Here is a 230,686-nt window from a genome sequence, read left to right as displayed (position 1 = left end):
TTGTTGTTCGGCCTGACCGGATTGTTGTATCTGATGGCTTACCAAGAGGCGGGATGAACATGCAAGAAATCTCCAGTAAAGCTCCGCTTTCAAAAAGCTTCAAGGAGGAAAATCAATAATGAACAATTCTCACGAGTACAGGAGGAGTCAATGCATTCTTTGTGGCGAAATGTTCTTCGGTGCGACATCGCCGAAGAACCTGCCGCGTGCGATTAAACCGTCTTGTGACCAGGCACCACGCATCCTCACGCCGCGTGCGTCGCACCTGACTTGTTCCGCGCACGCAAGTCTGTTTGCGCCGGAGGGTATTCGAACCCGGCGCCAAAGCGCCTGGATTAGCCCCTTATCGGAGCCGTGGACCCGATCAATAACAGCGTCCACTCAATCGATTCGGAGGGTCTCCATGAGTACGTCACAAAAGGTCGTTGTCGTTACCGGCGCCTCACAAGGCATCGGCGCAGAAGTCGTCAAAACGCCAATCGTCACGCCCCAAATAAGCCACAAGGGCGCGAGCCCAGGCGCCGATGCGGTCAACGCAGAACAACCTTCATTCCGGCGCTGCCCGGGTCACCGGCCCACCGATTCGAACGGTGAAGGCCGCGCATATCGAGCCTCGGCTTGCCGCCAGCCGTAATCTTCCCGATAGTCACTCAACGGCAAAACAGTTGCTGCATCCTTGATGTCGTATCGAGCCGATGATCTGAAAAACTGGATGCAATAATCGACGAATGTCCTGAGCCTCGCCGGAAGCAGTTCCCTGTGCGAGTAGAAGAGACAGATTTCGACCTTGCTGTCGAATGTGGTGCACAGCGGCAGGATAGGCGTAAGGCGCCCGGCTTCGATATCCTCACGCACCATGGTCTCCGGCAATGCGGCAATACCGGTCCCCATGAGTGCCGCCGCCCTGAGCAAGATTTCGTTCCCGTCCATCGACGACATGGGAGACACGCTCACGCGCGCTTCGCCTTCGAGCAGATCGACGACGTCCACGCCTTTCTTGCGCGAATCCGTGTCCAGCAGAAGAAAGTGATGGTTCAGCTCGGCGGCGGTTAGAGGAACACCGTACTGTTCCAGATACGCGGGCGCTGCGACGAAGATACGCTGTGACTTCGACAACGTGCGGCGAATCACGGCGGACTGCTCGACAAGATGCGGCGGAAGAATCGCCATGTCGAATCGGCCGTCGTACAGGTTGGCGGCTCCCTCCTGAACGGAGACGATCAGATTCACATTGGGGGCAATGGCGTGATAGCCCCGCACCAGGCGCGAAAAGGTTTCACTCATCAGCATCGGATGCACGATCAGCCGCAGCTTTCCGCTGTCGACTTCACGCGAGCGCGTAATGCGGCGATTCGCTTCGTCGAGTTCTTCGAGCAGACGGCAGCAACTTTGATAGTAGGGTTGCGCCGCTTCAGTCAAAGAAACAGATCTTGTCGTCCTGAGCAAGACCCTCGTCTGGATGCACCCTTCGAGCTTGGCGATCGCTTTCGATACCGAACCTGTGGTCACATTCAGCGATTCCGCAGCCTTGCTGAAGCTTTGATACCGTGCGGCGGCAACGAATGCACGCAACATGTAGAGCTGGTCCATCTCGCACCTCACTGGTCAATGTAGAGATGTAGAGCAGAGTATTCAGGCGCCGCGAATCGTCCCTGGCGAGACAATTCAAACAGCCGGGAAACGAATGAAGGGTAAGCGCGAACGCTGTGTGGCACCATTGTTCGATATGGTGTAACCCATTGTGCGCTCGCGTGCCCGACTAATACGTTCGGATGCGCGCGCCTATCCGGCCTGAATGCTTTTTCGGCAACTTTTGCGTGGTCTCAGGACACGGCTATCGCGGCGCATCATGCACCAGCAAGACATCGCGGGACTTCGCGGGGGCGCGAATACGGGAAGGAAATCGGCTGGCGAATGGGTAAACGTCTAGATCGGACTGGTCTGCAACGGCTCGATCAAGTCGAGGGCCGATTCGAGGATCATCGCGCGGGCATTAACCGGCGCGGGCTTCGAGCGCTGCGGATGAAATATGCGGTCCCCGCGCCTGATCCGTTGCCCGCTCAACACGCATGTCCCTGACACCTTGGCGTTCGCGAGCCGCCAGACCTGGGCCCCGTAGAAGCAGCTGGTCGAGTCGCGCCAGGCAATGGTCACAGTGAGCGCTGTGGTCCGCTCGATCAGACTCACTTTCAGATGAGGTAAGTGCCCAATACCCGGCATCGCCTCGAAACCATGGGATGTCCCGCGTTTTGGCACCGGCCTCGTATCAGCGTCCGCGTCAGGGCATTGAAATCCCGATGACAACAGTCGTATCGTCTGACCCCACGGGTCCACTCGGCTAACCAGCATGGCCGCGCTCCTCATGAATCGAAACGTAACATTTCACTTTTCGCCGAACCGGACGCCACACCGGTAACAACACGTTAAGCGCACCGAACAGACGCTTGGTGACCCAAACGCCCAAGGACGGCTGCCGTTTGTCACCTATCGGTGCGTTTGCATATTTGCTCCGAAGCCATGATATGGCCATTGAGGTGTGGATAAAATGCGCGCTCAGGAAAAGGGCTTTTTCCTCGGCAATACTTCTGGCGCGGGCCCGATTCCTTCCCTGCATACACCTGCGCTGCAAGTCCGCGCCGCGCGATCGGCATAACTGCATTCTTGCGCAACGTGCCTAAGATCCGTGCCCAGTGGGTTCGCTTATGCGGCGAGGCGCATGAGCGTCTGTTGAACGCTGGCCGCCGTAGCGTAGCCCGAACTGAGCTGCCCGAACTTTCCGTTCTGCTCGACAAACAACGATGGGAAGCCCGACACACCCAAACGGCGGGTCAGCGCAAAATCCGCGCGAGCGGCCTGTATCGCTTCGTCCGAGGACCAGGCGGCGAGAAACGCATCGGCGTCGACGTCGAACCCCTGCGCCTTCAAAGCCGACGCGCCGATGCCCGCGAGAACCTCACCGTCCGTGGTATCAAGTCCATCGACATAGAATGCCCGCTGGAACGCGCCGAAGACCGTCAGCAGATTAGCCGCAGGCTTGATCAGACGTGCCGTCACCACCGCGCGGCAGACCGGTTCAGTGTCATAGACAAAATTCTTCCTCGCAAGCAACGCTTCACGATTGAATTGCGCGCCGCTCATTTGCTCGACGCGCGCCCAGTGCGTCAGGCGAAACTGCTTGCCTGCGTCGTCCAGAAGCTGTGTGGAGCCCGCGGCCAGGCCACCGAGCACCACCTGTACTTCAAGGTCGGGCATCGCCTCTACGAGGGTTGTCATCTCCCTGTGGACACCATAACACCAGGAGCACATTGGATCGCCTACAAATATGAGTCTCATCGCTAATTCCGTTAGATTCCACTGTTGCGCCGGCCCGTCGTGCCGATCTTGAAGAACACGTGATGCGCCACCGGGCGGCGTCGGGTGGAAGGATCATAGAACCGAATCGCGATGCCACGAACCACGCTAGCCTCAATTCACTCTTTACACCGTGTAACCAAGGTCTTCCTGTTTCGTCGATAGCTGCGTGCAGGTATGGCGCGGGCGGTCTAGACCGGATTTCGCTCCCACTGCATATACGGCCGTATGAGTTCCCCACGCTTTTTCAGTGGCACTGCCACCCGTTCGTACAATGGTTTTCAGCGGCCCGGCCATGTACCTTGATCTCATGGCGAGTGCGGCCGTCTCGCACGCCACCACCTGGAGGGCGAGTCGTGAATGCAAGGGAAGCAGCAAATTCGGTGATCAGCCTGCATGGCGACGCGCTCCCGTCAGCACCGCGCGAGATAGAGACCGACGCCGCCACAGTGAATGCGCTCTCCGAGCGGGTATTCAAAACACTCGTGCTTATCGTCTGCGGGTGGTCTCTGGTTGAAGCACCACTAGAGTTGGGCGGGGCCGACGTCCACGCCGGGCTGCTTGCCCTGCTCGTGTCGAAGCTCGTCGTGGTCGGCACGGGTCTCGCTGCCATTGCCAAAGCACGGTTCGCTCGCGGAATTTTTGCCTTTCTCTGCGGTGCGAGCGTGTTGGCCATCGCACCCGCACTTCCGATGGAATTCAACCATTCCTTCGCGATAGCAATCTTTTCTTCGATCGAATGCTTCAGCAAGGCCGCGTGCGTAATCGCATTCGCCGTCGCGTCGTCGCGGGAAAAGCAGTCTCGCGAGCAATAGCGTATTCGATAGAAACGCGGTTGCGCGTCGACGTACTTATTTGAGGAGGTGATTATGTCTCGCGTATTGCACAACTGGATTTTTGTCGGCACTCACGCCTACGACGAGTACACCTTCGTCCCGTGGCTCAACAAAAACGTGTATCGGCGGACGGTGGATCTGAGTCGTGTGTGCCTGCTGTGAGTCAATCCGCGAATGCGAACGGATGCTTCTGTCATACGGATGATTCGATTCGTCAGAAGAAACACCATTCTTGCCCGCTCGTCGCTCGGGCTACTGGGTAACGGAATAGGTGGCGACGCAATGAAACGAAGGAAGACCATGCGCAACAGGTAGCGATAAGCGCGAGCATTGCTTACTATACGAAAAGTATCGGCGTCAGCTTAGCGTAACGAACTTTTCGAAGATCGAGCGATGAAACATGACAACGTTGGGGTAGGAAGTGAATCATTGCCAGACTCGCTTGTTTATGTGGTCGACGACGACGAGTCCATTCGGGGCGCCCTGACCTCTCTGCTCATGTCGGTTGGAATTCACGTGCGCGCGTTCGAATCGGCCGACGATTTTCTCGCCACGGACATGCCGGACGTGCCGAGTTGTCTGATTCTCGATGTTCGTCTGCGAGGCACGAGCGGCCTGACGTTGCAGCAGGATCCCTTCAAAGAAAGTGTTCGATTCCCGGTCATATTTCTGACCGGGCATGGTGACATCGAGATGTCCGTCAAGGCAATGAAGGCGGGCGCTTTCGATTTCATGACCAAGCCGTTCAAGGATCAGGATCTGATCGATACGATCGCCGCGGCGCTGAAAAGGGATGGCGAATTAAAACGCCAGGAGAGGATCGTGGCGGGTATCCGTCAAACCTACGATTCGCTCACGGCGCGCGAGCGGGAAGTCATCAGGTTGGTCGCCGACGGACTGTTGAACAAGCAGATCGCCGACCTCCTGTGTCTGAGCGAAGTGACGGTCAAGATCCATCGCGCACAAGCGATGCACAAGCTGCAGGCGCGCTCGGTGCCTGATGTCGTCAGGAAGTTACAGCAGGTGCTGCCGCTGCACTAAGGCGTCGGAATCCAATTTCCGGAGTCGCTGCGCGCTATCCGCCGTTCCCGGCCGGGATCTATCCCGGCTAATACGAGCTGTCACTAAAATCATTCTAAAGTCTTATTGTCGCGTGCTCCGTGGGCCTGTAATTTGCCTAGACGATTCAGCCTTTCTGAATCCTTTCGATGCCCTGCGGACTCGAGATGAGAACAAAGCGCTCTCCTGCAGTTATTGGGGTGGTGGACGACGACGAATTCGTCCGGATGGCGACATCCAGTTTGCTTCGTTCGGCAAGCTGGAAGGTGATTGTTTACGAGTCCGCCAACCATCTTTTAGGTGATACGCACCGCTCGGCATTGAAGCTTGTCGTCGCGGATATTCACATGCCGGGCATGGACGGTTTTGCGCTGCTGGAATCGATCAAGTTATGGAAGCGGCCGGTTCCTGTTATTTTCATTACCGCCTACGCGACGCAAGAGCTTCTCGAACGAGCGGAAGCTAGTGGAGCCGCCGGTTTCTTCTCAAAGCCAGTGGATGACGCGCGCCTACTCGCGCGGATCGGCGAGATATTGCCGAAGTGAGCTGGCTGAAAATCCGTCGGTTCGTCAGCGTGCGTGTCGCGACTGTCTGAACCGGGCGCCGGATGCGCTACGTATGCGCTACGTATGCGCTACGTATGCGCTACGTCGCCTTGCGCAGGCAACGTGAACTGAAACGTGGCGCCCCTCGCAGAGTTCGACGTCACCCATAGCCGTCCGCCGTGACTTTCCACGATCGAGCGGCAGATCGGCAGCCCCATTCCCAGCCCGTTGGGTTTGGTCGTAAAAAAAGCTTCGAATACGCCTTCCAGGTGCTCGGCGTCGAGGCCCGGTCCGGAATCCTCCACGCTAATGCACAGTTCGTCGATGCCGGACCTGCCGGATCGGATCAAAAGCGCTCGCTCGCCGACATCCGTTGCGCTCATCGCTTCAAGGGCGTTGATCATCAGATTCAGCATGACTTGCTGCAGTTGCACCCGATCGCCATGGATCTGCGGCAATCCTTCAGCCAGTTGCGTGGCCAACTCGACACCGTGTTTGCTGGCTTCGCTTCGCATGAACGCGATCAATTCGAGAATCGTTTCATTGATGTCGAGGCCGTCTTTTCGCTGCGGCTCCTTTTTAAAGAAAGCGCGGGTGCGATCGACGATGTTATTGGCGCGGCCACCGTCCGCGACGATCCGGTTGAGCGCCTGACGCACCTCGTCCAGATTGGGCGGGCGCGCCGCCAGCCAGCGCAAGGCGGCACTGGCGTAGGCGACCGTGGCGGTAATGGGTTGCTTCACTTCGTGGGCAATCGACGCCGATAGCTGGCCCATCGTCGCCACGCGATTGGAATGCGCCAGCTCCATCTGGAGTCCGACATATCGCCGTTCGCTGTCGCGCACGTCCTGTTGCGCCCGCTTCTGGTCGGTCAGGTCGAGTATGAAAGCGACGCCCTGCCCCTCGCGGCCGCCGAACGCCGCCGCGCCGACCAGCACGGGCACCCGGCTGCCATCCTTGCGAATGTATTCTTTCTCGAACGGATTGGCGCTGCCGGTGGTCGTTAGTTCCACCCTCACCCGTTCGTCGAGCTCGCGCCACTCGGGCGGAGTGAGATCGGGCCAGCGGATACGCCCTGAGACCAGATCTTCCCGGCTGTAATCCACGATGCGCAGAAAAGCGTCGTTTGCTTCGACGACGTTGCCATCAAAGTCCCAAATGTGGATCCCGATGATGTTGGAATCCACGAGGCGCCGAACCTTTGCCTCGCGCTCCTGAAGTTCGGCATATAGACGCGTGTTCTCCAGCGAAATGGCCGCCTGTGACGCCAGCAAATCGAGCAGCGAGGAACGGCGCGCCGTAAACACATGCGACGTGGCCGTGTTCTCGAGATACAGGAGGCCGCTGAGCGTGCCCTGTCTGACCAGCGGCAGGCAGAACAGGGAGCGCGTCGCGCCACTTGCCAGGTAGCTGTCCTGCGAGAACATATTGGGTACCAAGGCATCGTCGACGATGACGCTCTTTTGCGTATGGATCACGTAACGCAGAATGCCGGCAGGAACGGCGGAATGGGCAAGCGGCTCGCGGTTCAACGCGATCCCGTGTCCATTGATACGCGCCTCTACCTCGATCCGGTAGCCGTCCGGCTGCTGCGGCACAACTAGCAAGCCGCGATCGGCGCCCGAGGTCTGCAGCGCTATCGTCATCAGGCGCTCGATCAGGCCATCCAGTTCGATCTCGCTGGAAAGGGCTTGCGACGCCTTGAGCAGCGTCGCGGCGTCGAACTGCCGCCAATCGAAGCTGAGCGTCGACGTCGCGTTGCCTCCGTCCTGATTGGCGAGGCGCGGGAACTCCGCGTCGAGTTGCGCGACCTTGCCGTCCGCGCCCCAAAAGGCGAAGCAATGACGCGCGTTGCGCAAATACGCATCGGCGCTCGTTCTGAGCCCGCTGCTTAAATAGAAGCGACCGGCGAGTTCGTTGGCGATGCCTTCGTGGTGTGGAAAGCCGTTCTCGTGAGCGGAGTGCACAGCCTGTTCATAAAGGCGCATGGCGTCGAGATCGCGGCCCTCCAGACGCGCGAGCTCCGCACAGACAAGCGCATAGCGATTCTGATAGTTCTCCGGGCAGTGCTCGGCCCACATTTCGAGCTTGCTGAGTTTCGCTGCAAGAATGTGCCTGTAGGCTTGCTGCTGTTCCCCGGATGCCTGCGGATAAAGCGCCGTCAAGATGAGCGCATGAAAGAAATGATAGGTCGGTTCGATCGCCAGTGCCATGACGGAACTGAGGACCGCCTCCGCCCGGCCGGCCGCTTCCAACGCCTCTGAATAGCGGCCATCGAGGAAAGCGAGCACGACCTTGATGATGCGATAAACGCCGATCGCGCAGCCGAAGTTCGATTTGATGATGGCCTCGAAGCAGGCTGCTTCGTCGAAGGTCTCATCGTTCAGGTTCAACGGTTCGGTTGTCTTGCCGCGAAGACTGATGACGAATTGCCGCTCGACCCGGATCAACTCATACACCGCGTCGTTGTGACTCTCGCGCGCGAGCGCCGCGTATTTCTCGGCGAGCGTCTGCACGTCTTCGAGAGCAGCGCCTTTCTCGATCGTCTGCCAAACCGCGTTGAAGGCGACGTTGCCTGCAAAAACCAGGTCGCCCGCTTCCAGGCACGCAGCGGTGGCCCGTTCGAGCACCGGCAGATTGTTTGCAATGTGGCAGCGCCAGAAATTGACATGGGCGCCGTACAGATGCAGCAGCTTGCCATTCAGGCGCCGATTGCCGAACTTCTCGTTCAGCTTGAGCGACATCTCTGAAAACTGCACGGCGGTGGGGATATTGCCGATCAGGGACACCAGCATCAACGCGTAATTGCCGTAAGCAAAACTGGAGTTCTCGGTATTGCCGTGCTGCAAGGAGAGGTTCACCGCCTTGAGGGTAATGAGCGGATAGAACGCGGGCCGCGCGGCGAAAGCGCAGTTCATCGCCTGCAGGAGAAGATTGACGATTGCACCGATCGCGGGATCCGTCGCCACCGGTACCTCGACGAGTCGGTCAACGGAACGCCCGGCCTGATTGACATGAACGTCCCGCAATGCGCGGTCGAGGGCCGCCTGGATGTCCTGATCCGTCTCAGGAAAGAGAATACCAAAATCGCGCAGCGCGACCAGCGCGACCGCGAAGCTCTCGTCATATCTTCCGGCGAGCTGATACAACTCGATCCGCAGACTGAAGACCTTCGCACGATCGAGATTGGAGCGCGCTCTCGCGAGCATCATGTCGACCAGCGCGTCGGCTTTCGCAAAATCGCCGACCAGATATTCGCACTCCGAAAACGCGAGATAGAGATCGAAGGTGCTGTCGTAGCGCTGCGTCCATGCGTCGGGCGACAGCAGCGCAGCGCCCTGCGCCAGATAGCTGCGCGCGGCCGCGTAGGCCGTCGAATTCATCGCGCGCCGCCCCGCGATGAGGTTCAACGCAACGGTCTGCTCGCGCTCCGGCTCCGTCACGATCAGCGCCGCGCCGCGATTGAGATGGTTGACGATGTCGAAGATGGCATCTTCCAGCGCGTCCGACGGGGTCCGCGACACCAGCGTCCGGCCGATCCGCAGATGCGCGGCGGCGCGCTCGTCGGCGGGAATCAGCGCATAAGCGGCCTCCTGCACGCGGTCGTGCGCGAATTCATAGGCGTTGGCCACGCGAAAAACGAGGCCCGTTCGCACGGCTTCCCACAGGTTCGCGTGGATCGTCTCTTCGGAACCGCCCTGAACCCACGTCAGTGCGATCACTTCGGCGATGTTGCCGAGGCACGCCAGTTGCCCCAATGCATCGCGCGTCGGCGCAGGCAAGCGGCTCAGCTTCGCCGCCATCAGATCGGCGACGTTCTCGGTAAAACCCTTTGAACGGATGCGCGGCAGATCCCAACACCACGCCGCGGCGCGCTGATCGAAGGTGAGCAGATCTTCATCGGCGAGTGCGGTCAGAAACTGGATCGCGAAGAATGGATTGCCGCCGGTCTTCTCGTGCACCAGTTGCGCGAGCGGGCCGGCGCTCGTGCTGTCGCAATGAAGCGAATCAGCGACGAGTTGCGTGACATTCTGCGCTGTAAGCGGCGCGAGCTCTATCTGCTGCACCTTCCCTTCGGCATGACTTATCGATTCCAACGTGCGCGCAAACGGGTGCGATGCATCCACCTCGTTGTCCCGGTACGCGCCGACCAGCAGAACGTGCTTCACGTCCGGGTGCGTGACCAGATGCGCGAGCAGGTCGAGCGTTGCCGTATCGACCCATTGCAGGTCGTCGATAAACAGCGCGAGCGGATGCTCCGGTCGCGCGAACACGCCGAGAAAACGTCGAAATACGATCTGGAAGCGGTTTTGCGCATCCTGCGGCGGCAGCACGGGCGCGGGCGGCTGCTCGCCGATGATCAGCGCGAGCTCCGGGATCAGATTCACCATCAGCTGAGCGTTGGGCCCAAGCGCCTCCATCAGCGCGTGCCGCCACGGCTCGACCTCCGCGTCGCTCTGGCTCAGCAGGTTCCGTACGAGCGTCTGGAACGCCTGGGCAAATGGCACGTAAGGGATGTCGCGCTTGTACTGGTCGAACTTGCCGGACGCGAACAGGCCGCGCGGCGGCACCAGCACCCTGTGCAACTCGTTGACGACCGACGACTTGCCGATGCCCGGATAGCCCGAGATCAGCACCAGTTCAACCGCCCCGCTGCCCACGACACGATCGAACGCGGTCACGAGCGCTTCGATCTGCGCCTCGCGTCCGTACAGTTTTTCTGGGACCAGCAGGCGGTCGGACGCGTCGTGCGCGCCCAGCGGGAACGGATCGATGCGCTGGTGCGCCTCCCATGCCGCGAGGCACGACCGCAGGTCGGCTTCGACACCCGCCGCGGTCTGGTAACGGTCCTCGGCGGCCTTGGCGAGGAGCTTCAGCACGATCCCCTCGACCGGCTTCGGCAGGCCGCCGACGCGCTCGCCCGGCGGTGTCGGCCTGCGCGCAATGTGGCAATGAATCCACTCCATCGCGTCCGATGCGGTGAACGGCAGCGCGCCGGTGAGCATCTCGTACAGGGTGACGCCGAGCGAGTAGAGATCGCTGCGCGTGTCGATCGAGCGGTTCATGCGGCCCGTCTGCTCGGGCGCCATGTACGCGAAGGTTCCGGCCACGATCTCCGGCGGCGCGGGCGGCTGATGTTCGTGCGGCAGTTGCGAGGCGATGCCGAAGCCGGTGAGCCGCACGTTGCCGTTCCCGTCGACGAGCACGTTCGCCGGCTTGATGTCCTTGTGAACGAGCCCGCATCGGTGAACGTGGCCGATCACCCGCGCCAGATTGACGGCGATGCGCAACCAGCGCGTGAGTTCCAGCGGATGGCCGAGTGAGCGATAGAGGGGCTCGCCGCCGTCGTCGTCGAGAACGAGCATGGGCGGCTCTCTGCGACGGTACAGCGCAAGCGGCTGAGCCGCCCAGCTGGAATCGAGCAGCGGAGCCAATCCGTACTCGTGCTCGAGCCGGGTGATGCTCTGCGAGGCCGGGCGCGTGACGACCAGCGCAAGCACCGAGACGGCATGGCGGGGTCTGCGGGCGCGATAGAGGGAGAAGTCGCCGTCGTCGTGCAGCGGCTCCAACTCGTATCCGGTGAGATCCACGGCGGACTCCACTGTCGATCGGAACGAGTGCTTCGGCACTGGCTCCGGTCCCATGCAGAATGCGGTCGACCGGAGCTAGTGCAAAGCGCTTACTCCGGTCCCACGCTGGAAGCTTGCTGTAATGCTGTGAATTCCATTTAGAAATTATTGTCCGCGCTTCCCGCCTCCCCGGCTATTGCGCGCACTGCCGTCCCATTTATTGGACAGGCGCCGGCGCGACACATGGAAGTGACACAAAAAAAACGGCATGCGCGGCGCGCTTCCCGCGCGCGGCATGCCGCTGCATGAGGCCGGAACCTTCCGGCGCGCCGCGCCACAAACAATTGCGACGGCACGCGCCGCTTACTGCTGCGGCAAGGCGTAGGCAATCACATAGTCGCCGAGCTTCGTGCCGAACGAGCCATGCCCGCCCGCCGCGATCACGACGTACTGACGGCCGTTGATCGAATAACTCATCGGCGTGGCCTGGCCGCCTGCGGGCAGGCGGGCTTCCCAGACCTGCTTGCCGTTGTTCACGTCGAACCCGCGGATGTAGTTGTCCGCGGTCGCGCCGATAAACGCGACGCCGCCCGCGGTGACCATCGGACCGCCCAGCATCGGCATGCCCATTCTGAACGGCAATGGAACGGGCGAACTATCGCGCACCGTGCCGATGCGCTTCTTCCACACGATCTCATTGGTCTTCAGATCGATCGCGGAGATGTAGCCCCATGCCGGCTGCTTGCACGGCAAACCGAACGGCGAGAGGAACGGGTTGATCACCACGCCGTACGGCACGCCGTATTGCGGCTGAATGCCTGACTCCGTGCCGCTGCCCTTGGCGCCGGGCACGGGCTCCAACGGGTTGCCGGGTCCGCGCGGAATCAGACGCGAGACGAACGGCAGCGCGATCGGATTCGCGACGGCGATCTGGCGGTCGGTGTCGACGGCAATGCCGCCCCACTCGAACATGCCGAGGTTGCCCGGGAATACGAGTGTGCCCTGCAGCGACGGCGGCGTGAACGTGCCTTCATACCGCAGCTTGTGGAACATCACGCGGCACACGAGCTGGTCGTACATCGTCGCGCCCCACATGTCGGCGTCGGTCAGGTTCTTCGACGGACGATACGTGAGCTGCGAGAACGGCTGCGTCGGCGACACGTGGTCGCCGGGGGCGGCGCCTTGCGGCACGGCCGTTTCGGGCGCCGGCACGACGGGCACACCCGTGCGGCGGTCGAGCACGAACAGATTGCCGGTCTTGGCCGGCGCGTAGACGACCGGCACGTTCTGGCCATCCTTGCCGGTGATGTCGGCGAGCGTGGGCTGCGACGGCTGGTCCATGTCCCACAGGTCGTGGTGCGCGGTCTGGTAGAACCAGGCGAGCTTGCCGGTCGAGGCGTTGAGTGCGAGCAGGCCGCTCGCGTAACGCTCCTGCTCCGGCGTGCGGTTGCCGCCCCAGATATCCGGCGTCGTGACACCCATCGGCAGATAGACGATGTCGAGTTTCGCGTCGTAGGCGGCGGGCGCCCACGAGTTGGGCGAGTTCCACGTGTAGTGCTCGCCCGCGCCCGGAATGTGATTCGGGTCCTTCGCGCCCGGGTCGAACGCCCAGAGCAATTCGCCCGTGCGCACGTCGAAGCCGCGGATGACACCCGACGGCTCGCGGTTCGAGAAGTTGTCCTCGACCGAGCCCGCCACGACGATCACCTTGCTGGTGATGATCGATGGCGAGGTGGGCTCGTACATGCCCGCTGTCGTGACCGGCTGGGCGTGTTGGAGGTCGAGGTCGCCGTGGTTGGCGAAGCCCTCGCAACGTTGGCCTGTCAGTGCATCGAGCGCGTAGAGGTGGCCGTCGTTGACCGGCAGGTAGATGCGGCGTGTGCAGGCGGCGGTGGTGTCGCTCGCTGGCGCGGCGGCGGTTGTGGTATCGCTTGCGGGTGCCGCTGCGGCTGCGGTCGCATCGCTCGCTGACGCAGCGGTGGCTGCGGTGGCATCACTCGCGGTTGCGGCAGCGGCTGCGGTCGCATCGCTCGTCGGTGTCGCAGCCGCCGCAGGTGCGGCCGCCTTCGCACTGGCCGACAGATCGACATACGACACACCACGGCAAGTCACATGCTGGAACGACGGATCGGACTTCAGCCTCGGATCGAACTTCCATTTGAGCGCGCCCGTCTTCGCGTCGAGCGCGAAAAGAATCTGGTGCGGCGAGCACAGGTAAAGCAGATCGCCGATCTTGATCGGCGTGACTTCGTTGGTGATCTCGACAGGATCGTTGGGCCCCTTCATGTCACCCGTGCGGAAGGTCCAGGCCACCTGGAGATCCTTCACATTCTCAGGCGTGATCTGCTGTAGTGGCGAGTAGCGAGTGCCTTCCTGGGTGCGCCCATAGGCGGGCCAGTCGGCGGCGTCGATTCCACTGCCGGTGCCGGCGGCGCTCGCGGGCGCGGAGGCGCTCAGAGTGCCGTTCACCTGCTGCGGATCGTTGAAGCTCGCATACACCAGCACGCCCGCCCATGCCACGAGCGCGACGACGAGTGACACCACACCCAGCTTGCGCTCGCCGACGAGCCGCCAACTCACGAGCAGCAGCAACCACACGCCGAAGATGACGAGCACACCTGAGCGCGGCGCGAGCGCCCAGAAGTCCGGACCCGATTCCATCAGAGCCCAGATCGCCGTGCCGATCAGCACCAGCGCATAGAGCACGAGCGCGGCGGGACTGCGCCGCCACAGGAGCCAGGCCACGCCCAACAGCACGATGCCCGTGACGAGATAGTAGGCGGAGCCGCCGACCGAAAGAAGCCATGCGCCGCCGATCAACAAATAAAGCGCGGTGAGCACGGTGAAGAGCAACGTGATGACGCCGATCACGCCCCGGGAATTCGACTGACTGGTCATGATGATCGCAACCCTCTTGAGTGGATACCGCCTGCCGTCGGTACCGACGCCGAATTCACGCGCCGGAGCACGGAAAAAAGCATATCAGAAGGTGCGCATTATTCTGCTGAAACTGTACATTCGCGATTCGCCGGCCATCGGACTCGTCGCCAGGAAGCGCGCGGTGTCGCGAGCATCGAGGACGTACCGCTCGTGACGTCGTTCGCGTTGGCGTATTTCAATTCAAGGTCCACGCCGGCTTTCCTTTCGCTCTCCTTTCGTTTTCGCCGTCCGCGTCACCATCAGGCGACCCATGCTTTATCGCGCCTTGCTCGCCCCGCTCCAGCCAAACCCGAAGCTCGACTGCAGCGCGGGCGCCCACTTCGCGCACGCACGAAAACCCAGCAGCGCGCCGCCCACGGCAAACAACACGGGAATCAGAAAGTCCTGGCTCACGCGGGTGAATTCGAACATGAGCACCACGGCGGTGATCGGCATCTGCATGGAGGCAGCCAGAAACGCCGTTGCGCCGATCACCGCGAATGCGCCCAACGACGCCCCCGGCCACACGAGGCTCCACAATCCGCCGAGCACGATCGCCAGCAACGCGCCATTCGCGAGTCCCGGCGTGAGCAGGCCGCCTTCGGCGCCCGCGCGCAAACTGCTCGCGGTGATCACCACCTTCAGCACCAGCAGCATCGTGGCGAGACTGATGGTCAGGCCACCATCGAACGCCAGGCCCGCAGGTCCCTTACCATTGCCGAGCAACTGCGGGAAATGCATCGCGAGCACGCCGATCATCGCGAAGTTCAGCAGCGACAACACCGGCAGGCGCCAGTTTTTTGGCGCGGCCGCGCGCGAGCGTTTCATCAGTTCCGCGAAGCTCCACGCCGCCACGCCGAAAATCGGACCGCACACCACAGACCAGACCACGAGCGCGGGGCTCAGCGTCATCGACGGAACGAGGTATTGATGCTCGTTGCCCAATCCCAGTTGCGCAACCAGCGCGGCCATCGACGAGGTGACGATGGCCGGCACCACAGCGGGCCAGCCGAACGTGCCCAGCAACACTTCGAGCACGAACACGGCGCCGCCGAGCGGCACGTTGTAGACCGCGGCCAGACCGGCGCCCGCGCCGCACGCCACCATGATCCGGCTCTGCGCGACCGACAGGCCCGCCCGGCGCGACAGCCAGCCGGCCAACGCCGAGCCGATTTCGCGCGGCGCGACTTCGCGGCCGAGCGGTGAGCCGAGCGCCACGGTGACGATCTGCAGCACGGCATGAATCGTCGTGCTCATGACGGGCATTTGCGGATCGTCGGACTTGACGGCCTGGCGAATGCTCACGAGCGGCCGGCCGAACCGGTACAGCGCCCACCAGCCGAATCCCGCGACCAGGCCGCAAATCGTCAGCACGAGCAGGCGGCGCTCGGGCGCGGCAGCGCTGACGCCTTGCAGAAAACTCTCGGCGCTGATGACGTGCGTCACGCTGTATCCGTAAGCAAGATGCTGGATGCCGTGCAGCAGCAGCGCGAGCAACATGCCGCCGAGGCCGGCGCCGAGGCCCGTAAGCAGCGTGACGGTGGCGACCACGGCAAAAGGACTCCGCTCGCGGCGTACAGGCTCGGAAGTGATTGATTTGACTGACATGGCGCGTCGACAAAAGCGAATAGATGGGATGGCGGCCATCTTATTCCGCGACGCAACATGAATCCAATTGATTTTTCAGCTCGACTGATGCGTGGATTGCATATATTAACGTGACGACCTATCCAGGCACTTGCGAAGCTCGCGTATCAACCCGCGCCGTCTCGTTCGATCCGATAGCGCACATACCCGTCCGCGTCGACCGGCGCGCCTTCCGGGCAGCGCATGCCCAGCTTCGCGGCAAGCCGTCGCGATGCGGTGTTTTCCGCCGCGATGCCCGCAACCACCGCGGACAGTCCGACCGTCGCGAACGCGTGCTCGACTATCGCCCGCGCGGCCTCTCCCGCGATCCCTCTGCCCCACGCGGAACGCACCAGGCGCCAGCCGATTTCGACCTCCGGCCCGGCGGTGTCTTCTGGAATCAGCAGCACCCAGCCGAGAAAACGCTCCGGCGCAGCGCGTTCGAAGATCGACCAGTAGCCGAGCCCGTCGGGATACGCGCAGCGCATGCGCGCCTCGACAAACTGCCGATGCGCGACCGGGTCCTGCCACGGACCCGGAATATGCCGCGTGACCTCGACGTCGCGATCCATGGCGAGGCATGCTTCGAGATCGTCGAAGCTGCGCGGCCGCAACAGCAAACGCGCGGTCGTGAAGTGCGGCAAGCTCATCGGCGACTCCCCTCTCGACTCAATTCAGCAACGACGGCTCGCACGGCGCGACTGGCGCGATCCCGCCGCACATGATTAGCGAATGGAAACGACGAACATCGACACCACGCACGCCACGCCGACGAACCACACGAGCGAACGCAGCGACGCCAGGTTCGCGACATACAGCACGCCGTGCAGCACACGTGTGACGACGAACGTGATCGCCAGCCAGTTGATCCACGTGATCGATCCGCCCGCCTGTCCTGCGACGACGATCGCCGCGGTGAACATGGCCAGCGCCTCCCACGCGTTCTGATGCGCCGCATGAGCCCGCGCGCGCCAGCCTTCGAGACCGGCAAGATAGGCGCGTGGCGTGCGATTGTCGTAGCGCCTGCTGACTTTCGCGAGCATGGTCCACGGAAACGGCAACAGCGCCACGATGAGCAGGCATAAATGCGGAATTGTCATTGGTGAGTCCCCCTTGTATGCACGACGCGAAACGCCGCGAGCCGCTGTTATACCCGCCGGCCAGCACCGCCGCCAACCGGAATTCGGCGAGCGTCACCTCTACCGATTCAGCCAATCGCTTAAAGTCAAATTGACCGGATTAGTACGAAATCACACCCGAAACAGATTACAAATAACAAAATTAATTGCACACACCGTTAATACAATAATTACATTTTCCCGACACGAAGCGCACGCCGCCATTCTGCGCGAATTCGGATCCAGGGATTAATACGGATAAAGGCGCCTTCATCCATGCAAGCGTTTAACAGTCGGCGTACACTCGCTCGAAGCCCATGCCACGGGGCGTACGGGGCTGCGGAGCCACCCGTCTTTGAACACGGGTGAATGGAGAACCAGGAGAACAATCAATGAGTTGGACACGGGAACAAAGAAACGTCACGATCGCTGCCTATCTGGGCTGGACACTCGACGCATTCGATTTCTTTCTAATGGTGTTCGTATTGAAAGATATTGCGGCGGAGTTCAATACAAAAATTCCCGAAGTCGCCTTCGGCATTATGTTGACCCTGGTGATGCGTCCGCTCGGCGCATTGATTTTCGGCTGGCTCGCCGACAAGTACGGCCGCCGCCCCACGCTGATGGTCAACATCGCGTGTTTCTCATTGCTCGAATTGCTGTCCGGCTTTTCGCCGAATCTCGCCACCCTGCTCGTGCTGCGCGCGCTGTTCGGCATCGCGATGGGCGGCGAATGGGGCGTCGGCGGCGCACTGACCATGGAGACCGTGCCGCCGAAGTCGCGCGGCATCGTCTCGGGTCTGCTGCAAGCTGGCTATCCGAGCGGCTATCTGCTCGCTTCGGTCGTATTCGGCGTGTTCTATCAGTACATCGGCTGGCGCGGCATGTTCTTCGTCGGCGTGTTGCCGGCTTTGCTCGTGTTGTACGTGCGCGCCCACGTGCCGGAGTCGCCCGCCTTCAAGACGCTCGAAAAGAAAGCGCGTCCGGGTCTCGTCGCCACGCTCAGGCAGAACGTCAAGCTGTCGCTGTACGCGATCATTCTGATGACCGCGTTCAACTTCTTCTCGCACGGTTCGCAGGATCTGTATCCGACCTTCCTGCGCGTGCAGCATCAGTTCGACGCGCACACGGTGTCGTGGATCACGATCGTGCTGAACATCGGCGCGATTTGCGGCGGGCTGTTCTTCGGCGCGTTGTCGGAGAAGATCGGCCGCAAGCGCGCGATCTTCATCGCTGCGTTGATCGCGTTGCCGGTGCTGCCGCTGTGGGCTTTCTCGACTACGCCAGTGCTGCTCGCAGTGGGCGCCTTCCTGATGCAGATCTCCGTGCAGGGCGCGTGGGGTGTGATTCCAGTACACCTGAACGAAATCTCTCCCGATGAAATTCGCGCGACCTTTCCCGGACTGGTGTATCAACTCGGCAATCTGATCGCGTCGGTGAACGGTCCGTTGCAGGCGAGCGCGGCCGAAGCGCACGGCAACAACTACGCGCTCATCATGGCGATCGTGATCGGCATCGTGGCAGTGGTGATCGCCGCGCTGATTCCGTTCAGCCGCGAGCGCCGCGGCATCGACATGACGCAGTCGGCGAAACAGGTCGCGGCGCAGCTTTAAGCGTTCGAACCAAACAGCTATTTTACCGGCGCGTTATCGGGCACAATAGGCAGCAAAGGCGGCTTGAACCGCCGCGACGCAGAGCACGCGTCAGCACGTATACGCAGGGCCAAACAGAGTAGCAAGCAATACGAGGCCGTTCCGATTTTCATCGGAACGGCCTTTTTTATTTCCGCGCGGATTGACGGGCCGCTCGCAATGGAAAGACGGACCCTCGTCAGGTCTTCTAGAGGAGTTAGTCGACTGTGACCCCTTGATCGCACGCATCATTTCTTCTTATCCTGAAAAAAACGGCCGTTTCAAATAAACATTTGAATCGCTTGTTTGCGCGCCGGATGCCCGGCAACTGGGAGACGCAACATGGCAGTTCGCACAACAGGCCGGCATGCCGGCGATACGAAGTCCCGCATCCTCGACGCCGCCGAAACGCTCTTCATCGACTGCGGCTATGAGGCCATGTCGTTGCGCCAGATTACTTCGCGCGCCGAGGTCAATCTCGCGGCAGTGAACTATCACTTCGGCAGCAAGGAATCGCTGATTCACTCGATGCTGTCGCGCCGCCTCGACCATCTCAACCAGGAGCGGCTCAAGCTGCTCGACCGCTTCGATAGCCTGCTCGGCGAGCGTCTGACCTGCGAGCATGTGCTCGGCGCGATGTTCATTCCGGCGCTGCGCCTGTCGCGCGATCCGCGGGTAGGCGGCAAGGCGTTTCTGCGTTTGCTCGGCCGCGCTTATACCGATCCGTCGTCGTTCATTCGCGACTTTCTCAACGGGCATTACGCCTCAGTGGCGGTACGTTTTTTCGATGCGTTTCAGCGCGCGCTGCCGCATCTGCCGCGCGAGGAACTCGGCTGGCGTCTGCACTTCGCGATCGGCGCGCTGTCGGGCGTGCTGGCCGGCACCGACACGGACAGCCTGCTCTCCGAGTTCTCGCAGGGCAAGTCGATGAACGACCTGCAACTCATCGCCCGCCTCGCTTCGCTGATGGTGGCCGCGCTCAAGGCACCGTTGCCTGACGGCACGCAACTGGCCGCGTTCGCCGCGGTACTCGGCGACGCTAGCGAAGGCGGCTCGGAGTGCGCGGGCGTCGGCGTCGCTGAAGCCGCGAGCGCGGCGCGTAGTGAAGGCGGATCGGAGTCGCCATCGTCATCGCCGGCCGTATCGGAAGGCGACCATCGCGGCGGCAACATGGAAGCAGGTTCGCGGCAGCACGCATTCCACGGCGCGGCTTAGCGAGCGGGCGCTGCGGGCAACGCGCCGCCATGAGCCGTTGCCCGCATGTGGCGCCTGCGCGAGCAGCCGAGCGAATCACCACCACGTCATGCGGGCAAACCAGAATAGTAAGCACGCCGCAGTGTCGAACCCGTAGTGAACCGGCAATCCCTACGCCGCCGGTGAGCGCGAAACAGGCAACAAGTACTCAGTCAACACTCAGCAAGAAGGCAGCCGAACACGATGAGCGCCACATACCTGAGCAGCACGTCTAAGTTCCGCACCTAAGCGACACCGCGCTGTCGAACTGCACACACGACGCGCACACGCATACAAAACGCGGCACGCGCGACAGGCCGACAGACGCAGGCGACATGCAAACGCGCAACGAGGCAGCGCGAGCGTGACGCAGAACATCAACAGAACGCGAACCATCCGCGCTGCGTGGATGCGTCCGCACGCACCATCGAAAGAGGAGGAAACGTCATGCCGTGGTTCATCCTGGTGTTAGTGATTGCCGCCTTCGCGCTCGTCTACGTTCAGGCGCGCGCGGGATGGTGGCTTGCCTTCATGATCGTCTGGGTGGCGGCCGCGCATGTCAGCGGAGCCGCGGGTCCGGCGGTCACCACGCTGCTTGCCATCGTCTTCGTCCTCCCCGCCCTGGTTCTTGCGCTCAAACCGCTGCGCCGCACATGGCTCGCCAGGCCCGTGCTCGACATCTTCCGCAAGATCCTGCCGCAGATGTCGCCGACCGAGCGCGACGCGATCGAAGCCGGCACCGTCTGGTGGGACGCCGAACTGTTCTCCGGACGTCCGCACTGGGACAAGCTGCTCGGCTACGGCCCCGCCACCTTGACTGCGGAAGAACAGTCGTTCCTCGACGTCGAATGCGAGAAGCTGTGCGACCTCGCGAACGACTGGGAAACCACCATGGTCTGGCAAGACCTGTCGCCGCAAACCTGGCAATACATCAAGGAGCGCGGCTTTCTCGGCATGATCATTCCGAAGCAGTACGGCGGCAAACAGTTCTCCGCCTACGCGCATTCGCAGGTCATCATGAAGCTCGCCACGCGCTGCTCGGCCGCCGCCGTTTCGGTGATGGTGCCGAACTCGCTCGGCCCCGCCGAACTGCTGATGCACTACGGTACCGACGAGCAGAAAAACCACTACCTGCCGCGCCTCGCACGCGGCGACGAAATCCCCTGTTTTGCATTGACGAGCCCGTATGCGGGTTCCGACGCGGCGGCGATTCCTGATGTCGGCATCGTGTGCAAGGGCATGTTCGAAGGCCGCGAGACGCTGGGCTTTCGCGTCACGTGGGACAAGCGCTACATCACGCTCGGCCCGATTGCGACCGTGCTCGGCCTCGCGTTTCGCGCGCTCGATCCCGAGCATCTGCTCGGCAACGACGATGAACCCGGCATCACCTGCGCACTGATTCCGACCGACCATCCGGGCGTGAACATCGGCCGCCGTCATTGGCCGTTGAACGCGGTGTTCCAGAACGGCCCGAACTCGGGCAAGGACGTGTTCATTCCGCTCGACTGGGTGATCGGCGGCCGCGCCCAGGTCGGCAACGGCTGGCGCATGCTGATGGAATGTCTCGCGGCAGGCCGGGCGATTTCGCTGCCTTCGTCGAATGTGGGGATGGCGAAGATCGCCGTGCGCGGCACCGGCGCTTATGCGGCGGTTCGCCGCCAGTTCCGCACCGCCGTCGGCAAGTTCGAGGGCGTGCAGGAAGCGCTCGGACGCATGGGCGGCAACCTGTACGTGATGGACGCCGCGCGCCGCCTGTCCGCGCATGCGGTGGATCTCGGCGAAAAGCCTTCGGTGATCTCGGCGATTGCCAAGTATCACATCACCGAGCGCGCCCGCATGGTCATCAACGACGGCATGGATGTCGCCGCCGGCAAGGGCATCTGCATGGGGCCGTCGAACTTTCTCGCGCGCGCCTATCAGCAGGTGCCGATCGCGATCACCGTGGAAGGCGCCAACATTCTCACGCGTTGCCTGATCATCTTTGGGCAGGGGGCGATTCGTTGTCACCCGTATGTGCTGAAGGAAATGGCCGCCACGCGCGAACCGGATCGCGCCCGCGCGCTGCGCGATTTCGATGAGGCGTTCTTCGGCCACGTCAGCTTCACGCTCTCCAACGTGGTGCGCAGTTTCGTCTATGGCGTGACGGGCGGCGCGTTCATCGCCAAACCGCGCACGGCGCATGCGCCGCTGCTTTCTTACTACCGCGCGGCCACCCGCCTCTCGACCGCGTTCGCGTTGCTCGCCGATGTTTCGATGTTCGTGCTCGGCGGCGATCTGAAACGCCGCGAGCGCATCTCCGCGCGTCTGGGCGACGTGCTGTCGCAGCTCTACCTGATCTCCTCCACGCTCAAGCGTTTCGAAGACGAAGGCCGCCAGGAAGAAGACCTGCCGCTGGTCCGCTGGGGCGTGGAGGACTCGCTGTATAAAGCGCAACACGCGCTCGACGGCGTGCTCGCCAACTATCCGAACCGCCTCGCCGCCGGCCTCGTGCGCGTGCTCGCGTTTCCGTTCGGACTGCCGTATCGCGAGCCGTCCGACCGCCTCGGCAGCGAGATTGCCGAACTGATGCAAACGCCAGGCGCCGCCCGCAATCGTCTGGTGTCCGATTCATACGTGCCGCATCCGGATGTCGACGCGCTCGGCTACGGCGAGCTGGTGTTCGAGCTGAACCCGCGTTTCACGCGGATCGAGCAGAAGCTGCGCGACGCGGTCAAGCAAGGGCTGCTCGATCCGATGCCGCAGAGCCTGCCGCAACTGGCCGCATGGACAGACACCGCACAGAAAAAAGGCCTGCTCGACGCCGACGAGCGCCGCGTGCTCGACGACTACGCGCGCTACGGCGCGCAAGTCGTGAAGGTGGACGATTTCCCCGCCGACTTCGACATGCTCGCCAATCTGCAAAAGCGCAAGGAGGCGCTGGAAAAAGCGCTGGAGCTCGCCGCGTGAGTTCGGCACCGGCTTAAAAAAACATCCGGGGAAGGCGCGCCGCGGGCGTCGAACTCGGTGCACACTGACACACGTTCGACGTCCCTCAGAGAGACTCTTTGCGGGCGTCCCCCACGGGGACTTCCCTCGGGCGTGGCCAGCGGAGCGACTAATAATATGAACGACTCTTATCTGAACTTCGTCAACTCGCCGTTCGGCGCGCGCCTGGCGCGCTCGGTCGGCCTGCCGAAGCCCGAGGTGCTGCGCCGCTATCGCGCGGATCAGCCCGAGTTCGGCGGACTGGTCGCCCTCGGCGCGGGCCGTGAGCCGCATCTGCTCGACGCGCTCGCGAACCTCGTGGCGAGCATCGGCGTGACGAGCGTCGCGCATGAAAGCGCCGGCTTGTGGGTGCCGCTCGCCAACCGCCACGGTCTCATGACCGGCCGCTTCGAACCGGCCGACTCCGGCTCGCAAGGCAAACTCGCGGCGCTGCTGTTCGACGCGAGCGGCATCGAAGACAGCACCCAGCTCGAACCCTTGCACGGCTTCTTTCACGACACGCTGCGCTCGCTCGGCAAGTGCGGGCGCATCATCGTGCTAGGGCGGCCGCCGGAGACCTGCACGAAGCCGCGTCAATGGACCGCGCAACGCGCGCTCGAAGGCTTCACGCGTTCTCTCGGCAAGGAAGCGCGGCGCGGCATCACCGCGAATCTCGTGTACGTCGAGCAAGGTGCGGAAAACCGGGTGGAAGCGACGTTGCGGTTCTTTCTGTCGCCGCGCTCGGCCTATGTGTCGGGCCAGGTCGTACGCGTCGCCGCTAGCTCAACCGCAAGCGGCGATGCCACGCCAGCGTTCGATTGGCAGCAACCGCTCGCGGGCCGCCGCGCGGTCGTGACGGGCGCGGCGCGCGGCATCGGCGCCTCGATTGCGAGCGTGCTTGCCGCCGAAGGCGCGCACGTGATCGGCATCGACATCCCGACAGCCCGCGACGCGCTCGACGCGACCATGCGTCAGTTGAACGGCACCGCCCTCGCCTTCGATATCGCTGCACCCGAAGCGCCCGCGCAGATCGCGGCCGCGCTCGACGAACAGGGCGTGGACATCGTCGTGCACAACGCCGGCATCACGAAGGACAAAACCATCGCGAAGATGACCGAGGCCGCGTGGCAAAGCGTGATCGACATCAACCTGTCCGCGCAGGAACGGATCGACGACGCCCTGCTCGCCGCCGGCATTCTGCGCGACGGCGGCCGGATCATCGGCGTGTCGTCGATCAGCGGCATCGCCGGCAATCTCGGCCAGACCAATTACGCCGCGTCGAAGGCCGGCGTGATCGGCCGCGTGCAAAGCATGGCGCCGCATCTGCGCGCGCGTGGCATCACGATCAACGCGGTCGCGCCGGGCTTCATCGAAACGCAGATGACCGCGAAGATTCCGCTGACCATCCGCGAAGCCGGCCGCCGCATGAATTCGATGAGCCAGGGCGGCCAGCCGGTCGACGTGGCGCAGACCATCGCGTGGCTCGCGCATCCGGGATCGGCCGGCGTAAGCGGCCAGGTCGTGCGCGTGTGCGGACAAAGCCTGATTGGAGCGTGACCATGGGTGAGCCCGGTGATCCGTTCGGCGGCAGTCCTCTATCGAACCCGACGCGGCCGGATGCGGTGCGGCCCAAGACCGTCGTGATCGACACCTTGCCCGCGCCCGCCAAGCTCTATGCGCGCGCGCTGTCTGGCCTCGTCAAACGCGGGCGCGAGACGCAACTGCCGCCGCTGCGACTGGTGCGCCCCGCCGTCGCGCTCGACCCGGGGCCGATCTGGCGTTACTCGCGCGTGTGCGGCTTCATCCCCGAGCACGGCGTGCCGCTCACGTATCCGCATCTGCTCGCCTTTCCCTTGCATCTGCTGATGTTGACCGACCCGGCGTTTCCGTGGCCGGCGCTCGGGCTCGTGCATCTGGCCAACCATGTGCGCCTGCGCCGGCCGCTCGCCTACAAGGAGATGCTGCGCGTCGAGGTGGAATTCGGCGCGCTGCTGCGCCACGACAAAGGCCAGGCGTTCGTGCTGCATACGCGCATGTACCGGCGCGGCGAAGCGGTCTGGGACGGCGACAGCGTCTATCTGAAGCGCGGCGTGCCGGCGAGCGGCAGCGTGCTCGATCCGCTCGAACTCGGACCTGACGCGCTGCAACGCATCGCGCGCTGGCAACTCGCGTCGCAACTGGGCCGCGACTACGCAGGCGTGTCCGGCGACTACAACCCGATCCATCTCACCGCGCTGTCCGCGAAGGCCTTCGGCTTTCCACGCGCGATCGCGCACGGCATGTGGACGCTGGCGCGTGCCGCCTCCGCGTTGCAGCCGCCGAAGCCGCTCGCGGAAGCCACGCTCAGCGCCGAATTCAAACTGCCGATGCTGCTGCCCGGCGAAGCGACGCTGTGGAGCGCGTCGCCTTCGCTGATCGAACGCGACATCGAAGTGCGCGATATCGCCGGGCAGAAACCGCATTTGCGCGGCCGTATGCAATGGAGGTTGCAATGAGGTGTGCGCATCGTGCGGCTGGCGTCGAAACATGCGTCGAATCGTCGAATCGAGGGCGGCTGAAATCGTTGCTGGATCGGAGCCCTCGCTATCAACCCTCACACTAATCGCAGCATTCGCGCCATTCACACCATTCAACAACCAGGGACGCCCCGAAGGAGCCGAGCATGTCCAACCCGCTGCCAGCCGTACGCCGAGTCGCCATCGTCGGGGGCAACCGGATTCCGTTTGCCCGCTCGAACACCGCTTATGCGACCGCGTCGAATCAGGACATGCTGACCTTTACGCTGCAAGGGCTGATCGACCGCTACAACCTGCACGGCGAACGCCTGGGCGAAGTCGCGGCGGGCGCCGTCATCAAGCACTCGCGCGACTTCAATCTGACGCGCGAATCCGTGCTGTCCACCACGCTCGCCAAAGAAACGCCCGCTTACGACGTGCAGCAGGCCTGCGGCACCGGACTGGAGGCCGCCACTCTCGTCGCCAACAAGATCGCCTTGGGGCAGATCGAAGCGGGCATCGCGGGCGGCGTCGATACGACCTCCGATGCGCCGATCGGCGTCAACGAGCGCATGCGCAAGATCCTGCTCGAAGCCAACCGCGGCAAGAGCACCGGGCAACGCGTCGGCGCGCTGAGCAAGCTGCGGCCCGGCATGTTTTTCAAGCCGCTTCTGCCGCGCAACGGCGAACCGCGCACGGGCCTTTCGATGGGCGAGCATTGCGAGCTGATGGCCAAGCGCTGGAACATCTCGCGCGAAGCCCAGGACGTGCTTGCCTACGACAGCCACCGCAAGCTCACGGAGGCATACGCGCGTGGCTTCGTCAACGATCTGATGACGCCGTACCGGGGTCTCGCGCGCGACAACAATCTGCGCTCCGACCTCACGCTCGAAAAACTCGCGAGCCTGAAACCCGTATTCGATCGCGACGCCGGCACGCTGACCGCCGGCAATTCGACGCCGCTCACCGACGGCGCTTCCGCCGTGCTGCTCGCGAGCGAAGAATGGGCCGCGCGTCATGGACTGCCGGTGCTCGCGTACCTGAGCTGGTCCGAGACCGCCGCCGTCGACTACTTCGACAAGAAAGAAGGCCTGCTGATGGCGCCCGCCTACGCCGTGCCGCGCATGCTGGCGCGCGCCGGACTCACGTTGCAGGACTTCGACCTGTACGAAATCCACGAAGCGTTCGCCGCCCAGGTGTTGTGCACGCTCGCGGCATGGCAGGATGACGAGTATTGCCGCACGCAACTCGGCTTGGCCGGCCCGCTCGGCGCGATCGACCGGGCAAAATTGAATGTGAACGGCAGCTCGCTGGCCACGGGCCATCCGTTCGCGGCAACGGGTGGGCGAATCGTCGCAGGCCTCGCGAAAATGCTCGCGCAACTCGACAAACCGGCCGGCACCGCGCGCGGGCTGATTTCGATCTGCGCGGCGGGCGGCCAGGGGGTGGTCGCGATTCTGGAACGCTGAGCCTGACATGCGTTTCAGTGTCTGCTTCGCCGCACGTTTTTGCTTCACACGCTGCCACACTCGCGTGAATTGCTTCGATGAACGGCTATAGGGCCGGCACACAAAGAGATGAAGCCACAGCTTCAGGAGACGACCATGACCCAGCCCACTCAAACCACGCTCGCGCCTGGCGGCGAATCCGCCGCGCCGAACGCAGCGAATCCGGCGCCTGCTCCCATGCAGGATCACGCACAGGCTCACGCGCCGCACCACGCGCCCAACACCGACGGCATCTGGTACGCGTCCTATCCGGCGGACGTGCCGCGTGAAATCGACGTGTCGAAATACGAGTCGGTCGTGCAGTTCTTCGACGAATGCATCGCGCAGTTCCGCGAGCGTGTCGCGTATGTGAGCGTGGGCGCGAACCTGACCTACGGTGAACTCGGCCGCAAGGCCACCGCGTTCGCCGCGTATCTGCAAAGCATCGGCGTGAAGCCGGGCGAACGCGTGGCGATCATGTTGCCCAATACGTTCCAGTATCCGGTCTCGCTGTTCGGCGTATTGAAGGCCGGCGGCGTGGTGGTCAACGTGAATCCGCTCTATACGGTGCGCGAACTCGCGCATCAGTTGAAGGACAGCGGCGCGCAAACCATCATCGTGTTCGAGAACTTCGCGAAGACGGTCGAAGACGCGTTGCCCGGCACCAAAGTGCAGAACGTCATCGTGACGGGACTCGGCGATCTGCTCGCCGACGGCCTGAATCTGAAGGGACGTCTGCTCAATTTCATGCTGCGGCACGTGAAGAAGATGGTGCCCGCGTACAACCTGCCGAAGGCAGTGCCGCTGCTCGAAGCGCTGTCCACCGGCTACTCGCGGCCGTTGACACCCGTGCGCCCCACGCACGACGACATCGCGTTCCTGCAGTACACGGGCGGCACGACCGGCGTCGCCAAGGGCGCGATGCTCACGCACAAGAACATCATTGCGAATCTGCTGCAGGCCAAGGCGTGGTCCGAAGGTCAACTGACCGGCGAGGTCGAAACAGTGCTCACGCCGCTGCCGCTCTATCACATCTATTCGTTGACGGTGAATGCGCTGATCTTCATGGGACTGGGTGGGCGCAACATTCTGATCGCCAATCCGCGTGACATGAAGCGCGTGATGATGATCATCCGTCACGAGAAATTCACCGGCATGACCGCCGTGAACACGCTGTATAACGCGTTCCTCGACAACGAGGAATTCTGCAAGCGCGACTTCTCCGATCTCAAGCTCGCGATGGCGGGCGGCATGGCCACGCAGAAGTCGGTGGCCGAGCGCTTCAAGGCGGTGACCGGCAAGCCGATCATCGAAGGCTATGGGCTCACGGAATGCTCGCCGATCGTATCGATGAATCCGGTCGACCTCTCCAACATGCGCGACTTCGAAGGCTCGATCGGTTTGCCCGCGCCGTCCACGCAAGTGCGTTTCAGGAAGGACGACGGCAACTGGGCGAACATCGGCGAGGCGGGCGAATTGTGCGTGAAGGGACCGCAGGTGATGAAAGGCTACTGGAATCGGCCGGACGAAACCGCCAAGGTGATCGACGAGGACGGCTGGCTCGCTACCGGCGACATCGGCGTGATGGATTCGCGCGGCTTTATCCGGCTGATCGACCGGAAGAAGGACATGATTCTGGTGTCGGGCTTCAACGTCTATCCGAACGAAATCGAGGACGTAATCGCGGCGCATCCGGACGTGCGCGAAGTCGCCGCAATCGGCGTACCCGATGCCGCGCAGGGCGAACGGGTGAAGGTGTTCATCGTCAAGCGCAATCCTTCGCTGACGGCCGAACAGGTGATCGCCCACTGCCGCAAGAACCTGACCGGCTACAAAGTGCCGAAACTCGTCGAGTTCCGCGACGAGCTGCCGCAAACCAATGTCGGCAAGATTCTGCGCCGCGCGCTGCGCGACGAGGAACTCGCGAAGCAAAAGCCTGCCTGACAGGGAAGGCGCTTCGCGTCACCTTTCGGAGAGATTCATGAAGCACCGCCTGTCCGCACGTTCACGCCGCACGCCCGTCTTCATGCGCCTTTCCGGTTTGCCGCCGCACAACGCTGGTTTGCGTACGGGCTCGTTGGGTTTTGTCAGTGGGGCTTTCGCGTTCCTTGGTGAACCGTGTCATGAGCCATTTGCCGCGCCGCTGCGGAGCGGTCCGATGCGCACGCTCCTGAGCACGCTGTTGATCGCGGGAGCGGCTGCCTTGACCACGCCCGTGGCGTTCGCGCAAAACGACGACACGCCGCCCGCGCTCGATAGCGCCAGCGCCGTCAAGGCGCCGTCCACGCCCTCCTCGCAGGTCGGCAAGCTCACGCTGGATCAACAGGTCAAGTGGCTGCGCGCCGCGCAACAAAGCGGCGCGATGGAAAAACTCAATGACGCGCAACTGGTCGCGCTGTTCCAGTCGCTCGATCCACTCGCGTTGCCGCGCTATATCAAGGAAGGGCCGAACGGCTACCCGTCGTACGAGTTCACCATGGCGCGGTCCGAACGCATTCACGGCCAATGGCCCGACAAGCCCGATCACATGCTGGTGCGCGTCGCGCACGACCCGCTGCGCATCTACGCGAAGTGGCTGCCCGACGGCGCGCGCGCCGGCCAGGAAATCATCTACGACGAATCCAAACGAACCGATGAGATGTACGGGCACCTGGGCGGCATCATGAATGTGATGCCGGTGTGGACCTCGCTGACCGGCGCGCTCGCCCGCGCGCAATCGAATCATCAGGTGCGCGATCTCGGCACGGAGTACATCGCGAACCAGTATCTCAGCGAGGGCAAGAAATACATCGAGGCCGGCTTGCCGCGTTCGACCCAGGTGGAAGTCAAAACGGTCGATGGCGTGCGCGTGGTGGCCTTCACCTTCGAAACGCCGACCGGCCAGCCGCAGTTCTACGCGAAGAAAGAAACGCTAGGCCTCGATCTGAGGCATCCGTATTTCCGCACCGTCGAGTCTTATGACAACGACGGCAAGATCTTCGAGAAGATCGTATTCGAAACCATCACGCCAAAAACATTCGACGACTCGACCTTCGATCCGAAGAACAAGGCGTACAAGTTCTAAACCTTGCGCAACGCGCGCGGCGCGAACGTGAATGCAAAGGCGACGTGGGCGCGTTGCGTGTCCGAATCCGCGCTCGGCTCGTGACTGTGTTCGATCACCTGTCCCGCGCTTTTGGCGAGTTGGCTCAGCACGAAGTAGTCGGACGCGCGCGTGAGGCCGATCAGCGAGGCCGACTGGAGCGTGGGCGTCGGCGTGCATGTCGGCGTTGCGCAAAGCAGCGGTGCGAGTGTCGTGTACCAGAGCGCGCCGATATCGTCGCCGGTTTCGAAGACGGACAACTGCCGGTGTGATGCGTAGGCGGCGAACGCGGCGCCGTATGTCAGCGTGGAGTCGGCCACCGCCACCGTATTGCTGCGCGCAGCAGCATGCGCGAGCCACGGCCACGCGCTGCCTGCCGCGGTCGAGAGGTACGCGCCGGTCATCATGAAGGTGCGCCGGTCCATTCATCGCTCCTGTCGTTATGTCGCTGTCTCGCCGTGTCGCTGTCTCGCTGTCTCACCGTGTCGCGTCAGCGACCGCGCCCTCACGTATAGCCGCGCCGGTCGCGCCACGCCGCCGGCCAGATGCCCTGCTTGCCCGGCGCGAGAATGCCGTTCGGGTCGAGTGCGTCCTTGATCGTTTCCGAGAAGCGCAGCAACGCGCCGTCGTTGAAGCTGTATTGGGCCGCGGCAAAATCCATATATGCGAGATGCGCGCGGTATTCGCCGTAGCCGGCCGCGCGCGCGTCGCTCATCAGCGAACGCAATAGCGCGCCGGCCTGCTCGACCTGGTTCGCGTCGCCGCGGTCGAAGATCGCCGCGAAAATGTGATGCAGATGGCGTACGCCCGCCGTAAAACCGCCGTAGTAATCGAAGCCGTATTCCGCGGCGCGCGCCTTGACCATCGTGTATTGACGCAGCGCGTCGCGTCCGGTCGCGGGACACACCGGCGCGAAATCCACGTGCGCGCCCGCGCCGCCGCGCCAGTCGAGCATGCGAAACGCGCTCATCGCCGGAATGCCGGCGAGGTTGCGATCGCCACCCGCCGTGGGCTGCGCATCGCCCGCGTAGCGCGCCGCCAGAAAGCGCGCCTGCGGTATGCGCGCAAACGCGCGCTGCACGATCGCATGGCGCGCGTCGATCGATTCAGGCGTGCCGTACAGCGCGTAATGCAGATTCCAGCGGCCCACATTCAGCTTGTCGAGCATCGCGTTCACCGCGCTCGCGGGCATCGCGCCCGGTCCGTCGTACCACTGCGCGCGCGCCGACAAGCCGGCCGCGCGGCGCAAACCGCCTTCGATCACCGCGTGATTGCGGATCGTTTCATCGAGCCGCAGCGGCCGCAAAATCTCCACGATCGCTTCGAGATCCGCTTCATGTTGAAACTGGATTTCGCCGAGCAGATACGCGGGCGGCGCGGGCATCAGCCAGACGCCAAGCTTGGTGACGATGCCGTAATTCGACTGCATGAACATCGCATCGAACGACGGTCCATAGCCCGGCTGATACAACTGCCACGATGTGCCGATGTCGATCCCGCCCATGCCCGTGCGCAACACATCGCCGTTGGCGAGCACCACTTCCATGCCGCACTGCGACGCCGCGTGATCGCCGTACGCGGTATAGCCGAAGCCGCGTTCGAGCGTATTGCCGACCACGCTGCCCCAACCGGCCGCGGGCGGATCGACCCACAGCTTGTAGCCCTTGTCGCGCAGGTGCGCGTACAGATCGAAGTAGCTGACGCCCGGCTCGACCAGCGCGTACGCCATGGCTTCGTTCACTTCGATGATGCGGTTCATCCGGTGCAGATCGAGCACAACCGAACCGGCGAGACGCGGCGCGGCGCCGCCATACGCAAAGTTGCGTCCGGTCGAAACGGTCCACAGCGGGATGCGAAACTGATTGGCAATGCGCAGCACCGCGCGGATTTCATCGACGGAGCCGGGCAAGACCGCGGCACTCGCCGAAAACGCTTCGCGCTCGCCGGGCGCGAACGGATCGAGATACGCGGCGAGGCCGTCCGCCGAGGTCACCACCTGCGGCTCGCCGACAATCGAACGCCAGCCGGCGAGCGCGCGGTCGAACTGCGCGGCGGATACTTTTGGCGGCAAACTGCGAGTCAAAGCGTCTCCTTGGCCGCCGCGCGGAGCCGCGGCAGTGAGTCAGCGGTACGAGTCATTGACGCCGCGTCAGCAGCAGCGAGTCAACGGCGCATTCCCCCGCCGTGCGACATACCACCCCATGTATGCATAGGCGCCGCACCATGCCAACCGCCGCGCCCGCCCATGCCGAACGATCCGTGCACGCCATGCACATAGCGCACATGATCCATGTGATGAAAATGATGAAAGCGGTCGACGAACACGAACGACACGCCGACACCGAACCCCACCGGCGGCCCCCAATACCATGGATCGTAGTAGTAGACGGGGCCATCCGCCAGAGTCTGAGCGGCGGCATCGTCCTCGACGATCTGCCACGTGCCGTCCGGTTGCAGGCACGCGCGGCCGGTGATCTGCTGCATGACGCCGTCGATTTCCGCCTGCCCCGCCACGAACCGGCACACGGACGCATCCGATTGCGCCTCGACCGGCGCCGCGCACGCGGCGCACAGGCACACACAGGCTACGCCGCCATACAGCCTGCTGCCGAGTTGATGAAATGTGAGCATGATTTTGCTGCCTCTATGCTGTCCGACGCACGCCGGCGTCGCGACCCGCGAGAAACGAGTCGGCACCGTGAAGACACTGTCGGTTTGCCTTGTTGAAGACCTTGCCGTGTACCCGCGTAAGCACGCGGTAACGGCGCGATCCAGCAACAAGTAAACGCAGCGCCGCGCGGGGCTATTCCGACCGTGCGGCGCAAGCGCACGCCGTTTCTATTACCGGGTGTTGCAGCGCCTGTGCCGATCGGCAGTCGCGCGGAGCGTACTCGCGCATGCCGCTACTGCCACGACTCCGGCTTGCCGCCGAGCGCGCTGCACACGTCGATGGCGATCGTGCGCAGCTTGCCTTCCGCGATCGGCCCGGACAGCGCGTAGCCCATGCCGTCGCTGACCCAGTAGAAGGTGCGCCGGTTGCCGTCGCGGAACAGGCGGAACGCGGTTTCGTCGCGTGAGATGCCGGTGACGTAGAGCGTGAGACGCGCGCCGCTGGTGTTCTCGTACATGAACTGCGCCGCCGGTCCCGCTTCGCCGGGCAACAGCCGTCCGCCCACCAGCGAGTAGCCGTATTCCTGCAAGGACGGCACCGAGAGCGGCCGGTTCAGCCGTTTGGAGAGCCAGTTGATCAGATGCTCTTCTTCGTTCGCGGCAACTTCCACCGGATGACGCCGCTCCGGCGTGTAGACCGCATAAGCGATATCCGCGCGCTCGGCGAAGCTCGGCGGGCTGCCGCCCAGACCGCCCCACGCGCCGCCGGTCAGACGCGGCGCGAGCGGCCCGAGAGCCAGCGCGAGCCCGGCGCCGGCCGCCAGCCAGCAGGCCGCGACGCCCGCGCGCTGCCACCACGGCGTGCGCCGCCGCAACACGATGAAGGCCGGTTCATCGGCCGTCTCGCGTTCATGACGCTCGTTGCGCTCATCGCGCTCGCTGCGCTGCGGCGCGCCGCACAGCGCGCGCAACGCGGCTTTCTGCGCGCGCCACGCGGCCACCCGCGCGGCAGCCTGCGGATGCTGCGCCAGCTGAGCCTCGATCGCGGCGCGCTCCGCGCCCGGCAACTCACCGTCGACATACGCCGACAGCGCTCGCAGATCGAGCCCTTCGGGCAAGCTGGAATCGTAGTCGTCGCTGTTCATCACGGGTTTCTCACTACTTTCAACGGTGGATTTTTACGCGCCGGCCCCTGCGCCGGTCCCTCCGTCAGCAACGCGCGCATGTGTTCGCGCGCACGGGAGAGCCGCGACATCACCGTGCCGATCGGTACGCCGAGCGCGCGCGACGCTTCCTGGTAAGACAGCTCCTCCACGCAGACCAGCAACAGCACTTCGCGCTGTTCGACAGGCAGACAATACAACGCGCGCTGCAGATCGCGCAGCACGAGGCCGTCGACCTCCCCTTGCGGCGCTTCGAGATTGCGCCACGGCGCGCTCTCGTCATCGACGGCAATCTCGCGGCGGCCGCGCAGCTGGTCGATGTAGAGATGCCGCAGGATCGTCAGGAGCCATGCGCGCAGATTGCTGTCCGGCCGGAACGCCGCCCAACGGGCGAGCGCGCGCTCCGCCGTATCCTGCACGAGGTCGTCGGCCCACGCGTGATCGCCCGTCAGTGCGCGCGCGTAGCGGCGCAGCTGTGGGAGCCACGAAATCACTTCGGCTTCGAAATTCACCCGGCGAGCGCCGCTCAGTAGCCGCCGCTGCTGCCGCCGCTCGAGCTGGACGCGCCGCTATCGGTCGCGGACGTGCACGCGCTCGTCGCGAGCGTACCGCCCGCGAGTGCCAGCAGAACGAAAACAGCGGAAAGGATGCGCGATACTTTCATGGTGAGTCTCCTGTCGGCCAGAGTCGGCGTTTCGCGCCCCACTCTGTTCCTATGCAAGAAGCTTGCGGATGAGCGCCCGGACATCCGGTGCGGCCGGTGCGGCCGGTTCGGCCGGCCCAAGCAAGCCGATCGGCCACGCGCACGATGCAGCGTCGCCATGCCTGATATAACGCGGCCAGGTGGCGATTTATTCCACCCGACGCACACCCATGCGCCATCTTTTTCCGCCACCTGCGCCGCGCAGGCCCGCGTGTGGCGGAAGAACGCGGCAATCATCCGCAGATTCGTAACTCAACGTTACAGCCAATAGTTATCAGATGCTTATGTGCCCACAAGCCGTTATAGTGGACGCAGTTCGCCCGCCGACGCGTTCCGCCCCCACACAGGGTAGAATCGCGGCGAACAACCGTCTTTCTAACCTGAATTGTCCATGGCTTCCGCAGAATCGCATCCGCAAAACGACTTCATGAACGCTGCGCGCAAAGAACGAAAGCGCGTCGAGATTTACCTTGTCAACGGCATCCGTTTGACCGGGTGTATCGAGTCGTTCGATCAGTATCTGGTGATGCTGCGCACGCCGGTCGGCCTGCAAGGCATCTACAAGCGCGCGATCTCGACGATCCAGCTCGACACCGGAACGCGTCCGGCTCCGCGCGCGGGGCGTCCCTCGCACGGTGAGCACACCACGCGTGGCCCGCACGGTTCGCGTGAACCGCGCGATCACCGTGAGCCACGCGAACCGCGTGAACCGCGTGAGTCGTATGGCGCGCCGTCTTCGGACCGGCCTGCGTCGGATCGTAGCGGCGGCACGTCGGACGGCCCGGTGGTCGTTACGCGCCGCCGGCGTCTGTTCGGCACGGGCGGCGACGGTGGCAACCACGGTGGTGGCAACCACGGTGGTGGTAACCACGGCGGCGGCAACCATGGCGGCGGTAATCATGGCGGCAATGGCGGCAATGGCGGTAACGGCGGCAGCGAATAAGCGGCCGCGGCAGCGCTCGGCTACTCCATTGAATGGTCGAGCCGCTGCAAGATTTTTTCCAGACGCATCACCTGCAGTTCCGTCAGTTCGAATCCGCATTTGACCGCCAGCACGCGGCGGCGCCAATACACGGCGTCCAGCAAGCGCTGCGCCGGTTGCTTCGTTGCCCAATCCAGGTGTTCCAGTTCAGCTTCCACGACGTGCGACGCGTTGAGGCGTTGTGACGCGCACGCGGTTTTTTTCCGGTTCATGTTATTCGCTGCCTTGTTGTTCACGGGTTCTGGTTGCGCCCCTCCCGAGCGCGACACGGCCGGTTCGCGGCATGCGTTGCGGTCTGCCGGCCCACGCGGCCGGCGCCTGCTTTTCTTTTCCGCGCCGCACTGTGTCGACACACGGAAAACGAGCTGATGCGCAATGGTTTTAAGTTTCGGCTGATGAACCTGTATCGGTTCGTGCATCGGTTCGTGCATCGTTCGGCTCGTGGTTTTGCAGCAGGCACTTACGGCGCGCGGTCTTAGGCCGTTCGGCCGATGTTCGCCGAAGCCTGCTTTGCGCTATGCTGGTTTGCCGACTCTCTTCTCACGGAGCACGTCATGACTAGCAAGAAGCAACACGAATCCCCTCCCGCGGCCACGCAAACGCCCCCCGAATCCGCCGACGACCGTCTTGACGAGGCGCTCGAGGAAAGCTTCCCCGCCAGTGATCCGATCGCCGTCGACGTGCGGGACCCGCATCACGCGCCGGAAAAGGATGGGTCTTCGGAGGGAAAGAAGCGGCATTAGATCTGGCCGCATGCTCGGCTTGAGGAGCACAGGGAAAACGAAGCAGCACCCAAAGCCTGGCCGCCTCTAACGGCATCGGCATCGCTATTGCCATCAACCTCGCTGTCGCCATTGCCATCACCCGAGCGGTGCGTTAAGCGCGGTCGCGCGTGAGCGTGCAAAACTGCGTGCGCGTGCAAGACAATGGGAAGATTTGCGCCGAGCCACTCGCGTGCCGCCCGTGAGACGTCACGCGAGCACGCGTGGAATAAACGTGGCGGCTATTACTGCTGTAGGAATGGAGAATCGAGCGGGTGCGTGAAACGGCAATGCCGTTCGCGTAGACCTCGCGAACTACGCGCATTGCACGAAGACAGCTGAACAGCGAGCGATCGTTCCGGTGAGCCGGGCAACACGTTCAACACCGCGCCGCCCTTCCCACCGGATCCTCTTCAGACCATCACGCTCAGTGCGAGGGCAAACCGCTTTCCAACTGGCGCTGCAGGTCACGCACCTGGCGCTGCGCGGCACGCAACTGATCCTGAGCGGAAGCCTTCTGTTGAGCCAGCGATGTCGCTTCGGCGCGAGTTTGCTGCTGCTGGGTCGCCACGATGCTCTGCTGCTGACGCGCCACATCGAGGTCCGCCTGCAAGCGGTTCGCACTGTCCTGCTGCAACGCGATCATGCGTTCCGTGAACGTTTTTTGCGCTTCGAGCTGCGTGCGGCGAATCTCGACGTCGGACAGTTGCACCGTCTGACGCACGAAATCCTTGTAGATCATGTCGGCACGCGCCGCGTCCTGCGTCTTGATGACACGCCAGAAATTTTTCTGCTGGAACAGCGCCACGTAGTACGTCATTTCCTTGCCGTAAAACAGCAAGCTCGCGCCGTAACTGCCGTTATACGTGGTGCGCAATTCGCTTAGATCCGACCCGCGGATCATCTGCTGCAATTCCGCCACGTTGCCCGCCGCGGATTGCTTCGCTTCATCCGACGTGAGGGCTGAGGTCTGCGCCTGTCCTGCCTGTGAGGTAGCCGGCAATGCGGCCGTCGTGCCTGGCTGGGAAACAACGCCGCCGATGGCGCCAGCGCTCGCGCTGCTGTTCTGCAGAGCCTGCGCATTGACGCCTTGCGCCGCGCCCATCGCGATCAATGCGGCGAGCGCAATCTGTCGCAGTTTCGACTTTCGGTCCATGTAATTTATGCTCGAACAGTTTTTGTTTTAGTACAACCGGCCCATTATTACTCACTTTCCCGCGTTTCGGGCTCCTCGTCGAAAATTTGATACTTGCGCATTTTCTCCCATAAGACCTTGCGGCTAATGCCGAGATAGAGCGCCGTATCCTGGCGGCGCCAACCGTTTGCGTCGAGCGCGGCCAGCACGCGATTACGCTCGGCCATGTCCCATTTGCTGCGGTCCACCAGCACCTCGGCGACGCTCTCCGCCGGCACCGGCTGAGTGGTGCGCGCGAGTGCGAGAAGCCGTTGCAGGCGCGCCGCATCCCACGCGCCGATCTGCCGAACGGTCACGCCGATGCGCTCGGCCAGATTGCGCAGCTCGCGCACATTGCCGGGGAAATACGTGTCGGCGACGGCGTCGGCGAGCCAGTACGGCAGATCGGACAACGCGGCGAGACGCTCCGCGCCCACGATCTGCGCGATGAACGCCTTGAAGATCGCAATCTTGTCGACGGCGCCCCGTTCTTCCAGCGACGGAATCTTCAACTCGATCACGGCGAGCCGGTAGTAAAGGTCGGCGCGAAACGTGCCGTCCTTCACCAGTTGCGGCAGCAGTTTATTGGTCGCCGCCACCAGCCGGAAGTCGAGCTTGACCGGCGTCGCCGAACCGATGCGCGTGACCGCGCTGTCTTCGAGCACGCGCAGCAGCTTGACCTGCTGATAGAGCGGCAGATCGCCGATTTCGTCGAGAAACAGCGTGCCGCCGTCGGCCTGCTCGAAGTAGCCTTTGTGCGCGACCACCGCGCCGGTGAACGAGCCTTTCGAGTGACCGAAGAACAGCGACTCGAACAGGCCGTCCGGAATCGCGCCGCAGTTCACCGCGACGAACGGGCCTTGCCCGTAGCGGCTATGTTTTTCGTGCAGCAGTTGCGCGATGCGCTCCTTGCCGACGCCGGTTTCGCCGTGCACCAGCACACTCGTGTCGCAGTCGGCGAAAGTATCGACTTCGTGCAGCAGCGCCTGCATGCACTCCGAATTGGCGATCATCGCGTCGGACTCGTGCGTCTTCGCGCTGTGGGCGCGCATTTGCAGCACGAGCTTCATGACCATGCCGCGCAGTTCGGCGCAGGTGAAGTCGAGCGGCAGAATATGCGAGTACTCGGACGGATAGGCGGCTGGATCGTGCTCGCGCGGCGCGGCGCCGACCCAGACCACGGGAATGCCGTGCGCGGCCTGCCAGTCGCGCAGGATCAGCGCGCCGCTGTCGATCACCGACACGCTGATGATCGCAAGCGACGGCCGCAGCGCGGTCCGCTCGGGCGAGATCGCGATATCGTCCGCACGGATCACTTCGACATCGAAGCTCGCCATGCAGCGCGCGACCCGGTCGACGATGTCGGCCTTGCCCTCCCAGACGTAGATATCGAGTTCCTCGATTTTGGTGGTGGTTCTCATCTTGGATTGGCTAGTTGACCAGTTGCGAAACGCCGCACGTCAGCGACATGTTGTGGACCGTGGCGGTGCCGACCTGCACGCCGAGCAACGCTAGCGTGGGCACGAGCACCGCGTCGAGCAGCGCGAAGACAGGTTGCAGTGCAGCCGACAGCACCGGTGCAAGGGCTGAGAGCAAAGGCTGGATCACAGCAGTTAGATTGAGTCCCAAGGCGGTCACCTGTAGTGTGTTTGGCAACACCTTGAGTAGCTGCGCGGTCAGCGTCGATGCATCGCTGCCAACGGCATTGGAATTGACGGTGACCGACGAATCGAAACTGCCGGACGCGCCGTTGAACGTAACGGGCTGGGACGAAGGCGGAGCCAAGGGCAATTGCCCCGTTCCGTTGATCGCAATTTTCGTGAGTTCGTTCGTGCCGGTTAGCAGGGTCCATACCGTAACGTCGGCGACATTGATCGTTCCGCCGCAAGCCGAATTCGCCCCCACGCAGACCGTCGCGATGCTCGGTTGCACCAGAATCGTGGCATTGGTCGCAGCCTTGGTCGACTCGCAGTCGACCGAACTGAGCGCGGCAGTGCCCTGCGCGCTCGTCAGCGAAAGCATGATCGGTGTACTCAGGGCGGAAATGCTGATCGAGCCGATGCCAAGATTCAGGCTGATTGGCGCGAACGTCAGCGGCAGCAGATTCACGCTCGCGTTCACCACCGCAGTGCGCGCCATCGTGCGATACGTCCCATTGGGTAACATGCCGCCCTCGCCGACCGCGAGCACCGGTGGCTTGATGACCTGCAACGAAATACCCGCCACGCCCGCGAGACCCGCCGCCACATTGATCACCGGCGCGTTGCCCTGGGTTCCGTCCGGACTGCGCTGCGCAATCTGCGCGGCGACCAGCAACGCATCGAACGCGTTGACCGTCGCGGTTGCCGCGGCGTTCGGATTGGCAAGGCCGAGCGCGAGCAGCCCGGGTGAAGACGCACCGCCGTCGCCGATCGTGATGTTCTGCCCACCGGGAATAGCCACCGCCACCTTCTGCAGAATCGACGCATTGATGGTGTCGCCGCCCGTCTGCAACGCGGTGACCATGGCAACCATCAGTTGCTGAAAACTCACCGTGGTGCCGAGCAGTCCCTGCATCGTCGAGGCGCCGAGCGCCACCATCAGATCTTGCAGCTTGATGTGCGCCGTCGCCAGGCTCTGCGTGTCGCCCACGCTCAGCGACACGCTGGTTTTCAGCAAACCACCCAGAATCGCATTCAACAACGCCGACTGCTGCGTATTGATCGACGCGATGCCGGTGCCGAGCGAGAACGCGTCGATGTTGGAAGCGAACGCAGTGGCCGTCGCCGAGACATTACGGCTCGGTCCGAGGAAGAAGTACGGCACGACCTGCGTCGTCGTCACCTGCACCGCATTCAGCGGATTGCCGCTGGTGCCGAAATAGGTGCTCTTGCTGGTATCCCAACGACCGCAAGTCGTATTGATGGTCGTCGTGCTGCCGGCCGTGAAACCGTTGGCCGCCGCGTTCTGCTGCGCGGCCGTGGTGGCCGTCGCGCAGCCGCCCGTGGAGCCGATCATCTGCACCGCCGCCAGCGCCGCGAGATCGGCCGTGCGCTGCAACTGCCGGCGCGCGAAAAACACGTTGCCGACGTCGAGCGCGCCGAGCGCCGCGATCGCCACGCTCAGCCAGATCACCGCGACCATCGCGACCGCGCCGTGCTGACGGCGCGCACCCGCGCGCCGCATCCACAGGGGACGCGCGCAGCGCGCGGCACGGGTCATGGCGGAAGGCAATTCGCGCATGTCAGTTCGATCCGCCGCCGCTTCCGCCGAACCCGCTGTTGACGGCCATCGCACCGTTGCCGCCGCTGCCCGCGTTCAGCGCGGAACCGTACAGATCGGGAATCTTGCTCTTGAACGATTCCATGTAGCGGCGGTAGGCCAGCCCGGCTTCGGCGCCGAGCATCGGCAGCGCCGGCGCGGCTTCCTTGTTGCTGGATTGCAGGTCGAACCATGCGCGCGTCGCGTGACCCACTTCGCTGGCCCGCACTGCGGGCGGCGCGCTCTGTTCCGCCGGGGTCGTTTCGCTCGTCTGCGCCATCGTCGAGACGGACGCGCCCAGCAGCGCACCGGCGGTCGCAACCGTCGCCAGCCACCGGCGCGGCATCGACGCCCGCCAAACTCGCTTCGTTGTCGTGTTTCTCATTGTTGCTCCCTGATTCCCTGATGCATCACCACGAAGTCGCCGCGCGCTCATTGCGCGAAACGCTGCAACAGACGCGGCGCGGGCTCGACGCCCTGCGCGCTCGCGACCGTGCGCGCGCCCGCGCCGAGCGCGCCCGAGTCTTGTTGCACCGGCGCGCCGCGTGTTTGCGCGCGCCCTGCCGCAGCCACTTTCGCCGCATCGCTGCGAATCGCGGCGCGCACGTCCGGTGCGAGCTTCTGCTGGTTCATGATCGCCAGCGCCTGCGCCTGGTTGCCATTGGCAAGCAGATAAAGCGCGACGTTGCTGACGATCTTCGAATTGCTCTGGTCGAGTTCGGCCGCCTTCATGAGCGGCACGCGCGCGCCGTCCACATCGCCGTCGCGCAAGCGTGCATAGCCGAGGTCCGACAGCGTCGTCGCATCGGTCGGCGCGAGCTGCACGGCCTGCTGCAATTCCTGCGCGGCGCGCGCGAAGTCGCCGGCCGCGCCCGCGATCAGACCGAGGCCGCGATAGCCGCGCGTGGCGAGCGGCGTCTTCAGCAGTTGTCCGTATGCGTTCGCGGCGGCGGCCGGCTGATCGGTCATGCGCAGCGCGTCGGCGCGCAGCAGAATCGAGTCGGGGCTCGCGCCGTACTGCTTGTCGTACGCGTCGATATGCGCGAGCGAAGCGAAGTACAACCCCTGCGATTGCATCTGATCGATCAGACCGAGGTACATGCCCGGCGTGTCCGGCGCGGGATCCTTGCTGGCCTGCTGCGCCATCACGGCGCGTTCCGCCTGCGGCCCGACGCCATAGCCCGTGACGTCTTTGGACGCGCACGCGCCGAGCAGCGACAACGCGGCCAGCGCCGCCGCGCAGCGGGCGCCCTGTTTGACGGAATCGAATGAAAGACTGTGAGTCATGGCAAATCCTTAGTGCTTCACCTTGCCCAACGAATGCTGGACAGCCAGCACACCGGGGCCGGCCGTGACGATCATCAGCGCGGGCAACAGCGTGACGATCATCACGCCCGTCATCTTCACGGCGAGCCGGCCGATGCGTTCGCGCAGCATCGCGCGGCGCGCCTCGCGCAGCCGGTCGCCGAACTGCTTGAGCGGTTCCTGCACCGCGCCGCCGTGCCGGTCGACCTGCACCAGCAAACGCACCACCGCGCGCAGATCCTCGTTGTCGTAACTCGACGCGAGCCGGTTCAGCGACTGCTCACGCGTGCGGCCGGCGGCAAACTGACGCTGCGCGATTTCCAGTTCGCCGGCGAGCACCGGCAACATGCCGCGAAAATCGCTGACCACCACCTGCAAGCTCTGATCGAGCGACAAACCCACGCCTTGCAGAAGACGCAACAAATCGACCAGCAGCGGCAATTCGTCGACCACCGCGCGACGGCGCTTGCCGGCACGCCGCCTTAACACGAGCTTTGGCAGCATGAAGCCCGCCATCACGGCGATGATCACCAGCGCCACATAACGGGACCCGTCCAGATGGGCGCTCGCCAGCGTGCCGGCGAGCACCGGCAGCACCAGCGCGCCGAACAGCCGCGCCAGCAGAAACAGGCCGCGCGTGCGCGTATCCACGAAACCGCATTGCTCCAGCAGCCGGCGATCTTCTTCAGCGACGACCTGGCGGCCGAACGGCGTGTCGAGCCAGCGAATCCCCGTATGCGCGAAGCGTTCGAGCAGGCCCTTGAAACCCGTGGGCGGCGCGCTGCGCACGGCCGCTTTCGCGCCAGCCTGCGCGCCCTCCGCGCCACGTGCCGCCGCGGCCGCGAGCGCCGCGCTTTGCAACGCACGCTCGTCGAGCGCGTGCCGCAGCGTGCGCTCGCTGCGTCGCGCCGCCGCCACGCGCGCCAGCACCAGGCCGGCGAGCAGCAGCAAACCGAGCGCGGCCAGAGCCAGTGCGAGCGCGAGAAGTTGTTGGGTCTGCATCGTCAATTCCTCAGATTCGCGAGGCGGTACAGCAGATACGCCCCGAGCACCTGCAGCACGAACGCCAGATAGACGAGCTGCCGGCCAGTCGGGTCGAACCACATCGAAGCGAAATACTTAGGATTGGACAGAATAAGAAAACCGCCGATGCCGATCGGCAACATGGCCAGCACCCACGACGAAAGCCGCGTTTCCGACGACATCGCCACCAGTTCGCGCTCGGCGTGTTCGAGATCGCGCATGAACGAGGCCATCCGCTCGAGCATCACGTCGGCGCGGCCGCCGTATTTGACCGACAGCCGCAGCACGGCGCCGACCAGTTCGAGTTCGCGCACGCCGTAGATCGTGGCCACCTGCGAGAGCGCGCGATCGATTTCGACGCCGGTGCGCAGCATCCGCGACACGTAGTCGAGGCATTCGCGCAACGGCGCCTCGGTGGTTTGCAGCGCGGCCTGGAAGGCGGCGGGCACACTGTTGCCGAGCGTGATCAGACGCACGATGCCGTCGAGAAAAAGCGGCAACTGCCGCACGATCTGCTGACGGCGTTTGTTCACTCGCATCGTCAGCAGAAAATAGAAGCACATCACGCAGGCGATCAACGCGACGCAGGCCGCGAGCGCGCCGCCCACCATTGCGGCCCAGCCGCACAGCAGCACCACGATCGTGCCGGCGATCGCGGCAGGCACTTTGGCATTGGCAATGCCCGCACGCGCCATCGCGTGCTGCACCATGAAGCGCACGCGCGCTTGCCAGTAGCGCCAGCGCGCGAGCCAGCCCGCGTCGGCGGCAGGCGCCTGCGGCGCGATCACGGCGTGCTGTGCCGTGACGCGCGCGGGAGCGGCGCGCGCCGTGCTTGCCGCACCGCCGCCCATGCCGCCCACGGCTGCGCCAGCCGGCATCGCCATGCGGCTGTCGATATAACGTTCCGCACTCGCCTGGTCTTTGCGTTGCGCGCCGCGCTGCCAGAGCAGCAGGGCAAGCGCCGCGCACAGCAGCGCGAGCGCCGCGAAGACCAGAACCGCGCTAGACATTGAAGCCTCCGCCGAACCCACCGCCACCGCCAAAGCCGCCACTGCCGCCGCCGAAGCCACCGCCACCGAAACCGCCGCCTCCCGACCCGCCGAAGCCCGCATTGCCGAACGCATGGCCTGCTTCACCGCCACCCAACGCCTGGCGGAAACGCGCCAGCTTCGGCGAGTGCGGATGGATGCCCAGCGAAACCCAGTTGTCGAGTTCGTCGCCTTCGGCCGTCAGGATCGGCTCATAGCGATACAGCTCCTGCGTCGCGATGATGTTGTCCGACAGCCCCGTCACTTCCGTGATCGACAGAATCCGCCGGCGCCCGTTGGAAAGCCGCCCGATCTGCACGATGAAGTCGATCGCGTTGGCGATCTGGCGGCGCAGACTCGACTCGGTGCCCTGGAAGCCCGCGAAACCGGCGAGCATTTCGAGCCGGTACAGACATTCGCGCGGCGAGCTGGCGTGCACGGTGCCCATCGATCCGTCGTGGCCGGTGTTCATCGCCTGCAGCATTTCGAGCACTTCACCGCCGCGCACTTCGCCGACAATGATGCGGTCCGGCCGCATCCGCAACGTATTGCGCAGCAGGTCGCGAATCGTCACGATGCCCGAGCCGTCGAAACCGCCCGGCCGGCTTTCCAGCCGCACCACATGCGGATGGTTCAGCGACAGTTCCGCCGTGTCCTCGATCGTCACGACCCGTTCCGGCTCGGGAATATGAAACGCCAGCGCATTGAGCAGCGAGGTCTTGCCCGAACTCGTGCCGCCCGACACCAGCACGTTGCAGCGCGCCGCCACCGCGGCTTCGAGCAGCGCGCCGATTTCCGGGCTGTAGGTGCCGTTGCCGAGCAGATCGTCGGGCCGCATCGGATCCTTGCGGAACTTGCGGATCGAGACGATCGGCCCGTCGATCGACAGCGGTTCGATCACCACGTTCACACGGCCGCCGTTCGGCAGACGCGCATCGACCATCGGATTCGATTCGTCCAGGCGCCGGCCGATCGGCGCGAGAATGCGCCGCACGATCCGCAGCAGATGCGCGTTATCCGCAAAGCGCACCTGGATGCGCGTGAGAATGCCGTGGCGCGACACGTACACGTCGTTATAGCCGTTGATCAGAATGTCTTCGACGGCCGGATCGGCGAGCAAATCCTCTATCGGACCGAAGCCCGCGAGTTCCTTGGTCAGCGCCTCGGCGATCAGGCGCACCTCGCTTTCGTTGATCGGTATCCGGCGCAGCCTGACGAAGCTGTCCATCTCCAGATCGACGAACTGATTGATCGCGTTACGCGACCAGCGGCCGAACTCGGAGCCGAGTTCTTCGATGCGCGTGAGCAGATGTTCGTGCGCCGCGTTCTTGATGTCCTGGAACTGCTGGCTATGCGCGAACGAAGGCGCGTCGTCGGCAAATTCGATCTCTTTCGCCATCGTCTATGACCGCTTTTGAGTGGTTGGAATGAAGCGCTTGAGCGCGCCGAGTGCCGATTTGCCGCGTGCCTGCGCCACCGCGCGCTCGCCGCCGCCGAGCCGCTCGATCAGCGGCTCGAGCGCGCGCACATACGGATCGCGCGCGGCGGCATCGACCAGCAGATGTCCCTGATTGACCGCCTGGCCGAGCGCGATGCGCCGCTCCGGCAAGGTGCAGAGCAACGGAATGTCCAGACGCTGCGCGATCTGCGCGGCGGCAAGGCCGAGTTCGGCGTCGAATTTGTTGACGATCAGACGCACGTTCGCGGTATCCACGCCCTCTTCGCGCAACGCGTCGAGCACGCCGACGGCCGACACGATCGAGGCCACGCCCTGGTCGCACAGCAGCCAGGTTTCGTCGGCCGCCTGCACCACATGGGCGATGAACTCGCTGTTAGTGAAGCCGCCGAGGTCGACGATCTGCTGGTCGAAGAACGCGCGCAGACGGTTCAGCAAACCGATCGACGACGAATACGAGACCTCGCGCATATCGGCGAGATTCGGCGGCAGCGTGGTGAGCGCGAGGCCGCTCGTGTGATGCGACAGCGCGGTATGGACGAAGGTCTGATCGAAGCGGCGCAGATTGCGCACGGCTTCGACGAAATTGAATTCGCTGCGCGTGTTCAGCAGCAGCGAGCCGTCGGCGGCCGGCAGGCCGAGATCGAGCAAGGCGGCTTGCCGGCCCTGCGCGACATCGCGCCGTTGCAGCAGCACCGCGAGATTCGCGGCCAGCGTGCTCACGCCCATGCCGATGCGCGCGCCCAGCAGCGCGGTGACGCGGCCATGGCGGCTGACCGGCTCGACGAGATTGTCGAGCACCTGGCGTGTGATGCGCAACGCGTCTTCGGCCGGCGCCGACAGATCGATGAAATCGCGCACGCCGGCGCGCAGCGCGGCCAACGCGCTTTCGGGTTCGGCGAGCGAGCCCAGCGCGACGATCTGCATGCCCGGATAAGCGGTGCGCACCGCGCTCGCGGCAGCGCTCGCCGCCGCGGCGCGGCCGCCGGAAAAATCGACGAATACCAGCGACGGATTGAGCGTCGCGATGCGCTGCATCAGCATCGACGGATCGAGCGTGGCCGCTTCGACCACGCCGGCGCCCACCAGCGTATCGGCGAGCCAATGCACGTGCTCGTCGGCCAGCGACGCAAACACGAAATAATCGGTGACCGCCCGTTCAGTCAATGAATGCGTTCTCGCGTTCATGTTGGACATCCTTGTGCCGCATAGGCGGCAAAGCCCCCACGTCGTACTGCTTGCCGGCGAACGCACGCGGTTCGCGCGCGCGCCGGCTCACACCTGTGTTCATCCGGCGCGCCGCACGGGCGCCTGCCGGCTTCACTTCGAAAATCCCGGCGACGAATCGCGCGCCGCCACGCCGCCGATCAGCGAACGCCACACCGGCCCGTTGCGCTGCTCGGACTGCTCGCCCGGCGTCGACGGCAAGGTCGCGCCCCTGGCGAGCGGCGAGACCAGATGCGGCGTCACGATGATCACCAGCTCCTTCTCGTTCTGCTGATAGTTCAACTGCTTGAAGAACGTGCCGATCACCGGCAGATCGCCGAGCAACGGCACCTTCGAGACATTCGAGGCCGTCTCGCGATCGATCAGCCCGCCGATCACGAAGCTCTCGCCATCGCCGAGTTCGACGGTGGTGTCGGCACGCCGCGTAGTGAACGCGGGCACCGACACTCCGCTGATCGTCACCGCGTTGGCGAAGTCCAGCTGGCTCGCCTCCGGCGCGACTTTCAGCGCGATGCGCTGCGGGCTCAGCACGGTCGGCGTGAGCGTGAGCCCTACGCCATACGGCTTGAATTCGATCGACGTCGACCCGAGCGCCTGCGGCACCGGAATCGGCACCTCGCCGCCGGCAAGGAAACTGGCGCTCTGGCCGGACAAGGCCACGAGCGTCGGCTCGGCCAAAACGCGCGCGAGGTTGTTGCTTTCCAGCAGGCTCAGGTTGGCGAACAGGCCGTGCGTCGCGGAGTTGAAGATCAGGTTGAACGCCGACGAGATCGGCGTCACGCCCGTCATGCTCGGCGCCTGTCCCGCCGTCGCCGATACCGAACTCAACGCCGACGGCGCGAACGAGCCGAACGTGAAGCCGTTGTTCTGCTTGAAGAAGTTGAAGCCCACTTCCTTGAGCACCGAACGGCTGAACTCGACGACCCGCACATCCACCTGCACGACCGCGCGGCTTGCGACCGTCGACGTGTCGAACACCGCACCGTCCTTGCCGAGCGAGCCCTCCGCCGCGACCACTGCGCGCTGGTGCGCCTCCATCGTCGCCGACGTGCCGGACACGATCGCCGTGCCGCCGAGCACCTTGACGGCCGGCGTGTCGGCGCCGAGCAGCGAGGCGGCCGCCGGCGTGGTCACGTTGACGGTGTATTGCAGCGGCGCGTCACGATCGCGCGCCCACAGCATCAGATTGGTGGTGCCCGCGGCCTTGCCGACCAGCAGCACACCGCCGCGCTTGTCGCCCTTGATGATCAGCACGTCGGCCACCGACGGATCGCCGATCGCGACACGTTGCAGCGTGCGGCCGACAGCGAGCTGCCGCTGCGCGCCGACCGTCAGGTCGATGTTTTGCGCGGGCGCGGCAAACGCGGCCTGAGCCGGCTGGGCCGCTGGCGCGGCTTGCCCCCGCTGCCCCGGACCGGCCGCATCCGTCGTCGCCGATACGGCCAGCAAAGCCAGGCCGAGGCACGCCGCCTTCCTGAAAACAAAAATCCGTTCTGTCATGTAGTTATTGGACGCGACTGGCCGCCCGCTCCCTGAAACCACTGCTTACCAGGCGACCGTTTCGGCGCGCCCACCCCGTATCACTTCGATACCGCTCTTTGTACTGTTGGTATTGCCCGCCACACGCGTCGGCGGCAGCGGTATATGCGGCAACGCCGGCCTCGCGGCGGCCCCCGCGCCGCTCGCATTGGCGGTGCCCGACAACGTGTCGAGCGCCACGCCGGCTGCGGCGCGCGTCGAATCCCGCAGCGGCTCGGCCGCGCCCGCATGCGCCGCCGTCTTCAGCACGCCCGGATAGGCCGGCAACACGCTTTGATCGATTACTTCGGGATCCTTGGGATTGCGCAACGCGAAGATCAGACGGCCGGCGCTCTCGGCGAGCGTCAAACGGTCGATATCGGCGACCGGCACCGCCAGCACCGCGGTGCGGACCATGCCGTTCGGATCGCCCGCGCTGTCGCCGCTCGCGGTCGCATTGCCGAACGCGAGCACGCGCACTTTCGACATCAGCAGACGCGCCTGGGTGCGGTCGATTTCACCGCCGTTGCCGATGCTGGCGTCGCGCTTGAGCGTGAAAAACACGTCGACGAAATTGCCCGGCCGCAACCGGTTGCCGACCGCGTTGCCTTCGTCTACTCGTACAGCAAGCGCGCGCTCGCCCGGTTCGACGCGCTCGGCGATTCCCGAGGACAACTGGCTTTCCAGCACCGGCGATTCCGCGCCGATCTCCGCGTTCGGCACGCGGCCGGCCAGTTGCGCGGGGTCCGTGAACGCGCCGTTCGGATTGATCGGCAGCGACTGCACGCGCAGATCGTCGACGGTTATGGCTTTGCCCGCAGGCAGCGTGTGAGTCGCCACCACCACAGGGAAACTCGCCTGCGCGGCAGGCGTGACGGCTACCGGCGCCGGGCGGCGTGACAGCGACCACGCGAACAGGCCGAGCACGAGTGCGACCGCGATCAGGACGCCCGCAAGAATTTTGGTCAGATTCGGCATGAAGATTGACTGCTTCGGTTAAACGATGCCGTGCCGTACGCGCGTTCGATCACACGTTGACGGACCAGGAGGTCGAGGGGGCTGGGTGCCGACGCGTGCGTCACTGAATGTTCTCCGGATTGAGTTGGACCGTGGCGCTGCTCGTGAGCGTGTTCGGCAGCGCGAACGCCAGCAGCGGCAAGCTCGGCACCAGCGGATTGGCCTGATAGTTGTAGCTCACCAGGACATTCACGCATTGCATCGCGCCCTTCGGCCCGCATGTCGCGGAAGACGGCGTGCATTGCATCGACTGCACGAGCGTCGCGGCGACCAGCTTCGCCGCCGCGCAGGCCGCGTTGCCGCGATTGGTCAACGCCGTTTGCATCGACGTGTTGCTCTGCCAGTTCAGCGCGGCGCGCGCGCCCTCTTCCGCGGCCATCGTCAGATTCTGCTGTGCGACGAGAATCAGACTGAAGGTGACGATCGCGTACAGGATCGTGAAGAAAAGCGGGAACACCAGCGCGAATTCGACGGCCGTGGCGCCGCGTTGCGCACGCGCGCGGCGCACCTTGATGCGCGGATGCGGCAAGCACGCGCGTTGCGTCAGGGCGGTTTTCATCGCACGCTTCCCGCCATGCCGTGCAGAACGAGCCAGCCGCTCGCGGCCACCGCGAGACACGCTGCGTAAGGCGTGGATGCTTTGCCGGCGAGTTCGAACGTCGCGCCGGGTTGACGGGCCAGGCCCGCGAGCGGCGTGCGGGTGGTAATCAGGAGCCACAATGCATGCACGCCGGCAGCGAGACTCGCAGCCATCCATAGACCGAGCAACGCGTGCATGCCGCACCATGCGCCGAGGACGGCGAAGACTTTGACATCCGCGGCGCCCATCACGCCGAGCGCGAAAAACGGCAGCAATGCAGCGAGACCGATTAATGCGCCAATGCCTGCCTGAGTCAGCGAAATGCCGAAAGGCCCGCATTGAAAAAACGCGCAGCAAAATGCCGTCGCCAGACCGGCGACAACAACTGAATTGGATATGCGCCGCCAACGGCAATCGCTAATCGCGACTACCGCTGCCCACGCGATAAATAACAAAATGCCCACGGAAACATTCATCTCGCACTCGACAGGCGAAGCTGCGCCATGCGGATTGCAATGCAATCCGCATTAACGATTCAGCGATGCGTTATTACGCCGACGAAGCAGACGGACGTCGAAACGCCGGCTGCTTCGCGCAACGATTACGGTTTGCCTTTTACGGTCCGGTCTTCGTGGTGGACGGCGAGATTTTGTCCGCGACCTGCTGCAAAACACTCGAGACATTCGTGCCGACATTCGTCACCGCGGTAGCGATCACGAGCACGACGAGGCCTGCGATGAGGCCATATTCGATAGCCGTCACGCCCTTGTTATCGGCCAGGAAGCGTTGTGCGAATTTATTCATTTGAACCCTCGGACTTCATTTATTTCGTTCGTATACGTTCTGCATTTCTCGGCGATGTGCCTTGGGTGCGCGGACCGTTGAGCTCTCATTCCCGGTCTCGTTTATTGCACCGCAATGCCATGCCTTGCAGCCGCCCTTCAATAAAACACTTGCGTATGAGTTGTCTGTTCGATAACCCACCTCCGTCATCAATCTTCAGTGCTTTCGGGTTTTATAGCCGAACAATCATTTTTAAGCAATTGTCCGCTGCGCCGATCCTCGCCCCGTATGCATTTTTACCACTCACTCTAGTTAACGGCAGTTCGTGCGTTGCAGCACATAGGAATAACCATAAGTTAGATTCGCTCCACTAATTATTCGTTTCAACAGAACGTTTCAAGCGCGCGCACCCGTTTCGTGCGCGTGCGTTACGCCGTACATCGTAACGGCGCGCGCGGCTCGTTACGTTACGCCGGCTGTCCGAACGCACCGCACATTGCGTTACGTGGGCGCAATCTGGTTTAGCGCACGCTCCGTCAGTTCCCCGCAAACCCTTATCACGCATGGCGCTGCCGCTCGCGCCGAAAAAATCTTCCGCATTGTTCAGTCGAAATGGCACGGGTCGTGCAGAGAGAGGCACGCAGCAACAACCAACAACACATGCGATTCGAGGGCGACATGAACATTCAAACGACCAACACGACGTTACGGGCAACCCTGATTGCAGCCAGCGTGGCTGCGATGCTTTCTCTTGGTGCTTGCGGAGGCTCCGGCAGCCTGAGTTCCGGCACCGGCAGCAGCGGCAGCGGCTCCGCCGGCGGCACACTTTCCACGACCGGCAGCGGCTCGACGGGTTCGGGCGGCTCGGGCTCGGGTACGGGCGCAGGTACGAACACGACCACGGGTAGCAACGGTTCGGGTACAGGCACGGGTACAGGCACGGGTACAGGCACAGGAACCGGTACGGGTACGACGCCCGTCGCCAACGCGCTCGGTACGGTAGTCGGCAACACGGGCGGTGTGGTGAGCGACGCCGGCTCGGCGGTCACCGGCATCGGTACCGTAATCGGTTCGCAGACCTTGCCCGGCGTCAGCTCGCAAACCACGCAGTCCGCCGGCGGCATCGTGCAGCAAGTCGGCTCGGCGGTTTCGACGCTCGGCAACGGCGTGTCGCAAGGTCTCGGCCAGCTCGGCACCGGCGGCAACGCGGTCGGCACTACGGTCTCGAGCGTGGGCGGTGTCGTGAGCCATGTCGGCGGCGCAGTGACGGACGCGGGCAACCTCGTGACGAGTCTCGGCAGCGGCCCCCTCGCGCCGCTGTCGGCGATCACCACGCCGCTCGGCGGCGTCGTCAACACGCTCGGCGGCGCGGTCACCAACGGCGGCAGCACGCTCACCACCGCCCTCTCGACGGGCCCGGTCCAGCAAGTCACGCAAACCCTCAGCACGGCGATCACGCCGATCACGTCGATGGTCGCCGCGACCACGCAAACGGTCGGCAACACCACGGGTCTCGGCGCGCCGCTCAACGGCCTGCTCTCGACGGTCGGCGGCGGACTCGGCAAGGCCGGCGCCCTGTTGAGCGCGACCGGCGGCAATCCGGTCACGGCCGCACTCGGCCATACGGTCACCGACACCGGCGCGACGGTCGCTTCGGTGGGCGGCTTGCTCACGGGCGGCAGCGGCGGCAATCCGCTTGCACCGCTGACCAGTGCCCTGGGCGGCTTGACTGGCGGCACCGGCAGTGGCCCGCTCGCGCCGCTTACCAGCGCACTCGGCGGCTTGACTGGCGGCACCGGCAGCGGCCCGCTCGCGCCGCTCACCAGCGCCCTCGGTGGCTTGACTGGCGCCGTCGGCGGCGCATCGAGCGGCGGCAGCCCGCTCGCGCCCGTCGCCGGGTTGCTCTCGAGCGTGACCGGCAGCCTCTCCGGCGCGGCCGGCGGCAGCAGCGGCCCGCTCGCACCGGTCACCGGCTTGCTGTCGGGCGTCACCGGCGCACTCGGCGGCATCACCAGCACGGCAACCGCCGCGCCGGCCACCACGACCGCCGCCGCTTCCACCAACTCGGGCGCCGGCGTGTCGCTGTCGACCACCACGGGCAAAGGCACCGCCAACAATCCGCTCGCACCGGTGACGTCGCTCGTCGGCGGCCTGCTCGGCGGCTTGGGCAAGAAGTAAGCAGCCCCCTCGGGAACAGCGAAAAACCTTGAGCGAGACCCAGCCGGAGCGCGGCCCGCCAGCCGCGCCCCGGCGCTTCCCGAAACCTGGCTGAACTGGGCCCCGCCGCTCAGACATCCGTTGCAACGGCGCACTGAAACCAACGCACACGACATCCAGAAGATACGGAGGAGCACACATGTCCACCCAACGTTTTTTTTCTCTCCATGCGACGTGCGCGACCGTGTCGTCGTTGCGCGCGCCATTGATCGCCGTGGCGGTCGCCGGCTTGCTCGCGGCGTGTGGCGGCAGCACCGTCAGCGCGCCGCCCACCACCTCAAATACCGGTAGCGGCAGCGGCTCGGGTTCGACCGATACCGGCAGCACCACCACCACGAAGACAGGCACGACCGGCGTCGCTACCGCGGCCGCCCAGACCACCAACGATCTGGGCACGGCGATCGCCTCGCAGACCATTCCGGGCCTCAGCCCGCAAGTCACTCAAGGGCTCGGCAACGCAGTGTCGAGCACGAGCAGCACGCTGAACTCGCTGGCCGATGCCGTGAGCAACGGCGTCGGCCAGACCGGCACGACGGCCAATCCGGTCGGCACGACGGTCGCCGGACTCGGCTCGGTGGTCGGTTCGACGAGCGGCGTCGTGCAAGGGCTAAGCACTGCCGTCGGCGGGCTCGGCAGCGGCAAACTCGCGCCGCTGGCGCCGCTCACGACACCGTTGGCCAGCACGCTCTCCACCGCTGCGGGCGCACTCAACGCCGGTGGCGCGACGCTCGGCAACGCGCTCGGCTCCGTGCCCGTGCAGCAGATCACTCAACCGGTCAGCACCGCCATCACGCCGATCGTGACGACGGCCGGACTCGTCACGCAAACGGTCGGTACGCAGACCGGCCTCGGCGCGCCGCTCGGCGGCGTGCTCGCGAAAGTGGGCGGCGCACTGGGTTCCGCCGGCTCGCAAGTGGGCGGCGCCACGAAGAATCCGGTCGGGGCCGATCTCGGCACGCTGGTCGGCTCGCTCGGCAACACCGTGACCAACGCAGGCGGCCTGGTCAATCCGAACGGTCCGAATGGCGCGATGCCGATTCCCGGACTGATCACGAGCCTCGTCGGCGCCACGAGCGTGAGCGTCGCCAATGGGCCGCCCGCCAGCAGCAACCCGTTCGGCCCGCTGCAAAGTTCGCTGGCAAGTCTCGGGCTCGGCAGCAATCCGGTCGGCTCGCTGTCGACGCTGCTCGGCGACACACCGCTGGCCGGCCTGACCTCGGCGCTCGGCGGCACGCCGTTGGGATCGCTGACTTCCTCGGGCTTGAGCGGCTCGCCGTTGAGCTCGCTGACTTCGGCGTTAGGCGGCTCGGGTAGCGCATCGAATCCATTGTCGACGCTGACGGGCGCGCTGTCCGGGCTCACGAGCGGCGTCACGAGCGGCGGCGCGGGCGGCAGCGGCCAGGCGCTCGCGCCGGTGACCGCGCTGGTCGGCCAGTTGACCGGTACGCTCGGCTCGGCCGCAGGTTCGACGAGCGGCTCCGGCACGGCGCCGAGCGGCTTGACGACCCTGCTCGGCGGCCTGGTGCCGGCGAACCATAAGTAGTTAGCCCAACTATCGAATCGCTGCGGCGTGCATCAGTTATCCGCCGAGACTTGCCGCGCGGCTGTTCATCGAATCATGCAAGCCGCAGCGAATCAGGCAATGCGCATAACCGGTCCGACTCGTCACGTGCTTCGCGCTTTTGCAGAGAGCGCTCAAGCCCCACGGAGCACGTGACGTAATACATGCAAGCATCGCAATACGCGTCGAGCCGCACATAAGCGCTCGCGCGCCGCCCGGCCAGGCGGTGCGTCCGCGACACAAGAACGATATACGAGGGAAATCCGATGAAACTCGGGTATAGCAGCATAGGTACCGTCGTACTCGCAGCGCTTGCGGCGAGCACCCTGCCAACGCAAGCGTATGCGCAGTCCCGCCCAGGCGGCTCGGCGGTAGGCGGCAATCCGCTGGATTCGCTGCCGCAGATCAAGGCGCCCGACAAAGGTCCGAACGTGACCGTGCAGGTCGCGCCGCAAGCCCCCCAACTCGAAGAATTGCTGGCCCGCCATATCACGCCTTCGCGCGTGCAGGTGGAGGGCGTGAAGTCCATTCCCTTCGACGACGTCGCGCAACGCTTCACGCCGCTCGTCGGCAAGGACACGACGATCGGCGATCTGATCCAGGTCGCCAACGGCGTCACGACGCTCTATCAGGACCGCGGCTTCGCGCTCTCGTTCGCCTTCATTCCGGCGCAGACCTTCGAAGACGGCGTGGTGCGCGTGACGGTGGTGGAAGGCTACGTGTCCGCCGTCAAGGTGACGGGCAAAGCCGGCGCAGTGGAAGACAAGATCCGCGCGATCGCCGATCACATCACCGCCGACCGGCCGCTGCGGCGCGCCACGTTCGAGCGCTACATCAACGTGCTCGGCCTGTTGCCGGGCGTGAAGGTCGCGGCGAACGTGCCGCCGCCGCAGAACACCGACGGCGCCACCACGCTCGAACTGAACGTGGAGCGCAAGCCCTTCGACGTCAGCACCGGGATCGACTTCAATCACCCCGGCGTGCAGGGGCTTCTGACCGCCACTGAAAACGGGCTGACTTCGTTCGGCGAACAGTTGAGCGTGTCGGCCTTGCTGCCGAAGGGGCGTGACAACGTCACCTATCTCGCCGCGCACGGCGCGGTGCCGATCGGCAGCAACGGACTGATCGCGAAGATCGACGCCTCGCACTATCGCGGCAATCCGACCGACAATCCCGGCCTGCCCTCCAACATCGAGCGCACGGTCATCAACGACAAGATCGGCGGTTCGCTGGCGTATCCGATCCTGTTGAGCAACACGCAAAGCGTGATCGGCACGGCGTCGGTGTATGCGTCGCACGACGAGGATCGCTACAACAACCACGACACCGGCGCACAGATCGGCTTCCGCTCGCAAGTACGCGTCATGCAGTTGCAGGCCGATTACACCAGCGTTCAGACGGGCCAGGTGCGCCGCGCGAGCGTCAACGTGGCGAAGGCGTTCGACATCCTGGGCGCGTCGAAGTCCGGCGACTCGAACGTGCCGGGCTCGCCCGTCACCAATCCGGCGTCGATCAACTTCGTGCGCACCGGCGCCACCTTCTCGCAAACCAACGAGTGGCCGTTGAAGATCGGCACGGCAGTCTCGCTGACGGGCCAATACAGCGGCGTGTCGCTGCCCACCTCCGAGCAGATCTCGTTCGGCGCGCAACGCTTCGCGCAGGGCTATCAGCCGGGCGAAGCCTCGGGCGATTCGGGCTGGGGCGCGATACTGGAAATCAACCGTGCGTTCACACCGGGCTTTACCTATCTGCGCACGCTCACACCTTACGTTTCGTTCGATATGGCGCGCGTCTACCTGCATGCGGGTACGCCCTCGCCTTCGAAGCTTTCGTCGATCGCGTTCGGCTTCCGCATCTCGGATGCGAAGTACTACAGCCTGGATCTCTCGGTGGCCAAAGCGATCGGCGACGCGCCGGTGGAAAGCGCGTCGCGCAGTCCGCGCATCAACGCGACGTTCTCGTATCAGCTGAATTGATCGGTAGAAGTGCCGCGTCCTGATTAGAGGGTCCACTATCAAACGACGCGCGCACTTTCACGTATTCTGCGCTGACGATGTGTCGCCGGCGCCTGCAAGCAGCAATCCACCGGCCGCGGGCGGCACACGAGGGCAGCAGAAGTCGAACCTGAGGGGCCATGCAAGGCATCACGGCGGCCGTCGTCTGAAGACCGCCCGAGATGCCAATAACGCCGCGCGACCATGATCGCGCCGTCTTTAATCAAGGAGGAAGACAATGATGCAATTCACCCACCGCGCGCGTGCAATCGCGCTTCGCACAGCCAAACATGCCGCGCTCGCCGGCGTTTTGCTCGCCAGCGCCGTGACGGCCATGGCGCAGGCCGACAGTCCGGTCGGCACGTGGCAAACCATCGACGATCATACCGGCCAGCCCAAGGCGCTCGTGCAGATCTCGCAGGACGGCAGCGGCGCGCTCAGCGGCAAGGTCATCAAGGGGCTCGGCGCGAACGACCAGCCGGATCGCCGCTGCACGGCCTGTACCGACGCGCGCAAGGATCAGCCCATTCTCGGCATGACGATCATCAGCGATCTGAAGAAGGACGGCGACGCCTGGGATCACGGCCAGATTCTCGACCCGGAAAACGGCAAGCTGTACAAGTGCAAGATGCACCTGGAAGACGGTGGGAACAAACTGGTCGTGCGAGGCTATATCGGCGTGTCGCTGCTGGGCCGCTCGCAGACGTGGATTCGCCAGCAATGATGCGCGGGTAAGTTCGGGGCTCGTTACAGAGCCCGCATGGAACGATGAGAAACGGCCGACGATTGCAATCGTTCGGCCGTTTCTTTTATTGGAGGACGCTGGGTTGTAGGAATCATGCAGCGTGTTTGAAGGGCGAATGGAACGCGAACGGCGAGGACGGCAGTGGTTGGCTCGCAGGCGGGCTGTACACCGCAGGCGCGACAACCGGAGTCTTTTCGGATTCGACGCTCTTCGGTTTCTCGTTCACGTGCGTACGCATGCGTGCTTCCATCAGGCCACAGAGCTCTTCGCTCGCCGCGCCGAACAGTTGCTCCATGACTCGGTGGAGCACGCCGGATTCGTACCACGCCTTGAAGCGGCGATGGCAAGTCTGGTAGGACGGGTACTTGCGCGGCATGGCGGACCAGGTGGCGCCGCTATACATGACCCACAGCACGCCGTTGAGCACTGAGCGTGTGTTGGCAAGCGGTCGGCCACGCAGTTCTGAGCGCGGCCGCAGTTCGGGAAGCAACGGTGCGACACGTTGCCATTCTTCGTCGTTGATATCACGGTACGGATTCATGGTTTCTCCTTTGTCAAAACCTCGACAAAAGATATCCAGTCGTCCGCGGACGGAATATAAGACCAATCCGAATCTTGAAAATACGCCGGACGCCGGCGCGTCATCGGCAAACCGAACGTGATCTATCGCAAAAGCGTCGCCGGACGTGCCGCGCGACGCCTCAGGTCAGCGACGTATCGACGATCCGTCGCGGCGTATCGAGATACTCCTTCGACTGCATTTCGACGATGCGCGACACCGTGCGCGTGAACTCGTTGGCCATGGGACCGTCCGTGTACAGTTGTTCGGGCGGCACCGCCGCGGACATCAGCAGCTTCACCTTGTGGTCGTAGAAGACGTCGATCAGCCAGGTGAAGCGGCGCGCTTCCGAGGCCATGCGCGCGGACATCTGCGGTACGCCGGAGAGGACCACCGCGTGAAAGCGGCTCGCCAGTTCAAGATAGTCGTTTTGCGAACGCGGACCGCCGCACAAGGTAGCGAAGTCGAACCACACGACGCCGTCGGCGCGGCGCAGCGCCTTCAACTCGCGCTTTTCGATATGCAGGATCGGGCTTTCGTCGGGCACCGCGGCCAGACGCGCGAACGCGTCGCGCAACGCCTTGTCCGCGGCGGCGCCCAGCGGCGAGTGATACACCTCGACCTGCGCCAGCGTACGTTGCCGGTAGTCGATGCCCGCATCGACGTTGATCACGTCGAGCTTCTGCTTGATGAGTTCGATTGCCGGCAACATGCGGTCGCGATGCAGGCCGTCGGGATACAGCGTGTCCGGATCGTAGTTGGAGGTCATCACGAACTGCACGCCGTTCTCGAACAGCTTGTCGAGCAGGCGGTACAGGATCATCGCGTCGGCAATATCCGACACGTGGAATTCGTCGAAACAGATCAGCCGGTACCGTTTGGCAATGCGGCGCGCGAGCTCGTCGAGCGGATCGGCCTGGCCTTTCAGATCTTCCAGCTCGCGGTGCACCTCGCGCATGAACTCGTGGAAATGCAGGCGCGTTTTGCGATGCAACGGCACGATCATGTAAAAGCTGTCCATCAGGAAGCTCTTGCCCCGCCCTACGCCGCCCCACATGTACACGCCGCGCGGCAGATCCGGATGGATCAACAGTTTCTTGAACGCGTTCGAGCGGCGCGACTTGTATTCGCTCCATTCTTCATAGCACCGCTGCAGACGGTCGACCGCCGCGCGTTGCGCCGGGTCCGATTGGTAGCCCCGCGTCTGCAGTTCTTTTTCGTAGTATTCGGTGACGTTCATCGTGTTGCTGCAAATAGAAAGGCGGGAGGGAGTGAACCCGCCCGCCTTCGTGGTAATGCCGGAGTACTGTCAGTCAGGCGTGCGCGGAATTACATGTTCAGCGCGCGCTTGTCGACGGCCAGTGCCGCCTCGCGCATGACTTCCGACAGCGACGGGTGCGGATGGCAAATGCGGCCGATGTCTTCCGACGCCGCCTTGAATTCCATCGCCACCACGGCTTCCGCGATCAGGTCCGATGCGTTGGCCGAGATGATGTGCACGCCGAGCAGTTCGTCGGTCTTCGCGTCGGCGATCATCTTGACGAAACCATCCGCCTTGTTGATGCCGAGTGCGCGGCCGTTCGCCATGAACGGGAACTGGCCCGTCTTGATCTCGCGGCCTTCTGCTTTCAGCTGCTGCTCCGTCTTGCCGACCCACGCGATTTCCGGTTCGGTGTAGATCACCCACGGAATGCAGTTGTAGTCGATATGCGGCTTCTGACCGTCGATGATTTCGGCGACCAGCACGCCTTCGTCTTCGGCCTTGTGCGCGAGCATCGGGCCGCGCACCACGTCGCCGATCGCATACACGTTCGGCACGGCCGTCGCGCAATGATCGTCGACGTCGATGAAGCCGCGTTCGTTGGCCTTCAGGCCGATCGCTTCGAGACCGAGGTTGTCGGTGTTCGGCACGCGGCCGATCGACACGATCAGGCGGTCGGCTTCGAGCTTCTGCGCGTTGCCGTCCTTGTCCGTGTAGTTGATCGTCACGCTGCTGTCGGTCGTGGTCACTTCGCCGACCTTCACGCCGACGTGGATGTCCAGACCTTGCTTCTTGAACTGCTTGGCCGCTTCTTTCGCGAGCGCCTGGTCAGCCGCGCCGAGGAATTCCGGCAGCGCTTCGAGCACGGTCACTTCCGCGCCCAGACGGCGCCACACCGAACCCAGTTCCAGACCGATCACGCCTGCGCCGATCACGGCGAGTTTCTTCGGCGTGGATTCGAAGCTCAGCGCGCCTTCGTTGTCGGCGACGATCTTGTTGTCGACCGGAATGTTCGGCAGATGACGTGCCTTCGAACCCGTGGCGATGATCACGTTCTTTGCCGTGACCGTTTCCGTTTCGCCTTCGCCGCTCACTTCGATCTGCACGCCGGCGTCCGTCTTGCCGGTGAACTTGCCGTGGCCCTTGAGCCACGTGATCTTGTTCTTGCGGAACAGGAATTCGATGCCCTTGGTCATCTTTTCGACGATGCCTTCTTTGCGGGCCATCATCTTCGCGATATCCACCGACACGTTTTCCACGGAAATACCGTGGTCGATCAGGTGATGCGACGCGTTTTCAAATTCTTCCGACGACGCGAGCAGCGCCTTCGACGGAATGCAACCCACGTTCAGACACGTGCCGCCGAGCTTCAGCGTGCCGGCCGGGTTCTTCCATTTTTCGATACATGCGACGGTCTTGCCGAGCTGCGCTGCGCGGATGGCGGCGATGTAACCGCCAGGGCCCGCGCCGATCACGACGACGTCAAATTCTTTGGACATGACAATCCTTTTGATGACGGAACGGCGTGCAGCCACGCTTCGTGGCGCACGGCGTTCCTGTACTGCGGAATGCTAGAGACGTACTGCTTGCGTAGTGCCTATATGGCGCCGGCTTGCTCAATGACAAGCCGGCAGCCGAACTCGCGCTTACAGGTCGAGCAGCAGGCGCGCCGGATCTTCCAGCGCGTCCTTCATGGCAACCAGCGACAACACGGCTTCGCGACCGTCGATGATGCGGTGGTCGTACGACAGCGCCAGATAGTTCATCGGGCGGATCACGATCTGGCCGTTCTCGACCACAGCGCGTTCCTTGGTGGCGTGCACGCCGAGAATCGCGGATTGCGGCGGGTTGATGATCGGGGTCGACAGCATCGAACCGAACACACCGCCGTTCGAGATCGAGAACGTACCGCCAGTCATTTCTTCGATCGACAGCTTGCCGTCTTTCGCCTTCTGGCCGAATTCGGCGATCTTCTTCTCGATGTCGGCGAGGCTCAGCTGATCCGCGTTGCGCAGGATCGGCACCACCAGACCACGCGGCGAACCGACCGCGATACCGATGTCGAAGTAGCCGTGATAGACGATGTCGTTACCGTCGATCGACGCGTTCACGAGCGGGAACTTCTTCAGCGCGTGAACCGCCGCCTTCACGAAGAACGACATGAAGCCGAGCTTCACGCCATGTTCCTTCTCGAAGCGGTCTTTGTACTTGTTGCGCAGGTCCATCACCGGGGCCATGTTCACTTCGTTGAACGTGGTCAGGATGGCGTTGGTTTGCTGCGACTCGAGCAGACGCTCGGCGATACGCGCGCGCAGACGCGACATCGGCACGCGTTGTTCCGGGCGATCCTTCAGCCATTGGTCAGCCGAAGCCGGCGCCTTGACGTCCGGCAGTGACGGCTTGGCAGCCTTCGGTGCGGCCGGTGCCGGAGCCGGTGCGGCCTTGGCAGCCGGAGCGCCCGCGGTCAGCACGTCACCCTTGGTGATGCGGCCGTCGCGGCCCGTGCCGGACACGTCGCCCTGGCCCAGACCCTTTTCGGCCATCAGCTTGCCGGCAGCCGGCGAAGCAGCGGTGTTCGCACCCGTTGCGGATGCGGCTTGGGCCGCCGGAGCCGGGGCAGCGGCGGGTGCCGGTGCGGCTTCCGGAGCGGGCTTCACTTCGGCTTCGACAGCAGCGGCGCCTGCCGTGCCTTCGGTGTCGATCTTGGCGATCACCTGATCAGCCGTGACGGTGTCGCCGTCGTTCGCGATGACTTGCGCAAGCACGCCGGCCGAGGGTGCCGGCACTTCGAGCACGACCTTGTCGGTCTCGATTTCGATGAGAATTTCGTCTTGAGCAACAGCCTCGCCCGGCTTCTTTTTCCACTGCAGCATCGTGGCTTCCGAGACCGACTCGGAGAGCTGGGGGACCTTGACTTCAACAATAGCCATTTTGTGAATATCCTGAATACGTATCGGGTGACGGCGCGCGAACCATGGATCCGACGATCGCCTGCGAACCTCGAATGCCGCAACCGATCTGTTCGGATGCGGCACGGGAAAGCGCGCTGCGCTTTCCCGGTTCGGTTTTAATGATTATTTAGCGATCGACGAGCTCTTGAGGCGGCCGAAAGCGCCTTCGACCAGCGCCTTCTGCTGCTCGTAGTGCTTCGCGTAGTAGCCGACCGCCGGCGAGGCCGAAGCCGGACGTCCGCTGTATGCCAGCTTCTGCCCTTCCTTCATGCCGTCCTTCAGGTGGTGCTCGATGTAGAACCACGGGCCTTGATTCTGCGGCTCGTCCTGCACCCAGACCACTTCGGTCGCGTTGTCGTACTTCTTCATTTCCGCTTCGAACTGCTTATGCGCGAACGGATAGAGCTGTTCGATACGGATGATCGCGACGTCGTTCGACTTCGATTCGCGGCGATGTGCCAGCAGGTCGTAGTACACGCGGCCCGAACAGGCGATCACGCGCTTGACCTTCTTCGCGTCGATGGCTTCGTCGATTTCGCCGAGGATCGGCTGGAACGCGCCCTTCGCCAGTTCCGACAGATCGGACACGGCTTCCTTGTGGCGCAGCAGCGACTTCGGCGTGGCGACGATCAGCGGCTTGCGGAACAGGCGGATCATCTGACGGCGCAACAGGTGGAAAATCTGCGCCGGCGTGGTGGGTTGAACGACCTGCATGTTGTGGTCTGCGCACAATTGCAGGAAACGCTCGATACGTGCCGACGAGTGCTCCGGACCCTGACCTTCGTAGCCGTGCGGCAGCAGCATCGTGAGACCCGAAACACGGCCCCACTTCACTTCGCCCGACGAGATGAACTGGTCGATCACAACTTGCGCGCCGTTCACGAAGTCGCCGAACTGCGCTTCCCACGCGACGAACGTATTCGGTTCAGCGGTCGAGTAACCGTATTCGAAGCCCAGCACCGCTTCTTCCGACAGCACCGAGTCGATCACCGTGAACTTCGCCTGACCGTCGGCGATGTTCTGCAGCGGCACATACGTGCCGTCGTTCCAGCGTTCGCGGTTCTGATCGTGCAGCACCGCGTGACGGTGCGTGAACGTGCCGCGGCCCGAGTCCTGACCGGTCAGGCGAACTGCGTAGCCCGACGCGACCAGCGACGCGAAGGCCAAATGTTCGCCCATGCCCCAGTCGAGCTTGGCTTCACCGCGGCCCATCGCGCGACGGTCGTTGAGAACGCGCTCGACCAGCGGGTGAACCTTGAAGTTTTCCGGCACCGTGGTGACGCGCTCCGCGAGGCGCTTCAGTTCCGCGAGCGGCACTGCGGTGTCCGCAGCGTCGGTCCACTTGCGGTTCAGGAACGGCACCCAGTCCACCGCGTACTTGCTCTTGTAGTTCGAGAGCACCGGGTCGACCGTGTGATGGCCTTCGTCCATCGCCTTGCGGTAAGCCTTGACGAATTCCTCGCCTTCTTCCGCGGTGATCACGCCTTGCTGCACCAGCTTTTCAGCGTACAGTGCGCGCGTGCCCGGGTGCTTGGCGATCGTCTTGTACATCAGCGGCTGCGTGACAGCGGGCGTGTCCTGCTCGTTGTGGCCCAGCTTGCGGAAGCAGACGATGTCGACGACGACGTCCTTGTGGAACTGCATCCGGAAGTCGATAGCCAGCTGCGTGGCCAGCACGACTGCTTCCGGATCGTCACCGTTCACGTGCAGCACCGGCGCTTCGATCATCTTGACCACGTCCGAGCAATACAACGTGGAGCGCGAGTCGCGCGGGTCCGACGTCGTGAAGCCGATCTGGTTGTTGATGACGATGTGCAGCGTGCCATGCGTGCCGTAACCGCGCGTTTGCGCGAGGTTCAGCGTTTCCATCACCACGCCCTGGCCCGCGAAAGCCGCGTCGCCGTGGATCTGCACCGGCAGCACCTGCAGGCCGCTGTCGTCGCCGCGACGGTCCATACGGGCCTTGGCCGAACCTTCGACCACCGGGTTGACGATTTCGAGGTGCGACGGGTTGAACGCGAGCGACAGGTGAACCGGGCCGCCTTCGGTCGAGACGTCCGACGAGAAACCCTTGTGGTACTTCACGTCGCCGGCCGGCAGGTCGTCGTGGTGCTTGCCTTCGAATTCGGCGAACAGGTCAGCCGGCATCTTGCCGAGCGTATTGACCAGCACGTTCAGACGGCCACGGTGAGCCATGCCGATGACGATTTCCTGCACGCCGTTGGCGCCGCCATGACGCACGACTTCGTCCATCGACGCGATGAAGCTTTCGCCGCCTTCGAGCGAGAAGCGTTTCTGGCCGACGTACTTGGTGTGCAGGAAGCGCTCGAGGCCTTCAGCGGCCGTCAGGCGATTCAGGATGTGCTTTTTCTTTTCGTTCGAGAAGTTCGGCGTGGAACGGATCGATTCGAGCTTCTCTTTCCACCAGCGCTTCTGTTCCGGGTCGCTGATGTACATGTACTCGGCGCCGATCGTGCCGCAGTACGTGTCACGCAATGCCTTGACGATCTCACGCAGCGACGCGCGCTCGAATCCGAAATACAGATTCGTTGCGCTGAACTCCTGGTCCATGTCGGCTTCGGTGAAGTCGTAAAACGCTGGCTCGAGTTCGGGAATAGCGGGACGTTCGCGGCGCTTCAGGGGATCGAGGTTGGCCCATTGCGAGCCGAGGAAGCGATATGCGCCGATGAGGGACTGCACATAGACTTGCTTGCGAGCGGTAGCGAGATCTTCGCCGCCAGCTGCCGTGCGTGGGATGAAGGCATTAGCCTTGGCCCGTTGTGCAAACGATTCGACGATCGGGCCATGGGCCACGTCGTTGGCATTGCTGCCATCCGATGCAGGGACGTTCTGCAACGCGTCGAAATAGCTGCGCCAGTTCTCGGGCACTGACGCCGGATTATCGAGATACGCTTCGTACATTTCTTCTACGTACGGAGCATTGCCGCCGAACAGATAAGAGTTCGACTGGAATTGCTTCATCATTTTTACGCTCACCTTTCTTCGAGTTTCTCGAGAAATAGCGGGTTACAGAACCTTCCGCGACACGGCCTGACCGTTTAGCGGATTGCGCGAATCAAGTCTTGCTTGGAAGGACCTAAAACTTTGCACCCGGGGAGCATATCACAGAACGGATAGTGCAGATAGCAGACAGACTGCCGCTCGAGCCCGTCGCGACGGGCTTTCGGGCGACTTTCACGGTTCGCAACGGTCTTCTGCGGAAATCGGGGACAAACGGTCAAAGCGGCGCCAGGTGTGGCTTGTCAGGCGCGACCAAAGGCCAGAAACCTGAAAGGCCAGAAACGGCAAAAGCCACCCGAAGGTGGCTTTTGCCCGACTGCTAACGTGCGTTGCACCGGCCGGAGCCGATACACCTGGCTCGCTTAGTCCACCGCGCCCTTGCGGCTCGCGCTGCGACGCTCGTGTTCCTTCAGGTAGCGCTTGCGCAGACGGATGGACTGCGGCGTGACTTCGACCAGTTCGTCGTCGTCGATGAATTCGACCGCGTATTCCAGCGACATCTGGATCGGCGGCACGAGGCGCACAGCTTCGTCCGTACCCGACGAACGCACGTTGGTCAGCTGCTTGCCCTTGATCGGGTTCACGACGAGGTCGTTGTCACGGCTGTGAATGCCGATGATCATGCCTTCGTACAGCGGCTCACCCGGCGACACGAACATACGGCCGCGATCCTGCAGCTTCCACAGTGCGTACGCGACTGCGGCGCCGTCGTCCTGCGAAATCAGCACGCCGTTGCGACGTTCGCCGACGGCGCCTTCCTTGACCGGCTGATACGAGTCGAACGTGTGGCTCATCAGGCCCGTGCCGCGCGTGAGCGTGAGGAATTCCGACTGGAAGCCGATCAGGCCACGCGCCGAAATACGGTACTCGAGACGCGTGCGGCCACGGCCGTCCGACGCCATGTCGAGCATTTCGCCCTTGCGGCGGCCCAGCTCTTCCATCACGCCGCCCTGGTGGCCGTCTTCCATGTCGACGGTCAGGTTTTCGTACGGCTCGTGCTTCACGCCGTCGACTTCGGTCATGACCACGCGCGGACGCGACACGGCCAGCTCGTAGCCTTCGCGGCGCATGTTTTCCACCAGAATGGTCAGGTGCAGTTCACCGCGGCCCGCCACTTCGAACGTGGTTTCGTCGCCGGTTTCCTTCACGCGCAGCGCGACGTTGTGGTTCAGTTCCTTCATCAGGCGGTCACGGATCTGACGGCTCGTGACGAACTTGCCTTCGCGGCCGGCCAGCGGCGACGAATTGACGAGGAAGTTCATGGTCAGCGTCGGTTCGTCGACGGTGATCATGGGCAGCGCTTCCGGTTGTTCCGGTGCGCAGATGGTCACGCCAATGCCGATTTCTTCGATACCGTTGATCAGCACGATGTCGCCGGCTTCAGCCGAGTCGACCTGCACGCGCTCCAGACCCTTGAACGACAGCACCTGGTTGATCTTGCGGTTCAGAATCGCGCCGTCGGGACCCGAACGCACGGCGACGGACATGCCCGGCTTGATCGTGCCGCGCGTGATGCGGCCCACGCCGATACGACCGACATACGACGAGTAATCCAGCGACGTGATCTGCAGTTGCAGCGGAGCCGACGGATCGGCGGGGCGAACTGGCACGTGTTCCAGCACGGCTTCGAACAGCGGACGCATGTCGCCTTCGCGCACGTCCGGGGTCAAGCCTGCGTAGCCGTTCAGACCCGATGCGTACACGATCGGGAAATCGAGCTGTTCGTCGGTTGCGCCCAGCTTGTCGAACAGGTCGAACGTCTGGTTGATCACCCAGTCGATACGCGCGCCCGGACGATCCACCTTGTTGATCACGACGATCGGCTTCAGGCCGAGCGCCAGCGCCTTCTTGGTCACGAAGCGCGTTTGCGGCATCGGACCTTCGACGGCGTCGACCAGCAGCAGCACTGAGTCGACCATCGACAGCACGCGCTCCACTTCGCCGCCGAAGTCGGCGTGGCCCGGGGTGTCGACGATGTTGATGTGCGTGCCTTCGTATTCGACCGCGCAGTTCTTCGAAAGAATCGTGATGCCACGCTCTTTTTCGATGTCGTTCGAGTCCATCACGCGTTCGACAACCGCCTGGTTGTCACGGAACGTGGCGGTCTGGCGGAGGAGCTGGTCGACGAGCGTGGTCTTGCCGTGGTCGACGTGAGCAATGATGGCGATGTTGCGTAGGGCGCGAGTCATAGGAACCTGGAGACAGTTGATGAGTGCGCCAGCAGCAGCATTGTGTGAACGAAACCAACAAAGCCCAAAGCGCACTTTTGGGAACCCAATATTGTAGCACGTGCAAATGAAGCTTTCTGGTATTCCCTGATAGGCCGCAGTCGGCGGCGCCGCGGCACGTCAGAAATGAAACGTAAGCAGGTGGGCGAAATCCTACGCAAAATCACGCGGATTATGACTTGAGCAGGGAAAGTTCCTTGCCTAAGCTGTAATAACACTTGCCGCGTCAACCAACCGACCTCTATAATCCTGCCTAGTCAACCATTGCATTCGCACGAGAATCATGACGGAGCCATCCGCTACACCCACGCCGGACCTCAGCGAATATCAGCTAGGCGAGAGCGTCGGCTATCTGATCTCGCGAGTGAAATCGACGCTGTCGAATCTGGTCACCCAGCGCAGCATGGCCGAACTTGGCATCACCAGCCAGCAGGGCAGCATCCTGTTCATGGTGGCGAGCGGAAAATGCCTGCTGGCGGCCGAACTAGCCCGCGAATACGGCATCGACGCAAGCGCCGTCACGCGCCTGATCGACCGGTTGGAGAAACGCGGCCTGCTGACCCGGGTGCGCAGCAACGAAGACCGCCGGGTCGTGCGCCTTGCGCTCACGCCTGAAGGTCATGCCATCGCCGCCAAAATGCCAGCTATTTTCAATGGCGTGCTGGACAGCCTGCTAGGCGGCTTCACACCGGAAGAAGTGGGTTTCCTGAAGAGCATGCTGCGTCGCGTGCTCATCAATTCCGGCGAACAAACGGGACTAACCCGTGATGCAGCAAGCAATTTTGACAGCAAATCGTAAGAAATTGCTTGCAGTGTCCATCATTACATTCCACTCAAAGAGTCGAGCGATGAAATCCCTTTCCCTGTCCGCGCCCGCGCTTTCGAGCCGGGCCGCCATCGCCGCCGCAGTGACGGCGCTCGCCCTTACGGGGTGCGCGAACTACTTCGGTATGAAAAGCGACAAGCAGATCTCGTCGCCCGCTCAGTACGAGTCCGCCCAGAGCCTCGCCGGTCAGGGCGGCCAGTGGCCGTCGCTCGACTGGGCCAACCAGTTCGGCGACCCGCAACTGCCCAAGCTGATCGCCGAAGCGCTGGAAGGCAGCCCGTCGATCGCGCAGGCGCAGGCGCGTCTCGCCAAGGCTTCGTCATATATCGAGAGCTCGCGCTCGGCGCTGTACCCGAAGGTGAACGGCAGTTATTCCTGGACGCGCGAGCTGTTCTCGGGCAACGCGCTCTACCCGCCTCCGTACGGCGGCACCTGGTATAGCGAGAACAACGTGCTCGCGAGCGCTTCGTGGGATCTGGATCTGTGGGGCAAGAATCGTGAGCGTCTGGGTCAGGCCGTGTCGCAGGAAAAGGCCGCTGAGGCCGACATGCAGCAGGCACGCGTGACGCTCGCGGCGTCGGTAGCCAGCACGTATAACCAGCTCGCGCAGCTGTACGCGTTCCGCGATATCGCCGCGCGCGAAATCGCCAACCGCCAGGATATCGGCCGCATCACCAATGGCCGCGTGACCGCCGGCCTCGACACCAATGTCGAGCGGCAAACCGCGAACGGCAACATCGCGACCAGCCAGTCCAATTTGACCGACCTCGACGGCCAGATCACCGTCGTGCGCTATCAATTGGGCGCGCTGCTCGGCAAGGGTCCGGACCGTGGCCTGCAAATCGCGCAGCCCGCGCTGACCAACGGCGACAGCGTGGCGCTGCCGAACAATCTGCCCGCCGACCTCGTCGCGCGTCGCGCGGATATCGTCGCCGCGCGCTGGCAAGTGGAAGCCGCCATGCACGACGTGAAGGAAGCGAAAGCCGAATTCTTTCCTGACGTGAACCTCGCGGCGGGCTTCGGTTTCGACGCGTTTGGCTGGGGACGCTTCCTCAAATCCGGCAGCCGCCAGATGCAATTCGGGCCGGCCATCCATCTGCCGATCTTCGACGCCGGCGCGCTGCGCTCGCAACTGAAGGGCCGCTACGCCGACTTCGACCTGGACGTGGCGAACTACAACCAGACGCTGATCAGCGCCCTCTCGGACGTCGCGACGCAAGTGTCGTCGATCCGTTCGATCGACCAGCAGCAAGGCGACGCACAACGCGCGCTCGAGGCATCGACCAAGGCGTATCAGCTGGCTGTGATCCGCTACAAGGCCGGTTTGTCGCCGCAGTTGCAGGTGCTGACCGCCGACCAGAACCGCCTTGCCGCCGACCAGACGGTGACCGGCCTGAAGATGCGCCGCCGCGACATGCAGATCGGCCTCATCAAGGCGCTCGGCGGCGGTTTCGACGCGACGCAGACCGGCCTCGTGGTGCCGACCGATGCACCGGCATCGGCCGCCGCGGCGAACTGAGCGCGCGGACCCCGGCCAGATCGAACACACGCACGAACATCCGAATAAACGACGACGTCTGAAAGAACCCGGAGCACATCAATGAGCACCACCCAACAGCCCGCGGCAACTACACAGCCGACTCAATCGGCCCCACAGCCGACGCAACCGCCGGCACAACCACCGGCGAACAACGGCAAACGCAAGCTCATGATGACGCTGCTCGTCATCGTGATCCTGATCGCCGCGATCGCTTACGGCTTTTACTACTTCCTCGTGGCGCGCTTTCATGAAGACACCGACGATGCGTACGTAAACGGCAATGTCGTGCAGATCACGCCGCAGGTCACCGGCACGGTCGTCGCCGTGAACGCGGACGACACGCAAACGGTGAAGGTCGGCGACCCGCTCGTCGTGCTCGATCCGGCCGACGCCCGCGTCGCACTGGAGCAGGCCGAAGCGAATCTGGCGCAGACGGTGCGCCAGGTGCGTGGCCTGTTCGCCGACGACAATCAATACCAGGCGCAAGTGGCCCAGCGCCAATCCGATCTGTCGCGCGCCCAGGACGACCTGAAGCGCCGTTTGGCAGTCGCGCAAACCGGCGCCGTGTCGCAGGAAGAAATCTCCCACGCTCGCGACGCCGTGAAGAGCGCGCAAGCCGCCGTCGACGCCGCCCAGCAGCAATTGAACTCGAACCGCGCGCTGACCGCCAACACCACGATCGCGAATCATCCGAACGTGCAGGCCGCCGCCGCGAAGGTCCGTGACGCGTACCTGAACAACGCGCGTAACAACCTGCCGGCGCCGGTCACCGGCTACGTGGCGAAGCGCTCGGTGCAGGTCGGCCAGCGCGTCTCGCCGGGCACCCCGCTGATGGCGATCGTGCCGCTCGGCGGCGTGTGGGTCGACGCGAATTTCAAGGAAGTGCAGCTCAAGCACATGCGCATCGGCCAGCCGGTCGAACTGACGGCCGACGTGTACGGTTCGTCGGTGGTGTATCACGGCAAGGTGGTCGGCTTCTCGGCGGGCACGGGTTCGGCGTTCTCGCTGCTGCCCGCGCAGAACGCGACCGGCAACTGGATCAAGGTGGTGCAGCGTCTGCCGGTGCGGATCGCGCTCGATCCGAAGGAACTGGAACAGCATCCGCTGCGTATCGGCCTGTCCATGCAAGCCGACGTCAGCATCAAGGACGACAACGGCGGCCAGCTCGGCCAGGCGCCGAACACGGTCTACCAGACCGCGGTGTTCGAGAAGTACGGTGACGAAGCCGACGCGGAAATCGCCCGCATCATTTCGCAAAACGCAGGTCCGAACGGCGGCTCGCAAAAGTCGTCACAGGCTGACAGCGCGAAGCCTGTCGCGGCGAAGGCGATGTAACGCACGCGACGATTCAGACAAGGCTTCTTTAATGGCTCAGGCTCAGGCGCAAGTCCCTCATCCGCCGCTCGAGGGCGCGCAACTGGTGATCGGCACCATCGCGGTGTCGCTCGCCGTTTTCATGAACGTGCTCGACACGTCGATCGCCAACGTGTCGATTCCCTCGATTTCGGGCGACCTCGGCGTGTCGTCGGATCAAGGCACGTGGGTGATCACCTCGTTCGCGGTTGCTAACGCGATCTCCGTGCCGCTCACCGGCTGGTTGACCGAACGCATCGGCCAGGTGCGGCTGTTCATGGCGTCAATCATCCTGTTCGTGATCTCGTCGTGGATGTGCGGCCTCGCGCCGACCCTGCCCTTTCTGCTCGCTTCGCGCGTATTGCAAGGCGCGGTGGCCGGCCCGATGATTCCGCTGTCGCAAACGCTACTGCTGGCGAGCTATCCGCGCGCCAAGGCGCCCATGGCGTTATCCATGTGGGCGATGACCACGCTGATCGCGCCGGTGGCCGGCCCAATTCTCGGCGGCTGGATCTCGGACAACATCTCGTGGCCGTGGATTTTCTACGTCAACATTCCGGTCGGCGCGATTGCCGCCGTGGCCACGTGGATGATCTTCCGTAATCGCGACTCCGTCATCAGAAAGGCACCGATCGACGGCGTCGGTCTCGGCCTCCTGATCGTCTGGGTCGGCTCGCTGCAGGTCATGCTCGACAAAGGCAAGGATCTCGACTGGTTTTCGTCGACGACCGTCGTCGTACTGGCGCTGGTCGCGGTGATCGCGCTGGCGTTCTTTATCGTGTGGGAATTGACGGCCGAGCACCCGGTGGTGGACCTGTCGCTGTTCAGCCGGCGCAATTTCACGGGCGGCACCGTCGCGCTTTCGATCGGCTACGGCCTCTACTTCGGCAATCTGGTGTTGCTGCCGTTGTGGCTGCAAACCGATATCGGCTACACCGCGACCGAAGCCGGTCTGGTGATGGCGCCGGTCGGCCTGTTCGCCGTGCTGCTGTCGCCGATCACCGGCAAGATTTTGCCGCGCACCGATCCGCGCTATATCGCGACCCTGTCGTTCCTCGTGTTCGCGCTGTGTTTCTGGATGCGCTCGCGTTATACGACCGGCGTCGATACGTTTTCGCTGCTGGTGCCTACCTTGATTCAAGGGATCGGCATGGCGGGGTTCTTCATCCCGCTGGTGTCGATCACCCTGTCGGGACTGCCGGGCAACCGGATTCCGGCGGCGTCGGGCCTGTCGAATTTCGTGCGGATCATGTGCGGCGGCATCGGCACGTCGATTTTCCAGACGGCGTGGGATCACCGCACGATCATGCATCACGCGCAACTGGCCGAACAGGCTAATGCGTACAACCCGGTGTTCGACCAGTCGATCCGACAGATGGGCGCGGCGGGCTTCAGTCAACCGCAGGCATACGGCCTGTTCAACACGATGGCGACGCAGCAGGCCGCGCAACTCGGTGTGAACGACCTGTTCTTCGTGTCCGCCGGCATCTTTATCGCGCTGATCGCGTTGATCTGGATCACGAAGCCGGAGCGCGCCGGTGGAGATGCGGGTGCGGCGGCTGCGGCGGCGCACTGAGTTTTCGGCTCAAGTCCGTATCCGGCAGATACGATATAAAAAAGGCGGGACCGCTTCCTGAGCGGTCCCGCCTTTTTCTTTGCAGCGCGTTTGTCGCGCGTTGTGCCACGTATAGGGCGTTCAGCTCCCTGTCGTGACGACCAGCCGTTCGGGCGCCAGCACACCCTCGCCTTGTTTGGCGACGCCAAGCAGACGCCCCTCTGCTGCGTACACCCGGACGCGCGGCGCATTCACTGCATCGCCCGTGATGGTCAATTCGGACAGCTTCAACCGCTGGCCGTGCAGGAAGCGGCGCGTCGCGTCTTCATTCAACTGCACGAGCGGGAACGTCGACAGCAACGCATCCACCGGTTGCAGCCATGCATCGCGTTCGCTTTCGGCCGCGTCGGACAACGCGTCGAGCGTCACCGAATTGTCGAGCGTCAGTGCGCCGACACCGGTGCGCCGCAGCGCCACCAGATGCGCGCCGCAACCCAACGCTTCGCCAATATCCTCGGCCAGCGTGCGCACATACGTTCCCTTGCTGCACGTCACGCGAAAGGTTACGTCCGGCAGCGCGCAGGCGAGCATCTCGAGCGCGAGGATCGTCACCTGACGCCCTTCCCGCTCCACCGTCTGGCCCGCGCGCGCGTATTCGTAGAGCGGCTTGCCGTCACGTTTGAGCGCCGAATACATCGGCGGAACCTGCGTGATCTCGCCGAGGAATGTCGGCAGAACCGCCAGAATCGCGGCCTCGTCGCAGGTTACTTCACGCGTGTCGATCGCTTCGCCTTCGGCGTCGCCGGTGGTCGTGCGGACACCAAGACGCATGGTGGCCTCATACGTCTTGTCGGCTTCGAGCAGGTCTTGCGAAAACTTGGTGGCTTCGCCGAAACAGAGCGGCAGCAAGCCTGTGGCCAAGGGATCGAGCGTGCCGGTGTGGCCCGCCTTTTTCGCCAGGTAGAGACGCTTCGCGCGAATCAGCGCGTCGTTGCTCGACAGGCCGAGCGGCTTGTCGAGCAGCAGCACGCCGTCGAGCGCGCGACGCGGCACGCGGGGGCGTTGAGGTGCGGTCATGTCAGAAAGACGAAAGTCTTCGAAGGATACGGGAAACGGCACTGAGCGCTTGGCGACTCAGGCATGGCAGCGAGCGCCGCAACAACGGCGCGCTCAGTCTTCTTTCGCGCGATTGGCGTTGGCTTCGTCAATCAAACGCGACATCTCGACGGCGCGCTCGATCGTCTTGTCGTAATGGAAATGCAGCGTCGGCACGGTATGGATATGCAGGCGCTTGAACAGCTGATTATGCAGATGGCCGGCCGCGTGCGTGAGCGCTTCGAGAGTCTGCTGCGGATCGCCGGTGAGCGTCGTGAAATAGACCTTGGCGTGCGCATAGTCAGGCGTCAGCTCGACGCTTTGAATCGTGACGATGCCGATGCGCGGATCCTTGACCTCGCGCAGCAGTTCGGACAAATCGCGCTGGATCTGATCGGCGATCTGCACGTTGCGATTGGGAGAAGAACGTTTTTTAGGCATGGTGTGATGTGATCCGTTCTGACGGATGCAAAAAGTGGTTCGCGCCGCCGCGTTTTGGGCTTTTGTCCTTACGGCATTCAAACTGCGCGGATGACCCGACGAAACTCGACCGCAGGCGCTGTGCGTGACGGATACGAACAAAACGCGTGGCCCCAAAAACAACGGGCGGAGCGGGCGTTAAAGCCCGCTCCGCCCCTAGAGCCGTGCCGCGTGAATTACAGCGAACGCGCGACTTCGGTGATCTCGAAGACTTCGAACTGATCGCCTTCGACGATATCGTTGAAGTTCTTGATCGACATACCGCACTCGAAGCCCTGACGGACTTCCTTCACGTCGTCCTTGAAGCGCTTGAGCGAATCGAGTTCGCCCGTGAAGATGACGACGTTGTTGCGCAGCACGCGCACCGACGACGAGCGCTTGACGAAGCCGTCCGTGACCATACAGCCGGCCACCGCGCCGATCTTCGGTACCTTGAAGACCTGACGCACTTCGACCGTCCCCGTGACGATTTCGCGCTTCTCCGGTGCCAGCATGCCCGACATCGCGGCCTTCACGTCATCCACTGCGTCATAGATGATGTTGTAGTAGCGAATATCGACGCCGTTGCTTTCCGCCAGCTTGCGAGCTTGCGCATCCGCACGGGTGTTGAAGCCGATGATGACCGCCTTCGAAGCCGTTGCCAGGTTGACGTCGGACTCGCTGATGCCACCCACGGCGCCGTGCACGATCTGCACGCGCACTTCGTCGGTAGAAAGCTTGAGCAGCGACTGCACCAACGCTTCCTGCGAACCTTGCACGTCGGCCTTGACGATGAGCGGCATGTACGCCACTTCGCCTTCGCCCATCTGTTCCAGCATGTTCTCGAGCTTCGCGGCCTGTTGCTTGGCCAGCTTGACGTCGCGGAACTTGCCTTGACGGAACAGTGCGACTTCACGCGCCTTTCGGTCGTCCGGCATGACGATGACTTCTTCGCCAGCTTGCGGCACTTCCGAGAGACCCTGAATTTCGACCGGGATCGACGGACCCGCCGACTTGGTCGGCTTGCCGGTTTCGTCGAGCATGGCTCGCACGCGACCGTAGGCGCTACCTGCCAACACCACGTCGCCGCGGTTCAGCGTACCCGACTGGACCAGGATCGTTGCGACCGGACCCTTACCCTTGTCGAGCTTCGCTTCGATGACGAGACCCTTGGCCGGCGCTTCGACCGGCGCCTTCAGTTCCAGCACTTCGGCTTGCAGCAATACGTTTTCGAGCAGATCGTCGATGCCCGCGCCGGTCTTGGCCGACACCGACACGAACGGCGAATCGCCACCGTATTCTTCCGGCACGACGCCTTCAGCGACGAGTTCCTGCTTGACACGGTCCGGATTCGCATCCGGCTTGTCGATCTTGTTGATCGCGACGACGAGCGGCACGCCGCCGGCCTTCGCGTGAGCGATCGCTTCCTTCGTCTGCGGCATCACGCCGTCGTCGGCTGCGACCACCAGAATCACGATGTCAGTTGCCTTCGCACCGCGGGCTCGCATGGCCGTAAAGGCTTCGTGACCCGGCGTGTCGAGGAACGTGATGACGCCACGCGGCGTTTCGACGTGGTAAGCGCCGATGTGCTGCGTAATCCCGCCCGCTTCGCCCGCTGCAACCTTGGCGCGGCGGATGTAGTCGAGCAGCGACGTCTTGCCGTGGTCGACGTGACCCATGACCGTGACGACCGGCGGACGCGGCAACGATTCCGCATCGGAGATTTCGCCTTCGACCAGCATGGCTTCCGGATCGTCCAGCTTGGCCGCAACCGCGTGGTGACCCAGTTCCTCGACGATGATCATCGCCGTTTCCTGGTCCAGCATCTGGTTGATCGTGACCATCTGGCCGAGCTTCATCATCGACTTGATGACTTCCGACGCCTTCACTGCCATCTTGTGCGCCAGATCGGCGACCGTGATGGTTTCCGGCACGTGCACTTCACGCACGATCGGTTCGGTCGGGGCCTGGAACGTGGTGTTCTGATCCTGATGCTTGCCGCGACCCTTCGGGCCACCGCGCCAGCCGCGATCGACACCGCCGCTCGTATCGCCGCGCGTCTTGATACCGCGGCGCTTCGCGGCGTCGTCCTGCCAGCCGCCCTTGCCGCCGCCCGGCTTCTTCTTGTCGCCGGCGGAAGGCGTGGTCGTGGCAGCCGGAGCCGCAGCAGCCGGTTTCTTCGCTGCCGGACGCGCCGGTGCTTCACCCGCCGGACGCGCCGGCTTGTGCAGCGTGCCCTTGGCTTCCGCGGCCTTGGCCGGCTCAGCGGGCTTCGGTGCTGGTTCCGGCGCCTTGACCTGCGCCTTGCGCGGCGTGTTCATCATTTCGCGAATCGCGCGCGCTTCGGCTTCAGCCGCGGCACGGCGCTTGGCGATCTGTTCCTGCTCGGCACGCGCTTTTTCAGCAGCCTGACGCGCTGCGTCTTCTGCTTTCTTCGCGGCTTCGCGTTGCGCGGCGCGCTCTGCTGCGGCGCGCTCGTCGTCCTGCTCGCTTTGCTTGGCGACCACCGGCTCCGCTGCCTTGGCAGCGACCGGTTCAGCCTTCGCGGCCGCGGGTTGCGCAGCTTGTGCCGGCTTGGCAGCCTGCGCCTGCTCGCGAGCTGCCGCCTCGGCCGCAGCACGCTTCTTCGCGGCTTCTTCTTCGGCGCGGCGACGTTCGGCTTCAGCAGCCGCTTCGCGCGCCTGACGTTCCGCTTCTTCGCGTTCGAGTTGTTCCTGACGCGCCTTCAGCTCCTGAGCCTGCTTTTCGAGCAGCTCGGCTTCGTGACGAGCTTCCTCTTCACGACGCTGAAGTTCCAGATCGTCGACGTCGGCCTCGGCCACATGATTCGATGCATCTCCGTTTTCAGCGGAGGTTTCGTCGCGGCGGACGAAAGTGCGCTTCTTGCGCACCTCGACCTGAATGGTGCGAGCTTTGCCCGTCGCATCGGATTGCTTGATTTCCGACGTATGCCGTTTCGTCAGCGTGATCTTGCGCTTGTCAGCATCAGTCGAGCCGTGAGACTTGCGCAAGTGGTCGAGCAGACGCGCCTTGTCCGTTTCGGACAAGCTGTCGTCTTCGCTCGCTTTTGTGACGCCTGCTGCCTGCAGCTGCTCAAGCAGCACGCCTGCAGGCATTTTCAGTTCCGCGGCAAATTGGGCTACGTTGTTACTCGCCATTCATTCCTCTTAATGCAAGGACCGATTCCTTGCGGTTAGCATCGGGTCATGCGGCCTGACGGCCGCTTCAATTTAGTGCGCCATGGTCATTTCTCACTGGAACCAGTGTTCACGTGCTTTCATGATCAACGCCTTAGCGGCATCCTCTTCCATTCCGGTCATCTCGACCAGTTCATCCACAGCCAGTTCGGCGAGTTCGTCGCGCGTCTGGATCTGATGTTCGGCCAGCTTGGCGAGCAGGTCGGCGTCCATGCCGTCCAGGCTCTTCAGGTCGAGTGCTACATTTTCGACCTTTTCTTCATTCGCGATTGCCTGCGTCAACAGCGCGTCGCGCGAGCGGTTACGCAGTTCGTGAACGGTGTCTTCGTCGAATGCTTCGATTTCGAGCATTTCGTTGAGCGGCACATAAGCGATCTCTTCGAGGCTCGTAAAGCCTTCGTCGATCAGGATGTCGGCGACTTCTTCGTCGACATCGAGACGCGCCATGAACAGGTCACGCAATACACCGCGCTCCTGATTCTGCTTTTGCGCAGATTCGTCCGGCGTCATGATGTTGATCTGCCAGCCGGTGAGTTCGCTGGCAAGACGCACGTTCTGGCCGCTGCGGCCGATCGCGACCGCCAGTTCGTTTTCGTCTACGACGACGTCCATCGAATGTTTTTCTTCATCGACGACAATCGACTGGACGGCTGCCGGCGCGAGCGCGCCGATCACAAACTGTGCGGGATCCTCCGACCATAGCACGATGTCGACGTTTTCGCCACCGAGCTCGTTACGCACCGCCTGCACGCGCGAACCGCGAATTCCGACGCACGTGCCGATCGGATCGATGCGCTTGTCATATGCGACCACGCCGATCTTGGCGCGCACGCCTGGATCCCGCGCAGCCGCCTTGATTTCCAGCAGGCCTTGTTCGATTTCCGGCACTTCCATCTCGAACAGCTTCATCAGGAATTCGGGCGCCGTACGCGACAGCTCGATCTGCGGGCCGCGCGCGGTGCGATCGACCTTCGCGATGTAGGCACGCACGCGGTCGCCCACGCGCAGGTTTTCCTTCGGAATCAGCTGGTCGCGGCGCAGCAGCGCTTCGACACGGCCGGTTTCGACGATGAAGTTGCCCTTATCCAGACGCTTCACCGAGCCGGTCATAATGTGCTCGCCGCGCTCGAGGAAGTCGTTCAGGATCTGTTCGCGTTCAGCGTCGCGCACCTTCTGCAGGATCACCTGCTTGGCCGCCTGCGCACCGATACGGCCGAATTCGATCGACGGCACCGGTTCCTCGATGAACTCGTCGAGTTGAATCTCGGGCTTCTGCTCGCGTGCTTCGAACAGCAGGATTTCCTGATCCGGCTCCTGCAAGCCGGCTTCGTCCGGCACCACTTTCCAGCGTCGAAACGTTTCGTGTTCGCCGCTTTCACGATCGATCTGGACGCGAATATCCGCGTCTTCTTCGAAGAGTTTCTTGGAGGCCGAAGCGAGGGCCGCCTCGAGCGCGGCAAATACCACGTCTTTGTCGACGTTCTTCTCGCGTGCCAGCGCATCCACCAGCATCAACACTTCGCGACTCATTGTTTGCGGCTCCTAAAGTCAAACTTCGGAACGAGGCGTGCCTTATCGATATCCGCGAGCGTGAAATCGAGCATCGCGGCGCCTTCCTTCCCTTCAAATTCCAGACCGATCGTCTCGCCTTGCGGAGCATGCAGGATGCCCCGGTACGATTTCCGTCCGTCCAATGGCTTTTTCAATGTGATTACCACTTCGCTGCCTGCGAAGCGTTCAAAATCCGCCAGTTTTTTCAGCGGGCGGTCGAGCCCCGGCGACGATACTTCAAGCCGCTCGTAATCGATATTTTCGACCGTCAAAACGTGCTGGAGCTGACGCGTGACTTTCTCGCAGTCTTCGATCGCGATGCCGGCCGGCTGGTCGATATAGATACACAGCATGCCGCGCCCGGTGCGCTCGAGATCGACGAGCTCGTAGCCGAGTCCCACGACCGTGGTTTCAATCAGTTCCGTCAGTTGCACAGTGCCCTCTTAGATGTTCGCGCAGCGAGCCTGCCGCTTGTTTTGCAAACAACCAATGCGGGCCGCGCGCCAAGCCGGCGCACGTTCGTGCTACCCGAGATGCCGAACCACTGAGAACTGCGCGGCAAAAAAAAATGGGCTAAACGCCCATCATCTTATTGCCGGTGGTCGCACCTGAGCCGCACATAAAAAGCCGCACGCCCAGCGACTCCGCGATTGTAGCCATTTTTCAGGACAAACGCAAACCGCAGAACGCCGCCCAACGCGCTTTTCCGCTTGATTTCATGGGAATCTTGCAACGATATGACGGCGCTTCGGGGCTTTTGCAAGGCGGCTCACGCCGCCCCGAACCCGCACCCGGCAAGCGGGGCAAATGAAATCCGCCCCCACTTCCATTTACGCCACGGTTTTATGCATCACATGAAATGTGAGCGGCGCAAAGCCGATGGCGTTCGTCGATCGACTCTGACGGTCGCCGGCGAAAGATCGATAAAGAGATCCGCGGCTGACCGCCATGCTTGACTGGCGTGATGCTCAGCGGCCGCGCGAACGGCCGCGAGGTGCGCCGCCGCCACGATTGGCGCCGCCCGCGTTGGCATTGCCGCCGCCCGCACGGTTGCCGGCGCCGCCGCGATTGTTACCCGGCCCGCGGGTGCCACCGCCGCTACCCGGATTGGGGCCGCCGCTGCCGCCGGCCCGCTTGCCGCCGCCAGCCGCACGGTTGCCATTGCCCGACGGTGCGCGATTGCCATCGACTTCACGGCCGCCACGCGGGCCGCCCGCGCCACCGCCCATCGGGCCGCTGAAACCACCGGCGCCACGTCCGGCGCCGCGATTGCCGTAACCACCGCCGAAACCGGCGCCCGCGCCGCCACCGAAGCCGCCGCCCGCCGCGCCGCGCCGGCCCTGACCCTGGCCACGCGGTTGCTGCTGGTCGAAGCGGCCGTGCGACATCAGCACGGGTTCGCGGCTGATGAAGCCCATCGACGTCTGCATCGGATCCGGCTGCTTGCGCTCCGGCGCTTCCCGGCGACCGCCCTTTTCTTCTGTCGGCGCCTTCAGGCCGACGGACGACATCAGCGCGCGCACCTGATTGTCCTCGAGTTCTTCCCAACGGCCGCGCTTGAGACCCTTCGGCAACGAGATCGGGCCGTGACGGGTACGAATCAGGCGGCTGACCATCAGGCCGGCCGCTTCGAACATACGACGCACTTCGCGATTACGCCCTTCGGCGAGCGCGACGTGATACCAATGATTCGTGCCTTCGCCGCCGCCATCGCGGATACGCAGGAAGTTCGCCGGGCCGTCTTCCAGCTCGACGCCGTGCAGCAGCTTCTGACGCATGCCTTCGGCCAGTTCGCCGACCACGCGCACCGCATATTCACGCTCGACGCTATAACGCGGGTGCATGAAACGGTTCGCCAGATCGCCCGACGTGGTCAGCATCAGCAGACCTTCGGTGTTGAAGTCGAGACGGCCGACCGCGAGCCACTTGGCGGTTTTCATCGGCGGCAGATTGTCGAACACCGACGGACGGCCTTCCGGATCCGCGTGGCTGACGATTTCGCCGGTCGGTTTGTGATACAGCAGCACGCGCGGCGGCTTGTTGGCCAGCTTGCGCTTGACCGGCTTGCCATTGATGCGGACCTGGTCGGTCGGCATGATGCGCTGGCCGATGTGAGCCGGCTCGCCGTTCACCGACACGCGGCCGGCGACGATTAGTTCTTCCATGTCGCGGCGCGAACCCATGCCGGCTTCGGCCAGCACCTTGTGCAGCTTGGGCGCGTCGTCGTCGGCGGCGAGCACGCGCTTGGGCGCGGCCGGCTTGCCACGGCGCAGCATCGGCGCGCGCACGCCACCGGTGGCGCTGTTGTCCGCGTCGAACGCGGGCGATGTGACGTACGAGAACAGATCGTCCTGACCCGCGACTGCCGCGGCCGCCGGCGCTTCACCGCCGCGGCGGTTGTTTTGACGCTGGCCGCCTTCGCGCGGCTGACGCTCGCGTTGACCTTCACGTTGACCTTCGCGCTGACCTTCGCGCGGCGCGCCGTCACGCGGTGCGCCCTCGCGCTTCGCGCCGCCCGCATTGCGGCGCGGCCCTTGACCCTTTGCGCCCGCGTCCTTGCGCGGCATACGCACTTGCGCGACGACTTCGCCGTCCGGCGGCGCCTCGGTGACGACCGGCGCCCCTTGCGCGGGCGCGCCTTCGGCGCCCTTCGTCTTCGCGCCGGCGCGGCGCCGTGCGATCAGGCTGCGCGGGCCGCGACGCAGGCCGCGGCGCGGACGGTCTTCGCCGTCTGCTTCCGTGGTCTGCGCCGGGCGCTCGCCCTCGCCTGCCGACGCTTGCGTGGTGCGCGTTTCGTCAGCGCGCGCCGACGGCACGGCGCGCTCGGATTCGGACGAATCGGTGTCGTGGGTATGTGTCAAAACAACCTCAAAATGTCAGGTCGCGCACGCCCGTTGCGGGCGTGGCAAAAAAGTTCGGTTACGTCAGGCGCTGCGCGACTCGGGTTCGTCGTCGGTCAGAATGCCTGCGTCCTGCGCCGCATCGCGACGATCCAGAGGATCGCCGTGCGCCGCCTTGGTCGGGTTCGGCTCGGCGGCGTGCTCCGTATTGCGGAGTACGCCCGAGTCGTGCGCGGGTGTTGCCGGATCGGCCTGGGAGACCGGATCGTGATTCTCCGCGGACTCGGCGACGCCGGTCTGCGGTACAACGTTCGCCGGGTGTGCCGCTTCAGCGTGCTCCTGCGCGGCCGGCGTGGCAGCGGCGTCCGGATGCGCCCCGGATGATGCCGATGCATTTTGCGCTGCAACTTCCGCTGCGCTGTCGGCCGACTGCGCCGATTCCACCGGCTCAGCGTGCTGCGTCTGATGCTCGTCAGCGATTTCTGTTCCCGACGCCTCGTCTACTGCTTCAAGCGGGCCTTCTGCGGCATGGCCGGCTGCTTCAGCGGAGTCGGATTGCCGCGCTTCGCTCGTGGCTTGCGGAATATTTTCCGACTCGCCATCGGCAGTTGCGCTTACGAATTCGGCTGCTTCAACTACCACACCGGAATCCACCTGCTCTTCTACCGGAGCCAAAGCCTGTGCGACATCGACGTCGGCGAACTCGATTGCGTGCTGACCGAGCAGATCCGCGTTCAACTGCGCCGACGGATCGGCGAGCGGTGGCAATTCGTCCAACGCCGTCAGCCCGAGGTCGTCGAGGAACTGCCGCGTGGTCGCGTACAGTGCCGGGCGACCCGGCACGTCACGATGGCCGATCACTTCGATCCAGCCGCGATCTTCGAGCTGCTTGACGACCTGCGTATTCACCGTCACGCCGCGAATCTCTTCAATATCGCCACGCGTGACCGGTTGCCGGTATGCAATGATCGCGAGCGTTTCGAGTACCGCGCGCGAATATTTCGGCGGTTTCTCGGGATGCAAACGATCCAGATACGAACGCATCGCGGGCTTGCTTTGAAACCGCCAGCCCGACGCCAGCCCGACCAACTCCACACCGCGCCCAGACCAGTCCTGCTTGAGGTCTTCGAGCAACGTCCGAACGGTGTCTGCCGACACGCCGTCGGCAAAGAGCTTGCGCAACTCGCCGAGCTTTAACGGCTCCTGCGCGCAGATCAAGGCAGTCTCGAGGACGATCTTCGCCTCTTGGGTATTCATGCAGCTAGGTCAGACCCTGTGGTCAAAGAACCGGATCAAACAGACGATGTGGAACTGAAGACGCGCTCGCCCGATTCTGATCGGTCATATTGATGGGAGCACGCACCGGGGGGAGGCGAAACAGACAATCGAGCCAAACCCAGCCGGACGGAGCAGCGAAATTCCTGAAGGGAACCGCGTGACTGAGCGCCATATTACGCAAAAACAATCAGTGCGTAAAGACGAAATCCCCCGCGCATTTTCTAAACATGGTCTCGCGGACGTGCTTTAGAGAAAAAGCGAGCTTGATCTGATAAACACCCGCTTTCTTCGGCTCTTCTTCGCCTGGTTGGTTCAATAGCTTTACGCAGCCACCTTTTCCGCCACGCAGTCATTGGGCCGTGGCGTGCTGCGCCAGGAAACGTTTCAGGCGCTCGACGCCCGCGTCCAGCCGCGCCGTGTCGCAGGCGTAGCACCAGCGCACGAAGCCCTCGCCTTGCGGACCGAACGCGCTGCCGGGCGCCACGCCGAGCCCGACGTCACGCACCATCGCCTTGCAAAGCTCCAGACTGCGCGAGGCGCCGGGCATCGAGAAAAACAGATACATCGCACCGGGCGGCGCCTTGACGTCGACGCCGGGCACCGCGGCGAGCGCGCGCACCAGATGGTCGCGCGACGCCTTCAGGTCGCGCACCAGTTCCTGCGCGAACCGCTCGCCCTGCTCGATGGCCGCGATGCCCGCCTGCTGCACGAAGGCCGGCGCGCACGAAGTGTTGTACTCGACGAGCTTGCCCAGATCGTCCATCAACGAGGCGGGTGCGACGATCCAGCCGAGCCGCCAGCCCGTCATCAACCATGCCTTCGAAAACGAATTGACGCAGATCACGCGTTCGTCGCGGCTGGCCAGATCGAGGAACGACGGCGCCGTGCGCGAGGGCGCGCCGGCCGCATCGGGCTCGGCGTCCGCGTAGTAAAGGCGCTCGTAGACTTCGTCCGCCACGATCCAGATGCCGTGGCGCCGGCAATGCGCCAGCACGGCGCGCTGCTCGTCGCGGTTCATCACCCAGCCGGTCGGATTGTTCGGCGAGTTGATCAGCAGCATTTTCGTGTCGGGCGTCAGCGCTGCCAGCAGTTGCCCGAGGTCGAGTTGCCAGCCGCGCTCACCGTAGCCCAGCGCGAACGTTTCGACATGCGCGCCGAGAATTTTCGGAATCTCGACCAGATTCGGCCAGAGCGGCGTCACCGCGACGACGCGGTCGCCCGCGCCCACCACGAGTTGCGCCGCGAGCATCAGCGCATTGACGCCCGCGCTCGTCACCGCGATGTGCTCCGCTGACGTCGCGCCGTGCAGGTCGCTGACGTAGCCCGCCAGCGCGGCGCGCAGCGGCGCGATGCCGAGATTGTGCGTGTAGAACGTCGCACCGGCCGCGAGCGATGCGCTGGCGGCGTCGCGGATGAAGGCGGGCGTGACGCGGTCGGATTCGCCGAACCAGAACGGCAGCACGTCGGCGACGCCGAAACCGGCGTTGGCGACTTCGCGGATCTGCGAAGGACGTAGCGCACGCACGGCATCGCGCGCGTTCGGGATGGATGGCACGGGCAGATCCGATTCGCTCATCGAGGCTTCCAGACGGGTGAAGGGCGTGGGTTGAAATTCAGCAGAGGCGATAGTTTAGCTTGGTGTGTCTTTTGCGGACCGCGAAGTCGGCGGATGAGAATGCGTGGCGAGGTGACCGGGCGCCGTGCCGCTGGCGGTTGGCCGGGTTCGTCCAAGAAGCAACGTACGCTCGAGAGCCGCGCCGACCGTTCCGTCGCACCGGCCGAGCCTGAGGGGCGTCGCACGCGTCACGCGGCTGGACCTTTGCCGCCCACGGGAAAATCGTCCTGCCTGCACGACCGCGCATTCACCACCCACGGGAATATCGCACTCCCCGCGCCGCCCGCGCATTTGCCACCCGCAGGAACATCGCGCACGTCCGCCAACCACAAACTAGTTCAAATCCTCCGCCCTGCCCGGCAACTGGCGAATCAGTCCCCACACCGCCTCCGCCGCCGGCGACAGTGAGCGATCGCGCCGCCGCACGAGCTCGACCGTACGTTCCGCGCGCGGCACGAGCGGCCGGGCCACCAGCGCGGCGCCCGCCGGCAGGGGCAAGGCCAGCCAAGGCAGCACGCTCACGCCGACGCCCGCCTCGACCAGCCCAAAAACAGTCGCGGAATGCCCCAACTCCTGCACCACCGTGGCGCTCACGCCGTATTCCTGCATCGCGGCGTCGATGATCGGCCGGCTCCCCGACGCGTAATCGAGCATCACGAGCTGCTGGCCGTCCAGGTCCGTCCACGCCACCCGTTCCTGCGCCGCTAATGGATGATCGTCGCGCGAGACGACGCAGAACGAATCCGTCATCAGCGATTCGCTGAGCAGGTCGTCGGCGGAAAACGGGCCGATGATCACGCCGAAGTCGACTTCGCCCGACTTGACCTTGCGCACCACGTCGCTCTGCACGTCGTCGCGCAAGCCGAGCGCGATATACGGGAATTGCTGCCCGCACGAGGCCACCACGCGCGGCATGAGCCGGCATGCCACCGTCGGGCTGGCGGCGACCACCACGCGTCCGCGGCGCTGTTCGCCGATTTCGCGGATCTCGCGCAGCGCGTCGTCGAGGTCCGTCAGAAGACGCGACACGCTCGACACCAGGTTGCCGCCGACGTCCGTGAGTTGCACCTCCCGGGTGGTGCGATCGATCAGCTTGAGCCCGATCTCGCTCTCCAGTTCCCGCACGCAGCGGCTGACCGCCGACTGCGTCAGGCCGATTTCATCGCCGGCGCGGCTGAAGCTCTGCAAACGGGCGACCTCGATGAAAACCCTTAGCTGGCGCAGCGTGACATTCATTTACCGACCTCATCAATTGCATCATTTGATGCGCATTGTAAGGCTAAAGACAGCACCATATTCGCTTTTCGCAGTTTCGCTGCAATGCAGCAATAAGGCGCAAACGCACGCTGGTCGGGCTTGATTGCACAAGATTGGTGATTGTCCCGATTTGCGAGATGGGTTTTTTGGATTCTTATACGCCCCTAGCTAGCGCCCGCGCTGGCCCGCTGTCACAGGGCTTTCAGGCGGTTGGACTCAACTTGGCACACTTCCTGCATTTAGATGCAGACAAGGGTCGGCGCCATGATTCTGACTGCATAGCAGACCGTGGCAAGCCCGACCCTCCTTGGCACTCGCCTATCGAGTGCATGGAGAGTGCGCGGCGCGGGGCAGCGCACCGGAGTTAGCTTCGCTGAGGTGAAACATGATGCTGTTCGACGATTTGAGAGACAACGAGTGGGCGCTGGTCGAGGCGTTGTTCTGTGCGGAGCCCGCACGGAGCGAACGGCGCGGTCGGCCACGCGTGGAAGCGCGCGCGGTTGTCAACGCCGTGCTGTGGGTGCTATCGACAGGCGAAGGCTGGTCCAAACTGCCGGGCCGCTATCCGTCGCCGCCGACTTGCCGCCGTCGTTTCGACGAGTGGCAGGCAGATGGTACGCTCGCCGAAATAGTTAAGCGACTCGGCACGAGCGGCCGTGAAATTTCGCTGCGCGGCCGGATTGGCGCGACCGCCGCGAAACCGCCAGCACCGCCGAGCCGTGACCGCCTGCGTGGCGCATTCTGGACCAATCCGGAATCGTGGCGCGCGCCGGTCAAGATGGCCTGACGCAAACCGCTTTTCCTCCGGGCGCCTGCGGGCGCCCGGCATGTATCAAACCCAGGTCGACGCGTTTTCATGCACGCCGTACCTGTCATGGGCACCGCTCTTCGGCGCGCCCAACACAGTCGTCCCCTCCCGTTACACCCAGCCTGCTGCGCGCTGCTTCAGACGTCTGAAGCAGCGCGATAGTTGCTGGTGAAACATCCATTTACTATTACTTACAGCGTGCTTTCGTGACTGGGCATACCTTATGTGTATGCAAACAGGCCTTGTCGATCGGCTTGACGGGAGCTCAGCATGAAACCAATGTCACTGCTTCTGTGCGGCATTGTCGTTTCATCAATGGCCGCACCGGCGCTTGCCCAGCAGCGCCAACAGGCTTGGAACTGGAGGCCGGATCGTCCGGCTACCATCGAAGCCTGGCAGCAAAGCGATACGCGCGCCCGGGACTTCACCCCGCCGGCGCCGCGCGGAGATTTGCGCGGCGATATCGCCAGCAATGTGCGCACGCGGCCGGAGGCGCCTCGGCAGGATCCGACGCGCCGGCGTTAGGCGGAGTTGGACCTGAGTAAAGGCCAAGAAAAGGCCGAGAACAGGCCGTGCGCAAGTCGTGCGCCGTGCTCGCGAAACTCCGTAGCGCAGATTGAATGATTGGGGGAACCACCGCGCCTCGTACCAGTCTGATTTAACGCCATTAGCACAGCGTGGCAGTAGTAATTCCGGTACGCCCGTATCCTCGCGATACGGGCTTTTTTTTGCAGTGTCGTTGCGCAAATAGAGGTCCTGCGGGCGCGCAAGACACCCGGCGCGGCGCAGGCGCAATGATGAGGCGGAGACGGGAGCAATGGCGACACCGCCAGCCGCTCGAAGTGGCCGGGAAACAACGCCTGCCAGCCCGCCGGACCTAAGGCCGGACTTCGAGCGCCGCGGTAGGCCGCGTGTCGGCGGTGGCGACGACGTAGTCGTTCATGCGCTGCGCTGTCCAGCTGAGCAGAGTTTCGTCATGGGCGAGCCGCGTAAACTCGGCTCTGCCGCGCTCCGTGAGCACGGCGATATCGACAGGTGCGTGGAAACCGGGAGCCGGCGCGACAGTGCGCTGCCGAACGGTGTCCATCAAGCCTAGTGCGCGAAGATACTGGAATACACCCGGCCTTCTAGCCCATGGGACCTGGCGATATTGCGCCCGCCGCAGCGCTTCAAGTACCGCTTCGTTGGAATACGTGGTCATCTCACTTCTTTCTTAAAGTGCAGCTATGACACATTTATGCCCAACACGTCACCGCGCCACCAGTGACGCGCGTAGCACCCGCCCTTGGCTGGAAGCTGACTGCAACGTGTGCAGTCGAATTCCGCCAGGTGCTGCCTGGTCTCGTTTTCGGAACCCCCGTCTGAACGGCATGTTAGCGTTCTGTCCAGGAGCCGGCGATGCAACCGCTGCGGCGCGATAGCAGGCCCGTGGATTTGTCCCGAAAGACATACGTTACCCCATTTAAATTGATTCTATTCACTTTATTAGCGCTTTTTTTTGCAGCAATCGTGCTATGGAAGGGTGCCCGCCGCCCTCTCGCCATCTGCACGGTCGCCTTCTTCTGGCTGCTCGCCGCCGGCTGGCTCACCGCACCCTTGCTTCGGTTGGCGCAACCGCACTGGCGGACGGAGACGCCCGCTACGTTCGCGCCGCGCACCGCGATCATCATGCTGGGCGGCGGCACGATCTATGGCGATGACCACGTCCTCATGCCGCCGCGCGACGTGCTTGCGCGCATTGCGACCAGCGCCGAGTACTACGCCGCCTGCAAACGCGCGGCCGATACCTGCCACGTGATCGTGAGCGGCGGCAATCCGCAGCGGCATCACGCGACCGAAGCCGACACGTATCTGCCTTACCTGCTGCGCCGACAGGTGCCGCGCGCTGACATCGTGCTGGAAAACAGAAGCCTCACGACCTACGAAAACGCGCGCAACGTCTCCGGCATTGTGCAGGGCTCACGTTACGATTCGCTGATCCTCATCACCTCGGCCTATCAGATGCCGCGCGCCTTGCTCGACTTCCACCGCTTCGGCCTCGCGCCGCAGCCGATGATCTCGAACGCAATAGGCGCACGTCTCGGTGTACTACCGCGATATGACAATCTGGCGAGTGCGGAGATCGCGTTGCACGAATTGATTGGCATCGCGCAATTTCATGTCTACCGCGCGATCGGCTGGTTCTGAAATTCAATCCGCATTACAGAACGATTATTTAGAGATCCCAATAATGCGCTTGAGCGCCGATACGTCATCGTGACTCTCCCGCGCCAGGTCACCGCGCATCGGAATTGACGCCGGGGCGTAACCAGATGTAACGAATTGTCATTGCAGTTACAAAACCCTCCGTTGGAGCGGATATTGCTGACTAGAATGCATTGTCTTTCCGTTTGGACAGGCAAGTACTCGGGTCCACAACCACTCTGCGGAGGTAGCAATGAAGAAAGTGTCCCTGGCGATCCTGGTTTCCCTCAGTGCCGTAACGGGCGCGGCATATGCGCAGGACAACGGCGTCATGATGAGCACCGATCCGGCCAAGGCCGCCGACGTCGAGCAGCGTGCGCAAGATTTGCAAAACCGGCAGCAAGCAATGGATAGCGCACCGGCTGCGCCGATGAAACACCACAAGGGAAGCATGCATCACAAGAAAGCTCCCAAGGCTGACGCCGGCTCCTGAGCGCAATTACCCGACTCACCTGCGGCCGCGCCGCGAAGGTGAAAAGCCGAAGCCGGCACCGCCGGCTTCGGCTTTTTTGTTGTTTAATGATCTGGCGATGGACTCGCCAGACGCGGAGCAGCGCGGCGCGCCGAGCTGGCCAGCGCCGGCGGCTCGAGGCCTCGCGGCGCCCGGCTGGCGGTGTGCTAAAGTCGCGCACCGCCCGGCGCCTGGCCGGAATCCCCTAACCCGTGCGCACCTTGGTGCGGAGGACAGCATGAGCAACATCCAGCTTGATATCGAATGGACTGAAGCAGCATCTCGCAAAATCGAAAAACTGATGCCGCGCGGCGGTCAGGAAGCGTTTCTGGCGCTGCCGCCCGTCGAATGCCTGCCGATGGAAGGCGACGTGCTGTTTCTCGGCCCGGACGGCAAGCAGCAGCCGTTCATCGTCGCGGAACGCCAGTATCACCATGATGGCGACGCCGACTGGACCATCATCCTTATTCTCGACGTTCCACAAGCCACGCATTAAAGACAAACGGCGAGCGCCGTACCGGGCTGATCGTGCCCGGCAGTGCGCTCGCCGCTTTGCAATTCGCCTGAAGGATCAGGCGATTTTCGACACGACGCGAATCTCCGCGTGTTCCACCCAGTCCGCCACCGCTTTCCTGTACGCCTCGATGTGTGCCGATTTCGCATGCACCGCCAGCGCTTCCTGACTTTCCCAACGCTCGACAAATACGAACCGGCGCGGCTCCTGCAGGTCGCGGTGCAGATCGTACTGAAGCGCGCCCTGCTCCTTGCGCGTCGGCCCGACGAGCCCTTCGAGCGCCTGCCGCAGTTGCTCTTCATAGCCCGGCTTCGCCACCGAGATTGCGACCACCGCGATTTCCGACATGTCTGATCTTCCTTTTCGCGAAAAGCAGCAGCATACCCGGCGCTCGCCAAAGCTGCAGGCGGCCCGCGCGCAAACCAGCGGCGTGCCTGTTCCGCCGTCGTTTGCGCTGACCAATAGACGGTTCGGGCATCCATCCGTATGAGTTCCGTCCTTGCCTGGAGTTTGGCGGGTGTCCGCTTGCCGCCCTGTTACGCTCGGTTTCATACAGGCGATTGATTGCGCCAGGGCGCAACTGGTTTGGCGCGCGGCAAACGGGCGGCAAACGGGCGGCGAACGGGCGCCAAACTCACGCCGGACGGCCGATTGGCGTGGAGATCGGCATCACCGCGGATATGACCCCGCCTCTGTGATAACCCGCACATTCACGCGAATTGCAAGCTGTTAGACTGGTTTTGACTAATTCGCCGGAGCCCAGCATGGCTGGCATCGCTCTCCGCGTTCCCGGGCTTTATCCGAGCTGCCCTGCGCACGCGCGGGCCGTGCATCCGTTGCGTGCCGAATTGCCTGGCGCGTCCCGTCACCCGCTTGCCGCGATGTCGCCATGTCCGCTCTCTTACCTGCCTTTATGCCATCAGTCAGCGAATTGACCCTGAGCGGCCTGCTCCCGCATCTGGTCCGGGACGAGTCCGGCTGGACCGCGACGTGGCGCGCGCTGACTTTGCATAGCGTGTTCCAGCCGGTGCTGTCGGTGACGCACCAGCGCGTGGTCGGCTACGAAGGCTTGCTGCGCGCCTTCGATCCAGTCGGTTTGCCGGTCTCGCCCGACGTGCTGTTTTCCGGCACCCGCTCAGCCGCCGACGCCCGCGAACTCGATCGCATCGCGCGCTGCCTGCATGTGGCGAATTTCATGGAGCAAGGCATCAGCACCGGCTGGCTGTTTTTGAACACGCGCCCGCAGGTGTTCGAAACCGGCTGGCCGCAACGCGCGTTTATCGACGAACTGTCGGCGCACTTCGGTCTGCCGCAGGAACGCATTGTGATCGAAGTGCTCGAGCAGCCCGCGGACGACGAATCCGCCGTCGCCAGCATGCTCGCCGCCTCGCAGCCGCGCGACTTCCTGATCGCGATAGACGACTTCGGCACCGGCTTCTCGAACTTCGACCGCGTGTGGCGCTTCCGCCCGGACATCGTCAAACTCGATCGTTCGCTGGTCGCGCGCGCCGGCAAGCGCGAAGGCGACGACTCGATGATCGGCCATCTGGTCTCGATGCTGCATCAGTCCGGCACGCTGGTGCTGGCCGAAGGCGTCGAAACCGATGAAGAGCTGATGATTCTGATGGAGGCCGATGTCGATTTCGTGCAGGGTTTCTGGCTCGGTCAGCCGAAGAGTTCCGTGCAGGCGGCCTGCGCCAAGGTGCCGGCGCTGATCGAATCGATGTGGAGCAAGTTCGCCGACTACGAACGCGCGCACGCCGGCCACCAGCGGCTCGGTTTCGAAGGTTTCGCAGAAGCGGTCCTGAGCGCCGCCGAGACCTACAAGGCCACCGGCGATTTGCGCCAGGCGGCGCAAAAGGTCTGGCATCTGCGCGAAGCACGCCGCGTGTTCATCACCGACGGGCAAGGTGAGCAAACTTTGCCCTCGGTCACGGCCGCCTCGGTGCCGCCGCCTCCGCTGCGGCTTGCGCCGCTCTATACCGATACGCGCAGCAACTGGTCGCGGCGCGCCTATTTCAAGCACGCGCTCGCCGCGCCGGGGCGCGTCGCGATGATGGGTCCGCATTATTCGCTCGCCGACGGTCAGGACTGCTACACCGCGGCCCTCGCCTTCGAGCATGACGGCCCGCATGTGTTGTGCGTCGATTTCGTGCCGACCGCCACGACTGCCGTTACGCGTCCTTCGGGACGCGGCAGCAAGCGCTAATCGTCCACCCGGCCGCGGCCGGATTTGATCTCACTGCGTTTGGCTTTGCCGTCGAGGCGCCGCCGGTTCGACGCGCGCGTCGGCCGGGTTGCGACGCGCGGCTTGCGTGTCACGCTGACGCTTTCGATCAGTTCATCGAGCCGCGCCAGCGCCGCCGCCCGGTTCATCTCCTGAGTCCGATGCTCCTGCGCCTTGATGATCACCACGCCGTCGCGCGTGAGCCGGTGATCGGACAGCGCGAGCAGGCGCATTTTCAACACTTCCGGCAAGGACGAAGCCTGCACATCGAAGCGCAGATGAATGGCGCTCGACACCTTGTTGACGTTCTGGCCGCCCGCTCCTTGCGCGCGCACTGCGGTCAGTTCGATTTCGTTCAGCGGGATGGGATAGCGGGATGTCATGACGCGAGCTTGAATCGGGAAACATGAGTGTACACAGCGCGCGGCCGATCACCGACTACGGACTATCGAGCGCGTCTGCCGATGCGAAAAACTATTTGCGTCGCCGCGGCCAGTTCATCGATACTGCGTTTTTCGCTTACAGCGTAAATTCACATGAAACTCCGTCCAGGATTTGTGCTGGAACTGGCTGTCAACTTTCTCTTGCCGTGGCTCGCCTACCGGCTTGCACTGCCGCATCTGGGCGAGACCGGCGCGTTGATCGCGTCAGCCGTGCCGCCGATCGTCTGGAGTCTGATCGAACTCGTGCGTTTCCGGCGCGTGGACGCGCTCAGCGTGATGGTGGTGGCCGGCATCGTGCTCTCGGTCGCGGCGATGGCGCTCGGCGGAAGTCCGCGCATGCTGCTGTTGCGCGAGTCGCTGGTATCCGGCGCGATCGGCGTGGTGTTTCTGCTCTCGCTGCCGATGCGCCGCCCGCTGATCTTCTATCTCGCGCGCGCCACCGTCGCGCGCGAAATGGAAGGCGGCGCGGCGCGCTTCGAGGCTCTGTGGCAGGAGCGGCCGGCGCTCGTCAGCGCGATGCGGTTGATGACGCTGGTGTGGGGCGTCGGCCTGACCGGCGAGACGGCGCTGCGTGCGTGGATGGCACTCACGTGGCCGATCGAGCGCTTCCTCGTAGTCTCGCCGTTTATCGGCTACGGCATTTATGGCGGCCTCACGTTGTGGACGTTCTGGTATCGGAAGACCATGCCTGGCCGGGTCGAGGTGGGCGTGCAGTCGGGTGGCGCGGCAGGTTGAGCGGGTTTGGCGCGAAATGGGCGCTATTCAGCACCGCGCCACACCTCCGCTATCCGCGCGGCTAACCCCGAGTCGCGCTGCGTCGGCGTCGCAATGGCCTGCGCCAGCACGGCGCGCGCGCCGATCACTTCGACCCGCTCACGCGCGCGGGTGATCGCCGTGTACACCAGTTCGCGCGACAACACCCGGCTGAATACCGACGGCAGCATCAGCACCGCGTGCTCGAACTCCGAGCCCTGCGATTTGTGGACCGTGAGCGCGAACGCCGTGTCGTGCGGCGGCAGCGCCGCCGGCGATACCGCTCGCAAGCCGCCATCGCCGGTCCGGAAATACACGCGCAACGCGCCGTTCGCGCCCGGCAGCGCAATGCCGATGTCGCCGTTGAAGAGACCGAGCGCGTAATCGTTGCGCGTCACCATTACGGGACGGCCGGCGAACCACTGCGCGCCCACGGCCAGCGTCACGCCCGCCGCACGCCGGACCTGCGCCGCCATCGCCGCATTCACCTGATCGACGCCGCGCGGTCCGGAACGGGTCGCGCACAAAATGCGAAAACGGTTCAACGCGTCGAACAGCGGCAACGGGTCGGGTGTTTCGGCTGCTAGCGCTGTGGCAAGCGCGTCGGCGTACGGCGCGAAACCTGTAGCGAGCCGTGCGACGGTGCGCTCGGCAAGCGTCGCGTGCATGTCTTCGTAAAGCGCCGCTGCGCACGTTTCCGTGGGATCGGTGCGCAGGACGTCGAGCGCAGCGCTCGCCGAGCCGTTGCGAATCGCGAGCGACAGGCGCCCGATGGGCGACTCCAGGCCAAACCGATAGTTGCGCTCGAGCCAGACGACACAATCGGCGAGCGGGTTCTGCATGGGCGACGCCGTGGCTATGTGCGACGGCGGTGGCGCGGCGCTTTCGAAAAGGTCACCAACGGGTAGTTCGTCGAAAGCACCAGCTGAGTCCGCGTGTGCGAACAGATCGTCGTCAGGCGCATCGGGCTGCGCGAAAAAATCTGCTGGCTCCTCGCCAAAGCTCCGCGACGCGCCCGGCAATGCCTGCGCGAGTTGCGAATCGTCGATGCCGAGCGCGTCGGCGATACGCTGCAAACCACCTTGCGTAAAAGCCGGGCGCGCGCTGAGTTCGGCGAACACCGCGCCGGCCTCGACGGCGGCGAGCTGGTCCTTGTCACCGAGCATCACGAGACGAGTCTGCGGGGCGATGGCGTCGAGCAGATGCGCGGCCATGGCGACGTCGATCATCGACGCCTCGTCGATCACGACGACGTCGTAAGGCAGCGGATTGTCCCGATGATGCCGGAAGCGTCCTCCCGGCCCGGAGCCGAGCAAACGGTGCAAGGTGTACGACGTCTGCGGCAAACGCGCGGCGAGTTCAGGCGGCAAATCGCCGGCCCGCGCGAGCAAGGCCTCCTGCATGCGCTGCGCGGCTTTGCCGGTGGGGGCCGCGAGTGCGATGCGCAAATCCGCGCGCGCATCGAGCAGGCAGGCAAGCACGCCGACCACGGTAGTGGTCTTGCCGGTGCCAGGTCCACCGCTGACGATGGTGAGTTGCCCGGACAGCGCCATGACCGCCGCGACGCGTTGCCAGTCGACTTCGTTGTCCTTCGGCGGACCGAAGTAGCGCAGGAGACGCTCGTGGAGGGTCTGGGCATCGGCCAATCGCTCAACACCCTCTCCCGCTCGCGCATGCGCCACCAACGCGCGCGCAAGCCGCCGCTCGTAGTCGTAATAGCGAGCCAGATACAGCCGCCCTTGCCCATCGACCACCAGCGGCCGCAACGCCGCCGAGCTTTGCGAACCATCGCTCGCCATGCCGCTCGCGAACAGTGCGGCGCGCACTTCGGCGCTCGACGCCTCGAAGCGTCGCGCCAGCACCGCGAGCGGCACGCATACATGGCCTTCGGCCGTCGCGCGGCTCGCGGCGAACGCGCTCCGCGCCGCCCACTTGACCGCCTCGGCCGACGCGCCGCCACGCCGCGCCAGCGCAGCGATGCGGCGCGCGAAACCTTCGGCGAGCGCAATACTGAAATCCGCCGGCGCGGGCAGACTCACGCCAATGTCGTCGAGCTCAGGCGGCGCCGATGCGCTCTGTTCGAACGTGCTCATGCAACACCCCCGATCATGGCCGCATCGAGCAACGCAACCAGTTCGAATGCGGGCCGCCGCATGTGCACGCCCGCCGGCCCGTCGGCATCGCGCCAATGCGGACGCACGCCGCGCACGAACAGATACAGATAGCCGCCGATATGCGTGTCGTACGAATAATCGCGCACTCGCGTTTTCAGATAACGATGCAGCGCGACCGTGTAAAGCAGCGCCTGCAGGTGATACGCATGACTCGCCATAGCCGCTTCGAGCGGAGCGGCGGCGTAGTCGGCGGCGGTATCGCCCAGATGATTCGACTTCCAGTCGACGATCCAGAAACGTCCGTCGTACTCGACGATCATGTCGATAAATCCTTTGACGAACCCACGCAACACGCCGGGTTCCAGTGCGACGTCGGGATAGCCATGCTCGATCAACAGTTCGCGCAACGCGGGGAAATCCAGCGACGGTGCGGCGAACAGAAATTCGAGCTCGTTCAGGCGCCGGCGCGGATTCAGCCCGGCGAGCGTCATGCCGGGCTGCAGTTCGGTGGTGACCAAGTCCCTGAGCAGGTTGTGCATCATCGCGGGCAGACGTGCAGCGAGTTCAGGCACAGCCGGCGCCGGACGCTCGCGCAACGCGCCGCGAATGGCGTCGGTCCATGTATGCGGGTCGGTGAAGTCAGCGAGCTCGAACATGCGGTGTAGACAATCGCCCGCAGCGGCGCCGCGCGGAAACGCGAGGATGTCGTCCTCGGCGTAGGCCGGAGCCTGCGGCGTGGGTGTGGGCGCGACAACCAGCGCATCGGCGATCTCGTCGTGATCGGGACGCACCTCTTCCACCGGCGCGTGCGTCTCTTCACTCTTACTGCCGGCGGCGATCAGCCCGCTGAAACTCGCCATGCGCCACTGATCGCGCAACGGCCTGCGATTGGCCCGCGCCTGCATGCGCGCGCTGCGATCCTGCAGGCTTTCAAGCGGCACGCGGCGCTCCGGCCTCGGCAGCGCAGCGAGCGTGATCGGCCCGCCCGCCAGTGCCTGCCAGCGCGCCGACAAGGCGGCTTCGTCGGGCGGCTCGGCGAGCCAGTCGCCGAAATCGTGACCCTCGCCGGCCACGAGCCAGTTCAACACGCTGCGGCGCGACTCCTTCGTGGAGCGCGAGGACTGATACGTACCGGCCACCAGATAGCAGCGGTACACCGCGCGCGTCAACGCCACGTAGACGAGCCGCGCCCGTTCCGCCGCCTGTTCGCGCACCGCGTAGCGCGACGCGTGCTCGGCTTCTTCGTCGTCGCAACCGTAGTGCAGCACCGCGTCGCCCATGTCGTCGTGATACTCGCGCGCATCCGGCAAACCGGACGACGGCGGCTCGCGCAACCCGCCGTCGTTCAGGAACGGACAGAACACCACCGCGTATTCGAGCCCTTTCGATTTGTGGACCGTGACGATCTGCACGAGGTTGCGGTCCGACTCGAGCCGCAACTGCGCGTCTTCGCCACCGCCCTGCGTGCGCTGCGCGGCGAGCCAGCGCAAGGTCGGCGCGATGCCGGGCTGCGTGGCCGCGCGCGCCTGGACGAGTTCGGCCAGGTGATTCACGTTCGTCAGACGGCGCTCGCCATCCGCTGCGGCAACCAGTCGTTGCGCGACACGCAGCTCACGCATCAGCGTGCGCCACATCACCGCGAAGCCGCGCTCATGCCACAGCGTGCGATAGCGCGAGAAACGCTCGACCCAGCCCATCGCGTCGGCGGCGTGCGCGGGATCGTCGGCAACCGATGGCGCGTCGGCGACCTGCTCGAGTCGCCACAACGCGGCGGCGTCGAGGCCGAGCCAATCGGTGGCCAGCGCGGCGCGCAGACGGCGCAGATCGCCGGGTGTATCGACGGCGGCCAGCACGCGCTCGATCTGCTCGGCGTCGAGCGTCGCAAACACCGACGCCTGCGCCAGCTCCACACTGCCGACACCCCACGCGGCCAGCACGCGTTTGATCAGACTGCCCTGCTTATGCGTTTGCACCAGCACCGCGATGTTGCCCGGTGCAAGCGGCGAGTCGCCGATCGTGACCAGACCTTCGCGCGCGCCGCGCAGCAGACGCACGATCTCGGCGGCGCACGCTTCGCTCGCTTCGCGCTGCGCCTCGCGTTTGGTCAGCGCGGCGTCGCCTTGCGGCAAGGTCCAGATACGGAAGTCGCCGGCGCTCGCGTCCGGATCGGAGAACGGCGGCCTGCGCCGTTCGCCCGCGCGCACCGGCTGGTAGTCGAGACCGTCCAGCACGAATGCCTGTGAATTGGCTTCGAAAAGCCGGTTGCACGCCTCGACGATGGGCGCGGTCGAGCGCTGATTGACGGCCAGCGTGTAGCACGCGGATGCCGCCTCGCGCGCCGCCAGATAGGTATGCAGATCCGCCGCGCGAAAACTGTAGATTGCCTGCTTCGGATCGCCGACCAGAAACAGCGGACCGGCCGGCGCGAAGATGCGGCTGAAGATCGCGAATTGCAGTGGATCGGTGTCCTGGAACTCGTCGATCAACGCGGCGGGATAACGCGTGCGCAACGCATCGGCAAGCCAGGGATGCGCCGCGAGCGCGCGATACAGGTTGGACAGCAGATCGTCGAACGACACCACGCGGCGCGTGCGTTTGCGCGCCACCAGTTCGGCCGGCGCGTAGTCGAGCCAGGTTTGCACGAGCGAGAGCCAGCGCGCGCGTTGCGCGGCTTCCGCTGCGACCACGGCCGCCGCCAGCGCTTCCGCATGTTCGAAGAACGCATGTTCGGGCGGCTCGAACTTGACCTTGGTAGCCTTCTTCAACGCCGAAGCAGTCAGCTTCAACGCGGCCTTCGGCGGCGGCGCATGACAATCGCCCTGCGCGAAGTACTCGGTCCATGCGGCGATCGCGGCGCTCACATGGTCGGGCTTGTGCGAGGTCTTGCTCAGACGGTCTTGCGCCTCGGTCAACAAACGGACGATCGCATCGCGCTCCGCATGCCAGACCTCGCAGGCAGCGTCGAACCCGGCTTGCGGATCGGCGCCCGTGCCGCTTGCGTCGACCTTGCCCCAGCGCAACTGCGCCAACGGCTTTTTCAGCCGACGCGCGAGTTGCTCGTCGAATGAAGCGGGACCGGCACGTTTTGCCACCAGCCACGCGGCGAACGCAGGATGCGCATGCGCCACCGGCTCCACCTGCTCACGCCAGAAATCAGCCGCCATTTCGAAGCGCAAGGCGGCGTCGTCGGCTTCCATTTCGAAGGCGAACGGCATGGCCGCGGCGAACGGCGCTTCCTGCAACGCGCGCTGACAGAATGCGTGGATGGTGTGGATCGCCGCCTGGTCGAAGGTGCGCAGCGCGCGCCGCACCACTTTCAACGCGTCTTCGCGCGCAATGCCCCGCTCCGGCGCCAGCGTCGTTTCAAAGAGACGGCGGATGAACGGATCGCCGCCGTCGTCATCCATATCGATGGCACGATCCAATTCCGCGAGACGCCCGCGAATGCGCTCATGCAACTCCGCAGTCGCCGCCTTAGTGAACGTGACGACGAGGATCTGATCGGCGTTCAGGTTCTTTTCGAGCAGCAGCCGTACGTACAGCGCGCAGATATTCCAGGTCTTGCCGGTGCCCGCCGACGCCTCGATCTGATTCACGCCGTCGAGCGAACAGGCGAAGACGTCCAGCTCTTCGGCGACCAGCGCGTGATGCTTCATGGCGCCGCTCATGATGCGCTCCGCAGATGCTGCAGGAGCGGCCTGAACACGATCGCGGCGAGGCTGCCGAACGGTTCGTCGAGCGTGAGCGGCGTGCCGCGCAATGCAATGCGCAGGGCGGGGTCGTCGGACTCGCCGCGCACGCGGTCATTGATCCACACGCTCTGCGCCGCGGAATCGCTTTCGCTGACTTTGGTCCACGCGCTCTTCGGGAAGAAGCGCAGCGGCAGCATGCGCCCTGCCTTGAACAACGCAGCGAGCGGCGCCAGTTCGTCGAGCGGCGCAGCGACCGGCGCGAGTTCAAAGCTCTCGCCGCTGCCATGCCATACGGTGCGGCGCGGACCGTCCGGCCGCGCGGCGCAATAGACCAGATGCGCGAGCCACGCCGACAGGTAGTCGCGTGCGGTAGGTTTGGCGTAGCGGAAAATCACTTGTCCCGTTTCGGTGAGCAGGTTCAGACTGCCGTGCAGTTGCAGCGGCGTTTCGGCGGCTTGCCGAAGCAGCGCGTCATGCGGGCCGAACAGCGCGCCGGCAAGCTCTTCGCTCTCGGGCCAGCGCGGCGCGATGTCGAGTACGAACGGCAAACGCTCGACACCCGAAGCCACCTCGCGCCGCACGCTGTCTGCTAGTTGACGCAACGCGCCGAGTTCGCGCGAACGCCACACTGCGCCGGTCGCACCGCCCGGCAATTCCGGGCTCGCTGCCGCCACACGGCGCACGCGTTCGAACACGACATCGTCGTCCGTATCGACGTCGAGCAGCACGGGCAAAAGACGGTCCGCCAATGCGTCGCGCCCCGCGTAGTCCAGGTCGAACGGCTCGGTGTCGAGCAATTCGCCTTGTGCTTCCGACAACACGATGCCCAGACGGTCGCGCAACAAAGCCCGCGCCGGATGACGCCAGAACCGCACGAATTCGTCGAAGGCAATCGGCGCCGGCTCTTCCGGCGGCAACGGTCGATCGAAGAACGGCGCCGCAGCTGCGTGCGTGGGCGCGGCCAGCAACGTGGCCAGCTCGGCGCGGTCCGCGTCGTAGCTGAACAGCCCGGATTGCGACGAGAAATAGTCCGACGCGAACGCCTGCAACGGATGATCGACGATGAACGCATGCCGCGCGCGCTCGACTTCCGCGGGACTTGCGCCCTCGCCCGCCGACGCCTGCGCGAGATGGTCGAGCAATTCGTCGACCAGCGCGGCCGGCGGCAACGGCGCGTTGTCGCGAATGCTGCGGCCCGTATAAGCGATGAAGAGACGATCGCGCGCGGCGAGCAAAAGATCGAGGAACAGATTGCGCTCGTCGTCGCGCCGCTGACGGTCGCCGGCTTTGCCGAACGCGGCCATCAGGTCGAACTCGTCGGCGCGCGCGAGACTCGGCAACACGCCGTCGTCCATGCCGAGCAGACAGACGACGCGATACGGCAAGCCGCGCAAACTCGTCAACGAGGAAAACGTTACGCTGCCCCAAGGCACGCCGCCGCGCGCGGGGTCGTCGAGTGCTTCGGTGAGCGCGCCGCGCACCACTGCGGCGGGCATCGCCACTTCTTGCGCGCCGGCTTGCATCGAGTCGCCCATCTTGTCGATCGCATCGCGCACGGCGGCGAGCGAATCGGCGAACTCGACGCCGCCGTCGAAACATTGCGCGAGCGTTTCGAGCAACAGTTGCGTCCATTCGGAGGGCGTACGCTCGATCGCGCAATTCGCCGCGAAGCTGTCGATGTCGTCGACGAAACGCGACAGGCGGCCGAGCAGTTCCGCACCCGAGCCGTCGGCGCCTTCGACCGGCAGCCAGGCATCGACCGGTTCGCCGCCGTCCGGCATTGCGTAGCCGAGATAAAGACGCGTGAGTGCATCCGCGAACGTATGACGGGCGATCGGCACGTGTTCGCCGGTCGGCTCGACCGGCGCGAGCCCGCGACGCGCGCCTGCCGCGGCCAGCCATTCCTGCGCGGCTTCGAGCGAACTCGCGTCGATGCCGTAACGCACGGCAATCGCGTCGACGCGCAGCCATTCGATCAGATCCGGCGCGCCCACGCTGCGCTCGGGCAAGGCCAGCCAATCGAGCAGCAAACGCGCAACCGGATTGGCCTGCGACGGCGGCAAGCCGGTAATCCGATACGGAATGCGGCGCGTGTCGCCAGGCGGCGTGGTGCCGAACACGGCGTCGATCAAAGGACCGGCCGCCGCGAGATCCGACACGGCGACCAGCACGTCGGACGGCTGCAGGTCGTCGAACTCGTCGAACCAGCCGAGCAGACGATCGTGCAGCACTTCGAGCTGGCGCGACAGGCTGTGGCAGACATGCACTTCGATGCCGCTCTCGATCGGCAATTCGTCAGCCTCAGTCTCGTCCTGCAGATTGAGGATGCCGTTCTGCACGGCGGCCAGCCAACTCGGCTCTGGATTCTCCGTGAAGTCGCCGACCTCGCCTGAAGCAGCGCTCTCGGTCAACTCGTGGAGCATGTGCAATTGCGCCTGAGTCTGGCGGCCCCACTCGGCGAGCAGCGGATGGCCGACTTGCTGATAGTCGAGCTGGCCGGCGGCGTCGAGCGCTTCGACGCGCCCTGCGCTGACGACGTCGAACCAGAACTCGCGGCACGGATTCATCACGTACAGCCGCACGTCGACCCAACGCGAGAGCGCGCGCAGCAACGCCACGTGCAACGGCGGCATGGTCGGCAGCGCGAACACGCTGACCGCTTCGGGCCACTGCGCATTCGAAATCGCCTCGAGATCGAGCTTGCCGATTTCGTCGAGAAAACGATAAGCAGGCGGTAAAGCGGCGGCGGGCGTTTGCGCGTCGCCCGAGAGTTCCGTGAGCACCGCGCGCCACAATGCCGCTTGCCAACGTTCATCCTCGCGCGCCGCTTCGCTTGCACCGACGAGGCGCGGACCGGTGTCGTCCATCGCGCCGCTCGCGAAGATCGAGCCGCCCTTCTGCCATTGCAACAGCCATTCCGGGCGATAGGTCAGATAGTGGTCGAGTACGGTCGCCACGCGCCGCGCGAGTTCGTAGCGCATGGACGCGTCCGCCGCATCGAGATACGTCCGCAAACGTGGTGACGCATTCCAGGGCAGCGCTTCGTCAGCATCGCCTAGCAGCCGGTAGCAGCGCCACACGAGCCGGTCCGGCGCGAACGGCGAATGCTTCGGCACCTCGATCACGCCGCCGATCTGCGCCCATAGCCATTGCGCGAGATAACCAAAGTTGACATTCGCACAGATGCCCTGGCGCGCGGCAATGTCCAGCTCGAGCCGGCGCCGCACCGCCGCGCTCGGCACGATCACCGGCTGCGCGGTCCAGGGATCGGACGGCGCTTGTGCCAGGTTGTCGAGCAGCGCGCCGACAAGGGTTTCGTAGCGATTCGAGTAGAAGAGCTGGAGCATGGATCCTGAGGCTTGCGGGCGGCACGGGCGGAACGCCACGAGCCGCGACAGACATTGAAGCGACAGCATAACAAACGCATCCCCAGGGCAGAACCTGGCCGAACGGACGAGGTCAGATCAGCCATGAAATCAGTTAGACTCGACGGCAGTTCGGGCTGCCCCGGGTCTGCCCCATCAACCGCGGTTTTCTCAGTGAATGGAATCCAGGCAGTCGATGCGCTATTCGGTTGAAATAAAAAAATTCCTCTATAGCCAGTACTTTTATGGCGGCCTGCGCATCGCAGTTGGCGTGTCGTTACCGGCGGTACTGTGTCTGATCGTGTTTCACGACCGCGAGCTCGGCTTCACGATCGCGACCGGCGCGCTCGGCGCGTGCGTCGTGGATATGCCGGGCCCGCTCAAGTACAAGCACAACGAGATGCTGGCGTGCACGGTGATCGGTTTCCTGTCCGCGCTCGCCACCGGGCTCGCCACGGTGAACGCGGTGGCGCTGTGGTGCACGGTCGTGCCGCTCACCTTCCTGCTGTCCCTGATCGTCGTTTACGGCAACCGCTGGCCGCAGATCAGCTTTGCCACGCTGTTCATGATGATCATGACGCTGGAAGAGCACTTCACGCCCATGCAGGCGCTCGTCAACGCGTCGTGGATTCTGGTGGGCGGCCTCTGGTACACCTACTGGTCGACCTTCGTGAGCCGCTGGATGATGCATCGCATCGAACAGCAGGCGCTGGCCGAAAGCGTGTTCGCGTGCGCCGACTATCTGCTGGCGCGCGCCGAGTTTTACGACCTCGATAACGATCTCGACGAGTGTTATCGCAACCTCGTCGACAAGCAGATCACCGCGGTGGAACGCCAGGACGCCGCGCGCGACATCGTGCTGCGCAATCTGCCCAGGTTCAAAAGCGGCAAGCTCGAACCGCGCCGCGCCATGCTGTTCAATCTGTTCATCAACACCGTCGATCTGCACGAACTGTTCGTCGGCGCGCATACCGATTATCCATTGGTGCGCACTACGTTCGGCGGCTCCGATCTGCTGGTGTTCTACCGCGATCTGATTCGCAAGGCGGCTGCCGATCTGGAAGAGATCGGCCTCGCGGTGCTGCAGAACCATGCGCCGCGTGGGCGCGTGAACGTGAAGGCGGAGTTGCGCGCCATCGAGTTCGAAATCGAACTGATGCGCAAGCAGGATCTGCCGGCAAAAAACCACGAGGCTTATTCAGCGATCTCGTCGACTTTCCGGCGCGTCTGGAGCGCCACGCGACTGATCGACAAAATGCGCAAGAGTCTCTCGAGCGAGCCCAGCACGAGCGAGACCGAATTGCGACTCGACCAGGCGCTCACGCGTTTCGTATCGAGCCGGCGCGTGCCGTTCGGGCAGATCTTCTCGAACCTGACCATGGCCTCGCCGAGCTTCCGTCACGCGTTGCGCGTGACGATCGCCGTCGCCGTGGGCTTCTGGCTAGGCCGCCTGCTGCCGCTCACCAACGCCTACTGGATCGTGATGACCACCGTCATCATTCTGAAGCCCGGCTATTCGCTGACCAAACAGCGCAACGGGCAGCGGATCGTCGGTACGCTGATCGGCTGCGCGGCGAGTATCGCGCTGATGATCTTCGTCAAGGAACCGCACATTCTGCTGGTGGTGATGTTCGCGTCGATGGTCATGAGCTACAGCCTGCTGCTGTTCAATTACACGGCGAGCGTGGTGTTCACCTCGTCGTATGTGCTGCTCATGTTCCATCTGCTCGCGCCGGGCAGCATGCGCATCATCGGCGAGCGCGCGATCGATACCGTGGTGGGCTGCGCGATCGCGATCGCGGCAAGCCACCTGTTCCCGTACTGGGAATATCGTTTGATGGGCAAGCTCGTCAACAACATGATCAACGCGACGCGCCAGTATCTGGAAGCAAGCTGGTGGTGGAGCGGCAAGCCGGCCGCCGCGGTGGTGGCGACCGTGACCGAAGCCGGGGCGCGTGCGCCGGCGGCGGCGATGGCCGATCCGGCGATCGACTTTGGTGAGCCGGTGTTGGTGGCGGCTAGTGGTGGGGCACGCGGTGGCAGCGGCACCATTGCAAGCGGTCACGCCGGCGCTGGTGCAGGTGGCAACGCGAACGCCGGCGCACACGGTGTCGCTAATGCGGTGGCTACAGCGTCGGTCGACGCAACAACAAAACCCGTTGCCGACGCCGGCGCCAGCGCGGGCACGACCACCGTCAGCAATCCGACCGCGAAACCCGTCTCCGGCGCCTCCGCGGCCGCCGCAGCGGCCGCGACCGCACTCGATCGCGACTACCGCTACCGGCTCGCCCGCAAGAACGTTCACGTGGCGTTCGCCAATCTGGGTCAGGCATTTCAGCGCATGATGCTCGAACCGAAGTCCGCGCAGAAGTTCGTGCCGGAGTTGAATGGGCTGCTGGTGCGCAGTCACGTGCTCGCCTCGCAGATCACCGCGGCCGCGCCGCTCTTGCGCACTTCGGCGCAACAGCAGGTCGACGGCGTCTCGCTACAGCCGCTGCAACGCGCGCTGAGCGTCGTGCGCGACAATCTCACCGAAGCTGAAAGCGGCACCGCGCCAGCCGCCGATCAAAGCGAGCAGATCAAACTGCTGGGCCGTGAACTCGATGCGATGGTGGTCGAAACGGAGAAGTCGCCGGACTATTCGGCGGATGCCGTCCATGACATGAAATTGCTCGCCCATCAGTGCAAGCAGATGCTGTCGGCGGCGGCGCAGATTCGCAAGGATGCGAGCGTGATTCGTCTGCCGGACGAGTGAAATGGCGCGTGAATGCGCACGTCGCCCTATTGGGCCGCGCCGCTTGCCGGTTTGGCGGCAGTGGCCGCTGCGGCCGCATCCGATGAAATGGACGGCGCCGCTGCATTCTGGCTGTCGAAATCGTGCTTTTCCTTGATGGCGTTATAGAAAAGCGTGGCGATCACCAGCAATACCGCCACCACGATGAAGACAGCAATGCCAAAGGTCGGGTTCTTCTTGCGCGGCGGTTTGTTCATGAGGCGGGCTCGGTTCGCGAAGCAGTCGCGGATGGTGTCTGGGAAGGCGGCATTCTACGCCCACTGAGCTTGCACACGGCTTGCAGTGGGCGGGCGCAGTGGCATGGACTTGTGAGCTTGCCGGGAAGCTCCAACCGCTGCCAGGCGCGTCGCACGGCTCGCTGTTTGAAGAGCAGCAAACGACGCACCCGCAGCCTTCCATCTACCTCACCACGGCCGGCCGCACCGGCAGCGCCGTCGAATACTTGATCTGCTCCATCGCAAAACTCGAACTCACGTCATACAGCGGCACCGCGGCGATCAGTTGCTTGTAGACACGGTCGTAGTCGTCGATATCGGATACCACCACGCGCAGCAGGTAATCGGTTTCGCCGCTCATCCGGTACACCTCCACCACTTCCGGAATTTCCTGCACCGCATGCGTAAAGGTTCGCGCCCACTCCTCCGTGTGCTGGTTGGTGCGTACCGCGACGAACACTGTCGTACCCACGCCGAGTTTGCGCGCGTCGCAAAGGGCGACCTGGGCGCGGATCACGCCCGCCTCTTTCAGACGCTGCAGCCGCTTCCAGCACGGCGTTTGCGACAGATTCACGCGTTGCGCCAGTTCGGCGATCGGCATGGTCGCGTCCTCCTGCAGCAGCTCCAACAGCTTCCGGTCGATGATATCCATTCCCATCATGACACCCCCATAGGAAATTATTCTACTTTTCAGATTCCAGGGGGAATTATATGGAAACTCTTTCTCCAGGCAAACCGGTATAAATATCGTTATCCGAAAATAACCGATGAGCAGCCCAGCCGCTGCCTGATCAACATGAGCCAAGACCTCCGCTCCGCACCGCTCGAACGCCTTCCCGCCCAACGCTTGCAACCCGTCAAAACGGCTCAGGCGGGCTCGCTCGAACAGGTGGACGTGCTATTGCGCGCCGTGCGCAACGCGCCGCTCGCGCGCCTCTGCGATGCCCTGGATGCGATATTCGACGCCTGCGCTCACTTCCCCGAACCGTCGGATTCGACCTTCTTCGCGCGCAGCATGCGCATTGCGCTCGCCGCCGCCGCGGGGAACCCCGATTTGCTCACGGCGGCGCAGCGTGAGGGCTCGGTCGAGAAGTACCGGCGTCATCTGCTGGCAGCCGATCCGCGCGGCCGCTATGCAATCGCCGCGCTGGTGTGGCTGCCGCAACAGGCGAGCCCCGTTCATGCCCATCACACGTGGTGCGGCTACGCGGTGGTGGATGGCACGCTGAGCGAAACGGTTTTCGAATGGAACGGCGCGCAGCATTGCGCGAGCGCCACGCGTACGCAGGCGCGCAAGCGGGGCGCGGTGTCGTTCGTGCGCGGCGGCCGCGGCGGGATTCATCAACTGGGTAATCAAAGCGAGGCGCCGGCCGTTTCGCTGCATATTTATGGCGTCGCGGGCGCGCAGATCGCGACACACGTCAACGACATCGTGCGTACGGCGAATGTGCCGTCGCTGGCCTGAAACGACACGCGGCGGCGCGGCCACAAAAGACCCACTTCCCGCTCCCGGCAGCCATCAACTCTTCCCGCCCGCCTCACCCGCCGTCGGAATCTGCGGCGGAATCGGCGCGGTTTCCCCGGTCGGCGGCGGCGCGGGCCGCGGTTCATGCGATACATCGCGCGCCACGGCGAGCGGCGCATGCACCGCCCGCGCCGCCGACGCCGCCCCGCTTTGCACATGCTCATGCGGATGCGAATGCGGAGCGAATCCCGACACCTCGTCGTCCTGCAAAGGCTGCCCGTCGCTATCTTTCGACGATGTGTACACGCGCATCTGCGGCACCGGAATCTCGATGCCCGCTTCATCCATCTTGCGCTTCAGACGCAGATTGAAGGCGCGCGCCACGCTCCATTGCTGCAACGGCCGCGTCTTGATCTGCCCTTTCACGACCATCCAGTTCGGATCGAAACGGTCCAGCCCCCACACCTCGATCGGTCCAAGCATCTCGCGCCGGTAACGGAAGTCGGCCATCAGATCCGCGCCGACTTCGCGAATCAGTTGCGTGATCTGATCGACATCGGTGGTGAACGACATGCGCACTTCGAACACCGCATACGCGAAATCGCGCGACAGGTTCTTGACGATCTTGATCTGCGAAAACGGGATCGCGTGAATCGCGCCCTGGCCGTCGCGCAGCCGCACGGTACGGATCGACAGATGCTCGACCGTGCCGGCATGGCCGCCGTCCACGTCGATCCAGTCGCCCACCGAAATCGTATCCTCGATGATGATGAACAGCCCCGTGATCAGGTCGGTCACGAGCGACTGTGCGCCGAAGCCGATCGCGAGCCCGATCACGCCGGCGCCCGCCAGCAGCGGCGTGACATTGATGCCGAGATTCGCCGCCGTGACGATGCCGGCGATCGTCATGATCGAGACCAGCAAGACGTTGCGCACCAGCGGCAGCATCGTGCGGGCGCGCATGCTCGGCGCGCGCGCCTTGTTGCGCGGCCCGGCGGGGTTGAGCGCCTCGGTGATCGCCGTGTCGACCAGAATCCACAGCAGCCAGGCAATGAACACGGTGGCGACGATCGCCGTCACCGCATGCGCGATACCGCGCGCGGCGACGTTTTCCTCGACCACCGCGGCGAGCGAAACGCCCCACAAACGCGCTGCGAGTTCGAAGAAGAACAGCCAGATGAAGAGCGTCAGCAGCGTGCCGAAAAAGCGCAGCAAGCGCGTCAGATACGGTGAGCGGCGACGCGTGCGCGCACTGCGCGGACGCGTCAGACGCAACACGACGGCCGACAGGAAAAACGCCAGCACCAGCAAGGCCGCGGTTACCACTGAAATCTGCAGCACGTTTTCACTGGAGCCCGAACCGCCGAGCGTGGCGACTACCGAGGCGGTGGCCAGCACCAGCACGGGCACGTGCCACAGCGCGGCGAGCACGTCGAAGGCGTCGGTGGCGGCCTTGTGATTGGTGCGCTGCTCGTAAGGGCGATTGCGGATCAGATGCGCGACCGGCCGGCGAAACGCGAGCGCGAAATAGCCGGTAAGCACGGCGGCCGTCATGTTGGCCGCCGTCGAAATCAGCGCGGCGAGGTTCGAGCCGAGCTGATGCGCGACGTCGTAATTGACGGCGGCGTCGCCGAGCGCGCCGCACACGCCGACCACGAACAGCACGCGCCGCGCATGATCGATCAGCAGGCGCACCGCGATCCGCCGATGCCCCGAGCCGAACAGCGAAAACATGATCAGGCAGATCGCCGAAAACACCGCGCCCGCGACGATCGCATACGCGACCACCATGCCGAGCGTACGGCCGAGCGCGTCGGGCATGGCGCGCACGAACAGCAACGCCGCCACGAAGGCGATGATCCAGGGTCCGACGCGGCGCAGCGCGAAGATCAGCAGTTCGCGCGTGGTGGGATTCGGCTGCAGTCCCATGACGATGCCGAAGCGCCGGTACAGGCGGTGCTGCACATAGATCAGCGCGCCGGCACAGGCGCCCCAGCCGGCCAGCATGGCCGCCATCGAAAACAGAATCCGCCCGAAGCTCTCGTGCCCCTGCCCCGAAATGATCGTGTAGAGCTCGTTGCCGGCCGCGTTGAAGCGGCCGCCCCAATAGCGGACCGGCGTGCGGCCCTGATGCACGTCGGATTCGAACGAGGCGATGCCCGACGCGATCGCGCCAAGCAAGCCGGGGCTCGGTTGCGCAGGCGCGGGCGGCGCGACGTTTTGCGAGACGTCGCGTAATTTCTTGAGTTGAGCGACGAGCGCGGTGCGCTGGCGGTCGTTGTCGAGCGTGGAAATCACGCTGTCGAGCGAGTGCGCCAATTCCGCCTGACTCGCCGGCGACGGCGCGGACGCGGCCTCCGCCGCCGAAGCGCCTGAAGCGGCGGACGCGGGCGTCGCCGAGACCGTCGCGCTGTTGATCAGGCTCTGCAAGGCCGGGATGACGGGCGTGGCGGTGGGGGCGCCGGCTGCACGCGCGTTCGTGGGCAATAAGCCGACACACAGGATCAGCGCGACAAACACCGCGGCTGCCCATGCGGCGAACCGCGCGGCGAGTAGCGGGCGCGCGCCGCGGCGGGCCTCGCATGCGCTACGGTCAGAAGAAAAATGAAAGGCGGCGTGGGTCGCCGGCTGCCCGCCGTTGGACGGCGCAGCCTCGGACTCACGCCGCGACGGGCATGACTGCATGGCAATCCGTAAGAAAACGGGAGACGCCAGTGTATCCGCAGTTATATCGGGAGCGAGCGAACTTGCGTAACCGAATGTTAGGACGCTTGCGCGGACCCAGGCGTTGTGAAGACCGCGCGTGAGTTGTCACAACGCGTTGGCAGCTCCCGCGCACGGCCCACTCGGCCTCGTTTCAGGCTCAATAAGCGACCGTTGCGATTTGACGGATGAACCGGCCCTGCTCCAGTTCATCGACGAAAGCAATGGCGTAATCTTCCGCGGAAATGCGGCTATTGCCCTCGGCGTCGGCCAGCAGCGTGTTCGCGCCCGTGCGGAACTTGCCGGTGCGCTCGCCCGGCGCAATGATCGCGGCCGGCGCGAAGAAGGTCCAGTCGAGGTCGGTCGCGGCACGGTAGTCGTCGAGTATCTTGCGATGCGCGAGCGCGATCGGCTTGTACGCGTCAGGAAAGCCTTCCGAATCGACCAGTTGCTTGCCCGGCGCCACTTCGAGCGAACCCGCGCCGCCCACCACGACGAGGCGCTTCAGCCCCGCCGCTCGCACGCCTTCGATCAGCGCGCGAGTCGCTTTGTCGAGCGCCGCGAGATCGTCTTGCGGCGGGGCATAGGCGCTCGCCACCACGTCGTGACCGCGCACCGCGGCGCCGACGCTCGCGGCATCGAGCAGATCGGCTTGCGCCGCTTTCAGGTTCGCCACATCGGTCGGAACGCGCGCCGGATTGCGCGCCAGCGCCGTCACCTGATGCCCGCGGCGGGCGGCTTCGGCGGCGATACGCGAACCAATCATGCCGGTGGCGCCGAACAACGCGATCTTCAACTGTTTGCTCATTTTCACTGCTCCTGTCATTGGCCAATATGTAACTACATCGATTACATATACCGAGGAAAAAAGAGGGGCTTGAGCCCCCGTTCGTTGAGAGAGGCGCATGCTGCGATTGACCGCCACGCGCCCTTCCGTACTGCTTTTCTTGCTACGTCATCCGTGCGAGCGTTTCTTGCGTTCGCGCTGCTTCTCCGCACGCACCACGTCGGCTGTGGCATCGGCTAGCGTACGCGCGCCAAGCGCGGCTTCCATGGCCTGCTGCGCTTCGTCGATGATGCCGCGCAGCACGCCCTGGATGTTGCGCCCGACCATGCACGCAGGATTCGGCTCCTCGCGATGCAACGCGAACAGTTGCGCGTCGTCTACCGCACGATACACCTCGAGCAGCGTGATCTCCTCCGGCGCCCGCGCCAGCAGCGCGCCGCCGCCCGCGCCGAGCTGCGAGGTGGTGAGACCCGCTTCCGCCAGCATGCTCAGAAGCCGCCGGATCAGCGCGGGATTCGTATTCACGCTGCCTGCGATCATGTCCGACGATAACGGCGCGCCCTCCTGCAACGACAGCAGCGCGAGCACGTGCACCGCGAATGCAAACCGGCTACTCGTGTTCACAACAAACCCGCCCGGCGACGACAATGTGTAACCATAGTAATTACATTTAATCCGACTGTCAAACGAGGTGGCGATCCAGCCGGCATGTCACTTGTCCATCTGCTTTTGCGCATCGCCCGACTCGCCCGATGACGACGAAGCCGCAGCATTCGTCGACGACGCCGAGCTTTGCACCGACCATTCCTGGAGCTTGCGCCCCGCCGATTCGAGCCCCTGCCCGGTCAGCGACGCGGCCTTGCCAAGCTGCGCATTGGTGGCGCTCGCCGCGCTCTGCAGATTCGCTTGCGCGGTCGAAGCCAACGCGTTGGGGTCGATATTGATGGTGGGCGCCGAAGCCGATTCGAGGTTCTGCTGCGCGGCGGACTTGGTCGCATCGACTTGTTGGCCGACATAGCTGGCCGCCTGATCGAGCTTCTGACCGGCGACCTGGGCTGCGTCGTTGAGCTTGCCGGCAACCTGCCCGGCGGACGCGTCGTTCTTCTGACAGGCGGCGAGGCCGCCGAACACGACGGCAACAAACACGGCACGGCGCAGCAAGGATGAACGGATGGATGAAATCATGATTGTGTATGAGCCGCGTCGAGCGGCTTCCGCATGCGAAAACGCGCCAATGATACGCCGTTGCGCTGCGCGCGCGTCTTAACGGGCATCTGGAAGCCCGTTCGCTCTCAACTGCGGCACGCCGGCACCGAGTTCAACGGAGACGAGGCGCACGCATCCGATCGTGTCCATTGCATGATCCGTCGCGGTTCTGTCAAACGTAGTGGAGTAGACTGCCTGAGCTTATGAACGTCGATGACGTGAGCGTCAAAGAGCATTCGCTGTGTTCCGTTGATCAATTGGAGGCATACGATGGCGGCAAAGAAGATTCTGTTCCTGACCGGTGACTTCGCCGAGGATTACGAAACGATGGTGCCGTTTCAGGCGCTGCAGGCAGTCGGCCATGTGGTCGACGCGGTCTGCCCGAACAAGAAGGCGGGCGACCGGATCAAGACCGCGATTCACGATTTCGAAGGCGATCAGACTTACACCGAAAAACCCGGCCATCAATTCACGCTCAACGCCACCTTCGACGACGCCGACCCGCGCCAATACGACGCGCTCGCGATCGCCGGCGGCCGCGCGCCGGAGTATCTGCGGCTCAATCACAAGGTGATCGAGCTCGTGCGGCAATTCGCCGAAGCCGGCAAGCCGATCGCGGCCATTTGCCACGCCGCGCAACTGCTGGCCGCCGCCGACGTGATCCGCGGCAAACGCATTTCCGCCTACCCGGCCTGCGCGCCCGAAGTAAAGCTCGCGGGCGGTGAATACGCCGACATTCCCGTCGACGCCGCGATCACCGACGCCAATTTCGTCACCGCGCCGGCGTGGCCCGCGCATCCGGAGTGGCTGCGTCAATTCCTCGTGCTGCTCGGCACGCGCATCGAACTCTGATCTGTCTGCCTGACCCATCGGCGAGCGCGTTGTCCTTGCGGCCACGCGCGCTCGCCAAACTAACCTGAATTGAGACTAGTCCGATAGTTCGTAGTGGAAGGCTTTCCTATAGTCGCCGGCTGACTTGGGAGAGTTTTTTCAATGGAACTGACCGACTGGATCGTCATTCTCGCCGTCGTGTTGATGGCAATTGCCTTTTTCTGCGGACGCACGCCGGCCAACTGGTCGTGCGAAAACCGCGCGCGCCGTCTGGCGGGCACGCGCATGCTGGTTCAGGCCGCGTGTTCGGTATGGGCTGCGCTGCTGATCGCCGCGCGCGGCCTCTTTGCGCTGGACGGGCTGCTCGGTCTGCGCCCGGCGCCGCTGGAAGCCCTGACGGGCGTCGCGATCCTGATAGCCTGCGGCTGCTACTGGTCGATTCGCGGCAGCAGACTGCTCAAGCCACGCCGCCTCTTTACCGCGTGACGGCTACGGCGTACTGATGCCGGGCCGCGCGTCCGCCGCATGCGCGGCGGCGCCATCACTTCCACTCCTTCGATCGCGATCTTCCAGGCCCGGGCGGGCATCGCGAACGGCTTGAACACTTGTCACCACCAGTGGCGCTAACGTGCCGACAGCCTGCTGCGCAATCCGCGCCTCGGCTTCAGGCAGCGACAGATAGAACGTCGTGCCCGCGCCTTCTTTCGACTCCGCCCACACACGTCCGCCGTGCCGCTCCACCACGCGGCGCACGAGCGCGAGGCCGATACCCTCGCCCGCCGCCACATTGCCGTGCAGGCGCTGAAACGCGCTGAATAGCCGCGGCAAGGCGACCGCCGGAATTCCCAGGCCGTTGTCCCGCACGTAAAAGATCCGCAGCGAGTGCACGCCCGGCGGCGCCGGCGTCGTGCCGATCTCGATCCGGCCTTCCCGCGACGGGTCCAGATAGTTCACCGCGTTGCCGATCAGGTTCGCGAACACCTGTTCCAGCGCGGTGGGGTCGCCCCACACAGCGGGTAATTCGTCCACGCTGACCACAGCGCGGCGCGCGCGGATCGAGCCTTGCATCGCGTCGATGACGCGCGGCACGATATCGCGCACCTCGACCTTCTGCTGCCGGTACTCCACCCGGCCGACCCGCGAGAGGCGCAACAGCGCGTCGATGATGTGCGAAGCGCGCAGCACCGCCGTCTGCAGATAGTGCAATGCTTCGCCGATGTCCTCGTCGACCACCCGCTCGATGCGCTGCCGCGTCTCGGCCGCGAGCGACGACTCGCGCACGGCGGCGCGCAGTTCGTCGCACGAGCGAATCAGCTCCTTCGAGAAGCCTTGCAGGTTCACTAGCGGCGCACGCAGATCGTGCGACACGCTATAGATGAACATTTCGTTTTCCTGGGTCTGCTGACGCAAGTTCTCGTTGATCCGCGCCAGTTCGCCGGTGCGGCGCGCAAGATCGGCCCGGAAGCGCGCCTGGATACGCTCGGCTTCGAGCAGGCGCCGGCTGGTCTCGTGCAAGGTCAGATCGAGGCGCGCAATCTCGTCGCGGCCGGGGCCGATCGGCGCCAGCGGTTCATTGCCCGCGAGGCGCCCGGCGTTGTCGGCGAGAACCGCGAGCCGGCCGCGCACGCCGCGCGTGAACAACCAGACGGCCAGCGCGACGAACAGCAAGGAGCCGAACACGGCCGCGACCACCAGGGTTTGCTGCCGCTCGCGCGCGGCGTCGGCGGCATTCGAACGCAGTGTGTCGAGACGCCGCTCTTCCGCCTGGAACGCCGCGACTTGCTGACGAAAACGGTCGAGCACATCGGACGGCGCGAGCTCGCGGAAGCGCGCGAGCACGTCGCGCCGCCGGCCCGAATGCAGCATGTCCTGGATGCGATCCGACCATTGCCGGTAAGCCTGCACCGACTGGCGGACCTGAACCACGCGCTCGACTTGCGCCGGGTTGTCGGCGACCAGTTCGGCCAGTTGATCGATGCGCCGGTCGACGTCCATCCACACCGACACCGGCGTGGAAAAACGGGCGTCGTTGGCAAGCACCGCGCCGCGCAGCGCGACCGACTCGCCCAGCACCGGATCGAGAATCGCGGTGGTCTGGCGCAGCACGTCCTGGCTATGGATGGCCCAGCGTTCCGCCTGTGTCGCATCCGCTTGCGCCTTGACCAGTCCGGACAATAGCGCCATTTCGAAGAGGGCCGGAATCGCGATCAGCAACAGGCCTTTAGTGGTCAGTCTCATGCGTGCGCATTGGAGGTCGGTGGCCCTGCAGATCATGCTCGGGGACGGCACATTATGTCGGCGATTGTGCGGGAAAACAAAGAGTGCACGCCATTGACCAGGCATGTGCCGCCAGCGTGCGCGCCAGGCGCACGCAAGACGTCAGGCTTCTGAATTTAAACGTAATGCAAATCGAATATTTTGCCCCGCTTTGGGTCGCAGTGTTCGCCGCAGAAAACATGTGCACATTAATTGTGCGTTTTGTCAGAATTCAGGTGCAGAGGCAACGGCTCAAGCGTTGCCCAAAATGCACGCTCGATCCCATCCCGGTGCCGATTTGCACCTTGCCGGCGCGGTTTGCGCACAAGTTTGGCCCGCTTCTTGCATTCACTGCCCGCTTTTTTGGCATACGCAGGACACATCGATGGAAAGTCTGAAAACCGGCACCGACACCCTCTTCCTTCTGCTCGGTGCCGCGATGGTGCTCGCCATGCACGCGGGATTCGCGTTCCTCGAACTCGGGACGGTGCGCAAAAAGAATCAGGTCAATGCGCTAGTGAAAATTCTGGTGGATTTCTCGGTCTCGACGATCGCGTATTTCTTTATCGGCTACACCATCGCGTACGGCGTGCAGTTCTTCGGCAGCGCCGAGTCGCTGGCAGCGCACAACGGCTATGCGCTGGTGCGCTTCTTCTTCCTGCTGACGTTCGCCGCCGCGATTCCCGCGATCGTGTCGGGCGGCATCGCCGAACGCTCGAAGTTCAACCCGCAACTCTTCGCGACGTTCGTGCTGGTCGGCTTCATCTATCCGTTCTTCGAAGGGATTGCGTGGAACAACCGGTTCGGCATCCAGGACTGGCTCGCCCACGTGTTCGGCGTGCCGTTCCACGACTTCGCCGGCTCGGTCGTCGTGCACGCGTTCGGCGGCTGGGTCGCGTTGCCGGCCGTGCTGCTGCTAGGCGCCCGACACGGCCGCTATCACCGCGACGGCGGTATCGCCGCGCATCCGCCTTCGAATATTCCGTTCCTCGCGCTCGGCGCCTGGGTGCTGGCGGTCGGCTGGTTCGGCTTTAACGTGATGAGCGCGCAGACCATCGACAAGATCAGCGGTCTCGTTGCCGTCAATTCGCTGATGGCGATGGTCGGCGGCACGCTGACCGCGTGGCTCGCGGGCCGCAACGACCCCGGCTTCACGTACAACGGGCCGCTCGCCGGACTGGTGGCAGTGTGCGCGGGCTCCGATGTGATGCATCCGCTCGGCGCGCTGGTGACGGGCGGCATCGCCGGGGTGCTGTTCGTTTATATGTTCACCTGCGTGCAGAACCGCTGGCGCATCGACGACGTGCTGGGCGTGTGGCCGCTGCACGGTTTGTGCGGCGCGTGGGGCGGCATCGCGGCAGGCATCTTCGGCTTGCGCGCGCTCGGCGGTCTGGGCGGCGTGTCGTTCGGCGCGCAACTGGTGGGCACGCTGGGCGGAATCGCGGTCGCCACGCTCGGCGGCACGCTCGTGTACGGCGCGATCCGGCTGACAGTGGGCCTGAGGCTCGATCAGGAAGACGAATACAACGGCGCCGATCTGTCGATCCATAAGATTTCGGCGACCTCGGAGTGAGCTTCGAGCGGGAGCGCGGGCTGGCGGTTTAGGTGCGTGCAGGGGTCGCGCCGGCGGCGCGCCGCCCAGGTTGGGTCCGGGCCGGAGCGTCGTTGGCACTCTCGTCGCGTGAATGAGTCGCGCCGGCGGCGCGCGAAGATCCATCGCGTGAATCTCGCCAGCGCCGGATGAATATGCGTCCCGCCATCGGACAGCGCGCGCCAGCAACCCGCTGGTGACCGCCCCGACCTGTCCCCACATGCACGCGCCGATGTTAGACTTGCGCGCTGGAGATGGCATTCTCCCTTAACCGCCCTCGTGGCTGATGATGCCTGCTTCGTCCGGCTGAACGCAGGGGCGGCATCGCGCTCCTCGCTCTGGCCGGTTTGTCGACACTCCGGTTTTGCCAGGCCTCCTCCCATGTATTGGTCCATTCTCGCTGTCGGCATCGGCGGCGCGCTCGGTTCGTTATTCCGCTGGTTTCTGGGCATTCGCCTGAACGGCGTCTTCAGCGGCATGCCGCTCGGCACCTTCGCCGCCAATGTCATTGCCGGCTACGTCATCGGCGTCGCGGTCGCCGGCTTCGCGCGGGCGCCGCAGATCGCGCCCGAATGGCGGCTCTTCGTCATTACCGGCTTGATGGGCGGCCTGTCGACCTTCTCGACTTTCTCAGCGGAAGTGGTGCAGCGCCTGCAGGACGGCCGGCTTGGCTGGGCGGCGGGCGAAATCGTGATTCACGTGGCCGCCTCGCTTCTGATGACCATTCTCGGCATTGCGACGGTGTCGCTGCTGTCGCGCTGAAGTCGCGGCGAGCTGAAGCGCTCGAGGCGTGCGCGCCTCCGCCTCGTTTCGCCTCCGCCTCGTTTCGCTTCGTGAAGCTTTAGCATGTCCCTGCCGGCGTAGCACCACGCTGCAGCGCTTTCTTGACCCGCGCCAGCCGGCGTCAATTTGAAGCCTACAATCAGCTTGCAGTCCGATCAGGCTCGACGTAGAGTGTGCGCTCGACAAACCAGCACATGAGGTGGCGGATGTTCAAGTTCCTGGCGTTATGTGTCGCATTGGGTGCCTCCGGCTCGGCCTTCGCCAAAGCCGATTGCCCGGCCCATCCGAAGAGCGAGTGGATGAAGGAATCGGATGCCCGCGCCCAACTCGAAGCAGAGGGCTACAAGATCAAGAAGTTCAAGGTCGACGGCAACTGCTACGAAATCTACGGCCACAACAAAGAGGGCAAAAAGGTCGAGATCTACTACGACACCAAGACGCTTGCCGTCGTGAAGTCCGAGATCGACTAACGCCTCGCGCGCGCGATGCCCGTCAAGACCTGGGACATGGGCGTGCGGTTCACGCACTGGACCGTCGCGGGCATCGTCGTGTGGAATCTGTTTGGGCCCACTGATCAGGCGCACCGGCTACTGGGATATATCGCTGCGGGTCTGGTTGCCTGTCGCATCGCGTGGGGGTTTATCGACACGCGGTACGCGCGATTCTCCGCCTGGTGGCCGACGCCGGCGCATCTGAAAACCTACGTGCGCTCGCTGGCCGCCGGCAAGCCGCAGCATCATCTGTCGCACAATCCGCTCGGCGGGCTGATGGCCATCGCCCTCTGGCTGCTGATTCTGGCACTCGCAGCAAGCGGCTGGCTGATGCGCCTCGACGCCTTCTGGGGCGAAGACTGGCCGCATGACCTTCACACGTATCTGTCAATCGCGCTGCAAGTCTGTGTGTGCGTCCATGTCCTCGCGTCTGTCGTCATGAGCATCTGGACACGCGACAACCTGATCCGTGCGATGCTCACCGGCTACAAACGCGATCCCGCCGACAAGCGCTGACCGTTGCCAGCAATGGTCTTTACCATCGAGACGCCGGAGCAAGCAGACAAGCGGGAAAAGATATCCGACGCAAACTAAAGCTGGTCGGCAAGCTGATTCGAATACAGACCGATCAACCAGTCGATAAAAATGTCGACGCGCCTCGGCTTGGTCCGATTAGGCATATACACGACGGACACAGGGCGAGGATTCGACGGATAGTCTCTCAGCACCTTTTTCAGTCGACCGGATCGCACATGCGGGTCGAGCACAAAGGTGCCGCCCTGTATCAGTCCGAGGCCCGCAAGCCCACATGCCACATACGTATCCGCGTCGTTCACCAGGATCGAACTTTTCAGCGCAACGGAACGGACCTCGTTTCCCTCGAGAAAATCCCAACTTCTGACACGGCCTGACTTCAGGGCGTAATTCACGCCGATATGATTGCCGAGGTCATCCAGGGATAACGGCTCGCCATGCGCCCGGATGTAGTCGGGCGACGCGTAGGTCAACGTTTTGTAGTTGCCCACTGTCTTGGCGACCACGCCGAGTTCGCTTACCGGTCCCACGCGCACCGCGCAGTCCAGCCCCTCCTCGATCAGATCGGGATGATGATCGGCAATGCTGATGTCCAGTTGAATGTCTGGATTGCTGGCGAAGAAACTAGGTAGTTCCGGGATAACGACCGACTTCGCGACTAACGAGGGCATGCTGACACGGACTATTCCGCTATTGCTTCCTTTGGATGCCTGAGCGTCGGCGTCCATCTCTTCCAGATCCCGCAGAAGCGCGACGCAACGTTCGTAGTAGCGAATGCCTGCATCGGTCGGCTTGCTGCGACGTGTTGTCCGGATAAGAAGCTTCACGCCCAGGTCCGACTCGAGCGCCTGAACCATACGGGTGACATAGACCGTCGACGTATGCAGGACTTCAGCGGCTCTCGTGAAGTTAGTCGATTCGACCACCTTCACATACGCCTTCATTGCGGAAATCTTGTCCATTGTTTTGCTGTCACGTCCTTCTTTGCATTTCGTAGTTCGTTACGTGTACCGGGAGGTCTCCACAGCCGGTATGCACGGATATTCGAGAATCGATTGTCGACGATCAGAACACCGCTGTCGAACGACCGAAAGCGCCGCGACGCAGTCTGATCCCGCGAATCTCATTGACCCTCCGTCTACGCCAGTGAGCTTGCCGGGTAAGGCTCGATCAATTCCGCGAAACGGTCCGCGAGTGTCTGCCTTGCACGCGCGGGCCAGATCGCGCTGAGTTCGAAAAGCGGCAGCGCTGCGCCGTCGACGATCTCGCACAGCTTGACTCCGCTAAATTGCAGTGCCCGCACCGAACGCGGCAGCAGCGAAACACCGCACCCCGCGGCGACGCATGCGAGCACGGTCAATGACCGGTTTGCGTCCTGCACGATCTCCACCGCGCAATCCGCCTGCCGGAACGCGCTCAGGATGCCCGCGCGAATGTTGGGTAACTGGCCCTGCGGGAACCATACGAGGCCGTGCTGCGCGAGCTCGCGTAACGACACTCTCGCGCCGGCCTCCAGCGGAAAAGTCGCCGGCAACACTGCGATCAGTTGCTCCCGCGCGATCAACTTCTCCCGCATCTTGCCCGCGACCGCCACCGGCGTATGCAACAAGCCGATATCGATCTCCCCTTTTTCGAGCGCGCTTGCCTGCTCGGCGTTACTCATCTCGCGCAACACCAACTCGACATCCGGCACCGATGCACGCAACGCCGCAATCGCGCGCGGCAGCACCTCGAACAACGCCGCCGAAGCGAAACCCACCGTCAGACGCCCTGCCCGTTGCGCGCCGATCTCTCGCGCGCGGTGCGAGGCGGCGTCGATTCTCGCGACGCTCATCCGCACGTCTTCGACGATCGCCAGCCCGGCGGCGGTCAGGTCCGCACCACGGCGCGTGCGGTTGAACAGCTTGACGCCCAGTTCCTTTTCCATGCGCGTGAGCGCCTGACTCAGCGCGGGTTGCGCGATGTTCAGCCGATCTGCGGCGCGCGTGACGCTGCCTGCATCGGCGACGCAGAGGAAGTACTTGAGATTGCGCGTGTCCATATTAAAACGATATGAAAAATGATCATTTGCATCATATATCTTTATCCACCCGGTCACTAGAATGCCTTCACGTGCGATGCCGCAAGCGGCCAATCGGCACGAACAAATATCAGCCTTGCATGAGACCGAGGAAGGCGCCAAAGCGCCGACTCCGGTCGACAGGAGACAAAGATGAACTGGTACCGCGAAATATCGCCGCTGGAAAAACGCACCCTGTGGAGCTGCTTTGCCGGTTGGGCGCTCGACGGCGTGGACACGCAGTTGTTCAGCCTCGTGATCCCGACTTTGCTCGTCACGTGGGGCATCGGCAAAGGTCAGGCCGGCTTGATCGGAGGCGCGACGCTAGTCGCCGGCGCGTTGGGCGGACTGCTTGCGGGCATGCTGTCGGATCGGTACGGCCGCGTGCGCGCCTTGCAGATCACGGTGGTGTGGTTCTCACTCTTCACCTTTTTCAGCGCCTTCGCGCAGAACTTCGAGCAGTTGCTGGTTCTCAAGGCATTGCAAGGCGTGGGCTTCGGCGGCGAATGGACCGCGGGCGCCGTGCTGTTGAGCGAGACCATGCGCGCGGAGCATCGCGGCAAGGCGATGGGCATTGTGCAGAGCGCGTGGGGTTTTGGCTGGGCGGGCGCCGTGCTGCTGTACACGCTGGTCTTCTCGTTCGTGTCGCCGGATTGGGCGTGGCGCCTGCTGTTCGGCATCGGCGTGATTCCTGCCGGGCTCGTGCTTTATCTGCGCCGCAACGTGGTCGAACCGCCGCGAGCCGCCGCGCCGGCCGCATCGCCGAGACAGGCGCTCCCCGCCGCGCGCAATATCTTCGACCGGTCGGTGATCCGCACGACGATCGTGGGCGCGCTGATCGGAGTCGGGGCGCACGGCGGCTATCACGCGATAACGACGTGGCTGCCGACTTACCTCAAGACCGAGCGGCATCTGTCGGTGCTCGGCACCGGCGGGTATCTGGCCGTCATCATCACGGCGTTCATCTGCGGCTGCTTCGTGAGTGCGTGGCTTCAGGACCGGATCGGCCGCCGGCTCAATGTGATTCTGTTCGCCGTGTGCTGCATCGCGACGGTCAATCTCTACGTCTTCCTGCCGATGGGCGACACCGCCATGCTGTTCCTCAGCTTTCCGCTGGGCTTGTTTGCAGCCGGCATCCCCGCCACGCTCGGCGCCCTGTTCAACGAACTTTATCCGCAGGGTATTCGCGGCACCGGCGTGGGCTTTTGCTACAACTTCGGACGGATCGTCTCGGCAGGTTTTCCGGTGCTGGTCGGACACATGGGCAACTCGATGCCGCTCGGCTCGGCGCTCGGCATCGACGCCGGCATTGCCTACGGACTCGTGGTCGTGGCCGCGCTCATGCTGCCGGAAACGAAGAACCGCCGGATCGCGACGGTAACGGCCAACGCCGCGAGCCGCGCCTAACGGAAAAACCCATGATCGACGAACAGATTCAAACGATGCGGACGCAAGACACTACAGTGGCGGACCAGTGGTATCACGCCACGGATGGGCGGATCACTGCGATCGATGCGCACGCCCATGTCTTCGTGCGCGGCTTGCCGCTTGCACAGCAGCGCCGGCACGCGCCCGATTACGACGCAACCGTGGATGCCTACGCCGGTCACTTGCTGGCGAACGGCGTCTCGCACGCCGTGCTCGTGCAGCCCAGCTTTCTCGGTACCAACAACTCCTTTTTCCTCGATGTGGCGAAGCGCTATCCGCGACGTTTTCGCGGGGTGGCGGTGGTGGATTGCGCCGTCACCGATAGCGAGCTTGCGCGGTTGAATAGCATGGGCGTGGTGGGTATCCGATTGAATCTCATCGGCCTGAAGCTTCCTCAGCTGACCGCACCCGACTGGCAACGGCTGTTCGCGCGTATCAACGCGCTCGGCTGGCATGTCGAAGTTCACCGTCAAGCCGTGGATTTGCATGCCGTTGTCGGGCCGCTGCTCGAGCAGGGCTGCACGGTTGTCGTGGATCACTTCGGCCGGCCCGATCCGCGCAGCGCCGCCGACGATCCGGGCTTCAAGTACCTGTTGTCGCTTGCTGGTACCGGACGCGTTTGGGTGAAGCTGTCGGCGGCTTACCGGAGCGCGGTGAACGATGACGGTGCAGCATTGGGCACCGCGCTCGCGAGCCGCCTTCTCGACGCTTACACACCCGCGCGATTGGTCTGGGGCAGCGATTGGCCGCATACGCAGCATCAGCAGTTCGTCGATTACGCCGCTACCCGGTTGGCGCTCGATCAATGGGTCCCGGACGCAGCGCAGCGCGAGTCTATTTTGACGAACTCGGCGCGCACGCTTTATCGATTCGAATAAGCGCTTGATCGGGCGGTGGCCAATTCGACGTCGGGCGCAGGGCTGAATCCAAAGGTACAGTCGCTGTTTGCAGAGTATTGTGAATTGTCCGGCGACCAATCGATGCTAGTAGCAACGCCAAAAAAATGAGCTGACGCGCTGCCTGCCTACGGTTGAAGCTGCCTGGAGCTTGCGTGTTGTGCTCTTTAGCGGTCCTTCGGTCTTCCACCCTTCGCTCGACGCCTGAAAAGCACACCGAATCCCAGCGCGACCAGCAAGGCCACTATCAGACCGGCGCTCATGCCCGTCGTGCCGCGCCTGTCATCCGGACCGGAAGCGGCGGAAGCGACAGCAGGTGCGGAGCTCTGCGTTTCAACCGGCATCGGAAGCGCTACGCCAGCGGCACTCCCCTGGCGCACGAGAGAGGCCTCCGACGTCGGCGAGGCCTGAGATACGACGGAGGGAACGGCGTTCGAAATCGGACCGACAGGAGCCATGTCAGTGGATGAAGCCATCGCCGGAGCCTGTGCGGCGCTAGTAGTCGCTTCGGCAGACCTGGCCAGCGCCTTCCATTTTGCGAATACCATATCGATGCAGTGAACGTCGGTGCAGGCGTTCCGCGATTGCTTCCACTGAGCGACCTGTGCGGGCGAAAGCTTGCCGCTGCTTAACAGAGCCTGTTGTTGCGCGGAAATATCGTCGTATTCATTGTTCAGGATGGCGTGGTCGCATATGACGCGTTCGGCCGGTTGTCGCGTGGATGCACATTGAATATCGCTTGCCCATGCTCCGGTTGGACCAAAAGCCGCCATTGACAGCAGCACTGGCCAAAATCGCTTTAGATGCACCGGCCCTCCGTGAATGTCGTTGCGTTGCTGAAAGTGCGGTCGCTCGTGAGCGAGATTTCCCTATGCCTGATTATCGCCTCTGCCTCGCAGCCGCCGTTTTCATGTCGCGGTTAAAAGAGACCTCGCCTGTTCAAGAAGAGCGTGTGACGCTGCAAACTCATTGCGTCCCGCCATTGTCAGCGCCGCCTGGCCTGTGCGCGCGAACAGATCGTCGTCAGACGTCGCGACGGCATTCAGCCCGGGACCGAGACAGTCGTATCGGCGAAAGAATTCGAGCATTTGCGACGCATCCAATCGCGAATCCTTAGGACCAGCTTTGGCCAGAATCTCGGCGGCCGCAACCAGCTGTCGCGTGGCCTGGAGGAATTCAGTACGGTCCATGACACTTGCCCCATGAGTCGCCGTGGTCGATTGTTCGAAGAGTTTAGCGCAAGACTTTCCAACGCTGCCGACAGCGGTGGCTTGACGAGGCGCGCACGGCACTGTTGCGTCGCACACGTTTGTGGTCCCTCTAGAGGCGTAAGAGCCGCCTATACCGTCACCTCTGGACTGACGATTGGGGACCTGGCCCAGCCCCGCGCTTCGCGCAAGTGTTGGTTATGGCGGCAGCAGATAAGCTGAAACGTTCGTCTGAACCCAACATCGGGTCCGGCTTTCGCCCGCTCGAACCGGCGTCGACAAGGCGCGCAGCCCGGCTCGAAAGGCAGCCCGCAAACTGGCTCTCAGTCGGCACGATCGTTGCAACTATGGCTGCCTCAACGGAGATTGCCATCATGTGCGTTTTGCAGGGTTTCGTTAATTCCATTCCGCTGCGTGCGTCTTCACTTGTCGCCGCCGCGGCTATCTCTATTGCGGTGCTCTGCGGCACTGGCGTCGCAGCATTTGTCGGACTGCTGCCCGAGTCGGATGACGTTGCCGTCGCGGTGACCGTAACACCGTTAATCGACATGCAAGTCGACGCTTATGTGAAGCGTGTCGCAAGCGCATATTGAACCGCCGGCCACGAAACAGGCGAGAACGCCGCAGCCATGCACTGCTCGTTTCCGTGCGAGCTATCGCGACGTCGATCCCGGTCAGCTGTCAGGAGCGCAGTATGCCTTTCAAGCGCCCCAGCTCAGCGGGTCTCGTGTATGACCGGTACAGTTCGCCAACCGTGCCGAATGCCAGGGCCGGTTTGAGCGTCGCACCGGGAAGTGCGTGAGTAATCCAGTCAAAGGCATTCATTTCACGTTGAGCAGCATGCACCGCTGCTGTAAGCACAGTGAGGGCCCGTTCTGCGGAGTGCCCACCAAGGTCGACGAAGCAGTTCTCAAACGGATGCTTCGTTATGCTCTCGACGTGTACCGCTGACTTTCGAACGTCCAAATCAACCTCCTTCGCGGATTGCCCATCCTGTATAGCAACCGAATGTGACATTACATCGCGTTGTTCCGCCAACGATTCGACACGGCTCGCGCGAGCGTTGCGGGTGTAGCGCGGCGCGGTAACCGTCCAGAAGAATCGGCGCGCCGCGACACGATGTGAACAGCGCGCATCCCTTTTCGAATCCAGTCGCGAGTATTCCTCGTATATGCAGTCAGAACCACGCAATCGCGCGTGGCAACTCTTGAGGAATACGCCATGAAATACAGGACTGTGTTCGTCGCTGTCGCCCTGTCGCGCTGTCTGCCGATGCCGAAGTAACAGGACAGGCAATCGGCATCATGCGTTCGAATTCGGCGTAACGCTGTCATTTTCCGCGCCGGGCCACGACTCACCTGCATGCCTCGCATCGGGACGCAGCCAACATCCGCCCTGCTTGCGCTGGAGTAGCTGCTTGCGATTCGCCGCTGCGCAACCAGTCAGCTTTTGCGGCATACGAGACCTCGGCGTGGCTGACGCACGCGCCTGCATCAAAGGAGAAATACCATGGAAAAGTTGGCGACGAAACTTCTGTTCGCGCGTGTCGCTGTCGTGTCACTCTGCGCGTGCGCCGCGACGCTCGCGCAGGCTGGCGGCAATGGCAACGGTGGATCTGGCGGCGGCGGTGCTCACGGTGCCGCGACCGCAGGCATGACGTACCACAGCGAGCCCGTCTCGAGCCCCTGGAACCGGGTTCCCGGCGACATGAGCAGGAACGCGGACACGGCGCATAGGGATATGCCCGGCATGACTCCCGACTACGACACTGCGCCGAATAAAACCGTGCAATGAATGCCTGAAAGAAAGTTTGCCGGCGCGAGAAGGTTCATTGTCTGCGCGCCCGGCAACCTGTTCGCAATGACTCGCTACCTCGGGCGGGGATACCGCTGCCCGTGGTCGGCGTCGCAGACCGACAATTCACGGCGCTGCCGGGCCAGAAGAACGTTACTTGGCGCCAGCCGGAAGACGTAATCGCCGGTTGCGCGCACGGCTCTGTTCATATCGCCAACTGCCCTGGTAAGCGCATGAAGTTTTCGATGAGCCGCAGCAAGTCTGTTTCGTCCGGCCGCGTACCCCATCGGCTGTATCCCGCAACGGATGCAATGGCGAACCAGGAATGCGGCGGAAACCATTCCGCTCGCACTGTCACGCCGCCGATGATTCGCAGCCGTCCCGTATCGCTGAGAAACTCAGCGTGAATCTTTTCGCCGCCGACGGTTTTGCTGGCGATGACTGGCGTGGACCGAAGCATAAAGCCCTCCTGCAATTTCTGGCTGCTAAAAGTGGATGCTCGCGAACCGGCTCTCCCGAAGAAAACGAACATAGCCGGGACGTTTGCATCAACCCGCCGAGTCAGCGACGAAGACCAGGATTTTTGACGACACTGCGCATTAATACGCAAGTTGCATGCCTATCAGAGCAAACGCTCGATAATCGATCTTTTGCCCGTTTTTGCATTTGTGGTCCGCCTGTTTCGGAGCAATTGCGTTTGCCGGCTGCACGCAAGTGAACAGCGAGGCACCCGTTCAGTGCTGAGCAGCGCGCCGCGCAAATGCAACCCAATGTCCTCGCACATCCCTCAACCCACTCCATCAATGTTCGAAAAGCGACAGCGCGACACGTGTACTCTTACGAGTGAGCCGCAACTTCATTCGTAAAGCCGGCTCCCCGCTGACGACGAATGCCAATACACCAGCCAACGCACGGAAACCGTAGTCGAGCTGCAGCAGGTCCGAACAACTACATAGCGCCGGAGCCCGGCTCCACGGTGCGGTTTGGAGACATCAATGAGCGCAGGCTTTCAACACCCGTTTCTCGCCACCGCAAACAGCGTCGGGCGAGGCAAAATCGTCAGCGCCCAGCAGGCCGTCAGACTGATTCGTCCGGGTAACACGGTGGCGACGGGCGGCTTTGTCGGCATTGGCTTCGCGGAAGAAATCGCTGTCGCACTGGAACAACTGTTCCTCGACTCGGCCGCTGACGATAGCGACGCCCCTCGCAATCTGACGCTGGTCTACGCGGGCGGTCAGGGCGACGGCGCGCGCAAGGGCCTGAATCACTTTGCCCACGAGGGTCTGGTTCGACGGGTTATCGGTGGTCATTGGGGGCTCGTTCCGGGGCTTCAACGCCTCGCCGTCGAAGGCCACATCGAAGCGTATAACCTGCCTCAAGGCGTCATCTCCCAGCTGTTTCGCGATATTGCGGCGCATCGGCCCGGTCATTTGTCCACGGTCGGACTCGATACCTTCGTCGACCCGCGCAACGGCGGCGGCAAGCTCAACGCCCGCACAACGGAGGACCTGGTTAGCCTGATATCGGTCAACGGCGCCGACTGCCTCCTGTACAAGACATTTCCAATCGACGTCGCCATCGTGCGGGGCACCACTGCCGATGCAAACGGCAATGTGACGATGGAAAAGGAAGCGCTGACTCTCGAGTCCCTTGCCATCGCCATGGCCGCGCGCAACTCCGGCGGCATCGTGATCGTTCAGGTCGAGCGCATTGCCGAATCGGGGACCCTGAATCCGCGGCAAGTCAAAATACCCGGGATTCTGGTCGACTGCGTGGTGGTCGCGAAACAGGAAAACCACTGGCAAACCTTCGCTGAGGCGTACAGCCCCGGTTTTGCGAGCGAGCTTCGCATTGCGACAAGTTCGATTCCAGGCATGGCGCTGACAGAGCGCAAAGTCATCGCACGGCGCGCTTCGTTCGAGCTGATGGCCAATAGCGTCGTCAATCTTGGAATCGGCATGCCGGAAGGGATTGCCAGCGTCGCGAACGAAGAGAAGGTGTGCGACCTTTTCACGATGACAACCGAGCCGGGCGTTATCGGGGGTATCCCAGCCGGGGGTTTGAATTTTGGCGCGGCAACCAATACCGACGCCATCATCGACCAGCCCTACCAATTCGACTTTTACGACGGCGGCGGCCTCGACATTGCATTTCTCGGGCTCGCGCAAGTCGACCGGGAAGGCAATCTCAACGTGAGCAAGTTCGGGCCAAAGCTCGCGGGCGCGGGTGGCTTCATCAACATCTCGCAGGCGGCGAAGAAAGTAGTGTTTGTCGGAACCTTCAACGCCGGCAAGCTGGACGTCAATATCAAGGACGGGCGTCTGCACATTCTTCAGGATGGCGTCTGCCAAAAGTTCGTCGACGCCGTGGAACATCGAACCTTCGGCGGTCGTTACGCCAATGAACGGCAGCAGCCCGTGCTCTACATTACCGAGCGATGCGTCTTTACCCTCACGCCCGACGGACTCGAACTCATCGAGATCGCACCGGGGGTCGATCTCCAGCGAGACATCCTTTCGCAAATGGGCTTCGCGCCCGTCATCAAATCGCCGCCGCGGCTGATGGACGCCCGCATTTTCGACAATAAGCCGATGGGTTTGCGAGCCATGCTGTTGAGGCTGACGCTCAGTGAGCGGTTCAGCTACGACGCCGACAAAAACATGTTGTTCATCAATTTCGAAGGCCACAAGGTCATGACTGTCGACGACGTTGAAGCAGTCAGAGCCGAGGTCGAGCGGGTCCTATCCGGCCTCAAGGTGCGGCCCCACGCAATCGTCAACTACGACAATTTCTCGATCGCGCCCGAAGTCATCGATGCGTATTCTGAAATGGTGAATGGCCTCGTCGCCCGATATTATTCGGACGTCACGCGTTACACGACAAGCAGCTTCCTACGCATGAAACTAGGGGACGCGCTGCAGCGGCGCAGTGTCGCTACGTACATTTACGAGAGCCCAGAGGAGGCATCGTCGCACGAGGCACGTTAGACGATGCACCCGCGAACAACGCGAGGTCCATTTGCTGGCTGCGTGAGCCAGTTGGCCGAGGAACGTGACTAATCAACCCGTGTCGCCGCCTGCCACCGGCAACACCGTGCCGGTGATATAACCTGCCTCGTCCGAAGCGAGGAACAGAATCGGCGCGGCCTGCTCGTCAATGCTGCCGTAGCGCTTCAGGAAGGTCGATTCGGTGACCTGCTTCACCGCTTCGCCCATCCAGATTTTTTCCTGCTCGCTATCGCCGACCGCGTTACGCGGGACACGTCGCGGCGGCGCATCGGTCCCACCCGGCGCGGTGGCGACCACGCGGATGTTGTGCTCCGCGTATTCCATCGCCAGCGACTGCGTGATCGCGTTCACACCGCCCTTCGCCGCCGAATACGGAACGCGGCGGATCCCGCGCGTGGCATTCGAGGATACGTTTACGATCGTCCCGCCTCCACGCTCGAGCAGATACGGCAAGACCGCATGACAGGCGTACAGCGTCGGCATGAGGGAGCGGCGGATTTCCGCATCGATCTGCGCAGGCTCGAACTCGGCGAAGGGACGCATGCGAATCGCACCACCCACGCCATTGACCAGAATGTCGATGCCGCCGAAGGTGCGCGCGGCGAAGGCCATCGCCGACGCGGCGCCTTCGTATGTTTCGAGGTCGGCAACAAACCCTGCCGTGTCCGCGCCGTGCGCTTCGGCGGCGACTTCCGACACGAAGTCGGCGCGGTCGACGAACAGCACCTTGCCGCCTTCGGCGGCCGCGCGAAGCGCTACCGCGCGACCGATGCCCTGCGCGGCGCCCGTGACCACCATGACCTTGCCGCCGAATCGTTGCGTGCTCATGCGGTCCTCGGAGCTGCGTTGGGAGTGAACTTCTCGTAGTGGAAGCTGTTGGGCATCACGCCGTTGTCGTCGAAATGCTTGCGCACCGCATCGACCATCGGCGGCGGGCCGCACAGGTACACGTCCACGTCGCCATCGTTGACGGCCTCCGCCGGCATGTGCTGCGTCACCCAACCCTTGCGAGGATGAGTCGACTCCGTATCGGCCACGACCGTGCTGTATGTGAAATTCGGCAGCTTCGCCACGTAGGTTTCGATTGCATCGACCTGCACGAGGTCGAGGTCTCGCGTGACGCCGTAAATCAGATGGACTTTCTGCTGCGAATTCGTGCGAGCCAGCACTTCAAGCATCGACAGGAACGGCGCCAATCCCGTGCCGCCGGCGAGGAACAACAACGGCCGCTCGACCGCGCGCAGATAGAAGCTGCCGAGCGGTCCGGTCAGTTCGACCTTGTTGCCTGCCTGCGCGGATTCGAGCCAGGTGCTCATCACGCCGCCAGAAATTTTCTTGATCAGAAAACTGATTTTCGATTTGCCCGGTGCCGACGAAAAAGAATACGAACGGTGCTGACCGCTGCCGGGAACGTCGATGTTGACATACTGGCCTGGCAGAAATACCGGCGCGGCCGCTTCCACATCCAGCTCGAGCACGATGGCCGCATCGTTGTGCGCTTCGACCTTCGTCACGGTCGCGGCGAACTTGCTTTGCTCGGTCTTGCATGCAGTGGACGATGCCGGCACCGCAATCACACAATCGCTTTCCGGCACCATCTGGCAGGTGAGCACGAGACCGCCTTTCTTCTCATCCTCGCTCAGCGCATCTTCGATGTAATCGTCGCCCAGGTCGTAGCTTCCGCTCTCGGCGCGGCACTTGCAAGTGCCGCACACGCCATCCGAGCAATCCATCGGCAGATTGATTTTGGCGCGAAAGGCGGCGTCGAGCACCTTCTCGCCCGCCTTGCATGTGACGAAGCGGGTCACGCCGTCTTCAAAATTCAGTGCAATGTTGTAGCTGGACATGTTGTCTCCTGTACTTCTCTATTCCGCGGTGTTTGCGCTCAAACGTGATAGACGTCGAGTACCTGGCGGATGTAGTCGTCTTTCAACACGATGCGCTTGTAGCAGATCAGCAGTTCATCGTTGACCTTGCGCAGAGTGACGAACATCGTGCCGAAAAACTGGTCGGTTGTTCTGTAACGGTGGCTGAGCGTGTTGAAGTTGTAGCGCACGTCCACTTCGTTCTCGCGCTCGGCCAGCACTTCCACATTGGTAACGTTGTGACTGGTTCGCGGTTCAGGCATCGACGCACTGCTGCGCTCGGTCTTGATGCGGAACACACGGTCTTCCAGGCCGCCACGGTCCGGGTAATACATCAGCGAAATCTGGCTCTCGTGGTCGTCGGTGAGCTGGTCGTCGTCATCCCACGCCGGCATCCAGTACGTGACGTCCTCGGTATAGCAGGCAAGCCATTCGTCCCATTGACGGTCGTCCAGCAGGCGCGCTTCGCGGAACAGCGTGGCGCAAACTTTATGGTGATCGAAGCTCATGCCACGGCCTCCCCTTGTTCCTTCCTGAGTGCGTCGCGCATCACGTGGACCCAGTACTCGTGCTGACATACGAACAGGCCCTCGTCTTCGCTGCGCTCGCCTGAAATGAGTGGCTTAAGGCCCATATTTTTTGCATTCGCGTCGGCTCCTTCGACCCACAGCGGCGCGCCGCGCGACAGGTCGTTCCACATTGCTGTGGTGCCGGCATAGCCTGCCTGGCAGGCTCGGAATTCTTCGAGGTCATCCGCGGTGCCCATGCCCGAGACGTTGAAGAAATCTTCGTACTGGCGGATGCGCGTAGCCCGGTCGGATGCGCTCTCGCCCTTCGGCGCGAAACAGAAGATGCTGACTTCGGTCTTGTCCACGCTGATCGGACGCACGACGCGAATCTGCGTGCTGAACTGGTCCATCAGGAACACGTTCGGATACAGACAAAGATTGCGGGTCTGGTTGACGATGAAATCCGCCTTCACCTCGCCCACACGCGCCTTGATTTCGTCGCGGTATTGATAGACCGGCCGCACTTCCGGGTTCATCGTCTTGGTCCACAACAGGATGTGGCCGTGCTCGAACCCGTACACGCCGGCTACCGACTTGCTCCAGCTGTTCGCATCCACGGCCTTGGTGCCTTCGACCTTGCGCCGGTCCATCGTCGCGGCATAGTTCCAGTGCACAGTGCTGACGTGGTAACCGTCGCAGCCGTTCTCCATCTGCATCTTCCAGTTGCCGTCGTAGATGTACGATGAATTGCCGCGCAATACTTCCAGCCCGTCCGGGGCCTGGTCGACGATCTGATCGATGATGACCCTCGTCTCGCCGAGGTAGTCCTCGAGTGGAATCGCGTCCGCGTTGAGCGTGCCGAACAGGAAGCCACGATAGCTCTGGAAACGTGCGATTTTTTTCAGGTCATGCGAGCCGTTGGTATTGAATTGAATCGGATATTCGGTGGTCTTCACGTCTTTGACTTTCAGCAGCTTGCCGGTGTTGGCAAAGCTCCAGCCGTGGAAAGGACACGTGAAAGTGCCTTTGTTGCCGTGCTTTTTACGGCACAGCATCGCGCCTTTGTGCGCGCAGGCATTGATGACCGCGTGCAGTTCACCGCTTTTGTCGCGAGTTATCACGACAGGCTGGCGGCCGATCCAGGTGGTGTAGTAGTCGTTGTTATTGGGAATCTGGCTTTCATGCGCGAGATATACCCAGTTGCTCTCGAAGATATGCTTCATTTCGAGTTCGAACACTTCGGCGTTCGTGAAGATGTCGCGGCGGCAACGGAATACACCGTTTTGCTTGTCGTCCTGAACCGCGGTGTGCAGCAGTTCATCGAGTTGCGAGGCTTTGTCGAAAGTTGCGGACATGAGTGCTCTCCTACGCGTGCTCCGGGTCATGGAGCACGCGCATCAGTGTCGAAAGATTCTTGCGAAGGATTGAGCGGCAGCAGTGGTATGACGCAGCGGCCGCGTTCAGCGGTCAGGCGCTGAGAGACACGCGCGGGCGATGCACGAGCTGGTTATCCTTGCCCTGAATCAGCGGAGTCAACTCGATGTCGAACTGGATTTCCTTATACGCATCGGTCTTCATTCCCAACGCAGCGCCGCCGGTCTTTTCAACCACGTGGGGAATCAGATCTTCGCGAGTGGCGTAAGCGAAGTCGTCCCAGATCAACGGGTCGCCCTCGATGTTGATTTGCGTCGTCAGCTTGCGGGACTTGTCGGAGGTGACGAAGAAGTGCACATGCGCCGGGCGGTTGCCATGGCGGCCGAGCACGTCCAGCAATTGCTGGGTCGCGCCATGCGGCGGGCAACCGTAGCCTACCGGCATGAGCGTACGGAACTCATACTTGCCGTCGGAGCCGGTGCTGACCGCGCCGCGCAGGTTGAACTCGCTCTGCGCGCGGGTCGGGTCGAAGTGCGAATAGAAGCCTTTCGAGTTGGCGTGCCAGCATTCGACCAGCGCCCCCGCAACGGGCTTGCCATCCGGGCCGGTGACCGTGCCGCGGATCACCAGCGGGCCGGCATCCTCGTCCGGATCGATATCGATTCTCGACACGCCTTCGCGCACCGGCGCACCGGCGACATACAGCGGACCTTCGATGGTGCGCGGCGTGCCGCCGGTAATTTCAGCCGCCCTGTCGTCCGCGTCCATGCAAATGTCGAGGTATTTCTCAAGACCGAGACCGGCAGCCAGCAGCGCAGCTTCGCCGTCCTGACCGAGCTTGTTGAAGTAGTGGACGCCGGCCCAGATTTCGTCGGGCGTCATGTCGAGGTCGTCGATGGCCTTGAACAGGTCGCCAAGCAGGCGATTCACGATCTGCCTGGCGCGAGCATCGCCGTCCTGGCTGCCCACGTTGGCAGCAGCCTTCAACAGGTCTTGCACTTCCTTCGTATCGAACACTTTGACGCTCATGTCTGCTCCTGAATCTCTATTTTCTGATGGGGTAAACCCTTGGTTTAGCGCCCGTTTGAATATGCTTGAGAGGTATAATGGGTGCTGAAACAGAGTGTGAATGCAGAATAATGGACGCCAGAAGGCCTCGTCCAACACTGATTTAGTATCGGTCTATATCCACGAGGTATTGAAATGGAACTGCGGCATCTTCGTTATTTCGTCGCCGTAGCCGAGGAACGTAATTTCACGCGCGCGGCCCAGCGGCTGAACATGGCGCAACCGCCTTTGAGCCGCCAGATCCAGCAGCTCGAAGAGATCCTCGAGGTGCAGTTGTTCCAGCGTGATTCGCGTCCGTTGAAGCTCACCGAGACGGGTAAATTCTTTTATGCTCACGCCGTCCAATTACTGGCTCAGACGTCCGAACTGGAATCCATGACGCGCCGCGTAGGCAACATCGAGCGCAGCCTCTCGGTCGGTTTCGTGGGTTCGACGTTGTATGGAATGCTGCCGAAAATCATCCGGCGCTTTCGCGACGAGAACACTACCGTCGAACTCAGCCTTCACGAGATGTCGACGATGGACCAGATTCGAGCACTCAAGGACGGTCAGATCGATGTCGGGTTCGGCCGCATTCGGCACGAGGACGCCAACATCCGCCGGGTGATTCTCCGCGAGGAGAAGATGATCGTTGCCTTCCCGGAGGGCCATCCACTCTCACTGGCCAAGCCCGTCCTCGCACTCAGTGACCTCGTCAACGAAACGCTGATTATTTTCCCCAAGGCGCCGCGCCCCAGTTATGCAGACCAGGTGCTGTCGGCATTCGAAGACCGCGGTCTCAAGCCTCGCCGGATCTATGAAGTGCGGGAGTTGCAGATTGCGCTAGGCCTCGTGGCAGCGGGCGAAGGAATTTCTGTCGTCCCGAGCAGCGTGTACGGCCTGAAGCGAGACGATGTGAGCTACAAGGAACTGGACGACCCCACGCTGGTTTCGCCGATCATCATGAGCATGCGTGCGCTCGACGAGTCGCGCGACATTCGGGAAATGCTTGAACTCATCTATCGGCTGTACGAGGAGGAAAAGATAAGCTTTGCACCCCGTAACGATTCCGAGCGATGAGATCCGCCATTCCCCGGAGGTATGGCACTAGACGTCGACGGTGTTGGACAGGCGGTTATTGCGCACGCAATACTTCAGCAACCCCTCCACTCCAACACTCCAGGTGTGAACGCCCAAATCACCTCTGTCGAAGCGATTCTGGTTGATGTCCCAACCATCCGCGCGCATCAGCTTGCCATGGCGACGATGCAGCAACAAACCCTGGTAATCGTCCGTCTGCGCTCGAGCGAAGTCTTTCGCGGCTAGTCCCCAAACGGGTTGCCGTTGTCTTTCACTTCGGTACTAAGGTTGTATTCCGCGCGCACGGCCTTGAGCACGCCTTCGATGTCGCGCTCGAAGCCGGCCGCGTTGCCGAAATGGGTCATGCTCCAGTTGCAGCCTGTCTTGTCGGGCTCTTGCAACTGCGGCCGCGGCACACGAATCTTCACCCCATCCTCGACGATTTCCTGCAGCCGATGAATTCGCCGGTTGACTTCCTGCTGAAGCTGCGAGGCATTGAGCGTCTTGCGTATCATCCGAGTCTCCTTCCGATTGCTCGAGTCAGTCCAACGTGAGTGAGACGGACTGGGACTTTGCTGTCGGCGGCGGCCCGAGGCAGGCCCTTCATCGAGAGCCACCAACACGCCAGACATTCTAGTTCGAAGCCGCATTCGTCCTGACAGCAGTGTGTTCGCCGGTCTGCGTGAACATCTCGTCCATCAAATGCTGCACGACGCCATCAGCGTTGGAGAATTGACGCAGCACAGAATTGTTCCAGTGTCCCGGTGCGATAAAACCGCCACTTGGCGCTTTATGAAAACGAATGTCCATCGGACGCAGATACATAACACTATCCCAGTGCCAACTGTCGGTCTCGGCCGTATTGATTCGCGCGTCTTCGCCCACATGTGCTGGGTTTGTTTAACTGCACCGGCAAGCCGCGAGACATGACTAAACCTGAATTCAGCGAGCGCGAAAGCGCGCGTCCCGACTTGCTATGTTTCCTGGTCGCGATTGCGGCTGCGTCCTACGCTCTGACTAGCGAATGGCGAGTGGACCATGTCGTCGAGTGCTGCCGTCAATGGCTCAAGAAAAATGGGCTGAAGATGGGCTGGCTGGACAGGGTCCGCATCGGCCAGCTCGCTCTGAAGATTGCCAGCAAGGATTTGCTGGAGGCCGGCGTCGCCGTCCGGCTGTCCAGCATCAACGCTCTTTTCACCAGCGAGATGGAACTCAACGGCTCGAGCACAATGGTCCAAAGGATGATGGCGCTTTGCCACGACGCGCTCTAAAACACGTTCGGGCGTGACAGATAGGGTTATTGGTCATTGTTCGGCGCTTGTCGTCGAACCGTTGTTTGCCAATAGCCGAAAAAAAAAGGCGTCACGTTGCCGTGACGCCTTAAAAAGTTCTAGCCATTCCGAGGGCCGTGCTAGAACCTGAGAGACGGTATTCGAAAGTTTGGCCTGCGATGCGCGCGTGTGCAGAGCGCGACATGGACTGTTACGGTGGACTATGAGAAGACACTCGACACAGACATTGTGCGGGCCACGGCAGGTTCGAAACTTCAAAATGCGGAACCTGAAACCGTCTTTCGAAATGAGATTCCATTTTTTATGGTTATGCTGACTAAGTCAAGCAAAATCTAAAGAGGCTTCACTCGTCGCGGAAAAATATTCCGATACAATGAATCTTCTGATGAAAAATTACTTCGATGCCCCGTTTTGGGGCCGCCGCAGGCGCTTGAGAGACAACCGCCTGCGGGGCCGCGAGGTAAGAAATTGAAATAAAGTTCCAAAAAAACACATGAACCGACCCACGCCCTCCCGAAACGCGGCAGACCCGGCAAGAGACAAAGACGGCTCCGGCGACGAAGTGACCGCCCTCGCGCGCGGCCTGACGGTGCTGCGCTCGGTCGCCGCCGCCGACGCACCGCTCAGCAACCGCGAACTGACCGAACTGACCGGCATTCCCAAGCCCACCGTATCGCGAATCACCGCCACGCTGGTCAGCGCGGGCTTCCTGTTCCGCCTGCCCGACAGCGAGCGTTTCGTGCTGACCTCGTCGGTGCTGGAGCTGAGCAACGGTTTTCTGCGCAACTTCGACATCCGTGCTCGCGCGCGGCCGTTCCTGATCGAACTGGCCGAACGCACGGCGTTGTCCGTGCATCTGGCCGTGCGCGACCGCCTCGACATGGTGGTGATCGACGCGATCCGGCCGCGTTCGGCGGTGCTGGTGTCGCGCCTCGAGATCGGCTCGCGCATGAATCTGAGCCGCACCGCCATCGGCCGCGCCTATCTGGCCGCGCTCGAAGCGCCGGAGCGGGAAAAATTGCTGATCGGCTTGCAGGCCGCCGAAGGCGACGACTGGGGCCACGTCGGGAGCCGGCTCGACAGCGCATTACAGGAAACCATCGAGCGCGGCTTCGCGATCGCCACGGGCGAATGGTACGACGGACTGAACGCAATCGCACTCGGTTTCACAGGCCCCTCGGGCGAACGCTACGCGGTCAATTGCGGCGGCTCAGCCGACCAATGTCCACGCGACTGGCTGATCTCGCGCGCGGCGCCAGCGTTGCTAGAGTGCGTCGCCAGAATCGTGCTGGAGATCGGCGGCACGCCGGGGCGGCGCCTCGATACCTGAACCGGCCGCTCGCTCGCCGGTCGGCGGCGAAGCTTTTTGCAAGCAATCCTGTAACCTTCGTAATCAAAAGAAAAATACCCGGGTGGACTGTTACAGAGCCTGCGACGTAGGATCATGCCTTCCTGTCGCGGGACGCGCGCGCCCGGCTTGCCGTTTTCTCCTTCGATAACGTTCCGGCCGCCTGTTTCGATGCCGCATTGCGTTAACATCTCCGTCCCGCGCCTCGGGTAGGATCGCGCTGAACGAGCGCGGTGCACCCGTTGTCGAAACCGCCTGTCATGCCATTCGCGTGCCGGTCCGCCGAACTGTCGAAACGGCACGAACGCGCGAGCGGCTCACATCCAAGCCAGTCACCTGACCGAACCGATGGACGAACAACAAAAGCATTCGGAAACCACACGCCCTGTTCCTCCGGCTTCCCAACCGTCCTCCCGCGGCGGCCCCGCCGGCACATCGAACCCGCCGCCAGGCATGGTGAAGCGGCACCGCGGCCGCAAGCTCGCGTTGATCATCGCCGCACTGGTCATCCTGGGCGTGGTGCTGTGGCGCTGGCATCCGTGGGGTGGTCCCGGCGGCGGCGCGAGCGGCGCGGCCGGCGCCAGCGATGCGAGCGGCGCCCGCGCCGGGCGTGCCGGCCGCGGCGGCGCGATGGGCAACATGCCGCAGCCGGTTCACGTGGCGGCCGCGACGCAGGGCGAAATGCCGGTGGTGCTGACCGCCCTCGGCACGGTCACGCCGCTCGCCAACGTCACCGTGCTGCCGCAGTTGAGCGGCACGCTGCAGGACGTGTATTTCAAGGAAGGCCAGATGGTCAAAAAGGGCGACGTGCTGGCCCAGATCGACCCACGCCCTTATCAGATCTCGCTCGACAACGCGCAAGGCACGCTCGCGCGCGACGAGGCCCTGCTGCAAACCGCCCGCCTCGACCTGAAGCGCTACCAGACGTTGCTCTCGCAAGACTCCATCGCGAGCCAGCAGGTGGATACGCAGGCCTCGCTGGTGCGTCAATACGAAGGCACGGTGAAGTCCGACAAGGCCAATATCGACACTTTCAAACTCGACCTCGTCTATGCGCGCATCACCGCGCCGGTGTCGGGACGCGTCGGTTTGCGCCAGGTCGATCCGGGCAACTACGTGACGCCGAGTCTGACCAACGGCATCGTCGTGATCACGCAGTTGCAGCCGATCAGCGTGATCTTCACGACCTCCGAAGACAACCTGCAGCAGATCATCCAGCAGACCCAGTCGGGCGCGAAGCTCTCGGTCACCGCGTATGACCGCAGCAACACCACGTCGCTCGAAGGCGGCATGCTCGAAACGCTGGACAACCAGATCGACACCACCACCGGCACGGTCAAGCTGCGCGCGATCTTCCAGAACAGCAAGAACCTGCTGTTCCCCAATCAGTTCGTGAATACGCGCCTGCTGGTCGATACGATCAAGGACGCCGTGATCGTGCCCACACCGGCCGTGCTAAACGGCTCGATGGGCCCGTTCGTGTACGTCGTGAAGGCGGACAACACCGTGACGGTCCGGCCGGTCAAGGTGGGCCCCGTGGATGGCGAGCGCACCAGCATCGCATCCGGCCTGGCCGTCGGCGAGCGCGTCGTGATCGACGGTTCGGACCGTCTCAAGGAAGGCGCGAAAATCACGATTCCGGCCGACAAGCCTCGCGGCGCCTCGGGCGCTCGCGGCGCCAGCGGTGCGGCCGCTGCATCGGGCGCATCCGGCCCCCACGCGCATCATGGCAAACACGCGGCGCAAGCCTCGCAATAAAGGCACGGCACTTACCGCATGAATCCATCTCGCGCTTTTATTCTGCGTCCCGTCGGCACCGCGCTGCTGATGGCGGCGATCATGCTGGTCGGTCTCGTCGCGCTGCGCTTCTTGCCGCTCTCGGCGCTGCCTGAAGTCGACTACCCGACGATCCAGGTGCAGACCTTCTATCCGGGCGCGAGCCCGGACGTGATGACGTCGTCGGTCACCGCGCCGCTCGAACGTCAGTTCGGGCAGATGCCGTCGTTGAATCAGATGTCGTCGCAAAGTTCGGCCGGCTCGTCGATCATCACGCTGCAGTTCAGTCTCGATCTGCCGCTCGATATCGCCGAGCAGGAAGTCCAGGCCGCCATCAACGCGGCCGGCAACCTGCTGCCGTCCGACCTGCCCGCGCCGCCGATCTACGCTAAGGTCAATCCGGCCGACGCGCCGATCATCACGCTCGCGATCACCTCGAAGACGCTGCCGCTCACGCAGGTGCAGGATCTGGCCGACACGCGTCTCGCGCAGAAAATTTCGCAAGTGGCGGGCGTGGGCCTGGTGAGCCTGTCGGGCGGCCAGCGCCCGGCCGTGCGGATTCAGGCGAATCCGCGTGCGCTCGCCGCGTACGGTCTGAATCTGGACGACTTGCGCACCACCATCTCCAACCTGAACGTCAACACGCCGAAGGGTAACTTCGACGGCCCCACGCGCAACTACACGATCAACGCGAACGACCAGTTGACCGACGCCGACGCCTACAAGAGCGCGGTAGTCGCGTACAAGAACGGCCGCGCGGTAATGCTGACCGACGTCGCCACTATCGTGCAGGGCGCGGAGAACACCAAGCTCGGCGCGTGGGTCGACGGCACGCCCGCGATCATCCTGAACGTGCAACGCCAGCCGGGCGCGAACGTGATCCAGGTGGTGGACAGCATCAAGAAGCTGTTGCCGCAATTGCAGCAGGCGCTGCCCGCCGCGCTCGACGTGGAAGTCGTCACCGACCGCACGACCACGATCCGCGCCTCCGTGCGCGACGTGCAGTTCGAACTGGCCATGTCGGTCGTGCTGGTCGTGCTGGTCATGTACCTGTTCCTCGCCAACGTCTACGCGACCATCATTCCGAGCCTTTCGGTGCCGCTCTCGCTGATCGGCACGCTCGCCGTGATGTACCTGTGCGGCTTCTCGCTCGACAACTTATCGTTGATGGCGCTAACCATCGCGACCGGCTTCGTGGTGGACGACGCGATCGTGATGATCGAGAACATCGCGCGTTACGTGGAGGAAGGCGAAGCGCCGCTCGAAGCCGCGCTGAAGGGTTCGAAACAGATCGGCTTCACGATCATTTCGCTGACCGTCTCGCTGATCGCCGTGCTGATTCCGCTGCTCTTCATGGGCGACGTGGTCGGCCGGCTGTTCCACGAATTCGCCATTACGCTCGCCGTGACGATCGTGATTTCCGCGGTCGTGTCGCTCACGCTCGTGCCGATGATGTGCGCCAAACTGCTGCGCCACACGCCGCCGCACGAGAGCCACCGTTTCGAAGCCAAGGCGCACCGCGCGATCGACTGGGTGATCGCGCGTTACGCGGTCGCGCTCACGTGGGTGCTGAACCGGCAACGCTCCACGCTGGTCGTCGCGCTGATAACCCTGGTGCTGACCGGCGTGCTGTATGTGTTCATTCCGAAGGGCTTCTTCCCGGTGCAGGACACCGGCGTGATCCAGGCGATCACGCAGGCGCCGCAGTCGGTGTCATATGCGTCGATGGCGGAGCGCCAGCAGGAACTCGCCGCACAGATCCTGAAGAATCCGGACGTAGAGAGCCTGACCTCGTTCATCGGCGTGGACGGCAGCAATATCACGCTGAACAGCGGCCGCATGCTGATCAACCTGAAGCCGCGCGACGACCGCAGCAATACCGCGAGCGAAGTGATCCGCCAGTTGCAACGTGACGTCGCGCATATTCCGGGCGCGTCGCTGTACATGCAGCCGGTGCAGGATCTGACAATCGACTCGACCGTCAGCCCGACGCAGTACCAGTTCATGCTGACCGATCCGAACATCAGCGAATTCACTACGTGGGTGCCCAAGCTGGTGGAGCGTCTGAAGCAGTCGCCCGAGCTGGCCGACGTGGCCACGGATCTGCAGGACAACGGCCAGTCGGTCTACATCGAAATCGACCGCGCCACCGCGTCGCGTTACGGCATCACGCCGGCCACTGTGGATAGCGCGCTGTACGACGCGTTCGGTCAACGCATCATCTCCACCATCTTCACGCAGTCGAACCAGTACCGCGTGATTCTGGAAGCGCAGCCGGAGATGCAGCATTACACCGAATCGCTGAAGTCGATCTATCTGCCCTCTTCCACCTCCACGGGCGGTCAGGTGCCGCTGTCGTCGATCGCGCGCTTCATCGAGAAGCCCGCGCCGCTGCTGGTCACGCACCTGAGCCAATTCCCGGCCACCACGGTGTCGTTCAACCTCGCGCCGGGTTCGTCGCTCGGCGCGGCGGTCAAGGCGATCGATCAGGCGGAGAAGGACATCGGCTTGCCCGCGTCGTTTCAGACGCGCTACCAGGGCGCAGCGCTGGCGTTCCAGGCGTCGCTGTCGAACGAGCTGTTCCTGATTCTCGCGGCGATCGTCACGATGTATATCGTGCTGGGCGTGCTGTACGAAAGCTTTATCCATCCGATCACGATTCTCTCCACGCTGCCGTCCGCTGGTGTCGGCGCACTGCTGGCGCTGCTGATCACCGGACATGATCTGGACATCATCGGCATCATCGGTATCGTGCTGCTGATCGGTATCGTGAAGAAGAACGCGATCATGATGATCGACTTCGCGCTCTATGCCGAGCGCGAGGAAGGCAAACCGCCGCGCGAAGCAATCTACCAGGCGTGCCTCTTGCGCTTCCGGCCGATTCTGATGACCACGCTCGCCGCCCTGCTCGGCGCACTGCCGCTGATGCTTGGCACAGGCGCGGGCTCGGAATTGCGCCGTCCGCTCGGTATCGCGATTGCGGGTGGATTGATCGTCAGCCAGTTGCTGACGCTGTTCACTACGCCGGTGATCTACCTCGCGTTCGATTCGCTCGGCCGTCGCGCGCGTGAGCGCTTCAATCGCGGCAAGCCTACGCCGCCCGTCACCGACGCAGGGAACTGAGCGATGAATCTGTCGCGTCCGTTTATCTCCCGCCCGGTCGCCACCACGCTGCTGGCGATCGGCATCGCGCTGGCCGGTATTTTTGCGTTCACGAAGCTGCCGGTGGCGCCGCTGCCGCAAGTCGATTTCCCGACCATTTCGGTGCAGGCAACATTGCCAGGCGCGAGCCCGGATACCGTGGCGACCAGCGTCGCGAGTCCGCTCGAACGGCATCTCGGCTCGATTGCCGACGTCACCGAGATGACCTCGCAGAGCTCGGTCGGCTCGACGCGCATCACCATGCAGTTCGGCCTGAACCGCGACATCGACGGCGCCGCGCGCGACGTGCAGGCCGCGATCAACGCAGCGCGCGCCGATCTGCCGGCAAGCTTGCGCAGCAATCCGACGTATCACAAGGTCAATCCGGCCGACGCGCCGATTCTGATTCTGGCGCTCACGTCGAAAACGCTCACCGCCGGCCAGTTGTACGACTCCGCGGCCACCGTGCTGCAACAGTCGCTGTCGCAAGTGGACGGCGTCGGCGAAGTGGATGTGAGCGGCTCGGCCAACCCGGCCGTGCGTGTCGAACTGGAGCCGAATGCGCTCTCGCACTACGGCATCGGTCTCGAAGACGTGCGCGCGGCGCTCGCCGCGGCCAACGCGAACAGCCCGAAAGGCTCGATCGAATTCGGCCCGAAGCGCGTGCAGATCTATACCAACGACCAGGCCAGCAAGGCGTCGCAATACAGGGATCTGGTGATCGCCTATCGCAACGGTTCGGCGGTGAAGCTCTCCGACGTGGCCGAGGTGGTCGATTCGGTTGAAGACTTGCGCAACCTCGGCCTCTTCAACGGCAAGCGTTCGGTGCTGGTGATTCTGTACCGTCAGCCGGGCGCGAACATCATCGACACCATCGACCGTGTGACGGCGATGCTGCCGCAACTGCACGCGTCGCTGCCCGCCGACGTCGAGATCGCGCCGGCCGCCGACCGCTCCACCACGATCCGCGCTTCGCTGAAAGACACCGAGCGCACGCTGGTGGTCGCGGTCGCGCTGGTGGTGATGGTGGTGTTCCTGTTCCTGCGCAACTGGCGCGCCACGCTGATTCCGAGCGTGGCCGTGCCGATCTCGATCATCGGCACGTTCGGCGCGATGTACCTGCTCGGCTTCTCGATCGACAACCTTTCCTTAATGGCCTTGACCATCGCGACCGGCTTCGTGGTCGACGACGCGATCGTGGTGCTGGAGAACATCTCGAGACATATCGAGAACGGCGTGCCGCGCATTAAGGCGGCCTTTCTCGGCGCGCGCGAAGTGGGCTTCACCGTGCTATCGATCAGTATTTCGCTGGTCGCCGTGTTCCTGCCGATTTTGCTGATGGGCGGCATCGTCGGGCGTCTGTTCCGTGAATTCGCGCTGACGCTCTCGCTCGCGATCGGCGTGTCGCTGATCGTCTCGCTCACGCTCACGCCGATGATGTGCTCGCGCCTCCTGCGCGAGCCGCACGAGAAAAAAGAAGAAGGACGTTTCGGCCGCTGGCTGGAACGCGGCTTCGCGTCGATGCAGCGCGGTTATGAACGCACGCTCGGCTGGGCGCTCCTGCATCCGCGCCTGATCGTGACGATTCTGCTGCTGACCATCGGCCTGAACGTGTGGCTGTACATCATCGTGCCGAAGGGTTTCTTTCCGCAGCAGGACACGGGGCGGCTGGTGGGCGGCATTCAGGCCGACCAGGCCACCTCGTTCCAGTCCATGAAAGGCAAGTTCGCGCAGATGATGGAGATCGTCGGCAAGAACCCGGCGGTGGAAAGCGTGGCCGGCTTTACCGGCGGACGGCAGACCAATTCCGGCTTCATGTTCGTGACGCTGAAATCGAAGTCGGAGCGCAAGGCCTCCGCCGATCAGGTGATCCAGCAACTGCGCGCGCCGCTCGGCGACGTGGCCGGCGCGCGGACCTTCCTGCAGGCGGTGCAGGACATTCGCGTCGGCGGACGGCAGTCGAACGCGCAGTACCAGTTCACGCTGCTGGCCGATTCGACGCCCGACCTGTACCTGTGGGGACCGAAGCTCACCGAGGCGTTGCAGGCGCGCCCCGAACTCGCGGACGTGAATTCCGACCAGCAGCAAGGCGGCCTCGAAGCGATGGTAACGATCGACCGGGCCACCGCCGCGCGCCTCGGTATCAAGCCGGCGCAGATCGACAACACCTTGTACGACGCATTCGGCCAGCGTCAGGTGTCGACGATCTATAACCCGTTGAATCAATATCACGTTGTGATGGAAGTCGCGCCGAAGTACTGGCAGAGTCCGGACATGCTGAAGCAGATTTACATCAGCACGTCGGGCGGCAGCGCGAGCGGCGCGCAGACCACCAACGCGCCGGCGGGCACGGTGACGACGGCGACCGCCGCGGCAACTTCATCGATCAGTGCGACGACGGGCGGCACGGCGGGCACGACTGCTTCGAGCGCGGCGAGCATTGCCGCCGACTCCGCGCGCAATCAGGCGATCAATTCGATTGCGGCGAGCGGCAAGTCGAGCGCTTCGTCGGGCGCGGCGGTGTCGACTGCGAAGGAAACCATGGTGCCGCTGTCGGCGATCGCGAGTTTCGGACCGGGCAGCACGCCACTGTCCGTGAATCACCAGAGCCAGTTCGTGGCCTCGACGATTTCGTTCAATTTGCCGCCGGGCGTTTCTCTATCGACGGCGACCCAGGCGATCTACGACACGATGGCGCAGATCGGCATGCCGGGGACGATCCACGGCAGTTTCCAGGGGACCGCGCAGGCGTTCCAGCAGTCGATGTCCGATCAGCCGATCCTGATTCTGGCCGCGCTGGCCGCCGTGTATATCGCGCTGGGGATGCTGTATGAGAGCTATATCCATCCGCTGACGATTCTGTCGACGTTGCCTTCGGCGGGCGTGGGCGCGTTGCTGGCGCTGCTGCTGTTCAAGACGGAGTTCAGCATCATCGCGTTGATCGGGGTGATTCTGCTGATCGGGATCGTGAAGAAAAACGCGATCATGATGGTGGACTTTGCTATTGAAGCGTCGCGGCAGGGACTGTCCTCGCGGGATGCGATTCATCAGGCTTGTTTGCTGCGATTCCGGCCGATCATGATGACGACTTTTGCTGCGTTGCTGGGGGCTTTGCCTCTGGCGTTCGGGCGGGGTGAAGGGGCCGAGCTTCGGGCGCCGCTGGGGATTGCGATTGTGGGTGGGTTGATTGTGAGTCAGATGCTCACGCTTTATACGACGCCGGTTGTGTATCTTTATATGGATCGGATTCGGGTCAGGTGGGAGTCCCGGAAGGGGCGCCGCGCTGGGACGGCTGCTACTTGATGGTTTTGCCGTGTGGCCAGTTCCAGCGTGGCGGTGGAACTGGAACGGCCCATACCTCACGCCGCCCGTACGGGCGGCAATCTCCTCAAACGAGGTTTCCAGAACCTGCATTCGTCCGTTAATCATTTTTATGATTATGCGGAATACTTATCCATTTAATTCCATTGACGAATCTTTACAGCAATCCTATATACGCGTGATAGCGCCGATGCGATAATAAAAAAATTAACGGGGAACGGCATATGAAGGCATGCGAGGACCTGCTGTATCACGTCAGGCTATGGAGGGGCCATGTATAGCCCCATCCAGCCTCGCACCCTGTGTGTCTCGTGCGATGCCTTCCCTGTCGAGCGCGGCAAGCAGATCCTGTTTCCCGTGCGGCTACGTGGCACGGAGGCACTCGGCAAGCTGTACAGGTACTCGCTGGACATGGCGACAACCTGCTCGCCGATTATTTCCGCGACCGGCACTCGCCGTCAGATCACTCCCGATAAACTGGTCGGCAAAGAAGTGACGATCTCGATTGAGTTCGACGGGAAGGGAACATTTGTCACCGGCATCGCCGGCTACGGCGGTGCTGCAAACGTCGGCGCCGGCGTCAGGACGATTACGGGGATCATCAGCAAAGTCGAGTTGACCGGCGCCGATGACCGCCACATGTACTACCGCCTTGTCGTGCGGCCCGCACTGTGGCTGACCACAAAGACGTCGCGCAGCCGCATATTCCAGAACAGAAGCGTGCTGGATATCACCAGAGATATACTGGCCGATTATCCGATTCTGTACGACATGAAGGTGTCCGCCTTCAGGCTGAAAAACGGCTACCCGGAGCGCGACTTCGTCCGTCAGATGTGGGAATCCGACTTCGATTTCCTGACCCGCCTGTGGCGAGAATGGGGACTGTATTACTTCGAGGATGACAACCGGCTCGTGTTCTGTGACGCACCAGGTGCTCACCGGCCTCACGGGAAAGCCTACGACTCAATACGCTACCACGCGCCCGGCGCCGGGCGCATCGACGAGGAGTACATCTACCGCCTGAATGCGTCGCGCAGGATCACCGCCGCCAAAGTGAGCGTGGTCGATTACGACTACACGCGCGCACGTCAAAATCTACCCGAGGAACACGACGCGTTCGGCGACCTGCACCTGGCAGAAGAACGGCACTGGGGCGACTACTCACAGCCGCTTGCCGGCGCAATGGGCCTGTCCGGTCAGCCTAACAGTTATCTGGAGGAAGCCCGCTATCTCGCAGGCGTGCGGGCCTATGCGCTTTACTCGCGCAATGAGCGTCTCAGAGGGCGCGGCAACCTGCTCGGCCTGAAAACGGGCAGGACGTTCCGGCTCACCGATCACCCGGAGCCGGCTATCAACGCCGAGTATCTGGTGGTGTCCACGACGGTCGATATCCTTAGCGTGAGCGAGACGACAGTGTCGGCTGGAATGCCCGACCAACGCCGCTACGAGTGCGTGACCGACTTCGTGCTGCAACCGTCCGACCGGTTCTTCAGGAACCGTCTGAAAAAGAAGCCGCGCTGTCACGCGGAAACGGCGGTCGTGGTCGGACCGAAAGACCGGACCACCTGGGTCGATGCGTACGGGCGGGTAAAAATCAGCTACCTGTGGGACCTGGACAGGCCGAAGGACGAAAACGCAAGCTGCTGGGTGCGCGTGTCATCGCCATGGCAGGGTGACTCGTTCGGCACGACCTATGTGCCACGTATCGGCGACGAGGTGACGGTCAATTATCACGAAGGCGACCCTGACAAGCCCTACATTGCTGACCGGATGGTCAACCGGTTCAGACAACCGCCGTGGAAACTGCCGGCCAATCATGCACTGAGCGGCACACGCACTCGAGACCTCGACGGATTACAGGCCAACCAGATCGTCGCCGACGATACACCCGGCAAACTTCAGGTACAGGTCAGCAGCGATTATGCGCAGTCGCGGCTGGTGCTCGGTTATAACACGCACATCGACGGCAACGACGGGCGCAAGGAGGAACGCGGCCAGGGGTGGGAACTGGCAACGGATTCATGGGGCGCGCTGCGCGCCAATCGGGGCATGGTCATCAGCACCGAAACACGAGCGGGTGCAACGGCCCCCGTCAAGGACATGGGCGAGACGGTGCAGCGACTCACGCAGGCGCGCGAACTTCATGAGGATATGGCGGAGGTTGCGCGGCAGCACACCGCCCAGCAGGACGGCACTGACCAGCGCGACGCCGTTGGTGACATCAAGGCGCAGAACAGCGCAATTCGCGGCGAGGCGAAATCGGACGTCAATCCGTTTCCGGAACTGGCGCGGCCCGATATGGTAATCGCGAGCGCTGCGGGGATCGGCATGACGGCGGCGCAGAGTACTCATCTTGCGAGCCGGTATGACCTGGCATTGACGACCGGGCGCGATGTGAGCATTGCTTCGGGCCGCTCGTTGTTCGCCGCGGTGCGAGGTGCCGTTTCGCTGTTCGCGTATCAGCTTGGCATGAGACTGATAGCTGCCAAGGGCAAGGTAGAGGTTCAGGCACAAAGCGACGAAATGGCGCTTACCGCATTAAAGGACATGACGGTCACCAGCACTGGTGGCCGCGTTGTCATCACAGCGGCAAAGGAAGTATGGATCGGCGCGGGCGGTTCGTACATCCAGGTCAATGGCAACGGGATCATCAACGGGTCGCCGGGCCCGATACTCGAAAAGACCGCATCGTGGGACGTTCCAGGCCCCGACGCTCAGCTACCCAGTTTCGCGCCGTTCGGTTCCGGTACGCCGACTGAGGGCTATACACATTCCCTCTGAAGGCCTCGTCATAAAGCACCGTGATTATTAGCCCTCCTTTTCTCCCGACAGCACAGCCGCAGCAGAATGACGTCGGGGTCACAGAGACACGAATCCAGCGCGTCACAAGAGCAATCAATGGTGGTGACAATGGACTCGAAATAGAACCCGCCACACGTTAAGGTTGCAAAAATTTTTGGAAACGTCTTATGAGTTTGTTTGAGAAATTGTCCGTGGCAGCGTTATGCGGATGCCTGTTTCTCGCAAACCGGAATGTCTTTGCAAAAACGGGTACCCGGACATATGAAGATGGGCATGTTGCGCTTTCATACCCGGACAATCGATACAACAGTGTGAAAGTCGATGCGAATTCAGAGAGTAATTTCTATACCTGCCTTCTTCATCTCAAGGATGTCGACGCCGACGATATCTTGACGGTGTGCAAGGGTGATATACGCCAATGTGGCTCCTACGACGGGGTAAAGCCGTACTGGTATAGCGAAGACGGAACACTGATGCTTTTTAGCGCAACAACTATAGTTGCGCCGAAGAGGTCAATGGGTACCGGGCGAACGGCCTATGAGGCATTTCCAGCTTGTCCGACGACAGATAGTCGCGGTCGATCGCATGCTTATGGTGCGGAATGCTACGAACTGGTCGTGTCTGAGAAAGGCAAAACGGTGTCCCTCACATACTGGATCGGCGAAATGCCGAATCGCAAATCGAAAGTTGAGGCTGCGAGAGCCACAACGCATATTTTGCAATCCGTGAAAATAAAATGATTCAGAAAATATTGGCTCTCAGATGGACAGAACATCCTGGTTACTTGTCTTTGCGGCTCGGCGAACTCGAGACAGAAAAGCACAGGTGGGCTGTCTCCGGACATGTTCACCGTCTTTTAAACTTCACCAAGTACTGAATGTGAAATCAACCTTAATGATCGACCTCATCCGACTCGGTGACACCACCGCCCACGGCGGCCAAGTCGTCACCGCCTCCCAAACCCTCCGTTATGCCGGGCGGCGCGTGGCCCGCAAGGGCGATCTCATAGAATGCCCGCTGCACCCCGATGTCCAGCCCAATATGATCCTTGAAGGCGACACGAGAATAACCGATTGCGGTACGCCCGTTGCGCGGCAGCGCCATCAGGCCACCTGCGGATGCAGTCTGATTTCGAGTCTGCGTGAGTAATCACGAGTACGCGACACGAATACGCGGCACGAATACGCGGCACGAATACGCGCGCAAAGGAAGACCGTCAGCAAAGGCCGAAAACGGATACTTGAAGCAACGCCGGTCGATTGTCAAATTTCGACACAACGCTACTGGGGTGCATTGAAGTGTGATCGAATGGGCCTGCTGGTCCACCAAAGTGACAGGCGTAACCAGGCGGGGTTTTTTTCCCCTTTGACCGCCTGCTGGCCTGAATGCTGGTGGACCGGCACCTTCCGGCGCACATGTCCGCAACAGGGTCTCAAGGGAGCGCCCCGGCTCGCGCAGCTTGGCTACAGGCAAAGAAAGAAGGCACCGCCCCGCACAGGGGCAACGCTCTTAGACCGCAAAGAAATCACGGAAAGACCAACCCGGAAAACCAACCCCTAAAGCTTCTGCTCCACAGCGAGCACCAAAATCCGCGCCCATTGTTTAGCCTGCCGCTCATCCCGCATTGGCAAGACCCAGGTTTGATGCCTGGCATCTTTGACCTTCAAAGCAACCTGCGATTGAGCAGCATCACCCTGCACCTCCGCCCCGAGCAAATCAGCAAAAATATAAGCCCCCTGCTCTTCACCAAGACGGATCTCACACAACCGCTTACCGGCAGCAAGCCGCACCATCCCCCAACTGCCCTTGAGTTCGTGAGTCCAATCTCCATCACGAACGTTGGAAGCCACTTCCTTGCGGCGCCGCCACCAATAACCCAGCGCGGCAATCAGCAGCAAAGCCACCAGCACGGCAACGCCAACAGCAACACCCAGCCCAAAAGCCGCCTGCAAGGCATCAAACGCCCGCACCGCGCCATAGCACAGCGCGATCAGCGCAATCAACGCAACGAGAATCGGCATCGCAAGCTCACAGAAAAAAACGCAGCCTAGCACGTGCAATACCCGCCGCGCTCGCAGCAAGAACACCGCAAAAAACCATTGCGAAAATTGCGCGGACGCCCAACTCGACCTTAAGGCTGCTTATGCGCCGCCGCCCAATCCTTCACGGCCTTCAGCGTATTTTCGACATGCTTCTCCGGCGAGAGGCTCGTATATTCGTAAATGATCTTGCCATCCGGCGCGATCACATACGACACGCGATTGGCCATCGAAGCGTGCATCGGCATGCCAGCGTCATATGCGCCGATCACCTTCGAATCGGCATCGGCCGCCACCGGGAATTTGCTGCGGCACTCGCTCACCGAAAACTTCGTCAGCGTGTCGATGTTGTCGTGCGACACGCCGATCACCGTCGCGCCATACTTCTTGTATTCGTCGACAGCTTCGGCGAACTCGTGGGCTTCGATCGTGCAGCCCTTGGTAAAGGCCGCCGGATAGAAATACACCACCACCGGACCTTTCTTCAGCTCGTCGGCCAGCGAATACGTATAAGTCTTGCCTCCCAGCGAAGCCTGCGCGGTGAAGTCCGGTGCGGCATCGCCCGGCTTGAGGGTCGCCGAGGCCGTCAGCGAGTGCATGGCGAATCCCACCGACACGGCGGCGGCCAGTGCGGCCGATATGAATTTCTTCTTCATCTGCTTTTCTCCAGGCGTGGATGCACGCGGTTCGTCCCATGAAGCCAAGGCCGCCGCGTTCGGGAGAACGCCGGCCAACTTCGCTATTGGACCACGTACTCACAAGGTACGTAAGAACCAGCCTGCAGGATGCAGAAGTCGTTGCCGTGAACGCCGCGACGGCAAGCACACCGAAAGCGCGCGACGGCGCCGCCGTGCCCGTCAAGCGATAGCTTCCTCGATATGCGCGCCGAACCAGGCCGCGGCCGACAGGTTCAGCTCGGCCAGCACCTCGGGCGTAAAGGCCACGAAGCCGGCCGGCGCATCGGGGCCCAGCGCGATCGATGCCGCGTCGACGCCCTCGCCCGCTGCCTCGGCAAGGCGCAGCAAGGTGCCGAGTTCGCCACGCCGCGACACGATCGCTTCGCGAATCTGCGGCGCGAGGCCGAGTTTCTCCAGCACCGCGCCCGGCGAGCTGCCGAGCACGACGTGGATCAGCGAAAAAATTCCGGTCATGAAGGCCGCATCGGCGAATTCGTCGTCGGCGGGACGCAGCCAGGTCGCGGCCAACTCCATGAAACGCGAACGCGTGCCCGCCAGTTGCACCAGCGGATCGGCGCGCCACGGCAGGTCGCCGCTGTCGGCGTACAGCAGCAATTGCGCCCAGCGCGCGATCTGCCGTGTGCCGGTGGCAATGATCGCCTCGCGCAACGACGCAATATTGCGCCCCAGCCCGAACGCACTCGAATTGACGAGGCGCAACAGCTGCACCACCACGCTCGGGTTCAGCTTGAGCTCCGCTTCGAGTTCGACGATGTCGGCGTCGCGCGACAGCAGCGCCAGGAGGCGCAGCAGCCCCGGCCGCGGCGAGCGGTTGCGCGGCGCGGCCAGCACCTGCGGCCGCGCGAAAAAGTAGCCCTGGAACAGATCGAAGCCGAGGTCACGGGCGAGCGCGAAATCCTCGCGCGTCTCGACCTTCTCGGCGATCAGCGTCTTGCCCTGCCCGCGCACCAGCGACGCCAGCTTCGGCAGCACGGCGCGGTCGGTCTGCAGGAAGTCGATCTTGACGATGTCGGCATGCGGCAGCGCGCCGATCAGCTCGTCGGACAGTTCGCTCACGTCGTCGAGCGCCACCTGAAAGCCGGCGCGGCGCAGCTCGCCCAGACGGCGGACCAGCTGCGCATCGAATTTCACGGTCTCGAGGATTTCGAGCACGAAGCGCTCGGGCGGCATCAGATGCACGATGTCGTTAAAGAGCAGCGCGCGGTCGATATTGACGAAACCGCGATGCTGGCCCAGCACCGTCGGCACGCCGATCCCGCCGATCGCGCGCGCCACCACCTGCGCGGTCGCCTGGGCGTCGTCGGTAACTTCGGCGTAGTTATGCGCGCCGGCTCGATACAACAGTTCGTAGGCATTGAGCGCGCCGTCGCGATCGAGGATCGGTTGACGGCCCAGATACACGAACTGCGGCGCGGCCCACGATTCGGCGCCGTCGGCAGCTGCGTCGAGCACCTCGTTATGCCGGGCAGTGGCCTTGGCTTGATGGCGTTCAGACATGGAGCATCGGGGGAAGTATTCGGTAAGCTACGCAGCAGCGACGTCTCGGCCGGTACTGCACAACACGTTTGTCGTATTAACGGACGTCGCACAGCCGCACTTTAACTGAATCGTTCCCCGGTCGCGGCCACGCCGTGCAAGCGCTTCCTTACCGGATGTTTTTTGCAGCAGGCGCTAAAGATTTCGCCGCAAGGGTCGTTATCTCGTTCTGATGGGGCGGCCTGATACCTCTCGACCGCCCCGATTGGCGGGCAGGTGAGCCGCCCCGCCTGCAGACGAACACAGGTTGCCAGCGATAAACATGGAAGCGAACAGGATCACCGCGCCCCGCCGGGGCTCCTTGCGCACGGTCATGGACCGGCTTCGTGCGTTCGGCCGGCGCGTGGACGGCAAACCGCAGGCGGCCGCAAGCCGCGCTGCCCAACTGGAACAGGTGGTCGGCGCCGTCGACCTGCTGGCGCACGTCGACGACGAGCTGCGCTTCATCTATGTATCCGAAGCCAGCCTGCGCTTCATCGGTTATCACCGCGAGTATCTCGAGACCATCACGCTGCACGACCTCGTGGCGCCGGCCGACGTGCCGCGCCTCGACACCCTGCTGACGCGCGCCGCCGTCTCGGGCAACGTCGAGAAGGCCACGCTGAGCCTCATCAAGTCGCTGACTTATCCGATCACGGTCGAGCTGCGCGTGGTGCGCAGCAGTCACGACGGCACCGCGGGCTATGCGATCGCCGGCTTCGACGTATCGGCCTGGCGCGCCACCGAGGAACGTTTGACCCAGGCGTTGCATCTGGACCGCCTGACCAATCTGGCCAACCAGTCGGCGCTGATTCCCGCGCTCCTCGACGCCCAGCAGCAAGCCGACGCGCACGGCACACCGGCCGCGCTGCTGCTGCTCGACCTCGACGACTATCAGCGCGTGAACCGCGCGCTCGGCTACGATGCCGGCGACGAAATGCTGCGCGACACCTCGCGCCGCATCCTGAACATGACGAGCCCGAGCGAGACCGTGGCGCGCGTGGCCAGCGACGAGTTCGCGATTCTCGTGAAGCCCGCCGCCAGCCGCACCGATGCGGCGGCCGCCGCCGAAACGCTGGCGCGGCGCCTGCTGACCGCGATCCAGCAGCCGTATGTGTTCAACGGCCAGCAGGTGCATCTGTCCGCGAGCATCGGCATCGCGCTCTATCCGGACGTGCGCCACGCCAACGACACCGCCGGTCACGACACCCATCTGCTGCGCTGGGCTGATCACGCCCTCCTGCAGGCCAAGGCGGCCGGCGGCAACACCCTCGCCTTCTATGTGCCCGACGACAATCCCGCCGACGCCGAGCGCCTGAAGCTGGAAGCCGACCTCTACGACGGCGTGCGCAACGGCGAGTTCTCGCTACACTTCCAGCCGATCACGAGCAGCCGCACGCATGGCGTGGTCGGCGTGGAAGCCTTGATCCGCTGGTTGCATCCGGTGCACGGACTGGTGCCGCCGTCCATGTTCATCCCACTTGCTGAGTCGATCGGCCTGATCAACTTCCTCGGCAACTGGGTGTTGAAGGTGGCCTGCATGCAGTTGATCCAGTGGGATGCGAAAGGCATCTCCCTGCAATACGTGGCCGTGAACGTGTCGCCGCAGCAGTTCCGCGATCCGCGCTTCAAGGACGCCGTGCGCGAGGCGATCGAGTTGACCGGCATCGATCCGCGCCGCCTCGTGTTCGAGATCACCGAAAGCCTGCTGATGCACGACCCGGCGCATGCCAAGGGTCTGCTCGAAGACCTGACCGCCATGGGCATCCGCTTCGCGGTCGACGACTTCGGCACCGGTTATTCGAGCCTGGCTTACCTGCAACGCTTCCCGCTGGCCAAGCTCAAGATCGACAGGAGTTTTGTCGAGAATCTGCTAACCTCCCGGAACGATCAGGCAATCGTTAGCGCCGTCGTGGGCCTCGCTCAGACACTGGATCTGGAGCTGGTGGCCGAGGGCGTCGAAACGGAAGCACAGCGCGCCCTGCTCACCGAGATGGGATGCGACCACATTCAGGGGTGGCTCGTCTGCAAGGCGCTGCCGTCCGACGAACTCGCGCAGCGTTTCGAAGCGCGCACGCTTCATTTGCACAGCGCCTAGCCATGCAGGCAAAGCGCTCATGTCGTGAATCATGCAGCGGAACAAGCCGGTCTCTGGCCGGCGTGGCACTCATTGGAACATGTATGGCTTTGGCGGGACTCACATGGTAAAGGCGGCGGTGCTCGACCGGCTCTGGACGCGAATGAGCGAGCGCGGCGATTTCCCCATGCTGTCGCAGTCGCTGCGCTCCACCATGGCGGCGATGAACAATGACGACCTCGACTTCACCGGCCTCGTGCAGGTGGTACTGTCCGACTTCGCCCTCACGCAAAAAGTACTGCGGCTCGCGAACTCGGCCATGTACATGGCGTTCGGCGGCAACATCACCACCGTGTCGCGCGCGCTGATGGTGCTCGGCATGGACGCGGTCGGCCACCTGGTGGTCGGCCTGAAAATAGTCGATCACTTCCATCACAGCGCGCCACGCCGCATCGACGCGAAACTCGAACTGAACCGCACGCTGCTGTCGGGCTGCGTCGCGCGCAAGCTGACCGAACGCGGCGATCTGCGCGCCGGCGAGGAAGCCGTGGTCTGCACGCTGATGCGGCAGATCGGCAAGCTGCTGGTGGTGTTCTATCTCGACGCCGAATGGGATCAGATTCGCCGCCATATCGACGACGGCACGCTCGAAGCCGATGCCTGCGTGCTGGTGCTCGGCGTCACGTTCGACGAAATCGGCGCCGAAGCCGCCGTGCGCTGGCGCCTGCCCGACATGATCCGCTCCGGCATGGGCGAGTTCGATCCGCAAGACGTCACGCAGCCGCGCCAGGTGCAATGGCTGCGCGCCATTACCAATTACTCGACGGCGGTCGCCGACGTGCTCACCCAGCAGAACATGCCGGACTGGGAACGCGAGGAACGCATCGCCGAACTGGCGCAGGAATATAGCGGCGCGCTGAACACCGATCCCGAACTGCTGCTCCAGATGAGCGTGGCGCTCGCCCGCGAAGAAGGCGGCGACGGCGTGATGCGCGAAATCGTCGAACTGCGCGCCAACGCGGACGCGATCGCGCGCGAGGCGCTCAGCCCCGAGGCGCGCATCGCAGTGGGCGTGCAAGATCTGCGCGGCCTGCCGGAAGGCAGCCCGCTAGCGCCGGCACTGGCGATGGCGGCCGAAACGCTGCTCGCGGGCCTGGGCTTTGCGCGCACGGTGGTATTCGTCAAGCACAGCAACGGCACCTTCAAGGCGCGCCTCGGTCTCGGACCGAAGATCGACGCGGCGTTACCCAAGCTGACGTTCAACACGGCTTTCGAGCCCGACGTGTTTCATCTGGCGATCGCGAACTCGGTGGGCATCTTCATCGAGAACGCGCGCGATCCGAAGATGGTCGCGCGGCTGCCCGAATGGTTCCGCCGCTCCTTCGACGACTCCCGCGCCTTCGTGCTGCTGCCGGTCGTCGATGAAAGCGATACGACGGTGGCGCTGCTCTACGGCGACTGGTCGCATAGTCAGGAGCCACGGCGCATCTCACAGAAAGAGATGAGCGTGTTGAATGAACTGGCCAAGGAGTTAGGCCGTTTTTTCGGCCTGGGGCAGATGCGGGAAATGGAGATGATGTGAAGACATGGCGTGATCGTTGATCACTCCGCTTCACTCTCACCTGTTCTGTGTTTGCCCGACGCCAGGTTGCACCTGAGTCAGTTCCGCCGGAACCGCCATGCCTCGCATGCCGCGGTCTCCGGCTGAAGCGCCGATCTCAATCCTCGATTCTTTCCAGCCCTTCCGCGCTGCGGTCGGCGACACCGGCCCATGCGCCGGCCGCCAGACCCAGTTCCGCGACCTCCTCCACCGTCAACGGCTGCAAGCGTTCGCACAGCGTGCCGATCTCGTCCCACGCGCCGCGTTCGAGCGCTTCGACCGCGGTCAGCAGCAACCCCAGCACGCCCTGCCGATGCAGGATGCCCGCCTGGATCGGACGCGACAACGTCAGCACATTCAAGGTGCTTTCGAGCGAGCCGCCGAACACCGCGTCGACGAATGAAAATACGCCGGTCAGGAACGCTGCATCGGCTTCGTCGCGGCCGGCTTCGGGCAGGCGCTCGATCGCCAGTTCCATGAAGCGCGCGCGGGTCGCGGCGAGTTGCAGCAAGGGATCGTCCTCGAGGGCGACCTTGCGGCCGTCGGCGTAGAGCAGCAGCTGCGTCCAGCGCGCGATGCGGTTGGTGCCGGTCGCGTTGATCGCTTCGCGCAACGTCGTGACCTTGTGGCCGACGGCGAGGCCGCTCGAATTGGCGAGCTTCATCAGATGCATCACCAGCACCGGGTTCAGCTTGAGTTCGGCTTCGAGCTGCGCGACGGTCGGATCGCCCGACAGGAGTTGCAGCAGATTCAGCAACGCATGGCGCGGCGCGCTGACACGGCGCGTCGCCGAGGTCTGCGCGCGCGCGAAGAAGTAGCCTTGAAAGCGATCGAAGCCGAGTCCATGCGCCGTTTCGAAATCGGCCTGCGCGTCGATACCCGAGGCGACCAGCAGCTTGCCCGCCGACTTGAGCACGCTCGCCAGTTTCGGCAGCAGCGCGCGCGGCGCGTGCATGAAATCGATCTTGACGACTTCGGCGTATGGCAACAGCTTGGCGAAGGCTTCGTTGGGTTGGGTCACCTCGTCGAGCACGAAGCGATAGCGCCGCCCATGCAACTGGACGATGCGCGCCACCAGCGCCTCGTCGATCTCGATGGTGGGCGCCAATTCGAACATGAAGCGCTCGGCGGGCAGCCGCAGGATCGCGTCGTCGAATAGCATCTCGCGGCTGACGTCGACATAGGCCGGATGCCCGGTCAGCGCGCCGCGCACATTGCCCTGAAGCAGGCCGTGCAGGATGGCTCGCGCCACGCGTTGGGCCGGATCGGGCGCGCGGTCTGACGCGTCGGCGTCGGTGTCGCTGTTCTCATGTCCGGCGGAATGTGCGGCGTCAGCCGAATCCGCCGGCCATTCCGGTGCCCGCACCTTGATCTCGTAGCCGCACAGCATGCCGTCCCGGTTCAGAATCGGCTGCCGCGCGAAGCTGGCATTCAATTGCGCATCGTCCTGCGCACCCGTTTGACCCGTGTGGCCCGGATTCTCGATTGCGATGGTGGTCATTGCACTCCCCCGCTAAGCGCCGCCCAGGCGCCTACTGCTGTATTTTGGTTTTCGCTGCACTCGCGGCACGCGGCCTTTGCGTGAGCCGTGGCGCCTGCGGTGCGCTCGCCGATTTTAGCGCAGGCCGCCAAGCGCGGACACGTCCGTGAAGCAATATCTGGAAATAATTGGTGAGCAGTTCGAGAGCAAGGCCACGTGGAATCAACGATACTCTTGTGCAGTGCAGAAGCGTTCCAACCGCGTTTAACCACCGAGGAAAAACATGGACGTCAAAAGCGTGCTGTCAAATGCCTTCGCCATGCCGATTACGAGTCCGGCATTCCCCATGGGCCCGTACCGGTTCATCAACCGCGAATTCCTGATCATCACCTACCGCACCGATCCGGACAAACTGCGCGCCGTGGTGCCCGAGCCGCTCGAGATCGGCGAGCCGCTGGTGCACTACGAGTTTATCCGCATGCCGGATTCGACGGGTTTCGGCGACTACACGGAAAGCGGCCAGGTGATCCCGGTGTCGTACAAGGGCGTGGCGGGCGGCTATACACTGGCCATGTATCTGGACGACCATCCGCCCATCGCCGGCGGCCGCGAATTGTGGGGCTTTCCGAAGAAGCTCGCGAACCCGGTACTCGCCGTTCATACCGACACGCTCGTCGGCACGCTCGACTACGGTCCGGTGCGTATCGCCACCGGCACGATGGGCTACAAGCACCGGCAGCTCGATCTGGCACAGCAGAAAAAGCGCCTCGAAACGCCGAACTTCTTGCTCAAGGTGATTCCGCATGTGGACGGCACGCCGCGCATCTGCGAACTGGTGCGCTACTACCTGCAGGACATCGATCTGAAAGGCGCATGGACTGGCCCGGCCGCGCTCGAACTGGCGCATCACGCGCTCGCGCCGGTCGCGGAATTGCCGGTGCTGGAGGTCGTCGAAGCGCGCCATCTGCTTGCCGATCTGACGCTCGGTCTCGGCGAAGTGGTGTTCGATTATCTCGATCAGCCGGAAGCGAACGTTCGTTGATCGGATAGCGCTCGCCTCTCGCGCCGCCTCGAATGCAAACGGCCGCTATTCAGCGGCCGTTTTGCATCAACTACAACGAATCGCGTAAGACGCGCGTTACTTCAACACCACCTTCACGTCGAAGTACTTCGCGGCGAATCGGTCGATCGTGCCGTCGGCCTTCAGTTCCTTGAGCGCCTGGTTCAACGCGTCCTTCAAGGCCTTATCGCCCTTGCGGATGCCGAAGCCAACGCCCGCGCCGAGCAGCTTCTCATCGGTGACGGCCGGACCGGCAAACTCGAAGCCCGCGCCTTGCGGCTTCTTCAGGAAGCCCTTCGATGCGGCTTCCGCGTCCTGGAACGCGGCGTCGAGACGACCCGACGCGAGGTCGGCGTAAATCTGATCCTGCGTCTGATACGGCACGACGTCGACGCCGGCCGGCGCCCAACGCGCTTTCGCGTAGGTTTCCTGAATCGTGCCTTGCAGCACGCCGACATGCTTACCCTTGAGCGACGCCGGCGTCGGCAGCAGACCGCTGCCCTTCTTCGCGATCATCTGATTCGGAATGGTGTAGATCGGATCCGTGAAGTCGACCGCCTGGCGGCGCTGATCCGTGATCGTCATGTCCGAGTTGATGGCGTTGAACTTGCGCGCCTGCAAAGCCGGGATCAGACCGTCGAACGAGTTCTCGACCCACACGCATTTGGCCTTCAGCTTCGCGCACACTGCGTTGCCGACGTCGATGTCGAAACCCTGCAGCTCGCCCGACGGCGACTTCGATTCGAACGGCGCATACGATGCCTCGACGCCGAAATGCACTTCCTTGATATCGGCCGCCGCAGCGGTGCCGGCCGTGACCGACGCCGCTGCGAACAGCGCAAGCGCAGCCATGTTTCGCCAATTCATCTTCATTACGGGTGTTCCTCTACGGTATTGAATAAGACGGAGCCGAATCCGGGCAAGCATGATTGCCGCGCCAAAATTGCGATTCAAACTCGTGCGGCCGGTGTGGTGCAGCGCAACAGCCGCGAGGCGGCGATTGTACAGGCTCCGTCTGCCGTGCCTGCGGGCGCGCCGCGTGGGGCGTCGATGGGCACGCGCTTTGGGCTCACGCGTAAAGGTGTAAATAGCTGTCGCGTTCAGGCAAAGCGGAACGCGTCACAGCGCGCCGTCGCCGGCTGCGAACTCGCCGCTGAGCTGCTGCGACAGATGCGTATAGACGGCAGCCACATGCGGCAAGTGACGCGACTCCGGATGCGCGAGCACCCACACCTGCGACTCGGCTTCGTCGAGCGGCGGAGTCAATTGCACGAGATCGTCGCGGCCACGCGCGAGAAAGGTCGGAAAGATGCCGACACCGAAACCGCGCACCACGAGTTCAAATACCGCCATCACGCTGTTGGTCTTGTAGCGCGGCTCGACTGTCGGGCAATGACGCTTGCGCCACAGCACCGAAGGGTGATCGCCGAGCGAGGCGTCCGGGGCCGCCCAGTCGCAACGCGCCAGCGCATCGACATCGCTCGCGTGGATGCCGCTGCTCCTGGCGGCGAACACGGCGATACGCAGCGGACCCACGTGCTTGCCGACCAGATGATCCGGCGCGCGGCGCGTGGCGCGCACGGCGATATCGGCGTCGCGTTTGGTGAGACTCGCGAGACTGTTGGTCGCCGTCAACTCGAACGACAACGCCGGATGCAGCGCCGCGAAATCATGCAGTGCGGGCAATAGCAGACCGTATAGCACGGTATCGGTGGTTGTCACGTGGACGCTGCCGGACACGCGGTCGCTGCTCGCCTGCACCGTGGAGCGCGCCGCCGCCAGTTCGCTTTCGATGCGCTCGGCGTGCCGCGCCAGTTGCGCGCCGAGCGGCGTGGCGCGGTAACCGCTGCGCGAGCGCTCGAACAAACGTTGTCCCAGCCCGCGTTCGATCCGCTGCACCGAGCGAAAGATGGTCGAGGCGTCGATACCCAAACGCTGCGCGGCTTCCGCGAGCGTGCCGGCGCGCACCAGCGCGAGAATGGTCTGGGTATCCGCCGAAGTCAGTTCGTATTGCGTTTTTGCACGCATGGTTTGGCAAGCCGCCTGTTTATCCGGAATGCGATCCGGGCTACTTTTACCACATGGACTTGTCGGCCGACGAGCTTTGCCACCGGCACCTGCCGGGACTTCAACCTCATCTAGGGCAGTGAAACATGAAACTCTATTACTCGCCGGGCGCCTGTTCGTTGGCGGTTCACATTGCACTGCGCGAAGCGGATCTCGACTTCGAAGGCATCAAGGTCAATCTGCAAACGCACAAGCTCGCCAACGGCGACGACTATTACGCGATCTCGCCGCGCGGTTATGTGCCCCTGCTCGAATTCGCCGATGGCTCTCGTCATACGGAGGGCGCCGCGCTGCTGCAATACGTCGCCGATCTCGCGCCCGAGTCGGATTTGCTGCCGCCCGCGGGTTCGCCGCAACGGCTCGAAGCGCTCGGCTGGCTCACGTATATCAGCACGGAATTGCACAAGACGTTCAGCCCGTGGCTCTGGCATCAGGAGACAGCCGAATCGACGAAGGCCGAATGCCGCGCCAAACTCGCCACACGTTTTAGCGAACTCGAAAAGGTGCTTGCGGCACGCGACTATCTGACGGGACGGTTCTCCGTCGCCGACGCGTATGCGTTCACCGTGCTGAGTTGGGCGCGCATGCTGTCGATCGATCTCGCCGCTTATCCGAAGCTGGAGGCGTATCTGGAGCGCGTTGCGGCACGCCCGAAGGTGCGGCAAGCGATGGTGGCGGAAGGTTTGATCCGCGCGAACGCAGCCTAAACGGCCACGCGAGTGAGAAACGTTGTGCGCCCTGGCGCGCAACGTTCGGGTCTGGCGTAGTCGTGAACTACACGAGTTTCGACAACGTGTCCTGCGTCGTCTCGACAACCATCAAGCCGGCCCGCAAACCGGGCTTGACGGTCGCGTTCGGAAACACGAGCCGTTCCTCGTCGTGCTGCACGACATACTGATATTCGCCGTCGCGCGCGAGCACGGTGCCTTTCGCGAACGGCGTGAAATTCGCGACATCGGCCGCGACCAGCAATTCGAACGCGTCGCTTTGCTTGGTGATCTGATCGATCACCGTGAACGCGCGCGGCAGGTCCGCACGAACCTCGCCGCGCATGCCGGCCAGCAAGTGGCGCACTGCATGATCGGCACCGGCGAAACGCGTCAGATCGTTTTGACCGAACGGACGCACCTTGCCGAGCTCCAGCGTGCACGCTTCGGCGCCGCATGCCTGCGCGGTGAAATGCGAATACGTATTGCCCTTCGTGGTGTGCAACAGCACCGCGCTGATACGCGCCTCGCCGAGCCATTCGAACATCGCGCGCGAAAACGGCTTGCCGGTATGCGGCAGCAACGCGAACTGTTCAAAGGCGGATGCGCGGATCGCCGTGTGCATGTCGATATGCCAGCGCGCGCCCGGCTCGCTCGATGCTGCCGCGAAGAATTGCACCGCCGCCTGTTCGAGCGCGGCGGCACGCGGTGCTTCGTAACTCTGCGGCACTTGCAGATGACGGCCGCTGAAGAGGCGGTTCAGATCGTCGTCGCGATAACGGCACGCGTCGCGCATGGCGTCGACGTTGCCGAGAATCACCAGCAGGCGGCAGGTCAGCGCGGCCGTACCTCGTGCGATGTCGCGCACCAGAAAACCCAGCAGTTCAATCGGCGCGGTCTCGTCGCCGTGCACGCCGGCGGAGACGAGCACGCTGCGCACGCCCTCTTCCTGCGCCGCGGGCTCCATCGACAGCACGCCGTCGTCCAGCCACGACCAGCGCACGCCGCCGGCACACGTACCCTGTGTTTCCTTCGCGGCCGGCCGCGTGCCCGCCAGTGTATAAGCCAGAAAATCGTCGAGCATCGGCAGCGGCATACCGCGCTCAGCGCTGGAAGTCATACAGCGAACCCAAACCGAGAATCTGCGTCAGTTCGTCGAGCGCGGTGCGCGATTCGGCGAGCAATTGCGGATCGGTCAGATCGGCCGGCGCAAGACGGTCACGATAATGTTTTTCGATCCACGTATCCAGTCGGCCGAACAAGGTGTCGTCAATCCACACGCCTTGCGTCACCGCCGCGCGCTCCGCGTCGTCGAGGACGACACGCAGACGCAGACACGCCGGGCCGCCGCCGTTCTTCATGCTTTCGCGCAGATCGAACACCAGCACGTCGTCGATCGGGCCCGCATGCGATGCCAGATCGTCGAGGTACGCCGCTACGCGCGGATTCTCGCGGCACTCCTGCGGCACCACCAGCACCTGCTTGCCGTCCGGGCGCGTCAGCAGCTGGCTGTTGAACAGATACGAGGTGACGGCATCGGCCACGCTCACCTGCGCGTCCGGCACTTCGATCACGTTGAAGTCCGTTTTCAGGCCGGTGAGCTTCGAGCGCAATTCGTCGTACACCGCATTCTGTTCGACGAACGCCAGTTGATGACAGAACAGCGTACTGCGATTGCCGACCGCGATCACGTCGTTATGGAACACGCCCGCGTCGATCACGTCGGGGTTCTGCTGCGCGTACACCGTGGCCCCTTCGGCAAGGCCATGACGATGCGCGACCGCGCGGCTCGCCTCGAAGGTTTGACGCGCCGGGAAGCGCTTCGGCTCCGGCCCGCGACGATACTCGCTGCGGCCGTACACGAAGAATTCGACGCCACGTGCCGCATAGTCCGCGCAGAAGCGCGTGTGATTCGCCGCGCCCTCATCGCCGAGCGCGGGCGTGCCGGGCAGCGCCTCGTGCACCACGAAGCGGTCGGCGTCGTTGAAAATCGCGCGCAGCGTCCGGCGCGTCGACTCGTGTTCGATCGCGCGATGCAGCTTGCTGCACAGATTCGCCGGCGTGAAATGCACTCGGCCGTCGTGCGTATCCGCGGATGGGCTCACGGTCGCCGCATTCGCGGTCCACATCGCCGAAGCCGAACTCGCGGCGGCCAGCAACTCGGGCGCGTCTCTCGCCACACGCGCGATTACGGTGGCGTCGTCGCCGGAGAAACCGAGTTCGCGCAACAGACGCATCGAAGGACGCTCCTGCGGCGGCAACACGCCCTGATGAAAGCCGAGATCGGCCAATTGCTTCATCTTGCGCAGGCCCTGGCGCGCCGCCGCCTTCGGATTCGCAATCGACTTATCGTTGTTCTGCGACGCGACGTTGCCGAACGAGAGCCCCGCGTAGTTGTGGGTCGGGCCGACCAGGCCGTCGAAATTGGCTTCAGTGGCTTGCATCGTCGATCCTTAGAATTGAAGGCCCGGCGAGACGCTCGCGGGCATTTGCAGTTGCGCGCTTTCGACGGACGCCATCGGGAACGCGCAGTAGTCGGCGGCGTAATACGCGCTCGGCCGGTGATTGCCCGAGCGGCCCGGCCCGCCGAACGGCGCGCCAGACGATGCGCCATTGGTCGGCCGGTTCCAGTTGACGATGCCGGCGCGGATGGTGCGCTGGAAGTGCGTCCAGAGCGCTTCGTCGTCGGCGAGCAGGCCGGCGGAGAGGCCGAACTCGGTGTCGTTGGCTTGTTCCAGCGCTTCGTTGAAGCTGCCGTAGCGGATGATTTGCGCGAGAGGACCGAAGTGTTCCTCGTCCGGCAGATTCTTGACATTCGTCACATCGAGGATCGCGGGCGTGACAAATCCGAGTTTCGGATCGCGCTGCTCCATCTTGAGCAAAGCCTTGGCGCCGTCGGCCAGCAGTCGTTCTTGCGCGGCGACAAGTCGCGACGCAGCACGCGCCGAAATCACGGCGCCCATGAACGGCTGCGGATCGGCGTTGTATTCGCCGACGGTGATGCGCGACGTGACTTCAGTGAAGCGTTCCATGAAACGATCGCCTTGGGCGTCGTTCGGCACGAAAATTCGGCGCGCGCACGTGCAACGCTGCCCCGCCGACAGAAACGCCGACTGGATCGTGTGATGCACGGCGGCATCGACATCGGCCACCGGTCCGATCACGAGCGGATTGTTGCCGCCCATTTCCAGCGCCAGCACGATTTCCGGGCGGCCGCCGAATTGCTTGTGCAACAATGTTCCGGTATCCGAACTACCCGTGAAGAACAGCCCGTCGATCTGCCGGTGATTCGCCAGCGCAATGCCGGTGTCCTTCTCGCCTTGCACGAGGTTCAGCACGCCCGAAGGCAAACCGGCATCGCGCCAGATCTGCACGGTGAGCGCGGCGACACCAGGCGCGAGTTCCGACGGCTTGAAAACGACCGCATTGCCCGCGATCAGCGCCGGAACGATATGCCCGTTCGGCAAATGCCCTGGAAAGTTGTACGGCCCAAACACGGCCACCACACCATGCGGACGATGCCGCAGCACGGCAGTGCCGTCCGCCATCGCCGAACGCTTTTCGCCGGTGCGCTCGTTATAAGCCTGAATCGAGATCTCGACCTTGGCCGCCATGGATGCCGCTTCAGTGCGCGCTTCCCACAACGGCTTGCCGGTTTCGCGGCCGATCGCTTCGGCCAGCGCTTCCTTGCGTTCGGTCACGAGCGCGGCGAAGCGGCGCACCACGCCGCAACGCTCGTCGAGGCTCAACGCCGACCACGCGGCGAAGGCGCGGCGCGCGCCGCGCACCGCACGGTCGACGTCGTTCGCCGAGGCGCTGTTGCCTTCCCATACCGCCGCGCCCGTGCCCGGGTTGTGCGACGCGAATGCGGGTCCTGTGCCGGCGGCCCATTCGCCGTCGATGAAAAGCTCGCTCATGATCATCCCTGTTTGTGTTTCTGCGGCAGCACGCGTACGAGTTCGCCTGCCTTGACGTCGAGTGCCGCGGCTTCAGTCGCGCTCAGGCGGAACACGCCGTCCTGCGGCACGCCCGCTACCACGCCGACCCGAAAATCGCCCAGCGAGGTATTCGACACCATCGATTTCTGCCCATCCTGCGGCGCGGCCGTGGCGCTGATCTCAACCGGCACCACTACGCTCTCGCGCACCGTGCGCAAGTCGGCGATATGGCATTCGAGCACCGGACCCGCGTCGAAGATATCGACGTGGTTCTCGTAGCGCAGCCCTTCCGCTTCCAGCATGCGGCGCGCCGGAATCGTGTCGTTATGCGTGAGGCCGACGCATTGCTGCGCCTCTTCCGGCAACAACTCGACATACACCGGATAGCGCGGCATCAACTCGGCGAGGAACGCCTTGCGGCCATGCGAACTTAAATAGTCCGCCGCGTTGAAATCGATCTGGTAGAAATGCGAGCCGACCGCGCGCCAGAACGGTGAAGTGCCTTCCGCATCGAAATGGCCGCGCAATTCCGCGCACAGACGCTGCGGAAATCGCTCGCGAAACTGCGCGAGAAACATGAAGCGCGAGCGCGACAGCAAGCCGCCCACGCCGCTCGTGCGATAACGCGGGCTGAGGAACAGCGAGCACACTTCGGCATAACCCGTCAGGTCATGCGAGATGTTCAGCGCGCGCATGCGCGTCCAGATGCCGAGGTCCTGGCTCGCGTGCACCACGGTGCTCACGCGATAGTTGTAGAACGGCTGTTGCAGACCCACCGCGGTTTCGATGCCGCACACGCCGGCGACGTCGCCCGTGTCGGTGTCTTCCATCACGAAGAAGTAGCCGGCTTCATGCGGCTCGGCCTTGTCTTCCATCGTGCGGCGCGCGCGTTCCACGCGTGCCGCGAGTGCGTCGCGGTCCGGCTTGAAGGTGGTCAGACCCGGGCCGGTTTCCTGCGCGAGCCGCATGAGCGCGTCCACATCGCCTCGTTGCACAACGCGAACGACAATCATTGTGCCTCTCCCGATTGTTCATCCTGATGCGGCTGGTGCAGCGGCACGCAGCGCACCGTATCGCCTTCTTCGACGCCGAGCGCCGCTCGCGCCCCGTGCGGCAACGACGCGCCGGCTTCTTTACCCGCCGCCAATTCGCCGAGCACACAGCGGAACTCGCCATCGGCGCCGTTATGTGCGATCAGATACGTCGAACCGTCGGCAGACGCATTGTTCTCGTGCACCACACGCGTTTCGTTGCGCGTCACGCAAGCGCTGCGATCCACCTGCGCGGTCAACACCGGACCCGCGTCGAAAATGTCGATATAGCGATCCGTCTCGAAGCCTTCTTCAAGGTGGATGTCATACGCAAGCAAAGCCTTCGAATCCGGCTCGCCGAGCACGCGCTGCGCCGCCTCGGGCAGCAACGGCACATAGATGGGATATGTGGGCATCACTTCGGCGATGAACGTGCGGCTGCGGCCGCCCGATTCGATCTCGATGTCCGCAAAATTGCGGCCGAAGAACTTGCGCCCCACCGCTTCCCAGAACGGCGATACGCCGTTCTCGTCGGTGACGCCGAGCAGCAGCGAAAACACCTCGGGCGTGAAGCGCTTGCGATTCGCGGCGATGTACATCATTCGAGCGCGCGACATGAGATGCGCGGCGGCATCGCCACGCAGCGACGGATCGATGTAATAGCCGGCAAGTCGACTCTTGCCGGTCAACTCATGCGACATGGTCAGCGCGTGAATCTTGCGGTTCACATGCAGCTCTCGCGATGCATGAATCAGCGCGTCGTTGCGAAACGCGTAGAACGGGTCCGAATAACCGGCCGCGGCGACGATGCTCGCCGTGCCCATCAGCTTGCCGCTCTCCGAGTCTTCGAGCACGAACAGATAGAACTCCTCGCCCGGAAAATCGACTTCCGCGCGAAACGAGTCTTCCGACAACGCGACGCGCGCTTCGAGCGCACGCCGGTCGTGCGGCAGGGAGTGCAGCACCGGCTGCGCGGTGCGCGCCATATGTTCGAGCGCGTCGAGATCGGCGAGACGGCCTGGGCGTACGAAGAGCATCATCGTTCCTGTTGAATGTGACGCATGATCAATGCCGCGGATCAGTTCGACGCCGCTTCGGCCTTCGCGCCGACAATGCTTTCGATGGCCTTGGCGAGTCGCTCGAAGCCTTCGTTCATGTCGTCGAGCGGCATGATCAGCGAGGGCACGAAACGCAGCACGTCAGGACCGGCCATCAGCATGATCACGCCGTGCTGGCCTGCTGCCGTGACGAAATCTTTCGCGCGGCCCTTGAATGCGTCGGTCAATTCCGCACCGATCAACAGACCCCGGCCGCGCACTTCCGTGAACAGACCGAAGCGTTCGTTGAGCTTCGCGAGGTGGCCTTTCAGCGCTTCGCTGCGCGCGCGCACGCCTTCCAGCAGCTTCGGGTCGCTGACCAGCTCGACCACCTTCTCAGCGATCGCCGCGCCCAACGGATTGCCGCCATACGTCGTGCCGTGCACGCCGACCTTGAAATACGCGGCCAGTTCATTGGTGGTCAGCATCGCGCCGATCGGGAAACCGTTGCCCAGCGCTTTCGCGGTGGTGAGGATGTCCGGCGTCACGCCGGTTTCCTCGTACGCGTAGAAATAGCCGCTGCGGCCCACACCCGTTTGTACCTCGTCAAAAATCAGCAGTGCGCCGTGCTGATCGCAGGCTTCGCGCAGCGCCTTCAGGAACGCCGGATCCGCCGGGATCACGCCGCCTTCGCCCTGAATCGGCTCGACGATCACCGCGCAGGTTTGCGCGCTGATGGCCTTCTTCGCTGCTTCGATGTCGTTGTACGGCAGATGCGTGATGCCGGCCGGCACCGGGCCGAAACCTTCCGAATACTTCGGCTGCCCGCCGACGCTGACCGTGAAGAACGTGCGGCCATGGAACGACTGCGTGAACGAGATGATTTCGTATTTATCCGCGCCGTGGCGGTCGAACGCGACGCGGCGCGCCAGCTTCAACGCGGCCTCGTTCGCTTCCGCGCCCGAGTTGGCGAAGAACGCGCGGTCGGCGAACGTCAGGTCTTCGAGGCGTTTGGCGAGGCGCAGCACCGGCTCGTTGGTGTAACCATTGCCGATATGCCACAGCTTGCCGCCCTGCTCGTGCAGCACGTTCAGCAACTCAGGATGCGCATGGCCCAGAGCGGTGACGGCAATGCCGCCGGCGAAGTCGATATAGTCGCGGCCTTGCGTATCCCAGACGCGTGAGCCGAGACCGCGATCCGGTACGAAGGCGGCGGGCGAAAACACCGGCACCATGACTTCGTCGAAGGTCTGGCGTGTCACTGTCAGGTCGTTCATGGCAAATCCTCGTTACAGGTGAGAGGTAATACAGGTAGTGTAGGAAACCGCAGGCGATACGTCTTGCGCATACGCGACGCTTTCTATGAGGTTCCACGCGAATCGGCCGGGGTTGGGCCCGGGCCGCGCGCTCGTTCGCGTCAATCCGCCTGATCCGGCCGCTCGATCAGCGCGCCGGGCCGCGGCTCGCTGGCCGCGGCGCCGCTTGCGCCGGTCTGCTTGTCGATCCAGTTACGACGATCCTCGCGCGGTGTGACACCAAAGCGTTCGCGGTACGCATTCGAAAAGTGCGCCGCCGACGAAAAACCGCAAGCCAGACTGATCTGCACCACGGACTTGCTGGTGCGCTGCAATTGCGTGCGCGCTTTCGAAAGCCGCAGTCCCAGATAGTATTTGGACGGCATCGAGCCGAGATACTGGCGAAACAGCCGCTCCAACTGACGCCGCGATACACCGACGAGGCCCGCGATCTCATCCGTGGTGAGCGGGTCTTCGATATTCGCTTCCATCAGCAGCAGCGCGTCGTTCAGGCGCGGATGACGCTCGCCCGGCGCGGTCACGAACGGAATGCGCTGACGCTCCTCGCCCGCGCGCAACACGCCTACGCCGAGCGTGTCCGCAATCCGATCCGCAAGTTCGGGGCCGTGCTCGCGGCCGATCATCGCCAGCATGAAGTCGACGGTCGCCTGGCCGCCCGCGCAGGTCGCGCGATCGCGGTCGATTTCGAAGATCTGCTGCGTGACGATGGAGCGCTCGAACTGCTCCGAGAACTGCTGATAGGTTTCCCAGTTGACGCTCACGCGATAGCCGGACAACTGCCCTGCCATGGCGAGCCACCAGACGCCGTGATGAATGCCGGTGACGAGCGGCGTGCGCTGCCCGACGCGTGAGAGGCTGGCGAGAAAGAGGCGATAGTCGGCGAATTGCTGAAAGCGCTCGCTGACGATGATCAGCCAGTCGCACGAGATCGCGTCGCCAAAGGCTGCGTCGGCGGGCCACTGCGCGCCGCCCGACAACGGCACCGCGCGGCCGTCCCACGAGCACACCTGCACGCGGTACAGCGCGCGGCCGTCGATTTCATTGGCGAGATTGAGCGCGTCGACAATCGGCCCGACGCCCGACATCGACACGGGCGGCAAGGCGACGATGGCGACCTGCGTGGTGCGAGCCGGGCTGGACGTGCGAGCCATCGAGTGAATCCGCGCGAGCCGCGCGTTACTTCAGGCTGCCGGACAGGAACTGCTTGAGCCGTTCGCTGCGCGGCGCGCTGAGCACTTCAGCGGGCAGGCCTTCTTCTTCGGTGCGGCCTTGATGCAGGAACATCACATGGTTCGACACGTTGCGCGCAAAACCCATTTCGTGCGTGACGACGATCATGGTGCGGCCTTCTTCGGCGAGCTTCTGCATGACCTTCAGCACTTCGCCGACCAGTTCGGGATCGAGCGCGGAAGTCGGCTCGTCGAACAGCATCACGTCGGGGTCCATGGCGAGCGCGCGGGCAATCGCCACACGCTGCTGCTGTCCGCCCGACAGATGCGACGGATACTGCTTTTCGAGGCGCGGCGCGAGACCCACCTTCTCGAGATATTCGCGCGCGCGGTCTTCGGCTTCCTTGCGCTTCAGACCCAGCACATGAATCGGCGCTTCGACGATGTTCTCGAGCACATTCATGTGCGCCCACAAGTTGAAGTGCTGGAACACCATGGCAAGCTTCGTGCGGATGCGCTGCAACTGCTTGTGATCGGCGACTTCGAGATTGCCGGCGCGATCGGCTTTCGTCTTCACCATCTCGCCGTCGACGACGATCTGCCCGGCGTTCGGCCGTTCGAGGAAATTGATGCAGCGCAAGAAGGTGCTCTTGCCCGACCCGCTCGCGCCGATGATGCTGATCACGTCGCCCTTGTTCGCATTGAGCGACACGCCTTTGAGCACTTCGTTGTCGCCGTAGCGCTTGTGGATGTCCTGTACGGCGAGCTTGCAAGCTTCGGTTTGAGTCGTGTGGAGCAAGATGCTCTCCCTTTGAAAATACGGATCAATCTACGTGACAGCGCGAGAATAACGCGCCGCCCACTGCAAACACGGCGCGTTTCAATGCGTGCGCACCGCCAGGTAACCCAGCCAATGACGCTCGGCGCGACGGAACAACGCCACCAGCGCGAACGACACCACAAGGTAAATCAGCGCCGCGAGGCCGAACGCATCGAACGACTGGTACGTGGCCGAGTTCGCGTCGCGCGCCACCTTCAGAATGTCCGGCACCGTGGCCGTAAAGGCGACCGTGGTGGCGTGCAGCATCAGGATCACTTCGTTACTGTACAACGGCAAGGCCCGGCGCAGCGCGGACGGTATCACAATGCGCCGGTACATCGTGAACCAGCTCATGCCGTAGGCGCGCGCCGCTTCCACTTCACCGTGCGAGGTCGAGCGGATCGCGCCGGCGAAAATCTCGGTGGTGTACGCGCAGGTGTTTAGTGCGAAGGCGAGAATCGCGCAGTGAAAACCGCTGCGGAAAAACGCGTCCAGCACCTGATGCGAGCGCACGAATTCGAGGCTGTACATGCCGGTATAGATCAGCAGCAACTGCACGTACAGCGGCGTGCCGCGAAACACGTAAGTGTAGAGACGCACCGGCGTAGAGAGCCAGCGCTTCTTCGACACGCGCGCCACCGCCAGCGGAATCGCCGCACAGAAGCCCATCCCGACCGACGCCACCAGCAGCCACAGCGTGACCGCGAGGCCGGACATGCGCTGACCGTCCCAGTACAGGAACGCGCGCCAGAATTGATTGAGGATGTCGATCATGGTCTCAGAGCTCCGCGTGCCGCACGCCGATCGAATAGCGCTTTTCCAGCCAGATCAGCACGAGATTCGACGCGGTGGTGATCGCCAGATAGATCAACGCGGCGACCAGGATGAAGAAGAACATGTTGAAGGTGCTTTTGCCGGCGTCCTGCGCGGCTTTGACCACGTCGGCGAGACCGATGATCGATACCAGCGCCGTTGCCTTCACCAGCACCTGCCAGTTGTTGCCGATGCCCGGCAGCGCGAAACGCATCATCTGCGGGAACAGGATGCGCGTGAACACGCGCGCGCCGCTCATGCCGTACGCGCTGCCCGCTTCGAGCTGGCCGCGCGGCACCGCCAGAAACGCGCCGCGAAAGGTCTCGGTGAAGTACGCGCCGTAGATGAAGCCGAGCGTCAGCACGCCGGCCACGAACGGATCGATATCGAACTGCGGCAGATTCAGCGCGTCGGTGAGATTGTTGACCGCGATCTGGATGCTGTAGAACAGCAGCAGCATCAGCACGAGGTCGGGCACCGAGCGGATCAGCGTCGTATAGCCGGTCGCAATTGCCCGCAGCGGGCGGTTGAACGAGAGTTTCGCCGCCGCGCCCGCGAGGCCGAGCAGCACGGCGGCCGCCAGCGACAGGACGGACAGCTCGATCGTCTGGATCGTGCCGGCCAGCAACACCGGACCAAAGCCGTATAGGAACACGCGTGTCTCCATCCAGGTTGTTTGAGGATGTACCGGATGGTGTCGGCTTGTGTCTGCCCCACTCGTCCAGCATGGCGCGGAGTCTCGCAAGCGAAAATTAATTTCTCAAAGGCGCGCGCAGGCTTTGTTGCGATGCAACAAGACGTGCTTTGGCGCGTCGCGCGGCGTGCAGGGCTTGGTTTTGCGGGGAATTGGCGTTTGTCGGGCGGGAAGCGCGCGGCGAGCGCCGCCGCGATTTAGCAAGTTTCGGGTCGCTTTTTCGATAGACGCTAATCGATCCCCAGCCTTGCGCGGATCGCCGGCAGCATATGTTCCACCGCCGCGCGCCCTTCCTCGATGGCCGGCGCCGCACGGTGAAAGTCGAAAATCCCCATGCCGCCCAGGCGCGGCTGAATCAGGATATCCGCCGGCTCGCCCGCGAGGCGGCTGCGCGTAATCCGCACCTGCATGATGTCGATGCTCTGCGCAATCGAACTCAGCATGGACGGCACGCGTGCGCTCGGCGCGGGCGGCACGCGCACGTCGTCGGTGGTGCGTGCGTCGGCGGGCGCGAGCCACTTCGGCCAGGGCTTGCCGTTGCGGCGCAGCGCGAGCGGCGGCGGCGCCGTCGGATCGATGGCGGGCGTGTCGACCACCGCGCCGCCGAAATCGCGGCCATTCAGAATGTCGTTGTTCAGATCGACAGCGATCACGCAGTCCGCGCGCATGCCGCGCGCCACCGAAACCGGCACCGGGTTGCTCAAGCCGCCGTCCACCAGCCAGACGCCGTTGTGCCACACCGGCGTAAAAATCCCAGGGATCGCAATCGAGGCGCGCACCGCGTCGACCACGCTGCCGTCCTGCAACCAGCTCTCGCGGCCCGAATCGAGTTCGGTGGCGACGGCCGCGAACGGCATGTTAAGTTGCGCGATCGAACGGCCATTGAATTTGTCGGCGAAAAGCTGGATCACTTTGCGCCCGCCGAGCAGGCCGCCCGAGAGCCGCAGATCGAGCAGGCGCACCACCGTCTGCCACGTGAGCCGCGAGACCCACTCCTCGAGCCAGTCGAGATCGCCGTTCGCGTACACCGCACCCACCAGCGCGCCGATCGACGTGCCGCAGATCACATCGGGCTTGATGCCCGCATCGTGCAGCGCGCGAATCGCACCGATATGCGCCCAGCCGCGCGCGGCGCCGCCCCCTAACACCAGCCCGATCCGGCTGTATCGACGTCGACGAATCATCTTCTTCCCCGCTTCTGTCTTTTACCTTCCATCACCTTCTATCGCCCACGGATCACGTCCGAGCGCGAGGTCGTGTACACCTTCTGAAACTGGTCGAAATGCACGTTGAAGATACCCTCTTCGGTCACGCCGCCTTCGCGCCACTTCCAGCTCCACACGGTTTCCGGTTTGAGCGGAAACACCGCGACCTGACCGGGCTTGCCGAGCAACCGGCGCACTTCGTCCTCGCTCATGCCCATGCGGATCTTCGCGAAGTTGGCCGCCGTGAGCACCTGGGTGATCGCCTGCAATTTGCCGTCACGATCGATATCGACCATGTACGTATTCAGGCCCTGCGGGCCGCGTGGATATTCGAAGCGTTTGGAACCGTCGGTGAAGGTGCGCTCGGTTTCCGGCTTGCCCCACTGGTCGCGGATCTGCGCTTCGGTCGTGACGCCCGGCGTCATGTCCTTGAGCAGCAACGCATCCGGTTTGACGGCGTTGAAGAATTCCTTGAGTTTTTGCACGGCGCGGTCGCTCGATTGGTCGTCGCAACCGGCCAACGCGACGCACGCGGCCAGCATGGCGACAGTCAGCAGTTTGAGGCTCACAGCGATTTCTTCCTGTACGGACGCGGGCCGTGAAGGCCGCATCCCGTTGTGTAGTGTCTGCTACAGGATAACCGCGCACGAGCAAAACCGCGAGCGGGCGCGGCAAGGCGGTGTGCGCAGTCGTACACGATGGCTGAGGCAAGAGGCGGCGATGGCGGGAGCTCACGTGGCGAAGCACGTTGAAAACTGTCGCCACAAGCAAAAAGCCGACGCTGTGCAAAGCGTCGCCGGGTCGGTCGATACGGTCAACCGGAAAGTGGAAGCGGCCGTCTCGGCCACTGAAAACGAAGCACCGCGGACGACGCGCAGCGGTCTGGTTCCGCACGAAGCGGTGAGCAACCTTGGCTGCTCACCTTGCGCCATCGCCGGAATGGCAAACCGCTGCTTGATTGGCCGCCCTGGTCCCTCGATAAGCCTTCCAAGTGCAGTTAATCTAAACGGATTGGCGGGTTTAGACGAGAGCGCGTTTACACCGAATCGGCAGATGATTTGCGTTGGGTGGCGAGGTTGTCGGCGCCTTGCGACGAGACGTTTCAGGCGCGTCGCAAGGCGCCGCGTCAAGGCAACGGGAAACTGCGGTCGAAGCTCGGACGCACGTCCAGATGCGCGCGGATCACGTTGGCGGCTTCATACGTATCCGCCGTGCGCTGCTGGGCGGCCACGACGCTGTCGTCGATCGCCACCGGATGCACCTGGCCGCGCTGATAAACAGTCTTCAGCACATCGGTCGGCAGGCCCGTGACGCGCGACTGCATCGTCGCGACTTCGTCCGGATGCGAGAGCGCCCATCGCTGGCCGATCGCCACGCGCCGCAGGAAGTCGGCGAGTTGCGCGCGCTTGTCGGTGATCGCGCGTTCAGTCGCGACCTGATAGCTGAGCCCTTCCGAGAGGCCGACTCCGTTGGCGATGACGCGATCGTGATCGCGCGCTTCGCCGAGCGCGGTGTACGGATCCCACACCGACCATGCATCGACGCTGCCCGAGGCGAGCGCCGCTTTTGCATCGGCGGGCGCGAGGAATACGAAGGTGACGTCGCTGAGCGGCACGTTGGCCTTTTTCAATGCGGCGAGCGCGAGGTAGTGGCCGATCGAGCCGCGCGTCGTGGCGATACGTTTGCCCTTCAGACTCGCCGCGTCGTTGAGCGGCGACTGCGCGCCGACGACGATCGCCAGATCCAGCGGATTCGAGCGCGTCGCCGCAACCGCCCTCACCCGCGCGCCGGCGGCCAGCGCGAAGACGAGCGGCGCATCGCCGAGACCGCCGACGTCGACCGCGCCCGCATTCAATGCTTCGCCGAGCGGTTGCGCCGCCGGGAAGTTGAACCATTCGATCTTGTACGGCAGGTCCTTCAACTGGCCGGACGCTTCGAGAATGCCGCGCGTTTGCAAGGATTGGTCCCCGACCTTGAGAACCGGCACATCGGCTCCGTATGAAGGCGCGGCGCACAGCACGGCCGACGCCGCGAGCGCGGCGACGCCAGGCGCTGTGGACAATGCGCGTTTCAGAACAGATCGGATTGCGAAAGAAAAACGGGAGGTTGTCATGGGCAGCGCGTACGTCGTGGCAACGAGTGGATTTGGCATCGACGATAAGGCAGGCCTTTGTATAAGACAAACGCATTATTCTGCTAAGCAAATATGCGAAATTTTCTTGCGCGACCCGACGCGATCACGCGCCGGCGCGGGTATCATCGGGCGGATTCTTGTGCTTCCATCCGCTTACCGCTCATCATGAAGATCGACGAAATCGACGCCTACGTCACCGTGATTCGCTGTCAATCGCTGCAGCAGGCAGCGCTCTCGCTCGGCCTCACGCAACCGGCCATCACGCGCCGTCTGCAGAATTTCGAGGAGGCGCTCGGCGTCGAACTGCTCGACCGCAATACGCGTCCGCTCAAGGCGACAGCCACGGGGCGCATCGTCTACGAACAATGCCGCGTGATCCAGCGCGAACTCGACGTGTTGCGCGAGATCGTCGCCACCGATACACCGCCGGTCGGCACGCTGCGTCTGGGCGTCGCGCAGACGATCGCGGATATCGCGCTGAGCGAGGCGATGCGCGGCCTGAAGACGGACTATCCCGATCTGCAGGCGCGCGCGTCGACCGGCTGGGGCAGCCAACTCCTGCAACGCGTGGAAGAAGGCGAGCTCGACGCCGCCGCGATCCTGCTGCCCAGCAACAAGACCTTCGACGACGCGCTATCGGCCCGCTCGCTCGGCCGCATCAAACTGGCGGTGGTCGCGCAGAAGGGCCTGCTGAAAAAGCGCGCGCATACGCTGGCGGAATGCCAGTCGATCGGCTGGGTGCTGAATCCGGATGGTTGCGGTTTCCGCGACGGCCTGCAACGCGCGCTCACCGGGCTTGGGCTCGCCCTCAAGCTAAACCTGGAAACGCTCGGCACCGAGTTGCAATTGCAGCTCGTCGCGGACGGCAACGGTCTTGGCCTCGTGCCGCTGCCTTTACTCCAGGCGAGCGCGCACGCGGACACGCTCGATATCATTCCGATCAGCGACTTCAAGCCGCTCATCGATATCTGGCTCGTGCAGCCGCGCGTGCTCGGCAAACTGCAACAGCCGGTCGAGCGCTTCGGCGCGGCTGTCGAGCGGCAATTCAAGGAAGCGCGCGCGCAGCGCGCGGCCTGAAACGCTCAGATCACGCGAAACCCATGCGTGCCATCGCGCCCGAGTTGCGCGACGAGACCATACTCCCATTCCAGATACGCGTTCATCGCCTCGCGCGCGTTGTCGGTGCCTTCATAAGGACGCCGATAGCGATCGATGCGCGCCGACGCCATGCGCGTTTCCCCGCTCTCGACCGGCAAGCCCGCTTCGATCCACGCCGTCGTGCCGCCGCTCAGCACCTGCACCGGTTTGCCGGTCAGCGCCGCAACGTCGGGGGCGGCGAAGCGCGCGAGCTGGCTGCTGCCGCAGGTCACCACATAACGCTGCGCATCCGGCAGCTTGTGCAGCGCCTTTTCGAGTTCGCCGCGAATCACGAACCACGCGCCGGGAATATGGCGCTTCACATAATTCGCGCTGCTGGTGAAATCGAGCACGGCGGTGCCGCGCGATTGCAGCAGCGTGACCAGTCCGGCCGGCGTGATTTCATCGGCGTCGGGCGGCGTGGGTGCGTGGCGGGCCGCGGGCGCCGCGCCTTTCTCGCCGAAGTCCGCCGCCATCAAGCCATCGACCACATACACCTCGACGTTCATCTGCGCGAGCCACGACGCGGTCATGTTCGCGCGCACGCCGTCGTTGTCCGCGAGGATCACGCGCGCGCCGCGCACCGGCGCGAACATGTCGGTTTCCTGCACGAGCTGGCCGCCCGGCGCGCTGCGAAACCCGGGCACGTGGCCCGCTTCATATTCTTCCGGCGTGCGCACGTCGAAGCGATAGACGGTGCGTACCGCTTCGCCGGCCCAACGGCGTGCTTCGTCGCGTGACGTGCGGCCCACCTTCGCGCGATCTGCCACGGCGCGCGCCGAGTCGGCGGCGGCGAGGCGCAACTGATCGTCGGCGATCGGCTCGAAGCGGCGCGAACTGCCGTGCGCGAGCGCCTGACCGGCCAGCGTCCAGCCGATGGTGCCATTGCGCAGTGCCGCGACCGGATTCGGCACGCCCGCATTGATCAGCGACTGCGCGCCGATGATGCTGCGGGTGCGCCCCGCGCAATTGACGATGATCCGCGTCGCCGGATTCGGCGCAAGCTGACGCGCGCGCAGCACCAGCTCCGCGCCCGGCACGCTGATGCTGCCGGGAATGTTCATGGTCTGATATTCGTCGAAGCGGCGCGCGTCGAGCACCACCGCGTCGGCTTCATGATCGAGCAGCGCCTGCACTTGCGGCGCGGCCAGCGACGGCGTTTGACGCACGCTTTCCACCAGTTCGCCGAACGCCTTGCTCGGCACGTTGACGTCCTGGAACAACTCGCCGCCGGCCTCGCGCCAACCTTGCAAACCGCCTTCGAGCAAGGCGACGTCGGTGTAGCCCAACTCAGCGAGACGGCGCGCGGCACGTTCGGCGAGTCCTTCGCCGGAATCGAATACGACGATGGGCACTGCCTGGCGCGGCAAGCGCACGGGCGCGTCGAGTTCGAGCCGCGACAGCGGCAGATTGGCGGCGAACAGCGGATGACTGCGGGCGTGCGGATCTTCCTCGCGCACGTCGACGAGCGCGATTTCCTCGCGATCGAGCAGTGCGCGGCGCACGTCTTCGAATGATCGGGTACGAAATGCCTGAACGAAACTCATGAGATCGGGGACTCCTTCGCAACATTCCAGATATTCGGCAACACGTCGTTCGCGTAGCCGGAGATAAACGGCTTGCGGCTGGCGCCGTCCGGAAAGACAGACCGCTTCACCGCACCAATGTTTGCACCGTACACGTGAATGCTGATCGACGTACGGTCACTAAAAGCGTTACTCACACGATGAATATCGCCGATGCGCGGCGACACCGCATCCACGGCGCCGGCGTCGAGCCGCCTCGCCGCGGCGTTTTTTTGCGGCGTGCCGTCTTCGGCGATACGGTAACCCTGTGCAATTTCCGCGCCACGCAGCACGCCTATCAACCCCCACACGGTGTGATCGTGCACCGGCGTCGCCTGCCCGGGTCCCCACACAAAACTGACGATTGAAAAACGCTGCCGCGCATCCGCGTACAGCAGGTATTGCTGATACCGCTCGGGATCCGGTTGCGCGAAGGCGTCGGGCAGCCAGTCGTCATGCGCGATCAGTTCGCGCAGCGCGGCGCCGCCGCGTTCCAGCAGATGCGCTTCGGGCGCCGCTTCGTCGACGAGCGACGCAATCCGGCCGGCGAACGCGCGCAGGCGGTCCGGCCTCAGGGCTTGGGTCATCGATAGTTCAAAAGATAGGTTTGGATGGCGCTGATTGACGGCACTCACGAACCACGGGCGAGTGCGGTCTTGAAGGCGTTGGTCCACAGCGGTGCGACATCGACGCGCCGTTCGATCACGGCGGCAAGCGCGAAGGATCCGAACGTTGAGTCATCGTGTGGAAGTATTCAGGTGAGGACGTCGGGCTCGGCTTCGACCAGCCCTTCCAGCAGGCTCTGGAACGCGAACAGCGCGCCGCCCTCGCGGCCGACCTGCTCATGCGTGAGCGCGGCGATGTCGTGCGGAATCGCTTGCGGCGTGCCGGCGGCCTCAGCGAGCAGTTGAGTGTGGCATGCGTTGTCGAGCGCGATGTACCACCACGCCGCCGCTTCCACACTCGGACCGGCCGTGAGAATGCCGTGGTTCTTCAGGATCACGGCCTTGCGCTCGCCGAGTGCGGCGGCGATGCGCGCGCCTTCGTCGGTATCGAGCACGACGCCGCGAAAATCGTCGAATAACGTGTGGTCCTGATAGAACGCGCAGGAATCCTGGGTGAGCGGATCGAGCGTGCGGCCCAGCGTCGACCATGCCTTGCCATACAGCGAATGCGTGTGCGCCGCCGCGATCACATCGGGGCGCGCTTCGTGAATCGCCGCGTGAATCGCGAAGGCCGCCTGATTGACCGGCCCCTCGCCGACCACGATCTCGCCCTCGGCATTCACCAGCAACAGATCGGACACGCGGATGCGGCTGAAATGCTTGCCGAACGGATTCACCCAGAAGTGATCGGGCCATTCCGGATCGCGCGCGGTGATGTGGCCGGCGAGCCCCTGATCGAAGCCGTAGCGCGCAAACAGACGAAACGCCACCGCGAGCCGCTCCTGCCGGTAACGGCGTTCCGCCGCGATGCTCTCGCGCGGCGGAACGTCGTCGAACCAGAATTTGCGCAGCGGCGCGTGACGCTGGATTGCGGGTGGTTCTTTGCCAAATGTAGTGAGAGAAAGATCGGTCATCGCGCCTCCGTTCATGCCGCCACGCGCTCAACGCGCGCGATGCGTTCGCGCGTGGCGGGAATCAGTTCGCGGCCGTAGTCGATGGCGTCTTCCAGCGGATCGAAGCCGCGGATGAGGAACGTCGAGACGCCGAGCGCGTAATACTCGGCGAGCGTATCGGCCACCTGTTCCGGCGTGCCGACCAGCGCGGTCGAATTCGAGCGCCCGCCGATTTCCTTCGCGACACCGGTCCACAAACGCTCGTCCGCGCGATCCGATTCGCCCGATGCCGCGAGCAAGCGCCGCGCGCCTTCACTTTGCGCCGGGCCGCCCACGCCGATGCCTTGCGCCGCGCGCAGCCGCTTTGTCTCTTCGAGAATGTGGTCCGCGCGCTCCCACGCCGCTGCTTCGGTAGCGGCGAGAATCGGCCGGAACGACACCGAGAAACGCACGCTGCGGCCGTGCTTCGCGGCCTCCGCGCGCACGCGGGCGACCTGCTCGCGCACTTGCGCCTTCGACTCGCCCCATAGCGCGTAGACGTCCGCATGACGGCCGGCGATTTCGAGCGCGGGCGCCGACGCCCCACCGAAATACACCGGAATATGCGGCTGCTGCACGGGCTTCACTTCCGAGAAGCCCTGTTCGAAGCGATAGTACTGACCGTTGTGATCGAACGGTTTCGTTTCGGTCCAGATGCGCCGCAGGATGTGCAGATACTCGTCGGTGCGGGCGTAGCGTTCGTCGTGCGTGAGGAAGTCGCCGTCGCGACGCTGATCGGTGTCGTCGCCGCCGGAGATGATGTGCACGGCGAGGCGGCCGCGCGAATAATGATCGAGCGTGGCCAGTTGACGCGCAGCGAGCGTCGGCGCGACAAAACCCGGTCGATGCGCGAGCATGAAGTGCACCTTGCTGGTCACACTCGCCGCGTGCGCGACGGTCAACAGCGCATCGGGGCTGGTGGCATGATGCGGCACGAGGACGCGGTCGAAGCCCGCTTCTTCATGCGCGCGCGCAAACTGCTCGACATAATCGATGTCGATGACAGGACCTTGCGCCGCGTGGGTTTCGGACACCTTGCGGGTCTGGATCATGCCGATGAATTCGATGGACACGTTCGTGTCTCCCTGAATGGTTTCTGCCCGGCGGGGCGGTGACGTGGCTGGCTGGATGCATGGCTTTCGTGCGAGGGGTTAAGGTAGCAGCGCGACATGCGCTTGTTAAATATTGATCAGCCATATCTATATCGGATTTGCATGTAACGCTTGAGTGTTTCCGGCTCGGCGTTTTGTGTGTTGTGCCTGTTTTGCCTGTATTGCCTTTTGGCACGCCCTGCGCGAGCAAACCCCCTTTCGCGAGCATGGACATCGCTGCGTGGTCAGCAGAAAAGCACAACCTTTGCGAGAATGCCCCATCGCGCGCAAGCGCCGGAAACAACAAGTGAACAGACAATGATCCCCTTCTCGGTCCTCGACCTCTCGCCGGTCACCGCGGGCGCCACGCCGGCAGACGCGTTCAGGAACACGCTCGACCTCGCGCAGCACGCGGAAAAATGGAACTACCGCCGCTTCTGGCTCGCGGAACATCACAATATGACGGGCATTGCCAGCGCCGCGACCTCGGTGGTGATCGGCTATGTCGCGGGCGGCACGAAAACGATCCGCGTCGGCTCGGGCGGCATCATGCTGCCGAACCATGCGCCGCTCGTCATCGCAGAACAGTTCGGCACGCTCGCGTCGCTTTATCCCGACCGTATCGACCTGGGCCTCGGCCGCGCGCCCGGCACCGATCAGAGCACCGCGCGCGCGTTGCGCCGCGACCTGCAAAATAGCGCGGACTCGTTCCCTGACGACGTCGTCGAATTGCAGCGTTATTTCGCCGACCCCGTGCCGGGCCAGCGCATTCGCGCGGTGCCGGGCGCGGGGCTGAACGTGCCGCTGTGGCTGCTCGGTTCGTCGCTGTTCAGCGCGCAACTCGCGGCGGCGCTCGGTCTGCCGTTCGCCTTCGCATCGCATTTCGCGCCGGACTACATGCTCACGGCGTTGCAGGTGTATCGCTCGCAATTCCGTCCGTCGGCCACGCTCGATAAACCGCATGCGATGGTCGGCGTGAATCTGTTCGCCGCGGATACGAATGAAGAAGCAAAACGCCTTTTCACCTCGTTGCAGCAGCAGTTCATCAATCTGCGACGCGGCACGCCGGGTCAGTTGCAACCGCCGGTCGAACGGCTCGAGGCCTCGGAGATGGAATTGAATGGCGTAGCGCACTCGCTCGCGTGTACGGTGCTGGGCGATCGCGATACGGTGCGCGAAGGCTTGAAGTCGATCATCGAGCAAACCGGCGCGGATGAATTGATGCTGACCGCGCAGATTTACGATCACAAGGCGCGGTTGCGCTCGTTCGAGATCGGCGCGCAAGTGCGTGAGGAGTTGGCGGGCGGCAAATAAGACAGGTAACTCCGTCGACAAATGTAAAAAGGGCAGCCCGTGGCTGCCCTTTTTTGTCGATCGGCGCGACTCGGTCGCGGCACCGATTCAATGGTTCGCCGGCATCGCCGCGAGGCCGTCCAGCAACGCTTTATGAAACGCCTGCGGATCCTGCATCTGCGGTGCATGTCCCAGTTCGGCGAATTCGACGAGCGTGGCGTGCGGAATCGCCTTTGCGGCGGCTTTGCCGAGTTCCGGGTAATGGCCGATTTTCGCGCGCACTTCTGCGGGCGCGGCGTCCTTGCCGATTGCCGTGGTGTCCTTCTGGCCGATCAGCAACAGTGTCGGCATGCTCAGTTGACCCAGCTCATACACCACCGGCTGCGTATAAATCATGTCGTACAGCAACGCGGAATTCCACGCAACGATCTGCTTGCCCGGACCGCGATACATGCCCGCCAGCATCTGCACCCACGGTTCGAAGCTCGCGCGCCATTGTCCCGCGTAGTAGGTGGATTGCTCGTAGCGGCGAATGCTCTCGGCGGTCGTCTTCAGCTCGCGCTCATACCACTGGTCCACGGACAGCGAAGGCACGCCCTTCGCCTTCCAGTCCTCCAGTCCGATCGGGTTGACCAGCACCAGTTGCCGCGTCTCGCGCGGATACATCAGCGCGTAGCGGATCGCCAGCATGCCGCCAGTGGAATGCCCAATCACCGTCGCGTCGGTCACGCCGAGCGATTCCAGCAACGCATGCGTATTGCGCGCGAGCTGTTGAAAACTGTACTGATAGTGCTCGGGCTTGCTCGACTTGCAAAAGCCGATCTGGTCCGGTGCGATCACGCGATAACCGGCGTCGCTCAGCCGATGAATGGTCGCGTCCCACGTCGCCGCGCAGAAGTTCTTGCCGTGCAGCAGCACTGCCGTGCGGCCGTTCGCCTTGGCCGGCTTGATATCCATGTACGCCATATGCAGCGCCACCCCTTGCGAGGTGAAGTCGTACTGGCTGACCGGCGCCGGGTAGTTGAAGCCCTGCAACTCGGGGCCGTACGCCGGGCCGGTATCGCCGGCGACGCTCGTAGCGGCGGAAGCGGCCGGACTAGCCGGACTCCGCGTGTCGACGCTCGCGGACGCGGTGGTACTTGCGGGCGTGGCGGCAGAAGCCGCGAAAACGGCGGACGCGGAGCCAGCGGCTAGCGCGCAAACGCTCAACGTGGCGAGCAAGGACAGGCGGCGAAAACTCATCGAAATTTTTTCTAAAAGGAAAAAGCACGGGGAGGCATACGCGGCGAACGCACGGTGAGACCAGCGCCCGAACCTGCGGCCGGAAGCGCACGATTCTACGACGCGCGGCCCGGCTTTGCTGCCGCCGACGCAAGCCGACAGGGCCATGGCGACCGTGGCACGCATATTGCGGTGCCTCACCTCACGCTCCATGTGTGTCGTGGCGCACGGATCGCCGCGGTGCAAGGGGTGATCGTGCGCAAGGGGGCGCACGAGCGGCATCCGCACAATTCTCACTACTCGTGCGCGGCAAATCGGTGCTAGAACTAGCAGACGGGCCCGCGAAGACGGAGCCGGCGCGCAGCACGATTCATCAGTGGAGAGCAAGCGACCCACCCATCCGGGGCATACTAATCAGGAGACAGACATGGACACTCCGGCACGGCTGAACGATCTGCAACGCACTACCCTCGCCATCGTCCTTGCGGGCGGACGGGGCACGCGGCTCGGGCCGCTTACCAACAAACGCGTGAAGCCGGCGGTGCACTTCGGCGGCAAATACCGGATCATCGATTTCGCGCTCTCCAACTGTCTGAACTCCGGCATCCGCCGCATCGCAGTCGTCACGCAATATAAGGCGCACTCGCTGTTGCGCCATCTGCAGCGCGGCTGGAGTTTCCTGCGCGGCGAGATGGGCGAATTCATCGACCTGTGGCCCGCGCAGCAGCGCGTGGAAGGCGCGCACTGGTATCGCGGCACTGCGGACGCGGTGTTCCAGAACCTCGACATCATCCGTTCGATCCGGCCGAAATACGTGGTGGTGCTGGCGGGCGACCACATCTACAAGATGGACTACACGCGCATGATCGCCGACCACGCCGAAAGCGGCGCGGATTGCACGGTCGGCTGTATCGAGGTGCCGCGCATGGAGGCGGTGGCCTTCGGCGTGATGCACGTCGATGCAAACCGCCGCGTGACCGACTTTCTGGAAAAGCCCGCCGACCCGCCCTGCATTCCGGGCCGCCCGGATACGGCGCTTGCCAGCATGGGCATCTACGTGTTCAGCGCGGATTACCTGTATTCGTTGCTCGAAGAGAACATCTCCACCATCGACACCGATCACGACTTCGGCAAGGACATCCTGCCGCGTGTGGTCACGCAAGGCACGGCGATCGCGCATCCGTTCAGCATGTCGTGCGTGTCGTCGGATCCGAACGTGGAGCCGTACTGGCGCGACGTCGGCACGATCGACGCTTACTGGGCCGCCAATCTCGACCTCGCCTCCACCATCCCGACGCTCGATCTCTACGATCGCAACTGGCCGATCTGGACGTACCAGGAACAGTTGCCGCCCGCCAAGTTCGTACGCGACATGAAGGGGCTGCAAGGCTCGGGCAATAATCTGATCGTGTGCGGCGGCTGCGTGATCTCGGGCTCGCAGATTTCGCGCTCGGTGCTCTCGTCGAATGTCAAAGTGAGTTCGTTCTGTAACATCAATGAGGCAGTCTTGTTGCCGCAGGTCACCGTCGGCGCGAGCTGCCGGCTGCAGAAAGTAGTGATAGACCGCGGCTGCGCGATACCGGAGGGCACGGTGATCGGCGAAGATCCGGTAAGCGACGCCGAGCGCTTCTACCGTACCGACGACGGCGTCGTGCTGGTCACGCCGGAGGCGCTGCGGCAGAAGGTCTAGTCAGGCCGGCTGCCGCCGGCTCAGCCGCGCCCAACCCGAACCAACAGGACAGAGACGGAGCCTATGACGATTCGCGCCCTGCACGTCGCAAGCGAGCTGTATCCCCTCCTCAAAACGGGCGGTCTCGCCGACGTCGCGGGCGCGTTGCCGCCCGCGCTGATCGAGCGCGGCGCCGATGTGCGGGTGCTGCTGCCCGGCTTTCCGGCGGTGGTCGCCGGCCTGACCGACCTGACGCCGGTCGCGCAACTGGGCCGCCGCTTCGACGCGCCGGGCGTCACGCTCGAACGGGGCACGCTGGCGTCGAACGGCCTGGTCGTCTATGTGATCCGCGCGGCCACGCTGTACGACCGGCCCGGCAATCCGTATCTGAACGACGAGCACGTGCCTTACGGCGACAACGCGCAGCGTTTCGCGCTGCTCGGCTGGGTCGCCGCGCAACTCGCGCAGCAACTGGACCCCGCCTGGTCGCCGCAAATCATTCACGCGCACGACTGGCATGCGGGGCTCGCGCCGGCCTATCTGAAAGCGGCCGAGCGTCAGCATGGCAAGCGCTTCGCGCGCAGCGTCTTCACGGTGCATAACCTCGCGTATCAAGGCGTGTTTCCCGCGCACCAGTTCGGTCAGCTCGGCCTGCCGGACGATTTTTTCAGCGTGCACGGCGTCGAGTTCTATGGGCAGATGTCGTTTCTCAAGGCGGGGCTGTACTACAGCGACCGCATCACCACCGTCAGCCCGACCTATGCGCGCGAAATCCAGACGCTCGCCCAGGGTGGCGGCCTCGACGGTTTGCTGCGCCATCGCGCGCACGATCTGAGCGGCATTCTGAACGGCGTCGACTACACGGTCTGGTGTCCCGGCACCGATGCCCTGCTCGAGAACCACTACACCGCGACGCGGCTCGCGGGCAAGCTTGCGTGCAAGGAAGCGCTGCAAAAACGCTTCGGCCTCGCGCAGAAAAGCGATGCGCTGCTGTTCGGCGTGGTGAGCCGGCTGACCGAGCAGAAAGGCCTCGACCTGCTGCTCGAAGCCGTGCCGGCAATCATCAAACACGGCGGACAGCTGGTCGTGTTCGGCACCGGCGACCCGGCGCTGGAAAACGGTTTGAAACGCGTCGCGCACACGCATCCCGAGTCCGTAGCGGTGGAGCTGGGCTTCGATGAAACGCTCGCGCATACGATCGTCGCGGGCAGCGACGTGATCGCGGTGCCCTCGCGTTTCGAACCATGCGGCCTCACGCAACTGTATGCGCTGGCCTATGGATCGCTGCCGCTCGTGCATTGCGTGGGCGGTCTTGCGGATACGGTAGTGGACGCGTCGCTCGAAAATCTCGCCGACGACCTCGCCACCGGTTTCGTGTTCGAACGATTCGACCCGAAGGGGATCGGCGCGGCCATCCGCCGCGCCTTCGCGCTCTATGGGCGCCGCACCGAATGGAAGGCGACCCAGCGGCGCGCGATGCGTCAGGACTTCGGCTGGGGCGCCTCGGCGGAGCGTTATCTGGCGTTGTATCGCGAGCTCGCCTGAGTTCGACCGGCTGCAGGCCGCGCAGCATTTTGCAAGCTGCGGGTGGCTTAACAGCCGCCCTCCACCGCGTCCGCGTCTGATGGTTCGGCGCAACAAGTCGGGGACGGATCGACTCGCGCGCGGCAAACTCATGTATTGTTTCCCCACGAAGCAACGCATGCCGATTTCCTGCAATATCTGAAGCAATCCTGCCGCATGAGGCGTCCGGTGCTTGCCGGATCGCCGCCGCGGTGCACCCTTCCCGTTTTATTTAATCGCGCAGACCGTTTGCGCGGGCCACACCATGACGAAAAGCGTTCTGAGCATCCAGTCACATGTCGTCTTCGGTCACGCCGGCAATAGCGCCGCGGTGTTTCCGATGCGTCGGCTCGGCGTCAATGTCTGGCCGCTCAATACCGTGCAGTTCTCGAACCACACGCAATACGGCCATTGGACCGGCAGCGCGATCGACGGCTCGCAAATGGAGGATCTGGTCGACGGCATCGGCGCGATCGGCATGCTGCCGCGCTGCGATGCGGTGCTGTCCGGCTATCTGGGTACGCCCGAACAGGCGGAGTCGGTGCTGGAGATCGTCAAGGCCGTGAAGGCCGCCAATCCGCGCGCCTGGTACTTCTGCGATCCGGTGATGGGCGCGGCGAGCGGCTGCAAGGTCGAACCGGGCATCCAGGAATTTCTCGTGCGCACCATGCCCGAGATGGCCGACGCCATGGCGCCGAACCACACCGAATTGCAGCGTCTGGTGGGACGCGAGATCGAAACGCTGGAAGAAGCCGTGACCGCCTGCCGCGAACTCATCGCGCGCGGGCCAAAGCTGGTGCTGGTCAAGCATCTGCTCGACCGCAACAGTCCCGCCGACCGCTTCAACATGCTAGTCGTCACCGAACGCGAATCGTGGATGGGGCAACGTCCGCTCTATCCGTTCGCGCGGCAACCGGTGGGCGTGGGCGATCTGACGAGCGCGGTGTTCGTCGCGCGTACGCTGCTCGGCGATTCGATTCGCGCGGCCTTCGAGCACACGCTGGCAGCCGTGAATGCGGTGGTCAAGATGACCTGGCAGGCTGGGCGCTATGAGCTCGAACTGGTGGCCGCGCAGAATGAAATCGCACAGCCGCGCGAGTGGTTCGATGCGTGGGTGGCGGATACGGCGTAAGCGGTGGGCGTTGCGTAACGCGCTTCAGGCAATCGTCAACGCTCGCAACGCGCTGATCGGGTAGCGCAAGCAATCCGTAATGCGCGCGTCGCGGCAATCGATTCGCGCGTCGCCTCTCGACTGTCAGCCGGCCGTCCTATAATGCGTGCCGCGTGGACAAGGCACCTGCCCGCCCACACCGCATTTTTCAGGCATCCGGCATTCAGCAAACGAGGCATCGATGGACGGTTATATCCGCAGCGAGCGGGAAGAATTTTTTGAGCAGTTGTGCATCAGCGTCGACGCCGACGAGGCGCACGAACAGGAAGCGATCGAGTTCTTCGAAAGCCAGTTCGACCAGGCCGACTTCGATCCGGCGCAGTGGCTCGACATCGCCTTGTACTACTCGCCGGCGGTGGCGCGCGGCATCGTCGACATGGTGACGCCGGACGACAAGGCGCGCAGCAATATCGCCGAAGTGATCGCCGACAATCTCGACATCTCGTACGGCGAGGACGAATGCCAGCAGTTCGCCGAGACCATCGAGTTTGCGCTGAACAACGGCGTGCCGGTGGATATCGACCTCGTGCTCGACGGCTGCCAGCGTGCCCTCGACGATCTCGACACGTGGGCCGACGACGACACCAAGGCGCCGCTTTTGCGTCTGCGTGAAGAGTTGTTGCGGCAGCAAGGCGAGCGTTGAGTGCTTGGGTTTGCAGGCCGTGGCGCGCTTCTATTTTGACGCGCCGCGGGCGCGAAATCACTCCGCTACAAGGCGACGGTCACGCTGCCCGCGCATTCGCTCACGCCTCGGCGCGTTGGGTCGCACGGCTCGCGGGTTGAGTCTCGCTTCATCGCCAGGGCCGCACGGACTGCGGCTTTAATCACGCTAGCGCATAAGCCACACGGCCGGCGGGTCCAAACCTGCTACAGCCGCAACCACACCGCCGGCGCGCTCGCGCCAGCCTCTTAAGCATATGCCGCAATCCGCACCCGCGCACCCGCGCCGGGACGCCGCCAGCGAACGCGCTGCGCGGGCTATGCCGAAATGCTCATTCAAAGCGCCTCGAACTGCCAAGACGGTGCCAATTTGGCTTTCTATATTCGCGCCAGATTGATCGCCGCTTGAACGCAAAGGCGCGCAAGTGCGCGCATTCCCGCATTGTTCAAAGCGACCGATCATTCGTAGTCTTTCGATGCGCGCATGCGAAGTCCATGGGCGCGCGTCGATCCAGCGTTACTGCCTTGCCGCTTTCACAACCTGAAACTGTCGATGGAAGGAGAGACCATGAGTCTTCGCTACACGCTGAAACCGCTTGCCCTGTTCGTTGGCGCTATCTTCGCCATCGCGCCGCCGGCCAGCTTCGCCGACGACCTGCCGGTGAAGATCGGCTTTGCCGCGCCGCTGACCGGTGCCAACGCCGGCTACGGCAAGGACCTGGAAAACGGCGTCCGGCTCGCGATCGAGGAAGCCAACGCGCAAAAGATCAAGATCGGCGACAAGGTGGCCCAATTCCAGATCGTCTCCGAAGACGACCAGGCCGACCCGCGCATCGGCGTGCAAGCCGCGCAGAAGCTGGTCGACGCGGGCGTGTCGGCCGTGGTGGGCCACTTCAACTCGGGCACGACGATCCCCGCTTCGCAGGTCTACGAGCAGGCGGGCATTCCGGTGATCGACCCGGCCGCCACCAACCCGATCATCACCGGGCGCGGCTTCGCGAACACCTTCATGGTGATTTCCACGGATGCGCAAAACGCCGGCAACGCAGGGGTCTATGCCGTGGAAGTGACCAAGGCCAAGCGCATCGCGATCATCGACGACCGCACCGCGTTCGGCCAGGGCGAAGCGGATGAGTTCGAGAAAGCCGTGAAAGCGCACGGCGGCAACCTCGTGGCGCGTGAGTACACCGACAACAAAGCGGTCGACTTCAGCACGCAGATCACCAAGATCAAATCGACCAATGCCGATCTGATCTTCTTCGGCGGTCTGGACACGCAGGCCGCGGGCTTCGCCAAGCGCATGAAGCAACTGGGCATGAACGCGCAATTGGTGGGCGGCGGCGGCGTGATGGATCAGGACTTCATCAAGCTCGCGGGCGATTCGGCCGAAGGCGTGATGGCCTGGGAATATGGACGGCCGCTCGCGCAATTGCCGGGCGGCAAGGACTTCTCCGCGAAGTTCAAAAAACGCTTCGGGGTGGATATCCTGTCGTATGCGCCGTTCGGCTATGACGGCGCCTGGGCCGCGATCAAGGCCATGCAGAAGGCCAAGTCCAGTTCGCCGAACGACTACCGGTCCACGCTCAAGGCCATCGATTTCGAAGGCGTGACCGGCAAGATTTCCTTCGACAACACCGGCGCGCTGAAGAGCGGCGCGTCGACGCTTTATCAGGTCAAGAATGGCGCGTGGGTGCCCATCGTGACCAAGAGCGGGAGTTAAGGCGCGTGTGACCCCGGCACGGATTTCGATGTTGCGCCCGTGCCGGCGCAATCGCTATGGGTTCTTCGAATTGGCGGCCTTGACCACCAGTTCGCCGTCGAGATCGCGCTCGATCCGCACGAGATCGTCGTGCATCTCGGCGAACTCACTCGCGGAGCACATCTGATGGCCAAAGGCGGCACGCAAGTGCCGCCTGACCTGCAAGACTCGCGCGGCAGAATCGTAGACGTAGTGGGATGAAAAGGTCAGGAAGCGGTTTTGCACCGCCGTGTCGGACGGTAAATCCGTCACTCGTACGAAGCGCGGCAGCGTCATTTCCAGAGTCTCGTCGAACTCTCCGCCGATGCACGTCCAGGGCTGAGTCCTCGCAGGCTCCGCGAGCCACGCCTGCACCTGCGAGCCCATGCCGCCGGAGAAGCTCGTCAACGCCGGCACCGCCGTCGTGCCGTCGGTCCAGACGAAGTGCTCCACCTTCCCTTGCATCGACGTGGCGAACGGTCCGGTCGTGGCTCTGAGATCCGCCGTGCGCAATTGTGTCGTGCCGTGCAAGCCCGTCTGCAATAGACGGTTCGCGGCGATCTGTTGCGTGCGCTGCCGCGTCGAGCGCCGAAAGGTATTGCGCTCGATTTCGGCGGTAAAACCCGCGTCCTCCGCGCGGTAAGCGTAATTCGCCGCCCCGCTTTCATCGATGTCGATCTGCACGCGCGCGCTGCGTTCGCGCAACTGCGTGGCCGGCGTGCGCGACAACACGCCCGCGCCGACCAGCAAGACCGGCCGGTCCATCACACTCGGCGGCAGATAGCCGAACGCCGTGCCGCCCGCCGTCGTATCCGCATACAACGACAACTCAGGAATCCAGATAATCGCGTGATTGATCGCGCTTGATCCGTAGCCGGGCACGTCCGGCAAACTGTAGTACGGCCCGAGATTGAGCAGCACCGCCTCGCTGCGGATGCCGACCGCGGCCAGCAACGCGCCGTAGAGCGCGACGTGGTCCTTGCAGTCGCCGTAACGGTTGCGCAGGATGTCGGCCGCCCTGTGCGGAATCGCCGCCGTCTCGCCGAGAAACAACGCCACGTAGCGGATATTCAGACGCATCCAGTCGTAGAGCCGTTGCGCCTTCACGCGCGGATCGTCGGTGCCGGCGGTGAGCGCTTGCGCGAGACGGACAATCGCCGGATCGCCGGTCGTCGCGTCAGCTGCGGGGCCGCGATAGCGCGCGGCAAAATTCGCGAAGTCCGGCACCGTCGACACCATCAGCCGATCGCCCCAGTTCGCGTAGCCAACCGAGCCCGCTTCGAGCGGCGCATACGGCCCGTGCCGGTAGTCGAACTCGTAGCGGGTACGGCCGTTTGCCGTGACCGGCGGCACGGCGACGTAGCCGCGCGCGTCGGCGTAGAGCGGCACGTCGGCGAGCAGATCGAAGATCAGGCGCTGCAATTCGACCGGGTCGCGCGTCGGCTCGACGAGGTACGCGAAGGTGCCCGCCTGCAAGGGCTTCGTGCGCGTCTTGCGAAACGCCAGATGCACGCGCGAGCCCGGCTCCACGCCCGGGAAGATCACCGTGCGCAACACGCCGTCCTCGAAACTCGGCGCGCCTGCCGAGCGCGGCTCCTGCACGTCGCGGATCGCCTCGGGACCGACCGGATGCGCAACGCCGTCCAGGTCGATCGTTTCGGCGGCCAGCAACTGCACCTGCTCGATGTCCTTGTTGAACCACACGTAGCGTTGCGCGATATCGTCGACGCCGCTCGTCGTGTTGGCCCGCAAGACGGTGTCGTCGTGTTCCTCGACGGAGCCGTCTTTCTGGATCGTGAAGAGGTGGACGTCGCGCTCGATCGTGGAAGGCGCGCGATCGTCGCTGGATGCGGTAGACGCGCTGTCGTCGGCGAATGCGCTAAGCGCGACGCACGCGCCTAGCGTCGACCCGCAGGCCAGCCTGAGAAAAAACGCCACGCGCGGCGTCATGTGCGCCGCACCCTGCCCCGCGCACCATCCTGTCGACAACGCGCAAGCGCCTGCTGCAGCGTGACGGCAATTTTCCCCAAGATGCACCTCGGTTGAGTTCGTATCGTGGTTTTAGCACAATGATGGCCCGCGCGTTCCGGCCTCGGTCCGCCGACGCCGAGCGATGCACGGCACGCCGATCGATGGAACTTCACCGGACATCACGCGGCATTCGTTCCGTTGGACCGGCGTGGCGCTCGCGCACGACGGCGTGACGTGGACATTCGAGGCCGAGTTTCACGGCCGTCGCAGGAGTGCGTCTCAGCCTGCGTAAGCAAGCGCTAACTGGCACCTCACTGGCTCATTCCGTCTCGCCGAGTTGCCCGAGCAACGCCTGCAATCGCTCGACGTGCCTGAGCAGCAGATGCCGATGCTTTTCGATCTGCTCCAGCCGTCCCGCGAGATCCGCCTGGATCGGATCGTCGAGATCGGCGGCGGCGATCACGTCCTCCACCTTGGCGCGCATCGTCGCCAGTTCGACCGGCGCGTGAGTCAGATGCCGCTCGAAACGCCGCACGTCCTGGATCGCCAGATCGCGGACCTTGCGAAAGTGCGCCTGACGCCGATGCGCTTCCGCGTCGAGGATTTCTTCCTCGACGCGCTTGGCCGGCCCCGGCTGGCCGAAAATCGGTTCGGGCGGCCGCAGCACCGACTTCTTTCGCACCGGATGCGCCGTGCCGCGAAACCGCGCGAGCGGCTGTTCGTTGTCGATCGCTTCACGCGCGTTGGGCGGGATGTCCTGCTCGGTGTGCGGCACGTTCATCCAGCCGCCCGGCAATCCCGTGACCGCTTCGATGCCGCGCACGAATTCCTCGCTGAATTCGCGCTGGCCGGACAACATCAGTTTCAGATAGCTCGCGGAAAAGGTCATCATGCGCGCGAGTCGCGTCGCCGCGCCGACCTCGCGGGTCAACAGCACCAGGTTTGCTCGCCAGACCGGGAGCAGCAATTCGTCGGAATCTTCCATCGCTGGGTCTTCCATCTTTTTGCCCGATGTAGAGATCACGCGCGTCGCGCGTTATCGTTTTGAAAGGGTAGACGCTTCACCGCATGGCGCGCAATCCCGGAATGCCACTGCGTGAACGTCGAACTGTCGTAAATACACGCCACCGCGCTATTACGCATCATTGCCCGCTATCCATTGCCGGTGGCGGCTCACCACGATCGTCGTTGTGAATTGACACCTGCATTTGCTCAGCGTTCCTCCGTTCCATGCGCGCGATGTGGCATGCTTACAGGCGGTCGCGGCACGCCCCGTGCTGCTCCGTTAGTACCCCAACACTGATTTAAGGATTTTGTAATGAAGAAGATCGTCCTCGCCATCGCCGCAGCCGCTGCAGCCCTGAGCGCCATCGCTCCCGCGCAAGCTTATGAACATCACCACCCTGTATGCCACAAGGTGCATGTTCATCATCACTGGGAAAAACGCTGCCACTAATGGCGGTGCCACGCCCTGACCGGCACGGCACGTCGTAAAGCCCCGCTAAACGCGGGGCTTTTTTTCGGCATCGGGTCCAGGTAGAGCAAGCAGATTTTCTTCAACGCGCTCTATACGTTCTGCGCGAAAACGGCAGCATGCAATCACGGACACATGCTGTTACACCTTTGCGGTGTCAGCCGACGCGCTCCACCGTGCCGCGCAACTTGTGCGGCTGTCGTGAAGCGCGTGGAAAAGAAGAGAAGACGAGCGGCGTGTCACGCCGTCGTGACCCGCTCCAATGCTTTCACGACGAGCGCTTCCAGCAGAGGCTCGACTTTCGCGGCCAACGTTTCGTCATACGCATACGGCATGTGCTCTTCCATATACGTGATCTGCGAGAGTTCGAGTTGCAACGCATGCACGCCTTGCGACGGCCGGCCATACTCGCGCGTGATATAGCCGCCCTCGAAGCGGCCGTTGGCGACAGCCGTATAGCCGCCGTCGTATCGCTCGACGATCGCGGCCATATCCTCGGCCAATCCCGCCACCGCGCTCGCGCCGTTCGAGGTGCCGAAGTTGAAATCGGGCAGACGTCCCTCGAAAAACCGCGGCACGTGTGAGCGGATCGAATGCGCCTCCCACAGCAGCACCTTGCCGTGTCTCGCTTTCAGCGCCGCGAGTTCGCCTTGCAGCGCCTCGTGGTAAGGCTTCCAGTAAGCGTCGCGACGGCGCGCGGTTTCGGCATCATCCGGGAGATGTCCGTCCAGATACAACGGCTCCTTGTCGAACGTATCGACCGGCAGCAGACCAGTCGTGTCCTGGCCCGGGTACAGATTCGCGCCATCGGGCGGACGGTTCAGGTCGATCACATAGCGCGCGTAAGTGGGCGCGAGAATCGACGCGCCCATGCGTCTCGCGAACGCATAGAGACGGTCCAGATGCCAGTCGCAATCGTCGGTGCGCTGCGCGGCGGGCGTCATCGTCGCGGCGATGTCGGCCGGGATTTGCGTGCCTAGATGCGGGATCGAAATGAGGAGCGGCAGGCTTCCCTGATGCAGCGAGAAAACCGGCGGAGTGTTCGAAGCAGTCATGTCAGTCCGGAATCGATAGGATCGAAGAATCAGTTCAGCAGTTCATGCGAGGCGCGCCGGCAAGCTGGCGCGTCACTCATTTGAGCAGGTCCGCCAGCGCCACCCGATAGCGCGCATATGCGCCCTCTTCATCGCGATGCCGGCGGTTGTCGACGACCTTGTCGCCGCCCGCGTAGACGTCGCGAATCGGTGTTTCGCCATGCTCGCAGAATACAACGCCCGAGAGCCACGCGTCGGGCGCATGCTCGGCAATGCTCGAATGATCTGCGTCGAGCACGAGCCAATCGGCGCGGCGGCCGGCTTGCAGCGCACCGACCGCGCGTCCCGTCGCGTGCGCGCCGCCTTCGAGCGAGGCGTCGAACAGACGATCGGCAACATGCGTGGCCTGCGCCGACGCCAGCACGTTGCGTTGTCGGCGCGTGAGACGCTGGCCGTATTCGAGCAAACGCAACTCCGCGCGCCAGTCGACGCCGATATGGCTATCCGAGCCCACGCCGATGCGTCCATGCGCGTCGAGATACTCCTGCGCCGGGAAAATGCCGTCGCCGAGATTGGCTTCGGTGGTCAGGCACAAACCGGCGACCGCGCCGCTTTTCGCGAGCGCCAGCGTTTCGTTCGCATCGACGTGCGTGGCGTGCACGAGGCACCAGCGGCTGTCGACATCGAAACGATCCAGCAGCCATTGCACCGGACGCGCGCCTTCGGTTTCGATGCACGCGTCGACTTCGGCGGTCTGCTCGGCGATATGGATATGAACGGGTGCCGAGTTCTCGATGCCGCCGAGCAGCGTACGCAACGAATCCGCCGATACGGCGCGCAGCGAATGCGGCGCCACGCCATAACGCAACGCGGCAGTTTCAGGGCGCGCCGCGCGCAACGTGCCGAGCAGATCGAGCAGACTTTCCGGCGTGTTGATGAAACGCTGCTGATCTTCACGTGGCGCGCGCGAACCGAAGCCGCTGTACTGATACAGCACCGGCAGCATCGTCATGCCGATGCCGCTCGCCGATGCCGCATCCACCACGCGTTGCGCGAGTTCCGCCTGATTTGAATAGCGGCTGCCGTCCGGCGTGTGATGCACGTAATGGAACTCGCACACCGACGTATAGCCCGCTTTCAGCATTTCGATGTACAGCCATTGCGCGACGCTCGCCAGGCCTTCCGGCGTGATGCGCGCGGCGAAGCGATACATCAGATCGCGCCAGCTCCAGAAGTTATCCGTGGCGCCCGCGCCGGATGCGCGATATTCGGTGAGGCCGGCCATCGCGCGCTGAAACGCGTGCGAATGAAGATTCGGCATGCCAGGCAGTACCGGACCAGCAGCCTTCTGCACGCCAAGAGGCGGCGTCGACGTATCGGGCGTGACGGCGGTGAGCGTGCCGTTCGCGTCCCACTCCAGCAGCACGTTGCGGCGCCAGCCATCCGGCAGATACGCGTACTCGGCGAATAGCGATTGATTCGATTGCTTGTGCGGTTCAGTCATCTCAGGCCCTGGCTCAATTCACGCCGCGTATAAACGGTCTCGCCCGCGCGCACGACTCGCGCGCACAGCGGACGTCCAATCCAGTAAGCCAGCTCGGCCAGCGAGTCGACCGACCACACCGCGAAATCGGCCGCGCGTCCCGCTTCCAGCGAGCCGTGGCGATCCGCCTTGCCAAGCGCGCGCGCCGCGTGCGACGTCACGCCTTGCAGCACTTCGGGCACGGTCATGCGGAACAGCGTGGTGGCCATGTTCATCATCAGCAGCAGCGAAGTGGCGGGTGATGTGCCGGGGTTGCTGTCGGTCGAAATCGCGATCGGCACCTGATAGCGCCGCAGCAATTCCAAAGGCGGCAACTGCGTCTCACGGATGAAGTAGTACGCGCCCGGCAGCAGCACGGCCACCGTGCCGGCTTCCTTCATCGCGGCAACGCCGGCTTCGTCGAGAAATTCGAGGTGGTCGGCGGACAGCGCATGATGACGCGCGGCGAGCGCGGTGCCGCCGCCGTTCGACAACTGCTCGGCGTGCATTTTCACCGGCAGCTTGTAACGTTCCGCCGCCTTGAAAACGCGCTCGCTTTGTTCCAGCGAAAAGCCGATGCGCTCGCAGAACACGTCGACCGCATCGACGAGGCCTTCGTCGGCAAGCGCGGGCAGCATGGTGTTGCAGACTTCGTCGATGTACGCGTCGGCACGGCCGGCGAACTCGGGCGGCAGCGCATGCGCGCCGAGAAACGTTGTATAGACGGTCACGGGATAGCGCTCGCCCAATTGACGCGCGACGCGCAGCATCTTGCGTTCGCTCGCGAGGTCAAGGCCGTAGCCGGATTTGATCTCGACCGTGGTCACGCCCTCGGCGAGCAAGGGTTCGAGACGCGCGGCCGATTGGCGGAACAACGACGCTTCGTCCGCCGCACGCGTGGCGCGCACCGTGGAGACGATGCCGCCGCCCTGCCGCGCGATCTCTTCGTAGCTGACGCCCGCGAGGCGCTGCGCGAATTCGTCCGCGCGCTGTCCGCCGTACACGAGATGTGTGTGGCAATCGACGAGACCCGGCGTCACCCACGCGCCGTGCAGATCTTCGCGCGGCCATGCGGCGTAGTCGGCGGGTAATGCGGATGCCGCGCCGAGCCATACGATCGTGCCGTTTTCAACGGCAATCGCGGCATCGGGCAGCGTATGTTGGGGATCGCCCTGTGGGCAAAGTTTCAGGTGGTGCCAGACGGTTTGCTTCATCGCGTGCTCTTTGCAGCTTGTTGCGTGTCTGTGGTGGTTCGCGTGCAAACGCCGTAAAAGTAGCAGACGTCCACGCGAATCGTCGTCATCGTTGCTTGTAACGGATGCTGATGGCGAGCAACGCGCCCGCGCCTTCGACCGTGCATGACAGCGCGTTCGGCGTATCGATGCGCAGCGTGTCGCCGGTAGCAAGCATTAGCACTTGCGCGTCGCCCGGCGTGACCGACACTGAACCTTCCGCGCAATACAGCAGAACCGCGTCGGCGGAAAGCGTGCGTTGCGTTGCGCCTCGCCATACTTCCACTTCGCCCTGCGCCACGTCACGCCGCACCATCAGGTTGAAGTCGCGAGTCGCGCCGTCGACCAGACGCGCGTCGATTTGCGCCTCGCCGGTGAAACGGGCCATGTCGAGCGCTTGCGTCAATGCATGCGTCTTCACGCCGTGCGCGCTATCCGCTTCGTCGAGCAACATGCCCGCGCCGGACAACAGCACAAGCGTGCGATCGATGCCGGCAAAGCGCGAGAACGGCCCGGCTTGCGCGACATCGGCCACGCTCACCCGCCACACGAAGGCGTCGAGCCCCGCGCCTTCGGGGAACGCCGCCACTTCACGCGTGACGCCGCCGCCGTTCTTCCACGGCGCCGCCACGAGCTCGGCGCCGCGAATCAGCGTGCGGCTTGCGCCGTTGCCGACAGGCGCGCTGTGAGGCATGCCTTGAAACGCCACGTTCAACGGCCCAGCATCGGCAGATTCAGACCCGCCTCGCGCGCCGTTTCCTGCGCGAGTTCATAGCCCGCATCCGCGTGACGCATCACGCCGGTTGCCGGATCGTTGAACAGCACGCGGCCGAGGCGCTCCTTCGCCGCATCCGTGCCGTCCGCGACGATCACGACACCCGAGTGCTGGCTGAAGCCCATGCCGACACCGCCGCCATGATGCAGCGAAACCCACGAAGCGCCGCCTGCCGTATTCAGCAGTGCGTTGAGCAGCGGCCAGTCGCTGACCGCGTCGGAGCCGTCCTTCATCGATTCGGTTTCGCGATTCGGGCTCGCCACCGAACCGGTGTCGAGGTGATCGCGGCCGATCACGATCGGCGCCTTCAGCTCACCGTTCTTCACCATTTCGTTGAACGCCTGGCCCAGACGATAGCGATCCTTCACGCCCACCCAGCAGATCCGCGCCGGCAAGCCCTGAAACGCGATACGTTCGCGCGCCATGTCGAGCCAGTTGTGCAGATGCGGATCGTCGGGAATCAGTTCCTTGACCTTCGCATCGGTCTTGTAGATGTCCTCCGGATCGCCCGACAGCGCGACCCAGCGGAACGGGCCCTTGCCTTCGCAGAACAGCGGCCGGATATACGCCGGCACGAAGCCCGGGAAATCGAATGCGTTTTCAACGCCCATTTCCAGCGCCATCTGACGGATGTTGTTGCCGTAGTCGAGTGTGGCCGCGCCGCGTTCCTGCAGCGTCAGCATGGCCTGGACCTGCTTGGCCATCGATTGCTTGGCAGGCAGCACGATGCTGTCCGGCACGGTCTTCTGACGCTCGCGCCAGTCTTCGACATTCCAGCCTTGCGGCAGGTAGCCGTGAATCGGATCGTGCGCGCTGGTCTGGTCGGTCACGCAATCCGGCGTGATGCCGCGCGTCACGCATTCAGCGAACACATCGGCAGCGTTGCCGAGCAGGCCGATCGACACCGGCTTGCCGGCTTTCTTCGCTTCCTCGAGCATGGCGAGGGCTTCGTCGAGCGTCGCCGCTTTCTTGTCGACGTAACGCGTCTTCAGACGGAAGTCGATGCGCGTCTCGTCGCATTCCACCGCGATCATCGAGAAACCGGCCATGGTCGCCGCCAGCGGTTGCGCGCCGCCCATGCCGCCCAAACCGCCCGTCAGAATCCAGCGGCCCGAAGGATCGCCGTTGAAATGCTGGTTCGCCACCGAGAAGAACGTCTCGTAGGTGCCCTGCACGATGCCCTGGCTGCCGATGTAGATCCAGCTGCCCGCCGTCATCTGCCCGTACATCATCAGGCCCTTGCGATCGAGTTCGTGGAAGTGTTCCCACGTCGCCCAATGCGGCACCAGATTCGAATTCGCCAGCAGCACACGCGGCGCGTCGGCATGCGTGCGGAACACGCCGACCGGTTTGCCCGATTGAATCAGCAGCGTTTCGTTTTCTTCGAGATCTTTCAGCGACTTGAGAATCTGATCGAAGCAATCCCAGTTACGCGCGGCACGGCCGATACCGCCGTACACGACCAGCGCATGCGGATGCTCAGCGACTTCCGGGTCCAGATTGTTCTGGATCATCCGGTACGCGGCTTCCGCAATCCAGGTCTTGCAGGTCTTTTCCGCGCCGCGCGGTGCGCGGATCGTGCGGGTAGGATCGAGACGCGGGTCGATGTGTTTCGGGTTGTTCATGATGGCCCTCGGAATGCTTGAAGATGGTCGAAAAAGATTCGGGTACGGCAAAAACGGCGACGTCAGAAATGTCCGGTGAAGCGATAGCGGCTGCCGGGGTGCCATAGATTGGCGATCGAAGCGACCTGGCTTTGCGACCACGTGCGCCGATGCAGCACGAGGCACGGCTCGAGTTCGTCCATGGTCAGCAACTCGCGCGTATCGCCGTCGGCAGCCAATGCCTCGATGCGGTACTCGACCCTCTGCAACGGCGCGACGCGCACGAGGTACTGGTTCGGCGTGGTGTTCGTGAAGTCCTGCAGCGCGTACTCGGGTGCGACTGCCGGATTGACCCAGCGCTCTTCGAGTTGCACCGGCTCGTCGTTTTCGAAGTGCAGCACGCGTGAATGAAACACCGGACTGCCCGCACTCACCTGCATTTCCTCGGCGAGCGCTTCGTCGGCGATGCTCGCGCCGATGTGCAGCACGTTGGCCTGATAGCGATGACCGCGCGCGACGATTTCGTCGGAGATGCTGCGGATCGCCACCAGCGTGGATTCGTACTTGGGACGGGCCACGAAGGTGCCCGACCCTTGCACACGCGTGAGCACCTGCTCCGAAGTCAGCTCGCGCAACGCGCGGTTGACCGTCATGCGCGCCACGTTGAATTCGCGCGCAAGCTCGTTTTCGGAGGGCACCTGGTCGCCTTCGCCCCATTCGCCCGCATGAATGCGCGCGAGGATGAAGTCCTTGATGCCCTGATAGGCCGGTGCGTTCATTGGCGTGCTGTGCCTCGCTGACTGCTTACTGTTCGGACGCGAAGGAGAACGGGCTCAGCTTCGCGATCGTGCCGTCCTGCACGAGACGCGTGACCGCCGCGATATCCGGTGCGAAGTAGTGATCGAGCTCGTAATGCGCGACGTCTTTGCGCACCACGTCCATCACTTTTTGCAGGCTCGGGCTGGTCTTGTGCGGCGCACGCAGATCGACGCCTTGCGCGGCGGCGAGTAGTTCGATCGACAGAATGTTCGCGGTGTTTTCAGCGATGTCGCCGAGCTTACGCGCAGCGAAGGTCGCCATCGACACGTGATCTTCCTGGTTCGCCGACGTAGGCAGCGAGTCGACCGATGCCGGATGCGCGAGCGTCTTGTTTTCCGAAGCGAGCGCGGCGGCCGTGACGTGAGCGATCATGAAGCCCGAATTCACGCCACCATCGCGCACGAGGAACGGCGGCAGGCCCGACAGGGTCGCGTCGATCAGCAGCGCGATGCGGCGTTCGGCCAGTGCGCCGATTTCGGCGGCGGCGAGCGCGAGGTTGTCGGCGGCGAAGGCCACCGGCTCAGCGTGGAAATTACCGCCCGACAGCACTTCGCCGGTGTCCGGGAAAATCAGCGGATTGTCGGAGACGGCGTTCGCTTCGAGCAGCAGCACGTTGGCGGCGTGGCGCATCTGATCCAGACATGCACCCATCACTTGCGGCTGGCAACGCAGGCTGTAAGGATCCTGCACCTTGTCGCAATCGGCGTGCGAAACGTTGATGCCCGAGCCTTGCAGCAGCGAGCGGTATGCGCCGGCCGCGTCGATCTGACCTTGGTGGCCGCGCAGTTCGTGAATGCGCGCGTCGAACGGCTTGACCGAACCCATGGCCGCGTCGACCGACAACGCGCCCGACACCAGCGCGGTGCGGTACAGGTCTTCGATGGCGAACATGTTGTAGAGCGCGAGCGCGGTCGAAGCCTGCGTGCCGTTCAGCAGCGCCAGACCTTCCTTGGCTTGCAGCGTGAGCGGCTTGAGGCCGACGAGCGCGAGGCCTTCGGTGGCCGGCATGCGCTCGCCCTTGGCGAACACTTCGCCGACGCCGAGCAGCGTTGCCGACATATGCGCGAGCGGCGCGAGGTCGCCCGATGCGCCGACCGAACCCTTCACCGGGATGACCGGCAGCACGTCGGCGTTGTACAGCGTGATCAGCGCTTCCATCACTTCGCGGCGGATGCCCGAGTGACCACGGCCGAGGCTCGATAGCTTCAGCGCGATCAACAGACGCACGACCGGACGCGACATCGGCTCACCCACGCCGACTGCATGCGAGAGCACCAGATTGCGTTGCAACAGTTCGAGCTGGTCGTGCGGGATATGCGTGCTGGCGAGGCGCCCGAAGCCCGTGTTGATGCCGTAGGCCGGTTCGCCCTTCGCGGCGATATCGGCGACGGCTTGCGCGCAGGCGTCGATCGCGGCGTGGCTGGCGGGATCGAGTTGCAACGCGACATGTTCGCGAGCGATCTGGCGCAGTTGAGGGAGGGTCAGGTAGCCGGGCTTCAGAGTCATCATGGTTGTCGTCCTGTCTATACAATTTGAGAAAGTCTAGCGGCGCCGGCTTGTATATACAACTTGTTTTTTGAGGTTTTGGCCTGGGGCTTTCCATTAGGGCGAGACGCATGCTTGGCTTGGATCTTGCCTCTGCCGAAATTTCCTGCGGCTCCGCGCCGTGATCGCCTTCTGAGTGTGTCGGATCTGAACTTGTATATACACGTTCAAAATCGCAGGCGCGAGGCGTAAAAAATATTTGGCCCGTGAACCGGAGCGCTTCGCAGCCTATAAGAGCGTTATAGAAGAGACCGCTCGATATGGCGCAAAAAAGCCCGCGCGCTCAGGCGAGCCGCGGGCTCCAGTTGACTCGACTAGTGATGGAATAGCGCCGCTAAAGCTTCACGCGCGCCGCGATGAAATCCAGAAAGCACTGCACGCGCCCCGCCAGCGACGCGCTCTGGTAGTACACCGCGCTTACCCGTTGCCGCTCGTCCGCCAGCACGTTGCCGAGAATCGGCACGAGACGCTTTTCGCGCACGTCGGCCGCGCTCATGAAATCGGCGAGACAGGCGATGCCCCATCCCGACAGCACCAGTTGCCGCAATGTTTCGCCGCTCGAAGCGGTAATCGCCGGCTCGATCTTCAGCGACTCCGCACCGCCCTTGCGCCCTTCCCGCAACGGCCAGCGATTCAGATGCTCCGGCGCCGTAAAGCCGATCAGCCGATGTTCGCGCAACGCTTCCACCGATTTCGGCTCGCCATGTTCGGCCAGATACGCCGGACTCGCGAGCACACGCAGCTTGCTGGTGCCGAGGGCGCGCGCATGCAAGGTCGAATCCTGCAATTCGCCGATGCGGATCGCGATGTCCACCTTCTGCTCCAGCAGATCCACGATCCGTTCATTGCTGGTCAGCTCCAGCCTGATCTCCGGATACAGCGCCGAAAACGCCGTCATATGCGGCGCCACGCAATGCAGCATGAAGGGCGACGCGGCATCGACACGCAGGCGCCCCGAAGGCCGCTCGCGTCCGCGCGTGACGGACTCCTCGGCCTCCTCCATCGCGTCCAGAATCGCGCGCGCGCGCTGCAGAAAGGTGTCGCCCTCTTCGGTGAGTTGCAGACGGCGCGTCGTGCGCCGCACCAGTGCGGTATCGAGTTTCTTTTCGAGGCGCGTGAGCGCGCGGCTCACGCCGGAGACGGTTTGATTCAATTTCTCCGCAGCCGCGGTGATCGAACCGCTGTCGATCACCGTGACGAACACCAGCAACTCGTCCGTGGATGTTTTCATTGTTGATTTCAAATCAAGATTGATTTGAGACTAACACGGTTTTTGCGAGAATCAAGTCGGCGGATACTGCGTGCATGTCATCGTGTTTCTCATCAAAGGAGAACGTCTTGAAGATTTTCATCACAGGTGCAAGTGGTTTTATCGGCGGCTCGATTGCAGCGCATCTGGCGCGTGCGGGCCACAACGTCCGCGGTCTGATCCGCAATCCTGAGCAGAGCGCCGAGTTGAAGCGGCTCGGTATCGAACCCGTGATCGGCACGCTCGACGACCGCGCGTTGCTGATCGCCGAAGCGCAAGCCGCCGACGCCGTCATCAACGCCGCCAGCAGCGATCATGAAGGCGCGGTGAAGGCGCTGATCGACGGACTCGCCGGCTCCGGCAAAACGTTTCTGCATACGAGCGGCTCGAGCATCGTCGGCGATGCGTCGGGCGGCGAAGCGGGTCAGGCGCGCATCTATCAAGAAGATGCGCTGCCCGAGCCGACGCCCGACAAAGTGGCGCGCGTCGCGATCGACCTGCTGGTGCTCAATTCGGCCAAGCTGAATATCCGCTCGGCCGTGTTCTGCAACACGCTGATCTACGGCCACGGCGCGGTGCCGGGCAGCGCGAGCGTGCAACTGCCGCGCCTCGTGCGTCAGGCGCAGAAGAGCGGCGTGGTGCGTCATGTGGGCAGCGGCGGCAACATCTGGTCGAACGTGTATATCGACGATGTCGCCGAACTGTATCGCCTCGCGTTAGATAAAACGCCGCCGGGCACGTTTTACTTCGTCGAAAGCGGCGAGGCGTCGTTCCGCGACATGAGCGCCGCGATTGCGCGCGCGATGAAGCTCGGCGAGCCGCAAGACTGGCCGCTCGAAGACGCGCAAAAGGAATGGGGCTACGAAATGGCCTCGTACGGCCTCGGCTCGAATAGCCGCGTGCGCGGTGAACGCGCCCGCAAGCTGCTTGGATGGCAACCGAAGCGCACGTCGGTGATCGACTGGATCGAGCACGACATGATGTCCAAGGCGTAATTAGTGTAAGCGTCGCCGTTGCGAATCCGTAAGCTCGACTCGATAGAATCGCGCTCACCTGATCGTGCGATTCGACAATCCGAGCCGCACGTGAGCCCGGATTTGATCGATGACTTTGGCGCTGAATTTCGATTGGCTGACTAATCTGCTGGCGATTCTCTTCGTCGTGGCGTGTCTTTACGATGCACGCTACGACGAATACGGCACGCTGACATTATCAGCGGCCGCGATGGGACTCGTCGTGATGGCGATCGAACTGTTCCTCAGGCCCGCCTTCGACATGTCGCTCTGAACATCAGCGCTTCGAGTACGACGCCGCACGCGGCGGCGTCACTACCACTACGGCCCCGCTCACCCACGAGCGCTAGCCGTTCTATCAAACCGCGACTTCCGGCGGCGCCCGACGAAAACAGCGCGTGATCCAGCCGAGATAACACAGGCCCAACGCGAACCACACCGCGCCGAGCACCAGCGCTGTGTTCTCGAGGCTCACCAGCAGCCACACGTCCGCGACTGCGCCAGCCAACGGAAACAGCAGGCCGCCGATCACGCCCATTGCATTCGCACCGCCCTTCGCGTTGAAGAACTGGCGAATCACGCAGAGATTGACCGCCGTGAACGCGAGGAACGCACCGAAGTTGATGAACGAGGTCGACGTTGCCACATCGAGCTTCAAGGCGACCAGACCGATGGCGCCCGCGATCGCGATGTTCAGCGCCGGCGTCTTGAACTTCGGATGCACGAAACCGAAGATGCGTTTGGGCAGCACTTCGTCACGGCCCATTGCATACAACAGACGTCCCACGCTCGCCTGCGCCGAGATGCCCGAGGCGAACTGCGCGAGAATCAGGCCCGCCAGAAACACCGTGACGAAAATATCGCCGCCGACTTTGCGCGCGACTTCGAAGGCCGCCGAATCCGGGTCCTTGAACACCGCGCCCGGATGCGCGAGTTGCACCGTGTATGCCGCGATCACGAAGATCGCGCCGCCGATCAGCGCGATCAGCACGATAGCGCACGGCATGGTCTTTTCAGGGGCGATGGTTTCTTCCGTCAACGTCGAGACCGCGTCGAAGCCGAGATACGAATACGCGGCGATCGCGGCGCCGGCCATCGTCGCCGAGAACGGCACGTGCGGCTTGAAGAACGGCTCGGCCGAAATCAGACCGCCGGGTCCGGCGGCCGCCGTCACATAGTGGCAGCACAGCACGACGAACAACGCGACGATCGCCAGTTGCACCACCATCAGCACGATGTTGAAACGGTTCGCGAGTTCGATGCCGAGAATGTTCAGCGCACTCGTCAGCACAATGAAAGCGACGATCCAGATCCAGCCCGGCACGTGCGGAAACGCGGCGCTCAGATAAGCCGCGCCGATCAGCCAGATCACCATCGGAAGGAAAAAATAATCGAGCAAGGTGGCCCAGCCGATCATGAAGCCGAGATGCGGGTTGAACGTTTTGCGCGTGTACGTATAGGCCGAACCGGCCACCGGGAAGAGCCGCGCGAGCTTGCCGTAACTGAGCGCGGTGAACACGATCGCAATCAGCGCGATCAGATACGCGAGCGCCGCGGTGTCCTGGCTGGCGCTCGCCAGCACGCCATACGTGCCGTAGACGATCAGCGGCGCCATGTACGCGAGGCCGAACAGCAGGACCGAAGGCAGGCCGAGTGTGCGCTTCAGATGTGCGCTGCGCGGGGCCGCGGGATCGGCGGCGGGTGATGATGAAGTCATACAGTGTCTCCTCTTGCGAATGGACAAGCGTCGCCCCGGGCGCGTTATGGCACGCGCCCCGGTCGAGCCGGATCGATCGGACTTGCTGGCAGCGCGGGAATCGCGCCGATGGTCTTTGCCTGATGTGCCGGGCTTCTGCTTTGAGTCGCCGAAGCGACGCGCGCGCCCGGTCGTCTATCTGTCCGCGCGTGTGATTCAGCGGGCGCGAATCACACGTGCACGTTGACCGTGTGCGCCCTCTTCGGTGCCGAGGTCGAGTGCGATGCGCGCGTCGTGCAGGTAACGGTAGTGCTCGCGCGCGCCTTCCAGACGCGCGCGGTCGAGCGTTGCGCGCAGCACGGTTTCCTGCTGGCCCGCGTCGCTCACCACCTCGCCGAACGGATCGATCAGCGCCGATTCGCCGGGAAACGTGAGGTTGTCGTCGCCGGGACCGATACGATTGACGAGCGCCGCGAACATCTGGTTTTCCATGGCGCGTGCCACGATGGCCCGCCGATGCACCGGCCCGAACGGATCCATGTTGCCGTTGGTCACGATCAGCAGGTCAGCGCCGAGTGAGGCGACCGCGCGCGCCGTTTCGGGAAATTCGATGTCGTAGCAGATCAGCAGACCGACGGTCATGCCTTTGAAGCTGCATACTTCGTAGCGGTCGCCCGGTTCGAACACGCCGACGTCCGACGCCCACAGGTGCGTCTTGCGATAGCGCAGCGCAATCTCGCCGCGCTCGTCGACCAGCACCGTGGTGTTAAAAAAGCGGCTGCCGTCGCGCTCGGCGAGGCCCACCGCCACCGCCACGCGAGCTTCGCGTGCGGCATGGCGCACTGCGGTGAGCGACGGGCCGTCGATGGTTTCCGCTACTTCGCGGACGTTATCGCGCGTCGGGAAGCCCGACAGCGTGGTTTCGGGAAACACGATCAGATCGCTTTCGGCCGAACGCTGGCCGATGATTTGCAGCACGCGTTGCACGTTCGCGCCGTTAACACCGACGGCGCCATCCACGATGGGGATCTGTGCGAGTTCGAGTTGAAGCATTGTGTCTCCTTTGCATGCCCTTTCGCATCGCGTTGAATAGCGGCTGTTTTAAGCCGCCCCGCGATCAGGTTGGGCCTATTATTACCAGACATATTTTTGTTCGTAATTACCCTGCTGGGTTACCCTCATCGGAGCACGCATGGAACTCGAATGGCGCGATCTGGCCTTTCATCGCGAGATCGGCGCGGTTATCGAAGCCCTCGATAGCACGCACTTCTGGACTCGCCTCACGCGCGCGCTCGAACGCTATGTGGCCTTCGACAGTTGGGTCGCGTTGCGTTTCACACCGGGCGAGGCACCGCTCGTCTGCGCAGAATCGCCCATGCCCGACGGCACCGTGGATGCGATGTTCCAGGACTATCTGGCCGCGCTCTATCAACTCGATCCGTTCTATATCGCCGCGACCGAGAAGCCCGCGTCGGGCTTCGTCACGTTAGCCGATGTCGCGCCCGACAACTTCTCGATGACCGATTACTACCAGCGGTACTTCAGGAAGAATATCGTCGGCGACGAGGTGCACTTCAACTACATGATCGACGCAAGGCACACGCTAGCCTTTTCGATCGGCGCGACGCAACGCTACGGCGAGCGCGATCTGGCGGTGCTAGCGCTGTGCGCGCCGTGGGTGATAGCGTTGTTGCGCCAGCGTTTGCCGTACGAGGCGTTCGGCACGGTGCAGTCGGCCTCGATCGATGCTGGCGCCGAAACAACGGCAACGGAAACGGAAGCGCTCGCGCCCACGGACACCCCCGCCTACGCCGCGCGCTTCGAACAGGTCGCATCTTCAGGCGGCCGCGCATCGCTCACGGCACGCGAAGTGGAAGTGGCGATGCTGACCTTGAGTGGATTTTCGACGCGCGCCATCGCGGAGAAACTGGCGATCTCGTTCGAGACCGTGCGCGCGCACAAGAAGCACATCTATACGAAGCTGAACGTCAATTCACAGTCGGAACTGTTCGCGCTGTTTTACGAAGCGGGACGCCAGAGTGCATGACGTCCCCCTCTAACCGCGCACATCTAGGCTAGCGTTGCGCACCATCAGGCACCGCATGCGGCGCAGCCGCCTTGCGGCTTCTCTTCATAGCGGTCGTGATGTCTGACCCAATCGGTCAGACTGTGGTCTTCATTGCGGCCCTTCGGCGTGACGTCCAGATGCGCGTAGGTGTTGATGAAGCGTTCGTCGCCGCGTCCATAGACGGAATACGTGTGATACACGTCGCCCTTCTCGTCCTTGTAAAACACGCTATGGCCGTGTTGCTCGTCGATGCCGACGTCCTGCTCGGTGAAGTTGTAGAACGCCTTCTTGCTCTCCAACTGTTCGGGCGTGAAGGACACGTGATAGTCGAAATTGAAATCGCTGCCGGCCGACGATACCCACGGAAAGCTCCAACCCATGCGTTTTTTGAAGCCCTCGATCTTCGCGAGCGGCGCATGCGACACCGTCACGTACGACACATCGTGATGCTCCAGATGCGTGACGATCCCCGTCATATGATCCGACAGGAACGAGCAGCCGACGCAGCCCTCTTCCCAATCCGCGCCGAACATGAAGTGATAGACGATCAACTGGCTGCGTCCGTCGAACAGATCGGCCAGCGTTTTGCGGCCCTGCGGCGTATCGAAGGTATAAGTCTTATCGACCTTGACCCAAGGCAGCGCGCGGCGTTTTCGCGCGAGTTCGTCGCCGGCGCGCATGTGCGCTTTCTCTTCGGCTAACAATGCGCGGCTGGCGGCCAGCCATTCCTCTCTCGAACCAGTACGGTGTTGCGGTTCCATATGCGTCTCCTTCCCTGCGTCGAGCAGACTAACGAAAACAAACGAACTCACGCCACGTAGCGTTCCAGCGAATCGATCCCATCGGTCCAGCCGCGGCGATGATCCTCGCACTGCGCGTCGTCGGCGAGACGTTCGTGCGTGAGCGTGAGCCATGTGGCGTCGCCGTCCGGTTCCAGCAGCAGCGTGACCCGCGATTCATGTTCGGGGCTGTAGCGCCACACCCATGTGAAGACGAGCTTGCGGTCGGGCACCACCTCCAGGTACTGACCGCCGACCTCGACCTCATTGCCGTCCGGCTTGCGATAGACGATCACGTAACGCCCGTCGAGGCGCACATCCATTTCCACGCGCACCACGTCCGCGCCGCCCGGATGCATCCACGTCATGAATTGCGCCGGTTCCGTCCAGGCGCGGAAGACTTTGGCGGGCGCGGCGTTGAGACGCCGCTGGAGGGTGAGGCTGGGCTGGGTGGACATGGAGCGTGTTCCTCTTCGACGAAAGCGGCAAGACGATCGAGTGATTCGGACCAGAAGCGCTGATAGCGGCCAAGCCATTCCATGGCTTCTTCCATTGGCCCGGCGGACAGGCGGCACGCCACCGTGCGGCCAGTTTTGCTGCGCGTGATGAGACCCGCCTCGCTCAACACGTCGAGGTGTTTCATCACAGCGGGCAAGGACATCGCAAACGGCTCGGCGAGTTCGCTGACCGACAGATCTTTCGACGATAGACGCGCGAGCAACGCACGCCGTGTCGGGTCGGACAGCGCCGCAAAAGTGCGATCGAGTAGCGCTTCGTTAAACTTAACCATGAGGTTAAGTATAGAAACGAGGCAGCTAAAGTCAAGGACAGGTACGCGTTTTCGTAAAACACGCGAAACGTAAAGTGGGGAGTACGGCAAAAAGATACGCGGCGAGCCGCAGATCGAGCCTGCAACGCGCCGCGTCAAAGGTGGAGAACAAACGACTACAGGCTCGAGCAAAGCAGCCAGAAACGCACTGCCCTGCTCTCGCTTTCCAGCACAGATTCAACAGATCGATACTGCAACCCGGCAAGACCCAGGCACTGCCCGAGCCCATGACATAACGATCAGATCGCCCAGCCGCCGAGATAGAAACCGACCAGCACGACTGCGATGACCACCGTGCCTACGTTCAGCTTGCGATATTCGCCGCTGACCACGCGGCCGATCACCAGCGTCGCGAAGCCGAGCATGATGCCCGTCACGATGTTGGCGGTCAGCACGATGAACACCGCGCACATCAGGCCCGACATCGAGTCGACCATGTCGTCCATATGCAGCTTGCTGACGTTCGAGAGCATCAAGAGACCCACGTACATCAGCGCGGGCGCCGTTGCGTACGAAGGCACGAGGGCGGCGAGCGGCGAGAAGAACATCACCACGAGGAACAGCAGACCGACCACCGCCGCGGCCATGCCGGTCTTCGCGCCTGCCGCCACGCCGACCGTCGATTCGATATACGCCGCTGCCGGCGCGCCGCCGAGCAGGCCCGAGAAAATCGAGCTCAGCGAGTCGGCCGTCAGGGCGCGGCCACCGTTGATGATGCGGCCGTTTTCATCGAGTTGTCCCGCTTGTCCGGCGACGGCGCGGATCGTACCGGTAGCGTCGAACACCGCGGTCATCACGAGAGCCAGCACGCTAGGCAGCACCGCCATCGACAACGCGCCCTTGATGTCCATCGCGCCGATCAGCGAAGCGTGACCCGGCGCGCTGAGCGACGGCACCGCGAACACGCCATGGAACGACATGGCCGGATCGATCACGAAGGCAATCGCCGAAATCGCCACGATCACGATCAGGATCGAGCCCGGCACGCGGCGGCGCACCAGACCGAAGATGGCCGCGAGACCCGCCACCGACATGATGGCCGGCAACGCCGTGATATTGCCGAGCGCGACCGGCAGACCCGCGCCCGGATTCTTCACGACCAGGCCCACGTCGTTGGCGGCGATCAGCAACAGGAACAGGCCGATGCCGATGCCCGTGCCGTGCGCGATACCCGTCGGCAGATTGCGCAGAATCCATGAACGCACACCCGTCACCGAAATCGCGGTGAACACCACGCCCATCAGAAACACCGCGCCGAGCGCGACGTTCGGATGCAGACCCTTGCCGAGCACGAGGCCGAACGCGGTGAAGGCCGTCAGCGAGATCGCGCAGCCGATCGCGATCGGCAGGCGCGCCCACACGCCCATCAGCAGCGAGCCGAAAGCCGTGGTCAGACACACGGCGACGAACACCGCGCTGGTGTCGAAGCCCGCTTTGCCGAACATGCCCGGCACGACGAACACGGAATAGACCATCGCGAGGAAGGTCGTGATACCCGCGACGATTTCCTGACGCTGCGAACTGCCGCGCGAGGAAATTTCGAAATAGCGGTCGAGAAAGCCCTTTCCGTCGAATGATTCGGCGCCGACTTCAGAAATCGGTTGGGCGTGGGGTTCCATCATGATGAGTGCCTCCTTTATCAGCGTGCTGAAGCGGCCGCCGGTGCGGTCGCCATCAGGGTCGTCTCGTTGCGTTGGTTTAATGTGGGTGGGGTCTTTTTGCTGTCTCGAAATGTAGGGCAACACAAATATATCTCCCATCGCATGGATGGCATGCCTGACATGTCGCGATGCTTATATCCTTTAGGGGACGCCAAAGTAGCTTCGCCGCCCGCGCGTTTACACCTACGGTTTGTCACATGGATCTGAAAGGGTTTTGAGGGCTTTCACGGCCGAAAACGGAGTTCGACGAACTAGCGAATCGGCCGATCGCGGCATGAACCGTGCTTGGGGCAGCCTGTCAGATCGCCTGCAAAACCGGGACCGCCCGACGTCGCGGGTTACACTCTGGCCCGTACCTGTCTTAACTGCGGCGGCCCACTGCGCCCGTCCGCACCGGCCCATGGAGTCCTTCTTGATGAGCGGCAGTTTTTCGCGTCCTGCCTGGCGTCTCTTGATTCTTGCTGTGTTCGCGCTGTTCGCGCTGTCCGGTTGCAGCCTGCTGTGGGGCCCGCAGCAGGCGCCGATCGTCGAAGCCACGGTGATGCCCGTCGAGCCCGCCAGCGCGCCCGTGGCCGCCTCCGCGCCCGAACCGGTCGAGACCGAAGCGGCCGAACCCGAGCAATCGAAAAAGCCGAAGAAACCGGTCGTCAAGCCGCACAAGGTCGAGCCTCCGCCGCCAGTTGTCACGGCGCCTCCACCGCCTCCGCCGCCGCCCCCGCCGCTGATCGTGCTGCGCACCATCGAGCGCAACGAGGCGCATGCGCTGCTCGATAGCGAAGTGCAGAAGCCCGACGGCAAAGTGGTCGGACGCGCGGTCGATCTGATCGCCGACGCCGGCGGCAAGCCGCGTGAGATGGTCGTGAATCTGCAAGGCTTCCTCGGCGTCGGCGACCGCAAGGTGAACTTCCCGTGGGGCGCGTTCCGCTTCACGCCGACGGCGAAAACCGCGCCTATCACGCTCAATGCCGCCGCGATTCCCGCGAACGCGGCCAAGGCCGCCGCGGCCTCTGTGCAATTGCCGCTGATCGACGCCACCGTCGAGCGTTCGAACGGCGCCAAGGTCGGCCGGGTGATCGACGTGCTGATCGATGCCAATGCGCAACCGCAGGCGGTCGTACTCGACGTCAACGGCATGGTCAGCACCGAACGGCGCACGATTGCCGCCAACTGGTCGGCGCTGCGTTTCGTCACGAAGGACAAGGAGCTGCATCCGCTCATCGATCTGAGCGATGCGCAGATCAACGCGACACCGCCTTACGCAAGCGACAAACCGATACGCGCGGTGTCGCCTGCGCCACCAGCGGCGCCCGCTCCTGCTTCCGCGCCCACCGCTGTTGCGGCGCCGGCCGCCGCGGCCACGTCCACGGCGGTGTCCAACGCACGGGCGGCCCGATGACAGGCCGCACTCTGGTAACGGCGCGCAGCTTGCGCGCGCTCGATTGGCTGAATTTTTTCGTCGCCAACGTGCAAACGGGTTTCGGACCGTTCATCGCGTCCTATCTGGCCTCGCATAAATGGACGCAGGGCGAGATCGGCATGGCGCTCTCCGCGGGCACCATCAGCGCGATGGTGAGCCAGGTGCCTGGCGGCGCTGCTGTCGATGCCCTGCGCAACAAGAAAGGCGCCGCGGCCTGGGCGATCTTCGCGATCATCTTCAGCGCGGTGCTGCTGGCCGTCAGTCCGACGGTGCTGCCGGTGATCGCCGCCGAAGTCTTTCACGGCTTTGCGAGCTGCATGCTGACGCCGGCGCTCGCCGCGATCTCGTTCGCGCTGGTGGGACGCGCGAATCTCGGCGATCGGCTGGGACGCAACGCGCGCTGGGCGTCGATCGGCAGCGCGGTCGCGGCTGGGCTGATGGGCGTGTTCGGCGAGTACTATTCGCCGCGCGCGGTGTTCTGGCTGACCGCCGCGCTCGCCGTGCCCGCGCTGTTCGCGCTGACGATGATCCAGCGCACCGACACCGTCGAGCTTCCCAAGGCCGGACCCACGCCGCAGCAGATCGAGCGGCGCGAGAGTCTGCGCGAGTTGCTGCGCGACAAGCGGATGCTGTTGTTCGCGGCGTGCATCGTGCTGTTCCATTTGTCGAATGCGGCGATGCTGAATCTCGCGGCCGGCGAAGTGACGGCCGGCATGGGCGACAACGTGCAGCTCGTGATTGCGGCGTGCATCATCGTGCCGCAGGCGATCGTGGCGATGATGTCGCCGTGGGTCGGGCGTTCTGCCGAGCGATGGGGGCGTCGGCCGATTCTGCTGCTCGGGTTTTCGGCTTTGCCGATACGGGCGTTGTTGTTTGCCGGGATCAGCAGCCCTTATTTGCTGGTGCCGGTGCAGATGCTTGACGGGTTAAGCGCTGCGGTGTTCGGGGTGATGCTGCCGTTGATTGCCGCCGATGTGGCTGGCGGTAAGGGGCGTTATAACCTTTGTATTGGGTTGTTTGGGTTGGCGGCTGGGATTGGGGCTACGTTGAGTACTACCGCTGCTGGGTTCGTCGCCGATCGGTTTGGTAATTCGGTTAGCTTTTTTGGGTTGGCCGCGGCTGGGGCGTTGGCTGTTTTGCTGGTGTGGGCGGCGATGCCGGAAACTCGCGATGCGGCGGCTGAGGATGAGGCGCCGGTGGCGGATGGGGGGAAGTCGGCGGTGCAGTGATTTGGAGTGGGGGTTTTTGCCCCGCTTGCGGGGGTGGTCTTCTTCAGGGTGTTGGCCTTTCCTTGCTTTGCTAGTGGTCTATTAGCGTTGCCCCTGTGCGGGGCGGCACTTACTTCTCTTTGCCGGCCGCAAAGAGAAGTAAGCAAGAGAAAGCGGCTCAAACCGCTAGTTCTTAAGCGGGTCCCCCGCGCAGCCGCGGTAGTGGTGCATCTGGAATCCGTGTTCTCGCGCATTCGGCGCTTGTGACAAGGCCGTCATTCTTCCGGCGGCGCTGCGCGCGCCGTCGCGGTCGTTCCACACCGTTGGGGACTTTGCGTTATGCGTCTCGTCCAGATGTTGGCGGTTTTCTCGCGGGCGGCTCGCAGGGCGCGCGGTCCGAATGTCCATTTGTGCGTGACCGTCCAAACTGCGATTTTTGCGCGTCATCGACTCTTTCAACGCGGCTTCGGCAGGCCGTGGGCGGACAAAATAGGAATCCGTACAAACCGATCACGCGTGATCAGGGGCAAACACCGAGCCGACCGGAAGCCGGTTAATCAACCTTGAGCGTCGCGCAGCCGAAACACCCGACGGCGCGCGCAGCGCCGCCGGAAGAATGACGGCCTTGTCACAAGCGCCGAATGCGCGAGAACACGGATTCCAGATGCACCACTACCGCAACTGTGCGAGGGCCCCGCTTAAGAACTAGCGGTTTGAGCCGCTTTCTCTTGCTTACTTCTCTTTGCGGCCGGCAAAGAGAAGTAAGTGCCGCCCCGCACAGGGGCAACGCTAATAGACCACTAGCAAAGCAAGGAAAGGCCAACACCCGCGAGAACACAGCCGCAAAGAGGCAAAAAACCCTACCCAATATCCCGCCCAGCAGTCTCCCGCATAAACGGCAACGGCAACAAAGAAACGACCCCACACCCGATCAGATACCAGGCCGGCGCGAGGTTACTACCAGAAACCTGAATCAACCAAGTAGCAAAAAACTGCGCAAACCCGCCGAAGATAGAAACCCCGAGACAATAAACAATCGACATCCCAGTAGCGCGAATCTCGCGAGGAAACATCTCCGGCAACATAACGATATTAGGCACAGCGGTAAACGCGACAAGCACCGCCAAGCCAGCGACAACGGATAACAAAACCGGCACCGTAGGCGAAGCATTGATCATCATGAACGCCGGATAAACCGCCACAATCAGCAACACACGCGAAACCCACAACACACGCTTACGCCCAACACGATCGGACAACGCGCCAGCAAACGGCGAACAGATAACAGTCACTACAGCAGCAGTCCACGCAGCCCAAAGCGCCGACGACATCGGTAAATGCAAAATCCTGATCGCATAAGTCGACAGATAAAACAGCACGATGTAGTTCGCCGCCGTTCCACCGATCGTCGTCAACACACCCGTCGTGATCACGCGCGAATGCTCGCGAAACAACTTGCGCACCGGCTGCGAAGCAGGCTGTAAACCCGGCTGCGAACCCGCCGCGCCGTCTTCCACACCCGGCAGCGTCTCATTCAAATGCCGCCGAATATAAATCCCAATCGGCCCCATCGCCATGCCGATCACAAACGGCACGCGCCACCCCCAACTCTCCAGCGCCGCGGTCGAGAGCGCCGCCGCCAACGCGACACCCAACAACGACCCGCACACCGTATTCAACCCTTGGCTCACGAACTGCCAACTGCCGTAGAACCCACGCGTCTTATTGCTTCCATACTCCAGCAACAACGACGTCGACGCACCGATCTCACCACCCAAAGCAAAACCCTGAATCAGGCGCGCGAGAATCACGAGCAACGGCGCGGCAACCCCGATCGCCGCATAAGTCGGCGCAAACGCGATGATCGCGGAGCCGAGCGTCATCAGCCACAGCGTGAGGCTCATCGCGGCCTTGCGACCCGCGCGGTCCGCATACGCGCCAAGCACGATGCCGCCCACCGGCCGCATGATGAAACCGACGCCGAACGTGCCGACCGCCAGCATCAGTTGCGCGAGTTGCCCCTCCACCGGGAAATACAGCTTGCCGATGATCGTCGCAAAGAAGCTGTAGATCGTGAAGTCGAAAAACTCAAGGCCGTTGCCGAGCGTGATCGCGGCAATCGCCTTGGCGTGGCTCGTGCGTTCGACAGGCTGCGCGGCCGGCGTGCTCTGCATGCTCAACGCGTCGGTGCCTGCGGGTTGCGGTGTGGCGGAATAGTCCATCTGTGTCTCCGTGATGTCTTCCTGCGAATGCGCGGCGGTTTGCCCGCTTATGCAAACGCTGTGGCCTCAGGCCAGAAACGTCTGCGCGAGTCTCACCCAGTAGGCGGCGCCGGTGGCGAGGCAATCGTCGTTGAAATCGTAGCCCGGGTTGTGGACCATGCAGCCGCCCTCGCCGTCGCCATTGCCGATGATCAGGTAGCTGCCGGCGCAACGCTCGAGCAGGAACGCGAAGTCTTCGCTGCCGGTGAGCGGTTGCATGTCGGCAATCAGGCCATCGTCGCCGAGCCAGTCGAGCGCGACTTGCCGGGCGAGCCCGGTCATGGCCGCATCGTTGACGAGCACCGGATAGCGACGTTGATAGTCCACGTCCGCACGCGCGCCGAATACGGCCGCCTGGCCGCACGCCACCGCCGTGATGCGCTCCTGCAGATAATCGCGAACCTCGGGTTTCAATGCGCGCACCGAAAGGCGCATCTCGGCGGTCTCGGGAATCACGTTCGGCGCTTCGCCCGCGTGAATGGCGCCGACGGTGATGATCGCCATGTCGAGCGGCGCGATATTGCGCGACACGATGGACTGCAACGCCAGCACGATCTGCGCGCACACCACCACTGGATCCACAGCCTTATGCGGCACCGCGCCATGACCGCCGCGCCCGGTCACCTTGATGATCACCGTATCCGACGAAGCCATGAACGAGCCCGGCAGGAAGCCGAACTTGCCGGTCGGATAGCCCGGCATGTTGTGCATCGCGAACACCGCGTCGCACGGAAACTTGTCGAACAGGCCGTCCTCGATCATTTTCTTCGCGCCGGCCAGGCCCTCTTCGGCAGGCTGGAAAATCAGATTCAACGTACCGTCGAAACACTTTTCCTGCGCCAGATGTTTGGCGGCGGCGAGCAGCATGGCCGTGTGGCCGTCGTGTCCGCATGCGTGCATTTTGCCGGGCAGCTTGCTCGCGTACGGCAGGCCAGTGGTTTCATGAATCGGCAGCGCGTCCATGTCGGCGCGCAGCCCGAGCTTGCGTGTGCCGTTGCCGACTTTCAATTGACCGACAACGCCCGTCTGACCCAGCCCGCGATGCACGGTGTAGCCCCATTCCTGCAAGCGTTCGGCGACCAGGTCGCCGGTGGCGAACTCTTCGTAAGCCAGTTCGGGATGCGCGTGGATCTGGCGGCGCAGCGCGATCATTTCGTCTTCGAGTTCGGCGATGCCCGCCGGAATAGCCATGGTGTTCACGTCGTGTCTCCGTCATTGAAAGCGTGAACCCAGCATAACGACGCCGATTTTCCAGCGGCAGGCGTAAAATCGTTGCGGCAGCAACCCGTGGTTGCCACCCTCATCCCATCCTGTCAGATGAAACTGCATCAGCTCAGCACCTTAGCGGCCATAGCCGATACTGGAAGTATCCGGGCGGCGGCCCGTTCGCTCGACCTGTCGCCGGCCGCCGTGACCAAGGCGATGCGCGAACTGGAAGCCGATCTACAAGCGCCACTGGTGGTCCGCAGCGCGAGCGGCGTCGCGTTTACCGAGTTCGGCCGCGCGCTGGTCGTGCATGCGCGCCTGGTGCTGGGGCAACTGCAGCGGGCGCAAGCGGAGATCGAAGCACTGCGCGGCGCGGCGGCCGGCAAGCTGTCGATCGGCGTCACGCCGTGGGTCGCGTTGACGTTTCTGCCGCCCGCAGTGCAGCGCTTCCGGCAGCGCATGCCGGAAGTGCAACTGGAGTTCTTCGAAGGTTTGCTCGCCGTCGTGCAGCCGCGTTTGCGCGACGGCAGCCTCGATTTTTCGATCGGCCGGCCGCCGCCCGCGTCGCCGCAATCGGAGTTTCACAACGTGCCGCTGTTTTCCACGCATTCGGCCGTTGTGGCGCGGCGCGATCATCCCAAGGCCGGCTGCCGCACGCTGCTCGAACTGGAAGACGCGGAATGGATCTTGAACTGGGACCCGGCGAGTCGCGAGTCGATCTCGGACAATGTGTTCCGCAAGCGCGGCATGCAGGTGCCGCACACCATTCTGCTCGCGCATTCGCTGGCGGTGGTGCTGGGTTTGCTTGCACACACGGACATGCTCAGCATTTTTCCGTGGCCGCTCGTGGAAGTGACGCTCGCGAAGGAGCAGTTGTGGGCGCTGCCGCTGCGCGAGACGGTCGATGAAACCATCGTCAGCATCACTTCACGCCGCGGCGCGCCGACGAGTCCGGCGGCTGCGTGCTTTCTCGAATGCCTGCGTGAAGTGATCGACGAAGGGGCGCGCTCGCAAGACCCCGAGCAGCGCCGGCTGTTTCATTCGATCGAGTTGCTGCTTTAGCTATATCACTGCGTGATAGAGATTCAAGCGTCGTAACCGACCACGCCTTTGATCTCCAAAAAGTCTTCCAGACCGAATTCGCCGTACTCGCGTCCATTGCCCGATTGCTTGAAGCCGCCGAACGGCGCCTCGGGGTTGTAGTCCGCGTAATTCAGATAGATTGTGCCGGTGCGCAGGCGTTTCGCCACCGCACGCGCGTGCTCGATCGAGCCGGATTGAATGTAGCCCGCGAGACCGTAGAGGCTGTCGTTGGCCATCGCAATCGCTTCGTCCTCGGAGTCGTAGGCGAGGATCGACAGGACCGGCCCGAAGATTTCCTCGCGCGCGATCGTCATATCCGGCGTGACCTTGCCGAATACAGTCGGCCGCACGAAGTAGCCGTCCTTCAATCCTTCGGGGCGACCCGCGCCGCCGGCCACCAGCGTCGCGCCCTCTTCGATGCCCACGCCGATCAGCCGCTGGATCTTGTCGAACTGCTGTTCGCTGATCACGGGGCCGAGGTCCGTGCCCTTCGCGTCCGCGGGACCGACCGTCAACGCCTCGCAGGCTTCTTTCGCATACGCCAGCGCTTCGGCTTCGCGCGCACGCGGCACGAACATGCGTGTGGGCGCATCGCACGACTGGCCGCTGTTGTCGAAACAGGCACGCGCGCCGCGCATCACCCCTTCTTTCAAATCGGCGTCTTCGAGAATCAGGTTGGCCGATTTGCCGCCCAGTTCCTGATGCACGCGCTTGACCGTATCCGCCGCGGCCTTCGCGACCTGCACGCCCGCGCGCGTCGAGCCGGTGAACGACATCATGTCGATGTCCGGATGCGACGACATCGCTTCGCCCACGCCGCGGCCTTCGCCGTTCACGAGGTTGAACACGCCGGCCGGCACGCCCGCTTCGTCGAGAATCTCGGCGAAGATAATGGCGGACAACGGCGCCAGTTCCGAAGGCTTGAGCACCATCGTGCAGCCGGCCGCGAGCGCGGGCGCGACCTTGGTGGTGATCTGCAAGGCCGGCCAGTTCCACGGCGTAATCAGCCCGCACACGCCGACCGCTTCCTTGCGGATCAGAATGCCACTCTTCACGTACTCGAACTCGAAGGTATCGAGCGTGCGGATCATGGTCTCCAGATGCGCGACGCCGGTCCATGCCTGCGCATCGTTCGCGTACTGCAGCGGCGCGCCCATTTCGCGGCTGATCGCGTGCACCATGTCGTCATAGCGCTTGCGATAGACGTCGAGGATCGCTTGCAGCAAGTCGATGCGTTGCGCGATCGTCGTCTCGCTGTAGGCGGGAAACGCCCGCTTCGCGGCGGCGACGGCGCGCTCGACATCCGCCGCGCTGCCGAGCGAAATCTGCGCGAACGCGGTAGCGGTGGACGGATCGATTACATCGAGGGTGGCCGCGTTGGTCTGGTCGACCGGCTCAACCCACTGACCGTCGATATAAAACTGCTTGGCGTGTTGCATGATGCTTGTCCTCTACATGAAAGTTTCAGGTCAGACGCGGGGCAGATCGCACCCGCGGCGGCGCCGCCTGCTTTACATCGACTCCGCTCAATCTGAATGTCTTCAAATCGAAATTCATCGCTACGCAGCTTTGGCTCAGACTCCGGCTTCGAATCCATTTTTCGCATCGAGTCAACGAGTGCGACTTCGATCCAATCAACCAGGAGAGACACATGAGCAACATCACTTTCACCCGCATCGACGCTAAAGGCCCTGGCGCTTCCGGTCTGAACCCGGCCCTGCACGATCCGGCCGACGTCATTCTCGAAGGCGCCAAGGCGCCGCACGCCCTCAACGCTTACTCGGACGCCACCAACATGTTGTCCGCCGGCGTGTGGCAATGCGATGCGGGCACGCTGAAGCTGGCCGACCTGCCGATTCACGAAGTGTGCGTGCTGATCGAAGGCGAAGTGGTGATCACCAGCGACGACGGCCGCAGCGAACGCTATGCCGCCGGCGACGCCTTCATCCTGCACAAAGGCTTCTCGGGCACGTGGCATATGCCGGTGGCGACCAAGAAGTACAGCATCGTGTACTGCGGTTGATTCGAGTACTGCATTGCACTGCTGCTTCACCGGAAACCGCATCTTTCATGGTGCGGTTTTTTTATGCCGGTGAAAAAAAGCTGCGTCCACGCATATTGCGCGGACGCCTTCTCGTTACATCGGAAAACCCAGCGCCTTGATCGAATTAATCCACAGACGACGCCAGCCGCCGCGATCATCCGCGCCGTCGAACGCATTGAAGGTGATCTTCGCGGCGATCCAGCGCACCGGTTCCGGTGGAATATACGACGGCCCCTTGCGCGAAATATCGAGCGATGTGATCACCGTATCGCGATTCCACAGCATATCGAGGCCCATCTTCGCGCCGAAGCGGCTGCCCGCCACGCCGAATCCCGTATAGCCGGCGACGAACACGCTCTTGCCACCGTGATAGCGGCGCGCGAACACCGCGCCCCGCGAGCAGTAGTCGATCGGACCGCCCCATGCATGCGTGAAGCGCACGTCGTCGAGTTGCGGGAAGGTGCGATAGAACGCTTCGGCGAGCTTGTAATAGGTTCTTTCGTCGCGATCTTCCGCAGGGTTGGGATTGCCGCCGAAGTGATAGCTCACCCGTCCGCCGAAGATGATGCGGTTGTCCTTGGTCAGCCGGAAATAATTGAGCTGCGTACGTGTGTCGTAAATGCCCTGGCGATTCTTCCAGCCGATACGCGCCATCTGCTCGTCGCTCAACGGCGCCGTCGCAATGATGTGATCGCGCACCTGCATCACGCGGCGCTTGATGTCGGTCACGCCGACGTCCGCGGTGCCCGTGCCAAGCAGCACGCGCGGCGTTTCGATGCGGCCCGCCTGCGTGTGCACGATCATTTTCGCGCCGCAATCTTCGAGACGCGTGATCGGCGAATGTTCATGCAAACGCACGCCGAGTTTCAGCGCGGCCGCCTTCAAACCCCACGCGAGTTTCGCCGGATGAATCGTGCCGCTGCGATTACGCGACCACATCGCCCCGGCAAAAAGCGGCGAATCGAGTTGCTCGCGCGCGCCTTTGCTGTCGAGCAGCACCACGTCGTGTCCATGTGCGACATGCAACTCGTAATCGCCCTTCAGATGACCGAGATGACCCGGATCGACCGCGACCGTCATCTCGCCGTTCCATTCGACGTCCGCCTCGATGCCGTAGCGCGTCAACGATTCCTTGAAACCGTCGAGATTCTCCTGCCCCAGCTTTTCGAGCACGTCGAGGTCTTGCGGAAAGACGCGCGTCGCGTTCGGCAGACCGTGCATCACCGAAGTCGAGATGATGCCGCCCGGACGGCCCGAAGCGCCATACGCGACCTTGCCCGCTTCGACCAGCACGACGTCGAGTGACGGATCGGCTTCTTTCGCCTGAATCGCGGCCCACAGACCGGTGAAGCCGCCGCCCACCACGACTAGATCAGCGGTGGTCGGACCGATCAATTCCCGTTCGACAACCGGCGCGCGCGGATTGTCCAGCCAGAACGGAAACAGTTTTACCCCTTCAAACGCGCGCTTTACTGACTCGCTCATCCTGTTTGCCTACTCAATTTAAATGCCATCGCTTGTACCGCATGAAGCCGCGCACATCTGCGCACGCTTCAACCCGCATCCTGTGCATCCAATTCTGCCTCACGCTCGCGCTGCGCCCGCACCCGCGACGGTGCGGCTGCTTTAAGCTTAGTCGCCGGCACCACGGGATGCACGATCACATTGTGTTGTGAACCGCCACGCAGCCAACGTCGGCCTTGCGGTCCGTACACGCCGTCCGGCTCCGGAAAGCACTGCAACAAAGCGATATACAGCGCGGCCGCCAGCGTCAGCGAAACCGGCATGCTGATGTCGAGACCACCGGCGAGCTGACCGAGCGGACCGACGAACTGATCCGGCAGATTCACGAAGCACAGGCTGATCGCCGCGCTCGGAATCCATGCGCCCATCGCGCGCCAGTTCCAGCCGTGCGTGAACCAGTAGTGACCGCCGCGGCCGCCGCGATTGAACACCTGCAAGTCGTCGGACAGATAGAAACCGCGCCGCGTGACGAAGCCGATGATCATGATCACCATCCATGGACAGCTGCACACGTTGATCAGGACCGAAAACGTCGACACGCTTTCGACCAGGTTGAATGCAAAGCGGCCGAGGAAAATGAAGCCAATCGCGAGGCTGCCGATCAGCAACGTGGCGCGCACGCGGTTCAGGAATTTCGGAAACATGCTCGACATATCGAGGCCGGTGCCATACAGCGCGGTCGTGCCCGTCGACATGCCGCCGATGATCGCGATCAGGCACACCGGCAGGAAGAACCAGTTCGGCGAGATGGCCAGCAAACCGCCCACGTAGTTATTCGACGCGATGAAATCCGGCGCCTTGCTGGCGATGATCGTCGCCGTGGCGAGGCCGAAGAAGAACGGCACGAACGTGGCCAGTTGCGCGAGCATCACCGCGAGGATCGTACGTTTTCTCGGCGTGTTCTCCGGAATATAGCGGGCCCAGTCGCCGAGCGTGCAGGCGAACGAGACGGGATTGCTCATCGCGACCAGCACGGCACTCACGAACGCGGGCCAGAAACCCACCGAGCCGAGTGCGACCTTGCCGGCGTAAGCGCCATCGAATGACTTGGTGAACGCGAACAGGCCTACCACGAACAGAATGCTGGCCGCCCAGACCGCGATCTTGTTGACCCACAGCATGAAGCGGAAACCGTACACGCACACGGTCAGCACCAGCACCGCAAACAGACCGTAGGCGAAGCTCAGCGTCATCCAGTTGACCGGCAAGCCGAGCAGATGATTCGCGCCGCCCACGAGCGCATCGCCCGAACTCCACACCGCCAGCGAGAAAAACGCGACTGCCGTCAGTACCGCGAGGAACGAGCCGACGATCCGCCCGTGAATGCCGAAATGCGCGCCCGACGAAACCGGGTCGCTGGTGCCGTTACGCGGACCGAACAGACTCATCGGCGCGAGAATGCACGAGCCGATCAGCACGCCGAGCACGATCGACCAGACACCCGCCTTGAACGACAAACCGAGCAGCACCGGAAAACTGCCGAGCACGGAAGTGGAAAAGGTATTGCACCCGCCGAACAGCAAGCGGAACAGATCGATCGGCCGCGCATAGCGCGAGCGATCCGGAATGCGTTCGAAACCGAATGTTTCGACTTGAGTGATGCTGTTGCTGCTCATTGTCTCCGACTCCTGTAACGGCCAGGTCAATCACAATGGCTCGCCACGGGGATGCGGCGTCCACTTTTCTCAGATGTCTGGACGCCACTGTAAAGACAATCGGTGCGGGCAAAAATATCGTCCGCCCAACCTTTACTTCGATCGCCGGCGATGTAAGCCGAAAGTCCCGTCCCGCAGGGATCCGCGGGCAACTGAAAGGCCGTATAGGGACTTCCCGCAGCGCTCACGACGCGCAAACGTCGAAGCGAATAGCGAGAATCCCTACGCCTTTTTTCTGGCCCTACGCCGCGTCCGCGCCGCCCGGCTGACGCGTCTGGCGGCGCCTTTTGGCGGCAGCTACGGCAGGCAGCGGCACCGGCACCGCGCCCGACATGCCGTGCTCGATCAAAAAATCGCGGAATAACCCGGCCACATGCGGCAGGCGTTTATCGGACACGTGCATGACATACCAGTTGCGCTCGATCGGATTGGCGGGCATGGGCAACAGCGCCAGCAGGCCCGCCTGAAACTCGAGCGAACAGGCGTGCAGCGACAGAAAAGCGATACCCAATCCCGCTTCGACCAGTTGCTTGATCGCCTCATTGCTCGATAGTTCAGAGCCGATGTGAAGCTTGAGTCCCGCAAGGCGAAACAGATTTTCGACAGTAGAACGCGTGCCGGAACCGCGTTCCCGCACGAACAGATTCGCGCTTTGCAGATCGTCGAGCGACAAACGTTTTTTCTTCATCAGCGCATGTGCGGGCGAAGCGACGAACGCCATCGGATGTTTGGCGAATGCGGTGGCCGCCGTGCGCAATTCGCGCGGCGCGCTGCCCATCACCGCGAGATCGATTTCATGCGTGGCCAGCATACGGATGATGTCGGCGCGATTGCCGACCTTGAATTGCACCTTCACTTGCGGACGCGATTCCGTGAAACGCACCAGAAACGGCGGGATCAGATACTCGGCCGTGGTGATCGCGCCGATGCGCAGCGTGCCGCCCTGCTCGCCATGCAACGCGGCCAGATCGTCGGCCGCGCCATTCCACAGGTCGAGGATCTCCAGCGCGTAGCGCGCGAGAATCTCACCGGCCGCGGTCAACTGCACGCCACGGCCCACGCGCTGCAGGAGCGGCGCGCCCGCTGCGTCCTCCAGCAGGCGCACCTGTAGCGACACAGCCGGTTGCGTGAGCCGCAATTCCTCGGCCGCGCGTGACACGCTGCCGAGCTTCGCAATCGTATGCAAGGTCTTCAACTGACGAAACGTCGCGGCTTTTAACATAAGTGAAAACCTATATGTTCCGTATAAACATTAAATTGTGCTGCGATTTTCGCCGATTCTATACTGGCCTGACAGATTAGCCGGGCAATGTCTGGAATCGCGCTCCGCGTGGCGCCAGCACGAGCCCGACACGAACAACCTCAGGAGGATAGCGATCATGGCCGCAATCGATCAGCAGACAGGCGCAACAACACAACGTACGCACCATGCGCAATCCGCGCAACGCATGGAAAATACGGCGGCGCATCGGGTCGTGATCGTCGGGGGTGGCGTGGGTGGACTCGGGCTCGCCACGCGTCTGTCCGAATCGCTCGGGCGTGCGGGTCTCGCGCAGATCGTGCTGGTCGACCGCTGGCCCACGCACTTCTGGAAGCCCCTGCTGCACGAAGCCGCTTCAGGCCAGCTCGATCCCGCGACCCATCAACTGCAATATGCGGTGCAGGCGCAACGTCATGGCTTCGAATTCGAACAGGGCGAACTCACCGCGCTCGATCGCGCAGAGCGGCATATCACGCTGAGCGCATTGCATGACGCCGACGGCCGCGAAATTCTGCCGTCCCGGCAGATCGCTTTCGATACGCTGGTGCTGGCCATGGGCAGCGTGACGCAATATTTCGGCGTGCCCGGTGCCGCTGAACATGCGTTGCCGCTCGAATCGGTCGCGCATGCGGAAGCATTCCGCCGCAAGCTGCTCGATGCCTGTCTGCGTGCGAATCACGCACGCCGGGCGCGGACCGCGCGGGCGGACACGCCCGTGTCGATCAACATCATCGGTGCGGGCGCGACCGGTGTCGAACTCGCCGCCGCGTTGCGCGACACGGTGCGTTTGCTGAATCGCTACACGCCGTTCTCGCTCGATCCGGTGCGCGACTTTCGCATCCATTTGATCGAAAGCAGCGGGCGCGTGCTGCCCGCTTTGTCCGAAACGATTTCAGCGCGCGCGCAGCGGATGCTCGCCAGTCTCGGCGTGGACGTATTGAGCTCGACACGCGTCACCGAAGTGCGCGCCGACGCCGTGTTGACCAACGGCGGCGCTCCGCTCGCCAGCGACATCGCCATCTGGACGGCGGGCATCTCGGGACCGCCTGTCTTGCGCACGCTGGACGGCATCGCGGTGAATCGCAACGCGCAGATTCAGGTGAATCGCACCTTGCAGTGCACGAACGACGCGAATGTATTCGGCCTCGGCGATTGCGCAGCCTGTCCCGCCGACGACGCAGGCGCGTTCCTCGCGCCGCGCGCGCAGGTCGCGCATCAGCAGGCGCTGTTTCTTGCGCGAGCGCTGAAGTGCCGCATAGCGGGCGAAGCGCTGCCCGAGTTCGTGTATCGCGACGCGGGCACCCTGGTCGGCTTCGGGCGTGAAGGCACCATTGGGAGCCTCAGCAGCAGCTTGCTGACGCAGCCCGTGTTCGTCGACGGATGGCTGGCCACTGCAGTCTACAAGCTCATCTATCGGCGGCACGTGATGACGCTGACCGGCTTCGCGCGCATGGCGCTCGATTCGGCGAGCCACTGGTTGCGCAGACGCGTGCATCCGGTGATCCGTCTGCACTAGACAAAACCGTGCTACTCACTTGCCGACCGATGCGATCAGTTCGGCGTTGGGCAAGTGAGCGGCCGGTTCGATGCTTCAATCTGCCGCATTTGAAATGCGTCCGCCACGTTCGTGCAGCATGACTCGCGCGCGACGGCCCAGCTCATGCTTCACGTCTTCGCGGGTTTTTCCTGGCGACAACTCCCGCAAACCACCTCGCATTCCGCACGATCTATTCTCCGTTTCCGTTTGATGAAGTCCTCACGCCAGACCGGAGAGACTCCCTCAACGTGAGCGCGCCATGACGGATCCCGACATCCGGACGATGCACCGCAACAAAGGATGCACACAAGATATATGACGGAATTGTCATGTTGCTCTCATGCTCGTATCGATCGGGGATCCATACGATGCGCGTGTCCCATCCTCACATTGAACCGTATGCGTCACTTTCAACGAGTGCGAAGCCTGACGATGCGCATCACGCATTTCGGCGCAAATGTCCCGGGGCGCTGGGAGCGGCTCCACATCGATCATCCGGTCTCCCTCGGGGCCGCGCTGCTCGTCATTGCGCTCAGTTCGCTGGCGTTCTGGTGGAATCAACCTGACGGACTGTTCGACGGCGGCGCACCATCCTGCTCTTCCGCGTCTGGAAAAGCGGGCAGCCGGCACGAGCCGCTCTTCGAGCGAGGCCTGCTCTCGCTCGAGGTGCTTTCCGCGATGGCTCGCACCATGCCGCGGCCCTCCGGTTCGCCGTCTGCAGCGCATCACGACCTCGATGCATCCAACGCCGCTAATGCCTCCACGTCATGCGCGCCCAATGCACGCATCCGCCGCTGACCAGCAGCACTGGGAAAAATCATGCGCATCCTGATCGTCGAGGACGAAGTCAAAACCGGCACGTATCTTCGGAAAGGCTTGACCGAAGCGGGCTTTATCGTCGACTGGGTGGAAGACGGCGTGACCGGCCAGCACCGCGCGTTGACGGAGGACTACGATCTGATCGTGCTCGACGTGATGCTGCCCGGCCAGGACGGCTGGACAGTGCTGAAAAACCTGCGCCGCACGCATTCGACTTCGGTCCTGCTGCTCACCGCGCGCGACGAGGTGGACGACAAGGTGCGCGGCCTCAACATGGGCGGCGACGACTATCTGGTCAAGCCGTTCGACTTTGCCGAACTGCTGGCCCGTGTGCGCTCGATTCTCCGACGTGGCCAAACCCGCGACGCTGCCTCGCTGCAAGTAGCGAATCTGGTGCTCGACCTGACGCGTCGCAAGGCCACGCGCCACGGCGACATGATCCTGCTCACGGCCAAGGAATTCGCGTTGCTATGGCTGCTGATGCGCCGCCAGGGCGAAATCCTGCCGCGTTCGACGATTGCTTCCCAGGTCTGGGACATGAACTTCGACAGCGACACGAATGTCGTCGACGCCGCGATCCGCCGCCTGCGCGCGAAGGTCGACGACAATTACGAACCCAAGCTGATCCACACCGTGCGCGGCATGGGCTACGTACTGGAAGAGCGCGGCTCATCGCAGTCATGATTCGACGTCTGCTCGCGGCGCTGCTCGTGCCGCGCACTTTGCGTGCGAGGCTGTCGATCCTGTTCGCGCTTTCGACCTCGCTGCTACTCATATTCAACGGAGTACTGCTGTATCACGGCCTGAAAACGCGTATCGAAGCGGCGTCGGCCCGCGAGATGACCACGACCCTCGCCGCGCTGCAATTGCGCCTCCACGCCATGCCCAACATCCAGGCTGTCAGCGCGGATCGTGAGACGTGGTACAACCAGTTATACGGCCATCAGAACCTCGATATCGCGCTGTTCGACGCGCATAGCGCGCCGCTAGTTCGCACCAACGGCTACTGGCCGAATGCGGAGACGATGACCGTTCGCACCGCCCTTGCGCCGGTGCGCGTGTCGCTCGAAAAACTGCCGTTGCGCTTTCTGGTGGCGATGGCGCCGCTCGGTGATCCCGCCGGCACGCAGGTGCGCGTGGTCGTCCAATACGACGCGAGCGGCGAACGCGCGCTGCTGCGCGCCTATGCGCTCAATGTTCTGGTCGTCATCGTGACGGGGACGCTGGTGAACGCGCTGCTAGCATGGTCGATCGGCCGTTTCGGATTGCGGCCGCTGGCCCGTTTGACGGCGCGCGCCGAGCAGATCTCCAGCCGCCATCTTGCGGAACCGCTGCCCGAGCATGACATGCCCGGCGAACTGAAGGAACTGAGCCGCGCCTTTAACCGGATGCTCGCGCGCCTGCACGACTCGTTCACGCGTCTCACGCAATTTTCGTCGGACCTCGCGCACGATATGCGCACTCCGCTCACCAATCTGCTGGCGGAAGCGCAAGTGGCACTCTCGCAACCACGTTCCGCCGATGAATATCGCAGCGTGATCGAATCGAGCGTGGACGAATGCCAGCGCCTTGCGCGTCTGATCGACAGCATGCTGTTTCTCGCGCGCGCGGACAGCATTCGCCACCGGCTGACGCTGCAGTGTGTCGACGCACGCAGTGAGGCGCTGCGCATTGCCGGCTATTACGAAATCATGGCCGCCGATGCCGGCGTGGAGATCGTTGTCTCGGGCAACGCGCGCTTCGAAGGCGATGTGCTGATGGTGCAGCGGGCGCTCAGCAACCTGATTTCGAACGCGTTGACTCACGCGCCGCGCGGCAGCATCGTCGACGTGCGGTGCGCGGAACGCCGGCGCCATGCGCACCTATCCGTTTCGGACACTGGCGCCGGCATTGCGAGACCGCATCTGGAGCGCATCTTCGACCGTTTCTACCGGGTCGATCCATCACGGCATAACTCGGCGAGCGGCACGGGCCTCGGACTTGCCATCGTCAAGTCGATCATGGACGAACATCACGGCGAATGCAGCGTGGAAAGCGTGCCGCACCTACGCACCACCTTCAGCCTGCGCTTTCCGAAGCATCCGCCGATCAGCTAGGCGAAGCACGTGCCCGCACGATGACAAAACTATCATGCGGTCATCACCACTGCCTCATCCCTTGCCCTGCACAATGTCCCTGCCTGATCGATATTGCTCAGTCATCCAGATCAACCTGCAGAGGACTCGATGAAACACTACGCAACCGCGCTCGCCGCCCTGATTCCCGACACGCTCGCCACCGCGGCCACGGCAAACGACAGCGAGAACCACTGACGCCCGTTCGGCGACCGACACCGCTGCACTTACCAACGCGATCATCGCATCAACGGAAACCCGTTCATGACCTACCCGAAACGCATGCTCGTCGAAAACCTCGCCTGGTCCGACGAAATCAACACCCGCGATCCCGCCTATTTCTCGCGCCTCGCCAGCAATCAGCAACCGAACGTGCTGTGGATCGGCTGCTCCGACAGCCGCGTGCCGGAAGCCATTACGCGGGCGATGCCCGGCGAGGTCTTCGTGCATCGCAATATCGCGAATCTCGTCGCCGATAATGACGAGAGCCTGTCGAGCGTGCTCGAATACGCGGTCACGGTACTGCAGGTGGAACATGTGATCGTCTGCGGGCATCACTGCTGTGGCGGCGTGCAGGCGGCGTTGCGGCCGCCCGCGCCCGAGTTGCCGAACGTCAATCGCCGCATTGGAGGAATTCGCCGGCTGTGCGCGCTGCACGCCGCCGAATTGCGCGAGCTGCCGAGCTTCGAGGCGCGCGCGGATCGACTCGCCGAGCTCAATGTGCTGGCTCAGGTGCAGGCGCTCCAAGCCATGTCGCTGATTCAGCGCGCACGGCGCCCGGTGCAGATTCACGGCTGGATTTTCTCCATGCACGAAGGGCGCTTGAAGACTTTGACCGGCGCGCCCTGGACCGTGAACTACCACGCGACCGCCGAGGCCGCAGCGGGCTGATTGCCGCTGCGCCAACCTGCCGGCATCGCTGCGAGGCGACCGACACGCCCCGATCGACCGCGCTGCTTGTCGCGGTGTTGTACGGATCGAATGCCCGCACTGGCCGGCAGGCTGACGACGCATTGCAAACTGTCCGTCAGTCCAGAAACTCCGTTGCCCGCTTGCGCAACATCGCGCCGAAGTCGTCGAGCCAGCCGATCGACAAACGCCAGCTCTGCCAGTAGAGATCGACATCGATATGCTTGCCGGGCGCGATCTCCACCAGTTCGCCGCTGGCCAGATGCGAGGCGATCATGCGCTCCGGGCACATGCCCCAGCCGAGCCCCGTGACGCAGGCACGCAAAAAACCGGCGACGTGCGGAATCCAGTGCAACGGCGGATCGAGGTCCGCGCGCGTGATGCGGCGCATGAAGCGCTTTTGCAACTGGTCCTTGGGATTGAAGTCGACGCACGGCGTGCGCCGCAAACTCTCGCGCGTCACGCCGT

At 63.4% G+C, this 230,686-nt stretch carries 190 protein-coding genes, 2 pseudogenes and 1 riboswitch (1 of these 193 only partly in view); of the genes and pseudogenes, 76 read left to right on the top strand and 116 right to left on the bottom strand.

All coding sequences use genetic code 11. From position 1 onward, the window contains the following. Positions 1–567: 567 nt before the first annotated feature. The 3 genes from PQR54_RS20025 to PQR54_RS20015 form a co-directional block, all read right to left on the bottom strand. Positions 568–1,590 carry a LysR family transcriptional regulator gene (locus tag PQR54_RS20025; RefSeq protein ID WP_408248661.1) on the bottom strand — a complete coding sequence of 341 codons (1,023 nt, stop codon included), beginning with the start codon at positions 1,588–1,590 and terminating at the stop codon, positions 568–570. Positions 1,591–1,926: 336 nt separating this feature from the next. Further along, the gene (locus tag PQR54_RS20020) at positions 1,927–2,220 is read right to left on the bottom strand and encodes a DUF3331 domain-containing protein (RefSeq protein WP_408248693.1); all 294 of its coding nucleotides are present in this window, start codon (positions 2,218–2,220) and stop codon (positions 1,927–1,929) included. Positions 2,221–2,700: 480 nt separating this feature from the next. Next, on the bottom strand, positions 2,701–3,333 hold the full coding sequence (locus PQR54_RS20015; RefSeq protein ID WP_408248659.1) for a DsbA family protein: 633 nt from the start codon (positions 3,331–3,333) through the stop codon (positions 2,701–2,703). Positions 3,334–3,707: 374 nt separating this feature from the next. Between PQR54_RS20015 and PQR54_RS20010 the strand changes: the two genes are divergently transcribed. From PQR54_RS20010 to PQR54_RS19995, 4 genes are all read left to right on the top strand, one after another. Beyond that, positions 3,708–4,166 carry a hypothetical protein gene (locus PQR54_RS20010; RefSeq protein ID WP_408248657.1) on the top strand — a complete coding sequence of 153 codons (459 nt, stop codon included), beginning with the start codon at positions 3,708–3,710 and terminating at the stop codon, positions 4,164–4,166. A 54-nt stretch (positions 4,167–4,220) separates the two neighbouring features. Then, the gene (locus PQR54_RS20005; RefSeq protein WP_408218529.1) at positions 4,221–4,349 is read left to right on the top strand and encodes a hypothetical protein; all 129 of its coding nucleotides are present in this window, start codon (positions 4,221–4,223) and stop codon (positions 4,347–4,349) included. A 231-nt stretch (positions 4,350–4,580) separates the two neighbouring features. Then, positions 4,581–5,228, top strand: a complete 648-nt coding sequence (locus PQR54_RS20000; RefSeq protein WP_408248655.1) for a response regulator transcription factor — start codon at positions 4,581–4,583, stop codon at positions 5,226–5,228. Positions 5,229–5,413: 185 nt separating this feature from the next. Next, positions 5,414–5,791: a response regulator gene (locus tag PQR54_RS19995; RefSeq protein WP_408248653.1), complete on the top strand. Its 378-nt coding sequence runs from the start codon at positions 5,414–5,416 to the stop codon at positions 5,789–5,791. Positions 5,792–5,880: 89 nt separating this feature from the next. Here PQR54_RS19995 and PQR54_RS19990 read toward each other — a convergent pair whose 3' ends face one another. The 5 genes from PQR54_RS19990 to PQR54_RS19970 form a co-directional block, all read right to left on the bottom strand. Next, entirely contained in the window at positions 5,881–11,382 is a 5,502-nt protein-coding gene (locus PQR54_RS19990; RefSeq protein ID WP_408248651.1) for a trifunctional serine/threonine-protein kinase/ATP-binding protein/sensor histidine kinase, read from the bottom strand. 342 nt (positions 11,383–11,724) lie between these two features. Then, complete coding sequence (locus PQR54_RS19985; protein ID WP_408248649.1) at positions 11,725–14,259, bottom strand: glucose/quinate/shikimate family membrane-bound PQQ-dependent dehydrogenase; 2,535 nt, start codon at positions 14,257–14,259, stop codon at positions 11,725–11,727. 297 nt (positions 14,260–14,556) lie between these two features. After that, positions 14,557–15,888 (bottom strand): chloride channel protein, encoded by a 1,332-nt coding sequence (locus tag PQR54_RS19980; RefSeq protein ID WP_408248647.1) that lies wholly within the window; start codon positions 15,886–15,888, stop codon positions 14,557–14,559. A gap of 146 nt (positions 15,889–16,034) precedes the next feature. Next, positions 16,035–16,556, bottom strand: a complete 522-nt coding sequence (locus PQR54_RS19975; RefSeq protein ID WP_408248645.1) for a GNAT family N-acetyltransferase — start codon at positions 16,554–16,556, stop codon at positions 16,035–16,037. Between the two features lie 75 nt (positions 16,557–16,631). Then, entirely contained in the window at positions 16,632–17,006 is a 375-nt protein-coding gene (locus PQR54_RS19970; protein ID WP_408248643.1) for an MAPEG family protein, read from the bottom strand. Between the two features lie 410 nt (positions 17,007–17,416). Between PQR54_RS19970 and PQR54_RS19965 the strand changes: the two genes are divergently transcribed. The 8 genes from PQR54_RS19965 to PQR54_RS19930 all read left to right on the top strand — a co-directional run bounded on the left by PQR54_RS19965 (position 17,417) and on the right by PQR54_RS19930 (position 29,898). Next, positions 17,417–18,637 (top strand): MFS transporter, encoded by a 1,221-nt coding sequence (locus PQR54_RS19965; protein WP_408248641.1) that lies wholly within the window; start codon positions 17,417–17,419, stop codon positions 18,635–18,637. 360 nt (positions 18,638–18,997) lie between these two features. Next, positions 18,998–19,870: a TetR/AcrR family transcriptional regulator gene (locus PQR54_RS19960; protein WP_408248639.1), complete on the top strand. Its 873-nt coding sequence runs from the start codon at positions 18,998–19,000 to the stop codon at positions 19,868–19,870. A 465-nt stretch (positions 19,871–20,335) separates the two neighbouring features. Beyond that, positions 20,336–22,834 (top strand): acyl-CoA dehydrogenase, encoded by a 2,499-nt coding sequence (locus tag PQR54_RS19955; RefSeq protein ID WP_408248637.1) that lies wholly within the window; start codon positions 20,336–20,338, stop codon positions 22,832–22,834. A gap of 156 nt (positions 22,835–22,990) precedes the next feature. Further along, positions 22,991–24,409: a 3-oxoacyl-ACP reductase gene (locus PQR54_RS19950; protein ID WP_408248635.1), complete on the top strand. Its 1,419-nt coding sequence runs from the start codon at positions 22,991–22,993 to the stop codon at positions 24,407–24,409. 2 nt (positions 24,410–24,411) lie between these two features. Beyond that, a complete protein-coding gene (locus tag PQR54_RS19945) occupies positions 24,412–25,347 on the top strand; it encodes a MaoC/PaaZ C-terminal domain-containing protein (protein ID WP_408248633.1) in 936 nt (311 codons plus the stop codon). A 167-nt stretch (positions 25,348–25,514) separates the two neighbouring features. Next, the gene (locus tag PQR54_RS19940; protein WP_408248631.1) at positions 25,515–26,816 is read left to right on the top strand and encodes an acetyl-CoA C-acetyltransferase; all 1,302 of its coding nucleotides are present in this window, start codon (positions 25,515–25,517) and stop codon (positions 26,814–26,816) included. A 135-nt stretch (positions 26,817–26,951) separates the two neighbouring features. Beyond that, positions 26,952–28,778: an AMP-binding protein gene (locus PQR54_RS19935; RefSeq protein WP_408248629.1), complete on the top strand. Its 1,827-nt coding sequence runs from the start codon at positions 26,952–26,954 to the stop codon at positions 28,776–28,778. 214 nt (positions 28,779–28,992) lie between these two features. Beyond that, entirely contained in the window at positions 28,993–29,898 is a 906-nt protein-coding gene (locus PQR54_RS19930) for a DUF1571 domain-containing protein (protein WP_408248627.1), read from the top strand. On the opposite strand, the gene PQR54_RS19925 is transcribed toward PQR54_RS19930, so the two are convergent. From PQR54_RS19925 to PQR54_RS19900, 6 genes are all read right to left on the bottom strand, one after another. After that, positions 29,895–30,341 (bottom strand): hypothetical protein, encoded by a 447-nt coding sequence (locus PQR54_RS19925; RefSeq protein ID WP_408248625.1) that lies wholly within the window; start codon positions 30,339–30,341, stop codon positions 29,895–29,897. The two genes, PQR54_RS19930 and PQR54_RS19925, sit on opposite strands and share 4 nt — an antisense overlap. Before the next feature lie 80 nt (positions 30,342–30,421). Next, a complete protein-coding gene (locus PQR54_RS19920) occupies positions 30,422–31,999 on the bottom strand; it encodes an FAD-binding oxidoreductase (RefSeq protein WP_408248623.1) in 1,578 nt (525 codons plus the stop codon). Between the two features lie 80 nt (positions 32,000–32,079). Then, complete coding sequence (locus tag PQR54_RS19915; protein ID WP_408248621.1) at positions 32,080–32,547, bottom strand: hypothetical protein; 468 nt, start codon at positions 32,545–32,547, stop codon at positions 32,080–32,082. Between the two features lie 272 nt (positions 32,548–32,819). After that, on the bottom strand, positions 32,820–33,671 hold the full coding sequence (locus PQR54_RS19910; RefSeq protein ID WP_408248619.1) for a zf-HC2 domain-containing protein: 852 nt from the start codon (positions 33,669–33,671) through the stop codon (positions 32,820–32,822). Beyond that, a complete protein-coding gene (locus PQR54_RS19905; RefSeq protein ID WP_106313950.1) occupies positions 33,671–34,201 on the bottom strand; it encodes a sigma-70 family RNA polymerase sigma factor in 531 nt (176 codons plus the stop codon). The genes PQR54_RS19910 and PQR54_RS19905 overlap by 1 nt, the downstream gene beginning before the upstream one ends. 14 nt (positions 34,202–34,215) lie before the next feature. Next, complete coding sequence (locus tag PQR54_RS19900; protein ID WP_165923847.1) at positions 34,216–34,353, bottom strand: hypothetical protein; 138 nt, start codon at positions 34,351–34,353, stop codon at positions 34,216–34,218. A gap of 430 nt (positions 34,354–34,783) precedes the next feature. Here PQR54_RS19900 and hfq point away from each other — a divergent pair, with 430 nt between their 5' ends. Next, positions 34,784–35,335, top strand: coding sequence for an RNA chaperone Hfq (gene hfq, locus PQR54_RS19895; RefSeq protein WP_408248617.1), 552 nt, complete (start codon positions 34,784–34,786; stop codon positions 35,333–35,335). A 20-nt stretch (positions 35,336–35,355) separates the two neighbouring features. On the opposite strand, the gene PQR54_RS19890 is transcribed toward hfq, so the two are convergent. Then, positions 35,356–35,586: a hypothetical protein gene (locus PQR54_RS19890; protein WP_408248615.1), complete on the bottom strand. Its 231-nt coding sequence runs from the start codon at positions 35,584–35,586 to the stop codon at positions 35,356–35,358. 342 nt (positions 35,587–35,928) lie between these two features. Here PQR54_RS19890 and PQR54_RS19885 point away from each other — a divergent pair, with 342 nt between their 5' ends. Then, entirely contained in the window at positions 35,929–36,117 is a 189-nt protein-coding gene (locus PQR54_RS19885) for a hypothetical protein (RefSeq protein ID WP_408248613.1), read from the top strand. 445 nt (positions 36,118–36,562) lie between these two features. Here the strand turns inward: PQR54_RS19885 and PQR54_RS19880 are convergent, their stop codons facing one another. The 14 genes from PQR54_RS19880 to PQR54_RS19815 form a co-directional block, all read right to left on the bottom strand. Then, a complete protein-coding gene (locus tag PQR54_RS19880; protein WP_408248611.1) occupies positions 36,563–37,291 on the bottom strand; it encodes a DUF2968 domain-containing protein in 729 nt (242 codons plus the stop codon). A gap of 47 nt (positions 37,292–37,338) precedes the next feature. Then, complete coding sequence (locus PQR54_RS19875; protein WP_106313954.1) at positions 37,339–38,730, bottom strand: sigma 54-interacting transcriptional regulator; 1,392 nt, start codon at positions 38,728–38,730, stop codon at positions 37,339–37,341. A 10-nt stretch (positions 38,731–38,740) separates the two neighbouring features. Then, on the bottom strand, positions 38,741–40,531 hold the full coding sequence (locus PQR54_RS19870; RefSeq protein ID WP_408248609.1) for a TadG family pilus assembly protein: 1,791 nt from the start codon (positions 40,529–40,531) through the stop codon (positions 38,741–38,743). Between the two features lies 1 nt (position 40,532). Further along, positions 40,533–40,934 carry a DUF3613 domain-containing protein gene (locus tag PQR54_RS19865; RefSeq protein ID WP_408248607.1) on the bottom strand — a complete coding sequence of 134 codons (402 nt, stop codon included), beginning with the start codon at positions 40,932–40,934 and terminating at the stop codon, positions 40,533–40,535. 47 nt (positions 40,935–40,981) lie between these two features. Continuing rightward, positions 40,982–41,836, bottom strand: a complete 855-nt coding sequence (locus PQR54_RS19860) for a tetratricopeptide repeat protein (RefSeq protein WP_408248605.1) — start codon at positions 41,834–41,836, stop codon at positions 40,982–40,984. Between the two features lie 9 nt (positions 41,837–41,845). Next, positions 41,846–42,856, bottom strand: coding sequence for a type II secretion system F family protein (locus PQR54_RS19855; protein WP_408248603.1), 1,011 nt, complete (start codon positions 42,854–42,856; stop codon positions 41,846–41,848). A 2-nt stretch (positions 42,857–42,858) separates the two neighbouring features. Then, complete coding sequence (locus PQR54_RS19850) at positions 42,859–43,887, bottom strand: type II secretion system F family protein (protein WP_408248601.1); 1,029 nt, start codon at positions 43,885–43,887, stop codon at positions 42,859–42,861. After that, entirely contained in the window at positions 43,880–45,304 is a 1,425-nt protein-coding gene (locus PQR54_RS19845) for a TadA family conjugal transfer-associated ATPase (protein WP_408248599.1), read from the bottom strand. Before PQR54_RS19845 ends, PQR54_RS19850 begins: the two co-directional genes overlap by 8 nt. A gap of 3 nt (positions 45,305–45,307) precedes the next feature. After that, positions 45,308–46,549 (bottom strand): fimbrial protein, encoded by a 1,242-nt coding sequence (locus PQR54_RS19840; protein WP_408248597.1) that lies wholly within the window; start codon positions 46,547–46,549, stop codon positions 45,308–45,310. Between the two features lie 132 nt (positions 46,550–46,681). Continuing rightward, entirely contained in the window at positions 46,682–48,088 is a 1,407-nt protein-coding gene (locus tag PQR54_RS19835) for a type II and III secretion system protein family protein (RefSeq protein WP_408248595.1), read from the bottom strand. A 45-nt stretch (positions 48,089–48,133) separates the two neighbouring features. Beyond that, positions 48,134–49,084 carry a Flp pilus assembly protein CpaB gene (cpaB, locus tag PQR54_RS19830; RefSeq protein WP_408248593.1) on the bottom strand — a complete coding sequence of 317 codons (951 nt, stop codon included), beginning with the start codon at positions 49,082–49,084 and terminating at the stop codon, positions 48,134–48,136. Between the two features lie 100 nt (positions 49,085–49,184). Beyond that, on the bottom strand, positions 49,185–49,682 hold the full coding sequence (locus PQR54_RS19825) for a TadE/TadG family type IV pilus assembly protein (protein ID WP_408248591.1): 498 nt from the start codon (positions 49,680–49,682) through the stop codon (positions 49,185–49,187). Next, complete coding sequence (locus PQR54_RS19820) at positions 49,679–50,179, bottom strand: A24 family peptidase (protein WP_408248589.1); 501 nt, start codon at positions 50,177–50,179, stop codon at positions 49,679–49,681. Before PQR54_RS19820 ends, PQR54_RS19825 begins: the two co-directional genes overlap by 4 nt. A 139-nt stretch (positions 50,180–50,318) precedes the next feature. After that, on the bottom strand, positions 50,319–50,507 hold the full coding sequence (locus tag PQR54_RS19815) for a Flp family type IVb pilin (protein ID WP_408248587.1): 189 nt from the start codon (positions 50,505–50,507) through the stop codon (positions 50,319–50,321). Between the two features lie 657 nt (positions 50,508–51,164). Here PQR54_RS19815 and PQR54_RS19810 point away from each other — a divergent pair. The 4 genes from PQR54_RS19810 to PQR54_RS19795 all read left to right on the top strand — a co-directional run bounded on the left by PQR54_RS19810 (position 51,165) and on the right by PQR54_RS19795 (position 56,982). Then, positions 51,165–52,664, top strand: coding sequence for a collagen-like triple helix repeat-containing protein (locus PQR54_RS19810; protein WP_408248585.1), 1,500 nt, complete (start codon positions 51,165–51,167; stop codon positions 52,662–52,664). A 178-nt stretch (positions 52,665–52,842) separates the two neighbouring features. Then, positions 52,843–54,246 (top strand): collagen-like triple helix repeat-containing protein, encoded by a 1,404-nt coding sequence (locus PQR54_RS19805; protein WP_408248583.1) that lies wholly within the window; start codon positions 52,843–52,845, stop codon positions 54,244–54,246. 284 nt (positions 54,247–54,530) lie between these two features. Beyond that, positions 54,531–56,240: a ShlB/FhaC/HecB family hemolysin secretion/activation protein gene (locus PQR54_RS19800; protein ID WP_408248581.1), complete on the top strand. Its 1,710-nt coding sequence runs from the start codon at positions 54,531–54,533 to the stop codon at positions 56,238–56,240. Between the two features lie 256 nt (positions 56,241–56,496). Further along, positions 56,497–56,982 carry a DUF2147 domain-containing protein gene (locus tag PQR54_RS19795; protein ID WP_408248579.1) on the top strand — a complete coding sequence of 162 codons (486 nt, stop codon included), beginning with the start codon at positions 56,497–56,499 and terminating at the stop codon, positions 56,980–56,982. Between the two features lie 112 nt (positions 56,983–57,094). On the opposite strand, the gene PQR54_RS19790 is transcribed toward PQR54_RS19795, so the two are convergent. From PQR54_RS19790 to typA, 6 genes are all read right to left on the bottom strand, one after another. After that, positions 57,095–57,544 carry a transposase gene (locus PQR54_RS19790; protein WP_408248577.1) on the bottom strand — a complete coding sequence of 150 codons (450 nt, stop codon included), beginning with the start codon at positions 57,542–57,544 and terminating at the stop codon, positions 57,095–57,097. Positions 57,545–57,704: 160 nt separating this feature from the next. Further along, positions 57,705–58,802, bottom strand: coding sequence for a cell division protein ZapE (gene zapE / locus PQR54_RS19785; protein ID WP_408248575.1), 1,098 nt, complete (start codon positions 58,800–58,802; stop codon positions 57,705–57,707). An 89-nt stretch (positions 58,803–58,891) separates the two neighbouring features. After that, positions 58,892–60,322: a dihydrolipoyl dehydrogenase gene (gene lpdA / locus PQR54_RS19780; protein ID WP_408248573.1), complete on the bottom strand. Its 1,431-nt coding sequence runs from the start codon at positions 60,320–60,322 to the stop codon at positions 58,892–58,894. Positions 60,323–60,469: 147 nt separating this feature from the next. Further along, positions 60,470–61,753 carry a 2-oxoglutarate dehydrogenase complex dihydrolipoyllysine-residue succinyltransferase gene (gene odhB / locus PQR54_RS19775; RefSeq protein WP_408248571.1) on the bottom strand — a complete coding sequence of 428 codons (1,284 nt, stop codon included), beginning with the start codon at positions 61,751–61,753 and terminating at the stop codon, positions 60,470–60,472. 144 nt (positions 61,754–61,897) lie between these two features. Next, entirely contained in the window at positions 61,898–64,759 is a 2,862-nt protein-coding gene (locus PQR54_RS19770; RefSeq protein WP_408248569.1) for a 2-oxoglutarate dehydrogenase E1 component, read from the bottom strand. A 398-nt stretch (positions 64,760–65,157) separates the two neighbouring features. Then, positions 65,158–66,984, bottom strand: coding sequence for a translational GTPase TypA (gene typA, locus PQR54_RS19765; protein ID WP_179730905.1), 1,827 nt, complete (start codon positions 66,982–66,984; stop codon positions 65,158–65,160). A 322-nt stretch (positions 66,985–67,306) separates the two neighbouring features. Between typA and PQR54_RS19760 the strand changes: the two genes are divergently transcribed. The 4 genes from PQR54_RS19760 to PQR54_RS19745 all read left to right on the top strand — a co-directional run bounded on the left by PQR54_RS19760 (position 67,307) and on the right by PQR54_RS19745 (position 72,318). After that, positions 67,307–67,822: a MarR family winged helix-turn-helix transcriptional regulator gene (locus tag PQR54_RS19760; RefSeq protein WP_106313974.1), complete on the top strand. Its 516-nt coding sequence runs from the start codon at positions 67,307–67,309 to the stop codon at positions 67,820–67,822. Positions 67,823–67,871: 49 nt separating this feature from the next. Then, a complete protein-coding gene (locus PQR54_RS19755; RefSeq protein WP_408248567.1) occupies positions 67,872–69,368 on the top strand; it encodes an efflux transporter outer membrane subunit in 1,497 nt (498 codons plus the stop codon). A gap of 81 nt (positions 69,369–69,449) precedes the next feature. Further along, on the top strand, positions 69,450–70,724 hold the full coding sequence (locus tag PQR54_RS19750; RefSeq protein ID WP_408248565.1) for an EmrA/EmrK family multidrug efflux transporter periplasmic adaptor subunit: 1,275 nt from the start codon (positions 69,450–69,452) through the stop codon (positions 70,722–70,724). After that, entirely contained in the window at positions 70,702–72,318 is a 1,617-nt protein-coding gene (locus PQR54_RS19745) for a DHA2 family efflux MFS transporter permease subunit (RefSeq protein ID WP_408248691.1), read from the top strand. Before PQR54_RS19750 ends, PQR54_RS19745 begins: the two co-directional genes overlap by 23 nt. Before the next feature lie 120 nt (positions 72,319–72,438). Here the strand turns inward: PQR54_RS19745 and truB are convergent, their stop codons facing one another. The 9 genes from truB to PQR54_RS19700 all read right to left on the bottom strand — a co-directional run bounded on the left by truB (position 72,439) and on the right by PQR54_RS19700 (position 85,568). After that, positions 72,439–73,374, bottom strand: coding sequence for a tRNA pseudouridine(55) synthase TruB (gene truB, locus PQR54_RS19740; RefSeq protein WP_408248563.1), 936 nt, complete (start codon positions 73,372–73,374; stop codon positions 72,439–72,441). 93 nt (positions 73,375–73,467) lie between these two features. Further along, positions 73,468–73,833, bottom strand: coding sequence for a 30S ribosome-binding factor RbfA (gene rbfA / locus PQR54_RS19735; RefSeq protein ID WP_042324072.1), 366 nt, complete (start codon positions 73,831–73,833; stop codon positions 73,468–73,470). A 215-nt stretch (positions 73,834–74,048) separates the two neighbouring features. Beyond that, positions 74,049–77,009 carry a translation initiation factor IF-2 gene (gene infB, locus PQR54_RS19730; protein WP_408248561.1) on the bottom strand — a complete coding sequence of 987 codons (2,961 nt, stop codon included), beginning with the start codon at positions 77,007–77,009 and terminating at the stop codon, positions 74,049–74,051. 93 nt (positions 77,010–77,102) lie between these two features. Further along, on the bottom strand, positions 77,103–78,578 hold the full coding sequence (gene nusA, locus PQR54_RS19725; protein WP_012432652.1) for a transcription termination factor NusA: 1,476 nt from the start codon (positions 78,576–78,578) through the stop codon (positions 77,103–77,105). Then, complete coding sequence (gene rimP / locus PQR54_RS19720) at positions 78,575–79,033, bottom strand: ribosome maturation factor RimP (protein WP_012432651.1); 459 nt, start codon at positions 79,031–79,033, stop codon at positions 78,575–78,577. The genes nusA and rimP overlap by 4 nt, the downstream gene beginning before the upstream one ends. A gap of 534 nt (positions 79,034–79,567) precedes the next feature. After that, positions 79,568–81,460 (bottom strand): 23S rRNA pseudouridine(2605) synthase RluB, encoded by a 1,893-nt coding sequence (gene rluB / locus PQR54_RS19715; RefSeq protein WP_408248558.1) that lies wholly within the window; start codon positions 81,458–81,460, stop codon positions 79,568–79,570. 63 nt (positions 81,461–81,523) lie between these two features. Then, a complete protein-coding gene (scpB, locus tag PQR54_RS19710; protein WP_408248556.1) occupies positions 81,524–82,696 on the bottom strand; it encodes an SMC-Scp complex subunit ScpB in 1,173 nt (390 codons plus the stop codon). Positions 82,697–83,066: 370 nt separating this feature from the next. Beyond that, positions 83,067–84,293, bottom strand: a complete 1,227-nt coding sequence (locus PQR54_RS19705) for a pyridoxal phosphate-dependent aminotransferase (protein WP_408248554.1) — start codon at positions 84,291–84,293, stop codon at positions 83,067–83,069. Between the two features lie 372 nt (positions 84,294–84,665). Then, a complete protein-coding gene (locus tag PQR54_RS19700; protein WP_168793445.1) occupies positions 84,666–85,568 on the bottom strand; it encodes a LysR family transcriptional regulator in 903 nt (300 codons plus the stop codon). A 409-nt stretch (positions 85,569–85,977) separates the two neighbouring features. Between PQR54_RS19700 and PQR54_RS19695 the strand changes: the two are divergent. Next, positions 85,978–86,373: pseudogene (locus PQR54_RS19695) on the top strand (transposase); the annotation flags it as partial. A gap of 294 nt (positions 86,374–86,667) precedes the next feature. Further along, positions 86,668–86,922, top strand: a complete 255-nt coding sequence (locus PQR54_RS19690; RefSeq protein ID WP_106313984.1) for a hypothetical protein — start codon at positions 86,668–86,670, stop codon at positions 86,920–86,922. 352 nt (positions 86,923–87,274) lie between these two features. Here the strand turns inward: PQR54_RS19690 and PQR54_RS19685 are convergent, their stop codons facing one another. Next, positions 87,275–87,598, bottom strand: a complete 324-nt coding sequence (locus tag PQR54_RS19685; protein ID WP_408248552.1) for a hypothetical protein — start codon at positions 87,596–87,598, stop codon at positions 87,275–87,277. Between the two features lie 266 nt (positions 87,599–87,864). Between PQR54_RS19685 and PQR54_RS19680 the strand changes: the two genes are divergently transcribed. From PQR54_RS19680 to PQR54_RS19670, 3 genes are all read left to right on the top strand, one after another. Next, a complete protein-coding gene (locus tag PQR54_RS19680) occupies positions 87,865–88,584 on the top strand; it encodes a YdcF family protein (protein WP_408248689.1) in 720 nt (239 codons plus the stop codon). 250 nt (positions 88,585–88,834) lie between these two features. Further along, on the top strand, positions 88,835–89,074 hold the full coding sequence (locus PQR54_RS19675) for a hypothetical protein (protein ID WP_408248550.1): 240 nt from the start codon (positions 88,835–88,837) through the stop codon (positions 89,072–89,074). Between the two features lie 256 nt (positions 89,075–89,330). Next, positions 89,331–89,588 carry a hypothetical protein gene (locus tag PQR54_RS19670; RefSeq protein ID WP_007182306.1) on the top strand — a complete coding sequence of 86 codons (258 nt, stop codon included), beginning with the start codon at positions 89,331–89,333 and terminating at the stop codon, positions 89,586–89,588. A gap of 75 nt (positions 89,589–89,663) precedes the next feature. Here PQR54_RS19670 and PQR54_RS19665 read toward each other — a convergent pair whose 3' ends face one another. After that, the gene (locus PQR54_RS19665; protein ID WP_106313988.1) at positions 89,664–89,954 is read right to left on the bottom strand and encodes a putative quinol monooxygenase; all 291 of its coding nucleotides are present in this window, start codon (positions 89,952–89,954) and stop codon (positions 89,664–89,666) included. Positions 89,955–90,495: 541 nt separating this feature from the next. Between PQR54_RS19665 and PQR54_RS19660 the strand changes: the two genes are divergently transcribed. Further along, positions 90,496–91,815, top strand: coding sequence for an EAL domain-containing protein (locus PQR54_RS19660; protein WP_408248548.1), 1,320 nt, complete (start codon positions 90,496–90,498; stop codon positions 91,813–91,815). Here the strand turns inward: PQR54_RS19660 and arfB are convergent. Further along, on the bottom strand, positions 91,812–92,216 hold the full coding sequence (gene arfB / locus PQR54_RS19655; protein ID WP_408248546.1) for an alternative ribosome rescue aminoacyl-tRNA hydrolase ArfB: 405 nt from the start codon (positions 92,214–92,216) through the stop codon (positions 91,812–91,814). The genes PQR54_RS19660 and arfB overlap by 4 nt on opposite strands. A 153-nt stretch (positions 92,217–92,369) precedes the next feature. On the opposite strand from arfB, the gene PQR54_RS19650 reads away from it, so the two are divergent. Further along, positions 92,370–93,011, top strand: coding sequence for a VC0807 family protein (locus PQR54_RS19650; protein WP_408248544.1), 642 nt, complete (start codon positions 92,370–92,372; stop codon positions 93,009–93,011). A gap of 23 nt (positions 93,012–93,034) precedes the next feature. On the opposite strand, the gene PQR54_RS19645 is transcribed toward PQR54_RS19650, so the two are convergent. Genes PQR54_RS19645 through recC form a run of 3 tightly spaced genes read right to left on the bottom strand, consistent with a single transcriptional unit; the run spans position 93,035 to position 102,182 of the window. Beyond that, complete coding sequence (locus tag PQR54_RS19645; protein ID WP_408248542.1) at positions 93,035–95,122, bottom strand: AAA family ATPase; 2,088 nt, start codon at positions 95,120–95,122, stop codon at positions 93,035–93,037. Next, complete coding sequence (recB, locus tag PQR54_RS19640) at positions 95,119–98,811, bottom strand: exodeoxyribonuclease V subunit beta (protein ID WP_408248540.1); 3,693 nt, start codon at positions 98,809–98,811, stop codon at positions 95,119–95,121. The genes PQR54_RS19645 and recB overlap by 4 nt, the downstream gene beginning before the upstream one ends. Further along, positions 98,808–102,182, bottom strand: a complete 3,375-nt coding sequence (gene recC / locus PQR54_RS19635; protein ID WP_408248538.1) for an exodeoxyribonuclease V subunit gamma — start codon at positions 102,180–102,182, stop codon at positions 98,808–98,810. Before recC ends, recB begins: the two co-directional genes overlap by 4 nt. Before the next feature lie 214 nt (positions 102,183–102,396). Between recC and PQR54_RS19630 the strand changes: the two genes are divergently transcribed. Next, the gene (locus PQR54_RS19630) at positions 102,397–104,955 is read left to right on the top strand and encodes an FUSC family protein (protein ID WP_408248687.1); all 2,559 of its coding nucleotides are present in this window, start codon (positions 102,397–102,399) and stop codon (positions 104,953–104,955) included. A 26-nt stretch (positions 104,956–104,981) separates the two neighbouring features. On the opposite strand, the gene PQR54_RS19625 is transcribed toward PQR54_RS19630, so the two are convergent. Then, a complete protein-coding gene (locus tag PQR54_RS19625; RefSeq protein ID WP_408248537.1) occupies positions 104,982–105,191 on the bottom strand; it encodes a hypothetical protein in 210 nt (69 codons plus the stop codon). 202 nt (positions 105,192–105,393) lie between these two features. Next, positions 105,394–105,867 carry an Lrp/AsnC family transcriptional regulator gene (locus PQR54_RS19620; protein ID WP_041758868.1) on the bottom strand — a complete coding sequence of 158 codons (474 nt, stop codon included), beginning with the start codon at positions 105,865–105,867 and terminating at the stop codon, positions 105,394–105,396. 237 nt (positions 105,868–106,104) lie between these two features. Between PQR54_RS19620 and PQR54_RS19615 the strand changes: the two genes are divergently transcribed. Further along, on the top strand, positions 106,105–106,674 hold the full coding sequence (locus PQR54_RS19615) for a cysteine dioxygenase family protein (RefSeq protein ID WP_408248685.1): 570 nt from the start codon (positions 106,105–106,107) through the stop codon (positions 106,672–106,674). Positions 106,675–106,728: 54 nt separating this feature from the next. Here PQR54_RS19615 and PQR54_RS19610 read toward each other — a convergent pair whose 3' ends face one another. From PQR54_RS19610 to PQR54_RS19595, 4 genes are all read right to left on the bottom strand, one after another. Next, a complete protein-coding gene (locus PQR54_RS19610) occupies positions 106,729–109,359 on the bottom strand; it encodes a mechanosensitive ion channel domain-containing protein (RefSeq protein ID WP_408248535.1) in 2,631 nt (876 codons plus the stop codon). 178 nt (positions 109,360–109,537) lie between these two features. Then, positions 109,538–110,185: an NAD(P)-dependent oxidoreductase gene (locus PQR54_RS19605; protein ID WP_408248533.1), complete on the bottom strand. Its 648-nt coding sequence runs from the start codon at positions 110,183–110,185 to the stop codon at positions 109,538–109,540. 147 nt (positions 110,186–110,332) lie between these two features. Further along, the gene (locus tag PQR54_RS19600; RefSeq protein ID WP_408248531.1) at positions 110,333–110,788 is read right to left on the bottom strand and encodes an Rrf2 family transcriptional regulator; all 456 of its coding nucleotides are present in this window, start codon (positions 110,786–110,788) and stop codon (positions 110,333–110,335) included. Between the two features lie 87 nt (positions 110,789–110,875). Then, the gene (locus PQR54_RS19595) at positions 110,876–111,349 is read right to left on the bottom strand and encodes a BCAL1086 family glycoprotein (protein ID WP_408248529.1); all 474 of its coding nucleotides are present in this window, start codon (positions 111,347–111,349) and stop codon (positions 110,876–110,878) included. Positions 111,350–111,640: 291 nt separating this feature from the next. Between PQR54_RS19595 and PQR54_RS19590 the strand changes: the two genes are divergently transcribed. Both PQR54_RS19590 and PQR54_RS19585 read left to right on the top strand, forming a co-directional pair. Then, complete coding sequence (locus PQR54_RS19590; protein ID WP_132374971.1) at positions 111,641–112,222, top strand: DJ-1/PfpI family protein; 582 nt, start codon at positions 111,641–111,643, stop codon at positions 112,220–112,222. Positions 112,223–112,363: 141 nt separating this feature from the next. Next, positions 112,364–112,687, top strand: coding sequence for a hypothetical protein (locus PQR54_RS19585; protein WP_408248527.1), 324 nt, complete (start codon positions 112,364–112,366; stop codon positions 112,685–112,687). Positions 112,688–112,690: 3 nt separating this feature from the next. On the opposite strand, the gene PQR54_RS19580 is transcribed toward PQR54_RS19585, so the two are convergent. Beyond that, positions 112,691–114,439, bottom strand: coding sequence for a sensor histidine kinase (locus PQR54_RS19580; RefSeq protein ID WP_408248526.1), 1,749 nt, complete (start codon positions 114,437–114,439; stop codon positions 112,691–112,693). Between the two features lie 403 nt (positions 114,440–114,842). Between PQR54_RS19580 and PQR54_RS19575 the strand changes: the two genes are divergently transcribed. The 4 genes from PQR54_RS19575 to PQR54_RS19560 all read left to right on the top strand — a co-directional run bounded on the left by PQR54_RS19575 (position 114,843) and on the right by PQR54_RS19560 (position 117,838). Beyond that, entirely contained in the window at positions 114,843–116,030 is a 1,188-nt protein-coding gene (locus PQR54_RS19575) for an ammonium transporter (RefSeq protein ID WP_408248524.1), read from the top strand. Positions 116,031–116,289: 259 nt separating this feature from the next. Beyond that, positions 116,290–116,351: riboswitch (Fluoride riboswitch) on the top strand. Positions 116,352–116,429: 78 nt separating this feature from the next. Then, complete coding sequence (gene crcB / locus PQR54_RS19570; protein WP_168793426.1) at positions 116,430–116,810, top strand: fluoride efflux transporter CrcB; 381 nt, start codon at positions 116,430–116,432, stop codon at positions 116,808–116,810. 227 nt (positions 116,811–117,037) lie between these two features. Continuing rightward, the gene (locus PQR54_RS19565; RefSeq protein WP_408248522.1) at positions 117,038–117,301 is read left to right on the top strand and encodes a PepSY domain-containing protein; all 264 of its coding nucleotides are present in this window, start codon (positions 117,038–117,040) and stop codon (positions 117,299–117,301) included. A 15-nt stretch (positions 117,302–117,316) separates the two neighbouring features. Further along, on the top strand, positions 117,317–117,838 hold the full coding sequence (locus tag PQR54_RS19560; protein ID WP_408248520.1) for a cytochrome b/b6 domain-containing protein: 522 nt from the start codon (positions 117,317–117,319) through the stop codon (positions 117,836–117,838). Between the two features lie 74 nt (positions 117,839–117,912). On the opposite strand, the gene PQR54_RS19555 is transcribed toward PQR54_RS19560, so the two are convergent. Together PQR54_RS19555 and PQR54_RS19550 are read right to left on the bottom strand one after the other, a co-directional pair. Continuing rightward, complete coding sequence (locus tag PQR54_RS19555) at positions 117,913–118,818, bottom strand: LysR family transcriptional regulator (protein WP_408248518.1); 906 nt, start codon at positions 118,816–118,818, stop codon at positions 117,913–117,915. A 176-nt stretch (positions 118,819–118,994) separates the two neighbouring features. After that, complete coding sequence (locus PQR54_RS19550) at positions 118,995–119,897, bottom strand: LysR family transcriptional regulator (RefSeq protein WP_408248516.1); 903 nt, start codon at positions 119,895–119,897, stop codon at positions 118,995–118,997. Between the two features lie 171 nt (positions 119,898–120,068). Here PQR54_RS19550 and PQR54_RS19545 point away from each other — a divergent pair, with 171 nt between their 5' ends. Both PQR54_RS19545 and PQR54_RS19540 read left to right on the top strand, forming a co-directional pair. Further along, positions 120,069–121,322, top strand: coding sequence for an MFS transporter (locus PQR54_RS19545; protein WP_408248514.1), 1,254 nt, complete (start codon positions 120,069–120,071; stop codon positions 121,320–121,322). An 11-nt stretch (positions 121,323–121,333) separates the two neighbouring features. Continuing rightward, positions 121,334–122,221 (top strand): amidohydrolase family protein, encoded by an 888-nt coding sequence (locus PQR54_RS19540; RefSeq protein ID WP_408248513.1) that lies wholly within the window; start codon positions 121,334–121,336, stop codon positions 122,219–122,221. Between the two features lie 185 nt (positions 122,222–122,406). On the opposite strand, the gene PQR54_RS19535 is transcribed toward PQR54_RS19540, so the two are convergent. Together PQR54_RS19535 and PQR54_RS19530 are read right to left on the bottom strand one after the other, a co-directional pair. After that, positions 122,407–123,024, bottom strand: a complete 618-nt coding sequence (locus PQR54_RS19535) for a lysozyme inhibitor LprI family protein (RefSeq protein WP_408248511.1) — start codon at positions 123,022–123,024, stop codon at positions 122,407–122,409. Between the two features lie 123 nt (positions 123,025–123,147). After that, positions 123,148–123,429: a hypothetical protein gene (locus PQR54_RS19530; protein ID WP_408248509.1), complete on the bottom strand. Its 282-nt coding sequence runs from the start codon at positions 123,427–123,429 to the stop codon at positions 123,148–123,150. 218 nt (positions 123,430–123,647) lie between these two features. Between PQR54_RS19530 and PQR54_RS19525 the strand changes: the two genes are divergently transcribed. Next, complete coding sequence (locus tag PQR54_RS19525; RefSeq protein WP_408248507.1) at positions 123,648–124,040, top strand: hypothetical protein; 393 nt, start codon at positions 123,648–123,650, stop codon at positions 124,038–124,040. Positions 124,041–124,956: 916 nt separating this feature from the next. Beyond that, positions 124,957–125,241, top strand: a complete 285-nt coding sequence (locus PQR54_RS19520; RefSeq protein ID WP_408248505.1) for a hypothetical protein — start codon at positions 124,957–124,959, stop codon at positions 125,239–125,241. A 205-nt stretch (positions 125,242–125,446) separates the two neighbouring features. Here PQR54_RS19520 and PQR54_RS19515 read toward each other — a convergent pair whose 3' ends face one another. Beyond that, entirely contained in the window at positions 125,447–125,773 is a 327-nt protein-coding gene (locus PQR54_RS19515) for a hypothetical protein (RefSeq protein WP_408248503.1), read from the bottom strand. A 463-nt stretch (positions 125,774–126,236) separates the two neighbouring features. Between PQR54_RS19515 and PQR54_RS19510 the strand changes: the two genes are divergently transcribed. After that, positions 126,237–128,228 (top strand): acyl CoA:acetate/3-ketoacid CoA transferase, encoded by a 1,992-nt coding sequence (locus PQR54_RS19510; RefSeq protein WP_408248502.1) that lies wholly within the window; start codon positions 126,237–126,239, stop codon positions 128,226–128,228. Positions 128,229–128,300: 72 nt separating this feature from the next. Here the strand turns inward: PQR54_RS19510 and benD are convergent, their stop codons facing one another. The 5 genes from benD to catA form a co-directional block, all read right to left on the bottom strand. Next, entirely contained in the window at positions 128,301–129,077 is a 777-nt protein-coding gene (benD, locus tag PQR54_RS19505) for a benzoate diol dehydrogenase BenD (RefSeq protein ID WP_408248500.1), read from the bottom strand. After that, complete coding sequence (gene benC / locus PQR54_RS19500; RefSeq protein WP_408248498.1) at positions 129,074–130,096, bottom strand: benzoate 1,2-dioxygenase electron transfer component BenC; 1,023 nt, start codon at positions 130,094–130,096, stop codon at positions 129,074–129,076. The genes benD and benC overlap by 4 nt, the downstream gene beginning before the upstream one ends. Before the next feature lie 38 nt (positions 130,097–130,134). After that, positions 130,135–130,623: a benzoate 1,2-dioxygenase small subunit gene (benB, locus tag PQR54_RS19495; RefSeq protein WP_408248497.1), complete on the bottom strand. Its 489-nt coding sequence runs from the start codon at positions 130,621–130,623 to the stop codon at positions 130,135–130,137. After that, the gene (locus PQR54_RS19490; protein ID WP_408248495.1) at positions 130,620–131,978 is read right to left on the bottom strand and encodes a Rieske 2Fe-2S domain-containing protein; all 1,359 of its coding nucleotides are present in this window, start codon (positions 131,976–131,978) and stop codon (positions 130,620–130,622) included. The genes benB and PQR54_RS19490 overlap by 4 nt, the downstream gene beginning before the upstream one ends. Positions 131,979–132,090: 112 nt before the next feature. Continuing rightward, positions 132,091–133,026: a catechol 1,2-dioxygenase gene (catA, locus tag PQR54_RS19485; protein ID WP_408248493.1), complete on the bottom strand. Its 936-nt coding sequence runs from the start codon at positions 133,024–133,026 to the stop codon at positions 132,091–132,093. Between the two features lie 174 nt (positions 133,027–133,200). Here catA and PQR54_RS19480 point away from each other — a divergent pair, with 174 nt between their 5' ends. Both PQR54_RS19480 and PQR54_RS19475 read left to right on the top strand, forming a co-directional pair. Further along, positions 133,201–134,124, top strand: coding sequence for a LysR family transcriptional regulator (locus PQR54_RS19480; RefSeq protein WP_408248491.1), 924 nt, complete (start codon positions 133,201–133,203; stop codon positions 134,122–134,124). Between the two features lie 105 nt (positions 134,125–134,229). After that, positions 134,230–134,367 (top strand): annotated as a pseudogene (locus PQR54_RS19475) (muconate cycloisomerase); the annotation flags it as partial. Here PQR54_RS19475 and PQR54_RS19470 read toward each other — a convergent pair. Together PQR54_RS19470 and PQR54_RS19465 are read right to left on the bottom strand one after the other, a co-directional pair. Beyond that, positions 134,367–134,639, bottom strand: coding sequence for a hypothetical protein (locus tag PQR54_RS19470; RefSeq protein ID WP_408248489.1), 273 nt, complete (start codon positions 134,637–134,639; stop codon positions 134,367–134,369). The pseudogene PQR54_RS19475 and the gene PQR54_RS19470 sit on opposite strands and share 1 nt — an antisense overlap. Before the next feature lie 118 nt (positions 134,640–134,757). Then, the gene (locus PQR54_RS19465) at positions 134,758–134,949 is read right to left on the bottom strand and encodes a hypothetical protein (RefSeq protein WP_408248487.1); all 192 of its coding nucleotides are present in this window, start codon (positions 134,947–134,949) and stop codon (positions 134,758–134,760) included. A gap of 101 nt (positions 134,950–135,050) precedes the next feature. On the opposite strand from PQR54_RS19465, the gene PQR54_RS19460 reads away from it, so the two are divergent. From PQR54_RS19460 to PQR54_RS19425, 8 genes are all read left to right on the top strand, one after another. After that, positions 135,051–135,395 (top strand): hypothetical protein, encoded by a 345-nt coding sequence (locus PQR54_RS19460; protein ID WP_408248486.1) that lies wholly within the window; start codon positions 135,051–135,053, stop codon positions 135,393–135,395. Between the two features lie 514 nt (positions 135,396–135,909). Next, positions 135,910–136,746: an IclR family transcriptional regulator gene (locus tag PQR54_RS19455; protein ID WP_408248484.1), complete on the top strand. Its 837-nt coding sequence runs from the start codon at positions 135,910–135,912 to the stop codon at positions 136,744–136,746. 366 nt (positions 136,747–137,112) lie between these two features. Beyond that, positions 137,113–138,522 (top strand): MdtA/MuxA family multidrug efflux RND transporter periplasmic adaptor subunit, encoded by a 1,410-nt coding sequence (locus PQR54_RS19450; RefSeq protein WP_408248482.1) that lies wholly within the window; start codon positions 137,113–137,115, stop codon positions 138,520–138,522. 18 nt (positions 138,523–138,540) lie between these two features. Beyond that, a complete protein-coding gene (locus PQR54_RS19445; RefSeq protein WP_408248480.1) occupies positions 138,541–141,663 on the top strand; it encodes an MdtB/MuxB family multidrug efflux RND transporter permease subunit in 3,123 nt (1,040 codons plus the stop codon). 3 nt (positions 141,664–141,666) lie between these two features. Further along, entirely contained in the window at positions 141,667–144,984 is a 3,318-nt protein-coding gene (locus PQR54_RS19440) for an efflux RND transporter permease subunit (protein WP_408248478.1), read from the top strand. Between the two features lie 291 nt (positions 144,985–145,275). Beyond that, complete coding sequence (locus PQR54_RS19435) at positions 145,276–147,783, top strand: type VI secretion system Vgr family protein (protein ID WP_408248476.1); 2,508 nt, start codon at positions 145,276–145,278, stop codon at positions 147,781–147,783. Positions 147,784–147,971: 188 nt separating this feature from the next. Next, positions 147,972–148,544: a hypothetical protein gene (locus tag PQR54_RS19430; protein WP_408248474.1), complete on the top strand. Its 573-nt coding sequence runs from the start codon at positions 147,972–147,974 to the stop codon at positions 148,542–148,544. Between the two features lie 22 nt (positions 148,545–148,566). Next, on the top strand, positions 148,567–148,953 hold the full coding sequence (locus tag PQR54_RS19425; protein WP_408248472.1) for a PAAR domain-containing protein: 387 nt from the start codon (positions 148,567–148,569) through the stop codon (positions 148,951–148,953). Positions 148,954–149,360: 407 nt separating this feature from the next. Here PQR54_RS19425 and PQR54_RS19420 read toward each other — a convergent pair whose 3' ends face one another. The 3 genes from PQR54_RS19420 to PQR54_RS19410 all read right to left on the bottom strand — a co-directional run bounded on the left by PQR54_RS19420 (position 149,361) and on the right by PQR54_RS19410 (position 152,038). After that, positions 149,361–149,825 carry a hypothetical protein gene (locus PQR54_RS19420; RefSeq protein ID WP_408248470.1) on the bottom strand — a complete coding sequence of 155 codons (465 nt, stop codon included), beginning with the start codon at positions 149,823–149,825 and terminating at the stop codon, positions 149,361–149,363. A 110-nt stretch (positions 149,826–149,935) separates the two neighbouring features. Next, complete coding sequence (locus PQR54_RS19415) at positions 149,936–150,499, bottom strand: peroxiredoxin (RefSeq protein ID WP_408248468.1); 564 nt, start codon at positions 150,497–150,499, stop codon at positions 149,936–149,938. Between the two features lie 201 nt (positions 150,500–150,700). Next, on the bottom strand, positions 150,701–152,038 hold the full coding sequence (locus tag PQR54_RS19410; RefSeq protein ID WP_408248466.1) for an EAL and HDOD domain-containing protein: 1,338 nt from the start codon (positions 152,036–152,038) through the stop codon (positions 150,701–150,703). 301 nt (positions 152,039–152,339) lie between these two features. On the opposite strand from PQR54_RS19410, the gene PQR54_RS19405 reads away from it, so the two are divergent. Further along, positions 152,340–154,154, top strand: coding sequence for a putative bifunctional diguanylate cyclase/phosphodiesterase (locus tag PQR54_RS19405; RefSeq protein ID WP_408248464.1), 1,815 nt, complete (start codon positions 152,340–152,342; stop codon positions 154,152–154,154). 103 nt (positions 154,155–154,257) lie between these two features. Continuing rightward, entirely contained in the window at positions 154,258–155,715 is a 1,458-nt protein-coding gene (locus PQR54_RS19400; RefSeq protein ID WP_408248462.1) for an HDOD domain-containing protein, read from the top strand. Between the two features lie 136 nt (positions 155,716–155,851). Here the strand turns inward: PQR54_RS19400 and PQR54_RS19395 are convergent, their stop codons facing one another. After that, a complete protein-coding gene (locus PQR54_RS19395; RefSeq protein ID WP_408248460.1) occupies positions 155,852–157,234 on the bottom strand; it encodes an EAL and HDOD domain-containing protein in 1,383 nt (460 codons plus the stop codon). A gap of 262 nt (positions 157,235–157,496) precedes the next feature. Here PQR54_RS19395 and PQR54_RS19390 point away from each other — a divergent pair, with 262 nt between their 5' ends. Next, positions 157,497–158,255, top strand: a complete 759-nt coding sequence (locus PQR54_RS19390) for an acetoacetate decarboxylase (RefSeq protein ID WP_408248458.1) — start codon at positions 157,497–157,499, stop codon at positions 158,253–158,255. Between the two features lie 96 nt (positions 158,256–158,351). On the opposite strand, the gene PQR54_RS19385 is transcribed toward PQR54_RS19390, so the two are convergent. Further along, complete coding sequence (locus PQR54_RS19385; RefSeq protein WP_106312415.1) at positions 158,352–159,146, bottom strand: ABC transporter substrate-binding protein; 795 nt, start codon at positions 159,144–159,146, stop codon at positions 158,352–158,354. A gap of 246 nt (positions 159,147–159,392) precedes the next feature. Further along, complete coding sequence (locus PQR54_RS19380) at positions 159,393–160,301, bottom strand: LysR family transcriptional regulator (protein WP_408248456.1); 909 nt, start codon at positions 160,299–160,301, stop codon at positions 159,393–159,395. A gap of 125 nt (positions 160,302–160,426) precedes the next feature. Between PQR54_RS19380 and gstA the strand changes: the two genes are divergently transcribed. Next, positions 160,427–161,047, top strand: a complete 621-nt coding sequence (gstA, locus tag PQR54_RS19375) for a glutathione transferase GstA (protein WP_408248454.1) — start codon at positions 160,427–160,429, stop codon at positions 161,045–161,047. Positions 161,048–161,114: 67 nt separating this feature from the next. On the opposite strand, the gene astE is transcribed toward gstA, so the two are convergent. The 13 genes from astE to PQR54_RS19310 all read right to left on the bottom strand — a co-directional run bounded on the left by astE (position 161,115) and on the right by PQR54_RS19310 (position 175,183). Continuing rightward, entirely contained in the window at positions 161,115–162,167 is a 1,053-nt protein-coding gene (astE, locus tag PQR54_RS19370; protein WP_408248452.1) for a succinylglutamate desuccinylase, read from the bottom strand. Then, positions 162,151–163,491, bottom strand: coding sequence for an N-succinylarginine dihydrolase (astB, locus tag PQR54_RS19365; RefSeq protein WP_408248450.1), 1,341 nt, complete (start codon positions 163,489–163,491; stop codon positions 162,151–162,153). Before astB ends, astE begins: the two co-directional genes overlap by 17 nt. Before the next feature lie 9 nt (positions 163,492–163,500). After that, the gene (gene astD / locus PQR54_RS19360; RefSeq protein WP_408248448.1) at positions 163,501–164,964 is read right to left on the bottom strand and encodes a succinylglutamate-semialdehyde dehydrogenase; all 1,464 of its coding nucleotides are present in this window, start codon (positions 164,962–164,964) and stop codon (positions 163,501–163,503) included. A 2-nt stretch (positions 164,965–164,966) separates the two neighbouring features. After that, positions 164,967–165,998, bottom strand: a complete 1,032-nt coding sequence (gene astA / locus PQR54_RS19355; protein WP_408248446.1) for an arginine N-succinyltransferase — start codon at positions 165,996–165,998, stop codon at positions 164,967–164,969. Beyond that, on the bottom strand, positions 165,995–167,053 hold the full coding sequence (gene aruF, locus PQR54_RS19350) for an arginine/ornithine succinyltransferase subunit alpha (protein WP_408248683.1): 1,059 nt from the start codon (positions 167,051–167,053) through the stop codon (positions 165,995–165,997). The genes astA and aruF overlap by 4 nt, the downstream gene beginning before the upstream one ends. 41 nt (positions 167,054–167,094) lie before the next feature. Beyond that, a complete protein-coding gene (locus tag PQR54_RS19345; protein ID WP_408248444.1) occupies positions 167,095–168,330 on the bottom strand; it encodes an aspartate aminotransferase family protein in 1,236 nt (411 codons plus the stop codon). A 140-nt stretch (positions 168,331–168,470) separates the two neighbouring features. Next, the gene (locus PQR54_RS19340; RefSeq protein WP_408248442.1) at positions 168,471–169,520 is read right to left on the bottom strand and encodes a GlxA family transcriptional regulator; all 1,050 of its coding nucleotides are present in this window, start codon (positions 169,518–169,520) and stop codon (positions 168,471–168,473) included. Between the two features lie 25 nt (positions 169,521–169,545). Then, on the bottom strand, positions 169,546–170,337 hold the full coding sequence (locus PQR54_RS19335) for an ABC transporter ATP-binding protein (RefSeq protein WP_408248440.1): 792 nt from the start codon (positions 170,335–170,337) through the stop codon (positions 169,546–169,548). An 81-nt stretch (positions 170,338–170,418) separates the two neighbouring features. After that, complete coding sequence (locus PQR54_RS19330) at positions 170,419–171,132, bottom strand: ABC transporter permease (protein WP_408248438.1); 714 nt, start codon at positions 171,130–171,132, stop codon at positions 170,419–170,421. A 4-nt stretch (positions 171,133–171,136) separates the two neighbouring features. Beyond that, a complete protein-coding gene (locus tag PQR54_RS19325; RefSeq protein ID WP_012432581.1) occupies positions 171,137–171,826 on the bottom strand; it encodes an ABC transporter permease in 690 nt (229 codons plus the stop codon). A 269-nt stretch (positions 171,827–172,095) separates the two neighbouring features. After that, positions 172,096–173,049, bottom strand: coding sequence for a patatin-like phospholipase family protein (locus PQR54_RS19320; RefSeq protein ID WP_408248436.1), 954 nt, complete (start codon positions 173,047–173,049; stop codon positions 172,096–172,098). Positions 173,050–173,087: 38 nt separating this feature from the next. After that, positions 173,088–173,639: a hypothetical protein gene (locus tag PQR54_RS19315; RefSeq protein ID WP_408248434.1), complete on the bottom strand. Its 552-nt coding sequence runs from the start codon at positions 173,637–173,639 to the stop codon at positions 173,088–173,090. A 557-nt stretch (positions 173,640–174,196) separates the two neighbouring features. Beyond that, a complete protein-coding gene (locus PQR54_RS19310) occupies positions 174,197–175,183 on the bottom strand; it encodes an ABC transporter substrate-binding protein (RefSeq protein ID WP_408248432.1) in 987 nt (328 codons plus the stop codon). A 186-nt stretch (positions 175,184–175,369) separates the two neighbouring features. Between PQR54_RS19310 and PQR54_RS19305 the strand changes: the two genes are divergently transcribed. After that, positions 175,370–176,281, top strand: coding sequence for a LysR family transcriptional regulator (locus PQR54_RS19305; RefSeq protein WP_408248430.1), 912 nt, complete (start codon positions 175,370–175,372; stop codon positions 176,279–176,281). Positions 176,282–176,286: 5 nt separating this feature from the next. Here PQR54_RS19305 and PQR54_RS19300 read toward each other — a convergent pair whose 3' ends face one another. The 4 genes from PQR54_RS19300 to PQR54_RS19285 form a co-directional block, all read right to left on the bottom strand. After that, the gene (locus tag PQR54_RS19300) at positions 176,287–177,888 is read right to left on the bottom strand and encodes a rhodanese-related sulfurtransferase (protein ID WP_408248428.1); all 1,602 of its coding nucleotides are present in this window, start codon (positions 177,886–177,888) and stop codon (positions 176,287–176,289) included. Next, a complete protein-coding gene (locus PQR54_RS19295) occupies positions 177,885–178,493 on the bottom strand; it encodes a cysteine dioxygenase family protein (RefSeq protein ID WP_408248426.1) in 609 nt (202 codons plus the stop codon). Before PQR54_RS19295 ends, PQR54_RS19300 begins: the two co-directional genes overlap by 4 nt. 167 nt (positions 178,494–178,660) lie before the next feature. Beyond that, positions 178,661–179,485 (bottom strand): class II aldolase/adducin family protein, encoded by an 825-nt coding sequence (locus tag PQR54_RS19290; RefSeq protein WP_408248424.1) that lies wholly within the window; start codon positions 179,483–179,485, stop codon positions 178,661–178,663. 11 nt (positions 179,486–179,496) lie between these two features. Then, entirely contained in the window at positions 179,497–180,576 is a 1,080-nt protein-coding gene (locus PQR54_RS19285; protein WP_408248422.1) for an LLM class flavin-dependent oxidoreductase, read from the bottom strand. A 336-nt stretch (positions 180,577–180,912) separates the two neighbouring features. Here PQR54_RS19285 and PQR54_RS19280 point away from each other — a divergent pair, with 336 nt between their 5' ends. Next, a complete protein-coding gene (locus PQR54_RS19280; RefSeq protein WP_408248420.1) occupies positions 180,913–181,908 on the top strand; it encodes an LLM class flavin-dependent oxidoreductase in 996 nt (331 codons plus the stop codon). 87 nt (positions 181,909–181,995) lie between these two features. Here PQR54_RS19280 and PQR54_RS19275 read toward each other — a convergent pair whose 3' ends face one another. Next, positions 181,996–183,129: an alpha/beta fold hydrolase gene (locus tag PQR54_RS19275; RefSeq protein WP_408248418.1), complete on the bottom strand. Its 1,134-nt coding sequence runs from the start codon at positions 183,127–183,129 to the stop codon at positions 181,996–181,998. 406 nt (positions 183,130–183,535) lie between these two features. Here PQR54_RS19275 and glgC point away from each other — a divergent pair, with 406 nt between their 5' ends. The 5 genes from glgC to PQR54_RS19250 all read left to right on the top strand — a co-directional run bounded on the left by glgC (position 183,536) and on the right by PQR54_RS19250 (position 189,891). Further along, on the top strand, positions 183,536–184,798 hold the full coding sequence (gene glgC, locus PQR54_RS19270) for a glucose-1-phosphate adenylyltransferase (protein WP_012432570.1): 1,263 nt from the start codon (positions 183,536–183,538) through the stop codon (positions 184,796–184,798). A 63-nt stretch (positions 184,799–184,861) separates the two neighbouring features. Next, entirely contained in the window at positions 184,862–186,322 is a 1,461-nt protein-coding gene (gene glgA, locus PQR54_RS19265) for a glycogen synthase GlgA (protein ID WP_408248416.1), read from the top strand. Positions 186,323–186,605: 283 nt separating this feature from the next. Further along, a complete protein-coding gene (gene pdxY / locus PQR54_RS19260; RefSeq protein WP_408248415.1) occupies positions 186,606–187,472 on the top strand; it encodes a pyridoxal kinase PdxY in 867 nt (288 codons plus the stop codon). Between the two features lie 220 nt (positions 187,473–187,692). Then, complete coding sequence (locus PQR54_RS19255) at positions 187,693–188,154, top strand: hypothetical protein (protein WP_408248414.1); 462 nt, start codon at positions 187,693–187,695, stop codon at positions 188,152–188,154. Positions 188,155–188,739: 585 nt separating this feature from the next. Then, complete coding sequence (locus PQR54_RS19250) at positions 188,740–189,891, top strand: branched-chain amino acid ABC transporter substrate-binding protein (RefSeq protein WP_408248413.1); 1,152 nt, start codon at positions 188,740–188,742, stop codon at positions 189,889–189,891. Between the two features lie 54 nt (positions 189,892–189,945). On the opposite strand, the gene PQR54_RS19245 is transcribed toward PQR54_RS19250, so the two are convergent. Together PQR54_RS19245 and PQR54_RS19240 are read right to left on the bottom strand one after the other, a co-directional pair. After that, positions 189,946–191,859 carry a DUF3857 domain-containing transglutaminase family protein gene (locus PQR54_RS19245; RefSeq protein ID WP_408248412.1) on the bottom strand — a complete coding sequence of 638 codons (1,914 nt, stop codon included), beginning with the start codon at positions 191,857–191,859 and terminating at the stop codon, positions 189,946–189,948. Between the two features lie 340 nt (positions 191,860–192,199). Then, on the bottom strand, positions 192,200–192,865 hold the full coding sequence (locus PQR54_RS19240) for a hypothetical protein (protein ID WP_408248411.1): 666 nt from the start codon (positions 192,863–192,865) through the stop codon (positions 192,200–192,202). A gap of 333 nt (positions 192,866–193,198) precedes the next feature. On the opposite strand from PQR54_RS19240, the gene PQR54_RS19235 reads away from it, so the two are divergent. Then, positions 193,199–193,336: a hypothetical protein gene (locus PQR54_RS19235; RefSeq protein WP_181309343.1), complete on the top strand. Its 138-nt coding sequence runs from the start codon at positions 193,199–193,201 to the stop codon at positions 193,334–193,336. A gap of 257 nt (positions 193,337–193,593) precedes the next feature. Here the strand turns inward: PQR54_RS19235 and hutG are convergent, their stop codons facing one another. The 8 genes from hutG to PQR54_RS19195 all read right to left on the bottom strand — a co-directional run bounded on the left by hutG (position 193,594) and on the right by PQR54_RS19195 (position 203,116). Further along, positions 193,594–194,409 (bottom strand): N-formylglutamate deformylase, encoded by an 816-nt coding sequence (hutG, locus tag PQR54_RS19230; RefSeq protein ID WP_408248409.1) that lies wholly within the window; start codon positions 194,407–194,409, stop codon positions 193,594–193,596. A gap of 76 nt (positions 194,410–194,485) precedes the next feature. Beyond that, on the bottom strand, positions 194,486–195,892 hold the full coding sequence (locus PQR54_RS19225) for a formimidoylglutamate deiminase (protein WP_408248407.1): 1,407 nt from the start codon (positions 195,890–195,892) through the stop codon (positions 194,486–194,488). Continuing rightward, a complete protein-coding gene (gene hutI, locus PQR54_RS19220; protein ID WP_408248405.1) occupies positions 195,889–197,124 on the bottom strand; it encodes an imidazolonepropionase in 1,236 nt (411 codons plus the stop codon). The genes PQR54_RS19225 and hutI overlap by 4 nt, the downstream gene beginning before the upstream one ends. An 85-nt stretch (positions 197,125–197,209) precedes the next feature. Continuing rightward, positions 197,210–197,836, bottom strand: a complete 627-nt coding sequence (locus PQR54_RS19215) for a HutD/Ves family protein (protein ID WP_408248403.1) — start codon at positions 197,834–197,836, stop codon at positions 197,210–197,212. Positions 197,837–197,853: 17 nt separating this feature from the next. Then, the gene (gene hutU / locus PQR54_RS19210; protein WP_012432559.1) at positions 197,854–199,542 is read right to left on the bottom strand and encodes a urocanate hydratase; all 1,689 of its coding nucleotides are present in this window, start codon (positions 199,540–199,542) and stop codon (positions 197,854–197,856) included. Between the two features lie 62 nt (positions 199,543–199,604). Continuing rightward, entirely contained in the window at positions 199,605–200,300 is a 696-nt protein-coding gene (gene hutC / locus PQR54_RS19205; RefSeq protein ID WP_012432558.1) for a histidine utilization transcriptional repressor HutC, read from the bottom strand. A 25-nt stretch (positions 200,301–200,325) separates the two neighbouring features. Next, positions 200,326–201,849, bottom strand: a complete 1,524-nt coding sequence (gene hutH / locus PQR54_RS19200) for a histidine ammonia-lyase (RefSeq protein WP_408248400.1) — start codon at positions 201,847–201,849, stop codon at positions 200,326–200,328. Between the two features lie 370 nt (positions 201,850–202,219). Continuing rightward, the gene (locus tag PQR54_RS19195) at positions 202,220–203,116 is read right to left on the bottom strand and encodes a LysR substrate-binding domain-containing protein (protein ID WP_408248398.1); all 897 of its coding nucleotides are present in this window, start codon (positions 203,114–203,116) and stop codon (positions 202,220–202,222) included. A 107-nt stretch (positions 203,117–203,223) separates the two neighbouring features. On the opposite strand from PQR54_RS19195, the gene PQR54_RS19190 reads away from it, so the two are divergent. Both PQR54_RS19190 and PQR54_RS19185 read left to right on the top strand, forming a co-directional pair. Further along, positions 203,224–204,129: an NAD-dependent epimerase/dehydratase family protein gene (locus PQR54_RS19190; protein WP_408248396.1), complete on the top strand. Its 906-nt coding sequence runs from the start codon at positions 203,224–203,226 to the stop codon at positions 204,127–204,129. A 109-nt stretch (positions 204,130–204,238) separates the two neighbouring features. Next, positions 204,239–204,421, top strand: coding sequence for a hypothetical protein (locus PQR54_RS19185; protein WP_012432554.1), 183 nt, complete (start codon positions 204,239–204,241; stop codon positions 204,419–204,421). An 84-nt stretch (positions 204,422–204,505) separates the two neighbouring features. On the opposite strand, the gene PQR54_RS19180 is transcribed toward PQR54_RS19185, so the two are convergent. Both PQR54_RS19180 and PQR54_RS19175 read right to left on the bottom strand, forming a co-directional pair. Then, on the bottom strand, positions 204,506–205,864 hold the full coding sequence (locus PQR54_RS19180) for an APC family permease (RefSeq protein ID WP_408248394.1): 1,359 nt from the start codon (positions 205,862–205,864) through the stop codon (positions 204,506–204,508). Positions 205,865–206,059: 195 nt separating this feature from the next. Further along, positions 206,060–206,896, bottom strand: a complete 837-nt coding sequence (locus PQR54_RS19175) for a carbon-nitrogen hydrolase family protein (protein WP_408248392.1) — start codon at positions 206,894–206,896, stop codon at positions 206,060–206,062. A 139-nt stretch (positions 206,897–207,035) separates the two neighbouring features. Between PQR54_RS19175 and PQR54_RS19170 the strand changes: the two genes are divergently transcribed. Beyond that, complete coding sequence (locus tag PQR54_RS19170) at positions 207,036–207,890, top strand: helix-turn-helix transcriptional regulator (protein ID WP_408248390.1); 855 nt, start codon at positions 207,036–207,038, stop codon at positions 207,888–207,890. A 44-nt stretch (positions 207,891–207,934) separates the two neighbouring features. Here PQR54_RS19170 and PQR54_RS19165 read toward each other — a convergent pair whose 3' ends face one another. The 4 genes from PQR54_RS19165 to PQR54_RS19150 all read right to left on the bottom strand — a co-directional run bounded on the left by PQR54_RS19165 (position 207,935) and on the right by PQR54_RS19150 (position 211,141). Further along, positions 207,935–208,672, bottom strand: coding sequence for a DUF899 domain-containing protein (locus PQR54_RS19165; protein ID WP_408248388.1), 738 nt, complete (start codon positions 208,670–208,672; stop codon positions 207,935–207,937). Between the two features lie 47 nt (positions 208,673–208,719). Next, positions 208,720–209,148, bottom strand: a complete 429-nt coding sequence (locus PQR54_RS19160; RefSeq protein WP_408248387.1) for an SRPBCC family protein — start codon at positions 209,146–209,148, stop codon at positions 208,720–208,722. After that, positions 209,055–209,480, bottom strand: coding sequence for an ArsR/SmtB family transcription factor (locus PQR54_RS19155; RefSeq protein WP_408248385.1), 426 nt, complete (start codon positions 209,478–209,480; stop codon positions 209,055–209,057). Before PQR54_RS19155 ends, PQR54_RS19160 begins: the two co-directional genes overlap by 94 nt. 278 nt (positions 209,481–209,758) lie before the next feature. Then, positions 209,759–211,141, bottom strand: coding sequence for an NCS2 family permease (locus tag PQR54_RS19150; protein ID WP_408248383.1), 1,383 nt, complete (start codon positions 211,139–211,141; stop codon positions 209,759–209,761). A 454-nt stretch (positions 211,142–211,595) separates the two neighbouring features. Here PQR54_RS19150 and PQR54_RS19145 point away from each other — a divergent pair, with 454 nt between their 5' ends. Together PQR54_RS19145 and PQR54_RS19140 are read left to right on the top strand one after the other, a co-directional pair. Continuing rightward, positions 211,596–212,576, top strand: coding sequence for a PRC-barrel domain-containing protein (locus PQR54_RS19145; protein ID WP_408248381.1), 981 nt, complete (start codon positions 211,596–211,598; stop codon positions 212,574–212,576). Beyond that, positions 212,573–213,826, top strand: a complete 1,254-nt coding sequence (locus PQR54_RS19140; RefSeq protein WP_408248379.1) for an MFS transporter — start codon at positions 212,573–212,575, stop codon at positions 213,824–213,826. The genes PQR54_RS19145 and PQR54_RS19140 overlap by 4 nt, the downstream gene beginning before the upstream one ends. Positions 213,827–214,665: 839 nt before the next feature. Here the strand turns inward: PQR54_RS19140 and PQR54_RS19135 are convergent. Both PQR54_RS19135 and PQR54_RS19130 read right to left on the bottom strand, forming a co-directional pair. Further along, positions 214,666–216,027 (bottom strand): MFS transporter, encoded by a 1,362-nt coding sequence (locus PQR54_RS19135; protein WP_408248377.1) that lies wholly within the window; start codon positions 216,025–216,027, stop codon positions 214,666–214,668. A 66-nt stretch (positions 216,028–216,093) separates the two neighbouring features. Continuing rightward, positions 216,094–217,266: a M20 aminoacylase family protein gene (locus PQR54_RS19130; protein WP_408248375.1), complete on the bottom strand. Its 1,173-nt coding sequence runs from the start codon at positions 217,264–217,266 to the stop codon at positions 216,094–216,096. Between the two features lie 117 nt (positions 217,267–217,383). Between PQR54_RS19130 and PQR54_RS19125 the strand changes: the two genes are divergently transcribed. Next, positions 217,384–218,334, top strand: a complete 951-nt coding sequence (locus PQR54_RS19125) for a LysR substrate-binding domain-containing protein (protein WP_408248373.1) — start codon at positions 217,384–217,386, stop codon at positions 218,332–218,334. A gap of 23 nt (positions 218,335–218,357) precedes the next feature. On the opposite strand, the gene PQR54_RS19120 is transcribed toward PQR54_RS19125, so the two are convergent. Beyond that, on the bottom strand, positions 218,358–219,794 hold the full coding sequence (locus PQR54_RS19120; protein ID WP_408248371.1) for an aldehyde dehydrogenase family protein: 1,437 nt from the start codon (positions 219,792–219,794) through the stop codon (positions 218,358–218,360). 212 nt (positions 219,795–220,006) lie between these two features. On the opposite strand from PQR54_RS19120, the gene PQR54_RS19115 reads away from it, so the two are divergent. Next, positions 220,007–220,378: a cupin domain-containing protein gene (locus tag PQR54_RS19115; protein WP_408248369.1), complete on the top strand. Its 372-nt coding sequence runs from the start codon at positions 220,007–220,009 to the stop codon at positions 220,376–220,378. A 114-nt stretch (positions 220,379–220,492) separates the two neighbouring features. Here PQR54_RS19115 and PQR54_RS19110 read toward each other — a convergent pair whose 3' ends face one another. From PQR54_RS19110 to PQR54_RS19100, 3 genes are all read right to left on the bottom strand, one after another. Continuing rightward, positions 220,493–221,884 (bottom strand): NAD(P)/FAD-dependent oxidoreductase, encoded by a 1,392-nt coding sequence (locus tag PQR54_RS19110; RefSeq protein ID WP_408248367.1) that lies wholly within the window; start codon positions 221,882–221,884, stop codon positions 220,493–220,495. A gap of 68 nt (positions 221,885–221,952) precedes the next feature. Continuing rightward, a complete protein-coding gene (locus PQR54_RS19105) occupies positions 221,953–223,539 on the bottom strand; it encodes a purine-cytosine permease family protein (RefSeq protein WP_408248365.1) in 1,587 nt (528 codons plus the stop codon). Between the two features lie 280 nt (positions 223,540–223,819). Then, positions 223,820–224,800, bottom strand: a complete 981-nt coding sequence (locus PQR54_RS19100) for a LysR family transcriptional regulator (protein ID WP_408248363.1) — start codon at positions 224,798–224,800, stop codon at positions 223,820–223,822. A gap of 157 nt (positions 224,801–224,957) precedes the next feature. On the opposite strand from PQR54_RS19100, the gene PQR54_RS19095 reads away from it, so the two are divergent. The 5 genes from PQR54_RS19095 to PQR54_RS19075 all read left to right on the top strand — a co-directional run bounded on the left by PQR54_RS19095 (position 224,958) and on the right by PQR54_RS19075 (position 230,200). Beyond that, positions 224,958–226,355 (top strand): NAD(P)/FAD-dependent oxidoreductase, encoded by a 1,398-nt coding sequence (locus PQR54_RS19095; protein ID WP_408248361.1) that lies wholly within the window; start codon positions 224,958–224,960, stop codon positions 226,353–226,355. A 453-nt stretch (positions 226,356–226,808) separates the two neighbouring features. After that, positions 226,809–227,174 carry a hypothetical protein gene (locus PQR54_RS19090; RefSeq protein WP_408248359.1) on the top strand — a complete coding sequence of 122 codons (366 nt, stop codon included), beginning with the start codon at positions 226,809–226,811 and terminating at the stop codon, positions 227,172–227,174. Positions 227,175–227,195: 21 nt separating this feature from the next. Further along, positions 227,196–227,879 carry a heavy metal response regulator transcription factor IrlR gene (irlR, locus tag PQR54_RS19085; RefSeq protein WP_408248357.1) on the top strand — a complete coding sequence of 228 codons (684 nt, stop codon included), beginning with the start codon at positions 227,196–227,198 and terminating at the stop codon, positions 227,877–227,879. Next, positions 227,876–229,291, top strand: coding sequence for a heavy metal sensor histidine kinase (locus PQR54_RS19080; protein WP_408248355.1), 1,416 nt, complete (start codon positions 227,876–227,878; stop codon positions 229,289–229,291). The genes irlR and PQR54_RS19080 overlap by 4 nt, the downstream gene beginning before the upstream one ends. A gap of 282 nt (positions 229,292–229,573) precedes the next feature. Further along, positions 229,574–230,200, top strand: coding sequence for a carbonic anhydrase (locus PQR54_RS19075; protein ID WP_408248353.1), 627 nt, complete (start codon positions 229,574–229,576; stop codon positions 230,198–230,200). A 136-nt stretch (positions 230,201–230,336) separates the two neighbouring features. Here PQR54_RS19075 and PQR54_RS19070 read toward each other — a convergent pair whose 3' ends face one another. Continuing rightward, positions 230,337–230,686: the final stretch of a LysR family transcriptional regulator ArgP gene (locus tag PQR54_RS19070; protein ID WP_408248351.1), read on the bottom strand. It continues 544 nt past the right edge of the window; only the last 350 of its 894 coding nucleotides appear in the window; its start codon lies off the right edge, out of view; the stop codon is at positions 230,337–230,339.

Origin of the sequence: Paraburkholderia phytofirmans, from assembly GCF_046028095.1 — a bacterium.
Classification (GTDB): Bacteria; Pseudomonadota; Gammaproteobacteria; order Burkholderiales; family Burkholderiaceae; genus Paraburkholderia; species Paraburkholderia phytofirmans_A.
The sequence above is the reverse complement of the archived record's forward strand: the minus strand, read 5'-3'. Positions and strand labels throughout refer to the sequence as shown.

Bases quoted from the DNA above. Each gene is read 5' to 3' on its own strand.
- PQR54_RS20025 (WP_408248661.1), bottom strand. From the start codon at position 1,590: ATGGACCAGCTCTACATGTTGCGTGCATTCGTTGCCGCCGCACGGTAT.
- PQR54_RS20020 (WP_408248693.1), bottom strand. From the start codon at position 2,220: ATGCCGGGTATTGGGCACTTACCTCATCTGAAAGTGAGTCTGATCGAG.
- PQR54_RS20015 (WP_408248659.1), bottom strand. From the start codon at position 3,333: ATGAGACTCATATTTGTAGGCGATCCAATGTGCTCCTGGTGTTATGGT.
- PQR54_RS20005 (WP_408218529.1), top strand. From the start codon at position 4,221: ATGTCTCGCGTATTGCACAACTGGATTTTTGTCGGCACTCACGCCTAC.
- PQR54_RS20000 (WP_408248655.1), top strand. From the start codon at position 4,581: ATGAAACATGACAACGTTGGGGTAGGAAGTGAATCATTGCCAGACTCG.
- PQR54_RS19995 (WP_408248653.1), top strand. From the start codon at position 5,414: ATGAGAACAAAGCGCTCTCCTGCAGTTATTGGGGTGGTGGACGACGAC.
- PQR54_RS19985 (WP_408248649.1), bottom strand. From the start codon at position 14,259: ATGACCAGTCAGTCGAATTCCCGGGGCGTGATCGGCGTCATCACGTTG.
- PQR54_RS19980 (WP_408248647.1), bottom strand. From the start codon at position 15,888: ATGTCAGTCAAATCAATCACTTCCGAGCCTGTACGCCGCGAGCGGAGT.
- PQR54_RS19975 (WP_408248645.1), bottom strand. From the start codon at position 16,556: ATGAGCTTGCCGCACTTCACGACCGCGCGTTTGCTGTTGCGGCCGCGC.
- PQR54_RS19970 (WP_408248643.1), bottom strand. From the start codon at position 17,006: ATGACAATTCCGCATTTATGCCTGCTCATCGTGGCGCTGTTGCCGTTT.
- PQR54_RS19965 (WP_408248641.1), top strand. From the start codon at position 17,417: ATGAGTTGGACACGGGAACAAAGAAACGTCACGATCGCTGCCTATCTG.
- PQR54_RS19960 (WP_408248639.1), top strand. From the start codon at position 18,998: ATGGCAGTTCGCACAACAGGCCGGCATGCCGGCGATACGAAGTCCCGC.
- PQR54_RS19955 (WP_408248637.1), top strand. From the start codon at position 20,336: ATGCCGTGGTTCATCCTGGTGTTAGTGATTGCCGCCTTCGCGCTCGTC.
- PQR54_RS19950 (WP_408248635.1), top strand. From the start codon at position 22,991: ATGAACGACTCTTATCTGAACTTCGTCAACTCGCCGTTCGGCGCGCGC.
- PQR54_RS19945 (WP_408248633.1), top strand. From the start codon at position 24,412: ATGGGTGAGCCCGGTGATCCGTTCGGCGGCAGTCCTCTATCGAACCCG.
- PQR54_RS19940 (WP_408248631.1), top strand. From the start codon at position 25,515: ATGTCCAACCCGCTGCCAGCCGTACGCCGAGTCGCCATCGTCGGGGGC.
- PQR54_RS19935 (WP_408248629.1), top strand. From the start codon at position 26,952: ATGACCCAGCCCACTCAAACCACGCTCGCGCCTGGCGGCGAATCCGCC.
- PQR54_RS19930 (WP_408248627.1), top strand. From the start codon at position 28,993: ATGCGCACGCTCCTGAGCACGCTGTTGATCGCGGGAGCGGCTGCCTTG.
- PQR54_RS19925 (WP_408248625.1), bottom strand. From the start codon at position 30,341: ATGGACCGGCGCACCTTCATGATGACCGGCGCGTACCTCTCGACCGCG.
- PQR54_RS19915 (WP_408248621.1), bottom strand. From the start codon at position 32,547: ATGCTCACATTTCATCAACTCGGCAGCAGGCTGTATGGCGGCGTAGCC.
- PQR54_RS19910 (WP_408248619.1), bottom strand. From the start codon at position 33,671: ATGAACAGCGACGACTACGATTCCAGCTTGCCCGAAGGGCTCGATCTG.
- PQR54_RS19900 (WP_165923847.1), bottom strand. From the start codon at position 34,353: ATGAAAGTATCGCGCATCCTTTCCGCTGTTTTCGTTCTGCTGGCACTC.
- hfq (WP_408248617.1), top strand. From the start codon at position 34,784: ATGGCTTCCGCAGAATCGCATCCGCAAAACGACTTCATGAACGCTGCG.
- PQR54_RS19890 (WP_408248615.1), bottom strand. From the start codon at position 35,586: ATGAACCGGAAAAAAACCGCGTGCGCGTCACAACGCCTCAACGCGTCG.
- PQR54_RS19885 (WP_408248613.1), top strand. From the start codon at position 35,929: ATGACTAGCAAGAAGCAACACGAATCCCCTCCCGCGGCCACGCAAACG.
- PQR54_RS19880 (WP_408248611.1), bottom strand. From the start codon at position 37,291: ATGGACCGAAAGTCGAAACTGCGACAGATTGCGCTCGCCGCATTGATC.
- PQR54_RS19875 (WP_106313954.1), bottom strand. From the start codon at position 38,730: ATGAGAACCACCACCAAAATCGAGGAACTCGATATCTACGTCTGGGAG.
- PQR54_RS19870 (WP_408248609.1), bottom strand. From the start codon at position 40,531: ATGCGCGAATTGCCTTCCGCCATGACCCGTGCCGCGCGCTGCGCGCGT.
- PQR54_RS19865 (WP_408248607.1), bottom strand. From the start codon at position 40,934: ATGAGAAACACGACAACGAAGCGAGTTTGGCGGGCGTCGATGCCGCGC.
- PQR54_RS19860 (WP_408248605.1), bottom strand. From the start codon at position 41,836: ATGACTCACAGTCTTTCATTCGATTCCGTCAAACAGGGCGCCCGCTGC.
- PQR54_RS19855 (WP_408248603.1), bottom strand. From the start codon at position 42,856: ATGCAGACCCAACAACTTCTCGCGCTCGCACTGGCTCTGGCCGCGCTC.
- PQR54_RS19850 (WP_408248601.1), bottom strand. From the start codon at position 43,887: ATGTCTAGCGCGGTTCTGGTCTTCGCGGCGCTCGCGCTGCTGTGCGCG.
- PQR54_RS19845 (WP_408248599.1), bottom strand. From the start codon at position 45,304: ATGGCGAAAGAGATCGAATTTGCCGACGACGCGCCTTCGTTCGCGCAT.
- PQR54_RS19840 (WP_408248597.1), bottom strand. From the start codon at position 46,549: ATGAACGCGAGAACGCATTCATTGACTGAACGGGCGGTCACCGATTAT.
- PQR54_RS19835 (WP_408248595.1), bottom strand. From the start codon at position 48,088: ATGACAGAACGGATTTTTGTTTTCAGGAAGGCGGCGTGCCTCGGCCTG.
- cpaB (WP_408248593.1), bottom strand. From the start codon at position 49,084: ATGCCGAATCTGACCAAAATTCTTGCGGGCGTCCTGATCGCGGTCGCA.
- PQR54_RS19825 (WP_408248591.1), bottom strand. From the start codon at position 49,682: ATGAAAACCGCCCTGACGCAACGCGCGTGCTTGCCGCATCCGCGCATC.
- PQR54_RS19820 (WP_408248589.1), bottom strand. From the start codon at position 50,179: ATGAATGTTTCCGTGGGCATTTTGTTATTTATCGCGTGGGCAGCGGTA.
- PQR54_RS19815 (WP_408248587.1), bottom strand. From the start codon at position 50,507: ATGAATAAATTCGCACAACGCTTCCTGGCCGATAACAAGGGCGTGACG.
- PQR54_RS19810 (WP_408248585.1), top strand. From the start codon at position 51,165: ATGAACATTCAAACGACCAACACGACGTTACGGGCAACCCTGATTGCA.
- PQR54_RS19805 (WP_408248583.1), top strand. From the start codon at position 52,843: ATGTCCACCCAACGTTTTTTTTCTCTCCATGCGACGTGCGCGACCGTG.
- PQR54_RS19800 (WP_408248581.1), top strand. From the start codon at position 54,531: ATGAAACTCGGGTATAGCAGCATAGGTACCGTCGTACTCGCAGCGCTT.
- PQR54_RS19795 (WP_408248579.1), top strand. From the start codon at position 56,497: ATGATGCAATTCACCCACCGCGCGCGTGCAATCGCGCTTCGCACAGCC.
- PQR54_RS19790 (WP_408248577.1), bottom strand. From the start codon at position 57,544: ATGAATCCGTACCGTGATATCAACGACGAAGAATGGCAACGTGTCGCA.
- zapE (WP_408248575.1), bottom strand. From the start codon at position 58,802: ATGAACGTCACCGAATACTACGAAAAAGAACTGCAGACGCGGGGCTAC.
- lpdA (WP_408248573.1), bottom strand. From the start codon at position 60,322: ATGTCCAAAGAATTTGACGTCGTCGTGATCGGCGCGGGCCCTGGCGGT.
- odhB (WP_408248571.1), bottom strand. From the start codon at position 61,753: ATGGCTATTGTTGAAGTCAAGGTCCCCCAGCTCTCCGAGTCGGTCTCG.
- PQR54_RS19770 (WP_408248569.1), bottom strand. From the start codon at position 64,759: ATGATGAAGCAATTCCAGTCGAACTCTTATCTGTTCGGCGGCAATGCT.
- typA (WP_179730905.1), bottom strand. From the start codon at position 66,984: ATGACTCGCGCCCTACGCAACATCGCCATCATTGCTCACGTCGACCAC.
- PQR54_RS19760 (WP_106313974.1), top strand. From the start codon at position 67,307: ATGACGGAGCCATCCGCTACACCCACGCCGGACCTCAGCGAATATCAG.
- PQR54_RS19755 (WP_408248567.1), top strand. From the start codon at position 67,872: ATGAAATCCCTTTCCCTGTCCGCGCCCGCGCTTTCGAGCCGGGCCGCC.
- PQR54_RS19750 (WP_408248565.1), top strand. From the start codon at position 69,450: ATGAGCACCACCCAACAGCCCGCGGCAACTACACAGCCGACTCAATCG.
- truB (WP_408248563.1), bottom strand. From the start codon at position 73,374: ATGACCGCACCTCAACGCCCCCGCGTGCCGCGTCGCGCGCTCGACGGC.
- rbfA (WP_042324072.1), bottom strand. From the start codon at position 73,833: ATGCCTAAAAAACGTTCTTCTCCCAATCGCAACGTGCAGATCGCCGAT.
- infB (WP_408248561.1), bottom strand. From the start codon at position 77,009: ATGGCGAGTAACAACGTAGCCCAATTTGCCGCGGAACTGAAAATGCCT.
- nusA (WP_012432652.1), bottom strand. From the start codon at position 78,578: ATGAGTCGCGAAGTGTTGATGCTGGTGGATGCGCTGGCACGCGAGAAG.
- scpB (WP_408248556.1), bottom strand. From the start codon at position 82,696: ATGAATACCCAAGAGGCGAAGATCGTCCTCGAGACTGCCTTGATCTGC.
- PQR54_RS19705 (WP_408248554.1), bottom strand. From the start codon at position 84,293: ATGAGCGAATCGGATCTGCCCGTGCCATCCATCCCGAACGCGCGCGAT.
- PQR54_RS19700 (WP_168793445.1), bottom strand. From the start codon at position 85,568: ATGAATGTCACGCTGCGCCAGCTAAGGGTTTTCATCGAGGTCGCCCGT.
- PQR54_RS19690 (WP_106313984.1), top strand. From the start codon at position 86,668: ATGAAACCAATGTCACTGCTTCTGTGCGGCATTGTCGTTTCATCAATG.
- PQR54_RS19685 (WP_408248552.1), bottom strand. From the start codon at position 87,598: ATGACCACGTATTCCAACGAAGCGGTACTTGAAGCGCTGCGGCGGGCG.
- PQR54_RS19675 (WP_408248550.1), top strand. From the start codon at position 88,835: ATGAAGAAAGTGTCCCTGGCGATCCTGGTTTCCCTCAGTGCCGTAACG.
- PQR54_RS19670 (WP_007182306.1), top strand. From the start codon at position 89,331: ATGAGCAACATCCAGCTTGATATCGAATGGACTGAAGCAGCATCTCGC.
- PQR54_RS19665 (WP_106313988.1), bottom strand. From the start codon at position 89,954: ATGTCGGAAATCGCGGTGGTCGCAATCTCGGTGGCGAAGCCGGGCTAT.
- PQR54_RS19660 (WP_408248548.1), top strand. From the start codon at position 90,496: ATGTCCGCTCTCTTACCTGCCTTTATGCCATCAGTCAGCGAATTGACC.
- arfB (WP_408248546.1), bottom strand. From the start codon at position 92,216: ATGACATCCCGCTATCCCATCCCGCTGAACGAAATCGAACTGACCGCA.
- PQR54_RS19650 (WP_408248544.1), top strand. From the start codon at position 92,370: ATGAAACTCCGTCCAGGATTTGTGCTGGAACTGGCTGTCAACTTTCTC.
- PQR54_RS19645 (WP_408248542.1), bottom strand. From the start codon at position 95,122: ATGAGCACGTTCGAACAGAGCGCATCGGCGCCGCCTGAGCTCGACGAC.
- recB (WP_408248540.1), bottom strand. From the start codon at position 98,811: ATGAGCGGCGCCATGAAGCATCACGCGCTGGTCGCCGAAGAGCTGGAC.
- recC (WP_408248538.1), bottom strand. From the start codon at position 102,182: ATGCTCCAGCTCTTCTACTCGAATCGCTACGAAACCCTTGTCGGCGCG.
- PQR54_RS19630 (WP_408248687.1), top strand. From the start codon at position 102,397: ATGCGCTATTCGGTTGAAATAAAAAAATTCCTCTATAGCCAGTACTTT.
- PQR54_RS19625 (WP_408248537.1), bottom strand. From the start codon at position 105,191: ATGAACAAACCGCCGCGCAAGAAGAACCCGACCTTTGGCATTGCTGTC.
- PQR54_RS19620 (WP_041758868.1), bottom strand. From the start codon at position 105,867: ATGGGAATGGATATCATCGACCGGAAGCTGTTGGAGCTGCTGCAGGAG.
- PQR54_RS19610 (WP_408248535.1), bottom strand. From the start codon at position 109,359: ATGCAGTCATGCCCGTCGCGGCGTGAGTCCGAGGCTGCGCCGTCCAAC.
- PQR54_RS19605 (WP_408248533.1), bottom strand. From the start codon at position 110,185: ATGAGCAAACAGTTGAAGATCGCGTTGTTCGGCGCCACCGGCATGATT.
- PQR54_RS19595 (WP_408248529.1), bottom strand. From the start codon at position 111,349: ATGATTTCATCCATCCGTTCATCCTTGCTGCGCCGTGCCGTGTTTGTT.
- PQR54_RS19590 (WP_132374971.1), top strand. From the start codon at position 111,641: ATGGCGGCAAAGAAGATTCTGTTCCTGACCGGTGACTTCGCCGAGGAT.
- PQR54_RS19585 (WP_408248527.1), top strand. From the start codon at position 112,364: ATGGAACTGACCGACTGGATCGTCATTCTCGCCGTCGTGTTGATGGCA.
- PQR54_RS19580 (WP_408248526.1), bottom strand. From the start codon at position 114,439: ATGAGACTGACCACTAAAGGCCTGTTGCTGATCGCGATTCCGGCCCTC.
- PQR54_RS19575 (WP_408248524.1), top strand. From the start codon at position 114,843: ATGGAAAGTCTGAAAACCGGCACCGACACCCTCTTCCTTCTGCTCGGT.
- crcB (WP_168793426.1), top strand. From the start codon at position 116,430: ATGTATTGGTCCATTCTCGCTGTCGGCATCGGCGGCGCGCTCGGTTCG.
- PQR54_RS19565 (WP_408248522.1), top strand. From the start codon at position 117,038: ATGTTCAAGTTCCTGGCGTTATGTGTCGCATTGGGTGCCTCCGGCTCG.
- PQR54_RS19560 (WP_408248520.1), top strand. From the start codon at position 117,317: ATGCCCGTCAAGACCTGGGACATGGGCGTGCGGTTCACGCACTGGACC.
- PQR54_RS19555 (WP_408248518.1), bottom strand. From the start codon at position 118,818: ATGGACAAGATTTCCGCAATGAAGGCGTATGTGAAGGTGGTCGAATCG.
- PQR54_RS19550 (WP_408248516.1), bottom strand. From the start codon at position 119,897: ATGGACACGCGCAATCTCAAGTACTTCCTCTGCGTCGCCGATGCAGGC.
- PQR54_RS19545 (WP_408248514.1), top strand. From the start codon at position 120,069: ATGAACTGGTACCGCGAAATATCGCCGCTGGAAAAACGCACCCTGTGG.
- PQR54_RS19540 (WP_408248513.1), top strand. From the start codon at position 121,334: ATGATCGACGAACAGATTCAAACGATGCGGACGCAAGACACTACAGTG.
- PQR54_RS19530 (WP_408248509.1), bottom strand. From the start codon at position 123,429: ATGGACCGTACTGAATTCCTCCAGGCCACGCGACAGCTGGTTGCGGCC.
- PQR54_RS19525 (WP_408248507.1), top strand. From the start codon at position 123,648: ATGGCGGCAGCAGATAAGCTGAAACGTTCGTCTGAACCCAACATCGGG.
- PQR54_RS19520 (WP_408248505.1), top strand. From the start codon at position 124,957: ATGGAAAAGTTGGCGACGAAACTTCTGTTCGCGCGTGTCGCTGTCGTG.
- PQR54_RS19515 (WP_408248503.1), bottom strand. From the start codon at position 125,773: ATGTTCGTTTTCTTCGGGAGAGCCGGTTCGCGAGCATCCACTTTTAGC.
- PQR54_RS19510 (WP_408248502.1), top strand. From the start codon at position 126,237: ATGAGCGCAGGCTTTCAACACCCGTTTCTCGCCACCGCAAACAGCGTC.
- benD (WP_408248500.1), bottom strand. From the start codon at position 129,077: ATGAGCACGCAACGATTCGGCGGCAAGGTCATGGTGGTCACGGGCGCC.
- benC (WP_408248498.1), bottom strand. From the start codon at position 130,096: ATGTCCAGCTACAACATTGCACTGAATTTTGAAGACGGCGTGACCCGC.
- benB (WP_408248497.1), bottom strand. From the start codon at position 130,623: ATGAGCTTCGATCACCATAAAGTTTGCGCCACGCTGTTCCGCGAAGCG.
- PQR54_RS19490 (WP_408248495.1), bottom strand. From the start codon at position 131,978: ATGTCCGCAACTTTCGACAAAGCCTCGCAACTCGATGAACTGCTGCAC.
- catA (WP_408248493.1), bottom strand. From the start codon at position 133,026: ATGAGCGTCAAAGTGTTCGATACGAAGGAAGTGCAAGACCTGTTGAAG.
- PQR54_RS19480 (WP_408248491.1), top strand. From the start codon at position 133,201: ATGGAACTGCGGCATCTTCGTTATTTCGTCGCCGTAGCCGAGGAACGT.
- PQR54_RS19470 (WP_408248489.1), bottom strand. From the start codon at position 134,639: ATGATACGCAAGACGCTCAATGCCTCGCAGCTTCAGCAGGAAGTCAAC.
- PQR54_RS19465 (WP_408248487.1), bottom strand. From the start codon at position 134,949: ATGTATCTGCGTCCGATGGACATTCGTTTTCATAAAGCGCCAAGTGGC.
- PQR54_RS19460 (WP_408248486.1), top strand. From the start codon at position 135,051: ATGACTAAACCTGAATTCAGCGAGCGCGAAAGCGCGCGTCCCGACTTG.
- PQR54_RS19455 (WP_408248484.1), top strand. From the start codon at position 135,910: ATGAACCGACCCACGCCCTCCCGAAACGCGGCAGACCCGGCAAGAGAC.
- PQR54_RS19450 (WP_408248482.1), top strand. From the start codon at position 137,113: ATGGACGAACAACAAAAGCATTCGGAAACCACACGCCCTGTTCCTCCG.
- PQR54_RS19445 (WP_408248480.1), top strand. From the start codon at position 138,541: ATGAATCCATCTCGCGCTTTTATTCTGCGTCCCGTCGGCACCGCGCTG.
- PQR54_RS19440 (WP_408248478.1), top strand. From the start codon at position 141,667: ATGAATCTGTCGCGTCCGTTTATCTCCCGCCCGGTCGCCACCACGCTG.
- PQR54_RS19435 (WP_408248476.1), top strand. From the start codon at position 145,276: ATGTATAGCCCCATCCAGCCTCGCACCCTGTGTGTCTCGTGCGATGCC.
- PQR54_RS19430 (WP_408248474.1), top strand. From the start codon at position 147,972: ATGAGTTTGTTTGAGAAATTGTCCGTGGCAGCGTTATGCGGATGCCTG.
- PQR54_RS19425 (WP_408248472.1), top strand. From the start codon at position 148,567: ATGGACAGAACATCCTGGTTACTTGTCTTTGCGGCTCGGCGAACTCGA.
- PQR54_RS19420 (WP_408248470.1), bottom strand. From the start codon at position 149,825: ATGCCGATTCTCGTTGCGTTGATTGCGCTGATCGCGCTGTGCTATGGC.
- PQR54_RS19415 (WP_408248468.1), bottom strand. From the start codon at position 150,499: ATGAAGAAGAAATTCATATCGGCCGCACTGGCCGCCGCCGTGTCGGTG.
- PQR54_RS19410 (WP_408248466.1), bottom strand. From the start codon at position 152,038: ATGTCTGAACGCCATCAAGCCAAGGCCACTGCCCGGCATAACGAGGTG.
- PQR54_RS19405 (WP_408248464.1), top strand. From the start codon at position 152,340: ATGGAAGCGAACAGGATCACCGCGCCCCGCCGGGGCTCCTTGCGCACG.
- PQR54_RS19400 (WP_408248462.1), top strand. From the start codon at position 154,258: ATGGTAAAGGCGGCGGTGCTCGACCGGCTCTGGACGCGAATGAGCGAG.
- PQR54_RS19395 (WP_408248460.1), bottom strand. From the start codon at position 157,234: ATGACCACCATCGCAATCGAGAATCCGGGCCACACGGGTCAAACGGGT.
- PQR54_RS19390 (WP_408248458.1), top strand. From the start codon at position 157,497: ATGGACGTCAAAAGCGTGCTGTCAAATGCCTTCGCCATGCCGATTACG.
- PQR54_RS19385 (WP_106312415.1), bottom strand. From the start codon at position 159,146: ATGAAGATGAATTGGCGAAACATGGCTGCGCTTGCGCTGTTCGCAGCG.
- PQR54_RS19380 (WP_408248456.1), bottom strand. From the start codon at position 160,301: ATGCGTGCAAAAACGCAATACGAACTGACTTCGGCGGATACCCAGACC.
- gstA (WP_408248454.1), top strand. From the start codon at position 160,427: ATGAAACTCTATTACTCGCCGGGCGCCTGTTCGTTGGCGGTTCACATT.
- astE (WP_408248452.1), bottom strand. From the start codon at position 162,167: ATGACTTCCAGCGCTGAGCGCGGTATGCCGCTGCCGATGCTCGACGAT.
- astB (WP_408248450.1), bottom strand. From the start codon at position 163,491: ATGCAAGCCACTGAAGCCAATTTCGACGGCCTGGTCGGCCCGACCCAC.
- astD (WP_408248448.1), bottom strand. From the start codon at position 164,964: ATGAGCGAGCTTTTCATCGACGGCGAATGGGCCGCCGGCACAGGACCC.
- astA (WP_408248446.1), bottom strand. From the start codon at position 165,998: ATGATTGTCGTTCGCGTTGTGCAACGAGGCGATGTGGACGCGCTCATG.
- aruF (WP_408248683.1), bottom strand. From the start codon at position 167,053: ATGCTCTTCGTACGCCCAGGCCGTCTCGCCGATCTCGACGCGCTCGAA.
- PQR54_RS19345 (WP_408248444.1), bottom strand. From the start codon at position 168,330: ATGAACGACCTGACAGTGACACGCCAGACCTTCGACGAAGTCATGGTG.
- PQR54_RS19340 (WP_408248442.1), bottom strand. From the start codon at position 169,520: ATGGCTCGCACGTCCAGCCCGGCTCGCACCACGCAGGTCGCCATCGTC.
- PQR54_RS19330 (WP_408248438.1), bottom strand. From the start codon at position 171,132: ATGATCGACATCCTCAATCAATTCTGGCGCGCGTTCCTGTACTGGGAC.
- PQR54_RS19320 (WP_408248436.1), bottom strand. From the start codon at position 173,049: ATGATTCGTCGACGTCGATACAGCCGGATCGGGCTGGTGTTAGGGGGC.
- PQR54_RS19310 (WP_408248432.1), bottom strand. From the start codon at position 175,183: ATGACAACCTCCCGTTTTTCTTTCGCAATCCGATCTGTTCTGAAACGC.
- PQR54_RS19305 (WP_408248430.1), top strand. From the start codon at position 175,370: ATGAAGATCGACGAAATCGACGCCTACGTCACCGTGATTCGCTGTCAA.
- PQR54_RS19300 (WP_408248428.1), bottom strand. From the start codon at position 177,888: ATGAGTTTCGTTCAGGCATTTCGTACCCGATCATTCGAAGACGTGCGC.
- PQR54_RS19295 (WP_408248426.1), bottom strand. From the start codon at position 178,493: ATGACCCAAGCCCTGAGGCCGGACCGCCTGCGCGCGTTCGCCGGCCGG.
- PQR54_RS19290 (WP_408248424.1), bottom strand. From the start codon at position 179,485: ATGACCGATCTTTCTCTCACTACATTTGGCAAAGAACCACCCGCAATC.
- PQR54_RS19280 (WP_408248420.1), top strand. From the start codon at position 180,913: ATGATCCCCTTCTCGGTCCTCGACCTCTCGCCGGTCACCGCGGGCGCC.
- PQR54_RS19275 (WP_408248418.1), bottom strand. From the start codon at position 183,129: ATGAGTTTTCGCCGCCTGTCCTTGCTCGCCACGTTGAGCGTTTGCGCG.
- glgC (WP_012432570.1), top strand. From the start codon at position 183,536: ATGGACACTCCGGCACGGCTGAACGATCTGCAACGCACTACCCTCGCC.
- glgA (WP_408248416.1), top strand. From the start codon at position 184,862: ATGACGATTCGCGCCCTGCACGTCGCAAGCGAGCTGTATCCCCTCCTC.
- pdxY (WP_408248415.1), top strand. From the start codon at position 186,606: ATGACGAAAAGCGTTCTGAGCATCCAGTCACATGTCGTCTTCGGTCAC.
- PQR54_RS19255 (WP_408248414.1), top strand. From the start codon at position 187,693: ATGGACGGTTATATCCGCAGCGAGCGGGAAGAATTTTTTGAGCAGTTG.
- PQR54_RS19250 (WP_408248413.1), top strand. From the start codon at position 188,740: ATGAGTCTTCGCTACACGCTGAAACCGCTTGCCCTGTTCGTTGGCGCT.
- PQR54_RS19245 (WP_408248412.1), bottom strand. From the start codon at position 191,859: ATGACGCCGCGCGTGGCGTTTTTTCTCAGGCTGGCCTGCGGGTCGACG.
- PQR54_RS19240 (WP_408248411.1), bottom strand. From the start codon at position 192,865: ATGGAAGATTCCGACGAATTGCTGCTCCCGGTCTGGCGAGCAAACCTG.
- PQR54_RS19235 (WP_181309343.1), top strand. From the start codon at position 193,199: ATGAAGAAGATCGTCCTCGCCATCGCCGCAGCCGCTGCAGCCCTGAGC.
- hutG (WP_408248409.1), bottom strand. From the start codon at position 194,409: ATGACTGCTTCGAACACTCCGCCGGTTTTCTCGCTGCATCAGGGAAGC.
- PQR54_RS19225 (WP_408248407.1), bottom strand. From the start codon at position 195,892: ATGACTGAACCGCACAAGCAATCGAATCAATCGCTATTCGCCGAGTAC.
- hutI (WP_408248405.1), bottom strand. From the start codon at position 197,124: ATGAAGCAAACCGTCTGGCACCACCTGAAACTTTGCCCACAGGGCGAT.
- PQR54_RS19215 (WP_408248403.1), bottom strand. From the start codon at position 197,836: ATGCCTCACAGCGCGCCTGTCGGCAACGGCGCAAGCCGCACGCTGATT.
- hutU (WP_012432559.1), bottom strand. From the start codon at position 199,542: ATGAACAACCCGAAACACATCGACCCGCGTCTCGATCCTACCCGCACG.
- hutC (WP_012432558.1), bottom strand. From the start codon at position 200,300: ATGAACGCACCGGCCTATCAGGGCATCAAGGACTTCATCCTCGCGCGC.
- hutH (WP_408248400.1), bottom strand. From the start codon at position 201,849: ATGATGACTCTGAAGCCCGGCTACCTGACCCTCCCTCAACTGCGCCAG.
- PQR54_RS19195 (WP_408248398.1), bottom strand. From the start codon at position 203,116: ATGAAAACATCCACGGACGAGTTGCTGGTGTTCGTCACGGTGATCGAC.
- PQR54_RS19185 (WP_012432554.1), top strand. From the start codon at position 204,239: ATGACTTTGGCGCTGAATTTCGATTGGCTGACTAATCTGCTGGCGATT.
- PQR54_RS19180 (WP_408248394.1), bottom strand. From the start codon at position 205,864: ATGACTTCATCATCACCCGCCGCCGATCCCGCGGCCCCGCGCAGCGCA.
- PQR54_RS19175 (WP_408248392.1), bottom strand. From the start codon at position 206,896: ATGCTTCAACTCGAACTCGCACAGATCCCCATCGTGGATGGCGCCGTC.
- PQR54_RS19170 (WP_408248390.1), top strand. From the start codon at position 207,036: ATGGAACTCGAATGGCGCGATCTGGCCTTTCATCGCGAGATCGGCGCG.
- PQR54_RS19165 (WP_408248388.1), bottom strand. From the start codon at position 208,672: ATGGAACCGCAACACCGTACTGGTTCGAGAGAGGAATGGCTGGCCGCC.
- PQR54_RS19160 (WP_408248387.1), bottom strand. From the start codon at position 209,148: ATGTCCACCCAGCCCAGCCTCACCCTCCAGCGGCGTCTCAACGCCGCG.
- PQR54_RS19155 (WP_408248385.1), bottom strand. From the start codon at position 209,480: ATGGTTAAGTTTAACGAAGCGCTACTCGATCGCACTTTTGCGGCGCTG.
- PQR54_RS19150 (WP_408248383.1), bottom strand. From the start codon at position 211,141: ATGATGGAACCCCACGCCCAACCGATTTCTGAAGTCGGCGCCGAATCA.
- PQR54_RS19145 (WP_408248381.1), top strand. From the start codon at position 211,596: ATGAGCGGCAGTTTTTCGCGTCCTGCCTGGCGTCTCTTGATTCTTGCT.
- PQR54_RS19140 (WP_408248379.1), top strand. From the start codon at position 212,573: ATGACAGGCCGCACTCTGGTAACGGCGCGCAGCTTGCGCGCGCTCGAT.
- PQR54_RS19135 (WP_408248377.1), bottom strand. From the start codon at position 216,027: ATGGACTATTCCGCCACACCGCAACCCGCAGGCACCGACGCGTTGAGC.
- PQR54_RS19125 (WP_408248373.1), top strand. From the start codon at position 217,384: ATGAAACTGCATCAGCTCAGCACCTTAGCGGCCATAGCCGATACTGGA.
- PQR54_RS19120 (WP_408248371.1), bottom strand. From the start codon at position 219,794: ATGCAACACGCCAAGCAGTTTTATATCGACGGTCAGTGGGTTGAGCCG.
- PQR54_RS19115 (WP_408248369.1), top strand. From the start codon at position 220,007: ATGAGCAACATCACTTTCACCCGCATCGACGCTAAAGGCCCTGGCGCT.
- PQR54_RS19110 (WP_408248367.1), bottom strand. From the start codon at position 221,884: ATGAGCGAGTCAGTAAAGCGCGCGTTTGAAGGGGTAAAACTGTTTCCG.
- PQR54_RS19105 (WP_408248365.1), bottom strand. From the start codon at position 223,539: ATGAGCAGCAACAGCATCACTCAAGTCGAAACATTCGGTTTCGAACGC.
- PQR54_RS19100 (WP_408248363.1), bottom strand. From the start codon at position 224,800: ATGTTAAAAGCCGCGACGTTTCGTCAGTTGAAGACCTTGCATACGATT.
- PQR54_RS19095 (WP_408248361.1), top strand. From the start codon at position 224,958: ATGGCCGCAATCGATCAGCAGACAGGCGCAACAACACAACGTACGCAC.
- PQR54_RS19090 (WP_408248359.1), top strand. From the start codon at position 226,809: ATGCGCATCACGCATTTCGGCGCAAATGTCCCGGGGCGCTGGGAGCGG.
- irlR (WP_408248357.1), top strand. From the start codon at position 227,196: ATGCGCATCCTGATCGTCGAGGACGAAGTCAAAACCGGCACGTATCTT.
- PQR54_RS19080 (WP_408248355.1), top strand. From the start codon at position 227,876: ATGATTCGACGTCTGCTCGCGGCGCTGCTCGTGCCGCGCACTTTGCGT.
- PQR54_RS19075 (WP_408248353.1), top strand. From the start codon at position 229,574: ATGACCTACCCGAAACGCATGCTCGTCGAAAACCTCGCCTGGTCCGAC.